195 protein-coding genes, 5 tRNA genes and 3 pseudogenes (2 of these 203 cut by a window edge) are annotated in these 226,577 nt (G+C 69.8%); 94 read left to right on the top strand and 109 right to left on the bottom strand.

The features are described from left to right. The 10 genes from BUF17_RS08905 to BUF17_RS08860 all read right to left on the bottom strand — a co-directional run. Positions 1-345, bottom strand: the beginning of a protein-coding gene (locus BUF17_RS08905; RefSeq protein ID WP_073627733.1) for a ribose-phosphate pyrophosphokinase. 588 nt of this gene lie to the left of the window's left edge; the window shows 345 of its 933 coding nt (coding positions 1-345); it begins with the start codon at positions 343-345; its stop codon lies off the left edge, out of view. Positions 346-509: 164 nt separating this feature from the next. Then, complete coding sequence (locus BUF17_RS08900; protein ID WP_073627731.1) at positions 510-1,004, bottom strand: hypothetical protein; 495 nt, start codon at positions 1,002-1,004, stop codon at positions 510-512. Positions 1,005-1,159: 155 nt separating this feature from the next. Further along, positions 1,160-2,638 (bottom strand): AMP nucleosidase, encoded by a 1,479-nt coding sequence (locus tag BUF17_RS08895; RefSeq protein WP_073628245.1) that lies wholly within the window; start codon positions 2,636-2,638, stop codon positions 1,160-1,162. 208 nt (positions 2,639-2,846) lie between these two features. Then, positions 2,847-3,590 (bottom strand): amino acid ABC transporter ATP-binding protein, encoded by a 744-nt coding sequence (locus BUF17_RS08890; protein WP_073627729.1) that lies wholly within the window; start codon positions 3,588-3,590, stop codon positions 2,847-2,849. A gap of 4 nt (positions 3,591-3,594) precedes the next feature. Further along, positions 3,595-4,701, bottom strand: coding sequence for an amino acid ABC transporter permease (locus BUF17_RS08885; RefSeq protein ID WP_073627727.1), 1,107 nt, complete (start codon positions 4,699-4,701; stop codon positions 3,595-3,597). A 21-nt stretch (positions 4,702-4,722) separates the two neighbouring features. Continuing rightward, positions 4,723-5,580 carry an ABC transporter substrate-binding protein gene (locus tag BUF17_RS08880; protein ID WP_073627725.1) on the bottom strand — a complete coding sequence of 286 codons (858 nt, stop codon included), beginning with the start codon at positions 5,578-5,580 and terminating at the stop codon, positions 4,723-4,725. Positions 5,581-5,810: 230 nt separating this feature from the next. Continuing rightward, on the bottom strand, positions 5,811-6,581 hold the full coding sequence (pgeF, locus tag BUF17_RS08875; RefSeq protein ID WP_073627723.1) for a peptidoglycan editing factor PgeF: 771 nt from the start codon (positions 6,579-6,581) through the stop codon (positions 5,811-5,813). Between the two features lie 60 nt (positions 6,582-6,641). Continuing rightward, positions 6,642-7,775, bottom strand: a complete 1,134-nt coding sequence (locus tag BUF17_RS08870) for a class I SAM-dependent methyltransferase (RefSeq protein WP_073627721.1) — start codon at positions 7,773-7,775, stop codon at positions 6,642-6,644. Beyond that, entirely contained in the window at positions 7,772-8,620 is an 849-nt protein-coding gene (gene lgt, locus BUF17_RS08865) for a prolipoprotein diacylglyceryl transferase (RefSeq protein WP_073627719.1), read from the bottom strand. The genes BUF17_RS08870 and lgt overlap by 4 nt, the downstream gene beginning before the upstream one ends. 207 nt (positions 8,621-8,827) lie before the next feature. Continuing rightward, the gene (locus BUF17_RS08860; protein ID WP_073627717.1) at positions 8,828-9,502 is read right to left on the bottom strand and encodes a LysE family transporter; all 675 of its coding nucleotides are present in this window, start codon (positions 9,500-9,502) and stop codon (positions 8,828-8,830) included. A 204-nt stretch (positions 9,503-9,706) separates the two neighbouring features. Here BUF17_RS08860 and BUF17_RS08855 point away from each other — a divergent pair, with 204 nt between their 5' ends. Together BUF17_RS08855 and BUF17_RS08850 are read left to right on the top strand one after the other, a co-directional pair. Next, the gene (locus tag BUF17_RS08855; protein WP_073627715.1) at positions 9,707-10,261 is read left to right on the top strand and encodes a NifU family protein; all 555 of its coding nucleotides are present in this window, start codon (positions 9,707-9,709) and stop codon (positions 10,259-10,261) included. A gap of 19 nt (positions 10,262-10,280) precedes the next feature. Then, on the top strand, positions 10,281-12,020 hold the full coding sequence (locus tag BUF17_RS08850) for an adenylate/guanylate cyclase domain-containing protein (RefSeq protein ID WP_175563660.1): 1,740 nt from the start codon (positions 10,281-10,283) through the stop codon (positions 12,018-12,020). A 161-nt stretch (positions 12,021-12,181) separates the two neighbouring features. Here the strand turns inward: BUF17_RS08850 and BUF17_RS08845 are convergent, their stop codons facing one another. The 3 genes from BUF17_RS08845 to BUF17_RS08835 form a co-directional block, all read right to left on the bottom strand. Then, positions 12,182-12,997 carry a creatininase family protein gene (locus BUF17_RS08845; RefSeq protein ID WP_073627713.1) on the bottom strand — a complete coding sequence of 272 codons (816 nt, stop codon included), beginning with the start codon at positions 12,995-12,997 and terminating at the stop codon, positions 12,182-12,184. Between the two features lie 130 nt (positions 12,998-13,127). After that, positions 13,128-13,640: a DUF1499 domain-containing protein gene (locus BUF17_RS08840; RefSeq protein ID WP_073627711.1), complete on the bottom strand. Its 513-nt coding sequence runs from the start codon at positions 13,638-13,640 to the stop codon at positions 13,128-13,130. A gap of 104 nt (positions 13,641-13,744) precedes the next feature. Next, positions 13,745-14,101: a hypothetical protein gene (locus tag BUF17_RS08835; RefSeq protein ID WP_139282474.1), complete on the bottom strand. Its 357-nt coding sequence runs from the start codon at positions 14,099-14,101 to the stop codon at positions 13,745-13,747. Between the two features lie 289 nt (positions 14,102-14,390). On the opposite strand from BUF17_RS08835, the gene BUF17_RS08830 reads away from it, so the two are divergent. Then, complete coding sequence (locus BUF17_RS08830) at positions 14,391-15,449, top strand: aromatic ring-hydroxylating oxygenase subunit alpha (RefSeq protein WP_073627707.1); 1,059 nt, start codon at positions 14,391-14,393, stop codon at positions 15,447-15,449. A 93-nt stretch (positions 15,450-15,542) separates the two neighbouring features. Here the strand turns inward: BUF17_RS08830 and BUF17_RS08825 are convergent, their stop codons facing one another. The 3 genes from BUF17_RS08825 to BUF17_RS08815 form a co-directional block, all read right to left on the bottom strand. Further along, complete coding sequence (locus BUF17_RS08825) at positions 15,543-16,067, bottom strand: nucleoside deaminase (RefSeq protein ID WP_073627705.1); 525 nt, start codon at positions 16,065-16,067, stop codon at positions 15,543-15,545. 65 nt (positions 16,068-16,132) lie between these two features. After that, positions 16,133-16,963: an SDR family NAD(P)-dependent oxidoreductase gene (locus BUF17_RS08820; protein ID WP_073627703.1), complete on the bottom strand. Its 831-nt coding sequence runs from the start codon at positions 16,961-16,963 to the stop codon at positions 16,133-16,135. A gap of 3 nt (positions 16,964-16,966) precedes the next feature. Beyond that, the gene (locus BUF17_RS08815) at positions 16,967-17,692 is read right to left on the bottom strand and encodes a FadR/GntR family transcriptional regulator (RefSeq protein ID WP_073627701.1); all 726 of its coding nucleotides are present in this window, start codon (positions 17,690-17,692) and stop codon (positions 16,967-16,969) included. Between the two features lie 206 nt (positions 17,693-17,898). Between BUF17_RS08815 and uxuA the strand changes: the two genes are divergently transcribed. Then, on the top strand, positions 17,899-19,095 hold the full coding sequence (uxuA, locus tag BUF17_RS08810) for a mannonate dehydratase (RefSeq protein ID WP_073627699.1): 1,197 nt from the start codon (positions 17,899-17,901) through the stop codon (positions 19,093-19,095). Positions 19,096-19,180: 85 nt separating this feature from the next. Here uxuA and BUF17_RS08805 read toward each other — a convergent pair whose 3' ends face one another. The 3 genes from BUF17_RS08805 to BUF17_RS08795 form a co-directional block, all read right to left on the bottom strand. Beyond that, positions 19,181-20,458, bottom strand: a complete 1,278-nt coding sequence (locus BUF17_RS08805; protein ID WP_073627697.1) for a D-tagatose-bisphosphate aldolase, class II, non-catalytic subunit — start codon at positions 20,456-20,458, stop codon at positions 19,181-19,183. A 111-nt stretch (positions 20,459-20,569) separates the two neighbouring features. Next, complete coding sequence (locus BUF17_RS08800) at positions 20,570-21,517, bottom strand: tagatose kinase (RefSeq protein ID WP_073627695.1); 948 nt, start codon at positions 21,515-21,517, stop codon at positions 20,570-20,572. Between the two features lie 103 nt (positions 21,518-21,620). After that, positions 21,621-22,658 (bottom strand): LacI family DNA-binding transcriptional regulator, encoded by a 1,038-nt coding sequence (locus BUF17_RS08795; RefSeq protein WP_073627693.1) that lies wholly within the window; start codon positions 22,656-22,658, stop codon positions 21,621-21,623. A 629-nt stretch (positions 22,659-23,287) separates the two neighbouring features. On the opposite strand from BUF17_RS08795, the gene BUF17_RS08790 reads away from it, so the two are divergent. After that, a complete protein-coding gene (locus tag BUF17_RS08790) occupies positions 23,288-24,034 on the top strand; it encodes an SDR family oxidoreductase (protein ID WP_073627691.1) in 747 nt (248 codons plus the stop codon). Between the two features lie 34 nt (positions 24,035-24,068). Then, complete coding sequence (locus tag BUF17_RS08785) at positions 24,069-25,763, top strand: GMC family oxidoreductase (protein ID WP_073627689.1); 1,695 nt, start codon at positions 24,069-24,071, stop codon at positions 25,761-25,763. On the opposite strand, the gene BUF17_RS08780 is transcribed toward BUF17_RS08785, so the two are convergent. Next, on the bottom strand, positions 25,756-25,959 hold the full coding sequence (locus BUF17_RS08780) for a hypothetical protein (protein ID WP_073627687.1): 204 nt from the start codon (positions 25,957-25,959) through the stop codon (positions 25,756-25,758). The genes BUF17_RS08785 and BUF17_RS08780 overlap by 8 nt on opposite strands. Positions 25,960-26,110: 151 nt before the next feature. Here BUF17_RS08780 and BUF17_RS08775 point away from each other — a divergent pair, with 151 nt between their 5' ends. The 8 genes from BUF17_RS08775 (at position 26,111) to BUF17_RS08740 (ending at position 33,950) form a co-directional block, all read left to right on the top strand. After that, on the top strand, positions 26,111-27,097 hold the full coding sequence (locus BUF17_RS08775) for an ABC transporter substrate-binding protein (protein WP_073627685.1): 987 nt from the start codon (positions 26,111-26,113) through the stop codon (positions 27,095-27,097). Between the two features lie 431 nt (positions 27,098-27,528). Next, positions 27,529-28,590, top strand: a complete 1,062-nt coding sequence (locus BUF17_RS08770) for an ABC transporter permease subunit (RefSeq protein WP_073627683.1) — start codon at positions 27,529-27,531, stop codon at positions 28,588-28,590. After that, positions 28,590-29,387, top strand: coding sequence for an ATP-binding cassette domain-containing protein (locus tag BUF17_RS08765; protein WP_073627681.1), 798 nt, complete (start codon positions 28,590-28,592; stop codon positions 29,385-29,387). Before BUF17_RS08770 ends, BUF17_RS08765 begins: the two co-directional genes overlap by 1 nt. Positions 29,388-29,508: 121 nt before the next feature. Beyond that, positions 29,509-30,585: a Gfo/Idh/MocA family protein gene (locus BUF17_RS08760; protein WP_073627679.1), complete on the top strand. Its 1,077-nt coding sequence runs from the start codon at positions 29,509-29,511 to the stop codon at positions 30,583-30,585. Next, on the top strand, positions 30,585-31,415 hold the full coding sequence (locus tag BUF17_RS08755) for a sugar phosphate isomerase/epimerase family protein (protein WP_073627677.1): 831 nt from the start codon (positions 30,585-30,587) through the stop codon (positions 31,413-31,415). Before BUF17_RS08760 ends, BUF17_RS08755 begins: the two co-directional genes overlap by 1 nt. Further along, positions 31,409-32,281: an alpha/beta fold hydrolase gene (locus tag BUF17_RS08750; RefSeq protein WP_073627675.1), complete on the top strand. Its 873-nt coding sequence runs from the start codon at positions 31,409-31,411 to the stop codon at positions 32,279-32,281. Before BUF17_RS08755 ends, BUF17_RS08750 begins: the two co-directional genes overlap by 7 nt. A 5-nt stretch (positions 32,282-32,286) precedes the next feature. Beyond that, positions 32,287-33,012 (top strand): ribulose-phosphate 3-epimerase, encoded by a 726-nt coding sequence (locus tag BUF17_RS08745; RefSeq protein WP_073627673.1) that lies wholly within the window; start codon positions 32,287-32,289, stop codon positions 33,010-33,012. Then, the gene (locus tag BUF17_RS08740; protein ID WP_073627671.1) at positions 33,009-33,950 is read left to right on the top strand and encodes an ROK family protein; all 942 of its coding nucleotides are present in this window, start codon (positions 33,009-33,011) and stop codon (positions 33,948-33,950) included. The genes BUF17_RS08745 and BUF17_RS08740 overlap by 4 nt, the downstream gene beginning before the upstream one ends. Before the next feature lie 25 nt (positions 33,951-33,975). Here the strand turns inward: BUF17_RS08740 and BUF17_RS08735 are convergent, their stop codons facing one another. Then, positions 33,976-34,875, bottom strand: coding sequence for a sugar-binding domain-containing protein (locus BUF17_RS08735; RefSeq protein ID WP_084564410.1), 900 nt, complete (start codon positions 34,873-34,875; stop codon positions 33,976-33,978). A gap of 234 nt (positions 34,876-35,109) precedes the next feature. On the opposite strand from BUF17_RS08735, the gene BUF17_RS08730 reads away from it, so the two are divergent. The 9 genes and pseudogenes from BUF17_RS08730 to BUF17_RS08695 all read left to right on the top strand — a co-directional run bounded on the left by BUF17_RS08730 (position 35,110) and on the right by BUF17_RS08695 (position 43,833). Next, a complete protein-coding gene (locus BUF17_RS08730; RefSeq protein ID WP_073627667.1) occupies positions 35,110-36,027 on the top strand; it encodes a tagatose-bisphosphate aldolase in 918 nt (305 codons plus the stop codon). A 98-nt stretch (positions 36,028-36,125) separates the two neighbouring features. Next, positions 36,126-37,124, top strand: a complete 999-nt coding sequence (locus tag BUF17_RS23440; protein ID WP_342185875.1) for an ROK family protein — start codon at positions 36,126-36,128, stop codon at positions 37,122-37,124. A 9-nt stretch (positions 37,125-37,133) separates the two neighbouring features. After that, on the top strand, positions 37,134-37,667 hold the full coding sequence (locus BUF17_RS23435) for a P-loop nucleotide/nucleoside kinase family protein (RefSeq protein ID WP_342185874.1): 534 nt from the start codon (positions 37,134-37,136) through the stop codon (positions 37,665-37,667). 201 nt (positions 37,668-37,868) lie between these two features. Further along, positions 37,869-38,813, top strand: coding sequence for a 2-hydroxyacid dehydrogenase (locus BUF17_RS08720; protein WP_073627665.1), 945 nt, complete (start codon positions 37,869-37,871; stop codon positions 38,811-38,813). Positions 38,814-38,938: 125 nt separating this feature from the next. Continuing rightward, positions 38,939-39,847, top strand: a pseudogene (gene puuE, locus BUF17_RS08715) (allantoinase PuuE); the annotation flags it as partial. 17 nt (positions 39,848-39,864) lie between these two features. Beyond that, positions 39,865-40,926, top strand: coding sequence for a penicillin-insensitive murein endopeptidase (mepA, locus tag BUF17_RS08710; protein WP_175563659.1), 1,062 nt, complete (start codon positions 39,865-39,867; stop codon positions 40,924-40,926). Positions 40,927-41,144: 218 nt separating this feature from the next. Then, positions 41,145-41,771, top strand: coding sequence for an invasion associated locus B family protein (locus tag BUF17_RS08705; protein ID WP_342185871.1), 627 nt, complete (start codon positions 41,145-41,147; stop codon positions 41,769-41,771). 350 nt (positions 41,772-42,121) lie between these two features. Beyond that, positions 42,122-43,294, top strand: coding sequence for a dual-specificity RNA methyltransferase RlmN (rlmN, locus tag BUF17_RS08700; protein WP_073628239.1), 1,173 nt, complete (start codon positions 42,122-42,124; stop codon positions 43,292-43,294). Then, a complete protein-coding gene (locus tag BUF17_RS08695; RefSeq protein ID WP_073627659.1) occupies positions 43,291-43,833 on the top strand; it encodes a hypothetical protein in 543 nt (180 codons plus the stop codon). The genes rlmN and BUF17_RS08695 overlap by 4 nt, the downstream gene beginning before the upstream one ends. A gap of 28 nt (positions 43,834-43,861) precedes the next feature. Here BUF17_RS08695 and holA read toward each other — a convergent pair whose 3' ends face one another. Genes holA through leuS form a run of 3 tightly spaced genes read right to left on the bottom strand, consistent with a single transcriptional unit; the run spans position 43,862 to position 48,224 of the window. Next, positions 43,862-44,902 (bottom strand): DNA polymerase III subunit delta, encoded by a 1,041-nt coding sequence (holA, locus tag BUF17_RS08690; protein ID WP_073628237.1) that lies wholly within the window; start codon positions 44,900-44,902, stop codon positions 43,862-43,864. Between the two features lie 48 nt (positions 44,903-44,950). Further along, positions 44,951-45,619, bottom strand: a complete 669-nt coding sequence (gene lptE / locus BUF17_RS08685; RefSeq protein ID WP_073627657.1) for an LPS assembly lipoprotein LptE — start codon at positions 45,617-45,619, stop codon at positions 44,951-44,953. 4 nt (positions 45,620-45,623) lie between these two features. Continuing rightward, entirely contained in the window at positions 45,624-48,224 is a 2,601-nt protein-coding gene (gene leuS / locus BUF17_RS08680) for a leucine--tRNA ligase (RefSeq protein ID WP_073627655.1), read from the bottom strand. Positions 48,225-48,622: 398 nt separating this feature from the next. Here leuS and BUF17_RS08675 point away from each other — a divergent pair, with 398 nt between their 5' ends. Beyond that, positions 48,623-49,336 (top strand): YggS family pyridoxal phosphate-dependent enzyme, encoded by a 714-nt coding sequence (locus BUF17_RS08675; RefSeq protein WP_073627653.1) that lies wholly within the window; start codon positions 48,623-48,625, stop codon positions 49,334-49,336. 4 nt (positions 49,337-49,340) lie between these two features. Here BUF17_RS08675 and BUF17_RS08670 read toward each other — a convergent pair whose 3' ends face one another. Continuing rightward, positions 49,341-50,678, bottom strand: coding sequence for an NAD(P)H-dependent oxidoreductase (locus BUF17_RS08670; RefSeq protein ID WP_073627651.1), 1,338 nt, complete (start codon positions 50,676-50,678; stop codon positions 49,341-49,343). A gap of 153 nt (positions 50,679-50,831) precedes the next feature. Between BUF17_RS08670 and BUF17_RS08665 the strand changes: the two genes are divergently transcribed. Then, positions 50,832-51,776 (top strand): nucleoside hydrolase, encoded by a 945-nt coding sequence (locus BUF17_RS08665; RefSeq protein WP_210215418.1) that lies wholly within the window; start codon positions 50,832-50,834, stop codon positions 51,774-51,776. 14 nt (positions 51,777-51,790) lie between these two features. Here BUF17_RS08665 and BUF17_RS08660 read toward each other — a convergent pair whose 3' ends face one another. Next, positions 51,791-53,143 carry a beta/alpha barrel domain-containing protein gene (locus tag BUF17_RS08660; RefSeq protein ID WP_244530820.1) on the bottom strand — a complete coding sequence of 451 codons (1,353 nt, stop codon included), beginning with the start codon at positions 53,141-53,143 and terminating at the stop codon, positions 51,791-51,793. A 305-nt stretch (positions 53,144-53,448) separates the two neighbouring features. Here BUF17_RS08660 and BUF17_RS08655 point away from each other — a divergent pair, with 305 nt between their 5' ends. After that, positions 53,449-54,180, top strand: coding sequence for a hypothetical protein (locus tag BUF17_RS08655; protein ID WP_073627649.1), 732 nt, complete (start codon positions 53,449-53,451; stop codon positions 54,178-54,180). Positions 54,181-54,321: 141 nt separating this feature from the next. Beyond that, positions 54,322-54,948: a bifunctional nicotinamidase/pyrazinamidase gene (gene pncA, locus BUF17_RS08650; protein ID WP_210215417.1), complete on the top strand. Its 627-nt coding sequence runs from the start codon at positions 54,322-54,324 to the stop codon at positions 54,946-54,948. A 32-nt stretch (positions 54,949-54,980) separates the two neighbouring features. Here pncA and BUF17_RS08645 read toward each other — a convergent pair whose 3' ends face one another. Together BUF17_RS08645 and BUF17_RS08640 are read right to left on the bottom strand one after the other, a co-directional pair. Then, positions 54,981-55,892: a DMT family transporter gene (locus tag BUF17_RS08645; protein ID WP_244530819.1), complete on the bottom strand. Its 912-nt coding sequence runs from the start codon at positions 55,890-55,892 to the stop codon at positions 54,981-54,983. Positions 55,893-56,423: 531 nt separating this feature from the next. Next, positions 56,424-56,939, bottom strand: coding sequence for a MarR family winged helix-turn-helix transcriptional regulator (locus BUF17_RS08640; RefSeq protein WP_073627647.1), 516 nt, complete (start codon positions 56,937-56,939; stop codon positions 56,424-56,426). 246 nt (positions 56,940-57,185) lie between these two features. Here BUF17_RS08640 and BUF17_RS08635 point away from each other — a divergent pair, with 246 nt between their 5' ends. Then, complete coding sequence (locus BUF17_RS08635; protein WP_073627645.1) at positions 57,186-58,862, top strand: formate--tetrahydrofolate ligase; 1,677 nt, start codon at positions 57,186-57,188, stop codon at positions 58,860-58,862. A 42-nt stretch (positions 58,863-58,904) separates the two neighbouring features. Here BUF17_RS08635 and BUF17_RS08630 read toward each other — a convergent pair whose 3' ends face one another. Further along, a complete protein-coding gene (locus BUF17_RS08630) occupies positions 58,905-59,306 on the bottom strand; it encodes a YkvA family protein (RefSeq protein ID WP_073627643.1) in 402 nt (133 codons plus the stop codon). Positions 59,307-59,452: 146 nt separating this feature from the next. Here BUF17_RS08630 and BUF17_RS08625 point away from each other — a divergent pair, with 146 nt between their 5' ends. Next, positions 59,453-59,956 carry a low molecular weight protein-tyrosine-phosphatase gene (locus BUF17_RS08625; RefSeq protein ID WP_073627641.1) on the top strand — a complete coding sequence of 168 codons (504 nt, stop codon included), beginning with the start codon at positions 59,453-59,455 and terminating at the stop codon, positions 59,954-59,956. A gap of 32 nt (positions 59,957-59,988) precedes the next feature. Here the strand turns inward: BUF17_RS08625 and uvrC are convergent, their stop codons facing one another. The 3 genes from uvrC to BUF17_RS22875 all read right to left on the bottom strand — a co-directional run bounded on the left by uvrC (position 59,989) and on the right by BUF17_RS22875 (position 63,136). Beyond that, positions 59,989-62,004 (bottom strand): excinuclease ABC subunit UvrC, encoded by a 2,016-nt coding sequence (gene uvrC, locus BUF17_RS08620; RefSeq protein WP_139282491.1) that lies wholly within the window; start codon positions 62,002-62,004, stop codon positions 59,989-59,991. Between the two features lie 182 nt (positions 62,005-62,186). After that, positions 62,187-62,963: an SDR family oxidoreductase gene (locus tag BUF17_RS08615; RefSeq protein WP_073627637.1), complete on the bottom strand. Its 777-nt coding sequence runs from the start codon at positions 62,961-62,963 to the stop codon at positions 62,187-62,189. Continuing rightward, a complete protein-coding gene (locus BUF17_RS22875) occupies positions 62,960-63,136 on the bottom strand; it encodes a hypothetical protein (protein ID WP_175563658.1) in 177 nt (58 codons plus the stop codon). The genes BUF17_RS08615 and BUF17_RS22875 overlap by 4 nt, the downstream gene beginning before the upstream one ends. 77 nt (positions 63,137-63,213) lie before the next feature. Here BUF17_RS22875 and BUF17_RS08610 point away from each other — a divergent pair, with 77 nt between their 5' ends. From BUF17_RS08610 to BUF17_RS08600, 3 genes are all read left to right on the top strand, one after another. Beyond that, complete coding sequence (locus tag BUF17_RS08610) at positions 63,214-63,969, top strand: hypothetical protein (RefSeq protein WP_244530818.1); 756 nt, start codon at positions 63,214-63,216, stop codon at positions 63,967-63,969. After that, the gene (locus tag BUF17_RS08605) at positions 63,966-64,814 is read left to right on the top strand and encodes a hypothetical protein (RefSeq protein ID WP_073627635.1); all 849 of its coding nucleotides are present in this window, start codon (positions 63,966-63,968) and stop codon (positions 64,812-64,814) included. Before BUF17_RS08610 ends, BUF17_RS08605 begins: the two co-directional genes overlap by 4 nt. A gap of 241 nt (positions 64,815-65,055) precedes the next feature. After that, positions 65,056-65,775 carry an outer membrane protein gene (locus tag BUF17_RS08600; RefSeq protein ID WP_084564304.1) on the top strand — a complete coding sequence of 240 codons (720 nt, stop codon included), beginning with the start codon at positions 65,056-65,058 and terminating at the stop codon, positions 65,773-65,775. 193 nt (positions 65,776-65,968) lie between these two features. Here BUF17_RS08600 and BUF17_RS08595 read toward each other — a convergent pair whose 3' ends face one another. The 3 genes from BUF17_RS08595 to BUF17_RS08585 all read right to left on the bottom strand — a co-directional run bounded on the left by BUF17_RS08595 (position 65,969) and on the right by BUF17_RS08585 (position 69,772). Beyond that, positions 65,969-67,396 carry a homospermidine synthase gene (locus tag BUF17_RS08595; RefSeq protein WP_073627631.1) on the bottom strand — a complete coding sequence of 476 codons (1,428 nt, stop codon included), beginning with the start codon at positions 67,394-67,396 and terminating at the stop codon, positions 65,969-65,971. Positions 67,397-67,872: 476 nt separating this feature from the next. After that, on the bottom strand, positions 67,873-68,412 hold the full coding sequence (locus BUF17_RS08590) for a GNAT family N-acetyltransferase (RefSeq protein ID WP_073627629.1): 540 nt from the start codon (positions 68,410-68,412) through the stop codon (positions 67,873-67,875). Between the two features lie 229 nt (positions 68,413-68,641). Continuing rightward, positions 68,642-69,772 (bottom strand): type III PLP-dependent enzyme, encoded by a 1,131-nt coding sequence (locus tag BUF17_RS08585; RefSeq protein WP_073627627.1) that lies wholly within the window; start codon positions 69,770-69,772, stop codon positions 68,642-68,644. A gap of 567 nt (positions 69,773-70,339) precedes the next feature. Here BUF17_RS08585 and BUF17_RS08580 point away from each other — a divergent pair. From BUF17_RS08580 to BUF17_RS08565, 4 genes and pseudogenes are all read left to right on the top strand, one after another. Next, positions 70,340-71,218: pseudogene (locus BUF17_RS08580) on the top strand (LysR family transcriptional regulator); the annotation flags it as partial. A gap of 411 nt (positions 71,219-71,629) precedes the next feature. Further along, the gene (locus tag BUF17_RS08575; RefSeq protein WP_175563657.1) at positions 71,630-73,522 is read left to right on the top strand and encodes a HoxN/HupN/NixA family nickel/cobalt transporter; all 1,893 of its coding nucleotides are present in this window, start codon (positions 71,630-71,632) and stop codon (positions 73,520-73,522) included. A 565-nt stretch (positions 73,523-74,087) separates the two neighbouring features. After that, positions 74,088-74,726, top strand: coding sequence for a gamma-glutamylcyclotransferase (locus tag BUF17_RS08570; RefSeq protein ID WP_084564300.1), 639 nt, complete (start codon positions 74,088-74,090; stop codon positions 74,724-74,726). A gap of 181 nt (positions 74,727-74,907) precedes the next feature. Continuing rightward, positions 74,908-74,984, top strand: a tRNA-Arg gene (locus BUF17_RS08565). 78 nt (positions 74,985-75,062) lie between these two features. On the opposite strand, the gene BUF17_RS08560 is transcribed toward BUF17_RS08565, so the two are convergent. The 11 genes from BUF17_RS08560 to BUF17_RS08510 form a co-directional block, all read right to left on the bottom strand. Then, a complete protein-coding gene (locus tag BUF17_RS08560; protein ID WP_073627621.1) occupies positions 75,063-76,538 on the bottom strand; it encodes an aldehyde dehydrogenase family protein in 1,476 nt (491 codons plus the stop codon). A 57-nt stretch (positions 76,539-76,595) separates the two neighbouring features. Next, complete coding sequence (locus BUF17_RS08555; RefSeq protein WP_073627619.1) at positions 76,596-77,786, bottom strand: saccharopine dehydrogenase family protein; 1,191 nt, start codon at positions 77,784-77,786, stop codon at positions 76,596-76,598. A gap of 74 nt (positions 77,787-77,860) precedes the next feature. Then, positions 77,861-79,366, bottom strand: a complete 1,506-nt coding sequence (locus BUF17_RS08550; protein ID WP_073627617.1) for an aldehyde dehydrogenase family protein — start codon at positions 79,364-79,366, stop codon at positions 77,861-77,863. 13 nt (positions 79,367-79,379) lie between these two features. Further along, entirely contained in the window at positions 79,380-80,423 is a 1,044-nt protein-coding gene (locus tag BUF17_RS08545; RefSeq protein ID WP_073627615.1) for an aminoglycoside phosphotransferase family protein, read from the bottom strand. Positions 80,424-80,459: 36 nt separating this feature from the next. After that, the gene (locus BUF17_RS08540; protein ID WP_073627613.1) at positions 80,460-80,804 is read right to left on the bottom strand and encodes a cupin domain-containing protein; all 345 of its coding nucleotides are present in this window, start codon (positions 80,802-80,804) and stop codon (positions 80,460-80,462) included. 52 nt (positions 80,805-80,856) lie between these two features. After that, positions 80,857-81,228, bottom strand: coding sequence for a cupin domain-containing protein (locus BUF17_RS08535; RefSeq protein ID WP_073627611.1), 372 nt, complete (start codon positions 81,226-81,228; stop codon positions 80,857-80,859). Then, positions 81,221-82,516: a nucleotide disphospho-sugar-binding domain-containing protein gene (locus BUF17_RS08530; protein ID WP_073627609.1), complete on the bottom strand. Its 1,296-nt coding sequence runs from the start codon at positions 82,514-82,516 to the stop codon at positions 81,221-81,223. Before BUF17_RS08530 ends, BUF17_RS08535 begins: the two co-directional genes overlap by 8 nt. A gap of 78 nt (positions 82,517-82,594) precedes the next feature. Beyond that, the gene (locus BUF17_RS08525; RefSeq protein ID WP_210215416.1) at positions 82,595-83,671 is read right to left on the bottom strand and encodes an ABC transporter ATP-binding protein; all 1,077 of its coding nucleotides are present in this window, start codon (positions 83,669-83,671) and stop codon (positions 82,595-82,597) included. Beyond that, positions 83,668-84,456 carry an ABC transporter permease gene (locus tag BUF17_RS08520; protein ID WP_073627607.1) on the bottom strand — a complete coding sequence of 263 codons (789 nt, stop codon included), beginning with the start codon at positions 84,454-84,456 and terminating at the stop codon, positions 83,668-83,670. The genes BUF17_RS08525 and BUF17_RS08520 overlap by 4 nt, the downstream gene beginning before the upstream one ends. Then, on the bottom strand, positions 84,453-85,250 hold the full coding sequence (locus BUF17_RS08515) for an ABC transporter permease (protein WP_073628221.1): 798 nt from the start codon (positions 85,248-85,250) through the stop codon (positions 84,453-84,455). The genes BUF17_RS08520 and BUF17_RS08515 overlap by 4 nt, the downstream gene beginning before the upstream one ends. Positions 85,251-85,548: 298 nt before the next feature. Next, a complete protein-coding gene (locus BUF17_RS08510; RefSeq protein WP_073627605.1) occupies positions 85,549-86,628 on the bottom strand; it encodes a polyamine ABC transporter substrate-binding protein in 1,080 nt (359 codons plus the stop codon). Between the two features lie 319 nt (positions 86,629-86,947). Between BUF17_RS08510 and BUF17_RS08505 the strand changes: the two genes are divergently transcribed. From BUF17_RS08505 to BUF17_RS08495, 3 genes are all read left to right on the top strand, one after another. Next, entirely contained in the window at positions 86,948-87,892 is a 945-nt protein-coding gene (locus BUF17_RS08505) for a GntR family transcriptional regulator (RefSeq protein ID WP_073627603.1), read from the top strand. A 46-nt stretch (positions 87,893-87,938) separates the two neighbouring features. Continuing rightward, positions 87,939-89,225, top strand: coding sequence for a nucleotide disphospho-sugar-binding domain-containing protein (locus BUF17_RS08500; RefSeq protein ID WP_073627601.1), 1,287 nt, complete (start codon positions 87,939-87,941; stop codon positions 89,223-89,225). Between the two features lie 411 nt (positions 89,226-89,636). Next, on the top strand, positions 89,637-96,158 hold the full coding sequence (locus BUF17_RS08495) for an autotransporter outer membrane beta-barrel domain-containing protein (protein ID WP_073627599.1): 6,522 nt from the start codon (positions 89,637-89,639) through the stop codon (positions 96,156-96,158). Between the two features lie 198 nt (positions 96,159-96,356). On the opposite strand, the gene BUF17_RS08490 is transcribed toward BUF17_RS08495, so the two are convergent. The 5 genes and pseudogenes from BUF17_RS08490 to BUF17_RS08470 form a co-directional block, all read right to left on the bottom strand. Then, positions 96,357-97,307 carry an NAD(P)/FAD-dependent oxidoreductase gene (locus tag BUF17_RS08490; protein WP_073627597.1) on the bottom strand — a complete coding sequence of 317 codons (951 nt, stop codon included), beginning with the start codon at positions 97,305-97,307 and terminating at the stop codon, positions 96,357-96,359. A 46-nt stretch (positions 97,308-97,353) separates the two neighbouring features. Continuing rightward, a pseudogene (locus BUF17_RS08485) lies at positions 97,354-97,809 on the bottom strand (Rrf2 family transcriptional regulator); the annotation flags it as partial. A 244-nt stretch (positions 97,810-98,053) separates the two neighbouring features. After that, positions 98,054-98,524, bottom strand: a complete 471-nt coding sequence (locus tag BUF17_RS08480; RefSeq protein WP_210215415.1) for a hypothetical protein — start codon at positions 98,522-98,524, stop codon at positions 98,054-98,056. An 84-nt stretch (positions 98,525-98,608) separates the two neighbouring features. Next, positions 98,609-99,343: an SDR family oxidoreductase gene (locus BUF17_RS08475; RefSeq protein WP_073627595.1), complete on the bottom strand. Its 735-nt coding sequence runs from the start codon at positions 99,341-99,343 to the stop codon at positions 98,609-98,611. 463 nt (positions 99,344-99,806) lie between these two features. Beyond that, a tRNA-Gly gene (locus BUF17_RS08470) sits at positions 99,807-99,881 on the bottom strand. A gap of 341 nt (positions 99,882-100,222) precedes the next feature. On the opposite strand from BUF17_RS08470, the gene BUF17_RS08465 reads away from it, so the two are divergent. Continuing rightward, positions 100,223-101,407 (top strand): serine hydrolase domain-containing protein, encoded by a 1,185-nt coding sequence (locus BUF17_RS08465; protein ID WP_073628217.1) that lies wholly within the window; start codon positions 100,223-100,225, stop codon positions 101,405-101,407. Positions 101,408-101,530: 123 nt separating this feature from the next. Here BUF17_RS08465 and BUF17_RS08460 read toward each other — a convergent pair whose 3' ends face one another. Continuing rightward, positions 101,531-102,022 (bottom strand): Lrp/AsnC family transcriptional regulator, encoded by a 492-nt coding sequence (locus BUF17_RS08460; protein WP_073628215.1) that lies wholly within the window; start codon positions 102,020-102,022, stop codon positions 101,531-101,533. Between the two features lie 214 nt (positions 102,023-102,236). Here BUF17_RS08460 and BUF17_RS08455 point away from each other — a divergent pair, with 214 nt between their 5' ends. Continuing rightward, positions 102,237-102,884 (top strand): RBBP9/YdeN family alpha/beta hydrolase, encoded by a 648-nt coding sequence (locus BUF17_RS08455; RefSeq protein WP_073627593.1) that lies wholly within the window; start codon positions 102,237-102,239, stop codon positions 102,882-102,884. Between the two features lie 29 nt (positions 102,885-102,913). Then, a complete protein-coding gene (locus tag BUF17_RS08450) occupies positions 102,914-103,594 on the top strand; it encodes a LysE family translocator (RefSeq protein WP_073627591.1) in 681 nt (226 codons plus the stop codon). Positions 103,595-103,648: 54 nt separating this feature from the next. Here the strand turns inward: BUF17_RS08450 and BUF17_RS23210 are convergent, their stop codons facing one another. After that, positions 103,649-103,933 carry a putative quinol monooxygenase gene (locus tag BUF17_RS23210; RefSeq protein WP_244530817.1) on the bottom strand — a complete coding sequence of 95 codons (285 nt, stop codon included), beginning with the start codon at positions 103,931-103,933 and terminating at the stop codon, positions 103,649-103,651. Between the two features lie 288 nt (positions 103,934-104,221). On the opposite strand from BUF17_RS23210, the gene BUF17_RS08440 reads away from it, so the two are divergent. Next, positions 104,222-104,857, top strand: a complete 636-nt coding sequence (locus BUF17_RS08440; RefSeq protein ID WP_073627589.1) for a MarC family protein — start codon at positions 104,222-104,224, stop codon at positions 104,855-104,857. 14 nt (positions 104,858-104,871) lie between these two features. On the opposite strand, the gene BUF17_RS08435 is transcribed toward BUF17_RS08440, so the two are convergent. From BUF17_RS08435 to BUF17_RS22160, 3 genes are all read right to left on the bottom strand, one after another. Then, positions 104,872-105,372, bottom strand: coding sequence for a DJ-1/PfpI family protein (locus tag BUF17_RS08435; RefSeq protein WP_073627587.1), 501 nt, complete (start codon positions 105,370-105,372; stop codon positions 104,872-104,874). 198 nt (positions 105,373-105,570) lie between these two features. After that, positions 105,571-106,437, bottom strand: a complete 867-nt coding sequence (locus tag BUF17_RS08430) for a transglutaminase-like domain-containing protein (protein ID WP_073627585.1) — start codon at positions 106,435-106,437, stop codon at positions 105,571-105,573. Positions 106,438-106,645: 208 nt separating this feature from the next. Beyond that, the gene (locus tag BUF17_RS22160; RefSeq protein WP_175563652.1) at positions 106,646-106,792 is read right to left on the bottom strand and encodes a hypothetical protein; all 147 of its coding nucleotides are present in this window, start codon (positions 106,790-106,792) and stop codon (positions 106,646-106,648) included. 270 nt (positions 106,793-107,062) lie between these two features. Here BUF17_RS22160 and BUF17_RS08425 point away from each other — a divergent pair, with 270 nt between their 5' ends. The 3 genes from BUF17_RS08425 to BUF17_RS08415 all read left to right on the top strand — a co-directional run bounded on the left by BUF17_RS08425 (position 107,063) and on the right by BUF17_RS08415 (position 111,807). Then, positions 107,063-107,680, top strand: coding sequence for a trimeric intracellular cation channel family protein (locus BUF17_RS08425; protein WP_073627583.1), 618 nt, complete (start codon positions 107,063-107,065; stop codon positions 107,678-107,680). 108 nt (positions 107,681-107,788) lie between these two features. Continuing rightward, complete coding sequence (locus tag BUF17_RS08420; protein ID WP_073627581.1) at positions 107,789-110,164, top strand: Tex family protein; 2,376 nt, start codon at positions 107,789-107,791, stop codon at positions 110,162-110,164. A 275-nt stretch (positions 110,165-110,439) separates the two neighbouring features. Then, positions 110,440-111,807 (top strand): sugar porter family MFS transporter, encoded by a 1,368-nt coding sequence (locus tag BUF17_RS08415; protein ID WP_073627579.1) that lies wholly within the window; start codon positions 110,440-110,442, stop codon positions 111,805-111,807. Positions 111,808-111,917: 110 nt separating this feature from the next. Here the strand turns inward: BUF17_RS08415 and BUF17_RS08410 are convergent, their stop codons facing one another. From BUF17_RS08410 to BUF17_RS08400, 3 genes are all read right to left on the bottom strand, one after another. After that, complete coding sequence (locus BUF17_RS08410; RefSeq protein WP_139282473.1) at positions 111,918-112,385, bottom strand: hypothetical protein; 468 nt, start codon at positions 112,383-112,385, stop codon at positions 111,918-111,920. Between the two features lie 38 nt (positions 112,386-112,423). Further along, positions 112,424-113,329 carry a DUF2092 domain-containing protein gene (locus tag BUF17_RS08405; protein WP_073627575.1) on the bottom strand — a complete coding sequence of 302 codons (906 nt, stop codon included), beginning with the start codon at positions 113,327-113,329 and terminating at the stop codon, positions 112,424-112,426. Between the two features lie 457 nt (positions 113,330-113,786). Next, positions 113,787-114,758, bottom strand: a complete 972-nt coding sequence (locus tag BUF17_RS08400) for a complex I NDUFA9 subunit family protein (protein WP_073627573.1) — start codon at positions 114,756-114,758, stop codon at positions 113,787-113,789. Positions 114,759-115,145: 387 nt separating this feature from the next. Here BUF17_RS08400 and BUF17_RS08395 point away from each other — a divergent pair. After that, positions 115,146-115,230, top strand: a tRNA-Leu gene (locus BUF17_RS08395). Positions 115,231-115,345: 115 nt separating this feature from the next. On the opposite strand, the gene BUF17_RS22155 is transcribed toward BUF17_RS08395, so the two are convergent. Together BUF17_RS22155 and BUF17_RS08385 are read right to left on the bottom strand one after the other, a co-directional pair. Beyond that, positions 115,346-117,052 (bottom strand): S1C family serine protease, encoded by a 1,707-nt coding sequence (locus BUF17_RS22155; RefSeq protein ID WP_175563656.1) that lies wholly within the window; start codon positions 117,050-117,052, stop codon positions 115,346-115,348. Positions 117,053-117,363: 311 nt separating this feature from the next. Further along, on the bottom strand, positions 117,364-118,395 hold the full coding sequence (locus BUF17_RS08385; RefSeq protein WP_428977635.1) for a GlxA family transcriptional regulator: 1,032 nt from the start codon (positions 118,393-118,395) through the stop codon (positions 117,364-117,366). Between the two features lie 265 nt (positions 118,396-118,660). Here BUF17_RS08385 and BUF17_RS08380 point away from each other — a divergent pair, with 265 nt between their 5' ends. From BUF17_RS08380 to BUF17_RS08335, 10 genes are all read left to right on the top strand, one after another. After that, positions 118,661-119,914 carry a sarcosine oxidase subunit beta family protein gene (locus BUF17_RS08380; RefSeq protein WP_073627569.1) on the top strand — a complete coding sequence of 418 codons (1,254 nt, stop codon included), beginning with the start codon at positions 118,661-118,663 and terminating at the stop codon, positions 119,912-119,914. A 97-nt stretch (positions 119,915-120,011) separates the two neighbouring features. Next, positions 120,012-120,323, top strand: coding sequence for a sarcosine oxidase subunit delta (locus tag BUF17_RS08375; protein WP_073627567.1), 312 nt, complete (start codon positions 120,012-120,014; stop codon positions 120,321-120,323). Further along, complete coding sequence (locus BUF17_RS08370) at positions 120,323-123,331, top strand: sarcosine oxidase subunit alpha family protein (RefSeq protein ID WP_073627565.1); 3,009 nt, start codon at positions 120,323-120,325, stop codon at positions 123,329-123,331. Before BUF17_RS08375 ends, BUF17_RS08370 begins: the two co-directional genes overlap by 1 nt. Continuing rightward, entirely contained in the window at positions 123,324-123,911 is a 588-nt protein-coding gene (locus tag BUF17_RS08365; RefSeq protein ID WP_139282472.1) for a sarcosine oxidase subunit gamma, read from the top strand. The genes BUF17_RS08370 and BUF17_RS08365 overlap by 8 nt, the downstream gene beginning before the upstream one ends. A 193-nt stretch (positions 123,912-124,104) precedes the next feature. Then, positions 124,105-125,364, top strand: a complete 1,260-nt coding sequence (locus BUF17_RS08360) for an aromatic ring-hydroxylating oxygenase subunit alpha (protein ID WP_073627563.1) — start codon at positions 124,105-124,107, stop codon at positions 125,362-125,364. A gap of 8 nt (positions 125,365-125,372) precedes the next feature. Continuing rightward, positions 125,373-126,500: an FAD-binding oxidoreductase gene (locus BUF17_RS08355; protein ID WP_073627561.1), complete on the top strand. Its 1,128-nt coding sequence runs from the start codon at positions 125,373-125,375 to the stop codon at positions 126,498-126,500. Between the two features lie 68 nt (positions 126,501-126,568). Beyond that, on the top strand, positions 126,569-128,611 hold the full coding sequence (locus BUF17_RS08350; protein ID WP_073627559.1) for an NADH:flavin oxidoreductase: 2,043 nt from the start codon (positions 126,569-126,571) through the stop codon (positions 128,609-128,611). Between the two features lie 6 nt (positions 128,612-128,617). Continuing rightward, on the top strand, positions 128,618-130,633 hold the full coding sequence (locus tag BUF17_RS08345; RefSeq protein ID WP_073627557.1) for a DUF3483 domain-containing protein: 2,016 nt from the start codon (positions 128,618-128,620) through the stop codon (positions 130,631-130,633). Beyond that, entirely contained in the window at positions 130,633-131,967 is a 1,335-nt protein-coding gene (locus BUF17_RS08340; protein WP_073627555.1) for an electron transfer flavoprotein subunit alpha/FixB family protein, read from the top strand. The genes BUF17_RS08345 and BUF17_RS08340 overlap by 1 nt, the downstream gene beginning before the upstream one ends. Next, positions 131,964-132,749 carry an adenine nucleotide alpha hydrolase family protein gene (locus tag BUF17_RS08335; protein WP_073627553.1) on the top strand — a complete coding sequence of 262 codons (786 nt, stop codon included), beginning with the start codon at positions 131,964-131,966 and terminating at the stop codon, positions 132,747-132,749. Before BUF17_RS08340 ends, BUF17_RS08335 begins: the two co-directional genes overlap by 4 nt. Before the next feature lie 46 nt (positions 132,750-132,795). On the opposite strand, the gene BUF17_RS08330 is transcribed toward BUF17_RS08335, so the two are convergent. Both BUF17_RS08330 and BUF17_RS08325 read right to left on the bottom strand, forming a co-directional pair. Then, positions 132,796-133,800, bottom strand: a complete 1,005-nt coding sequence (locus BUF17_RS08330; protein ID WP_073627551.1) for a bifunctional riboflavin kinase/FAD synthetase — start codon at positions 133,798-133,800, stop codon at positions 132,796-132,798. Positions 133,801-133,837: 37 nt separating this feature from the next. Beyond that, positions 133,838-134,710 carry a TIGR01459 family HAD-type hydrolase gene (locus tag BUF17_RS08325; protein WP_073627549.1) on the bottom strand — a complete coding sequence of 291 codons (873 nt, stop codon included), beginning with the start codon at positions 134,708-134,710 and terminating at the stop codon, positions 133,838-133,840. Between the two features lie 258 nt (positions 134,711-134,968). Here BUF17_RS08325 and mutL point away from each other — a divergent pair, with 258 nt between their 5' ends. Next, entirely contained in the window at positions 134,969-136,900 is a 1,932-nt protein-coding gene (gene mutL, locus BUF17_RS08320; RefSeq protein ID WP_073627547.1) for a DNA mismatch repair endonuclease MutL, read from the top strand. A gap of 54 nt (positions 136,901-136,954) precedes the next feature. Here the strand turns inward: mutL and rsmD are convergent, their stop codons facing one another. Then, the gene (gene rsmD / locus BUF17_RS08315) at positions 136,955-137,512 is read right to left on the bottom strand and encodes a 16S rRNA (guanine(966)-N(2))-methyltransferase RsmD (RefSeq protein ID WP_073627545.1); all 558 of its coding nucleotides are present in this window, start codon (positions 137,510-137,512) and stop codon (positions 136,955-136,957) included. A gap of 9 nt (positions 137,513-137,521) precedes the next feature. Beyond that, positions 137,522-140,347: a pseudouridine synthase gene (locus BUF17_RS08310; RefSeq protein WP_084564292.1), complete on the bottom strand. Its 2,826-nt coding sequence runs from the start codon at positions 140,345-140,347 to the stop codon at positions 137,522-137,524. Between the two features lie 207 nt (positions 140,348-140,554). Here BUF17_RS08310 and BUF17_RS08305 point away from each other — a divergent pair, with 207 nt between their 5' ends. Next, the gene (locus BUF17_RS08305; protein WP_073628209.1) at positions 140,555-141,025 is read left to right on the top strand and encodes a nucleoside deaminase; all 471 of its coding nucleotides are present in this window, start codon (positions 140,555-140,557) and stop codon (positions 141,023-141,025) included. Positions 141,026-141,079: 54 nt separating this feature from the next. Here the strand turns inward: BUF17_RS08305 and BUF17_RS08300 are convergent, their stop codons facing one another. Further along, positions 141,080-142,015, bottom strand: a complete 936-nt coding sequence (locus BUF17_RS08300; protein ID WP_084564402.1) for a patatin-like phospholipase family protein — start codon at positions 142,013-142,015, stop codon at positions 141,080-141,082. 396 nt (positions 142,016-142,411) lie between these two features. On the opposite strand from BUF17_RS08300, the gene BUF17_RS08295 reads away from it, so the two are divergent. From BUF17_RS08295 to BUF17_RS08280, 4 genes are all read left to right on the top strand, one after another. Further along, on the top strand, positions 142,412-143,650 hold the full coding sequence (locus BUF17_RS08295) for a GTP cyclohydrolase II (protein ID WP_073627543.1): 1,239 nt from the start codon (positions 142,412-142,414) through the stop codon (positions 143,648-143,650). 148 nt (positions 143,651-143,798) lie between these two features. Beyond that, entirely contained in the window at positions 143,799-145,037 is a 1,239-nt protein-coding gene (locus BUF17_RS08290) for a URC4/urg3 family protein (protein ID WP_073627541.1), read from the top strand. 155 nt (positions 145,038-145,192) lie between these two features. Further along, on the top strand, positions 145,193-145,867 hold the full coding sequence (gene upp, locus BUF17_RS08285; protein ID WP_073627539.1) for a uracil phosphoribosyltransferase: 675 nt from the start codon (positions 145,193-145,195) through the stop codon (positions 145,865-145,867). Positions 145,868-145,968: 101 nt separating this feature from the next. Continuing rightward, positions 145,969-147,468 carry a phosphomannomutase/phosphoglucomutase gene (locus BUF17_RS08280; RefSeq protein WP_073627537.1) on the top strand — a complete coding sequence of 500 codons (1,500 nt, stop codon included), beginning with the start codon at positions 145,969-145,971 and terminating at the stop codon, positions 147,466-147,468. Between the two features lie 186 nt (positions 147,469-147,654). Here the strand turns inward: BUF17_RS08280 and BUF17_RS08275 are convergent, their stop codons facing one another. Continuing rightward, positions 147,655-148,296: an HAD family hydrolase gene (locus tag BUF17_RS08275; protein WP_073627535.1), complete on the bottom strand. Its 642-nt coding sequence runs from the start codon at positions 148,294-148,296 to the stop codon at positions 147,655-147,657. Between the two features lie 294 nt (positions 148,297-148,590). Here BUF17_RS08275 and BUF17_RS08270 point away from each other — a divergent pair, with 294 nt between their 5' ends. Both BUF17_RS08270 and BUF17_RS08265 read left to right on the top strand, forming a co-directional pair. Further along, positions 148,591-149,634 (top strand): Tim44 domain-containing protein, encoded by a 1,044-nt coding sequence (locus BUF17_RS08270; protein WP_073627533.1) that lies wholly within the window; start codon positions 148,591-148,593, stop codon positions 149,632-149,634. A 217-nt stretch (positions 149,635-149,851) separates the two neighbouring features. Then, complete coding sequence (locus BUF17_RS08265; protein ID WP_073627531.1) at positions 149,852-150,295, top strand: hypothetical protein; 444 nt, start codon at positions 149,852-149,854, stop codon at positions 150,293-150,295. A 23-nt stretch (positions 150,296-150,318) separates the two neighbouring features. Here BUF17_RS08265 and BUF17_RS08260 read toward each other — a convergent pair whose 3' ends face one another. After that, positions 150,319-150,771: a hypothetical protein gene (locus BUF17_RS08260; protein WP_073627529.1), complete on the bottom strand. Its 453-nt coding sequence runs from the start codon at positions 150,769-150,771 to the stop codon at positions 150,319-150,321. A gap of 164 nt (positions 150,772-150,935) precedes the next feature. Here BUF17_RS08260 and bfr point away from each other — a divergent pair, with 164 nt between their 5' ends. The 5 genes from bfr (at position 150,936) to BUF17_RS08235 (ending at position 156,254) form a co-directional block, all read left to right on the top strand. After that, complete coding sequence (gene bfr / locus BUF17_RS08255) at positions 150,936-151,418, top strand: bacterioferritin (protein WP_073627527.1); 483 nt, start codon at positions 150,936-150,938, stop codon at positions 151,416-151,418. Between the two features lie 372 nt (positions 151,419-151,790). Continuing rightward, positions 151,791-152,513, top strand: a complete 723-nt coding sequence (locus BUF17_RS08250) for a uroporphyrinogen-III synthase (protein ID WP_073627525.1) — start codon at positions 151,791-151,793, stop codon at positions 152,511-152,513. 745 nt (positions 152,514-153,258) lie between these two features. Continuing rightward, on the top strand, positions 153,259-154,311 hold the full coding sequence (locus BUF17_RS08245) for a COG4223 family protein (protein WP_139282470.1): 1,053 nt from the start codon (positions 153,259-153,261) through the stop codon (positions 154,309-154,311). 24 nt (positions 154,312-154,335) lie between these two features. Further along, positions 154,336-155,940 (top strand): heme biosynthesis protein HemY, encoded by a 1,605-nt coding sequence (locus BUF17_RS08240; protein WP_073627521.1) that lies wholly within the window; start codon positions 154,336-154,338, stop codon positions 155,938-155,940. Positions 155,941-156,178: 238 nt separating this feature from the next. Next, positions 156,179-156,254 (top strand) — tRNA-Thr (locus tag BUF17_RS08235). 101 nt (positions 156,255-156,355) lie between these two features. Here the strand turns inward: BUF17_RS08235 and BUF17_RS08230 are convergent. Continuing rightward, the gene (locus BUF17_RS08230) at positions 156,356-156,568 is read right to left on the bottom strand and encodes a hypothetical protein (RefSeq protein WP_073627519.1); all 213 of its coding nucleotides are present in this window, start codon (positions 156,566-156,568) and stop codon (positions 156,356-156,358) included. 161 nt (positions 156,569-156,729) lie between these two features. On the opposite strand from BUF17_RS08230, the gene BUF17_RS08225 reads away from it, so the two are divergent. Further along, on the top strand, positions 156,730-157,470 hold the full coding sequence (locus tag BUF17_RS08225) for an HPP family protein (RefSeq protein ID WP_428977634.1): 741 nt from the start codon (positions 156,730-156,732) through the stop codon (positions 157,468-157,470). 70 nt (positions 157,471-157,540) lie between these two features. Here the strand turns inward: BUF17_RS08225 and BUF17_RS08220 are convergent, their stop codons facing one another. From BUF17_RS08220 to BUF17_RS08180, 9 genes are all read right to left on the bottom strand, one after another. Continuing rightward, entirely contained in the window at positions 157,541-158,509 is a 969-nt protein-coding gene (locus BUF17_RS08220) for a bile acid:sodium symporter family protein (protein WP_139282468.1), read from the bottom strand. A 438-nt stretch (positions 158,510-158,947) separates the two neighbouring features. Further along, the gene (locus BUF17_RS08215) at positions 158,948-159,160 is read right to left on the bottom strand and encodes a hypothetical protein (RefSeq protein ID WP_073627513.1); all 213 of its coding nucleotides are present in this window, start codon (positions 159,158-159,160) and stop codon (positions 158,948-158,950) included. Between the two features lie 143 nt (positions 159,161-159,303). Then, positions 159,304-160,338 (bottom strand): heme-dependent oxidative N-demethylase family protein, encoded by a 1,035-nt coding sequence (locus BUF17_RS08210; protein WP_073627511.1) that lies wholly within the window; start codon positions 160,336-160,338, stop codon positions 159,304-159,306. A gap of 14 nt (positions 160,339-160,352) precedes the next feature. Further along, entirely contained in the window at positions 160,353-161,303 is a 951-nt protein-coding gene (locus tag BUF17_RS08205; protein ID WP_073627509.1) for a PDR/VanB family oxidoreductase, read from the bottom strand. A 23-nt stretch (positions 161,304-161,326) separates the two neighbouring features. Continuing rightward, on the bottom strand, positions 161,327-161,821 hold the full coding sequence (locus BUF17_RS08200; RefSeq protein WP_073627507.1) for a dimethylamine monooxygenase subunit DmmA family protein: 495 nt from the start codon (positions 161,819-161,821) through the stop codon (positions 161,327-161,329). Positions 161,822-161,842: 21 nt separating this feature from the next. Continuing rightward, positions 161,843-162,625, bottom strand: a complete 783-nt coding sequence (locus BUF17_RS08195; protein ID WP_073627505.1) for an SDR family NAD(P)-dependent oxidoreductase — start codon at positions 162,623-162,625, stop codon at positions 161,843-161,845. Between the two features lie 87 nt (positions 162,626-162,712). Further along, positions 162,713-163,711, bottom strand: a complete 999-nt coding sequence (locus BUF17_RS08190) for an ABC transporter substrate-binding protein (RefSeq protein ID WP_073627503.1) — start codon at positions 163,709-163,711, stop codon at positions 162,713-162,715. A gap of 32 nt (positions 163,712-163,743) precedes the next feature. Further along, positions 163,744-164,838, bottom strand: a complete 1,095-nt coding sequence (locus tag BUF17_RS08185) for an ABC transporter permease (RefSeq protein ID WP_084564289.1) — start codon at positions 164,836-164,838, stop codon at positions 163,744-163,746. Next, on the bottom strand, positions 164,835-165,626 hold the full coding sequence (locus BUF17_RS08180) for an ATP-binding cassette domain-containing protein (protein ID WP_073627501.1): 792 nt from the start codon (positions 165,624-165,626) through the stop codon (positions 164,835-164,837). The genes BUF17_RS08185 and BUF17_RS08180 overlap by 4 nt, the downstream gene beginning before the upstream one ends. A 330-nt stretch (positions 165,627-165,956) precedes the next feature. On the opposite strand from BUF17_RS08180, the gene BUF17_RS08175 reads away from it, so the two are divergent. After that, the gene (locus BUF17_RS08175; protein WP_073627499.1) at positions 165,957-167,009 is read left to right on the top strand and encodes a LacI family DNA-binding transcriptional regulator; all 1,053 of its coding nucleotides are present in this window, start codon (positions 165,957-165,959) and stop codon (positions 167,007-167,009) included. A gap of 207 nt (positions 167,010-167,216) precedes the next feature. After that, positions 167,217-168,068 carry an amidohydrolase family protein gene (locus tag BUF17_RS08170; RefSeq protein ID WP_073627497.1) on the top strand — a complete coding sequence of 284 codons (852 nt, stop codon included), beginning with the start codon at positions 167,217-167,219 and terminating at the stop codon, positions 168,066-168,068. Positions 168,069-168,224: 156 nt separating this feature from the next. Here the strand turns inward: BUF17_RS08170 and ybiA are convergent, their stop codons facing one another. After that, a complete protein-coding gene (gene ybiA / locus BUF17_RS08165; protein WP_175563655.1) occupies positions 168,225-168,731 on the bottom strand; it encodes a riboflavin biosynthesis intermediates N-glycosidase in 507 nt (168 codons plus the stop codon). A 73-nt stretch (positions 168,732-168,804) separates the two neighbouring features. Between ybiA and BUF17_RS08160 the strand changes: the two genes are divergently transcribed. Next, a complete protein-coding gene (locus tag BUF17_RS08160; RefSeq protein ID WP_073627493.1) occupies positions 168,805-169,743 on the top strand; it encodes a threonine ammonia-lyase in 939 nt (312 codons plus the stop codon). Between the two features lie 126 nt (positions 169,744-169,869). Here BUF17_RS08160 and hemC read toward each other — a convergent pair whose 3' ends face one another. After that, positions 169,870-170,784: a hydroxymethylbilane synthase gene (gene hemC, locus BUF17_RS08155; protein WP_073627491.1), complete on the bottom strand. Its 915-nt coding sequence runs from the start codon at positions 170,782-170,784 to the stop codon at positions 169,870-169,872. 237 nt (positions 170,785-171,021) lie between these two features. Here hemC and tsaD point away from each other — a divergent pair, with 237 nt between their 5' ends. The 5 genes from tsaD to BUF17_RS08130 all read left to right on the top strand — a co-directional run bounded on the left by tsaD (position 171,022) and on the right by BUF17_RS08130 (position 176,272). After that, positions 171,022-172,098, top strand: coding sequence for a tRNA (adenosine(37)-N6)-threonylcarbamoyltransferase complex transferase subunit TsaD (gene tsaD / locus BUF17_RS08150; protein ID WP_073627489.1), 1,077 nt, complete (start codon positions 171,022-171,024; stop codon positions 172,096-172,098). 78 nt (positions 172,099-172,176) lie between these two features. Then, on the top strand, positions 172,177-173,193 hold the full coding sequence (locus BUF17_RS08145) for an NAD(P)H-dependent glycerol-3-phosphate dehydrogenase (protein WP_073627487.1): 1,017 nt from the start codon (positions 172,177-172,179) through the stop codon (positions 173,191-173,193). Positions 173,194-173,534: 341 nt separating this feature from the next. Continuing rightward, a complete protein-coding gene (locus tag BUF17_RS08140; protein ID WP_073627485.1) occupies positions 173,535-174,284 on the top strand; it encodes a 16S rRNA (uracil(1498)-N(3))-methyltransferase in 750 nt (249 codons plus the stop codon). 111 nt (positions 174,285-174,395) lie between these two features. Beyond that, positions 174,396-175,763 carry a glutamate--cysteine ligase gene (locus tag BUF17_RS08135; protein ID WP_073627483.1) on the top strand — a complete coding sequence of 456 codons (1,368 nt, stop codon included), beginning with the start codon at positions 174,396-174,398 and terminating at the stop codon, positions 175,761-175,763. 29 nt (positions 175,764-175,792) lie between these two features. Beyond that, positions 175,793-176,272 (top strand): GNAT family N-acetyltransferase, encoded by a 480-nt coding sequence (locus BUF17_RS08130; protein ID WP_073627481.1) that lies wholly within the window; start codon positions 175,793-175,795, stop codon positions 176,270-176,272. Positions 176,273-176,450: 178 nt separating this feature from the next. Here the strand turns inward: BUF17_RS08130 and BUF17_RS08125 are convergent, their stop codons facing one another. After that, entirely contained in the window at positions 176,451-176,837 is a 387-nt protein-coding gene (locus tag BUF17_RS08125; protein ID WP_073627479.1) for a YjiS-like domain-containing protein, read from the bottom strand. 243 nt (positions 176,838-177,080) lie between these two features. On the opposite strand from BUF17_RS08125, the gene BUF17_RS08120 reads away from it, so the two are divergent. After that, on the top strand, positions 177,081-177,965 hold the full coding sequence (locus BUF17_RS08120) for a LysR substrate-binding domain-containing protein (protein ID WP_073627477.1): 885 nt from the start codon (positions 177,081-177,083) through the stop codon (positions 177,963-177,965). Between the two features lie 146 nt (positions 177,966-178,111). Here BUF17_RS08120 and BUF17_RS08115 read toward each other — a convergent pair whose 3' ends face one another. The 3 genes from BUF17_RS08115 to BUF17_RS08105 form a co-directional block, all read right to left on the bottom strand. Beyond that, positions 178,112-179,080, bottom strand: coding sequence for an Lnb N-terminal periplasmic domain-containing protein (locus BUF17_RS08115; protein WP_073628203.1), 969 nt, complete (start codon positions 179,078-179,080; stop codon positions 178,112-178,114). Between the two features lie 83 nt (positions 179,081-179,163). Further along, positions 179,164-180,036 (bottom strand): phytanoyl-CoA dioxygenase family protein, encoded by an 873-nt coding sequence (locus tag BUF17_RS08110; RefSeq protein WP_210215414.1) that lies wholly within the window; start codon positions 180,034-180,036, stop codon positions 179,164-179,166. Positions 180,037-180,105: 69 nt separating this feature from the next. Further along, positions 180,106-181,326, bottom strand: coding sequence for a phosphopentomutase (locus tag BUF17_RS08105; protein WP_073627473.1), 1,221 nt, complete (start codon positions 181,324-181,326; stop codon positions 180,106-180,108). Between the two features lie 307 nt (positions 181,327-181,633). Here BUF17_RS08105 and BUF17_RS08100 point away from each other — a divergent pair, with 307 nt between their 5' ends. Beyond that, positions 181,634-182,449: a hypothetical protein gene (locus BUF17_RS08100; RefSeq protein WP_139282466.1), complete on the top strand. Its 816-nt coding sequence runs from the start codon at positions 181,634-181,636 to the stop codon at positions 182,447-182,449. Between the two features lie 94 nt (positions 182,450-182,543). Here BUF17_RS08100 and putA read toward each other — a convergent pair whose 3' ends face one another. Continuing rightward, positions 182,544-186,440: a trifunctional transcriptional regulator/proline dehydrogenase/L-glutamate gamma-semialdehyde dehydrogenase gene (gene putA, locus BUF17_RS08095; protein WP_073628201.1), complete on the bottom strand. Its 3,897-nt coding sequence runs from the start codon at positions 186,438-186,440 to the stop codon at positions 182,544-182,546. 187 nt (positions 186,441-186,627) lie between these two features. Further along, positions 186,628-187,293: a response regulator transcription factor gene (locus BUF17_RS08090; RefSeq protein WP_084564286.1), complete on the bottom strand. Its 666-nt coding sequence runs from the start codon at positions 187,291-187,293 to the stop codon at positions 186,628-186,630. A 219-nt stretch (positions 187,294-187,512) separates the two neighbouring features. Between BUF17_RS08090 and BUF17_RS08085 the strand changes: the two genes are divergently transcribed. Beyond that, on the top strand, positions 187,513-188,019 hold the full coding sequence (locus BUF17_RS08085; protein ID WP_073627469.1) for a peptide deformylase: 507 nt from the start codon (positions 187,513-187,515) through the stop codon (positions 188,017-188,019). A 19-nt stretch (positions 188,020-188,038) separates the two neighbouring features. On the opposite strand, the gene BUF17_RS08080 is transcribed toward BUF17_RS08085, so the two are convergent. The 8 genes from BUF17_RS08080 to BUF17_RS08045 form a co-directional block, all read right to left on the bottom strand. Further along, on the bottom strand, positions 188,039-188,836 hold the full coding sequence (locus BUF17_RS08080) for an anti-sigma factor family protein (RefSeq protein WP_073627467.1): 798 nt from the start codon (positions 188,834-188,836) through the stop codon (positions 188,039-188,041). Further along, a complete protein-coding gene (locus tag BUF17_RS08075) occupies positions 188,833-189,339 on the bottom strand; it encodes a sigma-70 family RNA polymerase sigma factor (protein ID WP_073627465.1) in 507 nt (168 codons plus the stop codon). The genes BUF17_RS08080 and BUF17_RS08075 overlap by 4 nt, the downstream gene beginning before the upstream one ends. Positions 189,340-189,347: 8 nt before the next feature. Next, positions 189,348-189,746 carry a COG4315 family predicted lipoprotein gene (locus tag BUF17_RS08070; protein WP_073627463.1) on the bottom strand — a complete coding sequence of 133 codons (399 nt, stop codon included), beginning with the start codon at positions 189,744-189,746 and terminating at the stop codon, positions 189,348-189,350. Between the two features lie 224 nt (positions 189,747-189,970). After that, complete coding sequence (locus tag BUF17_RS08065) at positions 189,971-190,633, bottom strand: YceI family protein (RefSeq protein ID WP_073627461.1); 663 nt, start codon at positions 190,631-190,633, stop codon at positions 189,971-189,973. Between the two features lie 233 nt (positions 190,634-190,866). Next, positions 190,867-191,562, bottom strand: coding sequence for a phosphate regulon transcriptional regulator PhoB (gene phoB / locus BUF17_RS08060; protein ID WP_073627459.1), 696 nt, complete (start codon positions 191,560-191,562; stop codon positions 190,867-190,869). Positions 191,563-191,611: 49 nt separating this feature from the next. Next, complete coding sequence (gene phoU, locus BUF17_RS08055) at positions 191,612-192,373, bottom strand: phosphate signaling complex protein PhoU (protein WP_073627457.1); 762 nt, start codon at positions 192,371-192,373, stop codon at positions 191,612-191,614. Positions 192,374-192,524: 151 nt separating this feature from the next. Beyond that, a complete protein-coding gene (locus BUF17_RS08050; protein WP_073627455.1) occupies positions 192,525-193,916 on the bottom strand; it encodes a sensor histidine kinase in 1,392 nt (463 codons plus the stop codon). Between the two features lie 212 nt (positions 193,917-194,128). Beyond that, entirely contained in the window at positions 194,129-194,653 is a 525-nt protein-coding gene (locus tag BUF17_RS08045) for a hypothetical protein (protein WP_073627453.1), read from the bottom strand. Between the two features lie 264 nt (positions 194,654-194,917). Between BUF17_RS08045 and BUF17_RS08040 the strand changes: the two genes are divergently transcribed. From BUF17_RS08040 to BUF17_RS08030, 3 genes are all read left to right on the top strand, one after another. Beyond that, complete coding sequence (locus BUF17_RS08040; protein WP_084564285.1) at positions 194,918-195,868, top strand: branched-chain amino acid ABC transporter permease; 951 nt, start codon at positions 194,918-194,920, stop codon at positions 195,866-195,868. A gap of 262 nt (positions 195,869-196,130) precedes the next feature. Further along, a complete protein-coding gene (locus tag BUF17_RS08035) occupies positions 196,131-200,954 on the top strand; it encodes an NAD-glutamate dehydrogenase (RefSeq protein ID WP_073627452.1) in 4,824 nt (1,607 codons plus the stop codon). A 116-nt stretch (positions 200,955-201,070) separates the two neighbouring features. Continuing rightward, positions 201,071-201,700: an FMN-binding negative transcriptional regulator gene (locus tag BUF17_RS08030; RefSeq protein WP_073627450.1), complete on the top strand. Its 630-nt coding sequence runs from the start codon at positions 201,071-201,073 to the stop codon at positions 201,698-201,700. Between the two features lie 12 nt (positions 201,701-201,712). Here the strand turns inward: BUF17_RS08030 and BUF17_RS08025 are convergent, their stop codons facing one another. From BUF17_RS08025 to htpG, 6 genes are all read right to left on the bottom strand, one after another. Continuing rightward, the gene (locus BUF17_RS08025; protein ID WP_084564284.1) at positions 201,713-202,486 is read right to left on the bottom strand and encodes a LolA family protein; all 774 of its coding nucleotides are present in this window, start codon (positions 202,484-202,486) and stop codon (positions 201,713-201,715) included. 171 nt (positions 202,487-202,657) lie between these two features. Continuing rightward, a complete protein-coding gene (locus BUF17_RS08020; RefSeq protein ID WP_084564283.1) occupies positions 202,658-203,563 on the bottom strand; it encodes a serine hydrolase domain-containing protein in 906 nt (301 codons plus the stop codon). After that, positions 203,560-206,307 carry a DNA translocase FtsK gene (locus BUF17_RS08015; RefSeq protein WP_073627448.1) on the bottom strand — a complete coding sequence of 916 codons (2,748 nt, stop codon included), beginning with the start codon at positions 206,305-206,307 and terminating at the stop codon, positions 203,560-203,562. Before BUF17_RS08015 ends, BUF17_RS08020 begins: the two co-directional genes overlap by 4 nt. Positions 206,308-206,322: 15 nt before the next feature. Further along, complete coding sequence (locus tag BUF17_RS08010; RefSeq protein ID WP_073627445.1) at positions 206,323-207,519, bottom strand: aminotransferase class I/II-fold pyridoxal phosphate-dependent enzyme; 1,197 nt, start codon at positions 207,517-207,519, stop codon at positions 206,323-206,325. 133 nt (positions 207,520-207,652) lie between these two features. Next, positions 207,653-209,938: an autotransporter outer membrane beta-barrel domain-containing protein gene (locus BUF17_RS08005; protein WP_073627443.1), complete on the bottom strand. Its 2,286-nt coding sequence runs from the start codon at positions 209,936-209,938 to the stop codon at positions 207,653-207,655. Positions 209,939-210,154: 216 nt separating this feature from the next. Next, positions 210,155-212,065, bottom strand: a complete 1,911-nt coding sequence (gene htpG / locus BUF17_RS08000) for a molecular chaperone HtpG (protein WP_073627441.1) — start codon at positions 212,063-212,065, stop codon at positions 210,155-210,157. Between the two features lie 291 nt (positions 212,066-212,356). Between htpG and pgsA the strand changes: the two genes are divergently transcribed. From pgsA to BUF17_RS07985, 3 genes are all read left to right on the top strand, one after another. Next, a complete protein-coding gene (gene pgsA, locus BUF17_RS07995; RefSeq protein ID WP_073627439.1) occupies positions 212,357-212,926 on the top strand; it encodes a CDP-diacylglycerol--glycerol-3-phosphate 3-phosphatidyltransferase in 570 nt (189 codons plus the stop codon). A gap of 37 nt (positions 212,927-212,963) precedes the next feature. Next, entirely contained in the window at positions 212,964-213,215 is a 252-nt protein-coding gene (gene moaD / locus BUF17_RS07990) for a molybdopterin converting factor subunit 1 (protein ID WP_073628191.1), read from the top strand. An 87-nt stretch (positions 213,216-213,302) separates the two neighbouring features. Next, positions 213,303-213,755 (top strand): molybdenum cofactor biosynthesis protein MoaE, encoded by a 453-nt coding sequence (locus BUF17_RS07985; RefSeq protein ID WP_073627437.1) that lies wholly within the window; start codon positions 213,303-213,305, stop codon positions 213,753-213,755. Positions 213,756-213,885: 130 nt separating this feature from the next. Here the strand turns inward: BUF17_RS07985 and BUF17_RS22870 are convergent, their stop codons facing one another. Then, positions 213,886-214,155: a hypothetical protein gene (locus tag BUF17_RS22870; protein ID WP_175563654.1), complete on the bottom strand. Its 270-nt coding sequence runs from the start codon at positions 214,153-214,155 to the stop codon at positions 213,886-213,888. A gap of 75 nt (positions 214,156-214,230) precedes the next feature. On the opposite strand from BUF17_RS22870, the gene BUF17_RS07975 reads away from it, so the two are divergent. Further along, positions 214,231-214,668, top strand: a complete 438-nt coding sequence (locus BUF17_RS07975) for a type II toxin-antitoxin system HicB family antitoxin (protein WP_139282465.1) — start codon at positions 214,231-214,233, stop codon at positions 214,666-214,668. 60 nt (positions 214,669-214,728) lie between these two features. Here the strand turns inward: BUF17_RS07975 and BUF17_RS07970 are convergent, their stop codons facing one another. After that, positions 214,729-215,541 (bottom strand): SDR family NAD(P)-dependent oxidoreductase, encoded by an 813-nt coding sequence (locus BUF17_RS07970; RefSeq protein WP_073627433.1) that lies wholly within the window; start codon positions 215,539-215,541, stop codon positions 214,729-214,731. Between the two features lie 102 nt (positions 215,542-215,643). Between BUF17_RS07970 and BUF17_RS07965 the strand changes: the two genes are divergently transcribed. Together BUF17_RS07965 and BUF17_RS07960 are read left to right on the top strand one after the other, a co-directional pair. After that, entirely contained in the window at positions 215,644-216,072 is a 429-nt protein-coding gene (locus tag BUF17_RS07965) for a winged helix-turn-helix transcriptional regulator (protein ID WP_073627431.1), read from the top strand. Between the two features lie 87 nt (positions 216,073-216,159). Next, entirely contained in the window at positions 216,160-216,756 is a 597-nt protein-coding gene (locus tag BUF17_RS07960) for a GNAT family N-acetyltransferase (protein ID WP_073627429.1), read from the top strand. Between the two features lie 135 nt (positions 216,757-216,891). Here the strand turns inward: BUF17_RS07960 and BUF17_RS07955 are convergent, their stop codons facing one another. The 4 genes from BUF17_RS07955 to BUF17_RS07940 all read right to left on the bottom strand — a co-directional run bounded on the left by BUF17_RS07955 (position 216,892) and on the right by BUF17_RS07940 (position 220,676). Beyond that, complete coding sequence (locus BUF17_RS07955; protein ID WP_073627427.1) at positions 216,892-217,164, bottom strand: DUF6460 domain-containing protein; 273 nt, start codon at positions 217,162-217,164, stop codon at positions 216,892-216,894. A gap of 149 nt (positions 217,165-217,313) precedes the next feature. Next, complete coding sequence (locus tag BUF17_RS07950; RefSeq protein WP_073627425.1) at positions 217,314-217,766, bottom strand: hypothetical protein; 453 nt, start codon at positions 217,764-217,766, stop codon at positions 217,314-217,316. Positions 217,767-217,941: 175 nt separating this feature from the next. Then, on the bottom strand, positions 217,942-219,582 hold the full coding sequence (locus BUF17_RS07945; RefSeq protein ID WP_073627423.1) for a cisplatin damage response ATP-dependent DNA ligase: 1,641 nt from the start codon (positions 219,580-219,582) through the stop codon (positions 217,942-217,944). Further along, positions 219,579-220,676 (bottom strand): ligase-associated DNA damage response exonuclease, encoded by a 1,098-nt coding sequence (locus BUF17_RS07940; protein WP_073627421.1) that lies wholly within the window; start codon positions 220,674-220,676, stop codon positions 219,579-219,581. Before BUF17_RS07940 ends, BUF17_RS07945 begins: the two co-directional genes overlap by 4 nt. Positions 220,677-220,936: 260 nt before the next feature. Here BUF17_RS07940 and BUF17_RS07935 point away from each other — a divergent pair, with 260 nt between their 5' ends. Beyond that, complete coding sequence (locus BUF17_RS07935; protein WP_073628187.1) at positions 220,937-221,620, top strand: SGNH/GDSL hydrolase family protein; 684 nt, start codon at positions 220,937-220,939, stop codon at positions 221,618-221,620. 125 nt (positions 221,621-221,745) lie between these two features. Beyond that, positions 221,746-222,711 carry a DUF2076 domain-containing protein gene (locus tag BUF17_RS07930; protein WP_073627419.1) on the top strand — a complete coding sequence of 322 codons (966 nt, stop codon included), beginning with the start codon at positions 221,746-221,748 and terminating at the stop codon, positions 222,709-222,711. Between the two features lie 280 nt (positions 222,712-222,991). Here BUF17_RS07930 and BUF17_RS07925 read toward each other — a convergent pair whose 3' ends face one another. The 3 genes from BUF17_RS07925 to BUF17_RS07915 all read right to left on the bottom strand — a co-directional run bounded on the left by BUF17_RS07925 (position 222,992) and on the right by BUF17_RS07915 (position 224,830). Then, positions 222,992-223,849, bottom strand: a complete 858-nt coding sequence (locus BUF17_RS07925) for a DUF2927 domain-containing protein (protein ID WP_139282463.1) — start codon at positions 223,847-223,849, stop codon at positions 222,992-222,994. A 239-nt stretch (positions 223,850-224,088) separates the two neighbouring features. Then, positions 224,089-224,164, bottom strand: a tRNA-Ala gene (locus BUF17_RS07920). Between the two features lie 168 nt (positions 224,165-224,332). Further along, complete coding sequence (locus BUF17_RS07915; protein ID WP_073627415.1) at positions 224,333-224,830, bottom strand: MarR family winged helix-turn-helix transcriptional regulator; 498 nt, start codon at positions 224,828-224,830, stop codon at positions 224,333-224,335. 272 nt (positions 224,831-225,102) lie between these two features. Here BUF17_RS07915 and typA point away from each other — a divergent pair, with 272 nt between their 5' ends. Beyond that, positions 225,103-226,577 carry the 5' portion of a translational GTPase TypA gene (gene typA, locus BUF17_RS07910; RefSeq protein ID WP_073627413.1) on the top strand. 343 nt of this gene lie beyond the right edge of the window, so the window shows 1,475 of its 1,818 coding nt (coding positions 1-1,475); it begins with the start codon at positions 225,103-225,105; its stop codon lies beyond the right edge, outside the window.

Genomic DNA, 226,577 nt, shown 5'->3' with positions numbered 1-226,577 from the left:
GCGGGTGATCAGGTTCGCCACCAGCTTGGCGGAGATCGGCGTGCGCGGCCCCGGCTTGCGGTCCTGGCGGGCGTAGCCGAAATAGGGGATCACCGCCGTGACGCGGCGGGCGGAGGCCCGGCGCAGCGCATCGGTGATGATCAGGAGTTCCATCAGGTTGTCGTTGGCCGGAAAGCTGGTCGACTGGATGACGAACACATCCTCGCCGCGCATGTTCTCCTGGACCTCGACGAAGATTTCCTGGTCCGCGAAGCGCCGCACCAGACACTTGGACAGCGGGACGTCGAGATAGCCGGCGATCGCCTCGGCGAGCGCGCGGTTGGAATTGCCTGCAACGAGCTTCATGATGGTTAGACGCCTCCGAGCCGAGCCCCACGGCCGATCTGAACGGGCGCCCGTGCCGCGTGGCGACAGTCGGACGCGCGGTTCTCTAGCAATCCCCGTCCGCGACGACAACCGTCCGCCGCAGCAGGGCTGCCCGGCGTGACCATTTGGCCAGCCGCCCGGCGTCAGCGTCCGCTGAAGAGCCAGGCGCTGACGCTGAACATCGCCTTGAGCGCGATGGTCGTCATGGTGCCCGTGCTCGCGCCCGACCACGGGTCGCTGTAGGTGCCGCCGGCGGCTTCGTGGCCCACGATGCGGGTCGCGCGCCGGCCATCGGAATCGTAGATGTCGACGATGTAGTAGACCGTGCTGCCGCTGTCGTCGCCGACCGCGTTCATGTGGGTCTTGATCAGGTAGTTCGTCTTGGTATCCGGCGTGGTCGGGAAATTCAGTCCCTCCTGCCGGGCGCGGATATACATCTGCCGCAGGTAGGCGTCGCCGAGATTGCCGGGCACGCCGGTCGGCGGCGCCATCGCGAAGGTTTGGTAGCGGGCGACATCGAGCGCAGGCGGCGGCACCTGCGCCACCGGCTTCGGCGGAAAGCCGAGCGAGCCGCAGGCCGCGAGCGAAAGCATGGCGCACAGGATCGCCGTCGCCTTTGCAATCCTGCCTGCGCCCATGTCGTTCCTCTTCGCCTCAGCTCCCGCCGGTCCGGCGGCTCTCGGAGCCCGCCCGCCCGGGCCGGCTCGCATCCCCGTGTCTAATCGAACCGGCGCCGGTCTGCCAACGCCAAATTCCGTCCCGGCGGAACCGGGCGTCGTCCGAAGCCGCGCCGCTACTGGAAACCGACCTCGGTGAAGCTGCGGAGCTTGCGGCTGTGCAGCCGTTCCAGCCCGAGCGCGCGCAGCTTTTCCATCGCCAGAATGCCGATCTGCAGGTGCTGGTCCACCTGGCTGCGGTAGAACGCATCGGCCATGCCCGGCAGCTTGATCTCGCCGTGCAGCGGCTTGTCGGAAACGCAGAGCAGCGTGCCGTAGGGCACGCGGAAGCGGAACCCGTTGGCGGCGATGGTGGCGCTTTCCATGTCGAGCGCGATCGCCCGGCTCTGGCTGAAGCGCTGCACCGGCTCGCGATGGTCGCGCAGTTCCCAGTTGCGGTTGTCGATGGTGGCGACGGTGCCGGTGCGCATGATGCTCTTCAGGCTCCAGCCGACGAGGCCGGTGATCTCGCCGACCGCCTGCTCCAGCGCGACCTGCACCTCGGCCAGCGCCGGCACGGGGATCCACACCGGCAGGTCGGCGTCGAGCACGTGGTCCTCGCGCACATAGCCGTGGGCCAGCACATAGTCGCCGAGCCGCTGGGTGTTGCGCAGGCCGGCGCAGTGGCCGAGCATCAGCCACGCGTGGGGCCGCAGCACCGCGACGTGGTCGGTGATGGTCTTGGCGTTGGACGGGCCGACGCCGATATTGATCATGGTGATGCCGGCGCCGTCGCGGCGCTTCAGGTGATAGGCCGGCATCTGCGGCAGCCGGGTCAGCGCCTCGCCGCGCACCGCGCCGCCATGGCGGATGTTGGCGGTCTCGCGGTTGCCGGGCTCGACGAAGGAATCGTAGCCGCTTTCCGGATCGGCCATGGTCGCGTGGGCGTGCAGCACGAACTGGTCGATATAGAACTGGTAGTTCGTGAAGATGATGTAGTTCTGCACGTGCTCCGGGCTGGTGCCGGTATAGTGGCGCAGCCGATGCAGCGAATAGTCGACCCGCGGGGCGGTGAACAGCGCCAGCGGCCGCGGCTCGCCCGGCCGCGCCTCGTGGGTGCCGTTGACGATGCTGTCGTCCATCAGCGCGAGATCGGGCACGTCGAACACCTCGCGCAGGTTGCGCAGGCGGTCGGCCGTCAGCGAGGCCTCGATGTGGATGCCGTCGGGATAGGCGAAATGGATCGGGATCGGTGTCGACGAAATCCCGACCTCGATCGGCTGGCCGTGATTGTCGACGAGCTGGCGGAACTGCTCCAGCAGATAATGATCGAACAGATCCGGGCGGGTGATCGTGGTGCGGTAGAGCCCGGGCGACGAGACGAAGCCGTAGGACAGGCGCGTGTCGACCCGGGCGAACGAATGGGTGGCGAGGCCGACATAGGGATAGAACGCCCTGACGCGCCCTTCCGGCATGTCGCCCTCCGAGAAGGCGCGGAAATGCCGCCGCAGATATTCGAGTTCGCCGTCATAGAGCGCCTGGACGCGCTCCAGCGCGGCTTCCGGCTCGAGAAAGGTTTCAGGACGGGGACGGCTGGCCGAAATCGGGTTGTTCATGGACACCGGCGTTGAATGGAGCGACGACAGGAGATTAAGCACGATCCCCGGGGCGTGGGAACCGGAGCCGGCATCATGCGCCGCAAACATGGCACGATCCTGAAGGTGACGCCGGCAGGGCGGATGCGGCCCGCGGGATATGCGCAAGCTTTTGAATCTAGAGCGAATTCTGGTCGATCTGATGTTGCCATCAGATCGGAAAGCGCTCCTAAAGCCGGCCGGCCTCGATGATGCGCTTCAGGAAGGCGCGGGTGCGATCGTCGTGGGGGTCGCCGAAGATCTGCTCGGGCGGGCCTTCCTCGTGGACGAGGCCGGCGTGGAGGAAGCAGACCTTGTCGGCCACCTCGCGGGCGAACCCCATCTCGTGGGTGGCGAGCATCATGGTCATGCCGTCGGCGGCAAGATCGCGCACGATGTTCAAAACCTCGGAGACGAGCTCCGGGTCGAGCGCCGAGGTGATCTCGTCGAGCAGCAGCACCATCGGCCCCATCGCCAGCGTGCGCACGATGGCGACGCGCTGCTGCTGGCCGCCGGACAGCCGGTCGGGATATTCTTTGGCCTTGTGGTCGAGGCCGATGCGCTTCAGGAGCGTCATCGCCTTTTCCTCGGCCTCGGCCCGGCGCTGGCCGAGCACCTGCATCGGCGCGAGGATGACGTTTTCCAGCACCGACATGTGCGGGAACAGGTTGTAGCCCTGGAACACGATGCCGACATCGCGCCGGAGGGCGTTGAGGTCGACGCCCGGTCCCGTGACGCGGTCGCCGTGCAGGCGGATTTCGCCGGCCGCAATGGTCTCCAGCCCGTTGATGCAGCGCAGCAGCGTGGACTTGCCGCAGCCCGACGGGCCGATCAGGCACACCACCTGGTGCGCCTCCACGGCGAGATCGATGCCCTTCAGCACCTCGAAGTCGCCGTAGCGCTTCACCACGCCGTCGATTTCGATCAAAGCCATGACGTCATCCCGCCCGCATGCGGCGCTGTTCGCGTTCCAGGAGCCGGTCGACGAACCGGGCCTGGGGAATGGTGATGACCACGAACAGGAACGCCACCGTCGTCACCGACGACAGGTTGAAATGGTTGCTCGCGACGATCTTGGCCTGGTTGAAGGCATCGATGGCGCCGATGACGTTCACGAGCGCCGTGTCCTTCTGCAGGCTGATGAAATCGTTGAGGAGCGGCGGGATAATGCGCCGCACGGCCTGGGGAACGACCACGAAGCGCAGGGTCTGGCCGTAGGACAGGCCGAGCGAGCGGGCGGCGGCGGTCTGGCTCTGGTGGATCGAATCGATGCCGGAGCGGTAGACCTCGGCCACATAGGCGCCGTAGGTGAGCGTCAGCGCCAGGATGGCGTACCACGCCTGCGGCAGGTTGCCGATGATCGGCAGGCCGGTGAGCGGCAGGCCGAACCCGATGAGATAGATGGTGATGATCGCCGGCAGGCCGCGGAACACGTCGGTATAGACGGTGGCGAGCCAGCGGATCGGCCGGCCGGCCTCGCCGGGCAGGGTGCGGGCGATGGCGATGACGAGGCCCCAGACCAGCACCAGCACCTCGGCGACGAGGAAGATGGTGACGTTCATCCAGAACGCGCCCGCGACCAGCGCGAACGATTCGGTGATGAGCTTGATCTGGAAGAAGGTGTGGGCGACGGCGGCGCCGTTGGCGACGAAGAAGAAGCCGAGCCCGCTCATCGCGAGCACGGCGACCGAATAGCCGACCGCGCACCAGGAGGCGTCGTGGGCGGCGGCGCCGAGGGTGCGCGCCTCCACGAGGTTGCCGGCCGTGCGCGCCTGCCGCGACAGCCGGAGCCCCCGCGCGGCCGGCAGCGCCAGCAGCGTGGTGGCGAGCGCGCCGACCAGGAGGAAGCCGTCGACCGCGAGCGAGCCGAAGCCAGACGCGATCACGGCGCCGCGGATCATCACCAGCACCGCGACCGCCGCGGCGAAGGCGACGACCGCGAACAACGCGCCGACGGCCGAAAGGGCCCGGTAGGTCCGGGCGGGGGAGGGAGCGCGCCACTTCAGGTCGCGCTCCCCAGCATTGCCGGAGATCAACTCCGCCATGAGCCGGCGCCGCTTCCGACGTCAGTTCTTGAAGGTCGGAATGCTGGTCGGGTCGATGCCCCAGGCCTCGGTCAGGTATTTCGAGGCGAGCTTCTTGGTGGTGCCGTCGTCGATCAGGCCCTGGATGATCTCGTCCAGCACCTTGGCGTTGGGGGAGTTCTTCGGATAGATCGCGCCGTAGGTCTCGCCGGTGTTGTACTGGCCGATGACCTCGAACATGCCGTTGGAGACGGCGGCCTGGCCGAGCACGATGGCGGTGTCGGTCATCGCGGCGTCGATCTGGTTCGCCATCAGCGCGGTGAACATCGACGGGGTGTCGGGGAACACCTTGGCCGCCTTGGAGGGCTTCAGCACCTCGTCGACGAAGGTGGCGCCGGTGGTGCCCTGCTGAACGCCGATCTGGGCATCCTTCATGGTCTTGGCGTCGAGGGAGGTTCCCTTCTTCACCAGCACGCCGACATCGGAGGAGAAGTAGGGCACCGAGAAGTCCACCACCTTCTTGCGCTCGTCGGTGATGGAGATCTGGGACAGCGCGAGATCGAAGTCCCGGGTCTGGCCGGCGACGAGCGCGTCCCACGCCACGTTCTTGACGCCGACCTTATCGAGGCCCGCGCGATAGGCGATGTTGGCGCCGAGGCAATATTCGTAGCCGTCCTTGATGGTTTCCGGCGTGTCGCCGTTCCACCAGCCCGGCGCCGGCAGGTTGACCTCGACGGTGAGCTGGCCGGGCACGGCGGGCGTCAGCGAATACTGTCCCTTGGTGCCGCTGACCTCGCAGTTGCCGATCATCTCGGCGGAGGCGCCGGCGGAGGCGAGGATGCTCGCGGCCGTGGCAAGGGCGAACGTGACGGCAAGGCGCCGGCGGGGAGCGTTCTTCATCGATGGACCTCGGTTTTCGCGCGGCCGTTGCGTCGGCCTTCTGGAAGGTGAGGCGAATGCTAGAACGATTACCCGACGTGCGCCATCGGAAGATGTATCGTTTGCACCGGTTCTCCCGGCTTGGCCGGCGAGAGGCGATCAACGTGACGCGATCAACGTGACGCGATCAGGCCGGCGCGATCAGGCCGGCCTGCAATCGGGCTTCGTGCCGGGCAGCGGCGCCGCCGCGCTCATCCCGCGTCGAGCGCGATCGCGGCGACGAGGCGGCCATAGTCCGGCTCGCCGCGATGGGTGGCCCGGCGATAGGAATAGAATCTCGCCTCGTCGCCGTACGTGCAGAGGCCGACATCCCCGGCGGTGCCGACCCCGGCCGCGGCGAGGCGGCGGCCGATATAGCCGGGCAGGTCGAACATGGCGTGACCCTCGCGCGCCGACGGCGTGAAGAAGGCGGCGTTGCCGGGATCGGCGGCGAGGAAGCGGGCGGAGAATTCCGGGCCGACCTCGTAGGCCGCGCGCGAGATGGTGGGGCCGAGCACGGCGACGATCTGGCCGCGCCGGGCGCCGAGGGCTTCCATCGCCGCGACGGTCGCCTCCAGCACGCCGCCGAACGCGCCCTTCCAGCCGGCGTGGGCCGCGCCGACGACACCGGCGCCGGCATCGGCGAACAGCACCGGGCCGCAATCGGCGGCCGAGACCCCGATGGCGATCCCCGGCCGGTTCGAGACCAGCGCGTCGACCTTGGGGCCGTCGCCGGGCGCCCAGGGTTCCTCGACCGTGAACACGTCCGGCGAGTGCACCTGATAGGGCGTGACGAACCGCCCGGGCTCGACGCCGAGGGCGCGGGCGACGCGGGCGCGGTTCTCATGGACCGCCGCCCGGTCGTCGCGCGAGCCGAGGCCGGTGTTGAGGCTGGCATAGAGGCCTTCCGACACCCCGCCCTCGCGGGTGAAGAATCCGTGGCGGATGCCGGCGAGCCGGCCGAGTTCGGGAGCGACGATCAACGGAAGCGAGCCTCGTTGCGGATGGAGACGGCGTCAGCTTCGGGCCTCATCTGGCCGGGATCATGGCGTCTCGCGGTGAAAGCCGGGCACGGCGGCGGTCGGCACGCCCGGCTGCGTCACGGCCATGACCTTGAACAGCTTGCCCATTTCGCGGGGGCCGGCGAGGCGCTCCACGGCGGTGCGGATCGCCTGCTGCACCTCGGCTCCCTTGCCGGCGCCGAGATGGCCGGCGCGCTGGAGAAGGCCGGCGGCCGTCAGGAACTGGCCCTGTTCCAGCGGGCCGTGAACCGCGGCGCCGGCCGCCGCCGCCGCGCGGGCGAGGGCGGCAAAATCGACGTGGGCCGTCAGGTCCGCGAGGCCGGGCTCGGCCAGCGGATCGACCGGCTGGTGGGCCTTCACCGCCTGGAAGGTGTCGCCGACGGCGCTGCGGACATGGCCGTAATCGATCACGAGGGCGAGACCGCCGTGGGCGACGATCCGCGACGCCAGCGCCGTCATCGCGGCGGTGGAGGCGGTCGACGCCTCGAGAATGGCGCCGTCGCGGACCGGATGCAGCTCCGGCGGCAGGCGGCTGTGGTCGAGCGTGCTGGCGCCGAGGCCGAAGGCGAGGCCGCCGGCCGGACCGAGGCCCACCACGCGCTCGCGCCAGACGCCGCCGGTGGCCACGAACTGGCGGATCGGCAGGGCGTCGAAGAATTCGTTGGCGACGACGAGCAGCGGCCCTTCCGGCAGGCTTTCGATGCGGTCGTGCCAGCGCGGCAGGCGGCCGGACGGCGCGATGGTCCGGGCCTGGGCGGCCCGCAGCGCCGGGCTGGTCTCGACGAGGTGGACGTCGAGGGCCTCGGAGAGTTCCGGCTTCAGCCTGACGACGCGCAGGATGTCGGCCATCAGCGTGCCGCGGCCCGGGCCGAGCTCGACGAGGTGCACGGGCGAAGGCGCGCCGACCGACTGCCAGCCTTCGACCAGCGCGGCACCGACGATCTCGCCGAACATCTGCGAGATCTCCGGCGCGGTGACGAAATCGCCGGCCGTGCCGAACGGGTCGCGGGTGAAATAATAGCCGTCGTCGGGATCGCCGAGGCAGATCGCCATGTAGTCGGCGACCGTGATCGGTCCGCCGACGGTGATGAGGTCGGCGATCCGGGCCGCGAGCGGGCGCCGGGGAGCCGTGGGCGGGTTGCCGGCCGCCGTCATCGCCGTTCCCCCGAAGCACGCGGCGCGACGCCGGGCAGCGGCTTGCCGCGGGCCCACAGGATGGCGGCGATCCCGGCCGCGACCATCGGGATCGACAGCAGCATTCCCATGGTCAGCCCGCCGGCGAGGAAGCCGATCTGGATGTCGGGCATGCGGAAGAACTCCGACACGATGCGCGCGAGCCCGTAGCCCGCGGCGAAGGTGCCGGCGGTCAGGCCCGGCCGTTCCAGGCCCTTCAGCCGGTGGGTGACGAAGCGCAGCACCAGAAACAGCACGATACCCTCGAGCCCGGCCTCATAGAGCTGGCTCGGGTGGCGCGGCTCGGGGCCGGCGAACGGGAACACCACCGCCCAGGGCACGTCGGCCGGGCGGCCCCAGAGCTCGCCGTTGACGAAATTGGCAAGGCGCCCGAAGAACAGCCCGAACGGCGCGGCGGCGCCCGCGAGGTCGAACATCGTCCACATCGCGAGGCCGCGGGCGCGGGCGAACAGCACCATGGCGATGACGACGCCCATGAAGCCGCCGTGGAACGACATGCCGCCGCTCCACACCACGGGGATTTCCCATGGGTTCTGCAGGAAATAATCGAGATTGTAGAACAGCACGTAGCCGATGCGGCCGCCGAGGATGATGCCGATGGTGGCCCAGAACACGAAATCGTCGATGTCGGCCGGCACCGGACGGGGCGTGGCGCCCCACAGCCGGTCGGCCCGCACGAGGCGCTTCATGTACCACCAGGCGAGCAGGATGCCGGCGATATAGGCCAGCGCATACCAGCGGATCGCGAACGGTCCGACCTCGATCAGCACGGGATCGATCGCTGGAAAAGGCAGCGCAAACAGCATGAAGAACCAATCCCGTTGGCGACGCGGGCGGCGGTCCGGCACGGCGGCTGCGAACGCGGACCGGCGCGGGAGCCGGATCGCGCGGCATCCTAGAGCATGATCCCGAAAAGTGCGAAGCGGTTTTCGGACGGGACCATGCGGCTGGGAAGACCGGCATGATCCCGAAAAGTGCGAAGCGGTTTTCGGACCGGTGGCGCGTTGATGCCGTCAGGCGGCGATCTCGCGGCGGACCTCGTCGGCGAGCTTCAGGCCGAGCCCGATCATGATGAGGCCGGTCGCGCCGTCGAGCCAGCGCGCGGCGGCGGCATAGGACCGGCGGACGGCGGCGGTGGAGAACGCCACGGCGACGAAACCGTACCACAGGAACGCCAGCGACAGGATGACCGCGACGAGGGCGACCTCGAAGCCGAGCCCGATGCGGGCGGGCAGCACCACCATGAAAACGGACGTCCAGAACACGGCCGACTTGGGATTGGTGAGGTTGGTGAGAAGGCCGAGCACGAAGGGAGAGCGGCCCCGCGGGGCTGTCGCGGCCCGCCCTTGCGCGGCCCCGGCCGGCCCGCGCCAGCCGGCGAGCAGCATCCGCACGCCGACGAACACCAGATAGGCCGCGCCGACGAGCCGGAGCAGCCGGTAGACGTCGCCGGCCTGCTGCATCAGGAGGCCGATGCCGGCGAGGCTCAGAACCAGCCAGATCAAGGTGCCGGCCGCGACGCCGGCCGCCGCGGCGAGCCCGGCGCCCCGGGACCGGCCGGCGGCGACATGGCCGACCAGCATCATGTTCGGCCCGGGCGTCGCGGCGGCGGCGAGATAGGTGGCCGCGATCACCGCCAGAGGCGCGAGGGCGGACGGCAGGACGGAGGCTGAAGCGGCAATCGACATCGGTGCAGCGGACGGTTCGCAGGGCGGCTGTTGAGGCGCGGCTCGCCGTTCGGGTGCCGGACAGGCGATTTGCGGGACGGTGCGTTGCCGCGATGGGCCTTCGACGCCGCCGCCGGTGCACTATATAATGATTCCGAAAGCGGTCGCACGTTTGTGTGCCGCCGGATTGGCCGCGGCCTTGACCCGCGAACCTGGACCGACGCGATGTTCATTCAGACCGAAACGACCCCGAATCCCCAGACGCTGAAGTTCCTTCCCGGCCGCGAAGTGCTGGGCGAGGGCGTGCGCGAATACCGCTCCGCCGGTGAGGCGGCCTCTTCCCCGCTCGCGAGCCGCCTGTTCGACGTCAACGGTGTGTCCGGCGTGCTGCTCGGCACCGATTTCGTCGCCGTGACCAAGGACGAGATCGACTGGCAGCACCTGAAGCCGGCCGTGCTCGGCGCGATCATGGAGCACTACCTGACCGGCGAGGCCGCCATCGCCGACGAGGCTTCCGAGGACGACGAGGGCGAGTTCTACGATGCGGCCGACGAGGAAGTCGTCGGCATGATCAAGGACCTGATCGAGGAGCGCGTGCGCCCCGCTGTCGCCCAGGACGGCGGCGACATCACCTTCAAGGGCTTCAAGGAAGGCATCGTCTATCTGACGATGCGCGGGGCGTGCTCGGGCTGCCCGTCGTCCACGGCGACGCTGCGCCACGGCATCCAGAACCTGCTCCGGCATTATGTGCCGGAGGTGGAAGAGGTACGCTCGGCCTGACCGGCGCCGGGAGGGGCGCGTGGCGGTCGACGGGGGGCAGGCGGCCGGAGCGCCGGGCGGCATCAGGGCGTGGCTCGCCGGGCTGACGGCGCAGCGCCTGCGGCTCGCATCCGGCCTCGTGCTGTTCGCCTTCGTCCTCACCCATTTCCTGAACCACGCGCTCGGCATCGTCTCGCTTGAGGCGATGGAGGCGGTGCAGGAGGTGCGCGCCGGTTTCTGGCAGTCCGTGCCGGGGATGGTGCTGCTCTGCGGCGCGGCGGCTATCCACATCGGGCTCGCCCTCGGCAAGACCGCGCGCCGGCGCACCCTCGCGATGCCGTTCTGGGAAGCCGCCCAGCTGCTGCTCGGCCTCGCCATTCCCTTTCTCCTCGCCGGCCATGTCGTCGGCACCTTCGTCTCGCGGCTGAGATTCGACGCGCCGGACGAATACAGCTCCGTGCTCGGCAGCATCTGGGCCTCGACCGCGGTGCTGCAGAGCCTCGCGATGTTGGTGGTGTGGGCCCACGCCATGATCGGGCTGCATTACTGGCTGCGCGGACGGGCGTGGTACCAGCGCTCGCTGCCGGTGCTGTTCGCGTTCGCGGTGACGCTGCCGCTCGCCACCGAATGGGGCTGGACCGATGCCGCACGCCGGCTTCCGCCAGGCCCAGGGCCTGAGCGCGCGCGCCTCGGCAACGCCTTCGTCGAGTGGAACGAGCACAACACGTTCGCGGTCCGGGCGGGTTTCGCGGCGCTGCTCGGCGGCGTCGCGCTTGCGATCGCCGCGCGGCGGCGCGATCCGACCGGGCGGCGTTCGATCGCCGTCACCTTTCCGGGCGGCCGCGTCGTCCGCGTCGTGCCGGGCGCGACGCTGCTCGAAATCGCCCGCGAACGCGAGATCGCCATCGCGTCCGTCTGCGGCGGGCGGGCGCGCTGTTCCACCTGCCGCACCCGTATCCTCTCCGGGCTCGAGGCTCTGCCGCCGCCGAGCGAGGCCGAGGCGGCCGTGCTTGCCCGTGTCCATGCGCGCCACGGCGTGCGGCTCGCCTGCCAGATCCGTCCGGCCAGCGATCTTTCGGTGGAGCCGCTGCTGCCGGTCAAGGCGGGGTGGGATGGCGGGGCGCAGGTCGAGGACGCGTTCCACTGGGGCGTGGAACAGACGGTGGCGATCCTGTTCGTCGACATGCGCGGCTTCACCAGCCTGTCGGAAAACCGGCTGAGCTTCGACGTGGTTTTTCTGCTCAACCGCTATCTCGACGCGATGGCGCGGGAGGTGCGCGAGGCGGGCGGTCAGGTCGACAAGTTCATCGGCGACGGCGTGATGGCGATCTTCGGCATCGGGCAGGGCGTTCAGGCCGGCAGCCGGGCCGCGCTGGCGGCGGCCGCCGGCATGGGCCGCGCGCTGGTGGAGCTGAACCGCGAGTTCGAGGCGAGCCTCGGCCAGCCGCTGCGCATCGGCGTCGGCATCCACGCCGGGCCGGTCATTCTCGGCCGCGTCGGCGAGGCGGGCGGGCGCGAGGCCGCCTCCATCACCGCGCTCGGCGACACCGTCAACACCGCAAGCCGGTTGGAAACCATGACCAAGACCTGCGGCGGCGTGGTGGTGGCCTCCGCCGCCGTCGTCAGGGCCGCCGGTGCCGACGCAACCGGCATCGAGACCGTCGAGGTGCCGGTGCGCGGGCGCCGCTCGCAGATGCGGGTGTGCGTGTTCAAGGAGTTCGCCGCGGTCGAGCAGGCACTGGCGGCCTCTGCGGAAACCGGGCAGGGCTCGAAGCTCTGAGCCTATCCTTTTCGATCTGACCGGTTCGACCTCGAACGGGACAGGCTCCAGAGCGCTTTCCGATCTGATGGAATCATCAAATCGACCAGAAATCGCTCCAGATTCAAAAGCTTGAGCCTATCCTTGTCGTTCAGATCGATCCGATCTGAACGGGACAGGCTCTAAAACCGTGCGGCGAGCGTGTCCGGGTCGAAGGCGTCGATGTCCTTCAGGAGCGCGATAAAGCCGTGGGCGGCACGGTCGAGCGAGGCCGCGCCCTTGGCGGCGGTGGCCCGCGCGGCCTGCCCGACGGCACCGGCGGGGTTCAGGTCCTGCGCCATCCAACCGAAGCCGTGGGGGCCGTAGGCGCGCAGGTGCGTGAAGCGCTGCGCGAAGCCTTGCTGGGCGGAGGGAAAATCGGCCGCCTGCTCCATCGCCACCAGATCCGGGGCGAGGTGCAGCATGATCGAGGTCTCGATGTCGCCGCCGTGGATGCCGTAGGCGCGCTCGTCTTCGGAAAAGGCGCCCTCCGGCTGGCCGAACCGGCCGAAGCGGGTGGTCGCCACCAGCATCGCGAAGCGGGCGCGCAGCTCCAGCGCCACGATGTCGGCCAGCGCCATGTTGCCGCCGTGGCTGGAGGCGATCACCAGCTTGCGCACGCCCGCGCGGTGCAGCGCCTCGCCGATCCCTGTCCAGGTCCTGACCGCGACGTCCCAGTCGAGCGTCAGCGTTCCCGGGGTCGCCATGTGCTCCAGCGAGCGGCCGACCGGCTGCACCGGCAGGAAGGTCGCCGGCAGACCCGGCGGCAGCAGCGAGACGATGCGGCTGACCTGCCCCTCCGCGATGATGAGGTCGGTGCCGAGCGGCAGGTGCGGCCCGTGCTGCTCGACCGCCGCCACCGGCAGCACCGCGATCCAGCGGGCGGTGTCGCCGGCCGCGATCGCCGCCGCGCTCATGTGGTGCCAGTAGGGCAGGGGAAGGGCCGGATTATCGGGCATCTCGGTTCCGCAAGGCATCTCGGTTCTGCCGGCGTCTCTTCGGCCGGCCGCCCCGCCCGGCCGGAGCGCGGGCGCCGCCGGCAATCATAGGACGCTTCGGGGCGCGGCGATATCCGCGGTTCGCAGGCGCTCAGGCGGTGCGGGCGAGGTGCGCCTCGGCGCCGGCGATCAGGGCCTTGACCCGTGCGGCGTGGGCCGCGGTGCCGCCGAGCGAGAACCGGCTGTGGGACAGGATCGCGACGGTGGTCTCGTCGCCCTCGAGCGGCAGGATGCGGATCTGCACCGTGTCCGGCCGCCGGCTGAACGGCGTGCGGAACACGTAGCGGGCGCCGAGCCCGTCGCCGTCGACCGAGACGCGGGTGCCGTGAGGCAGCGTTTCCGCCGCCGCGGCGAAGGCGAGCGCCAGCGCCTTGCCGAAGGCGCGGAAGCGCGGCGGCTCCAGGTCCGGCACGGCGGTGGTGAAGCCGGCGGGGGCGGCGAGGAACCGGCTGCCGCGGCGGGCCGGGCCGAGGGTGGCGAAATCGATGGGGCCGAGATCGGCCGGCGCGCCGCCGATGCTCCAGAGCCGTTCGCGAACCGCCGCCAGCACCATGATCGCGAACACCACATAGGCGACGATCATCGGCAGCATGGAGGACGACATGGAGGGCTCCCGGGCGCTTCGCCGGCGGAAAAGAGCCGGCGAAGGGCCAAAGACAGCCGAACCGCCCGGCGGTCAAGCCGCCGGGCGGTATCGTTTGAAGGTTTTTATACGATTTTGCCGGCGCCGGAGCGGCCCGGAGGCACCTGCGCCCGGCCGATCTCGGCATGGTGCGCCTTGCGCGCGCGGGCGCGGTCCTTGTTGGCGCGCACCGCCGTCCAGACGCCCTGGGCGGAAATCATGAACACCGCGAACCCCGCCCAGAGGAGGGCGCTGGTGGCGCCGTCGAGCAGGGTTTCCGGCACCGGCAGGATGGGCGACGACCGGGTGGCCGAACCCGCGGTGGCGGCGAGGTCGGAAATCGTCGAGGCCGCGGCGGGCTCCAGGCTCGCCAGCGTCAGCGTCATGGCAACAGCCCCCAGAAGCCAGGCGCGGGGGCGGCGGAACGGCAGGTTGAGTGCCATGATCGTCTCCTCCATCACGGAATGCTGTGGGTGATCCGGGCGGGGGACCGGCGCGCCGGGGAAGGGGTGCGCGGGGCCGCGTCGGATCGGCTGAACGGCATTTCGACATGCGATCCCGGCCGGGAAGTGCGTCTAACGGGGCGCGCACAGGTTGATTTCGGGGCAATATTGCGGCCGCGTTTACGTATTCCGCCGGTGTTTACCTCCGGCGCCGGGCCGGGTAGGTCTCTCACGGGATGCGGAATCCGGGACCGGACCGCGTTCGTCGCAGGCGGCTGAGGAGACGACGATGCAAGGCTTGACGGCAACGTTGCTGCGCGGGCTCTGGTATGTGGCGCTGCCGGCCGCCGACGTGAAGCCCGGCGCGATGGTCGCCAAGACGCTGCTGGGCGAGCCGGTGCTGATCGGCCGCGGCCGCGACGGCAAGGTGTTCGCGCTGCGCGACATCTGCCCCCACCGCGGCATTCCGCTGAGCTACGGCAAGTTCGACGGCGACACCATCGCCTGCTCCTATCACGGCTGGCGGTTCGGCCGCGACGGCGTCTGCACCGAGATCCCGTCGCTGCGGGAAGACCAGAAGGTGGATGCCTCGCGCATCCGCTGCGGCGCCTATTCCTGCGTCGAGCGGCAGGGGCTCGTCTGGGTCTATTTCCCGAAGGCCGACGAGGCGCCCTCGGGACGCGAGGCCGAGCCGCCGGCCCTGCCGGTGTTCGCCGACGACGTGGCGCCGGCGATGTCGATCATGCTGCCGTTTCCGTGCTCCACGGACCACGCCGCGTTCGGCCTGATGGACCCGACCCACGCCGCGTTCGTGCACACCTCGTGGTGGTTCAAGAAGGACGCGAGCAAGCTGCGGCCGAAGGAGAAGGCGTTCGAGCCCTCCGAACTCGGCTGGCGGATGGTGCGCCACGCGCTGCCGCCGCAGAACATCGTCTACAAGCTGCTCGGCCAGAACGTGACGACCGAGATTTCCTACCGCCTGCCGGGGCTCAGGGTGGAGGAAATCCGCGGCGACCGCCATGCGGTGGTGGGCCTGACCGCGATCACGCCGGTCGACAACGAGCACACCGAGGTCTGGCAGATGTTCTGGGTCTCGATGGGCTGGGCGAAGCCGCTGCGCCCGCTGTTCGAGCACCTGATGCGGGTGTTCCTCGACCAGGACCGCGTCGTGGTGGTGCGCCAGCGCGAGGGGCTGGAGAAGGCCTCGCCGCGGCTGATGCTGATCAACGATGCCGACACCCAGGCGCGCTGGTGGATGCGGGTGAAGGACGAATGGATGGAGGCCCAGGAGGCCGGCCGCCCGTTCGCCAATCCGCTGAAGCCGATGGTGCTGCGCTGGCGCAGCTGAGGAGCGGATCTTGCTGCGCTGGCGCAGCTGAGAAGCGGATCGTGCTGCGCTGGCGCAGCTGAGGCCGGCCGTCGCTTGCAGTCCGGCGGCGCGTCAATCCTCGTGCCGGCCGGCCCAGAAATCGCGCTGCAGTTCGGCGGCTTCCGCCTCCAGCATCGGGCCGACCACCGCGACCTCGCGCTGGCCCATGGCGAACACCGCCCGGCAGGGCAGGTCGAGGGTCGGGTTCTCGGCGTGATTGCCGGTCATCGCCTTCAGCCCGCGCTCGCTCTGGCCGTAGACGACACGGCCGATGCCCGCCCAGTAGATCGCCCCCGCGCACATCGCGCAGGGTTCGGCGGAACTGTAGAGCGTGCATTCGGCGAGGAACGCGCGCGGCAGGGTCTTGGAGGCGCGCGTCGCGACCAGCCGCTCGGCATGGGCGGTCATGTCGCCGCCCTCGGAGGAGAAGCCGTTGGTCTGCTCGATCAGCACCTTTCCGTCGGGGCCGGCGAGCAGCGCGCCGAACGGATGGTCGCCGTTGCGCCGCGCCAGCCGGGCGAGCGTGAACGCCCGCCGCAGCAGCCATTCGTCGTCGACCGCGTCGCCGCCGTCCCGTTCGCCGAACCCGTCGTCCATCGTCCGTCCTTCCCGCCTCGCCGTGTCCCATTTGAAGCGGCGTTCGGCGCGCCGGTAAAGCGGCTTCAGCGCACGCCGAGGCCGGCGGTGAGGCCGCCGTCGATGACGTGGTCCGAACCGGTGATGAAGCCGGCGCGGTCGGAGGCGAGGAAGGCGATCAGGTCGGCGATTTCCTCCGGCTCGCCGATGCGGCCGATGGGGTGGGCCGCGCCGAAGCGGGCGAACACCGCCTCGATGTCGGCCTCCTCGCCGTCGAAGGTGCGCGCGGCGAGGGCCAGAATGGGCGTGCGCACGGAACCGGGACTGACCGAGACCACGCGGATGCGATCCGGGGCGAAGTCGAGCGCCATGGCGCGGGTCAGCGCATGGATCGCGCCCTTCGAGGCGACATAGGCCGCCACCCCGGACTGGCAGGCATGGCCCTGGACGCTGGAGACGTTGACGATGACGCCGCCGCCGCGCAGGCGCATCTCCGGCACGGCGAAATGCGCCATCAGGTGGACGCCGCCGACATTGACGGCGAGGCAGCGCGCGAACATCGCCGGCGAGGTGCCGACCGCATCGCCATAGGGGTGGACCGCGGCGGAATTGACGACGATGTCGACCCCGCCGAACGCCTCGACGGTCGCTTCCACCGCCGCCGCCACGTCGTCGGCGTCGCTGACGTCGCAGCGGCGGACCTCGAACTCGAGCCCGCGGCTCGCGGCCTCGGCCGCCAGCGCGGCGTTGGCGGCCTCGTCGATGCCGAGCGCCATCACCGAGGCGCCGCGCTCGGCCAGCGTCAGCGCGGTGGCGCGGCCGATGCCGGTGGTGCCGGTGACGATGGCGACCTTGCCGGCGAAGGCGTCGTCGTCCGACGCGGTCCCGGCGGACAGGGATTCACTCCTATTGGACATGGATCAGCGTCCTCCCCTCTCCGGCGGGCCGTCCGCGCGCGCCGCAGGAATATATTCCAGGCCGGCATCAAGGTGCCGGCTCATATGATAGGCGAAGCCGAGCCGGTCGCCGCGTTCGAGCGCGGCGACGATATCGGCGTGCTCGGCGGCGGCGCCCTCGCGGGCACGGCGCAGCGATTTGCCGGTTTCCATCAGCCGGCGGATCACCGGTTCAAGCATGGCATAGATTTCCGCCAGGGTCCGGTTTCCCGCCGCATCCACCAGACTGCGATGAAACAGGAAATCGAGCCGCGCCGCCTCGAACGGGTCGGCGGCGGCCGCCATCGCGGCGTTGAGACGGCGCAGGTCGGCGATCTCGGCCGCGCCAATCCGGCCGACCAGAACCTCGCCGAGATTCATCTCGATGAGGCGGCGGAAACCCTGGATGTCGCGGAAGCTCTCGGCCGACAGGTCGATGGCGAAGGACAAGAGCGCGTTGACGGCGGTCTGGCGCCGGTCGGTGATGACGGCGCCGATCTTCGGCCGGGATTCCACGAGGCCGTAGGCCTTCAGGATGCGGATCGCCTCGCGCACGGTGTTGCGGCTGGCGCCGGCCATCGCGGCGATCTCGATCTCGCCGGGCAGCGCGTCGCCGACATTGAGGCCGCGGTCGCGGATCAGGTCGCGGATCGCCGCGACGACGTGATCGACGGCCGATGCCCGCTCGTCCTCGCGTCCGCCCGCGTCCATCGCGTCTCCATTCCCGGGCGTCTTCCTTCCCGGCCGCTCCGCTGCTTCCACCCGGATGGGTAGCAGCCGGCAGAAGCGCTCGCAACGACAATTGTCCCTCAAATAGGGCTGAAAGCGCGGCCGATAGCGGCGATGTGACCGGCGAATCGGCTTGATGCCCGGCGCGTTCCGGCTATCTTGTCCGACAAATAGCAGGAGGAAGTTCCATGTTGCAGTCCTGGCGCTGGTTCGGACCGGAGGACCCGGTAACGCTCGACCATGTCCGCCAAGCCGGCGCGAGCGGCATCGTCACCGCGCTGCACCACATCTATGACGGCCGGGCGTGGACCGCCGACGATGTCGCCGAGCGCAAGGCGATGATCGAGGCGAAGGGCCTGACCTGGGCGGTGTGCGAATCGATCCCGGTGCCGACCGCCATCAAGCAGCGGCGCGGCGGCTACCGCGCGGCGATCGAGTCCTGGAAGACCTCGCTCGCCAATCTCGGCCGGGCCGGGGTTCCGGTGGTGTGCTACAATTTCATGCCTGTGGTGGACTGGACGCGCACCAACCTGCGCTATCCGATGCCGAGCAGCGGGCTGGCGCTGCGGTTCGACATGCCGGACTTCGTCGCCTACGACGTGTTCGCGCTGAAGCGGCCGGGGGCCGAGGGCGATTATCCGGCCGCGCTCGTCGAGACCGCGAAGCAGCGGTTCGAGGCGATGTCGGACGCCGAGATCGGCACGCTGGAGCGCAACATCATCGCCGGCCTGCCGGGCGGCGAGGACACCTACACCCGCGAGGGCATCGCCGAGCGCATCGCCTCGTTCGAGGGCATCGGCCCGGCGGAGATGCGGGCGAACCTGATCGAGTTCCTGAAGGAAGTGGTGCCGGTCGCAGAAGAGGTGGGCGTGAAGCTCGCCATCCATCCCGACGATCCGCCGTTCTCGCTGTTCGGCCTGCCGCGCATCGTCTCGACCGCCGACGACGTGCGGGCGCTGTTCGCAGCCGTCGACAACCCGGTCAACGGCATCACGCTCTGTGCCGGGTCCTACGGGTCGCGCGGCGACAACGACCTGCCGGCGATGGCGGCGGAATTCGGCCCGCGCATCCACTTCGTCCACCTGCGCAACGTCTCGCGCGAGCCGGACGGCTCGTTCATCGAATCGGACCATCTCGACGGCGACGTCGACATGGTCGCGCTGATCTCCGCGCTGAAGCGCGAAGAGCGCCGCCGCGCCGCCGTGGGGCGCCCGGACGTCCACTTCCCGATGCGCCCGGACCACGGCCACCTGCTCGTCGACGACATCGCCAAGGATGCCGCCGGCCTCAAGGTCAATCCCGGCTATTCCTGCATCGGCCGCCTGAAGGGCCTCGCCGAGCTGCGCGGCGTGATGGCCGCGGTGGACAGGTTGCTTCCGGCCTGATCGCGCCGGGCGGGCCCTATGTCCCGCCCCTCCGCCACGGCGCTCCAGATGACGGCCGGTCGCTTCGTGCGGCCGGCCGCTTTCGTCAGGAGCCGATGCCGCAGGCGGCGCGGTAGGGGGCGAGGGCGCGCTGCACGGCGGCGCGCAGCAGCGCATCCGGCCGGGCGGCGAGCGTGCCCGCCGCGACGGCCGGATAGAACGGGCCGAGATATTGGCTGACGAGGGTCTCGGGGATGTGCCGGCCGGCGAGGCGCGAGAGCAGGCGCTCGACCGCGCCGCTCGCCGCCCGGTGCGGCCAGTAATAGCGGATACGGTCGGAATAGCTGTAGTGGCGCTGGATGCGCTGGGCGCTCGCGTCGCCCGGATAATATTTCGCCCAGTGGCCGGGCTCGGCGACCATCAGGCGCTCCATGGCGGCGGCAAGCGTGTCGTCCTCGGCAAGCCCGTCCATCACGGCGGCGATGCGGTCGAGGCCGTAGAGCGCCTCGCGCAGCGCGAAGGTCAGGCCCGGCCCGACCTTGAGGATGGCGAAGCCGTCCTGGACGAGGGCCGCCAGTGCCTCCGCCGGCTGGTAATCGGTGGAATGGGCCTCGAACACCAGCCCCGGCATCCGGTCGAGAGCCGCCGACAGCGCGGCCGCCGCCGGCCGGTCATAGACGACGACGTTCTCGTTGCCGAACTCGACGCCCGGCTGCACCACCACGCCGAGGGTGCGCTCGAACGCGCCGGCCACGCCGGCGTCCGCGAAGGCCGCGCGGTGGACGGCGACGGTCTCGAGCGCGGCTTCGGGCCGGGTCACGGCGAGATGGTCGAGCGCCTCGAACGCGCCGCCGGGGATCGGCACCTCGGTGCCGATGATGTAGACCGGCTTCTCCGACCCTTCCGGGCCCGCCGCTTCGCTGATCGCGGCGAGCCGGGCCGCGCGCCCGGCGGTGACCGCGTCCGGCAGTGCCTCGGGCTCGCCGCGGCAGCCCATGCTGGTATCGAGGTGGATCTTGGTGAAGCCGGCTTCGACATAGGCCGCCACCATCGCCCCGGCGCGGGCAAGTGCTTCCTCCGCCGGCAGCGCCTTCCAGGGATTGGGGCCGAGATGGTCGCCGCCGAGGATGAGCCGGGCCCGGTCGAACCCGACGCGGTCGGCGATCTCTTCGACGAAGCGGCGGAAGTCGGCCGGCGTCATGCCGGTATAGCCGCCCTCCTGGTTGACCTGGTTGCAGGTCGCCTCGATCAGAACGTCGGTGCCGTCGTCGCGGCCCTGGGCGAGCGCCGCCGCGATCACCAGCGGATGTGCCGAGCAGACGGAGGTGATGCCGGGCCGGCGGCCGGCGGTCGGGCTGGCGAGGTCTAGCAGGCGTGTGGTCATGGCTTCGGTCCCGTGGAGCCTGTCGCGCGCAGATCGACGGATCTGGACGGGACAGGCGCGAGCTTCTGAATTTTGCGGCGGCGTCTCGCCGGGCGGATGTGCGCCGGGCGTTCAGACCGCGACGCCGTGTGCGGCAAGGAACGCATCGCGTTCCGCGGTGGTCGACGTGCCTTCCATCGGCCCCTTCACCGTGACGGCCCTGGCGCCGCAGGCATTGGCGGAAATCAGCGCCTCGCGGGGAGGCACGCCGGCGAGCCAGGCGACCACGAACGCCGCGCCGAAGCTGTCGCCCGCCCCGGTCGGGTCGATCTCCGTCACCGGGAAGGCCGGCGCGGAGACGGTTCCGGCGTGGTCGTAGTAGCGCGCGCCCTCGGCGCCGGCCTTGACGACCACCGCCTTGACGCCGCTGGCGAGAATGCGGGTGACGGCCTCGGCCTCGGTGTCGGCCTCGGCGAACAGGAAGAGTTCGCCGCCGCTCGGCAGGAAGAGGTCGGTCTCGGCGAGCACCCGAGACAGTGCCCGGGACATGCCGGGCAGGCCGAGGATCTCCTTGCGCACGTTCGGGTCGAACGACACCGTGCCGCCGCGGCCCTTCACCGCCGCGATCGCCTCCGTCACGAGATCGACCACCGAGGGCGAGAACAGCGACGAGCCCATGACGTGCAGGTGCCCGGCTTCGGCGATCAGGGCGCTGGCGGCGGCCGTGGGCGCGATGGCGCCGCAGGCGGCGTGCTTGATGTTGAACACGAAGTCGCGGTTGCCATCGGGCCGGTAGCGCACGAAGGCGCTGCCGGTCGGCACTTCCGGGTCGACAGCGATGGCGGAGATGTCGACGCCGTCGGCGGCGAGGCGGTCGAGATTGACGCGGCCGAAATCGTCGGAGCCGACCGCCGAGACGATGCCGCAGGGATGGCCGAGCCGGGCGACCTGATCGATGAAGATCGCGGGTGCGCCGGAGGGAAACGGGCCGACGAGCGCGATGGGCTCACGGAAGCCGTCACCCGGCTCCACCGCCATGATCTCCACCAGGATCTCGCCGATCGTCACGACTTTTTTCATGGGCTTCCTCCGGCTCGCGGGCCTTCTTCGGGCGGGGCTGTTTTTCAGCCGTCGTTGGTCGTTATGTTTTGTCGCGGCCCGGTCGCGGTCCGGGCCGGGGGCGTCAGGCCGAGGCGCGCATCATCAGCGTGGCGCCGAGCCGGATCTGGCGCACCGGCGCAGTCGCCGGGCCGTCTTCCTCGCTCTCGATGCCCTCCATCAGGAGATCGATGCAGTGGCTGCCGAGCTGATCGAAGTTCTGGGCGACGGTGGTGAGCGGCGGGCAGCCGTAGCGGCTGAGCGGCTGGTCGTCGTGGCCGGCGATGCGCAGGTCGCAGCCGGGTTCGCGGCCGATGCGCAGGCCGCGCTGGTAGCAGGCCGCCATCACGCCGGTGGCGATGCGGTCGTTGGCGCACAGCACCGTCGTCGTGGCGAAGCCCGGGCCGTCGAGCACCCGCTGCGCCTCGGTGAAGCCGACATCCTCGAACCGCCAGTCGCGGGCATCGGTGACGCTGACGACCTCCGGCTGGAAGCCGAGGCGCGTCATGGTCTGGAGATAAGCGAGCTTGCGCTCGGCGGCGTTGTTGTTGATCGCCGGCATGTCGAAATAGGTCGGCGGCGTGCCGGTGCGGCAGAGATATTCGGTGATGAGCGGCATGCTCTGGAAATTGTCGGTGCCGACGAACGGGGTGCGGTCGTCGAGGCGGGAATCGAGGAACACGATGGGAATGCGCGCCCTCAGGCTCTCGATCAGGCCGCGATCGGAATCCGCCCCGAGCGGGGCGACGATCGCCCCGGCGATCTTCAGCGACAGCAGCATCTCGATGGAGCGCCCCTCGAGCTCCGGGTCGCCGCGCGAGGACAGCACGATCACCAGATAGCCGTTCGCCATGCAGCGCGCTTCGATGCAGCGCACCAGCTCGGAGAAGAACGTGTCCGACGTGTCCGGCACGATGACGCCGATGATGCGCGGCCGCTTCTTGTTGAGGTTCACGGCGAACAGGTTCGGTCGGTAGTCGTATTTCGACAGCGCCTGCTCGATCTGCTCGCGGGTGGATTTGCGCACGCTCGCGGGATCGTTGAAATATTTCGAGACCGTCGGGCGGGAGATGCCGCTGAGCTGCGAGAACTCCGCCATGTTCTTGATCTTGTGGTCGGCCATTCGCGCTCTTTCAGGCTTCTTCATTAGTCTCGCCTCGGGCGCCATCCGGCCGCTCCCTTGAGGTGGGCCGCACGGGAGGCGCGCCGCACGGGAGGCAGGCCGAACCGGAGGCAGGCCGCACTGGCCGCCCGGACCGGCGATCATCCGATAGCCCGCTCCGGCCACCCTGGCGAGCCCGCAGACGCAGCCGGCGCCGGTATGACGGTCTGTCTGCTGCGGAAACCGCTCCCGGGTCGCCTTGACGTCGAACATGAGATCGCGGCGAAACGGCCGTTTGTCCGCACGCCGGTATCCCGGCCGGCTTCGAGGCCGCCGCATCGTCCACGTTCGAGGGGATACGCTAGCACAGAGTTTTACGCGAGCAAGTTTTTAAGTTGACGCGGTGCGAAGCGGTCCCTAGCCTCCGATCAAAATCGACGGCCGCCGGCAAACGCGCGGCCAGCGTTCCCGGGAGGACGCGACGCCCCATGACGATCCGCAGCCGCCACACGACCGTCTGAACGTTGCCGCCGGGGGTCCCGGCGGTGTTCGGCGCCGTCTGCGCGCGGCCGGGCCCGCCCCCGTGGGGTGCCGCGCCTGCGATCGCTGCCGGCCGCCTCCCGCGACGAAAACAGGGCAGGGAGGTTTCGATGAGCGCATTCAATCCGGGTGGCCGGCTTCAGGGCAAGGTGGCGCTGGTCACCGGGGCAAGCTCCGGCATCGGCCGCGCTCTCGCCCGGGCGCTTGCGGCCGAAGGGGCCTCGCTTGCGCTCGCTGCCCGCTCCGCCGAGAGGCTCGCCGCGGTGGCGGACGCCGTCGGCGCCGAGGACACCCTGGTGCTGCCGTCCGATCTCGGCGAGGGCGCGGAGGTGGAGCGCGTGGTGGGCGAGACCCTCGCCCGGTTCGGCCGTATCGACATCCTCCTCGCCAATGCCGGCCTCTACCTGCCGGGCGACGTGGCCGAGGCCGATCCCGACGCGATGGATTCCGTGGTGGCGATCAACGTCAACGGCGTGTTCCGCAGCGTCCGGGCCGTGCTGCCCGGCATGATGGCGCGCGGCAGCGGCGATATCGTCGTCACCAGCTCGGTTTCCGGCCATCAGGCCATTCCGTGGGAGCCGGTCTACAGCGCCACCAAGCACGCGGTGCAGGCGTTCGTCCACGGCGTGCGCCGGCAGGCCGCGCCCCACGGCGTGCGCGTCGGCGCGGTGGCGCCGGGGGTGGTGCTGAACGAATTGTGGGGTTTCACCGACCCCGCCGCCATCGAGGCCAAGGTCGCCGCGCGCGAGGGGCTGCGCTCGGAAGACGTCGCCGACGCCGTCATCTTCATGCTGACGCGGCCGGCCAACGTCACCATCCGCGATCTCGTCATCCTGCCGCAGAACCAGGACATCTGAGCGGGACGATCTGACCGCGGCGAGGGGCATACCCATGGAACGGTTCGATTACGTGATCGTCGGGGCGGGCGCGGCGGGGTCCGTGCTCGCCAGCCGGCTGTCCGAGGATCCCAAGGTGCGCGTGGCGCTGATCGAGCCCGGCACCGACCGCAACAGCGGCAGGACCATCGTGAAGATGCCGCTCGGCATGGTCACGTTCATGATGCCGGCGGTCGATTTCCTCGGCGGTCCGAAATTCATGTCGTGGTTCGAGACCGAGCCGGAACCGGGGCTGCAGGGCCGCAAGGTGATGCTGCCGCGCGGCAAGGCCACCGGCGGCAGCACGACGGTCAACGGCATGATCTTCATCCGCGGCCAGCGGGAGGACTACGACCACTGGCGCGACCTCGGCAATCCCGGCTGGGGCTATGACGATCTCCTGCCCTATTTCCGGCGGCTGGAGACCTTCGAGGCGCTGGCCGATCCGGCCGGCAGCCGCCACATCCGCCTCGGCGGACGGCCCGTCTCCGAACAGATCGACCCCGCTTTTCACGGCACCGGCGGGCCGGTGAACGTCGCGCAGCTGCGCTCCGTCAACCCGATGTGCGACGTGTTCCTCGAAGCCGCGCGGCAGGCCGGCCACGCCTACAACGCCGATTTCAACGGCGCCCGGCAGGAAGGCTTCGGCTACTACACCTTCACCCAGAAGGGCGGCGAGCGGCAGAGCGCCGAGCGGGCCTATCTCGATCCGGTCCGCCACCGCCCGAACCTCGCGATCTTGCCCGGGCGCCGGGTGACGCGCATCCTCACCGAGGGGCGGCGCGCCGTCGGCGTCGCGTGGGAAGCGGGCGAGGGCGACGCGGCCGTGCGCGGCGAAACCCGCGGCGGCGAAATCATCCTCTCGGCCGGGGCGTTCGTCTCGCCGCAGCTTCTGATGCTGTCGGGCATCGGCAACGGCCGCGATCTCGCCCGCCACGGCATCGAGGTCCTCAACGACCTGCCGGGGGTGGGCGCCAATCTCCAGGACCACATCGACGTGACCATGGAGTACAAGGCGAAGACGACGGTGCCCTATGGCTTGTCGTGGAAGGCGCTGCCCGCCAATGTCGCCCATGTCTTCAAGTGGCTGTTCGGCCGCCGGGGTCTGTTCGCCTCCACCACCGGCGAGGGTGGGGCGTTCGTGCGCACGCGTCCCGATCTCGACCGGCCGGACATCCAGCTGTTCTTCTGCACCTCGGTCGGCAACGCCCAGAATGCCGGCTCGCTGTTCGGGCATGGCTTCCTCGTCCATGTCTGCGAGCTGCGCCCCGGCAGCATCGGCAGGCTGACGCTGGCGAGCGCCGACCCGCATGAGCGGCCGTCGATCCGTTACGACTTCTTCCGCGGCGACAGCACGATGGAGTCGCTGCGCGAGGGCATGAAACTCGTCCGCAGGCTGATCGCCCAGAAGGCGTTCGAGCCGCATCTCGCCGGCGAGGTGACGCCGGGGCCGGAGGCCGACAGCGACGGCGCGCTGGAAGCCTATATCCGCCAGCGCTGCGGCACGCTCTACCATCCGGTCGGAACCTGCAGCATGGGCACCGGCGACATGGCGGTGGTCGATCCGTCGTCGCTGCGCGTGCACGGCATGGAGGGATTGCGGGTGATCGACGCCTCGGTGATGCCGGCGATCGTCTCCGGCAACACCATGGCCGCGACCTACTGCATCGCCGAGAAGGGCGCCGATCTGGTGCGCCGTATGGCTACCTGAACTCCTCCCGGAAAATGCCGCGCAAAACTTGGCGCACGTCAAATATTGGATTGACGCGCACACATCGGGCCTCTAGGTTTCTGTCCATAAAAAACAACAGGAGGAAATGATCCGCGACCGGGTGACCCGGCAGGATCGCGAAACGCCCCGCCAGCCGTCCGCCCACGCGGGCGAACAAGGGGCCGATCACGGCCATCGCGGCTCCTTTCGACGACACTTCTTCCGGACAGCGGCGGGTCGGTCTCGACCGTCTTTCGTCCGTTCGGCTTCGCGAACCGGCCCCTCATGCCGGCCGTGCCGATGTCGCGTGCGTACAAAAAAGCAAAAACCGTGAACGAGGAAACGTCATGAAGAAGATCATTACCGCCCTGGCAGCGCTTGCGGTGGGTGTCAGCGTTCTTGCCGGTGCGGGCTCCGCCCAGGCGCAGGACGGCAAGAAGTTCACCATCGCCCTGATCCCGGGCCTGACGACGGACGCGTTCTACATCACCATGCGCAAGGGCGCCGAGGCCGCCGCGAAGGCGGTCGGTGCCGAGCTCGTGTTCCAGGGCGCGCCGGACTTCAACCCCGTTCTCCAGGTCCCGGTGCTCGATGCCGTGATCGCCCGCAAGCCGGACGCGATCCTGATCGCGCCGACCGACAAGACCCAGCTCGTCCAGCCGCTGAAGAAGGCGGCCGAGGCCGGCATCCCGGTGATCACCGTCGACACCTTCATCGGCGACGGCGTCTACCAGACCGGCAAGGGCGACGCGGACTTCCCGCTCTCCTACATCGCCTCCGACAACGTGCTCGGCGGCCGCATGGCGGCCCGCGCGCTCGCCAAGGCGGTGGGCGAGAAGGGCAAGGTCTACGTTTCCAACGTGAAGCCCGGCATCTCCACCACCGACCAGCGGGAGCAGGGCTTCAAGGAGGAGATGAAGAACTATCCGAACATCACGGTGCTGGAGACGCAGTTCAACGACAACGACGCCAACAAGGCGGCCTCGCAGCTCCAGTCCGTGGTGGCGCGCAATTCCGACCTCGTCGGCGTGTTCGGCGCCAACCTCTTCTCCGCGCTGGGCGCCGCTAACGGCGTGCAGCAGGCCGGCCAGTCCGGCAAGGTGAAGGTCGTCGCCTTCGACGCGCCGACCTCGATCGTCGACAACATCAAGAACGGCCTGGTCGATATCGCCATCGCCCAGCACCCGGCCGAGATCGGCTACTACGGCGTGATGTCGGCCTATGCCCACCTCACCGGCCAGTCGATCCCGACCGCGATCGGCACCGGCTTCACCGTGATGGACAAGTCGAACATCGACAATCCGGACATCGCCAAGTTCGTCTACTCGGACTGAGCGACCGCCCCTGCCGGTCCGGGCGGAGGCGCGTGACGAACGCCCGCCACCGCCCGGTTCCGGACCGGACGACACGACACCGGAAGCGGCAGCCCCCGCGGGAGCCGCCGCTTCCCCGACCGGATCGAACGGCAGGAGCCGGGTTCCGGTGCGACGGCCCCGCTGCGAAGGCGCGGGTGAGGGCATCGGCGGCGGTTGCCGGCCGGTGCGGCATGAGCCGGCTGCGGGATGAACCGGTAGCGGGCTGAACAGGAAGTGGTCTGGCGGCCCGCGCGAGACGCCCGCCGCCCCCTCACGGCCGGATGCCCCGACCAGGCCCGCGATCGCCGGGCGCGAAACCGCGATCCCGCTCTAGTTTTCAATGCGAGCCCGCGGCCACGGGCGGCGACCATCGCCCGCGGCACCGGACCCTGAACGGCACGGAGAGGCGCATGTCCGCCCAATCGACCCCGGAAGTGCGCACGGCCGCACCCAAGCACGGCAGCAAGCACGGCACCAAATCCGGCCCGAGCAATTTCCTGCTCGCGCTCGCCGCCGCCCGAGCGTGGCTGTTCCTGGCCATCCTCATCGTCTTCTTCGAGGTGTGGGCGCAGGTCAGCTATGGCTCGACCTTTCTGTTCTCGGCCTACAACGCGCAATCGATCGGCATCTTCGCCGTCGCGCCGCTGCTGCTCGCGCTGGGCTCCACCTTCGTCATCATCTCCGGCGGCATCGACCTGTCGATCGGCTTCATCATGGGCCTTTCGGCCGTGGCGGCCGCTCACGCCACCAACGTCGCCGGCGGCTTCCTGCCGCCGTTCCCGGCGATGCTCGTCGGCATCCTGGTTGGCCTCGCCGTCGCGCTCGTGCCCGGCTGGATCAACGGCATGCTGATCTCCCGGCTCCGGGTGCCGCCGTTCATCGGCACGCTCGGCATGTACGGCGTGGCCCGCGGCGCGGCGTTCCTCATCGCCGGCGGCACCACGGTTCCGGTGTCCAATTCCTGGTTCGCCGCCCTCGGCAACGGCCGCTTCCTCGGCGTGCCGGTGATCGTGATCGTCACTGTGCTGTTCGTGCTGCTGATGCACTACCTGCTGTCGCAGACCCGCTTCGGCCAGCATACCTACGCCATCGGCGCGAGCGAGCAGGCGGCACTGCGGGCCGGCATCAATGTCAGCCGCCACATCCGCAAGCTCTATCTCCTGTCGGCGGCCTGCGCCGGCCTCGGCGGCGTGCTCTATGCGGCGCGCTTCACCGCCGGCGCCGCCCAGGCGGGCGAACCGCTGCTGCTCGACTCCATCGCCGCCGTCGTGATCGGCGGGGCCAGCCTGTTCGGCGGCTCCGGCACCATTCTCGGCACGGTCGCGGGCGCCCTCGTCATCGCCGTCATCCAGTACGGCCTCGTCTTCATCAATGTGGAGCCGTTCTGGCAGTTCATCGCCGTCGGCACCGTGATCGTCATCTCCGTGCTGGTCGACCAGACCCAGCGCAGGCTCGGCGGGGAGAAGCACTGATGTCCGTCCAGACCCAGACCGCCTCTCGCGCGGCCAGCCACGCCGCCGTCGGCGCCGGTGCCCAGCCCATCCTCGACGTGCGCTCGGTCTACAAGCGCTTCGGCGGCGTGGAAGCGCTGAAGGGCATCTCGCTCCAGCTCTATCCCGGCGAGGTCGTCGCGCTCGCCGGCGACAACGGCGCGGGCAAATCGACCCTGATCAAGACGATCTCGGGCGTGCATCAGGCCGACGAGGGCGAGATCCTGTTCGCCGGCGAGCGGGTGAGCTTCGCCACCCCGGAAGCCGCCCGCGCCCACGGCATCGAGACGATCTACCAGGACCTCGCGCTCGCCGATAATCTCTCCATCGGCGCCAACATCTTCCTCGGCCGCGAGCCGGTGAAGAAGGTGCTCGGCCTGTTCCCCGTGCTCGACCGGGGCGCGATGGCGAAGGCCGCGCAGGAAACCATGGCGATGCTGGATTTCCATGTGAACCGGCTCGACGCCCCCGTCGGCCGCTTCTCCGGCGGCCAGCGGCAGGCGGTCGCCATCGGCCGGGCGATCTACTGGAACGCCCGCGTCCTCATCATGGACGAGCCGACCGCCGCGCTCGGCGTGCCCGAGCAGCGCAAGGTGGTCTCGCTCATCAAGACGCTGAAGGCCCAGGGCCGCGCCATCATCTTCATCTCCCACAACCTTCAGGACATCTTCGCGGTGTCCGACCGGATCGTGGTGATGCGGCGCGGCGCGCTTGCCGGTGAGCGGCGAATCGAGGACACCAACCACGACGAGGTCGTCAAGCTCATGGTCGGCGGCTGAGGCGCCCTCTCCTCGGCGCTGCCGACCGCGCGGCACCTGCTTCCAGACCGGGTGCCGCGCCCTCTCTTCCGGCGCCGCGCAACCGCGCGCCCGCGGAGCCGTGACCAATCGAAGGTGAGACATGCCCAGGAAACAGGATCGCCGCTTGCGGGTCGGGGTGCTCGGTTGCGGGCCGATCGCCCAGGCAGCCCATTTCGAAAGCTGCACCAAGGCCGCAAACGCCGATCTCTATGCGATCTGCGACGTGGCCGACGACCTTCGCGAGCGGATGGCGGCCACCCACGCGCCCGAACGCAGCTATGCCGACTATGACGCCATGCTGGCCGATCCCGACGTCGAGGCGGTGATCGTCGCCACCTCCGACGCCTTCCACGTTCCGGCCGCGGTCCGGGCGCTCGAAGCCGGCAAGCATGTGCTGTGCGAGAAGCCTCTCGGCGTGACGGTGGAGGAGGTCGAGGCGCTGAAGCAGGCCGTCGCCGCCTCCGGCAAGGTGCTGCAGGTCGGCCACATGAAGCGGTTCGATCCCGGCCTCGAAGCCGCGAAGGCATTCATCGACGACGGCATGGGCCAGATGATGGCCCTCAAGGCGTGGTACTGCGATTCCACCCACCGCTATCCCATGACCGACGCGGTGCAGCCGCTGATGGTGACGAGCGCCCGCGTCCGCAAGCCGGCCGGGGACCCCAAGGCCGACAAGCGACGCTATTTCATGCTCGCCCACGGCTGCCACCTGATCGATACCGCCCGCTATTTCGGCGGCGACATCGTCGATGTCTCCGCCCGCCTCAGCGAGCGCTACGGCGCCTATTGCTGGTTCGTCGACGTGACGTTCGCCAATGGAACCCTCGGCCATCTCGACCTCACGGTGGCCGTGCGCATGGACTGGCACGAAGGCTTCCAGATCTACGGCGAGTTCGGCAGCATCATCGGCAAGACGTTCAACCCCTGGTACTTCAAGACCAGCGAGGTCGACATCTTCGACGAGCGCGAGGGCGCCTCGCGCCGGGTTCTCGGCGCCGACGGCCACTTCTACCGCCGCCAGGTGGAGGGCTTCGCCTCCGTCATCCTCGACGGCGCGCCGATGCGCGGCGCCGACATCGACGACGGCATCGCCAGCGTGCGGGCGATGGTCGCCATCGCCCGCTCGGCGGAAAGCGGCCGGCCGGTGCGGCTCGCGGACGTGACGGGAGGGCTCTGATGCGGCTCGGCATCTTCGCCAAGACCTTTCCCGGGACGGATGCCGCGACGGTGCTCGCGGCCGTGCGCCACGCGGGCTACGAGACGACCCAGTTCAACATGGCCTGCCTCGGTCTGCCGGCGATGCCCGACGCCATCGATCCCGCCGTCGCCGCCTCCGTCGCCGCGGCGGCGCGGGCGGAGGGCGTCGGCCTCTGTGCCGTCTCCGGCACCTACAACATGATCCATCCCGATCCGGCGGTCCGCGCCCGGGGCCTCGCCCGGCTCGCGGTGCTCGCGGCGTCCTGCGCCGCGCTGGGCGCGCCGCTCGTCACGCTGTGCACCGGCACCCGCGATCCGGACGACCAGTGGCGCGCCCACCCCGGCAACGACGCCCCCGATGCCTGGGCGGACCTGCGCGCCGAAATGGACAAGGCCGCGGCGATCGCCGAGGCCCACGGCATCGATCTCGGCATCGAGCCGGAACTCGCCAACGTCGTCAATTCGGCGGCTAAGGCGCGCCGGCTGATCGACGAGACCGGCTCGAAGCGGCTGCGCATCGTGCTCGATCCGGCCAACCTGTTCGAGGCCGCGCCGCTCGCCGAGCAGCACCGCGTGGTGGCGGAGGCCATCGACCTTCTCGCCGACCGCATCTCCATGGGCCACGCCAAGGACCGCACGGCCGACGGCGCCTTCGCCACCGCCGGCACAGGCGTGCTCGATTATCCGTTCTATCTCCGCCGGCTGAAGGCCGCCGGCTTCGATGGGCCGCTCGTCACCCACGGCCTCGAAGCCGGCGAGGCGGCGGGTGTCGCGGCGTTCCTGCGCCGGGCGCTGGGGGCCGCATCGTGACCGCGCGCGTCTTCCACCGCGACGGGCTGGCGCTGAAGCTCCACGACAGCGGCGGCGACGGTCCGGCGGTGGTGATGCAGCACGGCCTCTGCGGCGCCGAGGGGCAGATCGCGGAACTCGTTCCGGCCGATCTCGCCGCGCGCCTCGGCCTGCGGAGGCTGACCCTCGAATGCCGCGGCCACGGCGGCTCGGAGGCCGGCGATCCGGCGGCGTTCTCGATCGCCACCTTCGCCGACGACCTTGCCGCGGCGCTCGACGCGCTGTCGATCCGCGGCGCGATCCTCGGCGGCGTCTCGATGGGCGCGGCCATCGCCTCGCGGCTCGCGGTGCGGCGGCCCGATCTCGTGTCCGCGCTGGTGCTGATGCGGCCGGCGTGGGTGTCGGCTTCCGCGCCGGACAACATGGCGCCGAATCTCGCGGTCGGCCGCCTCCTCGCCGCGCATCCGCCAGGGGAGGCCCGCGCGCTGTTCGAGGCCTCGCCGCTCGCCCGGCGCCTCGCCACGGAGGCGCCCGACAACCTCGCCTCGCTCGACGGCTTCTTCTCCCGCGAGCCGGTCGCGGTCACGTCGGCGCTCCTGACCGCGATCTCGCTCGACGGGCCGGGGATTTCCGATGAGGAGATCGCCTCGATCGCGGTGCCGGCGCTCGTCATCGGCCACGATCTCGACGTGGTGCATCCGTTCGGCCATGCCGAGCGCCTCGCCGCCCTCATTCCGGGCGCGCGGCTTGCGCGGATCACGCCGAAGGGCATCGACAAGGCCCGCTATCTCGCCGAATTCGGCCGCGCGTTCGAGGCGTTCGTCACCGCGCTTCCGGCCGGCCGCTCATCCGGCGCAACGCCCGCTTCCAGCAACAACGGAACCTGATCCCGATGAATCCCACCGTCTCCGCCCGCCTGTCGGGGCTGCAGAAGGAGCGGCTCCTCGCCGAGTTCTCGATGTGGTCGGCCGATCTTTTGCGTCTCGCCGACGATCTCGACCGCACCCGCGCGGTCGCGGACATCTATCACATCGATGTCGCCGACGGTCACTTCGCGCCGGCGCTGCTGTTCTTCCCCGACCAGGTCGCGCGGATGCGGCAGGCGACCGACCGGCCGCTGCATGTGCACCTGATGGTGAAGGACGAGGTGCTGATCGAGCAGATCCGCCAGTTCGCGGACGCCGGTGCCGACATCATCTCGATCCACCTCGAGAACGAGACCGTGATCGACGAGGCGCTGGCGCTCATCGCCGAGCTCGGCCTGATGGCCGGCATCGTGCTGAAGGTCGACACCCCGGTCGCGGGCGTCGCGCCCTATCTCGGCCGCGTCGGTTTCCTCACCCTGCTCGGCACCGCCATCGGCGTGAAGGGCCAGGGGCTCGATCCGGCCGCCACCGCCCGGCTGCAGGAAGCGCGCGCGCTGATCGCCGACGCCGGGCGTGGCGGCGAGATCGTACTGGCGGCCGACGGCGGCATCCGCGAGCACACCGTTCCCCTGCTGCGCGCCGCCGGTGCCGAGACGGTGGTGATGGGCTCGCTCGCCTTCGGCGCGCCCGATCTCGCCGACCGCATCGCCTGGGTTCACGGCCTGCCCGCGCCGGAGGCGCCGGTCTCGTGACGCGGGCCGCCGTCGGCATCGATCTCGGCGGCACCGAGCTTCGCGCGGCCGTGGTGGACGAGGCCGGGCGCATTCTCTCCCGCGCCCAGACCCGGACGGACGCCTGCGGCGGGCCGTCCGCCGTGATCGAACAGATGGCGGCGCTCGTCGCCGACGTCCGCGACGCGGTGCCGGGCGTCACCCCGGTCGGGATCGGCGTCGGCTCGCCGGGTCCGCTCGACGCCGAGGCCGGCATCGTGATCGGCCCGCCGACGCTGCACGGCTGGCACGACGTGCCGCTGCGCGACCTACTCGCCGAGCGCCTCGGCCTTCCGGTGCGTCTCGACAATGACGGCCATGCCGCCGTGCTCGGCGAATGGCGCTTCGGCGCCGGACGCGGACTGTCGAGCTTCGTCTACATCACCGTTTCCACCGGCATCGGCGGCGGCATCGTGGTCGATGGCCACCTGCTGCGCGGACGGCGCGGCATGGCCGCCCATGTCGGCCACATGATCGTGGAGGCCGGCAGCGACGTGGTGTGCTCGTGCGGCAATCCCGGGTGCTGGGAGGCGCTCGCCTCCGGCTCGGCGCTCGACCGGGCAGGCCGGGCCGCGGCCGCGCGCGAACCCGGCGGCACCATCGCCCGCATCGCCGCCGGACAGCCGGTCACCGCGCGTCATGTCATGACGGCGGCGCGGGAGGGCGACGATACCGCGCTCGCCCTCGTCGGGCGGGAAGGCCGCTATCTCGGCGCCGGCATCGTCAGCCTGCTGCACCTGTTCTCGCCGGAGCGGGTGGTGATCGGCGGCGGGCTTTCGAACGGGCTCGACCTTCTGGCCGGCCCGATCCGCGCCACCATCGCGGCGCGCGCCATGCCGGCCTTCCGCGACGTGCCGGTGGGCCCGAGCGCGCTCGGCCTCGATGTCGGGGTGATCGGCGCGGCGGCGCTCGCGTTGTGAGGCGCGGCGCGGCCGGGCGGCGATGTCAGAGCGCGTCCAGCACGGCTTCCGCGGTGCGGGCGTCGGTGACGAGGGCATTGATGTAGCCGCCGCGCGCGGCGCCGATGATCGCCGGCACCTTCTGCTGCGAGACGGCGACACCCACCACCAGCGGGGTGCGGCGGAACTGGTCGGGCGAAACCGCGATCAGCCGCGGCGCGCCATGCCAGAAGATCGCCGTGCCGTCGGCCGCGTAGAAGTTCTGCAGCACGTCGCCGGCGGCATGGGCGAGTTCGTCCGCCTCCGGCGTGCCGGCGGTGCCGCCCTGGGCGAGGTCGACCGCATGGGGCAGGCCGATGCCGACCAGGGCCGCGTCCAGCCGGTCCCACAGGCCGACGACGTCGCGGATGCCGGGATCGTCCAGGAAGGCCGCGCGGGATTCGGCAGCCGGCAGGTAGGGCGCGTGGATGAAGCGCGGCTGGCCGCCCATCTCCTGGGCGGCGAGGCGCACGAACTCGTTGATCTGGAAGTGCCGGGCGGGCTGCTGCATGCCGCCCATCGCCGCCACGGTGACGATGCCGGGAAGCCGGGGCAGGCCGGCCTGCAGCACCTCCCAGAGTGTGCGCCCCCAGCCGACCGCCAAGACCGAGCCCTGCCCGAGGCCGGCCTCCGCCAGAAGGCCGCCGACCGGCGCGGCGAGCGCCGCCAGTCCGCCAGCGTCGGGCGCGTCGACCACGGCGACCCGCTTCAGCCCGAGCCGCTCGGCGATCATCCGGCCGAGCGCGTCCGGGGCGACGACGTCGCGGATCTCGATGCGCACGATGCCGTCCTCCCGCGCGCGCTTCAGAAGGCGCGAGATGGTGGCCGCCGACACGCCGAGCCGGCGCGCGATCTCCACCTGCGACAGGTCGGCCTCGTAGTGCAGCTTGGCGACCGTGTGGATCAGGGTGCGCGAGGCGGCCGGTTCGGCCACGCCCGCCTTTCCCGCGTCCGGTCCGGCGGAGGAAGAAGGCATGTTGCAATTCCTTTCAGAATGATATTACATCATTCTCACGAACGCGGAAGACGTTCGCCAAACGAAACCGTTCGCGCCGCCGCCAGGGCCGCGCGCCGGCATCCCTTCCCCTGCCGCCGCAGGCTGCACGGCACGGGCGGGATGCCCCATCACCGGACTTGATCCATGGCCAAGATGACGACGGCGGAATTCCGCGGCTACCAGCAAATCTGCAATCGCGACGGCATGATGATGGTCATCGCCTGCGACCAGCGCGGCGGCATGCGCCAGCTTCTGGCCACCGATCCCGCCGAGCAGGCGAAGATCGGCGAGGACATCCTCGGCGACACCAAGTGCGACATCGCCGCCTATCTCGCAAGCGAGGCTTCCGCCGTGCTGCTCGATCCCGTCTGCGCGGTGCCGCGGGTGGTCGATGACGGCGTGCTCGCCCGCGATGTCGGCCTGATCATCGGCCTCGATGCCTCCGGCTTCGACGTCGCCGGGCCGGGCTACCGCCTCTCGCGCCTGGTGCCGGGCATCGATGCCCGCCGCGTGCGCGCGCTCGGCGGCACCGGCGGCAAGATCATGGTCTATCTGCGCCCCGACGCCCCCGACGAGGCGAACGCCCACAACATCGCGATCCTGAAGAGCTGCATCGAGGACTTCGCCCGCGAGGACCTGCTGCTCGTCGTCGAGTTCCTGACCTACCGCCTCGATGGCGAAAGCGCCGAGGACTATGCCGCCGCGGTGCCGAACCTCGTGATCGAGGGCACCCGCATCTCGCTGGAATGCGGCGCCAAGGTCCTGAAGATCCCCTATCCGGGCACGGCCGAGGCCTGCGCGGCCATCACGCGGCTGTCCGGCGAGGTGCCGTGGGCGGTGCTGTCGGCCGGCGTCGACCACGCCACCTTCCTCGGCCAGGTGGAAACCGCGATGGCGAACGGCGCCTCGGGCGTGATCGCCGGCCGCGCGCTTTGGAAGGACTGCATCTCGCTCGACCGCGCCGTGACGCGGGAGCGGCTGGCGGCCGTGGCCGTGCCGCGCCTGCGGGAAATCCAGGCTGTTCTGGAACGCTATCGCCGCGAGAACGCCAAAGCTGCATAAGAAAAGGCCGCATCAGAAAAGGCTTGGTCACACAAAGGCTGCGTGACGGCGTCCGGGCCGGCGGCAACGACCGCCGGTCGGCGACGGGTGAGGAAACCATGGCAAGACGGGCGAATCACGGCCGGCTGGGCGGGCGCCTCGACGCCGATGCCGGGCCGGACGAAGCGGCCGCGATCGGGGTCGACATCGGCGGTACCAACCTGCGTGCCGCGCGGATTTCGAGCCGCGGCGAGATTCTGGAGCGGCTTTCCGAGCGCATCGTGCGCGATGCCGACACGGTGGTCGAGCGCATCGCGTCGCTCGTCTCCCGGCTGGATCGGCCGGGCGTGCGCGCCATCGGCATCGGCGTGCCCGGGCGGGTCGATGCCGGCCGGCGGCAGGTGCTGTCCGGCGGCTATCTCGACCTCTCCGGCGCGGCGCTGGCCGAGCGCATCGATGCCGCGTCCGGCAAGCCGGTCGTCATCGACAACGACTGCAACATGGCCCTGATCGGTGAGATCGCGGTAGGCGCGGGCGTCGGTCGCGAGAACGTCGTCATGTTCACCATCGGCACCGGCATCGGCGGGGCGGCCGTGGAGGAGGGCCGTGTCGTGCGCGGCCGGCGCTCCGCCGGCCAGCTCGGCCACATCACGGTCAACTTCGCCGGCGAGCCCTGCGCCTGCGGCCGCCACGGCTGCGTGGAGACCACCAGTTCCGGCACCGCGCTCGGCCGCGCCGTCGCCGCCGCCGGATTGCCGGCCGGCACCGACGCCGACGGCCTGTTCGCGCTCGCCGCCAGCGGCAATGCCGTCGCCGCGGGCGTGCTGGAGCGTTGGGCGGCGCCGCTGCGCGCTGCCATCGACAGCATGGTGGCAACCTTCGATCCCGATCTCGTGCTGCTCGGCGGCGGGCTCGGCCACGCCGCCTATCGCGCCGTCTCCGCCCTGCCGCCGCCGTCGGAGTGGTATCGCTGCCCGGTCGAACCGGCGGCGCTCGGCGACGATGCGGGCGTGATCGGCGCCGGCGTGTCGGCGCTGGTCGAAACCTATTCCAGCACGCTGAAGCGCGCTTCCCGGCCCGGGCACGCGACGCTCGATGCCGAAACGCCGCTCAGCTAGGATGCCGGCATGAAGCGAGCCGTCCTCGTCAACGGCGTGCCGGCCTGCGGCAAGAGCACCGTCGCCCGAGCCATCTCGGCGCGGACGGGCTGGTTCCTGCTGACGCTCGACACCGTCAAGGAACCGTTCTTCGACCATCTCGGCCTCGGTGACCGCGAGTTCAACCGTGCGCTCGGCCGCGCCAGCTATCAGGCGATCTGGTCGCTGGTGCGCGATGCGCCTGACGGCACCGACGTGATCGTCGATGCCTGGTTCGGCTTCCAGCCCAAGTCCGTGCTCGAAGGCCACCTCGCACGGGCAGGGGTCGAGCGGACGGCGGAAATCTGGTGCCACGCCCCGCCGGAGGTGCTGGCGGAGCGCTATTCCGCGCGCCTCGACGAGCGGCATCCGGGCCATCCCGGAGCGGCGTTCGTGCCGGAACTGATCGAACTCGCCCGCCGCGCCGCGCCGGTCGACCGCGGGCCGAGATTCGATCTCGACACCACTCTGCCGACCGATATCGATGCGGTGATGGCCTTCATCCGCCGCACCTTCGCGGATTGAGAGGCGGCGGATTTCCGGGCGGCGGCCGATTCCCTTCGGTGCCGAAAGGCTCTAGACCATATCCCGTCCGGATCGCGGCGATCCGGACGACAAGGTCATGTTCCATCTCCTGAATCCGGGGCTGTTTTCCCGATCGGATACCTCCCTCCGATCGGACCACGCGCCGGGTTCACGGGAAGCAGCCACCTGGACACCCTTCCGATGACGATCCTGTTCTGCGCCACCGGCTGGTCGAACGAGCTGTGGAGCGATGCGCTCGCCCGCTATCTGCCCGGCCGCGATATCAGCATCCACGGCCGCGATGCCTACGATCCCGCGTCGGTGCGCCATGCGCTCGTCTGGCGCCAGCCGCACGGGCTGTTCCGGCCGATGACCCATCTCGAACACGTCTTCGTGCTCGGCGCCGGGGTCGACAAGGTCATGTCCGATCCCGACCTGCCGCCGTGCCCGATCGCGCGGGTGGTCGATCCCGATCTCACCATGCGCATGACGGAGTGGGTGACCCTCCAGGTGCTCGCCCATCACAGGCGCTTCCGCACCCATCTCGCCCAGCAGGCGGAGCGGCGCTGGCATCAGGCCCAGCAGTGGCCGGCGTCCGCCGTACGCGTCGGCATCATGGGCTTCGGCCATCTCGGCCGCGATGCCGCCGAGGTGCTGGCGCGGCTCGGCTTCCGCGTCGCGGGCTGGAGCCGCACGGCGCATTCCGTGCCGGGCGTCGAGACCTTTTCCGGCGCCGCCGGGCTCGCTCCCTTCCTCGCCCGCACCGACATCCTCGTCGTGCTGCTGCCGCTGACGCCGGACACCACCGGCGTCCTCGACCGCGACCTCTTCGTCGGCCTCGCCCGGGACGGGGTGTTCGGCGGCCCGATCCTGATCAATGCCGGCCGCGGCGGCCTGCAGGTCGAAGGCGACATCATCGCCGCCCTCGACGATGGCACCCTTGCCGCCGCGACCCTCGACGTGTTCGAGACCGAGCCGCTGCCGGCCTCGAGCCCGCTCTGGGCGCACCCGAAGATCACCATCACCCCGCACAACGCCGCCGACAGCGACGCCGACACCATCTCGCGGCTGGTGGCCCGGCAGATCGAGCGCGTGGAAGCGGGCCTGCCGGCCGACCATCTGGTGGACCGCACGCTCGGCTACTGACAAGGGGCGGCTACTGACGAGGGGGGCATCGCGCGGCTTTACAACCGGGCGCCTTGCGGCGCACCCTGATGCCGCCCGTCCTCCACCGGGCTTCGCCGTCCCGCCAGACTGCCCGGAACACGCCCATGACCGATGCCTCCTATCCCCGCGATCTCCTCGGCTACGGCCGCAATCCGCCTCATGCCGACTGGCCGGGCGGCGCGCGGATCGCGGTGCAGTTCGTGCTGAACTACGAGGAAGGCGGCGAGAACTGCATTCTCCACGGCGACGCCGCCTCGGAGGCGTTCCTGTCGGAGATCGTCGGCGCGCAGCCCTGGCCGGGGCAACGCCACATGAACATGGAATCGATCTACGAATACGGCTCCCGCGCCGGCTTCTGGCGGCTGTGGCGGCTGTTCACCGGCCGCAATGTGCCGGTCACCGTCTACGGCGTCGCGACCGCGATGGCGCGCAATCCCGACGCGGTCGCCGCCATGAAGGAAGCGGACTGGGAGATCGCCTCCCACGGACTGAAGTGGATCGAGTACAAGGACTTCACCGAGGAGGAGGAACGCCGCCACATGGCGGAGGCGATCCGGATCCACACCGAGGTGACGGGCGAGCGGCCGCTCGGGTGGTACACCGGACGCGCCTCGATCCATTCGACCGCGCTCGCGGCGGAGGAGGGCGGCTTCCTCTATTCCTCCGACGCCTATGCCGACGATCTGCCCTACTGGATCGAGGGACCGAAGGGGCCGCACCTCATCATCCCCTACACGCTCGATTCCAACGACATGCGCTTCGCCACGCCCCAGGGCTTCAACACCGGCGACCATTTCTTCCACTATCTGCGCGATGCGTTCGACACGCTCTATGCCGAGGGCGGCAGCGCGCCGAAGATGCTGAATATCGGCCTGCACTGCCGGCTGGTCGGCCGTCCGGGCCGCATCGCCGGCCTCGCCCGCTTCCTCGATTACGTGCTCGGTCACGAGAAGGTGTGGGTCGCCCGGCGCATCGACATCGCGCGCCACTGGCGCGAGCGCCATCCGCCGGCCTGATGGAGCGGGCCGCCATGCCGTTCGCTGCCATGCTGTCGCCCGCCATGTCGCTTTCCACCGCGATGTCCGGCCTTCGCCGTCGTCGGCACGGGCGCCGCGGTCTCGCGCTCTGGCTGGTGCTGGCACTGGGCGTGGGCCTCGGCTGCCTTATCACCCCGGCCGCCGCGCAGGACGGCGACGATGCCGGCGCGCCTGAAGGCAGCGCCGATGCGACCGCGCCCGATGCGCCGCCGGTGCTTGCTCCGCTGTCCTGGCCGCTGCCGCCGACGGCGCTCGCCGTCGAGCCGGCGAAGCGGCTGTTCGGCGCCGCGCCGGCGCCCGCCATGGGCAAGCGGGAGGCGATCGGCTTCTATTCCAACGGCTGCCTTTCCGGCGGGCTGCCGATGGCTTCCAACGGGCCGGGCTGGCAGCGCGTGCGCCTCGACCGGAACCGGCATTGGGGAACGGCGGCGCTGATCCATTATCTGCGCCGGCTTGCCGGCGATTCGCGCCGGCTCGGCCGCAACGGCATCCTGATCGGCGACCTGTCGCAGCCCCGCGGCGGTCCGATGCTGACCGGCCACGCCAGCCACCAGACCGGCCTCGACGTCGATATCTGGTACGACGACATGCCGGCGACCCGGCTGACGAAGGAGATGCGGGAAACCATTCCCGCGACGTCGCTGCTGAAGCCCGGCACGCGCGACCTCGACGAGACCAAGGCGACCGATTCCCTCGCGCGGCTGCTGCGCCGCGCGGCATCCGATCCGACCGTCGAGCGGGTGTTCGTCAACCCGGCGGTGAAGCGCTGGCTCTGCCGCTGGCCCTATGCCGGGATAGGCGAGGAGCGGAAGTGGCTGCGCAAGATCCGTCCCTACTGGGGCCACGACGATCACTTCCACGTCCGCCTCGCCTGTCCGCCGGGCATGGCGTCGTGCCATGCGCAGGCCCCCCCGCCGCCGGGCGACGGCTGCGGCGGCCAGCTTGACTGGTGGGCCACCGACGAGCCGTGGGATCCGGCGAAGCAGGAGCCGCCGAAACCGCCGCTGCTGCTCGCCGACATGCCCGCCGCGTGCCGGGCGCTGGTGGAGCCGTGACGGCGCGCGGGGCCTGCCGTGCCGCGGCGCCGATTCGGGCACCCTCTTGCGCTTGCGGCGGATGGGCCACACTGTCGCCCAAATTCTGCTGCCTGCCTTTGGGGCGGCGAAGCGGAAAACACCCCTCTGCGAACCGCCCCGGCCGATCTCCGGCGTGAAACGCGCCGATGCGGCCGGAGTGTCAACCTTTCGGTAAGGCTTCGGGAGTTTTATCCTGAATGAGCGCTGCCGTCCCGCGGCGGCCGATTCCATTACAGGCTCTCGATTTCGATCCCGACATCCAGCGGCAGGAGACGATGCAGGTACGCAGGCTGATCACCACGGCTCTCGTCGGCGCCCTTGTCGGCCCCTTCATGATCGGTGCGCCGCTCACGTCGGTGGCAATGGCCCAGACCGCGCCGGCGAAGGAGCCGACGCTCCTGAAGCAGAACAACGATTGGTATGCCTTCAGCCACGGCACGGGCAACGCCAAGGTCTGCTTCGCCATGACGGTTCCCAAGGCGAGCACCCCGGCGGGCCTGAACCACGGCGATGTGCGCTTCTTCGTGACGAGCCGCCCGGCGGCCAATGTGCGGATGGAGCCGTCGATCCGCGTGGGCTACAATTTCCAAGAGAACTCCAAGGCCACCGTCGACATCGACGGCCAGAAGTTCACCCTGTTCACCAAGGGCGACGGCGCCTGGGTGGAGAACGCTTCCGCCGAGCCGCAGCTCATCGCCGCCATGAAGAAGGGCAAGTCGATGAAGGTCGCGGCCACGTCCGGCCGCGGCAACGCCACCGGCTACACCTTCTCGCTGAGCGGCATCACCGCCACGCTCAACGACATCCAGAAGGCCTGTCCCTGATCGGGGATCGCGGTCCGGCCCCTCGCGGGGTCTGACCGCCGCCGCATTGCAGCCGGCGCAGCCCCGCCCGGCGAACAGCGGGCTCGATTCCCGCCGCGCGGCAGGTTAGAATATCGCTGAATTGCCCTTGAGAGGGGTGCGCCCGGCCGGCGCGCCCCTTTGCCGTTTGAGACATGGTTCCCGCCAAGGCCGCGCCCAAGGGGCGCGCGTCGTGCGCAGCCTGACCGAAGCGGGCCTCAGCAGGGGCGCCACCCAATCGAGGATGACCACCCATGGCGATCGCTCTCGACATCGCGCGCCTGAACCCGAACGCCCCGCCGGTCGCCGCCACCGGTGCCGCCGTCGCCGCCATGCCGGACGAGGACCCGCGCCTGCCGCTGATCGGCCTGACGCGCGAGCAACTCGGCGCCGCGCTGCTGGAAGCCGGCATTCCGCCGCGCCAGGTCAACATGCGCGAGAACCAGATCTGGCAGTGGCTTTATCACCGCGGCGTCACCTCTTTCGACGCGATGACCAACATCGCCAAGGACCTGCGCGCCCAGCTCGCCGAGCGCTTCACCCTGGCGCGGCCCGAGATCGTCGCCGAGCAGGTCTCGAGCGACGGCACCCGCAAGTGGCTGATGCGGTTTCCGGCGCGCGGCGCCGGCAAGCCCGTCGAGGTCGAGACCGTCTACATTCCCGAGGAAGGCCGCGGCACGCTGTGCGTCTCCAGCCAGGTCGGCTGCACGCTCACCTGCTCGTTCTGCCACACCGGCACGCAGACGCTGGTGCGCAATCTGACCGCCGAGGAGATCGTAGCCCAGATCCTCGTCGCCCGCGACCGGCTCGGCGATCATCCGGGCGGCGCGGCGCCGGAAGGCGCGGCGATCCCCACCGAGGGCCGCGCGGTGTCCAACATCGTGATGATGGGCATGGGCGAGCCGCTCTACAATTTCGACAACGTCAAGGCGGCGCTCACCGTGGTGGCCGATGGCGAGGGCGTCGCGGTCTCGCGCCGCCGGATCACGCTGTCGACCTCCGGCGTGGTGCCGATGATCGAGCGCGCGGGCGCCGAGATCGGGGTGATGCTGGCGATCTCGCTCCATGCCGTGCGCGACGACCTGCGCGACGAACTGGTGCCGCTGAACCGCAAGTACCCCATCGCCGAGCTGTTGGAGGCCTGCCGCAACTATCCGGGCGTCTCCAACGCCCGGCGCATCACCTTCGAATATGTGATGCTGAAGGGCGTGAACGACAGCCCGGCCGATGCCAAGGCGCTGGTGAAGCTGCTGCGCGGCATCCCGGCCAAGATCAACCTCATTCCGTTCAATCCCTGGCCGGGCTCGCCCTACGAGTGCTCGGACTGGGAGACGATCGAGACCTTCTCCGACATCGTCAACCGCGCCGGCTATGCCTCGCCGATCCGCACGCCCCGCGGTCGCGACATCCTGGCGGCCTGCGGCCAGCTGAAGTCCGAGACCCAGCGGATGCGGGCGCGCGAGCGGATGGCGCTCGGCGCCATGGTGGCGGGCACCGGCGAGTGAACGACCTGCTGCAGCCGTTCTGGCACGTCACCCAGATCGTCGCGGGCTATATCCTGGCGGTGGTGGCGGCGGCGCTCGTGCTCGTCGGCGGCTTCCACGCCGCGCCGGTGGTCACCTACGGCCTGTCGCCCGAGGCGGGGACCGTCGCGGCGGCGGTGATCCTGTCCACCTTCATCGGCGGTTTCGCGTTCGTGCCGGCGCTGGTCGCGATCGCCATCGGCGAGGTCGCGCGCTGGCGCGGCCCGATCTACTGGGTGGTGGCGGGCGGCGCGATCGCGTTCATCGCGCGCGCCCTCGGCTACGCCCCGCGCTTCCCGGAACCACCCACCATCGAGGCCTCGGCCGGCGCCGCGCGGGATGCCCTGCTGCAGGCCGCGCTCGGCGCCGCCCGCCCGGTCGAACTCGCGCTTGCGGCCTTGCCCGGCGGCGGGCTCGGCAAGGGAGAGGCGGCGATCCTCGCCGCGGGCTTCGCCGGCGGGCTGGTCTACTGGCTGGTCGCCGGCCGCCGGGCTGGCGCGTGGTCGGCGGCGCGATCGTAAGGCTCGATCCGGTTCGATCTTAAGCCTCTCAGCGGGCTCTGCCCGCTGCCCGCGCGGCGGTCGCCAGCGCCAGCAGTGTCTCGGCAGCGATTTCGTAGCCGAGCGCCGGCTTAAGCCGAGACTGCACGACGGCATCCTCAATCCGCGTCGCCGCCGCCGCGAGGCGCGGCGAGGGCCACAGCGACAGCACCCGCGCCACCGTCGCCTTGCGCTTGAAGAACACCGGCGGAACCATGCGGTCGACGGCCTGGGCCGGCGGCGTGCCGGCATCGACCAAAAGCCGGCCGCGGGCGATGGTCTGAATCTGGCGCAGCGCCGCCGTCAGCAGGGCGGAGGGATGCGTGCCGGCGGCGCGAATGCGCCCCATCTCGCGGTCGAACGAAGCGACATCGCCGGTCAGCGCCGCGTCGATGGCATCGTCCAGCGCGAAGGCGCCGGTGTCGCCCACCACCGCCCTCACGTCCGAAAGCTCGATCCGGCCACGGCCATGGGCATAGAGGCAGAGCTTGGCGACTTCGGAGCGGGTGAGCCGCCGGTCTGAACCGAGCAGCAGGTGCAGGGCCTGGCGCGCGTCCTCGTCGACCGTCAGTCCGGCGGCCCGCGCCTCTTCCGAGATCACCTTGTCGAGATCGGCCGCCGCATCGGCATAGCAGGGCACGGCGAGCGCCGAGCGGTGGTCTTCCACGCGCTTGCGCAGTCCGGTGCCCTTCTTGAGATCGCCGGCCTCGATGACGATGACGGCATCGGCCGGCGGATCGTCGAGCAGCGGCTTCACCGCCGCCTCGATGGAGCGGCTGCCGGCATCGCGGACCCAGACGGTGCGCCGGCCGCCGAACAGCGCCAGCGTCCGCGCCTCGTCGTCGAGCCGCGCGGGGTCCGAGGCGACCTCGGAGCCGTCGAGCCTGACGGTCGAGAACGGGTCGTCCACGCCGCCGCTCGCCGCCGCCACCAGAGCGGCGGCACGCTCGGCCACGAGGCCCTGATCCGGGCCGTAGATCAGGATCACACCGGAAAGGCGCTTCGGATCGGCGATCAGCCGGTCGATGTCGTTGCCCTTCAGAGCGACCATGCGCTGCCTTCCGACCGTCACCGAGAGCATTTCAGATCGGAAAGCGCTCTAGCTTCCCTGGCGACCGGGCGCGAGGGCGCTGGACGGCACCGGCTCCACCGGCGTGGGCGCAACTGGCAGCGGCACCGGGGTCGCCCCCGCGCCGCCGGGATGGGTGGCGAAGAAGGCCGCGAGCCGGACGCGCAGATCGTTGGCGACCACCTTGGCCGCGCGGTCCTCGGCGTCCTGCTTGGCGCGCAGGTTGGCGAAGCGCTGGCTCGAATAATCGAACGAGGCATCCGCCGTGCTGACGCCGGTCAGAAGCGTCTGACGGTTGTCGTTGCGGTAGAGCTGGAAGTTCGCCGTCAGCGTCAGGATGTAGGAGGCCGGCACCTGGGACATCACCTGCACCGCGACCGAAGACTGGATCGTGGTGACGATGATGCGCAGGGTATAGACCGGCTTCGCCGGCTCGCCGCCGCCGGTGAACTGGTAGATCAGCTCGTTGCGCAGCACCTGGTCGAGCCGGGCGGTGGTGACGGGGATCGAGATCTTCCTGAGATCGTCCATCACGGTCACGCCGCCCGGGCCGGCGCCGATCTCGGCATAGAGCGGCCGCACCTGGCAGCCGCCGAGCGCGAGCGCGGCGCCGACGAGGCCGAGCAGCGCCGTGCGCCGGCTGACGCCGCCGGGAAGCGCGTCGGGACGGTCGGGATCGATCGGCCCGTCAGGGCCCATGGGGTCAGCCGACGACATTGACGATCCTTTGCGGAACCACGATCACCTTCTTGGCGGGCCGTCCTTCCAGATAGCGGGTGACGTCCTCGAGCGCCAGCACCGCCTTCTCGATCTCCGCCGCCGGCGCGTCGCGGTCGACGGCGATCTCGCCGCGGCGCTTGCCGTTCACCTGGATCGGCAGCACGACGGTGTTCTCCACGATCAGCGCCGGATCGAACACCGGCCACGGCTCCAGCGCGACCAGGCGGTCGTGCCCCAGCGCGTTCCAGCATTCCTCGGCGAGATGCGGCATCATCGGCGCGATCAGCCGCACGAGGATTTCCAGCCCCTCGCGCAGCGCCGCCCCGGTGCCGTCCGTCTGGGCGGCCTTGGCGAGCACGTTGACGAGTTCGTAGAGCCGCGCCACCGCGCGGTTGAAGGCGAGGCTCTCGATATCCGTCTCGACCGCCGCCAGGGTGCGGTGCGCCGCCTTGCGGATCTCCGCGCCCGCGGCGCCGGAGGCCGCCGGATCGGTGCCGGCCGGCGGCAGGTCCGCCGCGTTCTCGGTCACGAGCCGCCAGACGCGCTGCACGAAGCGGTGGGCGCCCTGCACGCCGTCCTCGGTCCAGATCACGTCGCGCTCGGGCGGGGAATCCGACAGGACGAACCAGCGTGCGGTGTCGGCGCCCCAGCTCGTGATGATGTCGGACGGGTCGACGACGTTCTTCTTCGACTTCGACATCTTCTCGATGGAGCCGATCTCGATCGGCACCCCGGTGGTGGCGTGCACCGCGCGGCGCCCGCCGTCCTCCTCGAGGATGATCACCTCCGAGGGCGAGATCCACATGCCCTCGGCGTCCTTGTAGGTCTCGTGGACCACCATGCCCTGGGTGAACAGGCCGGCGAACGGCTCGTCGATGCCGATGTGGCCGGTCCTGTGCATCGCGCGCACGAAGAAGCGCGAATAGAGCAGGTGCAGGATCGCGTGCTCGATGCCGCCGATATATTGGTCGACCGGCAGCCACGCATCGGCCGCCGCCGGGTCGGTCGGGGTATCGGCGTCGGGCGCGGTGAAGCGGACGAAGTACCAGGACGAATCGACGAAGGTGTCCATGGTGTCGGTTTCGCGCCGCGCCGGAGCGCTGCAGCACGGGCAGGCGACGTGCTTCCACGTCGGATGCCGGTCGAGCGGGTTGCCGGGGCTGTCGAATTCGACATCGTCCGGCAGCTTCACCGGCAGGTCCGCCTTCGGTACCGGCACGACGCCGCACGCCTCGCAGTGGATCACCGGGATCGGGCAGCCCCAGTAGCGCTGGCGCGAGATGCCCCAGTCGCGCAGGCGATAGTTCACCTGCCGCGCGCCCTGCGGCGCGCCGTCGAGCTCGGTCGCCTCCAGCCGGGCGGCCACGGCCTCCTTGGCTTCGGCGACCGTTAGGCCGTCGAGGAAGCCGGAATTGAACAGGCGGCCGTCGCCGACGAGCGCCTCGGTGCCGACCGTCACCTCCCCGGTTTCACCCTCGGCACGGACCACCGGCAGCACCGGCAGGCCGTATTTGCGGGCGAAGTCGAGGTCGCGCTGGTCGTGGGCCGGGCAGCCGAAGATGGCGCCGGTGCCGTACTCCATCAGGATGAAGTTCGCGACATAGACCGGCAGCGTCCGACCCGGGATGAACGGGTGGGCGACCTTGAGGCCGGTGTCCCAGCCCTTCTTCTCGGCGGTCTCGATGGCGGCGGTGCTGGTGCCCATCTTGCGGCACTCGGCCAGGAACTCGGCCAGCGCCGGGTCGTTCTCGGCCGCGGCCTTCGCCACCGGATGGTCGGCCGACAGCCCGAGGAAGCTCGCACCGAACAGCGTGTCCGGCCGGGTGGTGAAGACCTCGACGCTGCGCGAGCCGTCCGGCGCGGCGCCACCCTCGAAGGCGAAGCGCACGCGCAGGCCCTCGGAGCGGCCGATCCAGTTCTTCTGCATCAGCCGCACTTTCTCCGGCCAGCGGTCGAGCCGGTCGAGGGCGGTCAGCAGGTCCTCGGAGAAGTCGGTGATGCGCAGGAACCACTGGGTCAGCTCGCGCTGCTCGACGAGCGCGCCCGAGCGCCAGCCGCGGCCGTCGATCACCTGCTCGTTGGCGAGCACGGTCATGTCGACCGGATCCCAGTTCACCTTGGAGGTGCGGCGATAGGCGAGGTTCGCGTCCAGGAAGTCCAGGAACAGCGCCTGCTGGCGCTGATAATAGGCCACGTCGCAGGTCGCGAACTCACGCGACCAGTCGAGCGACAGCCCCATGGACTGGAGCTGGCCGCGCATGGTGGCGATGTTCTCGTAGGTCCACGCCTTCGGATGGACCTTGTTCTGCATCGCGGCGTTTTCGGCCGGCATGCCGAACGCATCCCAGCCCATCGGATGGAGCACGTTGAAGCCGCGGGCGCGCTTGTAGCGCGCCACCACGTCGCCCATGGTGTAGTTGCGCACGTGGCCCATGTGGATGCGCCCGGAAGGATACGGGAACATCTCCAGCACGTAATAGTGCGGCCGCGGGTCGCCGTTCTTCGTGTTGAAAACGGCCTGGTCGGCCCAAGCGGCCTGCCAGCGGCGTTCGGCTTCGCGGGCGTTGTAGCGCTCCGTCGTCATGTCGGCATCGGTCCGGGTCGGCGCGGAGGCCCGCCGGCGGGGGTGCCGGAACGGGATCGCGGGTGGCATCATCGGCGTGCGGCACCGCAAACCGGGAGGGCGGGCGGCGGCGCGTGGCGGAACCGCGGTCTGCGGGCCGGGTGGGCGGACGTCCACGGATGACATCCGGCCGCGCGGCTCGCGACCGCAACGATCAGGTCTGCAAGCGGCGGCCCGGGATGCGGACGCGCTTCGGCCAGGCGGAAGCCTGCCAAAGCGCCTTGCGGCCCGGAAGCATCTTGCATCGGAGGCGGACTGTCACCAGAAATCCCCCCGCGGGTCAACTCGCGCGCACTGTGCCGCGGCACGGCGCGCGCCCCATCGCGGCCGGACACCCCGCCCAGGAGCCTGAAACGACCATGACGGATCTCGAAAACGCCCCTTCCTTCGCCGGCGAAGCGGCGGCGCGGCTCGACGACATCCGCCGGCGCATCGCGCGCGCCGAACGCACGGCCGGGCGGCCGGAAGGGTCGGTGACGCTGATCGCGGTCTCCAAGACCTTCCCTGCCGAGGCTGTCGAGCCGCTGATCGCCGCCGGCCAGCGGGTTTACGGCGAGAACCGGGTGCAGGAGGCGAAAGCGAAGTTCCCGGCGCTGAAGGCGGCGCATCCGGACCTCGAACTTCACCTGATCGGACCGCTGCAATCCAACAAGGCCCGCGAGGCGGTGGCGCTGTTCGACGCGATCCATACCATCGACCGCGAGAAGATCGCGGCGGCCGTCGCCGAGGAGGCGGCGCGGGCGGGCCGGATGCCGCGGCTGTTCGTTCAGGTCAACACCGGCGAGGAGCCGCAGAAGGCCGGCATCGCCCCCCGTGAGGCGGTCGCCTTCGTCGCCCGCTGCCGCGAGACGTTCGGCCTCGCCATCGCCGGGCTGATGGCGATCCCCCCGGCCGACGAACCGCCGGGGCCGCATTTCGCGCTGCTGCGCAAGCTTTCGGAGGAAGCCGGCGCGCCGCTTCTTTCCATCGGCATGTCGGCCGATTTCGAGACGGCCATCAACTTTGGCGCCACCCATGTGCGCGTCGGCAGCGCGCTGTTCGGCGGGCGGTCCTATCCGCCCGCCGGGGCCTGATGCCTCAGGCCATCAGCCCTTCCACGAACTGGGCGTCCTGCTGGTCGAGCCGGCGGCGGATGCGGGTCACGGCGAGGTCCTCGTCCACGGCGCAGTTGTCGTAGGTGAGCCGTTCGCCGGCCTTGACCGGCTTCAGCACCTTCGCCCGCTCGGCGAGGCCGATCGGCACCGCGTTGGCCTCGCGCGCGTCGGACCACGTCATGGAGAAGCCGCGATAGTCGATCTCGCCGATCTTGCCGAGCGTTTCGCCGGGCGCGAGGTCGCGCTTCGCCAGCGCGGCGCATTCGGCCACCGGGCGGTCGAGCGGCTCCATGTCCGGCCGGCGGTGGATCACGGCGCGGACGGCCGAGAGCGGCGTCTCCAGGCTCGTCAGGTGATAGGGCCGGAAGATCGAGAAGCACGGGCCGGGGCCGACCTTGAGGTCGATCATCCGCTCCAGCACGCGGGGATGGCGCGGCTTGACGATGCAGAACACGCCCGGCGCCACGCCCTTGCCGATGGTGTAGTCGACCACGCCCGAGCGCGACAGCACGCCGCCGTCCTCGCGGGTGCATAGCACCTGGGCGAGTTCTTCCCGCGTGGCCGCCGGGCCGTGCATGCCCGGAACGTCCGGCACGAGGCCCGTGGCGTTGGCGATCGCCACCATCTCCACCATGGTCTTGGTGCCGTCGACGAACTCCACCAGCATCCGCGCGTTCATGTTGCGGCGGGCGGCCTCCTCGGCGTAGTCGGCCGGAACGGCGGCGAAGTTCAGCGGGTTGTTCTTGCCCTTGCCGGCGGCGACGATCTCGAAGCCGAGGGACTGGGCGAACGCGATCACCTCGAGCGCGGCGGCCGGTTCGTCGCCGGCGGCGCCGGTATAGACCACGCCCGCCTTGCGGGCTTCCGCCTTCAGGAAGCGGCCGATGGTGATGTCGGCCTCGACGTTCAGCATCACGACGTGCTTGCCGTGGGCCATGGCGGCGAGCGCCACCTCTGTGCCGGCATTGGGGTTGCCGGTCGCGTCGATCACGACATCGATGCGGCCCGATTCGCACATCGCCCGATAGTCGCCGGTGATGGCGATGGCGCCCGCCTCGATCGCCCGGTCGACGGCGGCGGCGGTGTCGGCGGAAACGGCCGCCGCGCGGTCGTGGCCGGCCATCAGCACGGCATCGACGGCGTTCTGCGGCATCCGCTCGCAGATCGCGCCGATGCGCACGCCGGTCATCAGCGCCACCTGAACCACGATGTCGGTGCCCATCTGGCCCGCGCCCGCAAGGCCGATGGTGATGGGGCCGCGGGCCTCGGCATAGGCGGCGAGTTCGGCGGCCTGGCCGAGCCGGGCGAGTTCGTGGGTCATCGTCGTTCTCCTGGAACCGGGTCCGTCGCGGGCCGCGCGCCCTTCCGGCCGTTCTGGCGTGAAAGCTCTGCATGGGCCGGGCGCATGCTGTATAGCGGGCGACATATCACGTTGTCGCGGTCCGGTCTGCCGGGCCCGGCCGAGAGCCCGCCCATGAGGCCGACCATGCGCCGCTTTCTGATCGACACCGACACCGCCTCCGACGACGCCATCGCCCTCCTGATGGCCTTCGCCGCGCCCGACGTCAGCGTGGAGGCGCTGACCATCGTCGCCGGCAACTGCACCGCCGAACAGGCCGCGCAGAACGCGCTCTACACCGCCGAACTCTGCGGCGTGACCGTCCCCGTCCATCTCGGCCGCACCGGGCCGCTGATCCGGCCGCTCACCATGGCGGCCGAGGTGCATGGCCACGACGGCCTCGGCGATATCGGCCTGCCGCTGTCCGGCCGGGCGGTGGCGGAAGGCCGCGCGGTGGATGTCATCGTCGAGACGGTGCTGCGCCACCCGGGCGAGGTCACGCTGGTGGCGCTCGGCCCGCTCACCAACATCGCCGTCGCGCTGCTGCGCGCGCCGGAAATCGCCCGCAAGGTCGCGCGCTGCGTGGTCATGGGCGGCGTCGCCGACGGCGTCGGCAACGTCACCCCGGCGGCCGAGTTCAACATCTTCGTCGATCCGGAAGCGGCCGCCGTGGTGTTCTCCTCGGGCATGAACCTGACGATGGTCGGCTGGGACGTCTCGCGGCGCCGGGCCGCGTTCGATGCCGACGAGCTTGCGGCGCTGCGGGCCATCGACACCCCCCGCGCCCGGTTCGCCGTCGACATTCTCGGCGCGCTCCGCCGCTTCATGGTCGGCATCAGCAGCCGCGACCATGTCGACCTGCCCGATCCCATCGCCATGGCGGTGGCGCTCGATCCCTCCGTCGCGACCGACGTGCGGCGCCACGCGGTGATCGTCGACACCTCCGCCGGCCCGTCCGCCGGGGCGACGCTGATCGACCATTTCGGCTCGACCGGCCGCCCGGCGACCGTCGACGTGGTGTTCGACGCCTCCCGCGACCGGTTCTTGGAAATGCTGCGGGCGTCGCTGGCGGCCGGGTGAGGGAAGCCCGCCGTCTACGGCCCGGTTGCGGGCGGGACGGCGTCGGACAGGAGCAGGTGCTCGCGGCCGACCTTGACGAGGTCGAAGCGCTGGTAGAGCCCGTTTCCGAGCGGGAACTCGTAGCGCACGATGTCGGCGGTCGCTTGCGCGCGGCCGATCTTGCCCGGCAGGAAGCTGCCGGTGCCGACCACGTCGATCGGAATGCCCAAATTGCCGAAGATGCGGCATTTCAGGACGTCGAAGCCCGACGAAGCCACCACCTTCGGCGCCTTGTAGCCGTGATCGTCCAGCATCTTGCGGAACCGCACGATGCTCGCGGCCGTGACGCCGGTGCCGAACAGGCACTTGTCGCGGATTTCATCCGCGCTCAGTCCGTCGAGGTCGTCGATGGCAAAGCCCTGCAGCGCCAGCTTGAGGATCTCGCCGGGCGTCTCCTTGTGGGTCCAGCGCATCAGCGTGCGCACCGATTCGTTCCAGTCCAGCCCCTCGAGGTGGCGGCCGGCATGGGTGTCGATGCGGAAGGAAAGCTGCTTGCCGCGCTCGTGCAGCTTGGCCTCGCCGTAGAACCACGCGCAGACCGCCAGCGCGTCGGTCACCTCGCGGCCCTCGTAGTCGACCAGCACCGTGTAGGTCGGCTCGTCGGGGAAGGTCTCGACATAGAGCCGGGTCGCTTCCAGCGTGGCGTTCTCGCGGGCCGGGTCGCCGCCGCGCGCCAGAATGCGCGCCTTGGCGTAGCCGATCAGGGCATGCGGCATGGTGCCGAGCCCCTCGCTCGCGCCGAACATCGGCGCGGCGATCGCCGTCGAGGTGCCGATGAACCCGGTCGCGCCCATCAGCCGCGCGGTGCGCGCGCCGACGCTCGCGCCATAGGCGCAGGCGAGATGCATGTCGTCGCCGGTGCAGTGGCGCGCCTCCATGGCGATGAACGCCGTGCGCGGCATGGCGAGGTTCATGGTGAAGGCGTTGAGCGCCGATACGCAGGCGAAGCCGACCCGCTGCAACAACAGCGTCTCGATGGGCGACAGCGCCGCCATGCTGCCCGTGATCGTCATGATCGGCCGGCCGGACACCAGCAGCGTGCCTTCCGGCACCTCCCGGCGGATCTCCAGCGGAATGGCGCAATCCTGCGGATAGAGTGCGGTGACGAGGTCGATCGCCCGGTCGACCGCGGCGATGCAGTCGGCGCGCAGGAACACCGCGTAGGTCACGCGGCAGTCGCCATGGGCGGCCACGACGGCGCGGGTCTTGAGGAAATAGGCGTCGGTGCGAAGCGCCACGTCCGGATCGACGTCCGGCAGCGTGTCGGGGCCGATGACCTCTTCCTTCGCCTTCGCGCCCTTCGAAGGCACGGTCTCGATCGATCGCACGGTGTTCTCCCGTCCCCGGATCCGCAGGTCTTTCGTCGCGGCAGAATATCGGCGCCCGGCGCGCACGGAAAGCCCGCCGCACCATCCCCGCTTCGCTCCCGCCGATCTTTGCGGCGGACCGACTTCCCCACATCCGAAGCGAACCGGCCGTCCGTTGCGGGTTGGAGGATCGGCGGCAATTGCGCCATAGTGGCGCCCTGGCACGAAACCGCGGCGCCGTGGCCCTCCCTCCACCGCCGGGGAGACGCGCTCCCGCCACATGTGCCCCGCCTCCGGAAGAATCGCGCCCCTCAAGAGCCGCGCTCATGACATCCACCGACGACATCACCATCCGCCGGCTCGACAGCACGTTCATCGAGCCGATCTTCGAGATGCACAATCGCGTCTACGAGGAGATCGGCCGCGACGACCTCTACCGGGCGCGCGATCACGACCACATCGCCGACCTCTTCGGCGAGGACGGCCTGTGCTTCGGCGCGTTTCTGGGTGGCCGCCTGGTCGGCTACAGCAGCGTGCGCTTTCCCTCCGCCGAGGGTGAAGGCCTTGCGGCGCAGCTCGGGTTCGCGCCGGCGCAACGGCGCTACATCGCCGAATGCGACGCCTCGTGCGTGCTGCCGGACGCCCGCGGCAGGCGGCTTCAGGAACGCCTCATCGAAGTGCGCGCCCGGGGTGGCCTGGCGCGCGGCCGCGTTCTCGGCATGGCGATCGTCGGTCCGATGAACGTCTACAGCCTGCGCAATTTCCTGCAGTACGGCATGCGCGGCGTGGCCCTGCACCGCATCGCCAGCGGCGAGGACCGCATGGTCATGGCCCGCGATCATTCGGAGCTGCCGAACCGGATCGAGAACAATCGCGAGCGGCGGCCCGTCGGGATTTCCCGCGACGAGATCCTGGCGATCCTTCGGTCCGGCGGCCAGCTCGACCGCGTCATCCAGGATGGTGACGAGTGGCACTACGAGTTCGTCTGGTTCGCGCACATCGCCGACGAGCGTTCGTGGGTGGATGCCTTCAATGCGAAGGATTTCTTCGGACTGTAGGTTTTGAATCTGGAGCGATTTCTGGTCGATCGGATGATTCCATCCGGCCGGAAAGCGCTCCGAGCCTATCCCGTTCGGATCGAACCGATCCGAACGACAAGGACAGGCTCAAGGTTTTGCAGACGGAAAGGCAGGCGGACGATGCGTTTCGGAATGAAGGACGTGCTGATCGGGGTCGACCTGCAATATGGCTTCATGCCCGGCGGCAACCTGCCGGTGGCGGACGGCGACGCGGTGGTGCCCGTGGTCAACCGCATCGCCCGGCACTTCGACAACATCGTGCTGACCCAGGACTGGCACCCGCCGGGCCACTGGTCGTTCGCCTCGTCGCACCCCGGCCGCAAGCCGTTCGAGGTGATCCGCATGGCCTATGGCGAGCAGGTGCTCTGGCCGGACCATTGCGTCCAGGGCACGCGCGACGCGGAGCTCCACGACGATCTCGACATTCCCGGCGCCCAGCTCGTGCTGCGCAAGGGCTACCACAAGGCGGTGGATTCCTATTCCGCCTTCCACGCCGCCGACCGCGTCACCCCCACGGGGCTCGCCTCCTACCTGCGCGAGCGCGGCATCGAGCGGGTGGTGCTGGCGGGGCTCGCCACGGATTTCTGCGTGGCGTGGACCGCGCTCGACGCGCGCACGGCCGGGTTCGAGACGCTGGTGGTCGAGGATGCCTGCCGGGCGATCGACGTTCAGGGCTCGCTGTCGAACGCCTGGGCGGCGATGAAGGATGCCGGCGTCAGGCGCATCACCTCGGCCGACATCGGCTGAGCCGCCGCCGCGCTCCGCCCCGTTCGCCGTGCTCAGGCGCGGCGGCGGCGCGGGCGCATCACGTCCTCGCGCTTCAGGATGTAGAGCCCGGAGCAGACGATCACCACCGATCCGAGGATCGTGGAGGTGTGCGGCAGCTGGTTGAACACCAGATAGCCGGCCGCGATCGCGCCGATGATCTGGGAGTAGCCGAACGGCGCCAGCAGCGAGGCCGGGGCATAGGCGTGGCCGCGGATCAGGAAGAAGTGGCCGATGGCGCCGAGCGCGCCGAGCGCCACGATCAGGCCCCAGGTCGTCAGGTCGACCGGCGTGACCCACACGGCGGGCATCGCCGGGGTCAACAGCACCGTGCCGACCACGGCCGAGTAGAGCAGCAGGCCCATGGAATTCTCGGTCGGCGCCAGCCGCCGCGTCAGGATGACGTAGACCGCGTTGCAGGCCATCGCCGCGACCGAATAGACCGCCTCGAAGGCGAGCGCGCCGGAACCCGGCTGCACCACGATCATGACGCCGACGAAGCCCGCGGCCACCGCCATCCAGCGGCGCCGGTCGGCCCATTCGCCCAGCATCGGCCCGGCCAGCGCGGTGATGACGAGCGGCCCGGCGAAGTTGATCGAGGTCGTCTCGGCGAGCTGCAGGTGATGCAGCGCGATGAAGTTGAACACCGTCGAGCCGAGCAGGAACGTCCCGCGCAGCACCTGCAGTCCGAGGCGCCGGGTGCGCAGCGCCGGCAGCAGCCGCGCCGGGCGCGGCGCCAGCAGGCCGACCAGCAGCAGCATGTGGACGAGGTAGCGGAACCAGGCGACTTCGAGCGGCGGCAGCGTGTGGGACAGCGTCTTCGCAACGGCGTCGAGAACCGTGAAGAACGTACAGGCGACGAGCATCATCAGGATGCCGTGCAGGCGGGTATCTCCCGCCCGGTCGCCCATCGCGGCGATGGACATCGTTCTCTCCGCGGCGAATGCCGTTTTCGGTCGAAGGGGCGTCCGGGCCGGTCGCCGCGAAGGCGAGGAACGAGGCGCTTGGTTCGGGATTGTGAAGCGAGCTGGTCGGAACTTGGAACGTCGGAAAACTGGAAAAAGCCGGCCCGACCGCGACGCCCTCCGGGGCACACGGATCCGGCGCCCCGGCATGACTGGGGCAGTGGCGCGCAAACGGGCACGCGCACGAACCGGGCAGACAGGCAGGAACGCTGTCAGCTTATCGATTTAGGACAGGGTGTCGACGACAATTGCTCCGGCATCGCTGCATAGCGGCCCGCCTGCAATGCATGGATGACGCCGAATCGGCGTGAAAAATACCGCCGCGCCTTCATGGGCAGCAGGCAGTGAGAAGCGGAGGGCCAGATACGCGGGAGGCGCAGGCAAGCGGGAGGCGCAGGTACGCGGGAGGCGCAGTCGGAGCCGCCAGCGCCCGGACGAGGCGCTCCGGCCCTGACGGCGCGCGCGGCGCCGCGGACCACGCGCCGCGATGGCTCAGGCCACGACAACCGGCGAGGGCGGCGGCACCTCTTCCTCGAGATCCGGCTCCGGGTCGTCGGCGGGGTCGAGGCCCTGGCCTCCGGCGGCGGCGAGATTCTGCTCGACGATGCGCAAGAGGCGGCGCAGGCGCTTGCGGTCCTTGTCGTCGAGGCCGACGAGGGCTTCCTTCTCCAGCCGCTTCCAGGCGCGGTCGAGATCGCCGATCCGCTCGCGGCCGAACTCGGTGAGGAACACCCGGGCGAGCCGGCCGTCGGTCTGGGAGGCCTGCCGCAGCACGAAGCCCTGGGCGGAAAGTCGGGAAATCATCTTGGTGACGGTCGGCGGCTGCACGCCGAGGGTCGCGGCGAGCTGGCTCATCGTCTGGCCGTCCTCGTCCGCCAGCACCTTCAGCACCGTTTCCTGGCCCGCGTGCAGGCCAAGCCGGCTCAGATGCGCATTGGCGCGGCCGCGGCTGGCCTTCGCGGTCTGCGAGAGCCGGTAGGTGACGGTTTTGCGGTAATTGAAGGTCATTTCGGCTCTGCTGCTTTGGGACGGCGCACGCCCGTCTGAGCGGGCAGAATGCCCACGGAATGCGACACTATCATTAAGCAGCCTTTGGAAAAGTCGGCCGAAAGGCCAAGCCGCGAATTTCTTCGCCGGCTTCCGAGCGGCCGGTCCGGCAGGCGCCGCGGGCCTGCGAAAACCGCGTCGCGCTTCGCCATGCGATGGGATAGCGTCTCGCCGTTTTCCACGAGGCCGAATCGGACGAAATCTCCCATGAAAAGCGACGGCGAAATCGCGCGGGCCGCCCGTTTGAAACCCATCGCCGAGGTCGCCGCACGCCTCGGGCTCGGCCCGGACGATCTCGATCCCTACGGCCGCCACATCGCCAAGATCGAGGACGAGGCGCTGGCGCGCGCCGGGGCTGCGGAGCGCGGCAAGCTGGTGCTCGTCACCGCCATCAACCCGACCCCGGCGGGCGAGGGCAAGACCACCACTACCATCGGCCTCGGCGACGCGCTGAACCGCATCGGCCGCAAGGCCGTGATCTGCCTGCGCGAGCCCTCCCTCGGCCCGTGTTTCGGCCAGAAGGGCGGCGCCGCCGGCGGCGGCTACGCCCAGGTGGTGCCGATGGAGCGCATCAACCTGCACTTCACCGGCGATTTCCACGCGATCTCGGCCGCGCACAACCTCGTCGCCGCCATGGTCGACAATCACCTCTACTGGGGCAACGCGCTCGATCTCGACCTGCGCCGCATCACCTGGCGGCGGGTGGTGGACATGAACGACCGCGCGCTGCGCGACGTCGTCCTGTCCCTCGGCGGTCCCAAGAACGGCTTTCCTCGCCAGAGCGGCTTCGACATCACGGTCGCCTCCGAGGTCATGGCCGCGTTCTGCCTCGCCCAGGATCTCGCCGACCTCGAGGCGCGGCTGTCGCGCATGGTGGTCGGCTATCGCCGCGACCGCAGCGCGGTCACGGTGGCCGATCTCGGCGCGGCCGGCGCCATGGCCGCGCTGCTGCGCGATGCGTTCCGGCCGAACCTCGTCCAGACGCTGGAGGGCAATCCGGCGCTGGTCCACGGCGGCCCGTTCGCCAACATCGCCCACGGCTGCAATTCGGTGGCGGCCACCCGCGCCGCGCTCGGCTTCGGCGACATCGTGGTGACCGAGGCCGGTTTCGGTGCCGATCTCGGCGCGGAGAAGTTCCTCGACATCAAGTGCCGCAAGGCCGGGCTCGCGCCGGATTGCGCCGTCGTCGTCGCCACCGTCCGCGCGCTCAAGATGCACGGCGGCGTCGCCCGCAGCGACCTCGACCGCGAGAACCTGACGGCGCTCGAGGCCGGTCTCGCCAATCTCGGCCGCCACGTCGCCAATCTCGCCAAGTTCGGCCTGCCGGTCATCGTGGCCGTCAACCGCTTCACCTCCGACACGGCGGCGGAGTTCGCCCTCGTGCGCGACGTCTGCCGCGAGCGGTTCGGCGTCGAGGCGGTGTCGTGCAGCCACTGGGCGGATGGTTCGGCCGGCGCGGTGGGGCTCGCCGAGGCGGTTTCTGCCGTGCTCGACGAGAACCGGCCGTCGGCGTTCCGCACGCTCTATCCCGACGAGATGCCGCTGGCCGACAAGGTGGCGACCGTCGCCCGCGAGATCTACGGCGCCGGCGAGGTGATCTGGGACGAGCGCGCGCGGGCCGATCTCGTCCAGTTCGAGGCCGCCGGGTTCGGCCGCCTGCCGGTGTGCATCGCCAAGACGCAATATTCGTTCTCGGCCAATCCCGCCCTCACCGGCGCGCCGTCCGGCCACGCCCTTCCGGTGCGTGAGGTGCGGCTGTCCGCGGGCGCCGGCTTCGTGGTGGTGCTGTGCGGCGAGATCAACACCATGCCGGGCCTGCCGCGTCATCCGGCGGCCGAGCACATCGGCGTCGATGCCGCCGGGCAGATCGTCGGCCTGTCGTAGCGACGGGTGGGCCGGCGGGCGGGGAGGGGGCCGGCGAGGAGGCTACGCCTTGTCCTCGTCGGCGAGCGCCATGTCGGCCGCCGCGCGGTGGCGCTCCTCGATGTGGCGGCCGACGAGGCCGATGGCGCCCAGGAGCACCGTCACGTCGTCGGTGAAGCCGATGCCGGCGAGAAGGTCCGGCACCGCATCGATCGGCAGCACGAAATAGGCGAGCGCGGCGAGCAGCGTCAGCCGCACCCGCCGCGGCGTCGCCGGATCGAGCGCGCAGAAATAGGCGGCCACCAGATCGCGCGCGAACGGAATGTGCCGCGCCGCCTTGCGAAAGGTCGGCCAGAAGCGCCGCCGCACCCGTTCCTCGCGGACCGGATCGTCGTCTTCGGGGCCGAGGATGTCCCCGTCCAGCGGAACTGCGGAAGACGGGTTCGCGGAGCGGAAGTGCGTCATCGGCGTCGATACCGGCCTTCTGTGGCGCGGGGGCCGCACGGCGGAAGCGTCATGCGGGAGGCGGTCTCGTCCTCTTCGAAAGATGTGGAGATCGGCCGCCCGCGGTGCAAGATGGTTCGATGCGCAGGTTCGTGAGGGACGATCGAATGAAGGCACAGCGGCCGATCGGGGTGTTGTTCGTCTGCCTCGGCAATATCTGCCGCTCGCCCATCGCCGAGGGCGCGTTCCTTCAGGCGGCCGAGGCGGCCGGCGTCGCGACCCGGTTCCGGGTGGATTCGGCCGGTGTGTCGGATTTCCACGAAGGCGATCCGCCCGACAACCGCGCCGTCGCGGCCGCCGCCGCGCGGGGGTTCGACATCTCCCGCCAGGTGTGCCGCCCGGTCCGGCCGGCCGACTTCACCGCCTTCGACTATATCCTCGCCATGGATCAGGCCAACCTCGCCGCGCTCACCCGTCTGCGCCCGGCCAACGCGACGGCGTGGACGGCGCTGGTGCTGGAAGCCGCCGAAGGCCGCCATGAGGAGGTCCACGACCCCTATACCGGCACCGCGCGGGATTTCGAGGTCGTGGTCGACAAGCTCCAGCGCGCCTCGCGCGAACTCGTCTCGCGCCTTCTCGCCGGCCACGGCTCGGCCATCCGCCGGATTTAGCGGACCGGACAGGGTGCCCGGCGGCGCCCGAATCAGTCCGCCCGGTCGTGGAAGTGGTCGAAGATCACCTTCGCGAGGCTTTCGGAAATGCCGTCGACCTGCATGAGGTCGTCGACCCCCGCGCGGCCGATGGCCTTGGCGGTGCCGAAGCGGTGCAGCAGCGCGCGCTTGCGCGTCGGGCCGATGCCGGCGATCTCGTCGAGCGGGTTCGCGGTGAACTCCCGCGCGCGCCGCGCCCGGTGGCTGCCGATGGCGAAGCGGTGGGCCTCGTCGCGCAGGCGTTGGATGAAATAGAGCACCGGGTCTCGCACCGGCAGGCGGAACGGCGTCCGGCCGGGTACGTGGAACTCCTCGCGGCCGGCATCGCGGTCGACGCCCTTGGCGACGCCCACCATCGCCACGTCGCCGGCGATGCCGAGCTCCTCCAGAATGGCGCGCGCGGCGGCGAGCTGGCCGGCGCCGCCGTCGACCAGCACCAGATCCGGCCACGGCCCGACCGCGTCGGATGCGGCCTCAACGGCGCCGTCTTCGCTCTCCTCGGGACGCGGGCCGGCCTCGCGCACGAGGCGCGAGAACCGCCGGGTCATCACCTCGCGCATCATGCCGAAATCGTCGCCGGGCGTGATCTCCTTCGAGCGGATGTTGAACTTGCGATATTCCTTCTTCACGAAGCCCTCGGGGCCGGCCACGATCATCGCGCCCACCGCGCCGGTACCCATGATGTGGGAATTGTCGTAGACCTCGATGCGCCGGGGCGGCTTCTCCAGCCCGAACACTTCGGCCAGCCCCTCGATCAGCCGGCCCTGGCTGGAGGTTTCCGCCAGCCGCCGGCCGAGCGCCTCCCGCGCGTTCGTGAGCGCGTGGTCGACGAGGTCGTGCTTGGCGCCGCGCTGGGGCACCGCCACCTCGACCCGGCGTCCCGCCTTCTCCGACAGGGCGTTCTGAAGAAGCTCCTGTTCCGGCAGCGGTGTCGAGAGCAGCAGCAGGCGCGGCACGTCCTTGTCGTCGTAGAACTGGGCGAGGAAGCTCTCCAGCACCTCGCCGGCTTCGAGGCTCGCATCGGCCTTGGGGAAATAGGCGCGGTTGCCCCAGTTCTGGCCGGTGCGGAAGAAGAACACCTGGATCGCCGTCTGGCCGCCCTCCTGGTGGACGGCGAACACGTCGGCCTCCTCCACGCCCTGGGGGTTGATGCCCTGGTGGCTGGTGACGTGGGCGAGCGCCGCGAGGCGGTCGCGATAGATCGCCGCCCGCTCGAAATCGAGATCGTCGGAGGCGGCCACCATCGCCTGCGCGAGGTCGTCGCGGATCGCGGCGGAGCGGCCGGCGAGGAAGTCGCGGGCCTCCCGCACCAGTTCGCCGTAATCGTCGAGCGAGATCTCGCCGGTGCAGGGCGCCGCGCAACGCTTGATCTGGTGGAGCAGGCACGGCCGCGTGCGGCTTTCATAGACCGCATCGGTGCAGGAGCGGATCAGGAACGCCTTCTGCAGCGCGTTGATCGTGCGCCCCACCGCGCCGGCGGAGGCGAACGGGCCGAAATAGTCGCCCGGCGTGGAGCGCGCGCCGCGATGCTTCAGGATCTGCGGCGCCGGATGGTCGCGGCGGATCAGGATATAGGGGAACGACTTGTCGTCCCGCAGCAGCACGTTGAACCGCGGCCTGAGCCGCTTGATCAGGTTCGCTTCGAGAAGCAGCGCCTCGGTCTCGGTGCGCGTCGTCACGAACTCCATCGAGGCCGTCGCCTGGATCATCCGGGCGATGCGGTTCGACTGGCCGGCGATGCGGGTATAGGAGGTGACGCGCTTCTTCAGGCTGCGCGCCTTGCCGACATAGAGCACGTCACCCTTGGCATCGATCATGCGATAGACGCCGGGCTGGTTCGGCAGCCGGCGCACCGCATCGGCGATGACCGCGACGCCGCGCAGCGTCGCCGCCGGCGCGTCGTCCTCCGCGACGGGCAGATCGGCACCGGGCATAGCGCCATCGGGCATAGCGGCACTGGGCATGTCAGCGCTCGGCACGTCAGCGTCTCGCATGTCCGCGCTTGGCATGTCCGCCGGAGGCGGAACGGGTGGATCGGGGTCGGTGTTCGTCGTCACGGTGCGATCTGTCCGCTTCAATACCGTCTGGCCACAAGCCCGTAAGGACTGCGGCCGTGTTGGGGGCGACCCGGCCGGGGCGGGGCCGGATCGCCCGGTCCCCCGCGCTCCGCCCCTCACCGCGCCGCGTCGCGCTATTCGTTGACGTCCAGCACGTCGGGCGTCTGCCAGGCGAGGTGCTGGCCGCCGTCGAGGGCGATCATCTGCCCGGTGATCGACGGTGTCTCGGCCAGAAACCGCACGGTGCGGCCGAACTCGCCGAGTTCCGGACCGGCGCCGAGCAGCAGGGCCTGCGACTGGCGGTGGAAGTCCGCCTCGCTCTGGCGCGCACTCGGCAGGGTCGGGCCGGGCCCGATGCCGACGACGCGCACCCGCGGCGCCAGCGCCTGTGCCATGGTCCGCGTCGCGGCCCACAACCCGGCCTTGGCGACCGAATAGGAAAAGTGCTGCGGCGTCGGTTTCCAGACGCGCTGGTCGATCATGTTGACGATGAGGCCGTGCTCCGTCTCGCCGAGGGCGGCGGCGAACGCCTGCGCCACCATCAGCGGCGTCGTCAGATTGATCTTCAGATGGTGATCGAGCCCCGCCGCGTCCATGGTGGCGAAGCTGTCGTCCTCGAACATCGCGGCATTGTTGACGAGGCAGCCGATCGGGCCGAGCGCGGCGCGGGCCTCGGAGAGAAGCGTGGCGGCGCAGTCGGGGCCGGCGAGGTCGGTCGCGACCACGGCGGCCCGTCCGCCCCGGGCGGTGATGACGCCGGCGAGCGAGCGGGCTTCGTCCTGCGAGCAATAGGAGTGGATCGCGACCGCCCAGCCGTGGTCGGCGAGGTCCTCGACAATGGCCCGGCCGATGCGCCGCGCGCCTCCGGTCACGAGCGCGGTTCGGGTGATCGCTGTGCTGCCTCGCGTCATCGCGTGTGTCCCTGTCCGTTCAAAGGCTCATAACCCGAATCGGCGGCGGCATCGACCGCCTCTTGCGGGAGGCGGCCGAGGATGCCATCCGGCACGGCCGCGCCGCCGGTCTGGCGTTGCAGCCTGCGAAATGCGAAAAGGCGATCGGATTTCCGGGCGTCGCAGGCGGACATGCGTCCGCTCCGAAGGCCGAAGGCGCGGCCTCCCGGGGGGCAGGCCGCGAACCACCGCTCCAGAAGAGGGCAGCGCCATGCAGACCAGCGCCATGCAGACAATCGTGTCCATGAAGTGGGGCACGCGCTACGGCGCCGACTATGTCAACCGCCTGTGGTCGATGATCAAGCGCAACACGGCCCGGCCGACGCGGCTGATCTGCTACACGGACGATTCGTCCGGCGTCGATCGCGAAGTGGAATGCATGCCCCAGCTCGAGATCGAGCTGCCGGAAAACCTGCGCTGGCTGCCGTGGCGCAAGATCGCGCTGTGGGACCGCACCTTGCCGGGCCTGTCGCCGGGCGATCCGGCGCTGTTCGTCGATCTCGACATCGTCGTCACCGGCAATCTCGATTCCTTCTTTACCTTCGAGCCGGAGGCGAAGTTCTGCGTCATCCGCAACTGGACGCAGATGGAGAAGAACATCGGCAACACCACCTGCTTCCGTTTCCATGTCGGCATGGCGCCGGAGATCATGGACGACATGGTGGCCGACCCGATCGGCATCTGGCAGCGCTATCGCAACGAGCAGCGCTATATCTCGGCCGTCACCCGCATTCCGATGACGTACTGGCCCGAGGCGTGGTGCGCGAGCTTCAAGCACGGCCTTCTGCCGCGCTGGCCGCTCAATTTCGTCAAGGTCGCGCCACTGCCGCCCGACACCCGCCTCGTCGCGTTCACGGGAAAGCCCGATCCGGACGAGGCCCGCGACGGCCGCTGGCCGGCGCCGTGGTACAAGAAGACCTACAAGCACGTCCGCCCCACGCCCTGGATCGCGGAGAACTGGCGATGAGCGCGGCGCAGGCCCGCCCGGGCGGTCCGCGTCCCACCCTCGGCCTCGGCATCCTCAGCTGGCACGGCTACGATTCCCTCGCCGCCACCCTCGAAAGCTACCGCAAGGGCGACCTGTTTTCGTTCGCCGACGAGGTGCTGCTGTTCCTGCCGGAGATCACCGACCGCGGCCGCGAGATCGCCCGGTCCTTCGGCATCCCGTTCGACGGCTCGGCGGCCAATCTCGGCATTCTCGGCGGCTTCAAAGCGCTGGCAGGCGGATTGTCAGCAGACCGTATCATCTTGCTTGAAAACGATTATCGGCTGATCGAGGGGCGCGACGAGGTGGTGCGGCAGCTCGCCGCAGCCTCCGCCGACATGGACGAGGGCGTGGCCGATTTCGTCCGCCTCCGGCACCGGCTGAAGCCCGGCCTGCCGTGGCAGGGGCCGAAGGTTGCCCGTCTGTTCCCGCCGGACGATGCCGGCGCCGCGGTCCGGCTTCGCGCCGCGCTGATGCGCACGCTCAGACCCGGAAAGGCCTCGCGCCTGATCGGAACCACGCCCTATCTGTTCGACGATGCCGATCGAAGATGGCCGGAAGCCGTTTCGCGGTCGCGAAACGGGACTTATCTCGTATCGGGCCGGAATTTGCCGTGGTCGAACTGCCCGACACTTGTGGGGCGTGATTTCTATTTGAATAAAATTGTAAGCGAAGCCGAGAAGCGAACAAAAGGTCGCCTCGTTAACGGATTTCCAACCATAGAAACCGAATTGAATTGCCAGTGGTGGAGAGACATCGGGTACCGCATCGGAGTCGCCGCCAATGGACTCTTCAGTCAGATCAGATTGAACGATCGCGGTTACTGAGAATTAACCCTCGCCGAGTCATGTTGCATCGTCGCAACAGCAATCGAGAACGAATGGAAGCTGTCCAGACGGCCGCAAATTTGCCTTCCAATCGCCTAGATTGACCACCCTATATGACGACCAAGACGCACCACCGGCTACGACCATCCGACCGAGGTTGCGTTGCGAGATTAATCGGGCCCTGGGGGCTAAGTCCGGCCAGGGAAGACCCCAAGGGCTTGTGTAAGAGGAGTTAGAGATCATGAAGCGTCTTCTGCTGTCGTCCGTGGCTGCCTTCGGCCTCGCCACCACCGCCATGGCCGCCGACCTGCCCGAGCCGACCCCCCCGGTCGAGGTGGCCCCGGCCCCGGTCGCCCCGGTGTTCAACTGGACCGGCGCCTATCTCGGTGCCTCGCTCGGCGGCTCCTTCGGCAACGGCAAGGTGACCGGCGTCGACTTCGGCACCCCCTACTCGTCCAACCCGAGCACCTCGGGCGTGATCGGCGGCATCTTCGGTGGTTATAACTACCAGGTGACCCCGAACTTCGTGATCGGTGCCGAAGCCGACATCTCGGCCACCAGCGCCGAAGGCAAGTCCACCATCTACGCCGCCGGCATGCCGTCGGCCCTGAACTACCGCTCGTCCTCGAGCTATCTCGGCACCGTGCGCGCCCGCGCCGGCGTGGCCTTCGACCGCTTCCTGGTCTACGGCACCGGCGGTCTGGCCTACGGCGACCAGGAAGTTCGCCTGCGTGACACCGTCAACGGCGGCACTGTGAAGTCCACCTCCAACCGCGTTGGCTGGACCCTGGGCGCCGGCGTCGAAGGCGGCATCACGCAGAACCTGCTGGCCCGCGTCGAGTACCTGTATGCCGACCTCGGCTCCGAGAGCTACGGCAACTCCTACGGCGCCATCGGCCTGAGCGCCAAGGCGAAGCTGAACACGAACATCGTTCGCGCCGGCATCGCCTACAAGTTCTGATCCGGCTTTCACCGGACGGAAGGAGAAAGGCCCGGCTTTGCCGGGCCTTTTTCTTTGGCGGATGCTTTCGCGATGGCTGCGTCATCTCCCGGCGCGGCCAAACAAAAAGGCCGGATGCGTGCGCATCCGGCCTTTTTTCGTTTCATCGGCAATCGATCCGGCCCACCGCTGCGGCGGCCGGATCGCCGCGCCGTCAGCGCACCAGCGTGTTGCGGAACGACCAGGGCGCGGAGGTGTCGATATCCTCCGGGAAGAAGCCCGGCCGCCGGTCGAGCGGGGTCCAGTCGGTGTAGACACCGACCACCGGCCCGAGATAGGGGCTCTGCACCTCGAGGCAGCGGGCGTGGTCCATCTCGTCGGCCTCGACGATGCCCGCCTCGGGATTCTCGATCGCCCACACCATGCCCGCGAGCACGGCGGAGGTCACCTGAAGCCCGGTGGCGTTCTGATGGGGCGCAAGCCCGCGCGCTTCCTCGATGGTGAGCTGCGAGCCGAACCAGTAGGCGTTGCGGGCGTGGCCGTAGAGCAGCACGCCCAGTTCGTCGCGCCCGTCGACGATCTCGTCTTCCGACAGGATCTTCCAGCTCGACTGCATCCGCCCTTCCGCGCCGAACATCTCGTGCAGCGACAGCACGGCGTCGTTGGCCGGGTGGTAGGCGTAATGGCAGGTCGGGCGGTAGGTCACCGTGTCGCCGTCGCGCACGGTGTAGTAGTCCGCAATGGAGATCGCCTCGTTGTGGGTGACGAGGAAGCCGTAATGCGGCCCGGTCGAAGGCGTCCAGGTGCGCACGCGGGTGTTGGCGCCGGGCTGCAGCAGATAGATCGCCGCGCCGCAGCCGCCTTCGTGGGTGCGGCCGGTTTCCGGCATCCAGGTCTCGGCGGTGCCCCAGCCGAGTTCGGCCGGCTGCAGGCCTTCCGAAACGAAGCCTTCCACCGACCAGGTGTTGACGAACACGTCGTCCGGCTTCGGGTCGCGCGCGCGCTGGGTGTCGCGCTCGGCGATGTGGATGCCGTGAACGCCGAGATCGGCGGCGAGCTTCGCCCAGCCGGCACGGTCCTTCGGCGCCTCTCCGGTGTGCCCGGCGTCGGCGGCGAGGTTGACGAGCGCCTGCTTCACGAACCACGACACCATGCCGGGATTGGCGCCGCAGCACGAAACGGCGGTCGGGCCGCCGGGATTGCGGGCGCGGGCGGCGAGCACGGCCTCGCGCAGCGCGTAGTTCGAGCGCTCGGCCGGGCCCTTGCTGTCGTCGAAATAGAAGCCGGTCCAGGGCTCGGCCACGGTGTCGATATAGAGCGCGCCGAGTTCGCGGCAGAGTTCCATGATCGCGACCGACGACACGTCCACCGAGAGGTTGACGCAGAAGCCGCGGCCGGGGCCGGACAACAGCGGCGTCAGGATCTCGCGGTAGTTGTCGGGCGTCAGCGCGGCCTTCACGAAGCGGGCGCCGTAGGATTCGGCAAGCCCCTTGTGGGTGTCGACGGGATCGAGGACGACGTAACGGGAGCGGTCGAATTCGAAATGGCGGTCGATCAGCGGCAGCGTGCCCCGCCCGATCGATCCGAGACCGATCATCACAATGGGGCCATCGATGCGGGCATAAACGGGCCAGTCTGTCATTCTTCCACTCTCCTTTGCGTCCGGTATGGACCTGATTGCGCCATGGTTGTCGCGTCTCGCCGCGGCAAAAGCAATCCGGTGCGATCCGAATCACCTCCGGCGCCGGCCTGCGGCCCCAGTCCCGGTGCCTGCCATCAGATCGCGAAGCGGCAACGGGACGATGACGGACGAGGATCGTCGCGCCTGCGCGCAGCCACGCATCCGCCGCGCCTCCGCGACGCACGGGACCGCGATGGCGGCTCAAGGCCGACCGAGCGCGGCAATCGCATCAAGCATTTGGTGGGAAAAGGTTTTCAGGCCCGCGTGCAGGCACGCGCCTATGGAGCGCGTCGAGGCCGCCTGGCCGCTTGGCGGCCGTCGGGGGCGACGCACACGCCGATGGTCAGGCAATGCGGCGCCGACAGGCGCCGCGCGGACGCCGTCGCACGCCCGCGCCCCCCAGCAGACATTTTGTCGCCGGGGGGCGAAAGGCGGACTCAGGCGGCCACGGCGGCCGCCGGCAGGGCCGGAACGCTGCCGATGCGCGCGCCGGTCGGCACGATGCGGCCGGCGGCGCCCTGAAGCGCGCCGGGGCGCAGCTCGCAGGCGAGGAACCGGCGCCGTTCGGTCGGGCCGGGCATCGAAAGCCGCGCGGTCGGCGCGGCCGAGAAGCCGAACCGAGTGTAGTATTCCGGGTCGCCGACCAGGATCACGGCGCCGTGGCCGGCATCCGCCGCCGCCGCCATCGCCCGGCGCATCATGGTCGCGCCGAGGCCCTGGCCCTGCAGGTCCGGCGAAACCGCCAGCGGGCCGAGCAGCAGCGCGGCCCGGCCGCCGGCCGAGACGTGCCAGAGCCGCACGGTGGCCACCAGCCGGCCGGCCGCGTCTTCCGCGACGAGCGCGAGGCCCTCGGCGGGAAGCCGGCCCTTGCGGATCCGCTCGGACGCCTTGAGGAAGCGGGCCGGGCCGAACGCGCCGTCGAGCAGCGCCTCCCGGGCGCCGACATCCGCCGGCGCCTCGTTGCGAAGGATGAACATGGCTGAGCCTTCCTCGGAACGGCCGGCGGCGGGCTCGGGGCCACGTCCGGCGGCAATTCCGGTCTGAATTCCGCTTCGAACGCACGGTTCCCGAAGCGGAACCGTGCCGTCAGGGCGCCGTCCGGCCAGATAGAATCACCCGGCTGGCGGATCGCGCCCGGATCAAACGCCGGAGCGGGCCCTCTCGTCCGGATCGGTGCGATCCGGACCGAAGCCGCCCCTTGCGACTTCAGATCACGAAGGACTGAAGCGGCGGGAAGCCATTGAAGGCGACGGCCGAATAGGTCGTCGTGTAGGCGCCGGTGCCCTCGATCAGGACCTCGTCGCCGATCGCGAGCGAGATCGGCAGGCTGTAGGGCGCCTTCTCGTAGAGCACGTCGGCCGAATCGCAGGTCGGGCCGGCGAGCACGCACGGGGTGGCATCGTCGCCGTCGTGCGCGGTGCGGATCGGATAGCGGATCGCCTCGTCCATCGTCTCGGCGAGGCCGCCGAACTTGCCGATGTCGAGATAGACCCAGCGCACCGGATCGTCGGCCTGTTTGCGCGAGATCAGCACCACCTCGGCCTTGATCACGCCGGCATTGCCGACCATGCCGCGACCCGGCTCGATGATGGTCTCCGGCAGGCGGTTGCCGAAATGCCGGCTGACGGCATCGAGGATCGCGCGGCCGTAGTTCGGCACGCCCGGCACGTCCTTGAGGTACTTCGCCGGGAAGCCGCCGCCGAGATTGACCATGCGCAGCTGGATGCCGCGCTCGGCCAGCTCGCGGAACAGCGCCGCCGCCGAGGCGAGCGCGCCGTCCCAGGCGTTGACGTTGCCCTGCTGGGAACCGACGTGGAACGACACGCCATAGGCGACGAGGCCCGAGCGGTGGGCATGCTCGAGCACGCCGACGGCCATCTCCGGCTCGCAGCCGAACTTGCGCGACAGCGGCCATTCCGCGCCGGCGCCGTCGCACAGGATGCGGCAGAACACATGGGCGCCGGGCGCCGCGCGGGCGACCTTGTCCACCTCGGCCTCGCAATCGACCGAATAGAGCCGCACGCCCAGCTCGAAGGCGCGCGCCACGTCGCGCTCCTTCTTGATGGTGTTGCCGAACGAGATGCGGTCGGGGGTCGCGCCGGCGGCCATCGCCATCTCGATCTCGGCCACGGAGGCGCAATCGAACGACGAGCCGAGCTCGGCGAGCGCGGACAGCACTTCCGGAGCCGGGTTCGCCTTCACGGCGTAGAACACCCGAGTGTCGGGCATGGCCCGGCGGAAGGCGAGGAAATTGTCGCGCACGACATCGAGGTCGACCACGAGGCAGGGACCTTCGGGACGTCGGGTGCGGAGGAAATCAACGATACGGGCCGTCATCGTGGGCGCTCCCAGGCAAGACGGTTGAAGCGGTCCGTGAGTCCGTCCGTTCGGTGCCGCTGTGGAGACGGCAGCCGTCAGGCCGAACACCCGGTCGCCGGTCGCGAGGACCGGCGGGCGAAGACGCCGACACGCTTCTTGCGAACCCGGAACGGTGGAGGCCGTGACGCGGGGTCGAAAGAAGCCAACGCTTGGAGCGGGAAGTCCCGTCCGCACGCCCGGCAAGGAAGTAGTCGCCTCTTCAGTAACGCTCGCCTTTGGAGGGCGAACAGAGACCAAAAAAGCCCTGCTACGTCGTTGCTTCAAGTCGCGTCCGCCGAGAGAGCCTCGGCTTAGACCCGGTTTAACTCCGGTCACCGGTCTGCCCAGGTCGGGGGTTCCGACCTGACCGGCACGCGACCACAGGCACGTGCGAAATTGGGCAAGGCGCATGTAGGCCCATCACGGGTCATACTCAAGCGGAAAATGCGGCCGGGGGGCATTTTTCGCCCCCGGGGTGCGGTGCCGTTCCGATCGCGTCCATCAGACGGCTTGAGGTCGCGCCATCGTTCAACCACTATGGACGATATGGACACGCTGACGCTCATGCAGGCATTCGTGAAGGTGGCCGAGGCCGGCGGTTTTTCCGCCGCCGCGCGCAAGCTCGGCCGCTCGAAGGCGCTGTTGTCGAAATATGTGCGCGAACTCGAGGACGAACTCGGCGTGCGGCTTCTCAACCGCACCACGCGGCAATTGTCGCTGACCGAGGCGGGGCAGGTCTATCTGCGCGAGGCGGCGGAGATCCTGCAGCGCATCGACGATCTCGAATCGGCCATCCACGACACCCACCGCGAGCCGCGCGGGCTGTTGCGGATCGCCGGGCCCAGAACGCTGGGCGACGTCGATCTCGGTCAGGCGGTGATGGAGTTCCTGAAGCGCGAGCCGTTGATCTCGATCGAGCTGCGCCTCGAAGACCGCTTCGTCGATCTGGTGGAGGAGGGCATCGACGTCGCCGTCCGCATCACCGAACTCGCCGATTCCAGCCTGATCGCCCGCAAGCTGGCGCCGTTCCCGATCGTCGTCGTGGTGCGGCCGGACACGCTGGCGGAATTCGGGGTGCCGCAGGAGCCGGGCGACCTCTCCAGTCGGCCCTGCATCGTCGATTCGAACGCCCGCAGCCGCGGCCAGTGGCAGTTCCGCATCGACGGCGAGCGCCGCTCGGTGGCGGTGAAGGGGCGCATCGAGGTCAACAGCCCGCAGGCCTGCCGCCTTGCCGCGCTGGCGGGCTTCGGCTTCGCGGCGATCCCCCTCGTCACGGTGCGCGACGATATCGAGGCCGGCCGGCTGGTCACGGTGCTCGACGACTACCTGCTCAATCTCTCGGCGATCTATGCCGTCTATCCCCATCGCCGGCATCTGTCGGGCAAGGTGCGCGCCTTCGTCGATTTCCTCGCGGACTGGTTCGAGCCGGAGGCCTGCGAGCGTCTCGTCTCCTATCGCCGCGGGCCCGTTGCCCAGCTGCCTGCCCCAGGGGACGCGCCGGAGGAGAGCCGCGACGAGCCGTCTTCAGGCCCCGGCGCGCCCGTCGCCAAGGCAGGGTCCAATGACAAGGCCGCGTCCAATGACAAGGCCGCGCCTTCCGCCAAGCCCGTTTCCGCCCCCAAGGTCGCCGCCGGCGGCGGCGCGCGCGTGCCGGCCTTCGTTCCGCCCAACTGAGCCGCCAACACTCCCCACGCCGATTCCGGCGAGGTGCGGAACGGGCCGAACGCCAGGGCGGTGGACTTTCGGCGCCCGGTGGCGTCGCGCGCGGCCGGCTCTGAGGGCCGTGAACGGCCGGATCCGGCCTCGTCGAGGCCCACCGCAACGGAGAGACCGCCCTTGCACCTGTCAGAGCGCGTTCGTTCGCCGTCGTCTCCGACCGTTCCGACACGCCGTGTCGTTGCCTTGCTGTGGTGGATCGCGGCCTTCGTCGTCTTCGCGGTCGGCGCGGCCGGGCCGGCGGCGGCGCATCCCCACGTCTTCGTCGAGGCGCGCGAGGAGATGGTGTTCGATGCGCAGGGCCGCATCGCCGCCATCCGCAATGTCTGGCGGTTCGACGACGGCTTTTCCGCCTTCGCCACCCAGGGCCTCGATGCCAACGGCGACGGCGAGCTTTCGCCCGCGGAGCTGGCGCCACTCGCCAAGGTGAACGTCGATTCCCTGCGCGAATACCGCTATTTCACCTTCATGAATGTCGGCAGCGAGCGCATCCGCTTCGGCGAGCCCACCCAGTACTGGCTCGACGGCACCGACGGCCGGCTGACGCTGTTCTTTACCCTGCCGCTCAAGACGCCGCTCGATGCCGCCGGCAAGACCGTGCGGCTCGACGTCTACGATCCCGAATATTTCGTGGCCTTCACGCTGACGGAGAAGGATCCGTTCTCGCTTGCCGCCGCCAAGGCCGCCGACGGCAGCCCGGCCGGCAAGGTGCCGCAAGGCTGCACCTTCACGGTGAAGCGGCCGGCGGATCTCGACCCGATGACCGCGACCACGCTGTCGCTCATCCCGGCGGAGGAACGCGATCTGCCGCCGAACCTCAAGGCGGTCACCGAGCAACTCGCCAACACCATGACGGTGACGTGCCCGGAGAAGCCCGCGGCCGTTCCCGTCGTCGCGTCGTCCGATGAAGGCCATCCCCGCACCGTGGGCGCGAGCCCGTTCGGCGTGGGCCTGATGGAAGCCGGCGGCCCGCCGGTCGGCCTGCTCGCGGTGGTGGCCCAGTGGCAGCGCGCGTTCTATGGCGAGCTCACCTCGGCACTCCGGGCCATGAAGACCGACCGCACCGCCATCCTGCTGCTGATCGCGGTGTCGTTCGCCTATGGCGTGTTCCATGCCGCCGGGCCTGGGCACGGCAAGGCGGTGATCTCGGCCTATCTGGTGTCGAGCCGGGGAACAGCGCGCCGCGCCGTCCTGCTCTCGCTGCTGTCGTCGCTGCTCCAGGCCGGCGTCGCCATCGCCATCGTCACCATCGGCGCGGTGGTGTTCCGCGTCACCAGCTTCACCATGACCTCCATCGCCGAATGGGCGGAGATCGCCTCGTTCGGCGCGGTCACGCTGCTCGGCCTCTATCTCGTCTGGCGCAAGATCGTGCGTCCGCTAGTGCGCGCGCTCGCGGCGTGGCCCGCCAGCGCCAGGCACGATGCCGGCGGGGTGCAGCCGGCGGGCGCCGCCGTTGCCGGCGCGATGGCGCCGATGTTCAAGGCCGGCGGCACGGAAACGATGGCGTTGTTCTCCGCCGCGCCGGCCGCGAGCGCGTCGCAGCCGTCCTTCTCCGCCCTCGGCGGTGCGGCGGGGCCGGGCCGGATGCGGCTCAAGATGCATGGCGAGGCCCTCGCCCCCGACCAGATCCACGCGCCGGACTGCGATTGCGGCGGCCACGCCATCTCGCCCCAGGCGGCCGCGGCCGGCTGGCGGGCGGCGGCCGGCGCCGTCGTCTCAGCGGGGCTGCGGCCCTGCACGGGCGCGCTCATCGTGCTGGTGTTCGCGCTGTCCCAGGGTCTCTATCCGGCGGGCATCGCCGCCACCTTCGCCATGGCGCTCGGCACGGCGGCCACCGTCGCCGCGCTGGCCCTGCTCGCGGTGGGCGCGAAGGGCGTAGCCATGCGGCTCGCCGCCCGCGATGGTCGTGTGCTGCGCTTCCTGCACCGGGGAGTGGAGGCTTTTGGCGCAATTGTGGTGCTTGCTTTCGGATCGGTGCTGTTCAGTGCGGCTCTTTTGTCGCATCTCGGCTGAATGTGCGGCGGAAATGCGTCCGAACCGCATTGTTCGATTGCGCGGCCTCCAGGCTTTCGATAGCCCTGAAAGGGAGATATCGAAGAGGTCGCGACGCCGGACGGCATACACGATCAGGGGGGCGAAAGCCCATTCGTGTGTTGCTTCCGGCAGCGGGGCAAGGGGGAACAAGGCAGGCGGCATTTGGATGCCGCCTGCCTTGTTTTTTTGTGCGTCTTGAATGTATTTGTCTTCGCTTGATCCACATTCAACTTGGCCGTTGTGCCGCCTCACCGTTGCGACGACGGCGCCGCCCCCTGCCGAACACACGCGGTACGCGCGTCGCACAAGCCCGCGGCACGCGCGTCGCACGAGTCCGTGGCACGCGCCTTGAACACGTCCGCGGCATGGGGCAGTCGGCTGCCGCCGCGTCGCCCGGCCGTCCGGCCGATGCCCTCCCGCCTGTGCGGTGTCCCACGGATGTCAGCCGCCTGAGCACGCCCTCGCCGACCGGGGCGGCTCGATCCGGGCGGAACAGGCTCTCCATTAGGCTCTCCATGTCGGTCGTCTCGATCATCGGTGCGTCATGAACGATCCGCTCAATCCCCCGCAGCCCGCCGGCCTCCCGAACGAGGCGGGACCGGCCCTCGCCTGGGAGCCGGGCGATCTGTGGGTATTCGGCTACGGCTCGCTGATGTGGCGCCCGGGCTTCGCGTTCGAATCCGTGGCCGTCGCCCGGCTTGGCGGCTTCCACCGGTCGCTGTGCGTGTTTTCCCATGTGCATCGCGGCACGCCGGCCCAGCCGGGGCTGGTGCTCGGGCTCGATCGCGGCGGCTCCTGCATCGGCCGCGCCTTCCGCGTCGCGCCGGAGCGGCGGGCGGAAACCGTCGATTATCTGCGCGAGCGGGAACAGGCGACGGCGGTCTATCTCGAACGGCACGTTCCGCTGCGGCTGCAGGACGGCACCCGCGTCACCGCGCTCGTCTATGTCGCCGACCGCCGCCATCCGCAATATGCCGGCGTGCTGGCGCTGGAGGAACAACTGCGCCTCGTGCGCCAGGGCGCCGGCATCTCCGGCCACAATCGCGATTACGTGCTGTCGACGGTCGCCTCGCTCGCCGATCTCGGCATCCGCGACCCGCACCTGTCCTGGCTCGCCGACCGCCTGCGGCTTTCGGGCGGGGACGGCTCAGGCGGCGAAACCGTCGCGCCCGCGCGGGCCTGAAGGCACGTCCGGCAAGCGTGCCGGCGCTTCCTCGGCTGTCCGCCTCAAAGGGTCTTTCGGCCTCACCAAGTCTTCCGGCCTGAATAGGTCTTGCGGCCTCAAGGGGTCTTGAACACGGCAGCCCTCTCAGGCCATATGCTACCCGCTGTCCGCCGGGCCTCCCCGCGGACACCGGCCGGCCGTCCCGGTAGCTCAGCAGGATAGAGCAACGGTTTCCTAAACCGTAGGTCAGGGGTTCGAATCCCTTCCGGGACACCAGTCTTCCGCGCTCAGCATCGGGCCGGATGGTGGAACCGGGCGGCGCCGCGCCCGGCCTTCAGGCCGCTACGCCGGCGATTACTTGATGTACCAGCCCCACTTTTCGGCGGTTTCGAAGCGGGTGATCTGCTTCACTTCGAGATAGTTCTCGAAGCCCCAGCGGCCGAGTTCGCGGCCGATGCCGGATTGCTTGAAGCCGCCCCAGGGCGCTTCGGTGAAAGTCGGCTGCGAGCAATTGATCCAGACGATGCCGGCGCGCAGCTTCGCCGCCACCCGTTCGCAGCGCGCGAGGTCGTCCGACATCACCGCCGCCGCAAGCCCGAACGGGCTGTCGTTGGCGCTGCGGATCGCCTCGTCCTCGGTGTCGAACGGCGCGAGGCAAACCACGGGGCCGAAGATCTCCTCCCGCCACACGCTGCTCTCGGGCGGGGTGTCGACGAACACCGCGGGCTCGATGAAATAGCCGGTCGGCAGGTGCGCCGGCCGCTTGCCGCCCGCCGCGAGCCGCGCGCCCTCGGCGACGCCGCGTTCGATGGCGGCCGTGACCTTGGCATATTGCCCGGCCGAGACGAGCGGGCCGAGCAGCACGCCGGCTTCCCGGCCGTTGCCGATGGTGATCCGGCGGCTCTCGGCGACGAGGCGCGCGACGACGGCGTCATAGAGCGGCCGCTCCACCAGCACGCGGGAGGTCGCGGAACACACCTGTCCCTGGTTCCAGAAGATGCCGAACATGATCCATTCGACGGCCTTCTCGACATCGCTGTCGGCAAACACCAGGAACGGCGACTTGCCGCCGAGTTCGAGGCTGACGCGCTTGATGTCGCGCGCCGCCGCCTGCATCACCCGCGAGCCGGTCGGCACCGAGCCGGTGAAGGCGAGCTTGTCGACGCCGGGATGGTCGGCGAGCGGCTGTCCCGCCGCCGCGCCGAACCCGGTGACGACGTTGAGCACGCCGGCGGGAAGCCCGGCCTTGTCCGCGATGTCGGCGAGTTCGAGCGCCGTCAGCGGCGTCAGCTCGGACGGCTTCAGCACGATGGTGCAGCCGGCCGCGAGGGCGGGCGCCACCTTCCACGCCGCCATCAGCAGCGGATAGTTCCACGGGATGATGGCGCCGACCACGCCCACCGGCTCCTTGACGGCGGTCGAGCGGAACCGCGCGTCGGGCAGCGCGATGGCTTCCTCCCGCGTGGCGTCGAAGGTCTCGGCGAGGCCGGCATAGAACTCGAAGCAGCCGGCGGCGTCGCCGATGTCCCACTCCGCCTCGGGCAGCGGCTTGCCGTTGTCGGCCACCTCGATGGCGGCGAGTTCGCCGAGCCGGGCGCGGATGCCCTCGGCGATGGCGCGCAGCACCGCCGCGCGTTCCCCGCCGGAAAGACGGGGCCAGGGCCCCGCGTCGAAGGCGCGGCGGGCCGCCTTCACGGCCCTGTCGACATCGGCGGCGGTCGCCGCCGCCACCTCGGCGATCGGCTGTTCCGTCGCCGGGTCGATCACCGCGAACCGGCCGCCCTCCGCGGGCTCCACCCACGCTCCGTCGATATAAAGCGCCTTCGGCATCGGCTTTCTCCCCGGCAATGGCCATCGCCCGGCGCGCGCCGCCGGGCGTCGCGAACGTCAGTCCTCGACGGTGGTGCGCACCTTGAAGTGGCGCTTTTCCAGTTCGCGCATGTAGCTCGGCACGTCGAAATAGGATTCCGGCGCGAACACGCCCGGCCGCTTCGGCTGGGCGAGGATGAGCTGCGCGGCGATGGAGGCGTTCATCGAGGTGCCGGCATCGACATAGCCGTCATAGAGCGGATCGGGCGTGATCACGACCTCGCAGCGCACCGTCGCCGGCTTGCCGCCGCGGGTGCCGCGGCCGATGGCGAAGTGGATCTCGCTGCCCTGCTGCTCGGGAATGCGGTCGCGGTTCTCGGCGATGTTGCGGCTGATGACGGCGCTCAGCACGTCGAGCGGCTTCACCGAAACCCCGCCGACGGTGACGGGATCGTTGTTGACGCCGAACCCGGCCTTGACGAGCCCGACCCAGGCTTCGTGCTCGCGGTGGGGCAGGTGGAGCTTCCAGGTGAACTCGCGGATGCCCTTCTCGCGGATGCCTTCCGCCAAGGGCACGGTGAGCTGCTCGGAATGGGGGGAATACATGAAGCTGCAGCGGCCCCACGGCGCCGGCAGCTCGATCTCCTCTGTGCCGGTCAGCGGCGCGCATTCCACGTGCCGGCCGTCCAGGAACTGCGTGCTCGGCTGGGCGTATTCGGCCAGCACGGTGGAGATCGAATAGGGCGGCACCAGCACCGGGTTCTCCGGTCCCTCGAGTTCCGCCGCCCAGTAGAGGTTGATGCGGTCGATGGTGTCGAGTTCGTCGGCCACCGCCCGGCACAGCACGTTCGACATGCCGGGGTCCGAGCCGACGCCGACCACCGCCGTCACACCGGCCGCCTCGAAGCGGGCGTGCTCGGCGATCTGCTTCACCGTGAACACGCCGAGGCCGCCGAGATCGACATAGGGAACGCGGGCGGAAAGCGCCGCCTCGAAGATGCGCATCTGGTGGCCGAGCAGCGTCGGCACGGCGTTGATGCAGATATCGGCGCCGGCGAGCGCCTCCGCGAGGCGGGAATCGTCTGTCACGTCCAGCGGGAACGTCGCGATGCGCGCATCGCCGAGCTCGGCCTTGAGCGCGTCCATCCGCTCGGGCGAGGCGTCGCACACCCGCACCGTTTCGATCGGCACGATCGCCCGGTCGGAAAGAAGGTCGCGCACGATGCCGGCGCCCATCAGGCCGGCGCCGCCGAGAATGGTGATGTTCATGACGTTATGCTCGTGTTCTGTTCGCAAGTCGCGGATCGGGACGGTTCCGGGTGTCGCGGGGGGCGGATGCCCCCTCAGGCGTGCTTTCGCCCGCCGGCGTCGTGGAACCACTCGTCGGGATAGGGGTACCACCAGCCCTGGATGACCGGCTTGTGGTCGATCACCACCATCTTGGAGCGGCGGAAGGCGTCGAGCCCCTGGCGGCCGAGTTCGCGGCCGAGCCCGGAGGCCTTCCAGCCGCCGAACGGCAGCGCGTCGTTGTCGATCAGCGGGTTGTTGACCCACACCATGCCGGCTTCGAGCCGGTCGGCCGCCTCCATCGCCTCTTCCAGCGAGGTGGTGAACACCGAGGCGCCGAGGCCGAACGGGCTGTCGTTGGCGAGCCGGATCGCCTCGTCGAAATCGGCGACGCGGCAGACCGCGGCGACCGGGCCGAAGCACTCCTCGCGCATGATCGCCATGTCGTGGGTGGTGCCGGTCAGGATCGTCGGCTCGTAGAACCATCCGGTCGGCTGCGACGGCGGAATGCGGCCGCCGGTCACGACCCGCGCGCCCTTCGCGACGGCGTCGTCGACGAGGCGCATCACCTTGGCGCGGGCCGCCTCGCTCACCATCGGGCCGATCTCGGAGCGGTCGAGCCCGTGGCCGATGCGCAGGCGGCGCGTCTCGCGGGCGAACGCCTCGATGAAGGCGTCGTGCACCCCGTCGACCACGTAGAACCGTTCCGCGGAGGTGCAGACCTGCCCGGAAAGATGGAACGCGGCGGTGACGGCACCCGCCGCCGCGACGTCGATCGGCGCGTGGGCCGTCACGATCATCGGATCGCTGCCGCCGGCCTCGATCACGGCGGGCTTCATCCGGGCGGCGGCGGCGGCGGCGACCGCGCGGCCGGCCGCGACCGAGCCGGTGAAGGCGACGGCATGGGTGTCGTCGGAGGCGATCAGCGCTTCGGCGACGGCGGCGCCGCCCGGCAGGCAGGCGACGAGGCCTTCCGGCAGCACCGAGAACAGCTTCATGAACTCGAGCGTCGACAGCGTCGTGGCCGGTGCGGGCTTCACCACGCAGCCATTGCCCGCCGCCAGGGAGGCCGCCACCGTCCAGCACATCAGCAGGATGGGGAAGTTGAACGGCATGATGTGGACGCTGACGCCGAGAGGCTCGTAACGCACATGCTGGAACGAGCCCGTCTGGGTCGTGCCGGCCACCTTGCCGGCCTCGTCCCGCGCCAGTTCGGCATAATAGCGGAACACGCCGGCGCAGTTGGCGATCTCGCCGATGGCCTCCGGATAGGGCTTGCCCATCTCCCGCGTCATCAGCTCGGCGCAGGTGCGAAGATCCGCCTGCTCGATGGCGTTGGCGAGCCGGTGCAGCGCGGTCGCGCGCGACTTGGCGTCGAGCTTCGCCCATTCCGCCTGCGCCGCCCGGACGCGGCCGAGCACGCGGCCGATCTCGTCCGGCGCGGTCTCGGCGAAGCGGCCGACGGGGGCGAGCGTCGCGGGGTCGCGAACCTCGGTCACGGCGCCGCCCGAAGGCTCGAACCGCGGATTGAGGAAATGGACCGGCTTCTGCGGGTCGTACATTCTGTGTGATCCTTCAGGCGCCGGCCGGGGGAACGGGCGCGTGCGCCCGCCAGCCGGGCAGCGCGCCGTCCATCAGGGCGCGGATGTCGGAAAGCCCCGCACGGTCGAGCGCGGCATCGAGCAGCCTGAGCACGCGGGGGATGTGGACGAGATAGCCGTGCTTGCCGTCGCGCTTGGAGAGGCGCTCGAAATTGCCGGCGATCTTGGTGTGGCGGTGGGCCGCGAGCAGCCAGTAATCGGCCATGAACCGGTTCCGGTCGAGGCCGGGCCGCGCCGCGAGATAGCGCGCGACGAGCGCCTCCTCGAGGCCCGGAGCGAGGTCGCGCCGCGCATCCTGGGTGAGCGACACGAGGTCGTAGGCGGCGGCGCCGGCCAGCGCGTCCTGGAAATCGAGCAGGCCGCAGGCGGCGACGCCGGTGCGGTCCGGGATCACCATCAGATTGTCGACGTGATAGTCGCGCAGCACCAGAGCCTCGCGCCGGGTCGCCACGTCGGCGAGCGCGCGGTGCCACAGCGCCATGAACGCCTTCGCGAAGGCATCCGCATCGGTCGAGGGCGCCGCCTGCGGCACGAACCAGCCGGTAAACATGCCGAGCTCTTCGTCGAGCGGGCCGAAATCGTAGAGCGGCACGTCGATGTCGAGCCCGCCCGGCGCGTCGTGCAGGGCGGCAAGGGCGTCGATGGCGAGTTCGTAGAGCGGCGCCTCCGGCCGCCCGGCGGCGATCAGGCGGGTGAAGGTGTCCGAGCCGAAATCCTCGATCACGGCAAGGCCGCGGTCGAGGTCGTGCGCGAACACCCGGGGCGCCGACAGCCCGAGCGCGTTGAGATGGGCGGCGATGGCGAGGAAGGGCGGGAAGTCCGCCGAACCCGGCACCACGTCCATCACCAGGCGCGGCGGCACCGCGCCGGCGAGGCGGAAATAACGCCGCGGCGAGGCGTCCGCCGGCAGGGCGACGATCGTGGCTGGGTCGTAGCCCGCCGCTTCCACGAAGCGGCGGCGTTCGGCGGCCCGCGCGTCCTCTCCGGTCTCGCCGGCCTTGCTCGATGTCGCGGACATCTCTGCCCTCCTGGCGGTATGGCCGATCCGGCCGGCTCAGCGGATCATGTAGACCTTGCGCACCGTCTCATGCACGGTGCAGACGCCCTTCCAGTCCTGCGGGAAGAAGGCGGCGGTGTCCGGCTCGATCTCGATCACCTCGCCGTTGTCGTGCACATAGGTGCAGCGGCCGGAGAGGAAGTGGCAGAACTCGTCGCGGGTGACGTGGCAGACCCACTTGCCGGGCGTGCACACCCAGATGCCGCATTCGGAGCGGCCTTCCGGCCCCTTGTGCAGCAGCTTGCCGGAGGTGTGTGACTGGCCCTCGATCATGGTGGGGATCACGCCCCAGTCCACGAGGTCGGTCACGTCGAGCGGGTTCTTCAGAACGGGTGTCGTCATCGGGAAAATCCGGTGTTCGGGAGTAGATAAGCCGGCAAAGCAGGCCGATGGCTCAGACCAGCATGTAGAGATTGCGCATGGTCTCGTGGACGGTGCATTCGCCCGTCCAGCCGGCGGGGAACATCACCACCGTTCCCGCCTCGACCTCGATCATCTCGCCGTCGTCGCGGCGGTAGGTGGCCCGGCCGGAGACGAAGTGGCACAGCTCGTCGCGCGGGATCGAGAGCCGCCAGCGGCCGGGGGTGCAGACCCACAGGCCCGATTCCGGCTGGTTGTTCGGGCCCTTGTAGAGAAGCCGTCCGCTCGAATGCGAGCCGGGCTCGATGGCGTCGGGCTGCACGCCCCAGTCGACGAGGTCGCCGAAGGCGGTGGCGTTGTAGAGGTGCGGCGCCGTCGAGGCGAGCGTTGCGGGCGCGTCAGCCATGGAACGTCTCCCCCTTCACCAGCGTGTCGAGGATGGCGGCGGCCTTGGCCGGCCCGTTCTGGGACTGCATCGAGGCGGAGGTCGCGGCGAGCTTCGCCTTCATCGCCGGATCGTTGACGCAGGCGGCGAGCTTCTCGGCGAGGTCGGCGTCGGTCCAGTCGTAGCGCGGCATCTTGAAGCCGTGGCCGGTTTCCTGCACGCGGGTGGCGTTGTCGTGGCCGTCCCACACATAGGGCATGATGATCGCCGGCTTGCCGAAATAGAGGCACTCCGTGAACGAGTTGTTGCCGCCGTGGTGGATCACCGCGTCGACCTGCGGGATCACCGAGGGCTGCGGGAACCAGCTGTCGATGATCACGTTCGCCGGCACGTCGTCGTACTGGTCCTTGTAGCCGCCGACATTGACGAGGGCGCGGTAGGGCAGCTTGCCGACGGTCTCGATGATGCGCTTCAGAAGGTCGACGTCGCCTGACCCGAGGCTGCCGAACGAGACATAGAGCAGCGGCTTGTCGTTGTTGGCGGCGAAGGTCGGCACCTCGTAGGGCTTCTCCGCGCGGACGCAGCCTTCGAGATATTGGAACCGGTTTGCCGGCAAAGGATGCGACCGGTTGAACTTCACCGCCTCGGGATAGAGCAGCAGGTTCATGAACGGCGAGGCTTCGAAGAACTGGCCGATCGGATAGGCGTCCTCGCCGCACGCGGCCAGGAAGCCGTTGAAGTCGTCGTGGATCGGCTTGATCACCTCGTTGAAGCGGGCGCGGTAGCGGGCGTGGCCTTCGTGGTCGTTCTCGGCGCAGCCGGAGAGGTGCGGCGGAATGGCGTCGTCCTCGATCTCGTTCTCGGAGCACGAGATGATGCGCACCCACGGCTTGCCGAACTGCTTGATCGCCGGGAACAGGATCACGTTGTCGACGCAGATCAGATCCGGCTTCACCTCGGCCAGCACGCCCGGCAGGTCCTTCTCGGCCCACTTGGCGCTGTCGACGATCGCGGTCCAGCAGTCCTTCACGTAGTTGTCGATCTGGTCGTAGGGCGACTTGCGGAAGTTCGGGATGTGGCCGTTGATGAAGTCCTCCCAGAACTTCGCCATCTGGTCGGCCGGCATCGGCTCCGACAGGTTCACCGGATAGGCCTTGAAGCCGTAACCCTCGTAGACCTCGACGAAGCCGGGATCGGAGAGGAACACGGCCTTGTGGCCGAGCGCTTCCACGGCCTGGGCGATGCCGACCGAGTTGAGCGCCGGGCCGAACGCGGCCTCGGGAAAGAAGGCGATGGTCTTCTGTGCCATTGGGATCCCCCGAAGGTCAGGCGAGGCCCGGCCCCGGAAGGGGTGCGGGCCAGGGATTGGGTTCGGGCCGGAACGGGTTCAGGCCGGAAACAGGCGGGTATCGGCGGCGCTCCAGCCGAGGACGACGTCCTCGCCGATCGCGACCGGGCGGCGGTCGGCGGCATCCGCCGTCAGCCGCACCAGGAACGGTTTGGGCGACAGCGCCGTGCGCACGTGAAGCTGCAGGTCGAGGCCGTGATAGGCGACCGCCTCGATGCGGCCGGCGGCGCGGTTGTCGGCCCCCTCGGCGCCGAGCTTCAGCCGCTCCGGCCGCACCGCGGCGACGGCGGCGGCGCCGGGCGCGAGGCCGGCGGGCCGCTCGCCGCGGATCGCCGTGCCGTCCTTGGCCGTCAGGCCGTCAACGGCGGCGGTGCCGTCTGCGAAGTTCATCACGCCGATGAAATCGGCGACGAAGCGGTCGGCGGGCTGTTCGTAGATGGCGTGGGGACCGTCGCACTGCAGAAGCCGGCCATCCTTCAGCACGGCCATGCGGTCGGCCATCACCAGCGCTTCCTCCTGGTCGTGGGTGACCATGACGAAGGTGATGCCGACTTCGTGCTGGAGCCGCTTCAGCTCGATCTGCATCGCCTCGCGCAGCTTCTTGTCGAGCGCGCCGAGCGGTTCGTCGAGCAGCAGCACCCGCGGCCGCTTGACGAGGGCGCGGGCGAGCGCGACGCGCTGGCGCTGGCCGCCGGAAAGCTGCTCCGGCCGCCGGTCGGCGAGCGGCGCGAGGTGCGTCGTCTCCAGGATGGCGTCGACGCGGGCCTTGATCTCGGCCCGCTTCAGTCCCTCCATCTCCAGCCCGTAGGCGATGTTGGCGCGCACGCTCATGTGCGGGAACAGCGCGTAGGACTGGAACATCAGGTTCACCGGCCGCCGGTTCGGCGGCACCGGGGCGACGTCGACGCCGTCGATCAGGATGCGGCCGGCGGTCGGCGTCTCGAACCCGGCGAGCATCCTGAGAAGCGTGGTCTTGCCGCAGCCGGAGGGCCCGAGCAGGGCGAAGAACTCGTTCTCGCGGATGTCGAGCGAGATGCCCGCGACCGCCGTGGCGCTGCCGTAGCGCTTCACCACGTTGTCGATGGAAAGCACGATGGGAACGGGTCCGACGCTCACGGCAGCAGCCCTCCCTTGTTGAAGCGCTGCGAGATCACCAGCACGGCGATGCTGAACCCCATGACGAGGGTGGCGAGCGCATTGATCTCCGGCGTGACGCCGAAACGGATCATCGAATAGATCTGCATGGGAAGGGTGATCGAATCCCGGCCGGCACCGGCGGTGAAGAAGGCGATGATGAATTCGTCGACGGACAGCGTGAAGGCGAGCATCGCCCCCGCGATCACCGCCGGCAGGATCACCGGCAGCGTGATGCGCCGGAAGGTGGTGAACGACGAGGCGCCGAGATCGCGCGAGGCCTCGACGATGGAGAAGTCGAACGATTTCAGCCGCGCCCGCACCACGGCGGAGACGAAGGCGAGATCGAACACGACGTGGCTGACGATGATGGTGTGAAGCCCCATCGTGACGTCGAGCCAGGAGAAGAACGACAGCAGCGACACCGCCAGCACGATGTCGGGAATGATCATCGGCGCGAACACCAGCGCCTCGAGCCCGCGGCTCTTGCGGGCGCGCGTCTCCAGTCCCAGCGCGAGCAGGGTGCCGAGCACGGTGGAGATCGCGGTCGCGGCGACCGCCACGATCAGGGTGTGCCGCGCGGCCGAGAGGATGTCGACATTCTGCATCAGCGCGCCGTACCAGCGCGTCGAGAAGCCCGACCAGACCGTCGGCAGGCCGGCCTCGTTGAACGAGAGCGCCACCAGCACCGCGATCGGCAGATAGAGGAAGGTGAACAGGAGGCCGAGCACCACGCGCCCGGCGATGCGGCTGCCGGCGGCGTTCATGCGGCCTCTCCCTTGCGTTCGCCGGCGGCGCGCTCGGCCAGCATCGCCTGGATCGACAGGAGCGCCAGCATCACGAGGATCAGCACGAAGCCGAGGGCGGCGCCGAACGGCCAGTCGTTGGCGGTCAGGAACTGATCGTAGACGAGGTTGCCGATCATCTGGAACCGCCCGCCGCCAAGCAGCGCCGGGGTGACGAAGTTGCCGATCGACAGCACGAACACGAACACCGCGCCCGCGGCGATGCCGGGCACCGTCAAGGGCAGCGTCACCCGGTAGAACGTGGTGAAGGCCGAGGCGCCGAGATCGCGCGAGGCCTCGACCAGCGAGCGGTCGAGCCGCGACAGCGAGGCATAGACCGCGAGGATCACGAACGGCAGGTAGTTGTAGACGAGGCCGGTGATCACGGCGCCCTCTGTATAGAGCATGGAAACCGGCTCGCCGTCGTAGCCGAGCGCCTTCAGCGCGCCGTTGACCAGCCCCTCGCGGTTCAGGAGCACGATCCAGGCATAGGTGCGGATCAGGTAGTTCGACCAGAACGGCAGCACGGCGAGGAACAGCAGCGCCGCCTGCCGGTGCCGGGGCGCGGCGGCGATCGCGTAGGCCGCCGGATAGGCGACGATGACCGCGATCAGCGTGGCGAGCCCGGCGATGCGCGCCGAGGTCAGGAAGATGCGCGCATAGAGCGGATCGAACACCCGCACGAAGTTCTCGGTCGTCAGGATGTAGTCGACGCCGCCATAGATGCCGCGGGTGAACACGGAATAGGCGAGCACCATCGCGCACGGTGCCAGCATGAACACCGTGAGCCAGAGAACCGCCGGGGCTGCCAAAAGGTTCGGCGGCGACAGCAGGCGGAAGCGGGGCGAGGTCGTCGACAACGGGCATCTCCGGCCGGTGAGGCGCGAGCCGGCCTCGGGGCTGGGAAACGAAATCGGTCTCAGGCGATCATCTCGCGCGGCACAGGCCGCGACGCGCCGCCTTTCGGCGCGGAAGGCGCCCGGAGCCCTGAGGCCCCGGGTCGTCAGGTCCTTGGCCGGCGGCGGGGGGGGGGGCGGAGAGCCCGCCGGCCGGTGTTCGCCGATGCTTCCGGCGTCAGTTCGCGGCCTTGATCTCGCTGACGGCGCGGGAATATTCGCGCTGCGCCGGGCCGAGATCGCGCATCAGCTCGTACTTCATCAGTTCGGCCGGCGGGGTCGCCATGTTCGGGAACTGCTTCAGGAAGTCAGCGGGCAGCAGCTCCATCGCGGCCTTGTTCGGCACCTTGTAGTCGATGTTCGACGCGGCCCAGGCGTGGTTGGTCGGCTCCAGCAGGAAGTTGATGAACTTCATCGCCGCGTCCTGCTTCTCGGAATTCTTCATCACCACGATGGTGTCGACCCACAGGTCGGAGCCTTCCTTCGGCACGACGAACTTGATCGCCGGGTTCTCGGCGATGCCGTAATTGCACCAGCCGTCCCAGGCGTGGGTCAAGAGCGCCTCGCCGGAGACGAGCTTGGAATAGAACGTGGTGTCGTCATAGGCGAGCAGGGTCTTCTTGGCCTCGATCAGCAGCTTGGTCGCGTCGGCGATCTGCGAGGGCTCGGTGGCGTTGACCGAGAAGCCGAGCGGAATGAGGCCCGCCGCCATCAGCCAGCGGTCGGTCGCCAGCATCGTCACCTTGCCCTTCAGCTGGTCGTCCGGCTTCAGCAGGTTGTACCAGCTGTCGACCGGGCCCTTGACGAGGTCGGAGCGGTAGCACAGGCCCGTGGTGCCCCAGGTATAGGGCACGGAGAAGGTGTTGCCGGGATCGTAGGCGAGCTGCTGCGCCTCCGGATAGAGGTTGGAGAGGTTCGGCACCTTTTCGTGGTCGATGGGCGCCGTCAGGTCCATCTTGTGCAGCGCCTCGGCGAACGGCGACGACACGAACACCACGTCGTAGCCCTTGCCCTTGCCGGCGACGAGCTTGCCCATGATCTCCTCGTTGGTGGCATGGTTCACCACCTCGATGGAGAGCCCGGTCGCGGCCTTGAAGGTCTCCGCGATGTCGGGCGCCATGTAGCCGCTCCAGTTGGAGATCACGAGGTCGGCGGCGTGGCCGGCCGCAACGGTCGAAGCCAGCATCGCGGCCCCGAGGGTGGCGGCGAGGGCAGGCCGTGCCAGTTTTGCTGCGGATGTCCGTGCGGCGGTCGTCATGGCGGTCGTCTCCCGTTTCAGGTCTCCACGCGCGGCCGGGTCGTCTGGCGACCGGGCCGCGGCGGAGCGGCGATTCGTTGAAGCGAGGACGGCCCGCGGTCCGCGCATCGCGCGCCGCATCGCCCTCGGTGTTCGTCCTCCGGTGAGCGCCGGCCGGATGGCTCTGTGTCGCTCTTGAGGCTGATGGTACTATTCCTCAAAAAAATACGTCAATCGGTTTTCGTCCTGCGCCGGCATTTTCATCTTCCGCGCTTGCCAGCGGGCGTGATGAGGGGCAGCATGGGCCGGCGAAAGCAGTGGAAACGGGCATCGAACGGGCATGACCAGCGAACCGGCCAGCGAACCGAAGCGCCTCAGGCAGCGGCATCTCGATCTCGCCCACCGGGTCATCGAGGTCGCGCGCGAGAGCGGGATGCAGGCCGGAGAGCACCTGCCGGAGCAATTGATCGCCTCGCGCTGCAATGTATCGCGGACGCCAATCCGCAAGGCTTTTCAAATACTTGCGGAGCAGGGCCTCGTCGCGGCGAGCGAGGAGGGCGGCTATCGCCTCGCGGTCGATCCGGCCCAGTTCGCCGGTATGGAGCCGCCCCTGCCGGAGAGCGACGAAGATGCGCTCTACGAGGCGATCCTCAGGGATCTGGCGGCCCGGCGCATCGCGGAAGGCCAGACGGTCGCCGCGCTGCAGCGCCGCTATGGTGTCAGTCGGGTGACGGTACAGAATACGTTACAAAGACTGATCGAGGAGCAGCTCGTCGAGCGCGCGGCCGGACAGCAGTGGATTTTCAAGCCGGTCGGCACCACCGGCGAGGCGATGGCCCACAGTTTCGAGTTCCGCCTGCTGATGGAGCCGGCGGCGATCCTGTGCCCGTCTTTCCGGGCCGATCCGACCGTCATCGCCGGCCTGCGCCAGACCATGGAGGCGCTGATCGCTGGCGGCGAGCGGGCATTCGACCGGCGGCTGTTCGAGCGATCGGACGATGAGTTCCACGGCATGGTCGCGCGCTCGTGCGGCAATCCGTTCATAGAGGAAGCCCTCTTGAATCATCACCGCCGCCGTCGTACCGGACAGCCCCACGCCAGTGTGAACGTGTTCCGCCTGATGCAGTCGACCCGGGAGCACCTGCAGATCCTCGAGCAGATCGAGCGGGAGCAGATGGAGCTTGCGGCCGACCTGATGCGGGTGCACCTGCGCCTGTCGCGCACGCTCCGGCCGCGGATCCTCGGGCGCGGCGTGCCGCCGCCCCTGCGGCTGGTCGGGGCATGAAGCCGCGCGGGATTGCGGTCGATGGAATGAGGAAGCGCAGGCGGGCATGAGCCGGAAGACGATCGCGTTGTTCCCGGAGGCGAGCTACGGCGCGGCGCTCAATTGCGTCGGCATCGCCCAGGCGCTGCGTCGCGAGGGGGCCAATCCGGTCTTCATCTGCCACGACGGCTTCCGCGGCGTGTTCGCCGAATACGGCTTCGCCGAATATCCGCTTCCCCCGGTGGAGGAACAGGATGGCGGCGACGCCGTCGACTGGAACGCCTTCGTCGCCCGCCACCGCGAGAGCTTCCGCCTGTCGCCGCTCGACCAGATCGAAGCCTATGTGGTGCCGACCTGGCAGGCGATCGTGGATTCGGCCGCACATGCCGAGGCGCCGCTGCGCCAGTTGCTGGCGCGGCTGAAGCCGGCGGCGGTCGTGCTCGACAATGTCGTGATGTTCCCGGCGATCAAGCGCGCGGGCGTGCCCTGGGTGCGGGTGATCTCGTGCGCCGAGACCGAACTGCCCGATCCTGCCGTGCCGCCCTATCTCTCCGGCTGTGCGAGCGACGATCCGGCGGGCTGGAAGACGTTCTCGGAGCGCTACGACGCGGCGGTCGCGCCCGTCCACCAGCGTTTCAACGCCCTTTTGGAGGACGCCGGGCTGCCGCCCTATCCCGTGCCGCAGTTCCTTGAGCCGTCGCCGTGGCTCAACCTGCTGCTCGCGCCGGAAGCGCTGCGCCATCGCCGCGCCGAGCCGCTCGATCCGGAGCGGTTCGTGTTTCTCGAAGGCTGCGTCCGCAACGAGGGCCCCTACGAGCCGCCGACCTTCGCCGACCGCGACGACGGTCCGCTGGTCTATGTCAGCTTCGGTTCGCTCGGCGCGATGGATACCGGCCTGATCGAGCGGATGATCGACGTGTTCTCCACGCTGCCGTGCCGCTTCCTGGTGGCCGTCGGCGCGTGGCGGGACCATTACCGGCTGGTGCCGGACAATGTCTATCTCGATGCCTGGTTTCCGCAGCCGTCCGTGGTGCGCCAGAGCCGCCTCTTCATCCACCACGGCGGCAACAACAGCGTCTGCGAGGCGCTCTATTTCGGCGTGCCGTCGCTGGTGATGCCCTATTGCTGGGATGGCCACGATAATGCCCGCCGCGTCGAGGAGGCCGGTGTCGGCCGCGCCCTCGACCGCTACGGCTGGTCGCCGGAAGAGCTGCGCGCCGCCATTCTCGGCCTTCTCGCCGACCGCACGATGGATGCCCGGCTCGAAGCCGGCGCGGCGCGGATGCAGTCGGCCGACGGCGCGTCCGTCGCCGCGCGCGCCATCCTCAAGGCCATCGCCGCGCCGGCGCGCTGATTCCGCCCCCTATCGCCCGAACCCGGTTCCGGCCCGCGATCTCCGGCGTCGCGGCCCGTCGGCGACGTGCGCGCGCTCTGCGTGCATCGCCGGCTCTCCCATGCCGTCTTGCTGTCCGCCGGTGGTAACGGCACCGGCACGTGTGTGCGCCTGCGCACCTAACCTGCCGAGATCAGCTCACGAAACATTTTGAAAGAAAAGGAAATATTCGAAATACACTGTCGACCGGTTTACCCTAGACATTGGAATCCAGTCTGGAAACGTCATCGAGCTCTGTTATAAGCGATCCGGGAGCGACGACATCGTGACGACATCGTTTTTACGGGGTTGACGGGTATCGCCGGCGTATGGGCGGCGCGGATTCGCGCCGATGGCGAGCCCTCTCCCCGGTTTGGGACGGCGGGGATAGTCTTGAAAGCTGCATTCTGGTCGGGCGCGGATCGCCGCGTTGAAGGTCGTCGCCGCACGCTCGCGGATCGTCGCGTCGCGGCACTGCTGCTCGGAACCACCAGCCTGCTGGTGCTGCCGCTGGGCGGCGCGGCCGAGGCGGCCGATCCGGCCTGCGCCGGCGTTCCGCTCTGCAACGTCCAGCGCGGTGCCAACGGCCAGAACGGCGAAATCCTGTTCAACTGGCGCACGTTCGGCACGGCCGGGTCTGCGGCCGCGCCCATCACCCAGTCCAACAGCGGGGCCATCGGCGGCGTGGCGAACTCCGCGATCCTGCTGTGGTCGATCGGCGGCAACGGCGGGAACGGCGATTACGGCGTCCTGCGCAACGTGCCGGGCGAGCCCGGCGGCGCGGGCGGCTCGGTCACCCTCACCAATTCGGGCGCCATCTCCGGCGGGTCGAACCACACCACGGCCGTGCCGCTGATCTCGCTGATCTCCCAGGGCGGCACCGGCGGCAACGGCTTCAAGGCCGGCGATCTCGGCGGGCTCGGGGCCGGCGGCAAGGGCGGCGACGTGACCGTCAACCTCACGGCCAATGTGACCGCCTCCGGCACGTTCACGCCCGCGCTCTACATGCTGTCCCAGGGCGGCGATGCCGGCGGCGGCCCGAACAATGCCCGCGGCGGCACCGAAGACTACCGGATGCAGACGGATGCCGGCGGCGCCGGCGGCCTCGTCTCGCTGACCATGTCCAGCCAGTCGACCGTGTCGACCAGCGGCGCCAACGCGCCCGCGATCGTGCTGGCCTCGTTCGGCGGCATCGGCGGCACCGCGACCGCGAACACCAGCACCTATTATGCCTCGAACGGCGGTGCCGGCGGCACGGTCACGTTCACCAACAACGGCGGCACCGTCACCACCTCCGGCGCCAACTCGTCCGCCGTCGTGCTCCAGAGCGTCGGCAACAAGGGCGGCACCGGCGGCGGCGGCGCCTTCACCTCGGCCGCTCCGGGCGGCTCGGGCGGCAACGGCGGCGACGTGACGGCGGTCAATTCCGGCACGATCACCACCGGCGGCGCCTATGGCTTCGGCATTCTGGCGCAGTCGGTCGGCGGCTCCGGCGGGCAGGGAGCGAAGTCGACCTTCGCCTCGGGCGGCTCGGGCGGCGCGACCGGTTCGGCCGGCAAGGTCAGCATCACCAACAACGGCACCATCAAGACCGCCGGGGCGGGCGCGACCGCGATCCTCGCCCAGAGCATCGGCGGCGGCAACGCGCTCGATGCCTTCCAGGCGACCACGCCCAGCGCCAACAGTGGCGGCGGCGGCGCCGGCGGCGGCGCGGGGCTGTTCGGCTCGGGCGGTGCCGGCGGTGCCGGCGGTCCGGCCGGCGAGGTCTGGGTCTACCAGGCCTCGACCGCGACCATCTCCACCACGGGCGCGGCCGCGAACGGCGTGCTGGCGCAGTCGGTCGGCGGCGGCGGCGGCACCGGCGGCGTCGCCTCCAGCGCCTTCGCCTTCGTCGCGGTGGCCCTCGGCGGCCGCGGCGGCGGCGGCGGCGACGGCAACACCGTCACCTTCCAGGGCGCCGGCGGCACCATCACCACCACCGGCGCGAACTCCACGGCCATCCTGGCGCAGTCGATCGGCGGCGGCGGCGGCACCGGCGGCTATGCGGTGGCGAAGTCGGTCGGCTACGGCTTCTCGGTCGCCTCCGCCACCGGCGGCGCTGGCGGCGGCGGCGGCAAGGGCGGCAAGGTCTCCGTCACCAGCAACACAGCGGTGACGACCTCCGGCACCCAGGCGATGGGCATCCAGGCCGCCAGCATCGGCGGCGGCGGCGGTACCGGCGGCGCGGCGAACGCGCTCGCTGTCGCGCTGCCGGCCTACACCCCGTCCGGCAAGCCGCTCCCGTCGGTCGCCATCTCCAACTCCATCGGCGGCGCGGGCGGCGACGGCGGCGGGGCGGACGAGGCGAAGATCACCAACACCGCCAAGGTCGTCACCTACGGCACCGGTTCCATCGGCCTCATCTCCCAGAGCATCGGCGGCGGCGGCGGCAATGCCGGCAACGCCATGTCCTACGGCCTCGCCATCGCGGCGCCGGGCGCGACCGCGTTCAACGTCACCAACGCCATCGGCGGCAGCGGCGGCGGTGGCGGCGCGGGCGGGCTCGCCGAGGTCATCAACAAGGGAACCGTCATCACCGTCGGCGCCGATGCCGTCGGCATCATGGCGGAATCGATCGGCGGCGGCGGCGGCAATTCCGGCTCCGCGTCCGCCTCGGCAGACGCGCTCAGCCTCTATCGCACCATCACCTTCGGCCAGACCATCGGCGGCACCAACAACAAGGGCGGGGGTTCCGGCGGCCGGGTCCACGTTTCCAACGACGGCACCGTGGAGACCGCGGGCGAGGCCGCCTACGGCATCTTCGCCCAGTCCATCGGCGGCGGCGGCGGCAACGGCGGCACGGTGAACGCCTCGGCGGCTTCCGGCCTGTCGTTCGACAAGACCCTCGACGGCCTCGTCCAGAAGCTTCCGCTCGCCGACGCGGTGTCGATCGTCAACGCCATCGGCGGCTCCGGCGGCGTGGCCGGCAACGGCGGCAAGGTCGAGGTCGAGACCGGCAGCACCTCCGTCATCAAGACCGGCGGCGCGATGTCCGTGGGCATCTTCGCCCAGTCGGTCGGCGGCGGCGGCGGCACCGGCGGCGGCGGCAGCAATTCCTCCAGCGGCAAGACCAACATCAAGCTGTCGTTCGGCGGCTCGGGCGGCCAGGGCGGCACCGGCGGCGGTGTCACGGTGTCGAACGGCGGCACCATCACCACGTCCGGCAGCGGCGCCCACGGCATCTTCGCCCAGTCTGTCGGCGGCGGCGGTGGCAGCGGCGGCAGCCTGACCGCGGCCGAGGACGGCACGCCGGACACCGTCGGCGAGATCTGGACGGTCCTGAAGAACGCGGTCGGCGTCGGCGCCTACGAAGCGTGGGCGGCCGACAAGGGCAATGCCGAGACCAAGGAAAAGCTCGACGCCTTCATCAAGGACATCCAGGACTCCAAGACCTACAAGTCCCTGTCGGATTCCTTCAAGAACTCCGACTTCTACAAGCAGATGCAGACGTTCGGGGGCAAGATCACCGACTATCTCGACGCCCAGGAGAAGGGCGCCGTGAAGCGGCCCGACGTGACGCTCACGCTCTCCATCGGCGGCAGCGGCGGCAGCGGCGGCAAGGGCGGCAGCGTGACGGTCACCAACCAGGCGTCCGGCAGCATCGTCACCAACGACGCCGTCGCCTACGGCATCCTCGCGCAGTCGGTCGGCGGCGGCGGCGGCCAGGGCGGCCTGTCCTATTCGTCCGGCACCAGCAAGACCAACCTCGCCGGCACCATCGGCGGCACCGGGGGCGACGGTGGCGCGGGCGGCGTCGTCGAGGTCTACAATCGCGGCGCGATCCGCACCTTCGGTGGTGCGTCCTACGGCGTGTTCGCCCAGTCGGTCGGCGGCGGCGGCGGCATCGGCGTCGGCGCGACGAGCGGCGACAACGAGAACCTCGTCATCAACCTCACCCTCGGCCGCACCGGCGGCGGCGGCGGTAACGGCGCCTCGGTCTCGGTCACGAACAGCAACCTGATCTCCACCGCCGGCGACGAGGCCCACGGCATCGTGGCCCAGTCGATCGGCGGCGGCGGCGGCGCGTTCGTGATGAACCCGGAGACCGGCAAGGAGGACGAGGCGGAAAGCGACGGCAAGGCATCGGATTCGGCATCGGATTCCACCTCGGATCCGGCGACCGAAGAAGCCTCGGAGAGCACCATCACCTCCCTGCTCAAGGCGGTCGGGATCGAGAAGGTGCCGGCGGCCTCAACCGATTCCGAGAAGCCGTCCGCCAAGTCCTACGGCCTGACCTTCAGCGGCGCCGGCGGCGCGGCCGGCAAGGGCGGCGACGTCACCGTCAGCCACAGCGGCACCATCGAAACCTCCGGCGAGGCCTCGTTCGGCATTCTCGCCCAGTCGGTCGGCGGCGGCGGCGGCATCTCCAACGCCGCCGGCAGCACCGGCGGGGTGAAATATTCCGGCTCCAAGGGCGGCAAGGGCGGGTCGGCCGGCGACGGCGGCGTGGTCTATGTCACGCTCGGCGGGTCCGGCGCGTCGAGCCCTCCGGCGGTCATCACCACCTCCGGCGACTATTCGACCGCTGTGGTGGCGCAGTCGATCGGCGGCGGCGGCGGCTATGGCGGCGCCTCGGTCCTGCAGGGGTTCACCCTGCCGGTCATCGGCGGCACCGGCGGCACCAGCGGCGACGGCGGCGGCATCAGGATCTTCACGCCCTATGGCCGCAGCAACGCCGTGACGATCAACACCACCGGCACCGAGGCCCACGGCATCTTCGCCCAGTCCCTCGGCGGCGGCGGCGGCATGGTCTCGGACCTCCTCAAGACTGACACCACGGTCCGCACCACGCTGACCCAGGTCTCCACCCTGCTCACCGCGATCATCGCTGCGGGCGGCGGCAAGGGAACCGTGCTCGACAACATCGACAAGGTGCCGGAATCGCTCCAGGGCGTCGTGCGGCTGTTCGGCGACGACGCCGACACCGTCGACAGCGTCGTCACGAAGATCAAGGACGCGCTCGACAACCGCAGCGCCGCGAAGGGCACCGGCGGCTACGTCCAGGTCGACGTCAACGGCTCGATCTCCGCCACGGGCGAGGGCTCCTACGGCATCTTCGCCCAGAGCGGGTTCCAGCGCCTCGACGGCACCCTCGATCCCGGCCGCGCCGGCGGCAACATCACCATCACCTATACCGGCATGATCAAGGGCGGCTCGGGGGACGGCGCCGCGATCGTCGTCGACGGCGGCAAGGCGAACACCATCACCATCGGCGCCGGCTCCAATGTCAGCGCGCTCTCCGGACACGCCGTCATCGGCACGTTCGGCGAGGACCGGCTCGCCAATTTCGGCACGCTCTCCGGCGACATCGACCTCGCCTATGGCGGCTCGAAGGAATTCAACGAGTTCCTGAACGAGGCCGGCGGCACCTATATCAGCGGCGGCACCGGCACGATCAATCTCGGCAGCCGCGGCTGGTTCTACAATGCCGGCACGTTCGATGTCGGCGGCGTCGGCACCATCGCGACGGCGACGATCAAGAATGTCGACGTCCAGCTCGGCGGCGCCCTCCTCGTCGACGTCAACAGCGTCGCGGGCACCGGCCAGCAGAACGCCGACCTTCTTAAGACCGAGCGCCTGACCGTCGACGGTGTCGCGATCAAGCCGAACGCGGTGGAAGGCCTGCTGCCCGGCAGCTTCACCGTGATCTCGGCATCCTCGATCACGACGAAGAAGGCCGCGACGGCGGGCGCCAGTCCCGCGAGCCCGATCTCGTGGACGGCGAGCCAGTCCGGCAACGACATCGCGATCTCGCCCTCGGCAGCGTTCGTCGCCAAGGCCGGCGGCGACCTCACCGATACCGAGCGGTCGCTGCTCAACAGCCTGCAGAATGCGTGGGACATGAAGAACGCCAGCATGGCCGGCACGTTCGCCGACATGGCGAACCTCACCACCGCCGATCAGTACCGCCTCGCCATCAACAGCCTGTCGGTCACCGAAGGCCAGGGCCAGCCGGCGGCCAGCCAGACGCTCGATACCCGCCGCTCGCTCAACTCCGCCCTGAGCTGTCCGGTGTTCGAGGGCTCCAGCACCATGATCGGCGAGAGCCAGTGCGTGTGGGCGCGCGTCACCGGCTCGCGCATGGCGCAGTTCGACGGCGGCAATGCCGGCGGCTTCACCCAGAACGCCATGAGCTACCGCCTCGGCGGCCAGTGGGAATTCTCGCCCGACTGGTTCCTCGGCGCCACCGCCGCCTACACCAACAGCTGGCTCCAGACCAGCGACGGGCTGACCTCCATCAACGGCAGCGGCGGCGACATCTCCGTCGCACTCAAGCACCAGATGGGCGCGTGGCTGTTCGCCGGCGCGGTCAATCTCGGCTACAGCTCGGCCGATTCCTCCAGCCGCTTCTTCGTCGGCGAGGACCAGTGGCAGGCGGACGTCGCTTCCGACGTGTGGACGGCGGGCGTGCGCCTGCGCGCGGCCTACGAGTTCGCGTTCGCGAACTGGTATGTCCGGCCCTATGCCGATCTCGACGTGCTGCACACCTCCATGCCCGGCTATTCGCTCTCCGGCGACGGCGCGACGCTGCGGGCCGGCGACATGCAGGCGTGGACGGTCGCCTTCGAGCCGGCGGTGGAGATCGGCGCCCGCGTCAATCTCGGCGATTATGGCTGGCTCCGGCCCTATGCCACGGTGGGCGCCACCTTCATCGGCGGCAGCGGGCTGACCCAGGACGTCGCCTTCTCCGACGGCGGCGGGCAGGGCATCAACTTCACCTCGACCTCGAACATGCCCGACAGGCTGCTCGATCTCGGCGCCGGCCTGCAGTTCTTCACCAAGGACAAGTACGAGCTGCGCGGCGAGTACAAGGCCCAGATCGCCGACGATTTCCTCAACCAGGAGATCGGCCTCCGGATGGCCATCCGCTTCTGAGCGCAATGGCCGGCGCCCCGGCGCCGGCTCATTTCGCTGCCGTGCCAAGCGTCGCGGCAAGTGTCACGGCAAGTGCCACCCCAGCCGCCATATAACGTGCCGCGCCGGTCTCCCCGGTCCGGCTCGCCCCGCGTCCGAGACGAACACGGCCCGCCGGCCTCCCGGCGGGCCGTGGCGTTTTCGGTCGGGCCGCCCCGCTCAGGCGGCGAGCGGCTCGAACACCAGCGACTGGTGCAGGAACACCCCGGCGGTCACGCCGTCCGCCGCCGCCCAGCTCGCGTTGTGCGGGGCGCGGGCGATGTCGCCGGCGGCATAGATTCCCGGCACCGTCGTTCGCTTGCGCTCGTCGGTGCGGATGACCGGGCCGAGCGGCCCCTCGTCCACCGCGCAGCCGAGGTCCTCTGCGATCGGGCTGTTCAGCCGTGATTTCGGCGCGACATAAAGCGCGTCGATCGCCGCCTCGCGGCCGTCTTCGAGGCGGAGGGCGGAAAGCCCGCCGTTCTCGCCGTGGAGCGCGCTCACCCGCGCCGGCTCGATCGCCACGCCCCGCCGGGCGAGCTTGGCCAGGGTGTCGCCGTCCGGCGCGTCGCCGCCGTTCAGGTAGAGCGTGGTCGGTCCCCAGTCGGCGATCAGCATCGCCTGGTGCGCCGACATCGGCGTCGATTGCAGCACCCCGAGCCGCCCGCCGGCATATTCGAAGCCGTGGCAATATGGGCAGTGCAGCACGCTGCGGCCCCAGCGCTCGGCGAGGCCCGGCAGCGGCGGCAGGATGTCGGATATGCCGAACGCCAGCACCAGCCGGGCCGCCATCAGCCTCTCCCCGTCCTGCAGCCTCACCTCGAAGCCGTCGCCCACCGTCCGCGCGGCGCTCGCCTCGCCGGCGATGGTGCGCGCCGTCGGATAGCGCGCGACCTGTTCCCGCGCGGCGGCGATCATCGCCTGCGGCGCGCTGCCGTCCTGGCCGAAAAAGCCGTGAGAGGCCTCGGCGAAGCGGTTGCGCGGCCGCCCGGCGTCGACGACGCATACCGTGCGCCGCGCGCGGGCGATCTGGATGGCGGCGGAAAGCCCGGCGAAGCTGCCGCCGATGACGACGGCATCAAGAACCGTCGCTGGCTTCGTGTCCGTGCCGATGACCGTGTTCGTGTTCATGACCGTGTCCATCACCGTGTCCTTGGCTGGCTTCGTCGCTTGCTTCATGGCTTGTCTCCAGATCGACGGTTCTGCCGCTCGCGATCATGCGGGCGTGGAAATCGGCGGCGAGCGCGGCCAGCGTCACCGCGCCGAAGCGGTCGAGAAGAACGCGCTCGGCCTCGCGGAAGGCCTCGTCCAGCGCAGCATTCACTGCCTGCTCGACGAGGCATCCCGGCGCCTCGGTGCGGTTGCCCATGGCGAGAAGTTCGGGCTCGCCGAGGGCGGTGTAGATGTCGCGCAGGGTGATGGCGTCGAGGGTGCGCGCGATGGTCCAGCCGCCGCCGTGGCCCTTGTCGGAGCGCACGAACCCGGCTTCCCGCAGCCCGGCCATGATGCGGCGGATCACCACCGGGTTGGTGCGCATGGCCTTCGCCATCGCCTCGGACGTCACGGGTCGCCGCGCCTCGGCCATGTGGAGGAGGACGTGAAGCACGCCGGAAAGTCTGCTGTCGCGTTTCATGTAACTTCATATGTTGCGTGATGCGGCGCGAGTCAATCCCCGCCGCCGGTCATCGCGGTCGCCCGGTCGATCTCGTCTCCGTCTCCGCACGGCGCGCGGAATCGCGGCCGGGAGCACGGCGGCATGAAGCGGGGGGAGGGTCTTCAAGCGGGGGAGGGGGCTTCCGCAGGAGCCCGCACGCACCGGAAGGCGCGTTGCGGCGTCGGCCGGGCCGCGCCGCGCCGTTCGGCCGGGCCGCTCGCGATCAGCCGTCGAGCAGGCTGCGGGCGCGCACCGACAGCGGGCAGCCCCTCGTCGAAAGCCGGCTTATCGCGTCCCGCGCGGTCACCCGGTTGGCCGTGTTACCGGCGAAGCTCGAGATCGAATCGGCGAATTCGAGCACGACATTGTTGGTGCCGAAGGTTTCCCGGTAGTCGACCCGGGAGACGGCCTCATAGGGCTTCCGCCGTGTTCTGATGACCCGGCATTCGATGTGGTCGGGATGCAGGATCAGCGTGGGATTGATGTTGCTCGACGACCAGGACAGCCAGGGAATCCCCTTCCACCCCGAGAACGCCGCGACCAGCGGAACGCGCAGACCGTCGCCGTGCGGTTCGATGCGGCTTCCCCGCGCGCTCGCCAGCCGGCGCCTGAACACGAGAAACAGCAGCGCCCACCCAAGCGCGAGGAGCAGCACGACGGCGGCAAAGAAGAACACGACCGCCCACTCACCCATCCGCCCCGTCCTCAAATCCGTCCCCAATCTCCCGAGCGGCAACGCCCACGCCGGGCGCGCGTTCCGACGGGGCCGCCAACGCCGTTAGCGGCCGCCGGAGACCGGCAGCACCGCGGCTGTCACATAGGCGCTCTCGGGCGAGGCCAGCCACATGACGGCCGCGGCGACTTCCTCCGCCGTGCCGGGCCGTTGCAGCGGCGCCGTCGGCCCAAGGCGTTCCAGTCTGTCGGGCGCACCGGCGGCGGCGTGAAGGCCGGTTTCGATCAGGCCCGGCGCCACGGCATTGACGCGGATGCCTTCCGCGCCGACCTCGCGGGCGAGCCCGATGGTCAGGCTGTCGACGGCGCCCTTGCTGGCGGCGTAGTGCACCCATTCGCCCGCTCCGCCCAGCACAGCGGCGCGCGAAGAGATGTTGATGATGGCGCCGCCGCGGCCGCCGTGGCGGGTGGACATCCGCTTCACCGCTTCCCGGCAGCACAACAGGGTGCCGGTCACGTTCACCGCCAGTACCTCGGCGATGGCATCGGCGGTGACGTCCTCCACGCGGCACAGCGGCCCGACGCCGCCGGCATTGTTGACGAGTACGTCCGGCGCGCCGAAACGTTCGTCGACGGTTGCGAACAGCGCCAGGATGTCGTCTTCCCGCGCCATGTCGGCGCGCACCGCCAGCGCCACGCCGCCGTCCGACGCGATATCGCGGACGACCGCCTCCGCTCCGTCCACATCTCCCTTGAAGCTCAGCACGACCCGGTAGCCCGCCTTGCCGGCGGCACGCGCCACGGCGGCCCCGATTCCCTTCGATCCGCCGGTCACGATCATGGTTCCGAGACCCGTTTTCACGGTGTTTTCTCCTGTACAGACGAGGTGGCGGGGCAAGTGAAATGAGGCGGATGGAATGAGACGGGGTTAACCGGCAAGGTGCGGGCAAGTCCGTCCGGCAAGTCCATCGGCCAAGTCCGCCCTGTCAAGTCGGTCGGCGCCGTATCGCACATCTAGGTCGTGCAACTTTCGCGCGCCGCGTCCCGGCTGGCAAGCCGGTGCATGCTCCGGCCGATGCCACGGTTCTGCTCCGTAGCTTCGTCCTGCGTGGAAATTTGTCCTGGCCAGAGAGGCAACGCATCCGCACCGGACGCAGCCGGGGTCACCGCAAGGCGGCTGACGATGCTGGAAGCCTGGCGTTGGCTCTGTCGATTCACGCGGATGGATGCAGTCCGCCGTCGGTCGCCAGAAACGACAACGGCCCCGAACGGGGCCGCTTCATCGTGGTGATCTGTCTGGAAACTGGAGCGGGCGATGGGATTCGAACCCACGACCCCAACCTTGGCAAGGTTGTGCTCTACCCCTGAGCTACGCCCGCACTCCGTTTCGTGCCGGTGACTGCGTCGGCCCGGCGGAGGTGTCTATGCACCAAACCATTTTGGAATGCAACGGGGTCGAGCGCGCAAAAATTTCGCCGGGTGAGTCTTCCACAGGCTCGCGCAGGGGAGCGAGAGGCCGGCGCAGGGGGAGCGAGGCGCCTGGTCGTGGCGGCAGGGAAGGGGAGCGGAGGGCGCGGGGCTGGACAAGGCAGGCGGCGCGGCGGAATCCTCGGCCTCCACACCATCGAAGGCGATTCGGCCGTGCCGGTGCGCATGGGCTGCGAGGTCGCCACGCCGGGAGGCTCGTGACATGACCGGATCGCCTGCGGACCAACGCGATATGTCCCCGGCCGGGGCGCACGACGCGGGGCATCGTTTCCCCGGCGGCGATGCCGGGCTGCGGGCGCGGGTCGACGCGGTCGTCGACCGGGCGATCGACGACCGCCGCATCGTTGGCACGGTGGTGCTCGTCGCCCACCACGGCCGCCTCGTCCACGCCCGCGCCGCCGGCTTCGCCGACCGCGAGGCCGGCCGGGCGATGACGGCAGACACGCTGTTCCGTCTCGCCTCCGTCACCAAGCCGTTCGTCACCGCCGCCACGCTGGCGCTCGCGGAGCGCGGCGTGCTCGGGCTCGACGATCCGGTGACGCGGTTCCTGCCGGATTTCCGGCCCCGGCTTGCCGACGGCCGCGCCCCCGTCATCACCCTTCGCCACCTCCTGACCCACACGGCGGGCCTCTCCTACGGCTTCATCGAGGGGGCGGACAGCCCCTATCGCGCCGCCGGCGTCTGCGACGGCATGGACCAGCCGGGCCTCTCGATGGCGGAGAATCTGGCGCGCATCGCCTCCGTGCCGCTTCTGTTCGAGCCGGGTTCGGCCTGGCTCTATTCGGTGGCGACCGATGTCCTCGGCGCCGCCCTCGAAGCCGCCACCGGCGAGGGGCTCGGCGCCCTGGTCGAGCGCCTCGTCGCCGCTCCGCTGGCGATTTCGGACACCGGGTTCGAGGTGCGCGATCCCGCCCGCCTCGCGGTCGCCTATGCCGACGATCCGGCCGGCGGGGCGCCGGTGCCGATGGGCGCGCACCATACCGTGCAGGGAGCGGCCGGCACCATCTTCTATGCGCCGTCGCGGGCGTTCGATCCCACTTCGTTCGCCTCTGGCGGCGCCGGCATGATCGGCACGGCGGGGGATATCCTCGCCTTCCTGGAGGCGCTCCGCACCGGGGGCGGGGCCATCCTCACGCCCGGCTCGGCGGCGCTGTTCGGCACGCCCGCCATCGGCCGCGACGAGATCGACCCGGAGAAGCCGGGCTGGACCTTCGGCGTCGGCGCGGCGGTGCTGATCGACCCGGCCCCGACCGCGACGCCCCAGCCCGCCGGCACGTTCGCCTGGGGCGGGGCCTACGGCCATTCCTGGTTCGTGGATCCGGTCAACGGCGTCACGGTCGTCGCGCTCACCAACACCGCCATCGCCGGCATGGCCGGAGCGTTCCCGGACGGCATCCGCGACGCCGTCTACGGGTAGATTCGGGCCTCGGGTGCCGCGACGCGCGCCGCGGCGGCCGGAACGGTGCAAGGGGTGCGCAATGGGCGCCCATCATGCGGTCCGCAGGGGGCTCCGGGCGCGCACCGGGCGCGCAGGCGCGCGTCAGGATTCGATGCGAGCGATCAGGGCGCGGCCGACCGGCTTCGGCGGCTCGCTGCGCAGCACCACGGCGGTGGTGACGGTGCCGAAGCGCCCGATCGCATCGACGATCGTCTCCAGTTCGGCCGGCGAGGGAACCGCGACCTTGAGCAGGAAGCAGTCCTCGCCCGTCAGCCGGTGCACCTCGAGGACGAACGGCATCGCCGCGAAGCTTTCGAGGCAGGCGCGGATGTGCTCGTGGGTGGTCTTGAGACGGATCATCGCCATCATGCCGAGCCCGAGCGCCGCCATGTCGATGCGGGCGCCGTAGCCGGCGATGATGCCGCGGTCCTCCAGCCGCTTGACCCGCTCCGAGACGGCGGGCTGCGACAGGCCGAGGCGCCGGGCGAGTTCCGAGAACGCGATCCTGCCATCCTCCTGCAGCGCCTCGACGATCGAAATGTCGATGGCATCGAGGTCGGGGCCGCGGGTGGCCGCGCGCCGCCGCGCCGGCATGGGCCGGAAGGCCGATGGTTCGCTCATCTGGAACACCCTTCGCTTTGAAATCATCGGAAATCAGGCAGTCTCAGCTTATGGGTTGCCATGGTGGGACGGCCCCTTCAACGCAATAATGGCCCCGTCGGCCTTGAATATGCCTGTCGCCTGAGCGCCCGACCGCGATGGCGCCGGCCGTCGTTCGGGTCTGTCGGATCGCATGGAGGAGGGACGGATGGACGAGAGCGGGAGCGGCAGGGCCCGGTCGGCGCAGGTGATCGTCGTGCCGGGGATCGGCGGGTCCGGAGAAGGCCACTGGCAGACGCTGTGGGAGCGGGACGATCCGACGATGGTGCGGTTCTCCCCGGCATCCTGGGATGCGCCGGACCGCGACGACTGGGTCGAGGCGCTGGAGCGGGCGGTCGCGGACGCGGCCGAGCCGCCGGTCGTCGTCGCCCACAGCCTCGGCTGCCTCGCCGTCGCTCACTGGGCGGCGGCCACGCGGCTGAAGGTGCGCGGCGCGTTTCTCGTCGCGGTCCCCGATCCGGAAGGGCCGGCTTTTCCCGCCGCCGCCCGCTCGTTCGCTGCCCCGCCGGCCACCCCGCTCGGCTTTCCGGCCCGCCTCGTCGCCTCGCGCGACGACCCCTACGCCACGCTCGCCCATGCCCGCGAGCGGGCACGGCAATGGCAGGCGAGCCTCGTCCTGGCCGGGTCCCTCGGCCACATCAATGCGGAAAGCGGCCTCGGGGGCTGGACGCAGGGGCGGGACCTGTTGGAAAGCTTCCGGCAGGGCACCACGATCGAACGCCCCGCCGCCCGCAGGCGCGCAGCCCGGATGCCGGAAGCGCAGCGATGGCTCCGGGCGGCGTCGAAGCCGTGCTGATCCGCGGCTCCAACCGAGGGTGACCGATCATGGATGCCGTCCACGCCCTGCTCGCCTTCAGCCTCGCCGCGGGCCTCCTGACGCTGACGCCCGGCCTCGACACGGCGCTGGTGCTGCGCACGGCGGCGGTCGAAGGCCCGCGCCCGGCGATGGCGGCGGGCCTCGGCATCACCGCCGGCGTCCTCGTCTGGGGCGTCGTCGCGGCTGCCGGACTCGGTGCCCTGCTCGCGGTTTCGGAACTGGGATTCCGGCTGTTGCAGCTCGCCGGCGCGGCCTATCTCGTCTGGCTCGGCGCCGGCCTCCTGCGCGCCGGCGTGCGCCGGGTGCGCCGCCGCGAGACGATTGCCCCGGGGGGCTTCACCGGCCTGCCCGAACGGACCGGTCCGGGCGACGGCGGCGCCGGTTCGAAGGCCGGCCGCTGGTTTCTGCGCGGCCTCGCCACGAACCTGCTGAACCCCAAGGTCGGCATGTTCTATGTCGGCTTCCTGCCGCAGTTCATTCCGGCGGGGGCCGACGTCGTGGCATTCGGGGCGCTGCTCGCCGCGCTCCACGGTGCCATGGGTCTTGGCTGGTTTTCGGTGCTGACGCTTGCGACGCGGCCGCTGGCGCGCGCCTTGGCCCGCCCTCGCGTGACGGGCGCGCTCGATGTCGCAACCGGCTCCGTCCTGATCGGATTCGGCGTCGGGCTGGCGCTCGACCGGCGTCTCTGACGCCGGCGCCCACGGCCGGGCAGTACGCACCCGGCCGTGCAATCGTCGCGCCGGTCAGGCGATGTGCGTCATCTTGTGGATGTCGGCGCTTTCAAGGAGGCCCGCCACGCGCGCCTGATGGGCGGCGATGTGGGCGGAAGCGGCGTGGGCATCGAGCGCCGCATCGCTTTCCCAGCGCTCGAAGAACACGAACAGATTCGGGTCGGCGCGGTCCTGGTTGAGGTCGTACTGCACGCAGCCGGCTTCGGCGCGCGTCGGCGCCACGAGGCCGATGAGGGAAGCCTTCACGGTTTCAAGCGCTTCCGGCTTCGAGCGGATGATGGCGACGACGATGAGCAAGGTGACCTCCCGAGTACTCAAGATGTTGAAGCGGAGCGATTTTCTTTTCCGGCCTGAGGCTTCTGCCTGGCCGGGAGCGCCCCGGACGACTGTCGCGCGTGATTCTGCGGCAACCGCGCGGGGATCGGAGCCCGAAACCGCGGCGATGTCCAGACTGCGGAGCGCTCCGGCCGACATCGCAGAGGCGGCGGTGGCTTCGGCGGCAAGCCGGAACAAGGGTCTGGCCTATGGCGGGGCAGATATGCCACGGTCGCCTGCGGGGAACTCGCTCGCCTGAACAGGAACAGCATGGATCTGACGATATCGATGAAGCTGTTCGCGGCGCTGTTCGCGATCATGAATCCGCTCGTCAACCTGCCGATCTTCCTGGCGCTGACCTCGGACCAGACGGCGGCGGAGCGCCGCGCCACGGCCACGACGACCATCATCGCGGTGGCGGTCGGCAGCGTGGTGTGCTCGGTGCTGGGCGCGCCGCTGCTCGCGGCGTTCGGGATCGACGTGAATCACTTCCGGCTGGCCGGCGGGCTGATCGTGCTGCTGATCGCCCTGTCGATGCTGAACGGCACGGAGAATGCCACCCATAGCGGCACCCAGGCGGAAAAGGCGACCTTCAGCCATGCCGCCCACGTGGCGATCTACCCGATGGCCACGCCGATCCTGCTCGGGCCGGGCTCGATCTCGACGATGATCGTGTTCTTCCAGCGGGCGAAGGATGCCGGCGAACTGCCGGCCTACGGCCTCGGGCTCGTCGGCTATCTCGTGTTCTTCGCCGTCTGCCTCATCACCGCGCCGTGGCTCAGCCAGTTCCTGTCCACGACCGTGCTCAGTGTCACCAAGCGGCTGATGGGCATGATTCTCGCCGCGATCGCGATGGAAATGCTCAGCACCGCGCTCGGTGCGATCTTCCCGGCCTGGCTCGGCTGATCCGCCCGTCCGCGTCAGCGCCACGAACGGCGGTCGTGCTCCACGCCCTCGACGATGCGGGCGACGAAGTCGTCGACGTCGGCCGGGGCGCGGCTCGTGACGATCTCCGCCTGCCAGCCCGGCGGAAGCCCGTCGGGACCGCCGGCGAACACGTCCGCCTCGATCGGCAGCCACGGACCGTGGCACATCGCGCCGATCGTGCGGCGGGTTTCGAGAAAGCGGATGACGAGCCCGCGCGCCGGCCATTTCGGGCTGATCACTTCGGGGCTCAGGTGGAAGCCCGAGAGCACCAGCGCCTCGTAGTCGTCGGGCCGCGCGTCGGCGAACTTGAGGTCCGCGCCGATTCGTTCCGGCCGGCCGATCTCAAGGCCGTCCTCGATGCCCCTGCCATCCACCGTGGCGATGTCGACACGCGCCCCGGTGCGGCGAAGTTCTTCCCGCGAGACCGAGACTTCCCAGCGGCCGGAGGCCTCGGTGGCGAGAATCAGGATTCGGGCGTCTCGAATATGCGTCATGGAACCCTCCTCCTTGTCGGCAGCGCCGGTCGCCGGATGGCGATCGGAGCGGTCTGGCTGTGCTCTTCCGCCTCAGGTCGTCGGGCGGGGGGCCGCGGCGTGCGATCCGGTGGCCGCGCGCATCGCTGCGACCATCGTTCCGCCGGAAATATTACCAAGCTCTTTCGCGGGACGAAAAGTCCATTCCTTTCCAGACGGTCAAAAAGCCGCTGCGGCCCGTGCTACCGCAACCTGCTGCTGTTCGAGCGGGCGCCCGTGGGAATCGACCTCCTCCGTCACGACCGAGAAGTCCAGAAGCTGGTGCGGCCCGAAGGAATGGATCAGCGGCACGTCCGTTGCGTCACGGCCGCGGGCGATCACGATGCGGCCGACGCGCGGGCGATTGTGGCGGGCGTCGAACGTGTACCACCGGCCGCCGAGGAACACCTCGAACCACGCGCTGAAATCCATCGGATCGGGCACGGCCGGCACGGCGATGTCGCCGAGATAGCCGTTCACGTAGCGCGCGGGAATGTTCATGCAGCGACAGAGCGTGATGGCGAGGTGGGCGAAGTCGCGGCAGACGCCGACGCGCTCGCGGTGCGCTTCCAGCGCCGTGCGGGTGCTGCGGGCGTGGCCGTAGCCGAAGGTGATGCGATCGTGCACGTAATCGGTGATCGCCTGCACCCGCGCCCAGCCCGGCTGGACGTTGCCGAACAGGTCCCATGCCATCTGGCTCAGCTGGTCGGTCTCGCAGTAGCGGCTGCCGAGCAGGAAGACGAGGGTCGAATCGGGCAGGCGATCGACGGGGATTTCCTCGGCGTCGGGCGCAAAGGCGTCCGCCTGACCGGTGTCGACGATGACGCCTCCGGCCGACAGGGTGAACGTGCCGGCGGGCACCTTGAAGCGACGGCAGATGTTGCCGAAACTGTCGTGAAAGGTCGTGCCCGGAACGAGCGGACTGGTGCGGACCGGCCGCTCCGCGAGCACGTCGCTCCGGCGGTCCGGGTGGATGTCGAGCAGCGTCACGACAGGCGTATCGTAATCGGTCGCCAGCGTGAGCGAATATCCGTAACGGATCAGCATGGGGCTCCCCCTCGAATGACGGCCCGCGGCCGGACCTTTGCGTACTCTCCGCCCCGATCGAACGGACCCACGCGACGGTAGCACGCTCACGACATTGAAATCGGAGGTATTATCGTCGGCGGATCATTTAGCCCGCTCGCGAGACGTGCTTGCGACGTCACGCTGTTGCGACGTCAAGCTCTTGCGGGTTCGGCCGTTTGCGGCCCGGTTATTTCTGTTCGACCGACAGGCCGTTGCTTCCGAGCTCGATCGATACCCCGTCCGGCTGCTTCTTCTCCTCGTAGAGGCTGTATCCGAGAACGCCCACAACAACGACAAGGGCGCCGACAGCGAGAAGCAGAACATTTCGGGTCATCATGATCCTCGGTAAAAGTGTCGCGACATCGCGAAAACACATGGCAGCCCCGCGAACTTCTGTGCGAACTTGCACAACAGCAGCCCTGCGGAGTGCGATGACAATTCGCGACCGAGCCTTTGGTTCCACGGCAACGCGGCAGCGACTTGGGCAGCGACTTGGACAGCGACTTGGGCAGAAACCAGGGCCCGTGTCCGGAACCCAGAAGGTGTTGCCGGTCCCGGCAGGGCGCTCCGGCGGGGCATTTCAAGGCAGGGGGGAACGCGGGGAATGGTGCTGCATTCGCTCTATCTGGTGGCGATCGTCGTCGAGGCGATGACGGCGGCGCTGGCGGCGGGCCGGCGCGACATGGACTGGTTCGGCGTGTGCGTGCTCGGTTGCGTCACCGCGCTCGGCGGCGGCACGACCCGTGACGTGCTGCTCGGCAACCATCCGCTGTCGTGGGTGGCGCACCCGTCCTATCTGCTGATCACGGCCGGCGCGGCGCTCGCGACCGTGTTCGCGGCGCGCTACATGCACCACCTGCGGCGCGTCTTCCTGTTCCTCGACGCGGTCGGCCTCGTCGTGTTCACCGTGATCGGCTGCAACATCGCGCTCGGGCTCGGCGTGCCGCTGCTGATCGTGATCGTCGCCGGCATGATTACCGGGTGCGTCGGCGGCGTGCTGCGCGACGTGTTGTGCAACGACGTGCCGTTGCTGTTCCGCAGCGAACTCTATGCCAGCGTCTCGGTGGTGACGGGCGGGCTCTATGTCGGCGGCCTGGCGCTGGCGCTTCCCCACGATCTCGTCATGGCCTGTGCGCTCGGCATCGGGCTCTCGCTGCGGCTGCTCGCCATCCGTTTCGGCTGGAACATGCCCACCTTCCACTATACCCGCGACCTGCACTGACGGCTTTCGGCGGGCCGAAGCCCTTCCACAGGCGTCGGGCGGCCGGGTTTTCGCGGCAGCGGGCTTGCTCTATGGTCGCGCGCTCCGAACGGAAGCGTCGAGAACGAGATGGCCGCCGAGATCAAAGACCGCATCGCCCGCCTTATCGCCGCGGAGATTTCCGCCCGGCCCGCCCAGGTGGAGGCGGCGGTCGCGCTGATCGACGAAGGCGCGACGATCCCGTTCATCGCCCGCTACCGCAAGGAGGCGACGGGGGGGCTCGACGATACCCAGCTGCGCACGCTGGAGGAGCGGCTCACCTATCTGCGTGAGCTGGAGGCGCGGCGGGCGAGCGTGCTCGACTCGATCCGCACCCAGGGCAAGCTGAATGCGGATCTGGAACAGCGCATCGGGGCGGCCGCCACCAAGGCCGAACTCGAAGACCTCTATCTGCCGTTCAAGCCGAAGCGGCGCACCCGCGCGGAGATCGCCCGTGAGCGCGGCCTCGGTCCGCTTGCCGAGGCGATCCTCGCCGACCGCTCGGTGGTGCCGGCGACGCTCGCCGCGACGTTCCTGTCCGAAGCCGTGCCGGATGTGAAGGCGGCGCTTGAGGGCGCCCGCGACATCGTCGCGGAAGGGCTGGCGGAGAACGCCGTGCTCGTCGGCCGCCTCCGGTCCTATCTCGAGGCCCGCGCGGTGCTGCGCTCCCGCGTCGTCGAAGGCAAGGAAGAGGCCGGGGCCAAGTTCTCCGACTATTTCGACCATGCCGAACGCTGGGCGACCACAGCCGGCCACCGCGCGCTTGCGATGCTGCGCGGCCGCAATGAGGAGGTGCTGGCGCTCGAAATCGAGGTCGATGCGGACGACCCCGCTCCGGTCAAGCCGGTGGAGCGCATGGCGGCGGAGGCGCTCGGTGTGCCGGTGAAGGCGACCCCCGCCGCGCTTTCGCCGGCCGATGCGTGGCTGTTCGATGCCGCGCGATGGACCTGGCGGGTGAAGCTGTCGCTGCATCTCTCGCTCGACCTGATGGCGAGCCTGCGCGAGCGCGCCGAGGAAGAGGCGATCCACGTCTTCGCCCGCAATCTCAAGGACCTCCTGCTCGCGGCCCCGGCCGGATCGCGGGCGACCATGGGGCTCGATCCCGGCATCCGCACCGGCGTCAAGGTCGCGGTGGTCGACGGCACCGGCAAGGTGGTGGAGACCGCGACCGTCTATCCGTTCCAGCCGCGCAACGACATTGCCGGCGCCGTCGCGGAGCTCGGCCGGCTGATCGCGCGCCACAAGGTGGAGCTGATCGCCATCGGCAACGGAACCGCGAGCCGCGAGACCGAGCGGCTGGTGGCGGAGATCCTCGCCCGGATACCGGCGCCGAAGCCGACCAAGGTGATCGTGAGCGAGGCCGGCGCCTCGGTCTATTCGGCCTCCGCCGTGGCCGCGGCGGAAATGCCGGGCCTCGACGTGTCGCTGCGCGGCGCCGTCTCCATCGCCCGCCGCCTGCAGGATCCGCTCGCCGAACTCGTGAAGATCGAGCCGAAATCGATCGGCGTCGGGCAGTACCAGCACGATGTCGACCAGAGCCGGCTGGCGCGGGCGCTCGACGCGGTGGTCGAAGACGCGGTGAATGCCGTCGGCGTCGATCTCAACACCGCTTCCGCGCCGCTGCTCTCGCGCGTTTCCGGCCTCGGCGCCTCGATCGCCGAGGCGATCGTCGCCCACCGCGACGCCAACGGGCCGTTTGCGACGCGGCGGCAGTTGCTCGACGTCGCCCGGCTCGGGCCGCGCACCTTCGAGCTTTCGGCCGGCTTCCTGCGCATTCCCGATGGCAAGGAGCCGCTCGATGCCTCGTCGGTTCATCCCGAGGCCTATGGTGTCGCCAAGCGCATCGTCGCCGCCTGCGGGCGCGACGTGCGCTCGCTAATGGGCGACGCGGCGGCGCTGAAGGCGCTCAACCCGGCGGTGTTCGTCGACGAGCGCTTCGGCCTGCCGACGGTGCGCGACATCCTGGCGGAACTGGAGAAGCCCGGCCGCGATCCGCGCCCCGGGTTCCGCACCGCCACGTTCGCCGACGGGATCGATGACATCAAGGACCTGAAGCCCGGCATGATGCTGGAGGGGACGGTGACCAACGTCGCCAATTTCGGCGCCTTCGTCGATATCGGCGTCCATCAGGACGGCCTCGTGCACGTCTCCCAGCTCGCCGACCGCTTCGTCAAGGATCCCCACGAGGTGGTGAAGGCCGGCGACGTGGTGAAGGTGCGGGTCGTCGAGGTCGACGTGAAGCGCAAGCGAATCGGCCTCACGATGCGCAAGGACGACGGCGCGGCCGGTCGCGGCGCGCCGGGCGAACGGCCCTATGCCGGCGGGCCGGCGTCCTCCGCCGGCAAGGAGGCGCCGGGCAAGGGCGCCGCCGGTCGCGGCGGCGGCAAGCCGGCCGGCGGGCGCCCGTCCGCCGAACCCCAGGGCGCCCTCGCCGCCAAGCTCGCCGAGGCGCTGAAGCGGCGGTAGCCCCGCCGCGAACGGCGGCGGCGTACCGGATCCGGCGGGGCATTCAGCCCTGTCGGGCGCCGATCCCGTCCGTTCCACCCAGGCGCGCGCCGGCGCACCGATCCCGATCAGGGGGAGGTTTCCCTCCCGCTGGAAACCGCTCTATGGTCGCGCCGCTGCGGGATAGGCCCGCGGCGGGCGTGCCCCGGTCCCGGCTGTCCTGCCGGCCGCGTGCGGGCGCGCCGCGCGCGATGCCGAGGGTTGCGGCATCGTGACAACAGGGGGTTGGGGGAAACATGATCTACGTCGTCGCCGCGATTGCGGGTATAGCCGGGCTCCTGTTCGGGTTCGACGAAGGGGTGATCGCCGGGGCGCTCGGGCTGTTGCGCGCCCAGTTCGGCATCACGCCGCTCGACGAGGGCCTGATCACCTCGGCGGTGCCGTTCGGCGCCCTGTTCGGGGCGATCCTGGCGGGATGGCTGGCGAAGCCGGCCGGCCGGCGCTCGCTCTTGCTGTTCGCCGCCGTGCTGTTCGTGGCCGGCGCGCTGTTCGCCGCGCTCGCCCATGCCGCCTGGGTGCTCGGCATCGCCCGCCTGGTGCTCGGCTTCGCCATCGGCATCGCGGCGATGATCGCGCCGCTCTACATCTCCGAAAGCGTGCCGGCGGCGCGCCGGGGCATGCTGGTCTCGATCTACCAGCTTGCGATCACGCTCGGCATCCTCGGCGCCTACCTCGTCGGCTACGCCTTCTCGGAATCCTGGCGCACCATGTTCGCCGTCGGGATGATCCCCGGCCTCGCGCTGTTCGTCGGCATGATGTTCATGAGCGACACGCCGCGCTGGCTGGCGATGCGCGGCCGCCGGGACGAGGCGCTCGCCACCCTCGCCAAGGTGCGCGGCGTGCCGAAGACCGATCCGGCGGCCTCGGCCGAACTCGCCGAGATCGTGCGCACCGCGGCTACCGATTCGCGGGACGACAAGGGCAAGCTCGCCGAGTTGTTCGGTCCGGTCGCGCGGCCGGCCCTGATCGTCGGCATGGGCCTGTTCCTGCTGCAGCAGCTCAGCGGCATCAACGCCGTGATCTATTACGCGCCGACGGTGTTCCAGTTGGCCGGCTTCGATTCGGCCGAGATCCAGATCCTCGCGACCGCCGGCATCGGCGTGGTCAATGTGCTGATGACGCTGGTCGGCATGGCGCTGATCGACCGTATCGGCCGCCGCCGCCTGCTCTATATCGGCTTCGCCGGCGCGGCCTTCAGCCTCGGCGTGATCGCGATCGCGGCGGCTTCGGGCTCGCCGGATCTCGGCATCCTCGCCCTGATCGGGCTGGTGCTCTACATCGCCTCGTTCGCCGCCAGCATCGGGCCGCTGCCGTGGGTGATGATGTCGGAGATCTTCCCCCTGAACGTGCGCGGGCCAGGCATGAGCTTCGCCTCGCTCGCGAACTGGGGCTTCAATTTCGTGGTGGTGTTCTCGTTCCCGGTGCTGGTCGCCGATATCGGGCTCGCCGGGGTGTTCGGCATCTATGCCGTGGTCTGCGTGGCCGGCCTGGTGTTCACCCGGCTCTATGTGCCCGAGACCAACGGCGTGCCGCTGGAGGACATCGAGCGGCACCTGCAGTCTGGCCGTCCGTTCCGCGACCTCGCGCCGGCCGCCGGCCGGTAGGCACCGGCCAACGCCGCGGTTTGCAAAGAGCAACGGCCGGGCGAGAGCCCGGCCGTCGCCGTTTCAGAAACATGGTTGTTCATCCCGCGGCGGGATGATCCCGAACCGGCTCAGGGAGCCGGCACCACGGTGTAGACGACGCCCGACGGCCCGTAATAGGGGCGGTAATAGTAGCCGCCGCAGGCATAGTAGGTGGTGCCGTAGGCGGGCGTCGCGAGGCAGCCGGGCGGCAGCGCGCCATAGGATGCCCCGATGACGGGGACCGCGGGAGCGACCACCACCGGCGCCGGTGCGACATAGACCGGATGCGAGGCTGCCGCCGCGCCGATCATGGCGCCGGTCGCCACGCCGACCGCACCGGCCGCCGCCACGGCGCCAGCATTGTAGCCACCGTTATAGTAGCCCCAGTGGGGCGCGCCGCCGGCGACAACCGTCGGGCCGTGCCACACGGCGCCGCCGCCATAGGGCGTGTGCCAGGCCGCGCCGCCGCCGCCACGATAGGCGACCCAGGCGGATGCGGGGCCGGCGGCGACAATCGCCGCGGCGGCCAGCGAAACGGCGAGAACCAGTCTGCGCATGGCGAACCTCGTCTTGGGGGAGGACAGGCGATCCCGGCTCATTTCGCCGGCTCCGTCTTGCTGGCGTCCTTGCCAGCGTCCTTGCCCGCTTCCGGCGGGAGCGGGGCGAACTCGATCTTGGCGGCGCCCGCGGGCGGCGTGAAGGTGAACGCCGCTGCGTCGGGCGTCGCGTCGAGCTTCCAGTCGCTGAATTCGGCGGTGTAGGTCGGCGTGCCCGGCAGGTCGAGATGCGTCAGCGCATAGCGCACCGGCAGGCGGGTCTTGTCGTCGAGCCAGAGCTGCCATTCGTAGCGCGGCGTGGCGAACATCAGCTGGACGGTCTTCTCGCCGTGAACCAGCGCCGGTCCGATCACATAGGCGTCGACCACGTCCTTGGTGAGCAGCACCTCGGGATCGGAGGTCAGGAACTCGGCGGCGGGCAGTTCGAGGCCGTGCTTCTCCTCAGCGGCGGTGATCAGCGCGTCGACGGTGCCTTCGGCCGGCATCTCGGCGAAGAAGTTCTTGGCCTTGTCGAACACCGTCAGCTTCTTGCCGTCGAACAGGAATTCCGTCTCTCCGGCGCCGGTCTCGATCTCGGCCTTGAGCTTGTCGGGCCGGGACACCGTGACCTCGGCGTCGCTGAACAGCGTGACCATCTGCCCGAGCGTGGTCGCGACCTGGTGCGAGGCGTCGATCTCGACGGAGAAGGACTTGGCGGCCGCGATCTTCGAGGTCGCGGACTTCAGGAGATCGAGGGCCTCCTGCTCGATCAGCGGGGCCGGCGCTTCCGCCGGTGCGGCTGCGGCATCGGCCTGTGCGGCGGGCGCGGCGGGGGTCGCCTCGCTCTGCTGGGCCGCGGCCGGGCCGGTCCACGCCGCGGGGGCGAGGCCAGCGACGGCCAGCGGCAGGCTGGCGAGTGCCGCCGCCGCAAGGCGCCTCGGCTTCGATGATTTCGGGTCTGCCATGATCCCTCCGGTTCCATCCGAACGATGCTTCCGGGGCGGTGCAGGCCGGCAAGTGTCCGGCCGGAGCCCCGGCATCATCAAGAGCGTGAGCATATCCGTCCGGATCGATGCGATCGTGACGGGACCTTCCTCACGGGGCGCGGAACCGGCCCTGCGTCGCGGTGCGCCCGTGGAGCCCGCAATCGGCCGCGTCCTTCCCCGCAGGGACATGCCGACCGGCAGGACCGCTCGATCCTGCCGGACTATGCGCCAGTTCGCGGGAATTATGGTTTCAATTCCGTGAACTTTGTCTCGACCAGCATGTCACGAGCCCGCAAGCCTGTGGAAGGGGGCGCGACGCGGGAACGTCATCGCGGACAAAAAGAAACACCCGGGCCGTTCCCGGCCCAGGTGCTTGCATACTTGAGCGGCGCAAGGCGCGGGGAAGCCGGCTGAACCGTCGGCACCTCGGCCCCGGTCAGGCGATGCGGCGGGCGTCGAACTGGCCGTGCTTGCGGAAGCGGTAGAGATAGGTCGGCAGGATCGCCTCGAGATTGGTGGGGCGGATGCCGATGCCGGCGAGCGTGCGGCCTTCGGCCGTTGCCTCAGCCGACACGACGTTGTCCTTCTCGAGCAGGAGAAGCTGGTCGACCGTCACCGGCGCGCCCGGCAGCCATTCCGTGAGGCGCGCCACCGTCTTGGCGAACCCGAGCGGAACGCCGACGATGGGCCGGGTGCGGGCGGTTTCGCGGTTCACCAGCGCGAGGCACTCGCGGAAGGTCTTGATTTCCGGGCCGCCGAGTTCGTAGACGCGGCCGGCGGCGATGGTGCCGTCGATGGCCCGCGCGATCGCCTCGGCGACATCGCCGACGAACACCGGCTGGAAGCGCGTGTCGGCGCCGAAGGCGGGCAGGATCGGCGACATCCGCGCGATGGCGGCGAAGCGGTTGAAGAAGCCGTCTTCCGGCCCGAACACGATGGAGGGGCGGAAGATGGTGGCGCCGGGCATGGCCGCCTTCACCGCTTCCTCGCCCTTGGCCTTGGTGCGGGCATAGGCGGACGGCGAGTTCGCATCGGCGCCGATGGCGGAGACGTGAACGAGGGTGGCGATCCCGGCCGCCTTCACGGCCTCGGCGACCGCGCGGGCGCCGCCGGCCTGAACGGCCTCGAAGCTCTGCCGGCCGGTCGGCGCGAGGATGCCGACGAGGTTGATGGCGGCCGAGGCGCCCTCGAGCGCACGGGCGACGGAGGCGGGATAGCGCAGGTTCGCCTGCACCGGCAGGATCTGGCCGGCCATGCCGAGCGGCTGCAGGTGACCGGCGAGATCCGGCCGGCGCACCGCGGGACGGATGCGGTAGCCGCGCTTGGCAAGCGCCCGCACCACATGCCGCCCGAGAAAGCCCGAACCGCCGAACACCGTGACGATTTCGTCCTTCAGCGCCTCAGCCATCGCGACCCGTTCCTCTTGTCGTGCGCGGCGGCGCGTCATGATCCGCGCTCCGGCCGCATTGCCTTCGATGTTCCACCTTCGTGTCTAGCGCACACTTCGCCGCCCGTACAGGCGCGCGTGCGCCGCACCATGCCGAATGCCGCAAGCCCGCCCCGTCGCTGCAACCTGCCCCCCGCCGGTGCCTGTCGCTTGCTCCTGCCGCCCTCTCTTGCCGCTTGCTCTCGTCGCCTGCTCCTGCCGCCGGCACTTTCTGGCCCGAGCGGCTCCGGCCTCGCGTCCGTGCCGGCGTCCGCCGCGCTCTCACCGGCCGACTGTCACAACATCTTCGTCTTTCCACAGCCGGGGCGATTGACAACGGCCCGGGCGGGCCGTAAGTCATCGCCCGTCGCCCAGATGGCGGAATTGGTAGACGCGCAGGTTTCAGGTACCTGTGCCGCGAGGCGTGGAGGTTCGAGTCCTCTTCTGGGCACCAAGTTCCGCAAAAAGCCCTGCAACGCAGACGCGTTGCGGGGCTTTTTCGTTCTGGGGCCTGCTGGCGCGAGTGCGGGTTGCCGGTCCAGTGTCCGGTCTTCGCCTCATCTGCGCGCTCAGGGAGAGCATTCGATTGCAACGCTGAAGCTCTGTGCCATGGCGGCGATATCGGCCGGCTTCATAGGCGTCGTCTGACTCCCCGGCGTCGTCGTGACGTTGTTGCTTTCCAGAAAGCTCTGAGCAATCGAGGCCTTGATCGCAAAATTGATGTTCTGCGGGATGTCAGCCGTCACGATCGCTACTTTGAGAGCATTGAGCTTGGCGACGATCACGCCGACGACATTGCCGCTTTCATCAAGCAGTGGTCCACCGCTATTGCCCGGCTGCACGGGAGCGGAAATCTGGAGATGGCGACTGTCGTCGTTGAGGCCCGCGGTGGCTGTGACGGTTCCTCTCGTGAAGTTTCCGGTGCTCGCAAGAACGCCTCTGAGCGGATATCCGAAAGCCGCTACATCCTCGCCAAGACGAATTCCGGTCCGCATCCGAGCGACGGCGGTGGCGGGCTGCGCGGCTTCGATCAGGGCGAGATCATTTGTCGTGTCGCGAGCGGCAACGCGACCCGTCGCAGGGTGTCCTTCCAGAGCCGTCGTCACCGCCTCGCATCCTTCGACGACATGCGCGTTGGTGAGGATGCGATCCCGCGTCACGTAGAAACCGGTTCCCGACACAGCCTCAGCGTTCTTTTCTGGTGGCTTTGGTGACACCGCCGCTGGCTCCGCGGCGGTAGACTGGGGCGTCGGGACCGTCGCAGACGCGGGGGGTGCCTGTGCTGTCTGCGCGGGCGCGGAAACCTGTTCGGCTTCCAGGTACCCGTGCGCAATGAGATGACGCCTCAGGGCTTCCGGAAATGGTGGCGTGTAACGCTGGTCTTCAGGACATTGACCTTCAGGAGCCTCTATCCGGCAGTAGGTGGGAAGGAAGATGCTATCTGGCTGGTAGTTGGACAGCATCCGGGACCACGCTGCGGCGCCTTCTCCGGCGACCGTTGCCGTCGCCACCCATCCGGCGAGGAATCCGTTTTCACTCCACAGGGACGGACTTTGCTTGGCGATGAACTCAAGACCACGCAAACTCTGGATCAAACGATGTCTCAGGTCGGATCGATGGGTGATGTCTGTTACAACGCTTCCTGTCAGGGTGCCGATTTTTATCGGTGATATAGAGCTTGCATAATCCGAGAATGCATAAAGGAAGCTGTCGTCGTAAGTAATGATCTCCGATACGCCGTCTCCATTCACGTCTTCGAAATTTATGCCCTCTCCATCTCCTGTTCCGAGATCGACGGTACGCCAACTGCTGTCATATTGTTCTACGAGCGCAGCCGTCGAGGTGCAGCAGTGTGCGCCGCCGCTGTAGCTGTCGAGCACGATTTCGGGTGTCTGATTGCTTGAGTCCAGTTCGACGAGTTTGACGCTGGAGGGATACGCCGCGGCCGCATCAAAATGAACGCGTGCTTCGAACGTGCGTGGTCCTGTAGGGGACCGCGTTGCGCCCCGAATATGTGCGATCCATCCGGACGACGCACTTTCCCGAACCACACTGACGACCAACCCTGCGGTCGCCAGATGGGCTGGACTTCCCTGGTTCAAGGTTGCCGATGCCAGTATCGGGCTGGATGGACGCCAGACGGTGGCGACATAACCTTTCCCGCGTGACAGCAGGGCATCAGCGGGCAGGAGGACGACATTCTTTCTGGCCTGATCCAGCGACCCCTGCCTTGGACCTAGCATGACCGCGTACCAACCGTTGTTCGCCAAAGTCACGCGCGCGTCAGCGCCGTAGACGCGAGCGATTGCCGATCGCTTCGTCGAGCCCGGCGGCACTGGCGACGACGACCCACGACCAGCCTTTTGGAAGGCGCATATCCTCCGCGTTGGCGCCAGATGCGCCACCGGCGAATATCGGCGCGAGGAGAGACGGCAATAGGCGATGCCAGATCCTGCGGCCAAAACCTCTCCGACCCATCTCTCGCCCCCGTCATCTTTTCCGAGCATGGTACGACGGGTGCTCGCGGGAGTCGATTATCGCGCTCAGTTGCAACGGGCCGGCTGAACGGCCCGTTCCGCTCCTTCGCCTACGCCGCCACAGACGTTCCGAGCCGCGCGCCCTTGCGCTCGGCGGAGGGGGTGCGGCCGAAGTGCTCGACATAGCTCTTGGAGAAATGCGAGGCGGAGACGAAGCCGCAGGCGATGGCGATGTCGAGCACCGGGCGGCTCGTCTGGCGCAGCAGGTCGCGGGCGCGCTCCAGCCTGAGCGTCAGGTAGTGGCGCGTCGGGCTGTGGCCGAGATAGCGCACGAACAGCCGCTCGAGCTGGCGGGTGGAGCAGCCGGCGCGCTGGGCAAGCGCCGCGCAGCTCAGGGGCCGCTCGATGGAGGCCTCCATCATCGCCACCACGCCGAGAACCTTGGGATGGGCGACGCCGAGACGGGTGCGCAGATCCATGCGCTGGCGCTCGTCCGCCTCGCGCACGCGATGGTGGATCAGCTGGTCCGTCACCTCCGAGGCGATGTCCGGCCCGTGGTCGCGCAGGATCAGCGACAGCATCATGTCGACCGCCGAGGTGCCGCCGGCGCAGGTGAAGCGGTTGCGGTCGATCTCGAACAGCTCCTGGCTGAGGTCGAGATCGGGGAATTCCGCGGCGAGGCTCGAATGGTTCTCCCAGTGGATGGTCGCCTGGTAGCCGGCGAGCAGGCCAGCTTTGGCAAGCACGTAGGTGCCGGTGCACACCGCGCCGAGGCCGGTGCCGAACGAGGCGAGGCGGCGCAGCGCCGCCATCAGCTCGCGGTGGTCTATCGCCTGCACGTCGACGCCGCCGCAGACGATGGCGACCGAAAGCCCCTGGGCCTTCGAATACGGCAGTCCGACGGAGACCTCGACACCGTTCGAGGCCGTCACCGGCCGTCCGTCGGCGGAATAGAGCTGCCATGCGTAGAGCGCGCGGCCGCTCGCGCGGTTGGCGAGGCGCAGCGGCTCGATCGCCGAGGCGAACGCGATCATCGAGAAGTCGGGCACCAGCATGAAGCCGATGGTCCGCGGCTTTTCGTCCGCTCCGGCGGACGGCCGATGACCGCCGCCGGCCTTCGCCGTCCCGGGCTTCTGCAGCATCGTCGATCGCTCCCCTCGGCCGGCTTTTGCCGTGCCGTCCGGATGATGGGCGCCGGATTTGATCTTCGTCAAGTTTGTCTGGAAGTGGAACAGGTCGAAGGAAGTCGCATGGAGGCAAATATCCGTCGTTCCGGTTGAAGCGACTCGGCGGGTCGGAAGCGACGCTCGTCATGACGCGGTGATGCTTCGGCTTCCGGCTCGCTGTAACATTGCCGTCGCACCCCGGCTCGCCCCTTCGCACGCCCAAGCACCAGGTCCGTCGCCCATGCGCCGTTTCTCCCTCGCGTCGCTCGTCTCGGAGGCGTTCAACGCCCATCAGGGCTGGGGGCGGCAATGGCGCTCGCCGGAGCCGAAGGCCTCCTATCAGGCGGTGATCGTGGGCGGCGGCGGCCACGGCCTCGCGGCGGCCTATTATCTCGCCAAGGAACACGGCCTGCGCGACATCGCAGTGGTGGAGCGCGGCTGGCTCGGCGGCGGCAACACCGGCCGCAACACCACCATCATCCGCTCGAACTACCTGTTCGACGAGAGCGCGGCGCTCTACGACCACGCCGTCAAGCTCTGGGAAGGGCTGTCGGCGGACCTCAACTACAACGTCATGTTCTCCCAGCGCGGCGTTCTGATGCTGGCGCACAACACCCATGACGTGCAGAGCTTCAAACGCCACGTCTATGCCAACCGGCTGAACGGCGTCGACAACGAGTGGTTGTCGGCGGAAGAGGCGAAGGAATTCTGCCCGCCGCTCAACATCTCGCCGGACATCCGCTATCCGGTGCTGGGGGCGGCGCTTCAGCGCCGCGGCGGCGTCGCGCGCCACGATGCCGTCGCCTGGGGCTATGCCCGCGCCGCCGACGCGCTCGGCGTCGACATCATCCAGAACTGCGAGGTCAAGGCGATCAACCGCGGGCCGGACGGCGCGGTGACGGGGCTCGAGACCTCGCGCGGAACCATCGCCACCCGCAAGATCGGCGTTTCCACCGCCGGCCACACCAGCGTGGTGATGGCGATGGCCGGGCTCCGGATGCCGCTGGAGAGCTTCCCGCTGCAGGCGCTGGTTTCGGAACCGGTGAAGCCGGTCTTCCCCTGCGTGGTGATGTCGAACGCTGTGCATGCCTACATCTCCCAGTCCGACAAGGGCGAACTGGTGATCGGCGCGGGCACCGACCAGTACGTTTCCTACAGCCAGCAGGGCGGCCTCCACATCACCACCCACACCCTCGACGCGATCTGCGAGCTGTTTCCGCAGTTCTCGCGGATGCGGATGCTGCGAAGCTGGGGCGGCATCGTCGACGTGACGCCGGACCGTTCGCCGATCATCGGCAAGACGCCGGTGCCGGGGCTCTACGTCAATTGCGGCTGGGGCACCGGCGGCTTCAAGGCGACGCCGGGGTCGGGCAACGTGTTCGCCTGGACCATCGCCAAGGACGAGCCGCACCGGATCAACGCGCCGTTCAGCCTCGACCGTTTCCGCACGGGCTACCTGATCGACGAGGCGGCGGCCGCGGCCGTCGCCCACTGAGGGGCGGCGGCGATGCCGTCTCACCCGTTCCGCTTCAATTCATGCCGTTCCCGCCCGCCGGCGCTCCGGCCGGTCGCCTGAGGAATCCGAGGTCCCGATGCTGCTCGTCGAGTGTCCCTATTGCGGCGCAAGGCCGGAGATCGAGTTCCACTGCGGCGGCGAGGCGCACATTGCCCGCCCGGCGGTGCCGTCCGAGACCGATGACGCCACCTGGACGGCCTATCTCTATTACCGCACCAACCCGAAGGGCGTGCATGCCGAGCGCTGGAACCACCTGCACGGCTGCCGGCGCTGGTTCAACGCGCTGCGCGACACCGTGAGCGACAAGTTCCTCGCGACCTATCCGATGGGAACGCCGCGGCCGGATGTGCAGACTGCCGCGCCGGCGGCGAACGGGGAGGCGCGCTGATGGACGCCGAGACCAACGCACCCGCCCGCTACCGCCTGCCGCGCGGGGGCCGCATCGACCGCGGCGCGCCGATCACCATCCATTTCAATGGCACCGCGATCCCGGCCTTCGAGGGCGACACCGTCGCCTCGGCGCTCTTGGCGAGCGGGGTGCACTTCGTCGGACGGTCGTTCAAGTATCACCGGCCGCGCGGCATCGTGAGCCACGGCTCGGACGAGCCGAACGCGCTGTTGTCGGTCGATCGCGGCATCGGCCGGGTGGATCCCAATAACCGCGCCACGGTGACGGCCGCGACCGAGGGGCTGCACGTCGGTTCGCAGAACCACTGGCCATCGCTGCAGTTCGATATCGGCGTCGTCAACGACCGGGTCTGGCCGCTCCTGCCGGCGGGGTTCTACTACAAGACCTTCATGTGGCCGAAGGGCTTCTGGGACAAGGTCTACGAGCCGCGCATCCGCGCCGCCGCCGGCCTCGGCCGCGCGCCGGGCCGGCCGGATCCCGATCGCTACGCCAACCGCCACGCCCATTGCGACGTGCTCGTGGTCGGCGCCGGGCCCGCTGGGCTCGCCGCCGCGCTCGCCGCCTCCGAGGCCGGCAAGCGGGTGATCCTCGCCGACGAGCAGCAGGAAGTCGGCGGCTCGCTCCTGCACGAGGTCACGGCCGAGATCGAGGGCCGCTCGGCGATGAAGTGGCTCGCCGAGACCCGCAACGCGCTGGAAGAGCGCGACAACGTCATCGTGCTGCCGCGCACCACCGCGTTCGGCTACTACAACCAGAACCACGTCGTCATGGCGGAGCGGGTGAGCGACCATATCGCCCGCCCCGCCGCCGGCCAGCCGCGCGAACGGCTGTGGCAGGTCCGCGCCGGCGAGGTTGTTCTGGCGACCGGCGCCCATGAGCGGCCGCTGATCTTCGCCGGCAACGACCGGCCGGGCGTGATGCTGGCCGAAAGCGTGCGCGCCTATATCAACCGCTGGGCGGTCGCGCCGGGCACTCAGATCGTGTTCGTCATCAACGGCGCCTCGGCCTACCGGGCGGCGGAGGACGCGCAGAACGCCGGGCTCGACGTCACCGTGGTCGATTACCGCTTCGAAGGCGAATGCGGGCCGGAGACGGCGCTGCTCAGGGGCCGCGGCGTCACGGTGCTGACCGGGCACACCGTGGTCGGCACGTCGGGGCGCGGGCGCGTCTCCTCCGTGGTCGTCGCCAAGCTCGGCCCCCACGGCGAGGTGCGCGGCCAGCGCCGCACGCTCCTGTGCGACTGCGTGGCGATGTCCGGCGGCTGGACGCCGGCGGTGCACCTGTTCTCCCAGTCGCGCGGCAAGCTCGCCTTCGACGAGGCGATCGACGCCTTCGTGCCGGGCGCGCCGTCGCAGGCGGTGCGCGCTGCGGGCGCGGCGGCCGGGACCTACCAGCTCGCGGGCTGCCTGGACGACGGCTTCGCCGCGGGCGCGGCGGCGGCGGGATCCCACGCCGAGCGCACCTTCGCGGCGAGCCCGGTGTTCGCCGGCTTCAAGCCGGTGCGCGAACTGCCGACCGACGCCGACCGGATGCGCGTGCGCGCGTTCGTGGACTTCCAGAACGACGTGACCGCCAAGGACGTGCGGCTCGCGGTCAAGGAAGGGTTCGAGTCGGTCGAGCACGTCAAGCGCTACACCACCAACGGCATGGCGACCGACCAGGGCAAGACCTCCAACATGACGGCGCTCGGCATCATCGCCGATACGCTGCACAAGCCGGTGCCGGCGGTCGGCACCACGACCTTCCGCCCGCCGTTCACGCCCGTCACCTTCGGCACCCTGATCGGTCCGAACAAGGGGCCGCTGTTCGACCCGGCCCGCAAGACGCCGATCCACGACTGGGCGGCCGAGCACGGCGCGGCGTTCGAGGACGTGGGGCTGTGGAAGCGCGCGCATTATTTCCCGCGCGCCGGAGAGGACATGCACGCCGCCGTGGCGCGCGAATGCCGCGCGGTGCGTACCGGCGTCGGCCTGTTCGATGCCTCCACCCTCGGCAAGATCGAGGTGGTGGGGCCGGACGCGGCCGAATTCATGAACCGGCTCTACATCAATGCCTGGCTGAAGCTCGAACCCGGCCGCTGCCGCTACGGCCTGATGCTGAAGGAAGACGGCTTCGTGTTCGACGACGGCGTCGTCGCGCGGCTCGCGCCCGACCGCTTCCACGTCACCACCACCACCGGCGGCGCCCCCCGCGTGCTCGCCCACATGGAAGACTATCTTCAGACCGAATGGCCGGATCTGAAGGTGTTCCTCACGTCCATCACCGAGCAGTGGGCGGTGATCGCGGTGCAGGGGCCGAAGGCGCGCGAGACCATCGCGCCGCTCGTCGAGGGCATCGACCTCGCGCCGGCCGCGTTCCCGCACATGGCCTATCGCGAGGGGCGCGTCGCCGGGGCGCCGGCGCGGGTGTTCCGCGTCTCGTTCACCGGCGAGGTCGGCTACGAGATCAACGTGCCGGCGGATTACGGCCGCTCGGTGTGGGAGGCGATCCATGCCGCGGGCGAACTCTACGGCATCGTGCCCTACGGCACCGAGACCATGCACGTTCTGCGCGCCGAGCGCGGCTTCATCATCGTCGGGCAGGAGACCGACGGCACGGTGACGCCGGACGATCTCGGCCTTGCCGGCATGATCGCCAAGACCAAGGCCGATTTCGTCGGCAAGCGCTCGCTCGCCCGGCCGGAGATGGCCTCGCCGGAGCGCAAGCAGCTCGTGGGCCTGCTCGCGACCGACCCGGCCGTGGTGCTGGAGGAGGGCGCGCAGGTCGTGACCGATCCAAAGGCGCCCGTGCCGATGCCGATCATCGGCCACGTCACGTCGAGCTATGCCAGCGTCAATTGCGGCCGCTCCATCGCGCTCGCGCTCGTCAAGGGCGGACGGGCGCGGATGGGGGCGACGGTCCACGTCACCACGCCGTCCGGCTTCACCACGGCGACCGTCGCCGAGCCGGTCTTTCTCGATCCCAAGGGGGAGCGCGTCCATGGTTGAGGCGGATGGGGCGGACTGGGTGAAGGCGCTGCCGGCGCATCGCGAGCCGGTTCTCGAGCACGTCGCGGTCCATCAGGCGGGCGGCGTCACCGTCCGGCCGCTGCCACCGAAGGCGCGGTGGTCGCTGCGGCTCGGCCCCGGCGTCGCCGAGGCGGTCGGAGCCGTCGCCGGCCTGTCCCTCGCCGGGGCCGTCAACAGCTACGCCGCAGCCGGCGACCGGCTCGCCGCCCGGCTCGGGCCCGACGAATGGCTGGTGATCGCGCCGGACGCGGATGCCGCGGAGGTCGCCGCCGCGCTCGGCGAGGCCCTCGCCGGGCACCTCCATGCCCTCGTCGATGTCGGCCACCGCGATGTCGGCATCGGCGTCGAAGGCGCGAAGGCGGAGGTCGCCCTCAATGCCGGCGTCGCGCTCGACCTCGACTTGCGCGCCTTTCCCGTGGGCATGGCGACCCGCACGCTGTTCGGCAAGGCCGACATCGTGCTGTTCCGGCTCGGGCGCGACGCCTGGCGGGTGGAGTGCTGGCGCTCGTTCGCGCCCTATGTCCACGGCCTGCTGGTCGAAGCCACGTTCGGGGTCTGAGCCGGCCGCCACCGCCATGTCGCGCTGACGCCAGAACCGGTCGCTTCGGCGCAGATGGCGGGTTTCGAACGATTGCAGACTACTGCCATGACGGCCGCGGGGTGATGCGCGGCCGGGTGCCCTTGCCCTTCACAACCGTCGTCCGCGTGTGCCGGTCGGCTCCGGTCCCGCGACATTTCGCAGGAGGCTATCGATGCTCGATGTGGTCGGCCACCCTCTCGCGGCGCTCGTCCGCGGCCGGCGCCCGGGCTACAGCCTGGACGCCCCGTTCTATGTCAGCCCGGAGATCTTCGCGGCCGACATGGAGATCATCTTCGGGCATCACTGGATCTATGTCGGCGTCGAGCCGGACGTGCCGGAGCCGGGCGACGCCATGGTCGTCGATATCGGCAAGGACTCCATCATCATCGTGCGCGACGACGAAAATCGTGTCGTCGCGTTCCACAATGTCTGCCGCCACCGCGGCGCGCGAATCCTGCACAACGAGAAGACCACCGTCGGCAACATCGTCTGCCGCTACCATTCCTGGACCTACGACCTGTCCGGCGCGCTGATCCACGCCGAGCACATGGGGCCGGGCTTCGACCGTTCCTGCCACGGGCTGAAGCCGGTGCACCTGCGCTCGCTCGAGGGGCTGCTGTTCATCTGCCTCGCCGACGAGCCGCCGGCCGATTTCGACGACATGGCCCGCGTGATGGGCCCCTATATCGCGCCGCACGACCTGCGCAACACCAAGATCGCCTTCCAGAGCGAGCTGATCGAGAAGGGCAACTGGAAGCTCGTGATGGAGAACAACCGCGAGTGCTATCACTGCGCGGGCAACCATCCCGAACTGACCATCCCGCTGTTCGCCTACGGCTTCGGCTTCGCGCCGGAGGACATGGACGAGCACGAGCGCGCCAACGCCCACCGCTATTCCTGCATGGTGCAGGAGCGCCATGACGGCTGGGAAGCCGCCGGCCTGCCGTCGCGCGAGGTCGAGCATCTCGCGGACCGCGTCACCGGCTTCCGCACCGAGCGCCTGCCGCTCGACGGCGAGGGCGAGGCCCATACCCTCGACACCAGGGCCGCGTCCAAAAAGCTGCTCGGCAGCTTCAAGACCGCCAAGCTCGGCGCGCTGTCGTTCTGGACCCAGCCGAATTCCTGGCACCACTTCATGAGCGACCACATCGTCACGTTCTCGGCGATCCCGCTCGATGCCGACAACACGCTCGTGCGCACCAAGTGGCTGGTCCACAAGGATGCCGTCGAGGGTGTCGACTACGATATCGACCGGCTGACCGAGGTGTGGCAGGCGACCAACGTGCAGGACGCGGAACTCGTCGGCTTCTGCCAGCAGGGTGCGCGCTCGCCGGCCTATGAGCCCGGGCCCTATTCGCCCAACACCGAGATGCTCGTCGAGAAGTTCTGCAGCTGGTATGTCGGCCGCCTCGCCGACCATCTCGGGCTGTGAGCGGCGACATGGCCGACGGCGCGCGCGAACCCGTGGCAGGCCTGATCGCCGCCGTTCCCGGCCCCTGGACCGGCGAGGACGACGACACCCTGGTGTGCCGGGCGGTGCGGCGCGAGACCCACGACGTCGCGACCTTCGTGCTGGCCCCGGCGAAGCCGGCCCGGTTCGCCTACGAGCCCGGCCAGTTCCTCACCTTCGCCTTCGAGATCGGCGGCGAGACCATCCACCGCTGCTACACCGTGTCCTCCGCGCCGACGCGGCCGGACACGGTGTCGATCACCGTGAAGCGCGTGCCGGGCGGGCCGGTCTCCAACTGGCTGCACGACACCCTGAAGCCGGGCGGCACGGTGCGCGCCGTCGGACCGATGGGCGACTTCACCTGTTTCCGGCATCCGGCCGAGCGCTATCTGTTCCTTTCGGGTGGCAGCGGCATCACCCCGCTGATGTCCATGGCGCGGACGTTCCACGATCTCGGCGTGCCGCGCGACATCGTGTTCGTGCACAATGCCCGCACGCCGGCCGACATCGTGTTCCGGGACGAACTCGCACTGATGGCGCGCGCCGCTCCGCAGAGCTTCCGGTTCACGCCGGTGGTGGAGGCCGACGCGCCCGGCGAGCCGTGGGGCGGCTTCCGCGGCCGGGTATCGCAGGCCCTCCTGGAGCAGATCGCGCCGGACTTCCGCGACCGCGAGATCTTCGTCTGCGGGCCCGCGCCCTACATGGCGGCGGTGCGGGCGCTTCTGGCCGAGGCCGGTTTCGACATGGCGCGCCATCACGAGGAAAGCTTCGACTTCGCCGCGCTTTCCGCCGGTGAAGCCGCTGAGGCGCTGGCGGCCGAGGCCATCGAGGATGCGCCGAAGGCCGCGCCCGCGCGGGTGTTCCGCGTCGAGTTCGCCAAAACCCGCCGCGTGATCGAATGCCCGGAGGACATGCCGGTGCTGGAGGCGGCGCGGCGGTCCGGCGTGCGCCTGCCGTCGTCCTGCACCAAGGGGCTGTGCGGCACCTGCAAGTCGAAGCTCGTGTCCGGCACCGTCGATCTCCAGCATGGCGGCGGCATCCGCCAGCGCGAGATCGATGCCGGCATGACGCTGCTGTGCTGCGCGAAGCCCACAAGCGACCTTGTTGTCGATCGCTGAACGGACAGGCCTTCCGGGCGGTCGCGCACCTCGCGTTCCGTAGCCTTCGTTTCTGGAGAAGTGGCAAAATGGCAATCGCCGGTGCCGAAGCGCTGCTGAAGCCCCTGACCATCAAGGGGCTGACCATCCGCAACCGGGTGATGAGCACCAGCCATGCGCCCGGCTACGGCAAGGACGGCAAGCCGCAGGAGCGCTACCAACTCTATCACGAGGAAAAGGCCAAAGGCGGCATCGGGCTCACCATGTTCGGCGGCTCCTCGTCGGTGGCGATCGATAGCCCCGCCGCGCCCTGGAACCAGATCTCGGTCGCCGACGACAGCGTCATCCCGTTCTTTCAGGAATTCTCCGACCGTATCCACCGCCACGGCGCCAAGCTGATGATCCAGCTCACCCACATGGGCCGCCGCACCAAGTGGGATACGGAGAACTGGTTCCCGACCGTCTCGTCCTCGCCGTCGCGCGAGCCGTCGTCCCGCTCGATCCCGAAGGAACTCGAGGAGGAGGATATCGCCCGCATCGTGGCGAGCTACGCGGCGGCGGCCGGTCGATGCCGCAGGGGCGGGCTCGACGGGCTGGAACTCGCCGCCTCCTGGGGGCACCTGATCGATCAGTTCTGGTCGCCGTCGGTCAACCGCCGCACCGACAAGTACGGCGGCTCGCTGGAAAACCGCATGCGGTTCGGCATCGAGGTGCTGGAAGCCGTGCGCGCCGAGGTCGGCGACGACTATGTCGTCGGCATCCGCATGTCCGGCGACGAACTGCTGGCGAACGGCCTGACCCAGGACGATTGCATCGCCATCGCCGCCGAATATGCCGGCCGCGGCCTGGTCGACTTCATCAACGTGTTCGGCGGGCAGGCGCGGGACGAGATCTCCCACGCGATCTCGATCCCCAACATGTCGTTCCCGGTGGCGCCGTTCCTCTATCTGCCGAGCGCAATGAAGCGCGAGATCGACGTGCCGGTGTTCCACGCCCAGCGCGTCACCGACCTCGCCACCGCCGCGCGCGCCGTCGGCGAGGGCCACGTCGACATGGTGGCGATGACCCGCGCCCACATCGCCGACCCGCACCTCGTGGCCAAGCTGATCGACGGCCGCGACGACGATATCCGCCAGTGCGTCGGCGCGGCCTATTGCATCGACCGCATCTATGTCGGCGGCGACGCGCTCTGCCTGCAGAACGCCGCCACGGGGCGCGAGGCGACCATGCCCCACGTCATCGCGAAGGCCGCGGTGAAGCGGAAGGTGGTGGTGGTCGGGGCCGGCCCGGCGGGGCTGGAGGCCGCCCGCGTCTGCGCCGAGCGCGGCCATGCCGTGGTGCTGTTCGAGAAGGCGGCGGCGGTCGGGGGCCAGATCAACCTCGCCGCCAAGGCGGGCTGGCGCGAGGCGCTGTCCGGCATCCCGCGCTGGCTGGGGGCGCAGGTGGCGAAGCTCGGCGTCGACGTGCGGCTGTCGACCGAGGCGACGGAGGAGGTCATCCTCGCCGAGAATCCCGATGTCGTGGTGATGGCGACGGGCGGACGGCCGAGCCGCGGCCACATCCGCGGCGTCGAGCACGCGGTGACGACCCACGACGTGCTGTCCGGCGCGGTGGAACCCGCTGGCACGGTGCTGATGTTCGACGAGATGGGCCAGCACAATGCCGCCTCGACCGCGGAATTCCTCGCGCGGCGCGGCTGCCTCGTCGAACTCGCGACCCACGACCGCCTCGTCGCGCAGGAGGTCGGCACCACCAATCAGCCGGTGCATTATCGCGAACTCTACAAGCTCGGCGTGATCATGACGCCGAACATGGAGCTGACCGAGATCTATCCGGAGGGCAACCGGCTGGTCGCGGTGCTGCGCAACACCATGACGGGCGAGGAGGAGGAGCGGGTGGCCGACCACGTCGTGGTCGAATGCGGCACGCTGCCGGTGGACGAACTCCACTTCGCGCTGAAGCCGAAGTCGGTCAATCACGGCATCACCGATCTCGACGCCCTCGTGCACGGCATTCCCCAGCCGCGGGACGGCACGCCCGGCTTCGCGCTCTACCGCATCGGCGACGCGGTCGCCGGCCGCAACATCCACGCCGCGCTCTACGACGCCCTTCGCCTCTGCAAGGACCTGTGAGCGCCGATGAACGCCGCCCTTCCGCTCCTCCCGGCCCTCGCCTTCGCGCTGCCGGCCGTGGTGTGGCTGGCGGCGGCGCTCGCGCTGGCAGAGGCGGCGCGGCGCGTGCGGCTGTGGCGCGCCGGCGGGCGGGCCGAGGTCGACTGGATCGGCGGGCTCAAGGCCTTGCCGCGCCGCTATCTGGTCGACGTGCACCACGTCGTCGGCCGCGATCCGAAGGCGGCGCGGATGCACGTGGCGGCGGCGGGCGGCCTTGCCGGCGCCTCTGCGCTCGCCGCGCTCGGGGTGCTGCCGCCGTTGGCCGCCTCGCCGGTGTTCTGGGGCGCGGTGGCGCTCCTGTTCGTCGTTGCGCTCGGCGGCGCCGCGATGGTCGGCGCGCGGCGGTATCCGGTGCGGCCCCGGCGGCTTTCCGGGGGGCGCTTTCAGGCGCTGCCCTTCCTGCTCGCGGCCTATGCCGCGGGTGGGGCGGCCGTTTCGGTCTCGCTGGCCATCATGCTTTCCGCGGGGGCGGAGGGAGCCCCGTCGGCTGCCGCGGTCACTGGTCACGTGGGGGGAGGGCTCGTCGTCCTCCTTCTCGCGGGGCTTGTGGCCGCGGCGGCCGGCGGCCTTGGCCTCGCCCGCTTCGCCGGATCGGGGCCGATGCGGCACGCCTTCGCCGGCGCGCTCCATCTCGTCGCCCATCCCCGGCCGGGACGGTTCGAGGGCGCGCGCGAAACGGCACTCCGTCCGCTCGATCTCGACGCACCCCGCCTCGGCGTCGCCGCGCCGGCGGATTTCGCGTGGAACCGTCTCGCCGGGTTCGACGCCTGCATCCAGTGCGGCCGCTGCGAGGCGGCGTGTCCGGCCTTCGCTGCCGGCCAGCCGCTCAATCCCAAGCGGCTGATCCAGGATCTCTCGGCCGCGATGGTGCCCGGCGGCACCAATGCGGGTTATGCGGGAAGCCCCTATCCGAATGCGCGCCCCGTCGCGGGCCTCGGCGGGCCGGCGTCCGATCTCGTCGGCGCGGCCGCGATGATCCATCCGGACACGCTGTGGTCCTGCACCACCTGCCGGGCCTGCGTCGAGGAATGCCCGATGATGATCGAGCACGTCGACGCGGTGATCGACCTGCGCCGTCACGAGGTGCTGGAGCGCGGCGCGACGCTGCCGAAAGCCGCCGAGGCGCTGGAGGCCCTGCGCCTCGCCGACGATCCAGGCGCGCGCCCCGCTGCCGCCCGCACCGATTTCGCCGCTGGGCTCACGCTTCCTGCGATCGCGGCGCGGGACAACGCCGAGACGGACGTGCTGCTCTGGCTCGGCGAAGGCGCCTACGACCTGCGCTACGGCCGCACGCTGCGCGCGCTCGTCCGCCTGATGAACGCCGCCGGCATCGATTTCGCTGTGCTCGGCGCCGAGGAGCGCGATTGCGGCGACCTCGCCCGCCGGCTCGGCGACGAGGCGACGTTCCAGCGGCTCGCCCGCGCCAACATCGAGACGCTGTCGCGCCATCGCTTTCGCCGCATCGTCACCGCCGATCCGCACGCCTTCCATGTGCTCGCCAACGAATACCCGGCGTTCGGCGGCCGGTTCGCGGTGCTGCACCACGCGGCGTTCCTCGACGGCCTCGTGGCGGAGGGCCGCCTCGCGATGGCCGCGCTCGAGGCCGCGCCGGTCGCCTATCACGATCCCTGCTACCTCGCCCGCTACAACGGCGAGACCGACGCGCCGCGTCGGCTGATCGATGCCGCCGGCCTGACCCGGGTGGAGATGGAGCGCTCCGGCAAGAGGGCGATGTGCTGCGGCGGCGGCGGCGGAGCGCCGGTGAGCGACGTCGCCGGCGACAAGCGCATCCCCGACCTGCGCATGGAGCAGGCACGGGCGACCGGCGCGGCCATCGTCGCCGTCGCCTGCCCCGGGTGCACGGCGATGCTGGAGGGCGTCGTCGGGCCGCGGCCGGAGGTGCGGGACGTCGCCGAACTGGTGCTGATGGCCGTGGAGGCCGCGGCCCGGCCGGCCGGCAAAATGGCGGTGGAGGCGGCGTGATGGCGAGGCAGCGCCGCGATCCCCGCGCAGAACGCGCATCGCACCGGGTCGCTGCCGCCGGGCGGCCCCGTTACGATCTCGGGCAAAACCCGGACCCCGGACAGATCGCAGCCGCGCCATCCGGACGGCCGCGCCGCGATCCGCGGGCCGAACGCGCGGCGCAGAGCGTCGCAACCACGCCGGTTTCCGGCCGCCCCGCCCGACAGCGTTTCGACCGCACGCAGCGCAATGCCGCCGTTGCGGCGGCAGCGACCCCGACCAAGCCGGCGGCTTTCGCCGCCGCGCCTCCCGAGGTCCGGGTGATCGCCGATCCGGCCTTCCTCGTCATGGCGGTGGTCGATGCGCCGGGTGGAACGCTGTCCGATCACGACCGGCAGGTGCTCGGCGCGGCGCGCCTGATCGCCGATGCCGGCGCTGCGGCGGTGCTGCTGGCTGCCGGCCCGCTCGATGCGCCGGCCGGCCCGGCCGGGGCCGACCGGGTCGTCACGCTCGGCAATCGCGGCGGGTTCCTGCACGATCCGGATGCCCGCGCGGCCGCAATCGTCGCGGTGGTCGAGGCGCTGTCGCCGCGCCATGTGCTGTTTCCCGACAGCATCGACGGTGGCGACCTCGCCAGGCGGGTCGCCGCCGCCTGCGGTGCGTGGCTGTTCGCCGGGGCGGAGCAGGTCGGGGCGCGGGTGGTGGTGCGCCCGGCGCGCGCGGGGCGGAAGGAACAGCGCTCCCGTCCGCCGCGCTTCCTCAGCATCGCCGCCGACGCCGTCGCGCCCCATTCCGGCGTGGCGCACGAAGGCCGTGCCGTTTCGCTCGATCCTATCCCGTTCAGATCGAACCGATCCGGCATCCCGCGCTGCCGGCCGGACGCGGAACCGGCGGTGCTTTCCGTCGAGACCATTCCGGCGGATCCCGCCACGGTCGCGCTGTCGGAGGCCGCATTCGTCGTTTCGGCCGGCAACGGTGTCCGCGATTTTGACCTGTTCCATGCGCTGGTGGCCGCGCTTCATGCTACGCCCGGGGCCAGCCGGGTCGTCTGCGATGCCGGGCTGATGCCCCGCGCCGCGCAGGTCGGGGCATCGGGCACCGTGCTCGACGCCGACTGCTATTTCGCGCTCGGCATCGCGGGTGCTCCACAACACCTGCAGGGCGTGGCAAGGTGCAGGCATGTGGTTGCCGTCAACACCGATCTTCATGCGGCCATGATCGAGCGGGCCGAACTCGCCATCATCCAGGATGCGCAACTGGTGATGCCGGCGTTGCTCGCCCTGCTGGCGCGGGAGGCCGATCCACGGCGCGCCGGGCCGGCCGCACCTGCCGCGGCGGAAGGAGACGGCCGATGAAGGTCATGGTGCTGCTTTCCGCAGGTCGTCATCCGGTGTCCGACCGGCCGTGCCTTCCGCGGGTCGAGGCGCAGGCGGTCGCCATGGCGCTCCGTTTCGCGGCGCCGTCGGAAATCGTCGGGCTCCATGCCGGTACCGGCGCCGTCGAGGTTTCCGAGGCGCTCGGCTACGGGCTCGCGCGGGTCGACGTGATCGAGAGTGCCGACCCGGACGACCCGATCCCCGCGCTTGCCGCGGCGGTGCGCCAGGCAGGCCCGAAGCTCGTCCTCGCCGGGAGGCGCGGGCAGGGTGGCGCCGACAGCGGCATGGTGCCTTACATGCTGGCCCATGCGCTCGGCATGGCCATCCTGCCGGACGTCATCTCCATCGCGCCCGGCGAAGCCGAAGACACCATCGTCGTGGAGCAGGCGCTCCTGCGCGGGGCGCGCCGGCGCATCGTCGCCCGCTTGCCGGCGATCGTGACCGTGCATCCGGCGAGCGCCGCGCCGGCGCCGTTCGCCTTCGGGCGGGCGCGGCAGGGCGTGCTGCTGCGGCAGCGGCTCGACCTCGGCGGCCGCGACGGGGCCGTTCGCGAGGGATTCGAGGCGGAGGAGCGCACCTATCAGCGCCGGCCCCGGGTGATGGCGCGCGCGGCAGCCGGCGCGTCGGCGGCGGACCGGCTGCGGGCGGCGACCGAGGTCGCGGGCGGCGGTGGCGGCAAGGTGATGGTCGATCCTTCGCCCGAGGAGGCCGCCAGGGCGATCCTCGCCTATCTTCGCGGCATCGACGTCCTGCGGACCTGACGGGGCCGCTGCGAAGGCTCGAACCGTCCGGCGGACTGCAGGGCCGTCAGCCGAACCCGTCGAGGGCGGCGTCGGTCGGCGAGATCGGCCCGGCGGATTTCAGCACCGCCAGCGCCCGCTCGCAGTCGCGGCCCATCTGGTCGATCAGCCCCTCGATCGACGTGAAGCGAAGCTCAGGCCGCAGATAATCGTGGAAGGTCACGCCGAGGGTGCGGCCGTAGAGATCGCCGGAGAAGTCAAACAGGAACACCTCCAGCAGCGGCGCGCCGTTGTCGAAGGTGGGGCGCCGGCCGAAGCTCGCGACGCCGTCGATCCGGCGTCCGTCGAGCGTCACCCGCACCGCATAGATGCCGTATGCCAGCGCACAATCGTCCGGCATCCGCATGTTGGCGGTGGGATAGCCGAGTTCGCGACCGCGCTTGTCGCCGTGGCGCACCACCGCATCGACCCGCCAGCGCCAGCCGAGCAGGCCGTTGGCGGCGGCGATATCGCCGGCCGACAGGGCGTCGCGGATGCGGGTGGAGGAAATCTGTCCGCCGGCCTCGTCGGTCAGGGGCTCGGCGACCGTCACCTCGAAGCCGGCGCGGGCGCCCGCTTCGGCGAGGAAGGCCGGGTTGCCGGCGCGCGCCTTGCCGAAGTGGAAATTGTAGCCGACGAGAAGGTGACGCGCCCGCAGACGGCCGATGACGACCTCGTCGACGAATTCCTGGGCGGTGAGAGAGGCGAACGGCCGGTCGAAAGTGGCGGTGACGAGGCCGTCGATGCCGACCGCCTGCAGAACGCGGGCCTTGAGTGCGGGCGGGGTCAGGCGGAAGATCGGCTGGTCCGGGCGAAAAACGCTGCGCGGGTGCGGCTCGAAGGTGAGCGCCACCACCGGCCGCCGGCCGGCGTGGGCGATATCCCGCGCGCGCGTCAGCACGGCCTGGTGGCCGCGATGGACGCCGTCGAAATTGCCGATCGCCACCACGCCGTCCTGCAAGGCCGGCGGCACGGCCTCCAGCGGGGCCGAGAAGCCGGCATCGGCGGCAGACGAAAGGCCGGAAGCGATCATCGCGGGCACTATCCTCGTTCGAAACCAGCCGCGCCGTTCACCACCTCAGCGCGGTGACGGCGGCGACTGCCTTCAGGCTGTCGCGTTCGAGCCGCGTCGCGACGGCCTTCGGATCCGGTGCGTCGTGTGGGCCGAAATCGGCCGCGTGGATGCCGCCGGTCACGAACAGCACGTCGAGCCCCTCGTTGCAGCCGCCGCGCACGTCCGTCGGAAGGCCGTCGCCGACGGCCAGGATGGAGCCGTCGTCCGGCCGCGTGCCGGTCAGCGTCGCGGCGCGCGCGCGGGCCGCCGCATAGATCGGCGGATAGGGCTTGCCGGCCTGCACCACCTCGCCGCCGAAGCTCTCGTAGAGCTTGGCGAGCGCGCCGGCGCACCACACCATCCGCGTGCCGCGCTCCACCACGATATCCGGGTTCGCGGAGACGAACGGCAGGCGGCGGGCGGCGAAGCCCGCCAGCAGGTCGTGATAGTCGTCCGGCGTCTCGGTCTCGTCGTCGTAGAGGCCGGTCGCGACCACGATCTCGGCTTCCTCCGCCGGGACGAGCCGCATGCCGGTGCCCTCGTAGAGCGCCTCGTCACGCGTAAGGCCGATATGGAACACCCGTTCGAGCCCGACGGACAGCAGATGCTCGCGCGTGACGTCGCCGGAGGTGACGACGGCGTCATAGGCCGCGTCCTCGACGCCGAGATCCCGCAGCTGCTCCGTCACCTGGCGGTGTCGCCGCGGCGAGTTGGTGACGAGCACCACGGTGGCGCCGCGTTCGGCACGGTAGCGCTTCAGTGCCTCCACGGCGGCCGGAAAACACGCCACGCCGTTGTGCACGACGCCCCAGACGTCGCAGAACAGCGTGGTATAGCGGGTGTCCACCGCGGAAAGCCCGGGGACGATCGGGACGGGATGTGCGCTCATCGCCGGTTGGGGTAGACGCAGGACCCGCCCGGGTCAAGCGCCGCGCCGCCGCAACGTGGCCGCCCGTCGCCCTGCCGGCCGCGATTTCTCCGCGCTGTTGCAGTGCGGTGGCAAACGGCGCGGCACGGGCGGCGCCGACGAGGCGCGGAGTACCGCTCCCGCGTGCCCGGCGCTATGCTGCGGCGGCGCCCGGACCGGTGATTCCCCGCCTTGCCGCAGGCGGAACAGGGCGGGCTGGGTGAGGAACAGGACGAACCGATGGCCGTGATCCGGCAACTTGACGACGGCCTGATCAACCGCATCGCAGCCGGCGAGGTGATCGAGCGGCCGGCGAGCGTCGTGAAGGAACTGGTCGAGAACGCCATCGATGCCGGCGCGCACCGCATCGAGATCGTGACCGCGGCGGGCGGCAAGACGCTGATCCGCGTGGTCGACGACGGGCGCGGCATGAGCGAGGCCGATCTTGCGCTCGCCGTGGAACGCCACTGCACCTCCAAGCTGCCCGAAGGCGACCTGATGTCGATCGCCACCCTCGGCTTCCGCGGCGAGGCGCTGCCCTCGATCGGCGCGGTGGCCCGGCTGTCGATCGCGAGCCGAACCCGCGACGCCGAACACGCCGCCGAGATCGTGGTCGAAGGTGGCGAGAAGTCCGCGCCGCGGCCGGTCGCGCTCAATCCCGGCACCCGGGTCGAGGTGGCCGACCTGTTCTTCTCCACCCCGGCCCGCCTCAAGTTCCTGAAGACCGACCGCGCCGAGGCCACCGCGGTGACGGAAATCGTACGCCGGCTTGCCATCGCCGTGCCGGAGGTGGCGTTCACCCTGACCGGCAGCGACCGCAGCGCCACGGAGTGGCCGGCGCGCAGCGGCATCGATGCCCGCGCCCGGCGCATCGCCGACACCGTGGGCGCCGAGTTCATCGACAACGCCCTCATCGTCGATGCCGGGCGGGAGGGCATCCGCCTCGAAGGGTTCGCGGGCCTGCCGAGCTACACCCGTGCCGCCGCCACCCAGCAATATCTGTTCGTCAACGGCCGTCCGGTGCGCGACCGTATGCTGATGGGCGCCCTGCGCGGCGCCTATGCCGACGTGATGGCTCGCGACCGGCATCCCGCGGCCGTGCTTTTCCTCACGCTCGATCCCCACGAGGTCGACGTCAACGTGCACCCGACCAAGGCGGACGTGCGGTTCCGCGACCCCGGGCTGGTGCGGGGGCTGATCGTCGGCGCCATCCGCGAGACCATCGGTGCCTCGCCGCACCGCGCCACCACGACCGGCACCAGCGCGGCCATCGCCGCGTTCCGCCCCGGTGCGGCGCCGGCCGGCGCGGCTTCCCCGGCGGCGCGGTTCGGCTTCGGCTCGCGCGCCGCCGGCGACTGGCGGCAATCGATGTTCCGGCCGCTCGATCCGGCCGGCGGTGCAGTCCCGGCGGCGACCCCGCCAGTCGATCCCATCGGTGGCGGCCTCTCCGAGGGGGTGGAAGCCCCTTTTAAGCCGGCTTATGACCCTGCGGCGCTGGAAAGTGCGGTTCCGCAGGCGGCCTTCGGCGATCTCGCGCGGCCGTCGGCCGATGCGCGCGCCGATTCCGCGGTGTTGCCGCCGGAGCGCGAGAGCTTCCCGCTCGGCGCGCCGCGCGCTCAGATCCACAGCAACTACATCATCGCCCAGACCGCGGGCGGCATGGTGATCGTCGACCAGCACGCGGCCCACGAACGTCTCGTCTATGAACGGCTGAAGGCGGCCCGCGCAGCCCACGGCGTGGAGCGGCAGATGCTGCTCGTGCCGGAAATCGTCGACCTGCCTGCGGAAGACGTCGACCGTCTCGCCGCGCGCGCGGAGGAAATCGAGGGCTTCGGTCTGTCGCTGGAGGCGTTCGGCCCCGGCGCGGTCGCGGTGCGGGAGGTGCCGGCGCTGCTCGGCACCACGGACGTCGCGGCGCTGGTGCGCGACCTCGCCGACGAGATCGCCGAATGGGACCGCGCCACGGGCCTGGAGGAACGGCTGAACCGCATCGCCTCCACCATGGCCTGCCACGGCTCGGTGCGCTCCGGCCGGCGGATGCGGGTCGAGGAGATGGACGCGCTTTTGCGCGAGATGGAGGCGACGCCCAATTCCGGCACGTGCAACCACGGCCGGCCGACCTTCATCACCCTGACGCTGGCCGACATCGAAAGGCTGTTCGGACGGCGGTGAGGCCGGAACGCGCAGTCGGCAGAGCCCGTCCTTGCGGTCGAGCGGACCGGTGCGTCAGGGCTCGAACCGCAGGATCAGGAGCTTCGAGATGCCCTGACTGCGTTCGTCGAGCAGCGTGAAGCCGGCCGGCAGCGCGATCTCCGCGCCTGCGGCCTCTTCCAGCACCGCGAGCGCACCCGGCTTCAGCCAGCCGCCGGCGGCGAGGCTCGCGAGCGCGGCCTCGCCGAGGCCGCGGCCATAGGGCGGGTCGAGAAAGGCGAGGTCGAACGGCGTGTGGGTGCCGGCCGCGCCGAGACGGGTGGCATCGCGCCGGTAGATGCGCGTCTCGCCGGTCAGCTTCATGGCTTCCACATTGCGGCGGATCAGCGCCCGTGCCTCGGCGGCCTCTTCGATGAAGAGGCAGTGCCGCGCGCCGCGCGACAGCGCCTCCAGTCCGAGGGCACCGGTGCCGGCGAACAGGTCGATGACGCGGGCGCCCTCGACCGGGTCGTCATGCCCGTGGATCAGGATGTTGAACAGGCTCTCGCGCAGCCGGTCCGCGGTCGGGCGAATATCCCGGCCGCTCGGCGTGGCGATCTGGGCGCCCTTGAAGCGTCCGGCAACGATCCGCATGGCGCGCCGTCACGCCTTCGGCGGCCGCGGCCCGCGCCGCGGAGCCCCGCCGCCCGGTCCGCCCCGACCGGGACCACCCCGACTAGGACCGCCCCGACCAGGACCGCCCTTCGGCCCGCCAGCTCCAGGTCCACCCCTGCCGGGGCCACGCCCGGCGCCGCCGGGCTTGAAGCCGCCTTCGGGCCGTTCGCGGAAGCCGCGCGACGGCCGGTCGCCTTGGGGCCTATCGCCGTGGGACCTGTCACCTTGAGGCCGGTCGCCGCGAGGCTTGTCGAACCTGCGCTCGCCGCGCCCTTCGCCTTCGGGCCGCTCGCGGAACGGCCTTGCCGGGCGTTCGCCGCGCGGCCTGTCACCGCCCTCCGGGCGCTCGCGGAACGGCCGTGCCGGGCGGTCGCCTTGAGGCCTGTCGCCGCGAGGCTTGTCGAACCTGCGCTCGCCGCGCCCTTCGCCTTCGGGCCGCTCGCGGAACGGCCGTGCCGGGCGTTCGCCGCGCGGCCTGTCACCGCCCTCCGGGCGCTCACGGAACGGTCGCGCCGGGCGGTCGCCATGGGGTCTGTCACCTTGGGGCCGGTCGCCGCGAGGCCTGTCGCCGCCCTCCGGGCGCTCGCGGAACGGTCGCGCCGGGCGGTCGCCTTGAGGCCAGTCGCCGCGGGGCTTGTCGAACCTGCGCTCGCCGCGTCCTTCACCCTCGGGCCGCTCGCGGAAGGGCCGTGCCGGACGCTCCCCGTCTCCGCGTTCGCGGAACGGTCTGGCCGGCCTATCGCCCTGCGGACGTTCGCCGCGCGGCCGGTCGGTGCGCGGGCGGTCGAAGCGGCGCTCGCCTTGCTCCGGCCTGCCGCGTCCTTCACCGTCACGCTCCCGGAAGGGACGGGACGGACGGTCGCCTTCTGCGCGCTCCCGGCGCGGACGCTCGGACGAGCGCTCGCCCTCCGCGCGGTCGCGATAGGGGCGCGAAGGCCGCTCACCGCCGGACCGCTCGGGCCGGCCGCGGTCGCCATAAGTCCGCTCGCCGGACGGACGCTCGGAGCGCGATCCCTCGGACCTGCGCTCGCCACGTCCTTCTCCCCGGTATCCTTCGCCCCGGTATCCATCGTTCCTGCGGCCTTCGCCGTCGCGGCGCTCGCGGAACGGCCGTTCGGCGCGCTCGCCGCGCGGGGCGTCGGATCCGCGTCCGCGGCCCTCGCCCTCGCCCCGATCGGCATGGTTCGCCCACGGCGTGAAGCTGCGGGGACGCTCGTCGCGGGTGCGCGGGCGATCGCCGCTGCGGCTGGAAGATTTGCCGCCGAAGGAACGGCCGCCGTCGCGGCGGCGGTCGTCGCTGCGCTCGAAATTCGGCTTCGGTTCCTCGCGGCGGATGATCGGCGCGTTGGGATCGCGGCCGTCCTCACCCGGGGTCGCATTCGGGTCGATCACGCCGAGCACCCGGCCGCCGGCGCGTGCCGGCCGCTCGAACGGGCGGTCGCGGCCTTCGCTGCGGCGCTCGCCGAAGCCGCGGCCGTCGTCGCGATCGCGGCGGCGGTCGGGCCGCTCGTCGCGGTCGCCGCGCCGGGTGGGCCGGTTCTGCCGGTCGTCGCCGCCCGGATAGGGGCGCGGCTCGCGGGTCACGCCGGTGCGGGCGGTCGCGCGGGGGGCGGTGCCCTTCCGTTCGGGCGCGCTGTGGCGGGGTTCGAAATCGGCGCTCGCGTCCTCGGCGAGCTTGCCGCCGATCTGGTCGCGCAGCACCCGGCTGCGCACCTCGCGCACCTCGCCCGGCTGCAGTTCGCCGAGAAGGAACGGGCCGAACGAGACGCGGATCAGGCGATTGACGTTGAGGCCAAGCGCGCCGAGCACGTTCTTGACCTCGCGGTTCTTGCCCTCGCGCATGGAGAGCGTGATCCACACATTGTCACCCTGGGCGCGGTCGAGCACCGCGTCGATCGGGCCGTAGAGCACGCCGTCGACGGCAAGGCCGTCGGAAAGCCGGTCGAGATCCGCCTGGGTGATGTTGCCGTGGGCGCGCACGCGGTAGCGGCGCATCCAGCCGGTGGCCGGCAGTTCGAGCACCCGGGCGAGGCCACCGTCGTTGGTGAGCAGCAGAAGCCCTTCGGTGTTGATGTCCAGACGGCCGATGGTCATCACCCGCGGCAGCTCTTCCGGCAGGCGCTCGAAGATGGTCGGCCGGCCATCGGGGTCGGCGTTGGTGGTCACGAGACCGCGCGGCTTGTGGTAGAGCCACAGCCGGGTCTGTTCCTTCGCCGGAATCGGCTTGCCGTCCACCGTGATGAGGTCGCTCGCCACCACATTGTGGGCCGGCGTATCGAGAATCTTGCCATTGACGGCGACGCGGCCGGCGAGCACCCAGGCCTCGGCGTCGCGGCGCGAGCAGAGCCCGGCGCGGGCCAGCACCTTGGCGACACGCTCGCCGGGATGCACCTCGGCCGTCCGCGCCGGCGCGGCGGCGGGGCTGTCGTCGTCCTCGTCCGCGAGGTCTTCCTCGGCGGGCTCGCCGACGGAGGCGAACGGGTCGTAGTCGCCGTCGTCGAAATCGTCGAACGCATCGTCGGCGAACACGATCTCGGCTTCGTCGCGATCGTCCTCGTCGCTCTCTTCCTCACCGGGCGCCTCGATCTCGTCCGGGGCGTCAAAAGAGACGTCGTCGGAAGGCGCGTCGTCGGAAGTGGCTTCGTCGGAAGAGGCTTGCGAAACGGCTTCCGCGTCCGCGATCGGCGGGCGCGCGGCATCGTCGCCGGCGGGCTGTGCGCCGGCCGGTTCGCCGCCCGTGGCGGCAGGTGTATCGACGGCAGGGGTGGCGGGACCGCCGTCGGCGGTCTGGTCTTCATTCGATGTCGGGGTCATGGTGCGGCGTGATAGCAGAGCGCGCGGTTTCTAGGAATGCCAATCTGAAGGAGCAGCCATGATTCGCGCGGCCGAAATCAGGCAATCTGGCTCCAGGCGGCTTGGAGGATGCACGATGGCTGGCCGCCGATGAATCAGAACCGGCGGTCGAGCTTCGGAAGGAAAGACGTCATGGTGAAGGTGGACCGTTCGGCGGGCGAGACCGCGATGGCGTATGCCGCCTCGGGGAGCGGCGTTCGCTCCTTCATGGACGTCGCCCTCGACGAGGCGCGGGCCGCCGCCGAACGTGGCGAGGTTCCGGTCGGGGCGGTGGTGGTGAAGGCGGGCGCGGTGATCGCGCGGGCCGGAAACCGCACGCTCGCCGACCGCGATCCGACCGCCCACGCCGAGATTCTGGCGCTCCGAGCCGCGGCCGCGACGCTCGGCTCGGAGCGGCTGAGCGGCTGCGATCTCTATGTCACGCTGGAACCGTGCCCGATGTGCGCCGGCGCGATCTCGTTTGCCCGCATCCGGCGGCTTTATTATGGCGCGGCCGACCCCAAGGGAGGGGCGGTGGAACACGGCGTGCGGCTCTACCACGCGCCGACCTGCCATCATGCCCCGGACGTTCTGTCCGGCATCGGCGAGACCGCCTCGGCGGATCTGCTGCGCGCGTTCTTCCGCGACCGGCGGGGATAAACGCGGCCGGGCGGTCGTGCCGGCGATCGCGCGCCTCCTCCGGCCTCCCGAACCTCAGGCCGCGCGGTGTTCCAGCGCCCGCTCCACGGCGCGCTTCACCTCGTCTTTCACCGGCTCTGCGGCGGCGAGAACCTCGGACGTCTTGAGGAAATCGAGCACGCGGAAGCGGTGGATGTCCGGCCGCACCACGAGGTCCGGCCGTCGGCGGTGCTTCAGCTTTTCCGCCACGATGGCCTGCATCATGATCTGGCTGGCGCCGAACATCGCGTCGGCCATCCCCGGAAGCGCCCGCTCCTCGCCGGTCGCGCCCGGTCCGCCGATCACGTCGACCGCGACGACGAAATCGAGCGCGCGCGGCAGGGCGTCGAACGGCATCGGGTTTGTGAAGCCGCCGTCGAGCAGCACCCGGCCTTCGTGGTTGACCGCGCGGAACACGCCGGGCAGGGCGATGGACGCCGCAATGGCCGGACGCAGCGGCCCCTGCGACAGCCGCACCTCCTTGCAGCCGTAGAAATCGGTGGCGATGGCGGTGAACGGCACCGGCAGGGCTTCGATGGTCTCCGGCACGATGCCCGGCAGCACCAGGTCCACGACGCGCTCGGGATCGAGCGAGACCATCGCGTTCGGGCCGAACAGGTCGCCGAACTTCTGCGGCCGAAGCTGCCAGAGCGACGAAAACAGCGTGCGGCTGTCGGCGAACCGCGCCCGGGCGAGGTCGGCGATGTCTGTGCCGGAAAGACCGGCGGCCCAGCCGACACCCACCAGCGCACCGATCGAGGCGCCGCTGATCGCGGCCGGCTTGAGGCCGAGTTCGTCGAAGGCGGACACCACCGCGGCATGGGCGAGCCCGCGCGCGCCGCCGCCGGAAAGCGCCACGCCGATGCGCGGCCGCGACGGCAGATCCACAGGGTCCGGCCCATGGGACGGAACCGCATCGCCGGGCCGGGACGGCACGGCTGTCGAGGAGGCGCGCTGCGCGGGACTGTTCATCGGCTCTGGTGTCTTCAGTTCGGCGGGCTCGGGCTCGGCGATCTTTGGTTCGGCGATCTTGGGACCGGCTATCTTGGGACCGGCGATCTTGGGACCGGCTATCTTGGGACCGGCGATCTTTGGTTCGGCAATCTTGGGACCGGCTGTCCGCGGTCGCCCAGCAGCGGGATCGTCTCGCATCATCATGGCCTCGACCTGAAGCAGCCTCATGACGGGCGCGGCGGCGGCCGAACTGCCCGGGAGGAGGCGGAGGCACGCCGCGCCGCTACCGGCTTCCCGCGCACGGGATTTGATGTAAACTCATGGTTTCCGGTCCGGCGCACCCTGCCGGACGTGGACGTCTCAGGGGCTTCGTCCCTCATATGGTGGACGAAGGCACCGTTTCGAAGGCCAATCATGAGCCAAAACCGCCAGACTCACATCCGCCTCACCTCTCATCCGGGTGCCGGCGCCCCGGTGCGTTTCCCGATCCACTGGGCAGCGGGCGATCCGCGGGCCCGCGGGCCGATCGTCGGCTCCGTCAGCCGCCCGGCCGACCGCAACGTGATCGGAACTCATGGCGGGGCTTATGCGCTCTATCGGGCGCTCGCGGTTTCGGCCGGCGCGCTGAATCCGATCCAGCGGCCCGACTACACCAACACCGCCCCGGTGATCGATATCGGCCCCTATCCGCAGTGGAGCGAGCCCGGCAAGATCGTGTCGCTCGATCCGTGGGGCCACATGGCGCAGAGCCTGTTCGCCGACCTGATCGCTGAGGGCATCGATATCCGCCCCTCCATCGCCGTGACGCGCGCCCACCTGACGCTGCCCGAGCTGGAGCACGCCATGCAGGTCGGCCGCCTCAAGCCCGACGGCCAGGTGATGCTGCCCTCCGGCGAGATCTCGGTCGTCAAGGCGGCGGTCGATCCGGTTTGGTACCTGCCGGGCATCGCCGAGCGGTTCGGCGTTTCCGACGAGGTGCTGCGCCGCACGCTGTTCGAGCAGACCGGCGGCATGTATCCCGAGCTGGTGACGCGGCCCGACCTCGACGTGTTCCTGCCGCCGATCGGCGGCATCACGCTCTATATCTTCGGCGATCCCACCGCGATTGCCGATCCGGCCCGCCGGCTGACCTGCCGCGTCCATGACGAGTGCAACGGCTCAGACGTGTTCGGCTCCGACATCTGCACCTGCCGGCCATACCTGATCCACGGCATCGAGGAATGCGTCCGCGAGGCGCAGAATGGCGGCGCCGGGCTGATCGTCTATAACCGCAAGGAAGGCCGTGCGCTCGGCGAGGTGACGAAGTTCCTCGTCTATAACGCCCGCAAGCGTCAGGAGGGCGGCGATCAGGCCGCCACCTATTTCGAACGCACGGAATGCGTCGCCGGCGTGCAGGACGCCCGCTTCCAGGAACTGATGCCGGACGTGCTCCACTGGCTGGGCATTCGCCGCATCGACCGCTTCGTCTCGATGTCGAACATGAAATACGACGCCATCACGCGGTCGGGCATCGATATCGGCGAGCGCGTGCCGATCCCGGCCGAGCTGGTGCCGGCGGATGCGAGCGTCGAACTCGAGGCCAAGAAGGCGGCCGGATACTATTCGCCGGACGGTGTCAGCGATCTGACGGCCGTGGTGGGCCGCCCGATCTGACCTCCGCGCCGCTGCGCATCTGCGGGCAAAGCCCACCCCCGTGGGAACAATGCCCTGGTCGGGCCTGTTCCTTCCCGACCGTCTCCCGCGCATCAGCTCGGGAGATAGTCTTTGCCGCCTTCTGTCTTACCGCCTGCCGGATGCTGAGATGACCGATTCCGAAGCCGCCGCCGCTCGCTCGCTGCTCACGGCGTCCGCCGTGCGCACACGGGCGCATTTCATGCTCGACCTCGCGCTCGATGGCCGGCTCGACGCCCTTTCCGTCGACCTCGGCAAACTCGACGTCGCCGCCGATCTCGTGATCGAGACCACCCGGGCCGCCTATCCCGATCTCAAGGTGCCGTTCCACTCGCGCTGGCGGCATTTCTCCGCCGGCGGCCACGACCGCTGGGGCATGATCGCCGATGCCCGCGGCTGGCACGACCCGCAGGACGAGGCCCGGGCCGCCGCCGATCTCGCCATCGTCAGCGTTCTGCTCGATGCCGGCGCCGGGCCGGACTGGCGCTTCGAGGAACCGGCGACCGGAGAGACCCATGTCCGCTCCGAGGGGCTCGCGGTGGCGAGCTTCGCGATGATGGCCTCCGGCCTGCTCTCCACCGAGCCGCTCGATCCGATTCGCATCGACGCCGAGGCGCTTGAGGATCTGGACGAGGCGGAACTGGCCGAGGCGCTGCAGGTCGGGCCGGGCAACCCGCTGGCCGGCCTCGCCGGGCGGCTCGACCTGATGCACCGGCTCGGCGAGGTCGTGGCGGATCGAGAGGACGTGTTTGCGATTGCCGGCGCGCCGCGTCCCGGCGGCATCATCGATGCGTTGATCGCCCGCGCCGAGGACGGGCGGCTGCCGGCCGAGGCGATCCTCGCCACGGTGCTCGACGCGCTCGGGCCGATCTGGCCCTCGCGTCTCAGCCTCGGCGGCATCGCTCTCGGCGACACCTGGCGCCATCCGGCCTTCGAGACGGCGGACGCGACGACCGGGCTCATCCCGCTCCACAAGCTGTCGCAGTGGCTGTCCTATTCGCTGATCGAGCCTTTGATGCTGACCGGCATCGAGGTGACGGACCTGGACGGGCTCACGGGCCTCGCCGAATACCGCAACGGCGGGTTGTTCCTCGACACCGGCGTGATCGCGCTGAAGGACCCGGCCGACGCGCTGCGGGAGCACACGGTCGACTCGCCGCTCGTGGTCGGCTGGCGGGCGCTGACCGTCGCTCTGCTCGACCTGACCGCCAACAGGGTGCGCGAAAAGCTCGGTCTGGATGCCGAAACGCTGCCGCTCGCCTCCGTCCTCGAAGGGGGGACCTGGGCCGCCGGCCGCCGTATCGCGCGGGAATTGCGCCCCGGCGGTGGGCCTCCGCTCGCCATCGTCAGCGACGGAACGGTGTTCTGAGGCTGCGGAGAAGCGGCCGGCGGACAGGTGGGAAAACGGAAAGCCGTTCCTTTCCAACCCCTTGATTCACGGCCGATCCTCTCCGAAAAGCGCTTCACAGCTTTCGGGCTGATGCTCTAAAGTCGCCGCAACGAAACGAAGGCCAGGGGATTTTGATGGGGATCGAGGGGGCCGCGGAAAGCGTGGCGGTGCGGTGGGCGCGGCACGGCGTCAGCGTCATCGACCATCCGCTGGTGCAGCACAAGCTCACCCTGATGCGCGTGAAGGAAACGCCGACGGTGGAGTTCCGCCGCCTCCTGCGCGAGATCTCGATGCTCCTGTGCTACGAGGCGACGCGGGATCTGGAACTCACGGCCACCACCATCGAGACGCCGCTGACGACGATGCAGGCGCCGGTGCTGGCCGGCAAGAAGCTGGTGTTCGCTTCCATCCTGCGCGCCGGCAACGGCCTTCTCGAGGGCATGCTCGACCTCGTGCCCTCCGCGCGCGTCGCCCATGTCGGGCTCTACCGCGACCCGAAGACGCTGACGGCGGTCGAGTATTACTTCAAGGCGCCGGAAGACATGCACGAGCGCCGCGTGATCGTGCTCGACCCGATGCTGGCGACCGCGAATTCGGCGGTGGCGGCGGTCGACCGGCTGAAGGAACGCGGCGCCTCCGACCTGCGTTTCGTCTGCCTGCTCGCGGCGCCGGAAGGCATCGAACGGCTCCGCAGCAACCATCCCGACGTGCCGATCGTGACCGCGGCGGTGGACGAGGGGCTGAACTCCCACGGCTACATCGTGCCCGGCCTCGGCGATGCCGGCGACCGGATGTTCGGCACCAAATGACGCGATGCCGGCAGCGGCGAAGAAGAAGAATCTGACGGCGGGGTGCCGCACGGCGCCCCGAACCTCTTGTGTCTCAATCCATCATAAGGCGCGGTGAAACCATGTTCCCGATCCCGAAGCCGGTTCTCGTCCCCAACACCTACGCCTATGAATCCGAGCCGATGGTGAAGCCCACGGGCTTCCGCGAGTACGACGCGCGCTGGCTGTTCGGCAAGGAAATCAATCTGATGGGCGTGCAGGCCCTGGGCATGGGCCTCGGCACGCTGCTCAAGGAATATGGCGTGCGGCCGGAGATCGTCACCGGCCACGATTTCCGCTCCTATTCCGCCTCGATCAAGATGGCGCTCGCCTCCGGCCTGATGGCGGCCGGCATCAAGGTGCACGATATCGGCCTCGCGGTGACGCCGATGGCCTATTTCGCCCAGTTCGCCCTCGACGTGCCGGCGGTTGCCATGGTGACCGCGTCCCACAACGAGAACGGCTGGACCGGCGTGAAGATGGGCTGCGACCGCCCGCTCACCTTCGGCCCCGGCGAGATGTCGCGCCTGAAGGAAATCGTGCTTACGGCTGCGTTCGACCTGTCGGGCGGCGGCTCCTACGAATTCCACGAGAACTTCCCGGCGGTCTATATCAAGGACCTGACGGACCGGCCGAAGCTCTCCCGCAAGATCAAGGCCGTGGTCGCCTGCGGCAACGGCACCGCGGGCGCGTTCGCGCCCCAGGTGATCGAGGCGCTCGGCGTGGAGGTGGTGCGGCTCGATACCGAGCTCGACTACACCTTCCCCCGCTACAATCCGAACCCGGAAGACATGGAGATGCTCCACGCGATCCGCGACGAGGTGCTGCGCACCGGCGCGGACGTCGGCTTCGGCTTCGACGGCGACGGTGACCGCTGCGGCGTGATCGACAACACGGGCGACGAGATCTTCGCCGACAAGGTGGGCGTGATGCTCGCCCGCGACATCTCCGCGCTGCATCCGGGCGCGACGTTCGTGGTGGACGTGAAGTCCACCGGCCTGTTCGCCACCGACCCGGTGCTGATCGCCAACAAGGTGAAGGCGGACTACTGGAAGACCGGCCATTCCTACATGAAGCGGCGCGTCAACGAGACCGGCGCCATCGCCGGCTTCGAGAAGTCCGGTCACTATTTCTTCAACAAGCCGATCGGCCGCGGCTATGACGACGGCCTGATCTCGGCCATCGCCATCCTCGACATGCTGGACCGCAACGCGTCGAAGACCATGGCGAACCTGAAGGACGACCTGCCGAAGACCTGGGGCTCGCCGACCATGTCGCCGCACTGCGCCGACGAGGAGAAGTACGGCGTCATCGAGAAGGTCGTGAAGCGCTTCGAGGAGATGAAGGCGTCGGGCGAGAAGGTTGGCGGCCACACCATCACCGATCTCGTCACCGTCAACGGCGTGCGTGTCGTCTCCGACGACGGCACCTGGGGTCTCGTGCGCGCCTCGTCCAACAAGCCGGAACTCGTCGTCGTGGTGGAGAGCCCGGTTTCCGAAGCCCGCCTCCACGAGATGTTCAAGGCGGTCGACGGCGTGCTGCGCGAGAACCCGGGCATCGGCGCCTACAACCAGACGATCTGACCGCGGCGCCGGGCAGGCCCGGTCCGCGGATCGGGCTTCGTCGCCGAACGCACGCTGAACCAGATATTCGAGAGCCGGCGTATCCGAACGGGTGCGCCGGCTTTCTTCTGTCACCCGTGATGGGGATCGGCACCCTGAAGGATGATGTCCGGGCTGCGCTCCGCCGCGAACCCGCGGGGGCTACGCTCAGCGCCCGACTGGCAGGCCGAGCCGGGAGAGGTCGGCGGCGAGCGCCTCCGGGCTGGTGAAGCGGATGCCGATGAAGCCGCATGCCCGCGCCGCTTCGACATTGTCGGCGAGGTCGTCGATGAACACGCTCTCGCCCGGGCGGATGGCATAGCGGTCGGCGAGCAGCCGGAAGATCGCCGGGTCGGGCTTCATCATCTTCTCGTAGCCCGACACGACGACGCCGCGGAAATGGCGGAAGAAGCCGAACCGCTCGCGGGTCTCGTCGTAGACCTCCGTCGGGAAGTTGGTGAGCCCGTAGAGCGGAATGCCGGCGGCGGCGAGGCCTTCGAGGATCATGACCGTCCCCTCGATCGCGTGGGGAATGGTGTCCGAGAAGCCGGTGCGGTAGCGGCGGATCAGCGCCTCGTGGTGGGGATAGAGTGCGATCCGTTCGCCGAGCGCCTCTTCCCAGTTGCGGCCACCATCGAGCTGGCGGTGCCAGTCGAGCGGCACCACCGTTTCCAGAAACCGGGCGATCTCGGCCTCGTCGGCCAGCAGCGAGCGATAGGCGGCGGACCGGTCCCAGTGCAGCAGCACGTTTCCGAGATCGAACACCACCGTCGTCGGGCGGACGGCCCGGGCTTCCCCATCGCGAGACATCGAACTCTTCCCCAAAGCCACGCTGACGGCCCCGATTTGACCGCCCGGCCAGAGCCAGACGGCGGCCGTTCACGGGACTGTGCGCGGCGAGGGGAGGCGCGGTCAAGAGTGCGCGATCTTCGCGGCCGGCATTGGCGGATTGGCTGATACGCACGGCCCGCTCACGGCTTGTTCAACCCGGCGTGCGCCGGCCTCCCTCGAAAAAGCGGCCCGGATCCCTATATCTGGCACGCATACGGGCGCGGAAGGCTTCGCGCTCCGCGACTTGAAATCAACGGATTACAGGAACCACAGATGTCGTTTCTCGCACGCAGCAGCCGGATACTCGCCGTGCTCATGGTGGGGTTGACGTTCGCCGCGGCGACCCTCGACACCGCCGACGCGCGGCGCGGCGGCAGCTTCGGCAGCCGTGGCACCAAGACGTTCTCGGCTCCCCCGCCCACCACCACCGCGCCCGGAACGGCGGCGCCGATCCAGCGCACCATGACGCCCCAGAGTCAGGCGACCCAGCCCGGCATGGCCGCGGGCGCGGCCGCGCAGCAGGCGCGGCGGCCGGGCCTGTTCGGCGGCGGCTTCTTCGGCTCCATGCTCGGCGGCCTCGCGCTCGGCGGCCTGATCGGCATGCTGATGGGCAACGGTTTCGGCGGCCTCGCCGGCATGTTCGGCTTCATCGTCCAGGCGCTGCTGATCGGCCTCGCGATCATGTTCGTGATGCGCCTCCTGCGTCGCGGCCAGTCCGCCCCGGCCACGGCCGGCGGACCGCGCGACGACAGCCGCGCCGCGTTCGACGGTCCCGCCGGCGGCAACAGGGCGACCGGCGGCAATGGCGGCCTCGGCGGGCTGTTCGGCGGTGGTGCCGGCGCGGGCGGCATGGCGGGTGCGGGCAATAACGGCTTCGGAGCCAGCGGCTTCGGCGGCGGCTCGGCCGCGACCCCGATCACCCTCGGCGGCGACGATTTCGACCGGTTCGAGCAGATGCTGGCGGAGGTGCAGGCGGCCTATGGCCGCGAGGACTTCGAGGCGCTGCGCCGGCTTTCGACGCCGGAGATCCTGTCCTATCTCAGCCAGGAACTGGCGGAGAACTCCACCCGCGGCCTGCGCAACGAGGTTTCCGACGTGAAGCTGCTGCAGGGCGACCTCGCGGAAGCCTGGCGGGAAGGCGATCAGGAGTTTGCGACGGTGGCGATGCGCTACCAGAGCATCGACGTGATGCGCTCCCGCGCGGACGGCCAGATTGTCGAGGGCGATCCCGCCCGGCCGACCGAGACCACGGAGATCTGGACCTTCGTCCGGCGCCGTGGCGGCGACTGGCAGCTCTCGGCCATCCAGGAGGTCTGATCCCCGGATCGGCCGTTGGAGAACGACCCGCGCGACGCGGCCGGCCCACAAGGCCGGCCGTTTTGCGTCGCAGCCGCTGGTTTGACGCGGACGGCCCGCCGCGATATCGAGGCCGCGCCCGAACGGGCCCGCTTCCATCGTCCACACGTCCCACCGCCTTCGCATCCCGGTGTCCGGGGCGCCGGCACGTTCCGTTTCCGCTGCATCAGGACGACAGATGACGTCGCACCGGCCGATCAAGTCCATCCGGGCCGCGAGCGAGGGCGTGGTGCTCGTCTGCCGCAAATGCGAGCGCAAGCTGAAGGGCGGCTTCGGTCCCGATGGGGATCTGCCGTTCGCCAAGGCGCTGGCGCGGGCGACGGCGAAGCCGGGCAAGGTGGCGAAGAAGAAGGCGACCGGCCGCAAGGCGGCGGTCGCCGTGTTCGAGGTCGATTGCCTCGATATCTGCCCCAAGGGTGCGGTCGTCGCCATCAGCGGTTCGGTGCCGGGCACCTGGTTCGCCGTGCCGCGGGGAACGCCGATGGACGAGGTCACGAAGCGGCTCGGCCTCACCGGCGGCGCGGAGCCGGAAGCCCCGGCGCCAGCCGGCCCGGAGCGATCCGGAGAGGCAGGCGAGGACCTCGGCCGCGAGAGCCCGAACCGTTCAGACCGGAGCGTCTGACCGGGATATGCTCTGGCCGGGTTCTAGCCGGATACCGTCACCGGCTTGAGCGCCAGCACGTAGCCCTTGCCGGCCATGCAGGCGTGCATGACCTGTATCAGGTAGTGCTGCCGGGCATCCGCCAGATAATCCGGCAGGGCGTTCAGCATGTTGCCCGTGACCTGGACGTTGTTGCCCCCGGCGGCCGCGGCCTGCCGACTCTGTTCGAGGCATGCCGAGAACGCGGCGTTCGTCGCGGCCGGCGAGGCCTTGCCGCCCTTCGCCGGTACCCATGCGCCTTCGAGAACGGGCTGTGGCGGCGCCGTCTGGCAGGCGGCCAGCATCAGCAGTCCGGCAGCGGCGGCGACGTGCCTCCCACGGCGGGGGGTGGTGCGGGATATGTCCCGGGATTTGCGTATCGCCACGGCAAGGTCCTCGATATCTTCGGCGCCGGCCGATCCGGCCGGGGCGCGGCGCTGCGCGAAAATCACGGTCATCCGCTGTTGCCTCACCCCACCATCGCCCGGCACCGCGCCTGCGACAAGACGGCAGCCCGCTTTCCCGCCGCAGTGTCTCCCGGCGTCGATTGCCACTGAAACTTAGACTTGATAAAAACAGGCCATCTCGCGGGAGACCCCGCGCCACGATGGGAGCGAGTGCCATGAAGGGCGATCCGGAAGTCATCGACATTCTCAATCAGGCCCTGCGGCACGAGCATGCGGCTTTCAACCAGTTCTGGCTCCATTCCAGCCTGTTGAGCCACTGGGGCCACACGCGAATGGCCAAGAAGGAATATGAGGAAGCGCTCGAGGAGATGGACCACGCCACCACCCTCATGAAGCGCATCATCTTCCTGGAAGGCGACGCCGACCTGCAGGTGCTGTCCCAGCTTCATGTCGCCTCCAACATCAAGGAAGTGCTGGAGAACGACCTCAAGGCCGAATATTCGGCGGTCGAGCTCTATCGCAAGGCGCGCGTGCTGACCCGCGACAAGGGCGACTATGTCAGCATGGAACTGGTCGAGACCATCCTGAAGGACGAGGAAGGCCACGTCGACTTCCTCGAGACGCAGCTCAGCCTGCTCGAGGCCATCGGCATCCAGAACTACGGCCAGCTTCAGTCCGGGCCGGCGAACGAGGCCTGATCCTGGAGCATATCCCGTTCAGATCGAACTGATCTGAACGATAAGGATATGCTCAAGCTTTCGAATCTGGAGCGATTTCTCGTCGATCTGATGAGTCCATCAGATCGGAAAGCGCTCTGGAGCATATCCCGTTCAGATCGAACTGATCTGAACGATAAGGATATGCTCAAGCTTTTGAATCTGGAGCGATTTCTTGTCGATCTGATGGTTCCATCAGATCGGAAAGCGCTCTGGCCTTGACCGTCCGGCGCCTTCCGCGGCCGAACGCAGCGCTTGCACATCGCCGCCCCGGTCCGCAAGGTCCGGGGCGTTGCTTTTCCGGCGACGACGCCAGCCGGGGCGCGCTCGATTCACCGGAGACGACAGGCGGCGATGCGGCTTCTCCTGACACGGCCGGAACCCCAGGCGGCACAGACCCGCCGCAGGCTCGAAGCCCTCGGGCACACGGTGATTTCCTCTCCGATGCTGGCGCTCGTTCAGGAGCCGCCGCCCGCGATCGCATGCGAAGGCATCGGCGCCGTTGCCTTCACCAGCCGCGCCGCCGTGGAGGCCGCCGCCGGGCTCCCGTCGCTGCCGTTGCTCCGCGCGTTGCCGGCCTTTGCGGTGGGTGACGCCACGGCGAAGGCGGCGGCACGGGCCGGCTTTGCCGAGGTGGCGAGTGCCGCAGGCGATGTCGAAGACCTCGCCCGCCTGATCGCCCTGCGGCATCCGCCTGAACGCGGCCTGGTGCTGCATCTGGCGGGGCGGGACCGTGCCGGCGATCTCGGCGCCCTGCTGGCGCCGGCCGGGATCGCGGTGCACGTCGCCGTGCTCTATCGCAGCGAGCCGGCGGCGGAGCTGTCGCCGGAGGCGGTCGCGGCGATCGCGGCCGGCAGCGTCGATGCGGTGCTGGTCTATTCGCCGCGCACCGCAGCGGCCTTCGTCGCCGCTCTCGGCCGCGCCGGCCTCGCCGAACGCCTCGCCGACCTTCCCGTGATCGCGATTTCGGCCGCGGCCGCCGCACCGCTCGACGGTGCCCGCCGGGTCGCCATCGCCCCGCATCCGGACGAGGCCGGCATGTTCGCTGCGCTCACGGGCAACGATCCGCGCGGCTGATCGTTTGAGAATCGGGACCGGAGGGTCTTTGTTCAGGAGGCAGGTTTGGGCGCGAAATCCGGTCTCGCGATCTTGGGGCTCGCGGTCCGGTCCTCCGGCCGGCTAAGATGCCTGAGGTCATCGGCCGTCACTGGTCCCGCTGGTGACGGTCTCGTTCTCCGGGGCCGGCTTTCGGGCGGCTCCCTGGCCGCCCGACTTTTTGCGGCCTTTCCCGCGGCGCCGGCGGGTATAGGATGACGGCGAACAACGAACGGTCCGCCGGTACGCGCAACGGGCCTGAACGGGCGGGGCGCGACACCGGATGCAAGGGAAGTCCGCAAAGGAAGTTCAAGGGCATTCAATGACTTCGAACGACGATACTGCCGCGCCGGAAGGCAAGGGAACCCCGCCGGTGCAGCGGACGCGCAAGCGTCAGCCGCCGATCATCGACCTTGCCAGGGCCGATTCGCCGGCGGCGGACGCCGCGCACGCCGGCGGTGAGGCGCCTGATTCCGGGAAGGCTGCGCCGGAAGCGGCACCCGTCGAGGCCGTCGCCTCATCGACGTCCGGGCCCGCGGAGCCGGCCGGAACGCGGCCGCCCGAGCCGCCTGCGGAGCCCGCTTCGGCCGAAACCCGTGCGGAAGAGACCCGTTCGGACGACGCCCCTTCGCGAGGCCCCTCCGCGGCGGAAGCCCGCGCACCGCAAGCCGCTGCTGCCGATCCGGTTCGACCGACGGCATCCGGCGGTGTCGGAACCGGCGGCCTCGTGGCGACGGCCGTCGTCGCCGCGATCCTTGGCGGTGCCGTCGCGCTCGGCGGTGGCTATGCGCTCGTCGCCTCCGGCCGCGTGAGCCTTCCCGTCGAAACCCGTTCCGCGATCCCCGACGTCGTCGAGGCGCGCCTCGGCGCGCTGGAGGCGGCGAAGGCCGGTGCCGGCGATGCCGCGGCCCGCCTCTCCGCCCTTGCGGCCAATGTCCAGGCCGACCACGAGGCGCTGGGCCAGCTCGGTGCCTCGGTCGAAAGCCTCTCGGCCGAACTGAAGGCCGCGGTCGCGGCCGCGCCGGACAAGGCGGCGCTCGACGAGGCCGCGAAACGCATCGGCGCGGCCGAGGGCCGGCTGCAGGACCTCGCCAACCGCATCGATGCGCTCGCCCCGCTCTCCGCCCGCCTCGGTGCGGCGGAGGCGACCGACGCCGACCTCGCCAAACGGATCGCCGATCTCAATGCCGAGGTGGAGACGCTGGCGCGAGGCGTGCGCGCGGCCAACGTCAACGGTGAGGCGGCCACGGCGTTCGCCCTGTCGAGCCTGGAGCGGGCCGTCGACGACGGCGGCTCGTTCACGGCGGAACTGACCCTTCTTTCCGGCCGGGTCGGGGCCGATCTCACGGCGCCGCTCGAGGGCTTCGCCGTCGGCGGTGTGCCGACGCGGGCGGCGATCGCCGGCGGCTTCGAGGCTGCGGAGAACGCGATTCTCGCAACCGCCGAACAGCCCGTGGGCGACAGCTATCTCGAACGTTTCCTCGCCGATGCGCGCGCGCTCGTCCATATCCGCCCGACCGGCCCGATCCCTGGCGACGATGTCGAGGCCATCACCAGCCGGCTCAAGGCCGCGGTGGAATCTGGCGACCTGCCGGGCGCCCTGAAGCTGTGGGAAAGTCTGCCGGACCCCGCCCGGAAGGCCTCGGCCGATTGGGCGGCGCTTCTCAAGGCGCGCGTCGATGCCGAGGCGGCGGTGGCGAAGCTGTCGGACGCGGTACTGACCAAGTCTGCCGCCGCGCCGACTGCTACACCGCCGGCCGCCGCCGGCGCGACGCCCTGAGGCCAGTGGGAGGAAAGACGTCCGATGATCCGCATCCTCGCCTTCCTCGCCGTCGTGTTCGCGCTCGCGGCGGGTGCCTCCTGGATCGCAGACCGGCCGGGAGCTGTCGCCTTCGACTGGCTCGGCTACCATGTCGAGACCTCGATGACGGTGGCGCTGGTGGCGCTGCTGGTGTTCGTCGTGGTCGTGCTCGTGGTGTGGTCGATCCTGGTGGCGCTGTGGCGCTCGCCCCGGCGGCTCCGCCACTATTTCGTCCGGTCGAGGCGCGAGCGCGGCCGCAATGCGCTGTCGCGCGGGCTTGTGGCCGTCGGCGCCGGCGATCTGCGTCTCGCCCGCCGGTACATGACGGAGGCCCGCCGCGCGGTGCCGCACGATCCGGCGACCCGGCTGCTCGAAGCGCAGACCGCGCAGCTCGCGGGCGACCGTGCCGGCGCGCGCGCCGCCTTCGAGGCCATGCTGGAGCGTGAGGAGACCCGGCTTCTCGGCCTGCGCGGGCTGTTCGTCGAGGCCACCCGGGAGGGCGCGGCCGAGGCCGCCCATTCCTATGCCGAGCGTGCCGCGCGCGAGGCGCCGGCACTGCCCTGGGCCGCATCGGCCCTGTTCGAGCAGGCGGCCGCCGCGCGACAGTTCGACCGCGCCATCGAATTGCTGTCGCGCAATGCCGGTGCCCGGCTCGTCGAGAAGCCGCGTGCGCGGCGCCTCAAGGCCGTGCTGTTGACGGCGCGCGCGCTGGAGCTCGAGGCCGGTGATCCGGAACTGGCGCGGGCCATGGCGCTCGAAGCGCACAGCCTCGCTCCCGATCTCGAACCGGCGGCGGCCGTCGCCGGTCGCCTGCTCACCCGCAACGGCGAAGTCCGCAAGGCGACCAAGGTCGTGGAGGCGACGTGGAAGCGCTCGCCGCACCCCGAACTGGCCGAGACCTATGCCGCGATTCGCCCCGGTGACAGTGCCCGCGACCGGCTGAAGCGGATGCGAGCGCTCGCGGCGCTTTCGCCCCGGCATGTCGAAGGCGAACTCGCGGTCGCCCACGCCGCCATCGAGGCCCGCGAATTCGAGACCGCGCGCGGCCTTCTGCGCACGGTGCTGGAAACGCGGCCGAGCCAGCGGGCCTGCCTGTTGATGGCGGACCTGGAGGAGGCGGAGTTCGGTGCCGGCGGCCGGATGCGCGAATGGCTCGGCCGTGCCGTCAATGCGCCGCGCGATCCGGTCTGGACCGCGGACGGCTATGTCAGCGAGCATTGGGGCCCGATCTCTCCGGTCACCGGCCGGCTCGATGCCTTCGAGTGGAAGGTGCCGGTGGAGGCGCTGGACGCTCCCTCCGCGCCGGTGGTCGACGAGGCTCTGTTCGGCCCGCCGCCGGCGCCCCCTGCGCCCGCGGCACTCGTGCCTGCGGCCGCGGCCTCCGCCAGTCCCGCCGTCGCCACGGGCCCTGTGCCGCCCGCGGCGGCCGTCGCTCCCGGCACCCCGCCGGATGTGCCCCGGCCACGCCCGGCATCCGAATCGGCTACGGCTTCGCCCTCCGAAGCGGAGCCGTTCTCGCTCAGCCATCCGCCCGACGATCCGGGGCCGGATTTCGATGAGGACGACCTCACGACGACGTCCGCCGCGAAGGTCGCCGCGCGGTCCTAGCGGAGGGGATAGCAGAGGCCCGGCTGCTACATGAGGCGCGCCGGGCTCACATGCGTTTCTGCGGGATCGGTTCTGCGCAGCGACGTGCTGCCGGGGATATTCACACCCTTGCGCGGCAAGACGGTCCGTGCGGCGATGCGCCTCCACGGGCCGCTTGCATCGGGCCGCGATAGTGGGTATTTCACTCCCCGACCCGGCCGGGCTCGTCCCGGCAGGGGCGTCGCCGAATTCGGCGCGGGCCGCTTTAGCTCAGTTGGTAGAGCATCGCATTCGTAATGCGGAGGTCGTCAGTTCGAGTCTGACAAGCGGCACCACTTGTTTCTCACGCGCCGAATGGCGGCTGCGTTCCGGCTCTTCCCATTTCCGAGATCGACTCGAGCCATCCGCGACCGTCAAACGTGCGTGTGGCCGTGCATCAATATCGCGTGCCGGGATCGGTCGGCGTTCCCGGCAGATAGTCCGGTTCGGAACCGGGGCCGCCGGGTTCGCCGATGCCGGGATCGTTCACCGGGTAAGGCGTGCGCGGTCCGGAGGGACCGGTGTCCGGTGGTTCCTTCGGATCGGGGGCGGGGGGAACGACCGTTGGTTCGTAGCCACCGGGGGTCGGGTCACCGTTCTGGTCCGTCATCGATCTGTCCTCACGCGTTGCTTCGTCACGTAAGGAAGAACGCGCCGTCGTCCTGTTGGATCCGAAGCGTGTACGAAACGGTACCCGCGCGTCCTTTCCGTGTCGCAGCGGGATCGATGCTCACGAGATTTTGAGCCTCAGTTGGTTTTTGTACGGCGTCGTTGGAGATCGTCTTGTCCGGGTTTCGCCGCCTGCTTCACTTTCGCCCTATTTTGCCGGGAACGACGCTGCGTGACCGGCTGCTTGCTTGCCTCGGAGCCTTTGCCGGCATCGGGTTGACGGCGTTCGCGTCCGGTTTCGCGGCGGCGGACACCACGCATCTTCTCTGGATCGTTCCGCCGATGGGTGCATCGGCCGTCCTGTTGTTCGCCGTTCCGTCGAGCCCGATGGCGCAGCCGTGGCCGGCCATCGGCGGCAATGTCGTCTCGGCTTTGGTCGGCGTCGCCGTGGCGCACGTCATGCCGCTGTCCGCCGTGTCAGCCGGCATCGCGGTGGCGGTCGCCATCGGGGTCATGTCATTGCTGCGCTGTCTGCACCCGCCTGGTGGCGCTGCCGCCCTTGTCGGCCTGTTCGCAGGCGCGTCGTCGAGCTACCTGCTCCCTCTGCTGCCGGTCGGCCTGAACGCAGCGGTGCTGGTCGGCTGCGCATGGCTCTATCATCGCGCCTCTGGCCACAGCTATCCGCACGTGGTGCCGAAGAGCGCTCCGGCGGCCGGCCCGCTGCCGTGGCGATTCGACCGGGAAGATGTCGAAGCGGCGCTCGAGGACCTCGGCGAGCCGTTCGATATCGATCCGGGTGATGTCGAACGATTGCTGCGCGACGTCGAGCGGCGGGCCGTCGCTCGCGCACGGCAGAAGGGCGGCGCGACGAAGGCCGCAGCGGTTGCCTCCAGCGCCCGCTGAAGACGGCGGCTTGAAAGGGCGGCTTGAGTGCGGCCGATCGGATGGGAGCATCCGATCGGCCGGGCTTTTCTCAGCGGGCGCCGGTACCCTTGCGGGCGCTCGACGGCGCGGGCTCGTCCGTGCGGGCAGCGAAATAGTTCGCGAGCAGCGCGCCGGAAATGTTATGCCAGACGCTGAAGATGGCGCTCGGCACCGCCGCGAGCGGCGAGAAGTGGGCATTCGCCAGTGCGGCCCCGAGACCGCTGTTCTGCATGCCGACCTCGATGGCGATCGCCTTCCGCTTGGCGAGGGACAGCCCCGTGGCGCGCGCGGCGAAGTAGCCGAGCAGGTAGCCGAGCCCGTTGTGGATGACCACCACGGCGAAGATCATCAGGCCGGACTGCACGATGGCGCCCTTGCTGGCGCCGACGACGGCCGCCACGATCAGCACGATGCCGGTGACGCTGACGAGCGGCAGCACAGGCACGGCGGCCTTGACGATACCGGGCGCGATCTTCTGCAGCGCGAAGCCGAGCGCCAGAGGCACGAGCACAACCTGCAGGATGCTCATGAACATCGCCAGCGCGTTCACGGGCAGGAACTGGCTGGCAAGCGCCCACACCAGGAACGGGGTGACGATCGGCGCGAGCAGGGTCGTGACGCTGGTGCACGCCACCGAAAGCGCGACATCGCCCTTGCTGAGATAGGTCATCACGTTGCTCGACGTGCCGCCGGGGCAGCAGCCGACCAGGATCACGCCGGCCGCGACCTCCGGCGGCATCGGAATCACCCGGGTAAGCCCGAACGCCAGCAGCGGCATGATGATGAACTGCGCGAGCACGCCGATCAGCACGTCGAGCGGGCGGCGGACCACCTCGCGGAAATCGTCCGCCGAGATCGTCAGGCCCATGCCGAACATGATGATGCCGAGCAGGATGACGATATAGGGCCCGATCTGCCGGAAGACGTCCGGGAAGGCGAAGCCGAGGACCGCGAACAGGATGGTCCAGAAGGCGAACGTCTTGCCGACGAACGCCGAGAAACGCGCGATGAATGCCAAGTTTACCTCCCACCGCGCCGGCATCGCCGCGCGGGTCCCGGTCCGGGGGCGGGGCGCTGCGGCATTCCGCGCGAAGCCGGTCCGTCCACGATTTCAACGACGCGCGTTCTGCCTCGCCGGGAGAGGGTCTCAGCCGGAACGCGCCTCGACGCGACCGGGCAGGGCCCGTGCGTCCGGCGCGGAAAATAGGGGCGCGGGCATGGGAAGGCAAAGCGAATCTGCCGGCCCGCCGCCGCCCGGCGACGGGTCGCGTCCGGCGGGCACGCCCGCGGCATTAGGCGTGCCGCGCGGCCGCAGGCCTGTCGGCGGGATCGTCAATCCGCCAAGCCAAAGTGCTCTCCGATCGGATGGACATCCGATCGACGGGAAAGCACACGCGCTTGAAGGTCTGGAACCTATCCTTGTCGTTCAGATCGTTTCGATCGAACGGGACAGGTTCTAGAGACCGAGGAAGGCCAGTGTGCGCGCGAGCGGGTAGGGAATCCAGACCGGCAGCGTGCGATAAGGATGCCCCTTGGGAAGCCGGACGTTCAGGCGGCGTGTATTGCGCGCCTCATGGCGCGCGAGGCGCGCCGACATCGGGCGGTGGTACTCGATGGCGGGATAGGGATGAGCCTGGTCGATGACGGACTGATAACTCACGACGGACACCCAGTTTTCAGGCCCCCCGAAGCCCAGATTTGACGACCACGATACGATTCGAACGTAAGACAAACGTTAGGACCCGCCTCGTCCTACAATCGCGATCGCACCATGTTGTTTTCATGGCAGGCAAAACCGGTGGCGTGCGGGCGCTATTCGGGGCCCCGGCCCGGGGTGAGCGGGCTGCCGTCGTCGTGGGCGGCGAGCCACGCCACGATCTCGCGGCGGAACGGCAGGCCTTTCACGCGCTCGATATCGTCCGGCAGGTCGCGAAACACGCGGTGGAGCCGCTTGACCCACTTCGGCACGGTGGCGAGGTCATTGAGGCTCGCCATGTAGACGCGGATGGCGAACAGCACCGCGTTGCTGCGCGGCAGGCGGAAGAGCTGCTGCATCTCCACCCGCAGGAACACGTCCCGGCCGATGTCGGCGGGTGGCGCACCGGTATAGGCCGCGCCCCAGTCCGGATAGGTCTCCAGGCTGTTGTCGAGCCGCGGCGTGATGCAGACGATCCAGTTTGGCCGGCGCACCGGCGCCTCGGGCCTTAGGGCGAGGGTGAAGGCAAGGCCCCGGTCGATCACCGCGACCTCATTGGCCCCAGTCACCGGGCCATGCCACTCGGTCCAGCTCATGCCGAGATTGAAATCGAGCGACCAGCCCTGCGCCGCCGTCAGCATTCCGCCGTCGAGCCAGAGATTGCCGTCGCGCTGGTCGAGCAGGATGAGGTCGCCCTGCACCTGCCGGCCGATGAAGTCGAGCGGGCCGCCGGGCAGCGAGGCATCGTCGCCGAAGCGGAAGGCCCGGTCGATGCCGAGCCGGCGATTGCGCCAGCGCCAGCGCTCTCCCGCACGGTCGAGGCTGAAATCGGCGGGAAAGTCGCGGGTGAGATTTTCCATGATGTAGCCGAGGGCGTCCCACGCCGCCGGCGCCATGTGCGGCAGTATCTGGCAGCGCGCGGGGTCGTTCGCCAGCACGAAGGCCTTCTCGCGCATTTCCTCATCGTAGTGCGCGTCGATGTCGAACAGCGCCCGATAGGCCGGGCCGGGACCGGTGCGGTCGTGCTGCTCGAGATTGGTCGAGGTGCGGTAGGCGTCCGCCTCGAACGGGAACGGAAAGCGGCGGATCGTCTCCGGGCTGTTGCGGAAGCGGAGCGCGTTGCGGAAGGTCTCAGGCTGCGGGTCCGTCATCGCGGCATTCCGTCCTAAAGGTCGAGCACGAGGCGGGAACCGGCCGCGCGGGAGATGCAAGCCAGCAGGGTGTCGCCCGCCGTTCGCTCGCCCTCGGTCAGAACCCTGTCGCGATGGTCGATCCCGCCCTCGGTCACGCCGACGCGGCAGGCCCCGCAGACGCCGCCGCGGCACAGGAACGGCACCTCCAGCCCGGCGGTCTCCAGTGCTTCGAGCAGACTCTCGTGGGCGCCGACGGTGATCTCTCGCCGACTGCGGCCGAGCCACGCCGTGAATGGCGTTCCCGCTGTGGTGTCGCCGAAGCGTTCCTCGTGGAGGCGCGAGGGCGGCCAGCCGAGGGCGGTCGCCCGGTCCCGCACCGCCGCCATGAACCCGGCCGGCCCGCAGCAATAGAGGTGGGTGCCGAGCGGCTGGCGGCAGAGAACGGCATCGAGGTCGAAAGCGCCGCGCCCGGCGTGGATGTGCACCCGCTGTTCAGTGTCCAGGTCCGCCAGACCGGCGAAGGCAGTTGCCTCGTCGGGGCGGCAGCACTGGTGCAGTTCCCAAGAGCCGCCGGTCGTTTCGAAGGCGCGGCGATAGAACAGGAACGGGGTGATGCCGATGCCGGCCGAGACCATCACATGCTGGCGGGCGGAGGCGACCGGCGGAAAGGCACTCTGCGGCGGCAGCACCCGCAGGATATCGCCGACACCGGCGCGCTTGTGCAGGTAGGCCGAGCCTCCGCGTGAGGCTTCAGCGTGCCGCACGATGATTTCGTAGCGGTTGAGGCGGTCCGGGGGCTCGATCAGCGAATAGGCATTGCGCCGCACCGTGCCGCCGCCGTCGTCGAGCGCGACGAGGATGTGGGCTCCTGGTGCGGCCGGCGCCAGCACCGCGCCGTCGGCCGGCTCAAGCGCGAAGCGGCGGAGCGTGGCTGACAGCGCCTCAATGACGGCGATGCGCACGGCGATCGGAGGGACGGGCATCCGGGTTGTAGAGCGGCCCGACGTCATGGCGTGCCCCCGGGTTCGGCGACGCCGAGATAAGCGCCGAGACGCGGTGAGAAATGCGGCCGCAGTGTCAGGCGCCGCCCGCACCCGCCGCAGGTCACCGTCGTATCGTCAAGCCGCCCGAGCGGGGCGACGCCGATGTGCTGGCAATGGACGCAGCGGATGCGCCGGGCCGGATCGCCAGTGCAGGCGAGCCGCACCTCGTCCCGGCCGAGCCCGGCAGCATGGGCTGCGGCCATGACGGACCAGAGAAAATCCTCGCTTCCGAGCGCATAGAGCCTGAGCCCGACCGAGGCCGTCGCGAGCCGGTCACCGAGGGCGGCGAGTAATTCGGCCGTGCCCGGATGGCTGCGCCCGACCTGCCAGACCTCCGCGCTTCCGAACGCGGGATCGTCGAGCACGGCGGCGGCATCGAGCACCGCGAGATGCTCCCGCCCCGTCGGGTCGAGGGCAAGCGGCGCGTAGAGCGGCAGGCTGCGGCTGGTGCCTTCCATCCGAATGTCCGCTCCCTCCGGTCAGCTCCAGCTTTCGGGATCGGCGAACGCCTTGGATTCCGGCAGGATCTGGCCGCCGTCGACGACGATGGTCGTGCCGGTGACGAATCCGGCTTCCTCGGAGGCAAGATAGGTCGCGGCGGCACCGATGTCGTCCGGCGTGCCGAGCCGGCCGAGGGGGATCGAGGCCGTCATCGCGGCGATGAACGACGGCCCGCGGCCGGCCGTCAGGCCCTCGGTCATGATGTTGCCGGGCTCGATGCCGTTGACGGTGATGCCGTAGCCGGAAAATTCGAGCGCCGCGGTGCGGATGAAGCCGTTGATGCCGGCCTTGCTGGCCGAATAGGCCGCCGTGCCCGGCGCGCTCACTCGCGGTCCGGTGATGGAGGAGGTGAAGATCATCCGCCCGTAGGACTGCGCGCGCATCGCCGGCAGGCAGGCCTTGGCGGCGAGGAACGTGCCGGTGAGATTGGTCGTGAGCACCCGGCTCCACTGATCGAGCGAGGTCTCCTCGATCAGACTCGCGGGATAGATGCCGGCATTCTGCACGAGGATATCGATGCGACCGAACCGGGCGGCGACGACTTCGGCGAGCGCTTCGCTGCTGCCGTCGGCGGCGACGTCGGTGCGATGGAACAGGGCACCGTTGCCGAGTTCGCCGGCGAGCCGCGAGCCGCCGGCTTCGTCGAGATCGGCGACGACGACCTGCGCGCCTTCGCGGGCGAAGCGGCGCGCGATCGCCGCGCCTATTCCCTGTGCGGCACCAATGACAATGGCGACGCGGCCTTGGAGACGCCCGGACACTGCACTTCCACTCCGTGGGAGAAAATCGTCAGAGGCAAGGAGGCAGCGCGCCGCAGGGGGGGAGAGGCGGCGCGCTGCCCCACGCCGTCAATCGCAGGTCGCCTTGTAGAACGAGGCTGCGATCTTCGGGTCGCTCATGTTCTCCCGCGTCACGATGACGGACGGCAGGAAGTGATCATGCTGGACGTCGCTTTTCTTAATCTTGCCGCGCACGAGCTCGGCGAGGGTCTTCACGGCGTCGTAGCCCATCTGGTAGGGCTCCTGGACGATCAGCGCGTCATACACGCCGTCGCGCAGGTCGCGGATCTGCTGGGGGTCGGCATCGAACGAGATCAGCTTGATCTTGCCGCGCATGCCGGCTTCGAGGATCGCCGCCGAGGCGCCTTCGGCCGCGGCCGAATGGGTGACGTAGACGCCCTTGAGATCCGGGTTCGCCTGGATCGCGGCAGCAACCTGTTCGGCCGCCTTGGTGGAGCTCGTCTCGGGATAGAGCACCGGCAGGATGGTGGCCTTCGGGTTCTCCTTGGAGAAGGTGTCGACGAAACCCTTCACCCGGGCGTCGATGTCCGGCAGGCCGGGGCGCATGCCGACGACCACGAAGGTGCCGTCACCGCCGGCGACGTCGTTCATCGCCTTGGCGGCGGCTTCACCGCCGAGATAGTGGTTCGACTGGATGCTCTGGGTCTCGACCGGCTTGTCGAGCGGGGCGTCGACCGTGACGACCGGCGTGCCGCCGGCCTCGATCGCCTCCACCTGCGAGACGAGGGCGCCGCTGTCGGTCGGGGCGAGGATCACGCCCTGGGGCTTCAGCTGGAGCGCGGCGTCGATGAAGGGCTGCTGCTGGGCGATGTCCCAGTCCGGCGGGCCGGCCCAGCTCAGCTTCACGTCGAATTCCTTGGCCGCGGCCTGCGCGCCGCACTGCATCGACGTGTAGAACGGGATGCCGACCTGACCCGGCAGGGCCGCGATCTTGACCGGATCGGCAGCGGCCGGCGTCGCCGCGCCGAGGCTGCCGACGAGGACGCCGCCGAAGAGCACGGCAACGCCGCACATCAAGGCTGCGGGTGTGAAAGCGTTCAGCTTCATGACCTTAATCCCACTCCTCTGGCTTGTCTTTGTCAGGTTTCGCGCGCGCGGTTGCGCTGGTCGATATAGACGGCGGCGATGACGATCATGCCGACGACGATGAGCTGGTAGAACGAGTCGACCCGCATGATGACGAGGCCGGTCGCCAGCACGACGGGGATGAGCGCGCCGACCACCGCGCCAGGCAGCGAGGCGATACCGCCGAACAGGCTGGTGCCGCCGATCACGGCCGCGGCGATCGCCTGCAGGCTGTCTGTCTGATGGCCGCTGATGTTGGTGGTGGCGAACCGCGAGATGTCGAGCATCGCGGTGGCGCCGGCGAGCGCGCCCATCAGCATGAACAGCGACGTGACGTGGCGGTCGGTCGCGATGCCAGCCCGGCGCGCCGAATCCGGCGAGGAGCCGATGGCGAGCGTGTGGGTGCCATAGGTGGTCTGCGACAGCACGAACCACAGCACCGCCGCCACGGCCAGGGCGATGATCACCGGCATCGGCACGAAGCCGAACACGCGGTAGACGGCGAACGAGGTCTGCAGCACCCGGGGAAGGTGGGGCACGTTTGCGCCATGGGTGATGACGAGCGCGAGCCCGAGCCCGATGGCGGTGGTGGCGAGCGTGACCAGGAACGAGCTGAGCTTCAGCCGCGTCACCAGAAACCCGTTCACCGCACCGAACGCGATGGAGGTGGCGAAGGCGACGAGCGTGCCGGACGTCACCGCCAGCGCGAGATTCGGGTACTCTCCCATCGCGACCTCGTCGGGCGTGCCGGCGAGCGCGGTGATGGTCTTCGCCGCCAGCACCGACGACAGCACGACGTTGGAGCCGATCGACAGGTCGAGGTGGCGCGCGCCGAGCAGGAACGTCATGCCGCAGGCGAGCAGGATGAGCTGCGAGGCGTTCAGCGCGATGGTGAAGAGGTTGTTCAGGCTGAGGAAGACGTTGTTCGGCGAGATCGCCGAGAACACCGCCACCAGCCCGAGAAGCACGAGGAACATCCAGAACGCCGTGGCGCCGCGCAGCCGCGCGAACAGGCTCTGATGGTCGTTCTGCATCGGGGGCGTCGGGGGAGAGGTCATGGCGGCGGCCTTGAAGTCCGGATGGGAAGGGGTGGTTGCGGCGCCGGTCATGCCGCCTCCTTGGCGCCGAGCATGGCGTCCACCACGTCGCGCACCGTGACCGCGGAGGGCGACAGATCGGCGACGGCCCGGCCCTGACGCATCACGATGATGCGGTCGGCGAGTTCGATCACCTGCGGGAGATCGTGGGAGATCAGGAGCACGGCGAGGTTGCGCTCGGCCGCCTTGCGGATCGCCTGATAGACCATCTCGCGCTGCCGGGCGCCGAGGGCGGCCGTCGGCTCGTCCATGAGAATGGCGTGCTGCGCCCATTTCAGCGCGCGGGCGATGGCGACGCCCTGGCGCTGGCCGCCGGACAAGCGGTTGGTGGCGGCACGGTAGGACTTCACCCTCACGCCGAGTGAACTCAGCACCGCGTGGCTCTCAGCCAGCATCGACGGCCGGTCGAGGATGCCGAGGCGACCCTTCCAGCCGCCGTGCTTCAGCTCGCGGCCGAGAAACACGTTCGCGGGGACCGTCAGGTCGGGCGCCAGAGCCAGGTCCTGATAGACCGTCTCGATGCCGTAGGCTTGGGCATCGTGGGTGCTGCGGAACTGCACGGGCTTGCCGTCGACGCGGATTTCCCCGCCATCGGGAATATACTCGCCGCTCAGCATCTTCATGAAGGTCGACTTGCCGGCGCCGTTGTCGCCGACGATCGCCGTCACCTCGCCCCGATGCAGCGCAACCGAGACGCCGCGCAGCACTTCCAGCGAACCGAAATTCTTGAGGATGCCCGTGGCTTCGATCGCCGGCGTCGATCCGGCAGCGGTGCGGCGATGATCGTTCGAGGCACTCATGGCGGACCTTTCGATGCCAGGCCCGGCGCCGTTTCCGCTGCGGAGGCGCCGTTGGACGGGGTCGATACGCGACCGATGCGAGTCCCGCGCCAGATCGGCGGGAGATCGATACGCAACCGATTACCGAAATCGATTACGTTCTTTTTTCGACCGGGACGCAAGGGGTATTTCACCGGGATTATGCACAAAATTCACGCATGCTCATCGGCTGCGCCGTTCCAATGCGAAAGACCTTCCCGGTATGCCGATCAGTATGCCATTTTCACCGCCGTGGGCTTGCCGCGCGGGGCGGATGGGATTACGGGGTAATCGATTGCAGGGCGGGATTTCATGGCTCCCAGACGACCGACGATGCAGGATGTGGCGCGCGAGGCGGGCGTCTCGACCGCGACCGTCTCCCGCGTGTTCGCAGGCCTGAAAGGGTCGACCTCGCGCGAAACCGAAGAGCGGGTCCGCACCGTCGCCTCCCGGCTCGGCTACGTCGTCAACGCGGTCGCCGCCAGCCTTCGGGTGCAATATACCCATTCGGTCGGGCTGATCCTCGCGGACATCTCCAACCCGTTCTTCAGCCGGCTCGCGAGCGGCGTCGAGAATGCGCTGAGCGCCGCCGGCTACGGCGTGCTCCTGGGCAATTCCGGCAATACCGTAGAGGAAGAGAAGCGTCTGCTGCGGCTGATGTCGGAAAAGCAGGTCGATGCCGTCATCCTCGCGAGTTCCGCTGGCACCGGGGAGCATATCCGCGAGGCCATCGGCCGCGGCCTGAAGATCATCCTGGTCGATTCGGAGCTGCCGGACGTCGAGACCGACGTGGTGGCCATCGACAACCGGCTCGCCGCCGAGACGGCCGTCGACCACCTGCTCGATCTCGGTCACCGCGATATCGCCATCGTGTCGGGTCCGATCGAGGCGTCGTTCGACCGCCAGCGCCTAGAGGGCTACGAGACAGCCTTCCGCCGTCGCGGCCTGACGCCGCCCGCCGACCTGATGCTCAAGGCCGATTCCACCTACGAAGGCGGCCGCGCCGCGGTGACGGCGCTGCTCGATACCGGCCTCGTGCCGACGGCGTTCTTCGCCTCCAACAACATGATGACCATCGGCACGCTCGCCGCGTTGCACGATGCCGCGCTCGCCATTCCGGAGACCGTCTCCGTGGTCGGGTTCGACGATCTCGAATGGTATGCGATCTTCAATCCGCGCATCACCGCGGTCGCCCAGCCGGCCTATGCCATCGGCCGGGCGGCGGCTGAGCGGCTGCTGCAGCGGATCGCCGCAGATGAGCCGCTGCCGCCGGAACGCTTCCTGCTCGAAACCGAACTGATCGTGCGCGACAGCACCCGCCCGCTCAGGACCGTTCCCGACGGGACGCCGGACCTGAAGCGCTGATGATCCCTCCCCGCCGGCTTCCACGGCCGGCGGCGTCGCCGTTAGAGCGCTTTCCGATCTGATGGACTCATCAGATCGATAAGAAATCGCTCCAGATTCAAAATCTTGAGCATATCCTTGTCGTTCAGATCGGTTCGATCCGAACGGGATATGCTCCAGCCGCAAAGCCGTCCGCGGTGCTGCGGTGCCTCTTTGGAGACACAATCCATGCCCGAGTTCGCGGTCGTCGATGCCCACGTCCACTTCTACGATCCGGCGCGGCTCTCCTATCCCTGGCTCGACGGCGTGCCCGGCATCAAGGGGCGCCACCTGCCGCCCGACTATGCCGATGCCACCGGCGCGGTCGCCGTCGAGAAGCTGGTGTTCGTCGAGGTCGATGCCGAGGAGCGCCACCGTTTCGACGAAGCCCGCTTCATCGCCGGCCTCGCCGCGGACGAGCCGCGCATCGCCGGTGTGGTCGCTTCAGCGCTCGTCGAACGCGGCCGTGCCGTCGAGGAGGAGATCGAGGCGCTGAAGGCCGCCGCGCCGCTCCGGGGCATCCGCCGCCAGATCCAGAACCGCGCCGAGCCGGGCTGGTGCCTGCAGCCCGGCTTCGTCGAGGGCGTCCGGCTTCTGGCCGAACACGGCCTGCCGTTCGATATCTGCATCAAGAACAGCCAGCTCACGGATGCCACCGAACTCGTCCGGCGCTGCCCGGAGGTGACGTTCGTGCTCGACCACATCGCCAAGCCGTCGATCGCGGCCGGCGAGTGGGCACCCTGGGCCGATGACCTGCGCGCCATCGCCGCCCTGCCGAACGTCGTGGTCAAGCTGGCCGGCATCACCACCGAGGCCGACCACGCCGAGTGGACGTTCGAAGCCATCCGCCCCTACATCGACCACACCGTCGAAAGCTTCGGGCTCGACCGCTGCCTGTTCGCCAGCGACTGGCCGGTCATGAACCTGTCCGACAGCTTCACCGGCTGGGTTGCGACTCTCGACCGGATTATCGAGGGATGCAGCGAGGCCGAGCGGCGCGCGTTCTATCGCGACAACGCCATCCGGGTTTACCGCCTTTAGAGCGCTTTCCGATCGGATGGAATCATCCGATCGACAAGAAATCGCTCCAGATTCAATGGCTAGAGCATATCCCGTTCAGATCGGTTCGATCTGAACGGGATATGCTCTAGAAATCCTCCGGCTCGAAGCGGGCCTGACGTCGTGCTGGACGGCGGATTACGCCGCCTCCGCCCTCAGCCGCTCGCGCAAATCCATCAGGATGCGGCCGAGCCAGTTCTGCCCTTCGCCCTTGTATTCGCCCCAGAAGCGCGCGACCTCGCCGTCCTCCGGCGCCCATTCCACGATCTTCGCGGTGCCGGTGTTGAGAAGCAGCGCCTTCAGGTCTTCGGCCTCGGTGAACTTCGCCGTGACGATCCGCTCCATCACCCGAAGCTGGTCGTCCTCCCACCCCGGTACCACGTCCTCCGGCACGAGATTGTCGCCGGCGACCGCCACAAGTTCCGGCGTCGGGGCGGCGGCGAGCCAAGCCTTCATCTCCGCCGAGGCGGCCTTCGCCACTTGGAAGGCGTGCTCCGGGGTGCGATAGAGAGTGCCCTCGAACACCATCGCTCGCGGATGGAGATTGCTCAGCGCCGCGTGGGCGCCGACGCGCGGATCGTAGAAGCGGATCTCGTCCATCGGGGTTCCGTCGGCTCCGTCGCCCGGCACCGGCCTGGCGCGCATTCTCGTCTTGCCGGGCAGGATAATCTGCCCTATCCCCAAGGGCAATCGATTACGTAATCCAGAGGAGCCGTGCGTGCTGGAACTCTCCGCGATCGAGGATGCGGCGCGCCGCATCGCCCCCTTCGTGCGGCGCACGCCGCTGATGCAGGCGACGGCCCTGCGCGAGCCGGTGACCGAGGCCGACCTCTGGCTGAAGCTCGAATGCCTCCAGCCCACCGGCTCGTTCAAGGTGCGCGGCGCGACCAACCGGCTTCTCACCACCCCCCCGGAGGCGCTTGCCAACGGCATCGTCACCGCGTCGGGCGGCAACCACGGGCTTGCCACCGCGCGTGCAGCCTTCCAGGCCGGTGTTCCCGGTATCATCTTCGTGCCGAAGACGGTGACGCCGGACAAGCTCGAGCGCCTGCGCGGCTGGGGCGCGGATGTCCGCGTCGTCGGCAATGTCTGGGACGATGCCAACCGCGAGGCCCAGGCCTATGCCGCCGCAAACGACGCCGTGTTCTTCCATCCCTTCGCCGATCCGGCGGTGATGGCGGGGCAGGGCACCGTGGCGCTGGAGATCCTGGCCGATATGCTGGATGTCGAAACCCTGCTCGTCGCCATCGGCGGCGGCGGGCTCATCTCCGGTATGGCGAGCGCCATCCGGGCGCTGAAGCCCTCCGTGCGGATCATCGGCATCGAGCCGGTGGGTTCGCCCACTCTGCTCGCCTCGCGGCAGGCCGGCCACGTCGTGCGCCTGCCGGCCGTCACCACCCGCGTCGCCACCATGGCCTGCGGCCGTACCGACGAGGCGGTGTTCGCCATCGTCGACGAGGCGGTCGATGACATCGTGCTCGTCGACGACGAGGAGATGCTGTCCGCCGCGAAGTGGCTGTGGTCGGAGATGGGGCTCGCCGCCGACCTCAGCGGCGCGGCGGCGATCGCCGGCATCCGCTCCGGCAAGATCGCGCTGAAGCCCGGGGAAAAGGTCTGCGCCCTCGTCTGCGGCGCCGGCAAGGACGCGCTCGTCTAGAGCGCTTTCCGATCTGATGGACTCATCAGATCGACAAGAAATCGCGCCAGATTCAAAAGCTTGCGCATATCCTTGTCGTTCAGATCGATACGATCTGAACGGGTTATGCTCTGAGGCGACCGACCGTCAGGCCGGGTCGAAGAAGCCCGGCCCGGCGCGTTCGCGCAGCAGGTCGCCGGCGCGCCGGCCCGTGAGGGCCGCGTCCTCGGTGGTCGTCTCGGTCTCGGTCTCGTGGAAGCGGCTGCCGTCGGGGGTGAGAATCAGCCCCCGGAACCTCAGCCGGTCCCCCTCGACGATGCCGTGGCCGGCGATCGGCGTGCGGCACGAGCCGTCGAGCGCCGCGAGGAAGGCGCGTTCGGCGGCAAGCGCGATCGCCGTGTCGCCGTCGAGCGCCGGGGCGAGGAACCGCGCCACCCGTTCGTCGCCGAGCCGGGTCTCGATCGCGATGGCCCCCTGGCCGACTGCCGGGGGAAACAGCGCGACATCGAGGATCTCGGTGGCGACCTCCTCCAGTCCAAGCCGCTTCAGACCCGCGAGCGCCAGCAGCGTGGCGTCGACCACGCCCGCCCTGAGCTTGGCGAGCCGCGTCTGGACGTTGCCGCGGAACACCTCCACGCGAAGATCCGGCCGAAGCCGGCGCAGCAGCGCGCCGCGCCGCAGCGAGGCGGTGCCGACCACGGCGCCCGCCGGAAGGTCGGCGAGGGTGCGGCCGTCGATCGTGACGAGCGCGTCGCGCACGTCCTCCCGCTTCAGGTAGCCGGCAAGGCCGAGACCGGCCGGCAGCGCAGTCGGCATATCCTTGGCGGAATGCACGGCGAGGTCGAGGCGCCCGTCATCAAGCGCGTCCTCGATTTCCTGGGTGAACAGGCCCTTGCCGCCGATCTCCGTCAGCGGCCGGTCGGTGATGCGGTCGCCGGCCGTGGACATCACGACGATATCCGTCTCCACCCCCTGGGCGGCGAGGGCGGCCTCGACCATATGAGCCTGGGCGAGCGCGAGCGGGCTTCCGCGGGTGCCGATGCGCAGCTTATTCGTTTGCACGTGCCGGGGTCGATTTGTTAGGGCCTCGGGCGAGGCGCCGTGTTGCGACAAGAGCGGCGTTCGCGCTATGCGCGACCGTCAGGTGCGCGCACGACGCAGGACGTCGCGAGTGGCGCAACTTGGAACGGGCGCCGTGCCCTTGTCCACCTCGGATCTTTCCCGGGGCCGGCATCCCGGCATGGTCGAGTGGACGGGCGTCTGCCGCCGGGGTGCGGCGGACGGCATCGAGGAGCAGTCATGATCGTTCTCGGCATCGAGACGAGTTGCGACGAGACGGCGGCCGGAATCGTGCGCCGCGACGCAGACGGCGCGGGCACCGTGCTGTCCAATGTCGTTCGCGCGCAGCTCGAGGATCACGCCCCCTACGGCGGCGTGGTGCCTGAAATCGCTGCCCGCGCCCATGTCGCCCTGCTCGACCGCGTGGTGGCGGAGGCCGTGTCTCAGGCCGGCATTCCGCTTGCCGACATCGATGCCGTGGCGGCCACCACCGGCCCCGGCCTCGTCGGCGGGCTGATGGTCGGCGCCATGACCGGCAAGGCCATCGCCTTCGCCGCCGGCAAGCCGTTCGTCGCCGTGAATCATCTCGAGGCCCACGCGCTGACGGCGCGGCTCACCGACCATGTGGCGTTCCCCTATCTGCTGCTGCTCGTGTCCGGCGGCCACACCCAGATTCTCGCGGTGCGCGGCGTCGGTGACTACGAGCGCTGGGGCACCACCATCGACGATGCGCTCGGCGAGGCATTCGACAAGACGGCGAAGCTTCTCGGCCTCGGCCATCCCGGCGGCCCGGCGGTGGAACGCGCCGCGGCCTCCGGCGATGCGACGCGGTTCACCCTGCCGCGACCGCTGATCGGCCGCGCCGGGCTCGATTTCTCGTTTGCGGGGCTCAAGACCGCGGTGCGGCTCGCGGCCGAACGCGCGGCGCCGCTCTCGCCCGCGGACGTCGCCGATCTCTGCGCCTCGTTCCAGGCGACGGTCGCCGGCATCGTCGCTGCGCGTGCCCGGGATGCGCTCGTCCGCTTCCGCGCCGAAACCGGCGTCGCGGAACCGGTCCTCGTGGTGGCCGGCGGCGTCGCCGCCAATGGCGCCATCCGTTCCGCGCTGCAGGCGGCGGCCGCTCAGGCGGGCGGCACCTTCGTCGCTCCGCCGCTGGCGCTCTGCGGCGACAACGGCGTGATGGTCGCCTGGGCCGGCGCCGAGCGCATGGCGCTAGGCCTCGAAGACGGGCTCGACGTCCCGGTGCGGGCGCGGTGGCCGCTCGACCAGCGGGCGGTGCCGGTCGTCGGCCACGGCCGCCTCGGAGCCAAGGTCTGATGCGCGCGGTGACCCTTGCAGCCCAAGCCGGTCCCCGGTGTCTCGCCGGTCGCGATGGCCGCCAAGTGGAGGTCGCCGATGACGCATCCTGAACCGGCGCCGCAGGTCGAGACCGTCGGCATCGTCGGCGGTGGGGCGTGGGGCACAGCGCTCGCGCTCGCGGTGGCCCGCGCCGGGCGGCGGCCGCTGTTGTGGGCGCGCGATCCCGCGACCGTCACGGCCATCAATCTCTCCCGCGAAAACCCGCGCCATCTCCCGGGCATCCGGCTCGATCCGCCGGTCGCGGCGACCCTCGATCTCGACGAGGCGGCCGGCTGCGACCTCGTGGTGCTCGCCACGCCCGCGCAGACGACCCGGGCCGTCGCGGCCGACCTCGCGGGCCGGCTGCGGCCGGGAACCCCCGTCGTGCTTTCCGCCAAGGGCTTCGAGGCCGGCACCGGCCGGCTTCTCGCCGACGTGCTCGCCGAAGTCGCGCCCGCCGCGGTGCCGGCGGTGCTTTCGGGACCGAGCTTCGCGGCCGACGTCGCTCGGGGCCTTCCGACCGCCGTCACCGTCGCCGCCGCCGATATCGGGATGGCCGATGCCGTTGCCGCCGCCTTCGCCGGCCCCTCGTTCCGCCCCTACGCCTCCGACGACGTCATCGGTGTCGAGGTCGGTGGCGCGCTGAAGAACGTGCTCGCCATCGCGAGCGGCGTTGTGGTCGGCCGCGGCCTCGGCGCCAGCGCCCAGGCCGCGCTGGTCGCCCGCGCCTTTGCCGAACTCGTCCGCCTCGCCGTTGCCCTCGGCGGGCGGGCGGAGACGCTCACCGGCCTGTCGGGGCTCGGCGACCTGTTCCTCACCACGTCGAGCCGGCAGTCGCGCAACTTCGCCTACGGCATCGCGCTCGGTGAAGGCCGCGCGGTCGAGGGACCGGACGAATCCGGCCCTCTGGTCGAAGGCGCCAAGACCGCTCCGGTCGCCGTTGCCATCGCCCGTCGCCTCGGCGTCGACCTGCCGGTGACCGAGGCGGTCGCCGCGCTGGTCGAGGGCCGGGTGTCCGTGGACGAGGTGATGGCCGGCCTCCTCGCCCGCCCGCTCAAGCGCGAGCACGCCTAGAGCGCTTTCCGATCTGATGGAATCATCAGATCGACAAGAAATCGCTCCAGATTCAAAAGTTTGAGCATATCCTTGTCGTTCAGATCGGTTCGATCTGAACGGGATATGCTCCAGAGCGCTTTCCGATCTGATGGAATCATCAGATCGACAAGAAATCGCTCCAGATTCAAAAGCTTGAGCATATCCTTGTCGTCCAGATCGGTTCGATCTGAACGGGTTATGCTCTAGAGCGCATCGCGATCGGATGAGACCGTCCGGTCGGCAGCAAATCGTTCCGGATGCGAAGGCCCGAGCGCCGCCGCATTCGTTCCGACACGACCCGCGTTTCGACAGGATCCGCCATGGCACGCGCCGATTTCCTTTCCACCCGCCTGTTCGTCGAGGCGCCGCTCGCCGCCGGGGCGGAGATCGAAGCGACGCGCGATCAGGCGAACTATCTCCTCAATGTGCTGCGCAAGCGCGCGGGCGACGGGCTTCTCGTGTTCAACGGCCGCGACGGCGAATGGCGCGCCGTGGTGGCGGATGCCGACCGCAAGCGGTGCCGCCTCGCCGTGGAGGCCGAAACCCGTCCGCAGACGCCGGTGCCCGACATCGATTTCCTGTTCGCGCCGCTGAAGCACGCCCGCCTCGATTACGGCGTGCAGAAGGCGGTGGAGATGGGTGCGGGCCGGCTGCGCCCGGTGATGACGAGGCGCACCCAGGCGAGCCGGGTCAATCTCGACCGGATGCGCGCGAACGTCATCGAGGCGTGCGAGCAATGCGGCGTCATCGCCGTGCCCTCGGTGCTGGAGACCGCGGAGTTCGGCGCGCTGCTCGACCGCTGGCCGGTCGAGGAACCCGGCCGCCGGATCGTGTTCTGCGACGAGGGCGACGCCGGGGCGAACCCCCTGCCGGTGCTCTCCGCGCTGCCGCGCGGTCCGCTCGCGGTGCTGATCGGCCCCGAGGGCGGGTTCTCCGAGGAGGAGCGTGCGCGCCTCAGGGCCGCCCCGTTCGTCACGGCCATTCCGCTCGGGCCGCGCATTCTCCGGGCCGATACGGCGGCGGTGGCGGCGCTGGCGGTGGTGCAGGCCGTGCTCGGCGACTGGCAGTAGGGGGTATGGAAATGGCATTTGTACCCAACGCGCTCTGTCGCTATCGTGCGGCGCTCCGGGCCGGGCGGGTTCGCCCCTCGTCCCGTTCCCTCGTGACAGCCGGCCGGTTCCATGGCGCGTGATACCCTCGACAATTCCCCGATCGAAGGCATGGATGCCCTGATCGCCTGGTTCGAAGACGGCTCCAAGCCGCGCGAGCGCTGGCGCATCGGCACCGAGCACGAGAAGTTCGGCTTTCATGTGAGCGATCTCTCCCCTGTCGCCTACGAGGGGCCGCGGGGCATCGAGAAACTGCTGCGCGGCATGGAGGGATTGCTCGGCTGGGAGCCGATTCTCGATGCCGGCAAGATCATCGGGCTGGTCGATCCTACCGGCGGCGGCGCCATCAGCCTGGAACCGGGCGGCCAGTTCGAGCTATCCGGCGCGCCGCTCGAAACCCTGCACCAGACCTGCGCGGAAACGAATGCCCACCTCGCCCAGGTGCGCGAGATCGCCGGTCCGCTCGGCATCGGCTTCCTCGGCCTCGGCTTCTCGCCGGCGTGGACGCTGGCCGAAACGCCGCGGATGCCGAAATCGCGCTATGCCATCATGTCCGGCTACATGCCGAAGGTCGGCACCCTCGGGCTCGACATGATGTACCGCACCTGCACCATCCAGGTGAATCTCGACTATGGCGACGAGGCGGACATGGTCCGCAAGATGCGGGTCGGCCTCGCCTTGCAGCCGGTCGCCACCGCGCTGTTCGCGAACTCGCCGTTCACCGAGGGGCGGCCGAACGGCTACGAATCGTTCCGCGGCCAGATCTGGCACGACACCGACAACAACCGGGCCGGCGGGCTGCCGTTCGCCTTCGAGGACGGCTTCGGCTTCGAGCGCTATATCGACTGGGTGCTCGACGTGCCGATGTATTTCGTCAAGCGCGGCGACCGCTACATCGACGTCGCCGGCCAGAGCTTCCGCGACTTCCTCAAGGGCCGGCTTCCGGGGCTGCCCGGCGAACTCCCGAACATGGGGGACTGGACCAACCATGTCTCCACCGTGTTCCCGGACGTGCGCCTGAAGCGCTTCCTGGAAATGCGCGGCGCCGATGGCGGGCCGTGGCGCTCCATCGTCGCGCTGCCGGCATTCTGGGTCGGGCTGCTCTACGATGAGACCGCTATCGACCAGGCGGCCGAGATGGTGCGCGAATGGAGCGCCGAGGAGCGCGAGGCGCTGCGTCAGGCCGTTCCGCGCCAAGGCCTCGATGCGCCGTTCCGCAACCGCACCGTCCGCGATCTCGCCCGCGATGCGGTGGAGATCGCCCGCGGCGGCCTTGCCCGCCGTGCCCGGCTGAACCGCGAGGGCGCCGACGAGACCGGTTTCCTCGCCCCGCTCGACGAGGCGCTGGAGAAGGGCACGCCGGCCCGGCGGATGCTGACGGCGTTCGACGGCGCCTGGAACGGCGATATCAGCCGGGTTTTCGCCGAGTACGCCTTCTGAGCCATTCCGAACCGGGTGCAAGCTGGGAGATGCGCTATCGTATCGTGTCCACCAGCGAGCGGCCCGATCTGGCCGTGACGACCGCGACGTGGCGGTGGAGCGGCTTCTTCAGGGAGCGCGGCGTGCCTGTCGAGGAGGTGATCCGCTACGAGCGCGACCATCTCGCCGCCGGCTCCCCGATGCTCCGAACGCTGGTGCTTCTTGCCGACGGCGAGCCCGTCGGCATGGTTTCCCTGCTGAGCAACGATCTCGAAGGCCGGCCGGATCTCGGGCCGTGGCTCGGCGATCTCTTCGTCGAGGCGCGATTCCGCGGGCGCGGGCATGCGCTGCGCCTGATCGCCGGGCTGGAAGCCTCGGCGCGCGCCGATGGCGTGGAGCGGCTGTGGCTCTATACCGAGGATGCCGCCGGCCTTTACCGCAAGGCGGGCTGGAGCGAGGCCGAAACGGCCGTTTCCGGCGGAAAGCCCGTACGGGTGCTCTATAGAGATCTCAAACGCGAGGGATCTTGAACGCGATTGACCCCGCCGGGCCGTCCGCCCCGCGAGGTCATGCCGCAAATCCGGCCCGTTCGAACCGATTCGTCCGGATCGACGCGATCTCAGGGATCTCGCCGTCCGAGTCGGCGGTCCGTCCGCCCGGAAATGTTTCTACCGCGGCCCCCGCCTGCGCCGGGGCCGCCGTGTTCGTTCAGAGGGTATTGGAGCAGTCCGAGTTGTCGGTCGCGCGGCTTTCCCGCACGATCTTGCGGCTCGCGAGGAAGGCGTCGAGCAGGCCTGCATCCGGGTATCGCTCCCGCAATGCCGCCTTGGCGGCCGCGCGCCGCTCCACCGCGAGGATACGCAGCCGGGCCGTCGGATCGCGCCGTGGCGCCGAGGCGAGCGCGGAATGGACGTCGCCGCGCGTGATGCCGATGTCGCGCAACATGCAATCGTCCATCGTCAGCAGTGCGCGTGCTTCTCGGCGGTTTCGCGCAGCCTCCAGGAAGGCGGCAATGGCCTTGGCCACCACGCGCAGACCGCCGACGGCGGAGGAACCGAGCCGTGAGAGACGCGACGAGGGGGCGGGGGCGAACATGATCCTGGTCCTTCCTGATGACCGTCGGGCGACACGATGTCTGCGCCGACAATGGGACGATGCCCGCGGGACATTGATCAGTCCAACGAATGTTTGTAATGTTATCCATAAGAGACGTTGATCTAACGCCGCATGACGTTCGCTGCGGCCCGGAATCAGACGCCAAATGCCCGGCACCGGCAGGCTTGCGGCTTGCCAGCCCCCCTTTCAGGACAAGGTGACGTCCAACCCAAGGTGAAGCCCATGGCCCCGGTGCTCGATCTCGATCAGTTGCGGACCTTCGTCGCGATTGCCGAATCCGGCAGCTTCACGCGCGCGGCCGATGCGGTCCACAAGACCCAGTCGGCGGTCTCGATGCAGATGCGGCGGCTGGAGGAGCGAATCGGCCGGCCGATCTTCTCCCGTGATGGCCGTCAGTCCCGTCTCACGGAAGATGGCGAGCGCCTGCTCGCCTATGCCCGCCGCATCGTGCAGCTCAACGACGAGACGCTCGCGGCCTTCGACGAGCACGAACTGACCGGCCGGCTGCGCTTCGGCATCCCCGACGATTATGCCGACCGTTTCCTGCCGGAGATTCTCGCGCGCTTCGCCCGCTCCAATCCCCGCGTCGAGGTCACGGTGCTCTGCCAGCCGACGGCGATGCTGATCGACAGCCTCAAGGCGGGCGAGCTCGATGCCGCCATCATCACCCATGTGCCGTCGAAGGCATCGGGCAACGAGCAGGTGGTGCGGCGGGAGCCGCTCTTGTGGGTCACGTCGGCCCGCCACTCCGCACATGAGGTCGATGTGCTGCCGCTGGCGCTCGGGCAGACTACCTGCTGCTGGCGCGTGGCGGCGGTCGATGCGCTCAGCAATGCCGGCCGGCCGCACCGCGTGCTCTATTCGAGCTGGAATTCGACTGCCGTCGGCGCGGCGGTCACCGCCGGTCTTGCTGTCTCCGTGCTGCCGGAATCGGCGCTGCGGCCGGGCATGCGCGTGCTGTCGGAATCCGATGGCTTCCCGCGCCTGCCGCCCTGCGAGATCTCCCTGGTGCGCTCCTGGCAGCAGAATTCACAACTGATCGACGCGCTGTGCGAGCACGTCGTGTCCTCGCTCGACAATCTCTCGGTGGCCATGGCGGCCGAATAGGTCGCCCTCTTCACGGGCCATGCCGGCCGAATAGGCTGCCCCCTTCACGGGCCTTGTCGGCCGAATAGGCCGCCCCCTTGACGGCTTTGCGGGCCGAATAGGCCGCGCTTTCCGAGTGGTTCACGGCGGCCCGGCGGGTTTTCCGGCTACTCCACCAGCGGGCGGGGAACACCCTCGCGGATGCGCGCGGAGAAGTCGGGATCGGCATCGGCCGCCTGCGCCGCCGGGCCGATCCGCGCCCGTTCCTTCAGTTCGGCGAGCGGGATCGACGTATCCACCGCCTTGATCTCGTAGGCATAATCCGGCCCGTATCCCGGCAGCAGCACGCGCCAGTCGAAGGCGAGTTCCGGCCAGATCCCGGCGGCATAGCCGAAGGCGAGCGTGGTGCAGTTGTCGCGCAGCGTGTTGTAGAATTTCGGTTCCGCCGCCAGCCTGTTCAGCGCCTCGGCATAGGCGACCAGCAGTCGCCGTGCGTTCGGCTGCCCGATGCCCAGGCGATAGAGCCGGACATCCTCGCCCCTCACGTTGGTCCTGAGCCGGATCATGTCGCGTTCGTCTGCGGCGATGATGACGAGGCCGTAGCTTTTGAAGAAGCCGGCGATGGTGGAATAGGCCTGTCCGACGGTCTTGCGCGTTTCGATGGAGAAGGCGAGCGGAGGCGAATTCGCGAAGGTGAAGCTCACGATGACGTGGGCGATCGCCGGTCCCGACCAGTAGGAAAAGAACAGGTCGACGCCCGTCACGGCATCGAGATCGTAGCTGCGATCTTCCCACTTCTCGACGGCTTCGGTCGGCGTGATCCAGTCGAAATTCCGCACGCCGTGGATCGTGAGCCGGCTTCCTTTGATCGTCGCGGTGGCTGCGCGGGCGACGTCCGGCTGCCAATTGGCCTCCGCCGGCGCCTTCAGCGACACCCACCAAAGTCCGACGCAGAGGAAGGCGGCGGCGTAGACCGCGACCGGCCAGTAGTGCCCGCGCAGCAGCGCGACGAGCGCGGCGACCGCAAGGCACGCCCAGAGCACGGCGAGCGCAACCCGTGTCCAGTCCGGCAGCGGCAGGCGGTAGAACAGCCCGAAACCGCCCCAAAGGCCGCTACCGGCGATGCCGATGGCCATCGCGCTACGCCATGCGAAACGAAGAAGGCCGCGGGCGAGCCGGTTCCCGGGCAGCGGCGATCGCGGCGTCGCCATCGACATCGTCAGGCGTCGAAGCCGCGCACGGGCATGTCCGCCCGTCGCCGCAGCCAGTTGTCCGGCGCCCAACCTGCGGCACGGTCGATGGCATGGACCGCGTAGGCGAGGCGGGAGCGCGGCGAGGTGTTAGGCCCTGAGCGGTGCGGCAGCAGGCCGTGCAGCACCACCAGCGTGCCTTCCGGCGCCTCCAGCGGCACGCCCACTTCGTCTTCGAGCGGGGCCGGGTCGAGCGTCGTCTTGACGAGATCGTCGCCGCGATAGTGGAAGCGCTCGCGCAGCGTCGTGCGATGGCCGCCGGGCGGCGCGAACAGGCAGCCGTTCTCGGCGGTGGCATCCTCCAGCGCGATCCAGAATCCGGTCACGGTGGAAGGCTCGGTATAGAGGAAGGTGGCGTCCTGGTGCATGCCGACCTCGCCGCCGATGAACGCAGGCTTGGCGATCACCATCGACTGCACCAGACCGGGATCGGCAAGGCCGAGCCCTTTGGCGAGCCTCCCGAGGCGCGGATCGTACGAGAACGGCGCGAACACCGGATCGAGATCGTGCAGCGCATGGCCGATCTTGTTGATGGCGCCCTGCTTGTCGCGCACCAGCCGGCCGTCTGCGTCGAAGGCCTGTGCCTCGAAGAAGAAGCGGATCTCGTCGCCCGACTCGCGAAAGTAACGGTCGCGGGCGTGGGCCTGATCGGCCGTCGAGAACACCGAGCGCACGCTCTCCGGATCGAAGCCGTCGATCAGGTCATGCACCCGCTGGCGCAGCGCCGCGCAGGTCTCGCGGCTCGCGAAGCCTTCGAGCACGAGGAAGCCATCGGCCTTGTAGGCGTCGCGGATCGCCTGGTCAGGCCGCCCGTCGTGGGGAAAGGGAAAGCGCCGCGTCATCATTAGCCTCCGGTTCTGCGCAGCAGGGCCGCCGGCCGGCTCCGGCCGCCTCGCGACTATACTAAGCCGTCAAATAAACGGTTTTCCATGGGGGCCGGGCGGCAGCTCCAGCCAGCGGCCGAGGGTGGCGCCGATATCGGCGAAACTGTCGCGGCGGCCGATGGCGCGCGGCTCCACCCCCGGCCCGAACGCCAGGATCGGCACGTGCTCGCGGGTGTGGTCGGTGCCGCGGAAGGTCGGGTCGCAGCCGTGATCGGCGGTGATGACGGCGAGGTCGCCCGGCCGCATCCGTCCGGTGAACTCCGGCAGGCGGCGGTCGAACGCCTCCAGCGCGGCGGCGTAGCCGGGAACGTCGCGGCGGTGGCCGTAGACCATGTCGAAATCGACGAAGTTGGTGACGACGAGCCCGCCCTCGGGAGCCCGCGCCGCCGCGTCGAGCGTGGCGTCGAACAGCGCGTCGTTGCCGGCGGCCTTCACCACCTCGGTCACGCCGCAATGGGCGTAGATGTCGCCGATCTTGCCGATGCCGACCACCGCGCGGCCGCCGGCCTTGGCGCGGTCCAGCAGGGTCGGTTCCGGCGGCGGCACGGCATAGTCGCGGCGGTTGGCGGTGCGCGCGAAGGTCGCCGCGCTTTCCCCGGCGAACGGGCGGGCGATCACCCGGCCGATATTGAGCGGATCGACGTGGCGGCGCGCGATCCGGCACAGATCGTAAAGCCGCTCGAGGCCGAACCGGGTCTCGTGAGCCGCGATCTGCAGCACGGAATCGGCCGAGGTGTAGAAGATCGGCTTGCCGGTCGCGACGTGCTCCTCGCCGAGACGCTCGATGATCTCGGTGCCCGAGGCGTGGCAGTTGCCGAGAATGCCGGGCAGGCCGGCTTCCTCGACGATAGCGGCGACGAGATCGGCCGGAAAGGCCGGCACGGTCGTCGGGAAATAGCCCCACTCGAACGGCACCGGCACGCCGGCGATCTCCCAGTGCCCGGACGGCGTGTCCTTGCCCTTCGAGCGCTCGACGCCGTAACCCCACAGTCCCGCCACCGGCGCGGTGCTTTCGAGCCCCGGCGGCGTCCGGCCCGTGGAGGCCTCTTCCGCCTGCCCGAGCCCGAGGCGCACGAGGTTCGGCACCCTGAGCGCTCCCGCGCGCACCCCCGCCTTGTCCGCCCGCCCCGCCGCGCAGGCTTCCGCGATATGGCCGACCGTGTCGGCCCCCGCGTCGCCATAGGCCGCCGCATCACCGGCCGCGCCGATGCCGACGGAATCGAGGATCAGGAGGAAGGCACGGGGCATGATCAATTTTCCACTCGCCAGCGGGCGCGGTAACGGCTGCAATTTCTTCCCGCCACCGAAGCCTCGGCTCCATCGGCTCACGATCGGATTTTAAAGGACTCTTCGCCGTCTCGCCATGCGCCCAACTACAACCGAAGACATATCGCAATCCATCTGCGTACGCTCGATGGGATGATATGACGCTCTTTTGGTTGCGCGTGGTACTTATATGCCCGCAATGAATGTGTTAATGGAATCTCGCATGCACTGGTCGAGGATGCCGCCCCGGGGCTGGGGCACGGCTGGTGCCTATAGGGGGCTCATCGTCATGACAGTGGAGACAACACAAGGCCGTTATCTCGGTTGGGGCTGGGGTCGCTTCGCGCTCGGCCTCGGATTGGTTGCCGTCGTGAGTGGCTGCGGCTCGCCCACGGCGACGATTAATCCGAATTTCAGCAGACTTTCTTTCGGCTATCTCAACAGCGGCATGGCGGAACTCGGGCGGCTCTATCTGGTCGACACCAAGGCCGGATCGCTCTCGGAGATCGGCGTCGTTCCCGCGTCGGTCACAACTGAAAGTGCGAAAGCCAATTACGAAGCGACTCAGGTCTCGGAGTTCGGCGTCACGCTTTCCGGGACCGAAGCCACCTCGCTCACCGAAGCGGAGGTGGCCGCCGTTGTCCAAGGCAAGACTGCATTCCAGATAAATGCCTATGTCGATGAATCCTACGGCTCTGTCGATGACGATATCACCGCGGCGCTACGCGCGCAGGTTGCCAAAGTCGCTGCCGGTGGCGACTCCAGTTGGGAGATCGACACGGTCCTGAAGAATCCCGACCTGGTCTATCTGCTGGTTTTCCGCGCCTATGCTGCGGACGACGCGACGTTAACGATCAATCAGTCGGGTACGGCTGGTGCAAACGCCGGCATCGTCGAGGTCGGATCCGTGAAGGTCGAGGTGAAGATTGCCCAGAATGCCCAGACAAAATGGAGCGGCTCCGGAAAGCCGGCGGTCATCGAGTTCATTGCCTTCCGGCCGCGCCTCGAGAGAACCAAGGATGGAACGGAGCATATCCGGTTTCGCCGTTACGGCGTGAAGGTGCCGGAGGATCTGCCCAAAATCTTGCGCCAGGGTCCTCGCTGAAAATTACGGTCGGCGGACGCGATCTTCCGCCGACCGACCGGAGCATTTGCACCTCATCGCTTTTGCACCACGGCACTCGTCTGCGATCTATCTCTCACCCGATGGTCATCAGGCTCGCATTCCCACCGGCGGCGGCGGTGTTGGTGCTGATGGAGCGCTCCTCCACCAGCATCTCCAGCGGATAGTCGTCGGCGCCGTTGTCGAGCGCGTCGCGGGCGATGCCGTGGACCGGGACGATCGGCCCCGGCAGGGCGGCGACGCGGGCGGCGAGGGCGGAAAGCGCGTCGCCGTCGCCCTCGAACAGCACCGCCGCGAACGGCCCGGCATGGGCCCAGTCCGCGGTCAGGTCGATATCGGCGCGCACCGCCACCGGGAACCGGGCGATGTGGGCGGCGAGGTCGCTGCCATCGGCGGGCGGCACCACGAACACCTTGTTGCCGGTGGCGAGCGCCGCCCCGATCTGGACCAGCGCGCCGGCCTCGGTCTGCGCGACGGCGAGCACCGCGCCGCGCGGCTCCGCGCGGTAGAGGTTGCGCTCGCCCACCGGGCCGGGCAGTTCCATCTGGCGGCCGGCGAGCGAGCGCTCGATCTGCCGCTCCACCCGGTCGGCCACCGCCGTCAGCCCCTCGGCGACGAGGTGGGCGTGGAACAGCCGGGCGGTCTCGCGGGCCTCTGTGGGCGCTGCGGCCGGGAACGGCTGGAACGGCGGGTGGACCGACAGGAGCCGCGAGAGATAGAGCGGCCCGCCCGCCTTCGGCCCTGTGCCTGAAAGGCCGCGCCCGCCGAACGGCTGCACGCCCACCACGGCGCCGACGGTGTTGCGGTTGACATAGACGTTGCCGGCATCGATCCGCCGGGTGACGCGGGCGATGGTCTCGTCGATCCGGCTGTGGACGCCGAAGGTCAGCCCGTAGCCGGCGCCGTTGACGTCGTCGACCACGGCTTCCATGTCCTCGCGGCGGAAGCGCAGCACGTGCAGCACCGGGCCGAACACCTCGCGCTTCAGCTCCGCCATGGACCCGATCTCGATCAGCGTCGGCGGCACGAAGGTGCCGTTGCGGCCGGAAGGTCCGGTCGCGATCTGTTCCACTGCGCGGCCGGCGGCGCGCATCGCCTCGATGTGATCGTCGATGGTGGCCTTGGCCTCGGCGGTGATGACCGGGCCGACATCGGTCGAAAGCCTGTCGGGATTGCCGACGGCAAGCTCGTTCATCGCGCCGCGCAGCATGGTGAGGATGCGGTCGGCGACATCCTCCTGAAGGCACAGCACCCGCAGCGCCGAACAGCGCTGGCCGGCGGAATCGAACGCGGATGTGAGCACGTCGCCCACCACCTGCTCGCTCAGCGCCGAGGAATCGACGATCATCGCGTTCTGCCCGCCGGTCTCGGCGATCAGCGGAATCGTCCGTCCCGATGGGCTGAGGCGGCTCGCCAGCGTCTTCTGGATCAGCCGGGCGACCTCGGTCGAACCGGTGAACATCACCGCCGCCGTGCGCGGGTCGGCCACGAGCGCGGCGCCGACATCGCCGGCACCCGGCAGCAGCTGCAGCGCGCCGGCCGGCACGCCGGCCTCGTGCAGAATGCGCACGCCCGCGGCGGCGATCAGCGGGGTTTCCTCCGCCGGCTTGGCGACCACCGGATTGCCGGCGGCGAGGGCGGCGGCGATCTGGCCGGTGAAGATCGCGAGCGGGAAGTTCCACGGGCTGATGCACACCACCGGCCCGAGCGGACGGTGGGTGTCGTTGGAGAACGAGGCCCGCACCTCGCCGGCATAATAGCGCAGGAAATCGACCGCCTCGCGCACCTCGGCGACGGCGTTCGGCAATGATTTGCCGGCTTCGCGCACGATGATGCCGAGCAGCGACGGCATCCGCGCCTCCATCAGGTCGGCGGCGCGCATCAGGCAGAGCGCGCGCTCCTCCGGCGGCGTCGCCGCCCAGATCGGCGCGGCGGCGACGGCGTGGCCGAGTGCGACCGAAACCGTCTCCGCCGTCGCATCGACCACGGTGCCGACCACGTCGCGGCGGTCGGCCGGATTGACGACCGTGCGCGCCTCACCGGCGACGGGGCCGTCGGCGGTCAGCGGTTCCGCGGTGTAGGCGATGTCGGCGCTCGCCAAAAGCGCGGCGGAAAGCGAGGCCAGCCGCTGCTCGTTGGAAAGGTCGAGCCCGGCGGAATTCTCGCGCGCGGTGCCGAACAGCTCGCGCGGCAGCGCGATCTTGGGGTGCGGCGAGCCAAGCGGCTGGATCGCCCGGGCGACCGCGACCGGATCGGCGATCAGCTCGTCGATCGGAATCGAGGGATCGGCGATGCGGTTGACGAACGAGGTATTGGCGCCGTTCTCCAGAAGCCGCCGCACGAGATAGGCGAGCAGCGTCTCGTGGGTGCCGACCGGGGCATAGATGCGGCAGGGGCGGGCGAGCTTGTCCTTCGCCACCACTTCCTCGTAAAGCGGCTCGCCCATGCCGTGCAGGCACTGGAACTCGTACTGGCCGCTATAATAATTGCCGCCGGCCATGGCGTAGATGGTGGCGAGCGTCTGGGCGTTGTGGGTGGCGAACTGCGGGTAGATCGCATCCGGCGCCGACAGCAGCTTGCGGGCGCAGGCGAGATAGGACACGTCGGTGTGCACCTTGCGGGTGAACACCGGGAAACCCTCGAGCCCGTCGACCTGGGCGCGCTTGATCTCGGCGTCCCAGTAGGCGCCCTTCACCTGCCGCACCATCAGGCGGTGGCCGGAGCGCCGCGCGAGGTCGATCAGGTAATCGATCACGAAGAAGCAGCGCTTCTGATAGCCCTGCACCACGAACCCGATGCCGTTCCAGCCGGCGAGGTCGGGGTCGAAGCAGAGTGCTTCCAGCAGGTCTAGCGACAGTTCCAGCCGGTCGGCCTCCTCGGCGTCGATGTTGATGCCGATGTCGTAGCGCCGCGCCAGCACCGCGAGCGCCTTCACCCGCGGCAGCAGCTCCGTCATGGTGCGCTCGCCCTGGGCGCGGCAATAGCGCGGATGCAGCGCCGAAAGCTTGATCGAAATGCCCGGCCCTTCGTAGATGCCGCGCCCGCCCGAGGCCTTGCCGATGGCGTGGATCGCCTGTTCGTAATCGGCGTAATAACGCTGGGCATCGGCCTCGGTGGTCGCCGCCTCGCCGAGCATGTCGTAGGAATAGCGGAAGCCCATCGCCTCGAAGCGGCGGGAATTGGCGAGCGCCTCCGAGATCGTCTGCCCGGTGACGAACTGCTCGCCCATCATCCGCATCGCCATGTCGACGCCCTTGCGGATCAAGGGCTCGCCGCCCTTGCCGATCAGGCGGGTGATGGCGGAGGTCAGGTCCGCCTCGCTCGTGGTCGATGTCAGCTTGCCGGTGACGACGAGGCCCCACGTCGCGGCGTTGACGAACAGCGAGGTGGAACGGCCGACGTGGGACTGCCAGTTCCCGGCCGAAATCTTGTCGCGGATCAGCGCATCGCGGGTGGCGCGGTCGGGAATGCGCAACAGCGCCTCGGCGAGGCACATCAGCGCCACGCCTTCCTGGCTCGTCAGCGAATATTCGTGGATCAGCTTCTCGACGCCGCCGCCCTTGCGCTGCTTCTCCCGCAGCGTGGCGACCAGGCGATGCGCCAGTTCCCGCGCCTGCTCGCCCGTCGCCTTCGGCAGCGTGGCCTGGGTGATCAGCAGCGGCAGGCATTCGTGCTCGGGCCGGCGGTAGGCGGCGGTGATCTTGGCGCGCAGCACGCTCTGCGACTGGATGTTCTGGGCGAACTCCAGGAACGGCTGCGGCGCCGGGGCGGGCTCCGGCGTATCCGTCACATCGAGGTTGCGCGGGGCGTCGCCGACGAGGTCGCTCATGTCCTCGCCGCGCTCGATGCGCTCCACGGCCGAGAGCAGCGACTGCTTGATCAGCCAGTGCGGCGAGCGGCCGACCTTTTCCGCCGCCTCCTTCAGCCGCGCGCGCAGGGCGTCGTCGATCTTCACTCCGATGGTGGTGGCCATGGTCGCCTCGGTCGGTGCGCTGGAAAGGAGCCTGGTTGCGACGCCGTTATCGCCGCGGCGCAACCCATGCACCATCCATAGCGCAACCCGTCGCCTTGGGAAAGGGGCGCAACCTTGGCGAAGCCCCTCAAGACGTCCGAGCGCGTGACCTGCAAAACCGCGACGCGATGGCGCGCGGCAGCCGCGGTCAGCCGGCGACGCTCGCCTTCGGCGCCCCGGCGATCCGGGCGGCGGCGATCACCGCCTGGGTGCGGCTTTCGACGCCGAGCTTCTGCAGCACCGCGGAAACGTGGGCCTTCACGGTCGCTTCCGAAACGCTCAGCGCGTGGGCGATCTGCTTGTTGAGCAGGCCCTCGCTCAGCATCATCAGCACCCGCAGCTGCTGGGGCGTGAGGGTTTCCAGCCGGCGGACGATATCCTCGTCGCCGTCGTCTCCTGCGCCGAGCGCGATGTCGGCGGGCACCCACTCGCCACCGCCGGTGACGGCCTTGACCGCGGCGCGGATGGTGTCCGTGCCGACGGATTTCGGGATGAAGCCGGCGGCCCCGAACTCGATCGCCTTGCGGATGGTCGCCGGTTCCTCGGTCGCCGAGACCACGACGACCGGAACCGCCGGGAATTGCGCGCGCAGATAGAGCAGTCCGGAAAAACCCTGCACACCCGGCATCGACAGGTCGAGCAGCAGCAGGTCGACATCCGGCAGGCGGTCGAGCAGCGCGATCACCTCGTCCAGCGATCCCGCCTCCTCGACGGCGACATCGTCCTCGACGCCCTCCAGCACCTGCCGCAGGGCCCCGCGGACCAGGGGATGATCGTCGACGATGACGAAACGGTGCCGCGGTGTCGCTGACACGATGGGGGTGTTCCTCTTTATGGCCGGTATCGGCGCCCGGCCGATGGTGTCCGAGTCGCGTCCGGCATTGTTTGGAACCAGTATCGGTTTCACGGCGGCTTTGTGCAACCGCGCGATTCCACCGAATAGCCGCTTTTGTCGTGTCCAGCGGCCCGATGACCGGCCCCGAAGCGGCAAGGCCGCCGGACGGGCTCCGATTGCGCGGGCAAGGGGAAACGCATGGCGATCCGGCCGATCCTGAAATATCCCGATCCGGGCCTGCGGCGGCCCGCCGAGGCGGTGGCGGCGTTCGACGACGATCTCAGGGCGCTGGCGTCGGATCTGGTCGATACCATGCGCGCGGCGCCGGGTGTCGGCATCACCGCGCCCCATGTCGGCGTTTCGCTGCGGCTCACGGCGATCGAACTCGACCGTGCCGCCGTGCCGCTGTTCTACGTCAATCCGCACGTCCTGGAGGCGTCGGCGGAAACGGGGCGCCACACCGAAGGCAGCGTCTCCATGCCCGGCATCACCGACGAGGTGGAGCGTCCGGTCCGGGTCCGCGTGGCCTGGCAGGACCTCGACGGCACGCCGCGGGAGGATTGGGCGGATGGCTTCCTCGCGGTCTGCCTGCAGCACGAGATCGACCAGCTCGACGGGGTGTTCTGGATCGAGCGGCTGTCGCGTCTGAAGCGCGACCGGCTCGTCAAGCGCTGGAGCAAGTGGAACAAGGCGGCCGCGTCCTGAACCGCGGCCCTCTCGCGCGTCACGCCTCCGGCCCGTCCAGGCTCTGGTAGCTTTCCTTGGCAAGCGTCATCAGGTCGGGCCTGGGCAGGTCGCCGACCAGCACGCAGCCGAGCTTCTCGCCCCGCCACGACACGGCGGTGAGCCCGTCCCGCTCGGAAACCCGCATCGCCGTCTCGCCCCCGGTGCCGGGCACGACATAGAGCGTGATGCGGCGGCCTTCGCGGTTCTCGTACATCAGCTGCGCCGCCGGCCCGTCACCGGCCGGAAGCAGCCGGCCGCCGACCAGCGAGAAGCCGGCTTTCGAGAGATCCGGCAGCGCCAGCGGGCGGGCGAGCCGCTTGGAAAGCCAGCGCGCGAGATGGTCGCCCTGATCGGCGGAGACCTCGACCGGGTGCATCACCTCGGGGGTGTAGAGCGCGTGGGCGACCTCGGCTTCGGCGACCATCGCGCGGTCCGCCGGGGCGGGGCCGGCCAGTTCCCGGCCATACCAGCCGCCGGCTGCGCCGAAGGCGACGAGCAGCGCGGCGGAGGCGGCCATCACCGCGAAGCGGCGCCTTGCTGCATGCCGGCCCTCCGCCATGCGGCGCACGTCGAGCCGCGGCGGCACCGGCTCGTCGACGGTTCCACCGAGAAGGACGCGGAGATGATCGGCCTGCACCCGCCAGGCGTCGACGCGGGCGCGGTCGGCCGGGTGTTCGGCGAGGTGCGCGGCGACCTTCGCCCGGCCTTCGGCATCGAGCCAGCCATCGACATAGGCATGGAGGTCGGCCTCGGTGATGCCGGCGCCGGCCGCGGGAGTGGTGTCGTCGGCGCTCATTTCACCGTCCTCAGCTTCGGCTGCGTTCCGTCCGCCATCGTCCTCAAGGTCTCCCGCGCCCGCCCGATGCGCGACATCAGCGTTCCCTGGGGAATGTCCAGAACCGCCGCCGCCTCGGCGTAGCTCAGTCCTTCCGTGACCACCAGCAGCAGCGCCTCGCGCTGCTCGGCCGGCAGCCGGTCGAGCGCGCGCGCGGTCTCCGCCAGCGCGAGGTGCGCGCCCTGGGACGGCGGCGTCGCCGGCTCGAAGCCGGGCTCGTCGAGATCGCTGGTCTCCGGTGCGCGTCGCCGCCGCCGCTCGTCGTTGCGGTGGAGGTTCACCATGATGCGGTAGAGCCAGGGCCTGAGGGGGCCGAGCGGCCGCCACAGGCCCTGCTTCGCGATGGCCCGCTCCAGGCAGTCCTGGACGAGGTCGTCGGCACGGTCGGCGTCGCGCGTCAGCGCGCGTGCGTAGCGGCGCAGCGCCGGAACCGCGGCTTCGAGATCGTCCAGGAACGCGGACATCGACGCGCCTATTCCTTGGCGAGGTGCCAGACGCCACCGACGCCGTCGCCGGTGACGTCGCCCGGCTTCTTGTCGCCCTGCCACAGATAGAGCGGCTTGCCGTCGGCCGCCCATTGTTCGCCGCCGTCGGCGCGCTTGATCAGGGTGAACGCGCCCGTGGCCTTGGCGCCTTTGGCCGCCATCAGCGGCGGCCACTTCACCGCGCAGCCGCCGGAGCAGTTGGACACGCCCGCCGTGTCCTTGTCGTAGGTGTAGAGCGTCATGCCCTTGGCATCGGTCAGGATCTCGCCCTGGGCGGTCTGCATCGTCTTGATGGCGCCGGAGGCGTAGTCCTCGGCAATCGCCGGGGTGAGGAAGGCACAGGCCGCCAGCAGGACGGCGCCGTGGAGAAGGTGGGAACGGCTCATGGTCAGTCTCCCTTGCCGGTCTGTCCCGGCGTGTCGGCATGTTTCCGAGAGGGGCTGCCGGACGCCGCAGGGCCGTTTCGGGCCGTGCGTGCGTCCGGCAGGCGGGAAGCTCTGCCGTCGCCGGCGCCGCTGCATCGGGGGTGCCGCGGTGCGGTCTCGCCGCGCTTCCTGTGATCAAGAACACCGCCCCGCGGGATTTCATCCACGCGCGGCGGCTTTTTTCTTCATCCCTGCCGGGCGCCGTCTTGCCTGGCGCCGTCTTGCCTGGCGCCGTCTTGCCTGGCGTCGTCTTGCCGGGCACCGCTCAGGCGGCGGCCGTCGACCGAGAGGTTCAGCACCACCTTGTCGGAAAAGGCCGGGAAGCCCGCCGTCATGCCGAAGGCGGTGCGCATCAGCGTTCCGGTCACGCGAAACTCGGCGCTGTCGCCACCGTGGCCGGTGAGGTCCACGCTGAAGCGCTCCGGCACCGTCTGGCCGCGCAGCGTCATCAGCCCCTCGATGTCGGCGCTGGCGGGGCCGGTGCGCTGCACCGCCGTCGAGCGGAACGAGATCACCGGATAGGCGTCCGCATTGAACGCCGCATCGGACCGCAGCACGCCGTCGAGCAGCGCGATGCCGGTCGTCACCGAGGCCGCGTTCACGTCGAACGTGACCGACGACCGCTCGGCATGGACGGGATCGAAATCGATGGTGCCGGAAAAGCCGGTGAAGCGGCCGGAAATGCCGGGGCCGACCGACGCCGCCACGGAGAAGGCGACGTTGGTGCCGGTGCCGATGGCATAGCGGCCGGCGAGCCCGGAAAGATCGTCCGCGCGGGCGGCGCCGGCGCCGATGGCGAGAACGATGAGGGCGGGGGCAACGCACCGCACGGCAAAGCGGGATTTCATCGCAGCGCCTTTCACTGGCGCGTCGTGCCTGCGACCCTCCGAATGCGGGCCTTCAGCGGCGGCGCCAGATTCAAGAGCCTCTCGCAGCGGCAGCGGGCCAACCCGGCCCGGCGAACCCGCGCGTCGAGGCAGCGGCAGCCCCGAAGTGGGACCGCCTCGCGATGAAACACCCGGCAGGGGACTTTATTCCCGCCCGGATGCGGATTTTACGGTCGTCAGGGTGCGCCGCCGGCTCACTTCGCCGCGAACTGGTCGTCGAAGGCGTAGCCGGAGCCGCGCACGGTGCGGATCGGGTCCTTGGCCTTGCCGCGGTTCAAGGACTTGCGCAGGCGCCCGACATGGACGTCCACCGTCCGCTCGTCGACATAGACGTCGTGCCCCCAGACCCCGTCCAGCAGCTGCTCGCGGGCGAACACGCGGCCGGGGGAGGTCATCAGGAACTCGAGCAGGCGGAACTCGGTCGGGCCGAGGTGGATTTCCCGGCCGCCGCGGCGCACGCGGTGGGTCTCGCGGTCGAGTTCGAGGTCGCCGGCCTTGAGCTGCGACGACACCACCTCCGGCTTCGCCCGGCGCAGGATGGCGCGCACCCGCGCCATCAGTTCCGGCACCGAGAACGGCTTGACCACGTAGTCGTCGGCGCCAATGGCGAGCCCGCGCACCCGCTCGGCCTCCTCGCCGCGGGCGGTGAGCATGATGATCGGCAGCCGCTCGGTCTCTTCCCGCGCCCTCAGGCGCCGGCACAGCTCGATGCCCGAAAGGCCCGGCAGCATCCAGTCGAGCAGCACCAGGTCGGGCTGGCTCTCGCGCAGCCGGATTTCGGCCTCGTCGCCGCGCATGCAGGCTTCGACGGCGAAGCCCTCCGCTTCGAGGTTGTAGCGCAGGAGGAGGCTCAGGGCCTCCTCGTCCTCGACGATCATCACCGACGGCATCGGCGTCTTTCCCGGATGTGCTTGGGTGGTTTGCGGGTCCGGCAGGCCCTCAGGCCTTGCCGGTTTCGGTGCTCGCCGCCGTCGCCCGCGCCTGTTCGGCCTTGCCGAACTCGACGGAGGTCAGGCTGCTGTTGTCGAGCTTCGGACGGTCGAGCGCGGGCTGCTCGCCGGTCACGAGATAGTGGATGTTCTCGGCGATGTTGGTGGCGTGGTCGCCGATGCGCTCGATGTTCTTGGCGCAGAACAGAAGATGCGTGCAGAACGTGATGTTGCGCGGGTCTTCCATCATGTAGGTCAGAAGTTCGCGGAACAGCGAGGTGTACATCGCGTCGATCTCGTCGTCGCGATTGCGCACCGCTTCCGCCGCCTCGACGTCGCGGGCGGTGTAGGCGTCGATGACGGTCTTGATCTGTTCGAGCGCGATCTCGGAGATGTGCTCGACGCCCAGCACCAGCCGCTTCGACTGGTACTGGCCGTTCATGGCCACCACGCGCTTGGCGATGTTCTTGGCGAGATCGCCGACCCGCTCCAGATCGTTCGAAACACGCAGCGCCGAGACGATCTCGCGCAGGTCGCGGGCCATCGGCTGGCGGCGGGCGATGATCGAGATCGCCGCTTCCTCCACCTTGCGCTGCACGATGTCGAGGCGCTGGTCGTTGACGATCACCTGCTGGGCGAGGTCGGTGTCGATCCGCGACAGCGCGGTGACGGCGTCGATCAGCAGGCGCTCGGCCTGGCCGCCCATTTCGGCGATCCAGCCGGCAAGCTGCTTCAGTTCGTCGTCGTAGGCGACGACGGTGTGCTGGGGCATTGCCATCTCCAGATTTGGAACAGGGGCGTCCGGTCGAGTCGTCCGGACGACGGGTTCTGTTCCATCTTAGCGCGCCGTGCGGGTTTGCCGAGCGGCCAATGCCGCGAAGCCGCCTGGAACGCCCTCTGGGCCGATCCCGGTTGCCTTCCTTTTATGACTCTCCGATGGTCGTTTTATGAAGGTGCAACTCTTTGGAAAGACCGGCATTTTCGCCGTCGATGGCCGCAGGCGGCGGCGCTTCGGCGCAATCGAGCCGGAGGATGAACGTCGCGCCCTTGCCCGGCTGGCTTTCGATGGAGAGCCGGCCACCATGACGGGCGAGGATGTGCTTCACGATGGAAAGCCCGAGGCCGGTGCCGCGCTGACTGCGGCTGGTGGCGACGTCGACGCGATAGAAGCGCTCGGTCAGGCGCGGCTGGTGCTCCGGGGCGATGCCCGGGCCGAAATCTCGCACCGAGACGATCGCGGCCGGCTGGGCGCCGCTGCGGTCGGTCCAGCACGACAGCACGACCCTTTTGCCGGCGGCGCCGTATTTGATGGCGTTCTCGGCCAGGTTTTCCACCACCTGCACCAGTTCGTCGCGGTCGCCGCGCACCACCGGGCCGCTTTCCGGCAGTTCGCGCACGATCACCACCTCGTTCTCGTCGGCGAGCGGCTCCAGACCGTCGGCGACAGTGCGCACGACCGCGCCGAGATCGACCAGGGCCGAGGGGCGGATGTGGGCACGCATCTCGATGCGCGACAGGTGCAGCAGGTCGTCGATCAGCCGGCCCATCCGGCGCGCCTGCTCGGCCATGATCGCAAGGAAGCGTTCGCGCGCCACCTCGTCCTTGCGGGCGGGGCCCTGCAGGGTCTCGATGAAGCCGGACAGCGAGGCGAGCGGCGTGCGCAGTTCGTGGCTGGCGTTGGCGACGAAGTCGGCGCGCAGCGTCTCGGTGCGCTTCTGCTCGGTCTGATCGTGGATCATGAGGAACACGAAGTCCGGCCCGTCGCCGACGCGCCGCTCGCGCCCCGGCAGGCGCAGCGGCACGATGCGCGCCTCGTACCAGCGATCGGTTGGAATCTTTTCGGTCCAGGCGACCGCCTCAGCCGGCCCGCCGGCCGAAACGCGGTCGAGCGCTTCCAGCACCGACGGCACACGCAGGCGGAACGACAGCGGGTCTCCCGGCTGGATCGGGCCGAAGGCGGCGGCCGCGGCCGCATTGGCGAACCGCAGCCGGCCGCGCGAATCGGCGATGTAGCAGGGTTCCGGCAGGGCCTCGACGGTCAGCTTCATGCCGCCGTCGGGCCACAGCGTCCGACTGGCCTCGGGTGCGCGCCGCACCCGGCGGCGAACCCGCGCGCCGAGGCCGAGCGCGGCGACGAACCCGACCGCGCCGACGATCAGGATGCCGAGGAGCGCGGTGCCTGAGGAAAGCTCGCCCCTGAGGGCGGCGAACACAAGGAAGCCGAGCGCGGCGAGAACCGGCGCCAGAACGGCGGGCACGGTCCCGGGCGCGCCCCATCCGCCGCTGTCGAAGCCGATATCGTCGTCGTCATCCATCGTCGGGTTCCGGTGGCAGGCCTCGGGTTCCGCAGCCGGCGACGCCTCCCGTGCGGGGGCCGCCTCCGGTCGAGATGCGGTCCCGCCAGCCCGGGCCGTCCGGAAGGTCCGGACGCCCCACTTCGATCGGCCGGCTCGGCCGGCCAGTTCGATTCATCAGTCTCCGCTCGAACCGTGACGATAGAGCGACGCCCCGCGTCTGCCCGCGCGGCTCAGGGTTCGGGCGGCCGCTGGTAGCCGGGGCCGACGGTCAGGGGCCTCGCCGGCATCACCGTGTCGTCGAGGTCCGACTTGAAGCTCGTCTCCAGCGTCGCGAACGCCTCCTTGGTCCGCGGATCGATCAGGCGGACCGTGACGTCGTAGGGCACGCCGGCCTTAACGCCGTGGACCGGCGGCGAGCGCACCACGATCTTGGAAAGGTCGCCGTGGGCGGTGTTGGTCACGACGAGCGCCGGTCCGCCGGCGGGATTGGCGAACTGCGCCTCGATCAGCGTGCCGTCCGGCACCGGCGGCTTCGCCTGGGCCACGAGGCCGTAGCTCACCTCGGCGATGCGGTAATTGAACAGGAAGCCGCCGCCTTCCAGCGCGAGCGCCGGTGCCGTTTCGTGGGCGAACCACCGCGGGCCCTCGTTCACGGCCACGAGCAGCCCGAGGCCGAGGATCGCGGCGACGCCAAGCGCCGTTCCCGTTCTCTTCAGCGAACCGAATGCGTCATAGTGAAGTGCGGCTGCCGTCATCGTTCCCCTCCAGTCCAGCGTCCGGAATTCGTTGAGAGTAGAGGCTCGACCGGCGGTTGAACAGGGGAGGCGGTGGCCGCCACCGGCCGAATCGAAGGCTGCGTCGGGTCTGGCGCACAAGGCGGCGCCGGGCCATGATCCGGCAGGGGCGGACACGAGGCCGGACGGGAGACGTCCGCGGCAGGCGGTCGTGCGCTCGCCGGTCGCACGGCCTTGCGCCCGCCGCCGGGCGTGTGCGGTCGATCTGCCTGATGGGGGAGGGCGATGGTTTCCGCGGTGGTGTCTGGCCTTTCGTCGTTCTCGCTGGCCTACGCGCTCCAGCAGGCCGTCAACGCGGTCGTCTCCGGGTCGTTCTACGGCCTGCTGGCGTCGAGCTACGCGCTCGTCTACGGCATCACCTCCCGCATCAACTTCGCGTTCGGCGCGATCACGTCGCTCGGCGCTGCGATCACCTTCAACGTGGTCATCGCCATCGCCTCCGCCACCGGCGTCTCGCCGGTCACGGCGGTGGTGCTCGCCGGGCTTTATGCCATTGTGGCCTGTGGGCTGTTCGGGGCGGTGTCCGAGCGCATCGTCGTGCGCCCTGTGGTCGGGCGCACCAACCTTGCCATGCTGGTCACGACCATCTCGCTCGCCATCGCGCTGCAGGAGTTCATCCGCCTCGCCAACGGCAGCACCGATCGCTGGCTGCCGCCGCTGTCGACGCTGAGCTTCGTGCTCCTGCCGTCGCCGGATTTCACGCTCGCGGTCGGTCCCGTGCAGGTGCTCGGCGGGCTCGCCGCGCTCGGCGGGGCGCTCGGCCTCGTCGCCTTCATCCGCCGCCATCCGTTCGGCCGGATGTGGCGCGCCTGTGCCGACGATCCCGTGGCGGCGGCGCTGTGCGGGATCTCGGCCGATGATGTGCGCACCGCCACGTTCGCCATCGCCTCCGCCGCCGCCGGGTTCGCGGGGGCGCTGATGCTGGTGCTCTACGGCAATGTCGATTTCCACACCGGCCTCACCATCGGGCTCAAGGCGCTGCTGGCGGCGATCGTCGGCGGCATCGGCTCCGTCGGGTGGGCGCTCGTCGGCGGGCTTCTGCTCGGCGGGCTTGAGACGACGTGGTCGAGCCTGTTCGGCGCGGAATGGCGCGACGTGGCGGTGTTCGGGATGCTGGTCGGGCTGTTCGTGCTCAGGCCCTCGGGGCTCGCGCCGGATCGCGGCGGGCAGGCATAACGCGCCGCAGATCGCATGTATTCATACGACCGGAAAGAAATAATGACAGAATTGCAATGTTTTAGACGAGGGGATTTCCTTTCTTTCCGGCGGGCCGGGCGCTATATCGCTCCCGTCCAGGCGTCGCCGCGGTCCCGCCGTCCCCATGACGGAGCGAGGGACGCCCGCCGCCGCCATTGATCTGTCATGGTGAGACGGACAGACTGCGCACACCCGAAAGCCGCCGGAGCACAAGGCGGATAACGAACGAAGGATGGCTTTGATGCTCGATCGGTACGAAGGCGAAAAGGCGGTCATCGTGGCAGCGGAAGACCGGCTGCGGACCGAGGCGGACGGTGCCGTGCGTGCGCTGTTCGCGCGGGCGGTGTTCTCCAAGGCGGCCGAGGAGGACCTCGCGGGCTATGACGGCGACGACCTCGCCGTGCTCGCCGACGAGGCCTGGCGGGCCTTCGCCGAGAGAACGCCGGGTGCCCACCGCATCCGCTTCTCCGAGCACCGGCTGACGGGCAGCGCCAACCGCCCCATCACCGTCGTCGAGATCCTCAACGACGACATGCCGTTCCTGCTCGATTCGGTCATGGGCGAACTCCAGGACCAGGGCGTCGAACTGCTGCTCGTCTCCCACCCGATCCTCGCGGTGGAGCGCGACGGCGACGGGCGCCTCGTCCGCTTCGCCGGCCTCGCCGATCCCGAAGAGACCACGCCCGCCCTGCGCAACGAAAGCCTCATCACCCTCCATGTCGGCCGCCTCGACGAGGACGAGCGCGAGAAGCTCGCCGTCGGCCTCAACCACACCCTGACCGATGTCCGCCGCGCGGTGGCGGACGAGGTCGCGATGCGCACCCGCCTCAAGGCCGTGCTGGTCGACTGGCGCGCCGCACCGCCGGCCTCCATCGATCCGGAGGTGCTGGAGGAAGCCAACGCCTTCGTGGAGTGGCTGAACGACGACAATTTCGTGCTGCTCGGCATGCGCGACTACGCCTTCGTCGGCGGCAGCGGCGAGGAGCACATGGAGCGGCGCGAGGACAGCTCGCTCGGCGTGCTGCGCGATCTCGACATGATGGTGCTCGGCCGGGATGCGAGCCTGCTCGCGGCGGCGCCGCAGATCCGCGCCTTCCTGCGCCGGCCCGATCCGCTGATCGTCACCAAGGCCGACCTCAGGGCGCGGGTGCATCGCCGCGCCTTCATGGACTATGTCGGCCTCAAGCTGTTCTCCGCGACCGGCGAACTCACGGGCGAGGTGCGCCTTGTCGGCCTGTTCACGCGCCCGGCCTATACCCGTCCGATCCGCCAGATCCCGCTGATCCGCCGCAAGGCGGAAACCGTGCTCCGCCTCGCCGATCTCGACCCGCGCAGCCATTCCGGCAAGGCGCTGGCCGCGGCGCTCGAAACCTATCCCCGCGACGAGCTGTTTCAGATCGAGGCGGAGACGCTCTACGGGTTCGGCCTGAAGATCGTCGAGCTCGGCGAGCGCCCGCGCATCCGCGTGCTTGCCCGCCGCGACGAGTTCAACCGCTTCGTTTCCGTCATCGTCTACGTCCCGCGCGAGCGCTATTCGTCCGATGCCGTCGCGCGCATCGGCGCGGCGCTGGCCGAGGCCTGCGGCGGCGCGGTGTCGAACGTGGCGCTGGAGTTCCCGGAAGGCTCGCTCGCCCGGCTGTTCTTCACCATCGGCGGCCTTGGCGCCGAGGTGGCCGAGATCGACGCCACCGCCCTCGAGGGCACGGTCGCGGGCATCGTGCGCACCTGGGAGGACGACCTGCGCGAGGCCGCCGAACAGGCCGCGCCGGATGCCGGCACCGGGGCGCTGACGGCGCGCTATGCGGCCGGGTTCGAGCCCGGCTATCGCGTCTTCTATTCCGCCGAGACCGCGGTCGCCGACATCGCGGTGCTCCAGCGCCTCTCCGAGGACCGCCCGACCGCCATCGATTTCCTGCACCGGGCGAGCGATCCGGCGACGCAGGTCACCCTGCGGCTGTTCCAGCTCGCCCGCCCGATCCCGCTGTCGCGCCGGGTGCCGATCCTGGAAGACATGGGCTTCCGCGTGATCGACGAGCGCACCTTCCGCGTCGCGCCGCCCGATCTGTCGAGCCCCGTCTTCCTGCACGACATGACGCTGGAGCGGGCCGACGGCGGCATCATCGACACCGAGGCGCTCGGCGGGGCCGCCGAGGCGCTGTTCATGGCCGTCTGGCAGAACCGGGCGGAATCCGACGGCTACAACGCGCTTCTCCTGTCCGCCGGCCTCGGCTGGCGCGACATCGCGGTGCTCCGGGCGTTCTCGCGCTATCTGCGCCAGATCCGCATCCCCTATTCCCAGGACTATATGTGGGGCGCGCTCGGCCGCTCGCCGGCCATCGCCGCCCTCATCGTGCGGCAGTTCCACGCCCGCTTCGATCCCGACCGCGACGGCTCGACCCGCGCGGAGGATGTCGCCGGCATCGGCCGCGAGATCGAGGCGGCGCTCGAGGCCGTCACGAGCCTCGACGACGACCGCATCATCCGCCACTTCGCCAACGTGGTGGCCGCCATCGTGCGCACCAACTTCTTCATGATCGGGGCGGACGGCCAGCCGCTCGAGACGCTGGTGTTCAAGCTCGATTCCCACGCGGTGGACGGGCTGCCGGCGCCGAAGCCGTTCCGCGAGATCTGGGTCTATTCACCCCGCGTCGAAGGCATCCACCTGCGCTTCGGCAAGGTGGCGCGCGGCGGGCTGCGCTGGTCCGACCGGCCCCAGGATTTCCGCACCGAGGTGCTCGGCCTCGTCAAGGCGCAGCAGGTCAAGAACGCCGTCATCGTGCCGGTCGGCGCCAAGGGCGGCTTTGTGCCGAAATGGCTGCCGCCGGCCTCCGCCGGGCGTGACGCGGTGTTCCAGGAAGGCACCGAGGCCTACAAGATCTTCGTGTCCTCGCTGATCTCGCTCACCGACAATCTCGTCGGCGACAGCGTGGTGCCGCCGCCGCGCGTGGTGCGCTACGATGAGGACGATCCCTATCTCGTCGTCGCCGCCGACAAGGGCACCGCGACGTTCTCCGACACCGCCAACGCCATTGCCGAAGGCCGCGGCTTCTGGTTGGGTGACGCGTTCGCCTCCGGCGGCTCCGCCGGCTACGACCACAAGAAGATGGGCATCACCGCCCGCGGCGCCTGGGAAGCGGTCAAGCGCCACTTCCGCGAGATGAACGTCGATATCCAGACGACGCCGTTCACGGTCGCCGGCGTCGGCGACATGTCCGGCGACGTGTTCGGCAACGGCATGCTGCTGTCGAAGCACATCCGCCTCGTCGCCGCGTTCGACCATCGCGACATCTTCCTCGATCCGAACCCGGACACGGCGGCGAGCCATGCCGAGCGCCAGCGCCTGTTCGACCTGCCGCGGTCGAGCTGGACCGACTACAACAAGCAGCTCATCTCCGCCGGCGGCGGCGTGTTCTCCCGGCAGTTGAAGTCGATCCCGCTGTCGCCCGAGGTGCAGGCGCTGCTCGGCCTCGCCCAGGACCACGCCACGCCCCAGGAGGTGATGACGGCGATCCTGTCGGCCAAGGTCGATCTCCTGTGGTTCGGCGGCATCGGCACCTATATCCGCGCCTCCACGGAAACCGACGCCGACGCCGGCGACCGCGCCAACGACGCCATCCGCATTCCCGCCGCCCGCATCGGTGCCAAGGTGGTGGGCGAGGGCGCCAATCTCGGCGTCACGCAGCGCGGCCGCATCGAGGCGGCGCGCCGCGGCGTGCGTCTCAATTCCGACGCCATCGACAACTCGGCCGGCGTCAACACCTCGGACGTCGAGGTCAACATCAAGATCGCGCTGTCGACCCCGGTCAATGACGGCCGGCTCGACCGTCGCGGCCGCGATGCCCTGCTCGCGGAGATGACCGACGACGTCGCCCGGCTGGTGCTCGCCAACAACTACCGCCAGCCGCTGACGCTGTCGCTGACGGAGCGGCTCGGCCTCGCCGATACCGGCTTCCAGCAGCGCCTGATGCAGAGCCTCGAATCCCGCGGCCTGCTCGACCGCGCGGTGGAATATCTGCCTGATGACGCCACCATCGCCGAGCGGGTTCGCGCCGGCGAAGGCCTCGCCCGGCCGGAACTCGCCGTGCTCCTCGCCTACGGCAAGCTGTCGCTCTACGAGGACCTGCTGCATTCGGCGACGCCGGACGATCCCTATCTGGGCCGCGACCTGTTCGATTATTTCCCGAAGCCGCTGCGCGAGGGATACCCGGACGCGGTCGCCAGCCATCGCCTGCGCCGCGAGATCATCGCGACGATCCTCGCCAACGACATCATCAACCGCGGCGGCCCGTCCTTCGCGGTCAGGCTCGCCGACGAGACCGGGGCGGATGTCGCCACCATCGCCTCGGCGTTCGCGGCGGCGTTCGACTCGTTCCGCCTCGGCGAGCTCTATGCCGACATCGACGCCCTCGACAACCGGATCGACGGCAAGCTCCAGCTCGACCTCTACGCCGCGGTCGCCGAGATCGTGATGTCGCGCACGGTGTGGTTCATCCGCAATGTCGACTTCAAGGAAGGGCTCGAATCCATCGTCGGCCGCTTCCGCGAGGGCATCGACGCGCTGGCGGCGAGCCTCGACACCGCGCTGCCGGCCGAATTCGTGCAGATGAAGGCCGGCGCCGCCTCGGCGCTCGCCGAGAAGGGCGTTCCCTCGGCCCTCGCGCTGCGGGTCGCGGCGCTCCGCGCGCTGGTGCTGGCACCGGACGCGGTCGCGGTTGCCGCCCGGGTCGGCCGTCCGGTCACGGAGGTCGGCGGGGTGCTGTTCACCGTGGCGCTCCGGCTCAAGATCGAGGCGCTTGCCGGCCGCGCCGGCGCGATCCCGGTCGGCGACTATTACGAGCGCCTCGCGCTCGACCGTGCGCTTGACCGCATCGGCACCGCGGTCAGGGCCATCGCCGCCGACATCGTCGCCACCGATTCCGGCGAGGGCGCGGTCGACCGCTGGCTCGCCGCCAACCCGAGCGCCGGCCGCATCCGCCAGGCGGTCGACGAGATCGCGGCGACCGACATGACGGTCGCCAAGCTCACCGTCGCAGCCGGCCTGATCGGCGACCTCGCGCGGCGCTGAGCCGGCTTCCCGCCGGCGCACAATCGCGACATCATCGGGCCGGACGCCATGTCCGGCCCGATTTGTTTCGCGCGCCTGCTTTTCAGCTCGCGTTTCGCCGACGAGAGGACAACACGATGTACAGCCCGCCGGCTTTCCGCGAAGAGCGCGTCGAGGTGATGCACGCGCTGATTCGCGCCCATCCGCTCGCGATGCTGATCACGGCGGGCGAGGGCGGCCTCATCGCCAATCCCGTGCCGTTTTCCGTCGTCGGCACCGCCGGCAACGGGCTCTTGCGCGCCCACATCGCCGCCGCCAACGATCAGCTGCCTGCGCTGCGCGGCGGCACGGAGGCGCTCGTCGTGTTCCAGGGGCCGCAGGCTTATGTCACGCCGTCCTGGTATCCCTCGAAGCGGGAGCATGGCCGGGTGGTGCCGACGTGGAACTATGTCGTGGTCCAGGCCCGGGGCATCGCCACCGTCATCGACGATCCGGCGTGGCTGCGCGCGCAGGTCGCCGCCCTGACGGCGGAGCGGGAACACGGCCGCGCGGCCCCGTGGCAGGTCGAAGACGCGCCGGAAAGCTTCGTCGCCGCGCAGATGAAGGGCATCGTCGGGATCGAGATTCCGATCGCCCGCCTCGAGGGAAAATGGAAGATCAGCCAGAACCGCGCCGATGCCGACCGCCTCGGCGTGGCGGACGGGCTTCGCGGTGAGGGCCTTGCGCCGGATATGGCCGCGCTGGTCGGCACGGCCGGCCGTCGCTGAGGCCGCTCCGCGTCAGTTCAAAATGCGCTGATAGTCGATCTTGAACGTCTTCGGGTCGACCGGGGTGCCGGTGCGCACGTTGTAGATCGCGACCGAGGTGTCCTGATTCTGGGCGTCGGTCACGGTCCACTGCTTGAGAACGGCGGTGTTCTCGTCGAACACCAGCGTCAGCTTGCCGGAGCCGAACACGGTCGATTCCTGCACCACGACCGTGATGAGCCCGTCGCCCGCCGTCACGCTCGTCACCTTGGCGTCCTTGCGCAGGTCGATATTGTTGGCGAGCAGGAAGCGCAGCGGCGTCTTGTCGAGCGGCCAGATGTCCTGGGTGTTGTTGCGGGTGTTGCGCACCGCCACCGAGGTGCCGTCCGAAACGATCTGCAGCTTCGTCGGCGGGTCGTACTGGAAGCGGATGCGGCCGGGCCGGGCGATGGTGAACTTGCCCTCGCTGCGCGCGCCGTTCGGCGCGAACTGCACGAAGTCGCCGCTCATGGTGTTGATCGAGTTGAAGAAGGCGTTGACCTTCGCCAAGGCCTCGGCCGAAGCCGGCGCGCCCACGCCGGGCGTCTGCGCGATCGGGATCACCGGCGGCGCCGTCTCCTCCACCGCCGGGGCTGCGGGCGCGGAAGGCACCGCGGCCGCGGCGGCCTGCACGGGCTTCGGCAGCGGCAGCGTCGTCGTCACGGCGCTGGCGGCCAGCGCCGGAGCGGCAACACCGGGCACGAACGCGGACACGAGGCCGGCGACGAGCGCGAAGCCAGTCGCGCGGGTGCTGCGGGTGCGGTTCATGCGGGTCTCCGGTCGGTTTCGGTCACGGTCATTGTTGACGGAAACATGGGCATTAGGACGGCGAACCGCAAATTCCGGCCCTGTCGAACGCTGGTCCGCCGCACGCGGGCACCGCGCTCGCACCTCGTTGGCGTCCGTTTTGGCCACGACCACCGCGCGGTCGCCGGTCCGTCACGGCGGCTCATCCTGCCCCATCAGGCGGCGGAAGACCGTCCGCACCGGATCGAGGCCGGACGACGATGCCGCCCACAGCACACAGATCTCGCTGCCGCGCGCGTAGACCGCGATGTCGCTGCCCGGGCCGCCGCCGGTATGCCCGAGCGGATGATCGAGTGGGTCCGTCGCCCACAGCATCAGGCCGAGGCCATAGGCGGGGTCCGGATAGGTCTCGCTGCGGTGCTCCGGCAGCGCCCGGCCAGCGCGCATCCGGGCGAACGTTTCCGGCGTCACCAGGCGGCCGCGGGTCAGGGCGGCCAGCAGGCGCGCGGCATCGGCCGCCGTGCCGGTGACGAGCCCATGATAGACCCAGCCCGGATGGTAATTCCGGGCGTCCCCCATCGCGACGCCGTCGAGGTCGCCCGGAATCAGCGCCAGCCGCGCGGTCGCGACACCGGCCGGCGCGAACACGAAGCGGCGCAGCGCCTCACCGAGATCGAGGCCCGAGGCACGCTCGACGAGGCGGCGGACCTCCAGATAGCCGATATTGGAATAGGCCCACCCCGTGCCGGGTTCGTAGCGCAGGCGGTCCGCGCTCGCCTCTGCCAGAAGCCGCTCCACCGGCCACGGCGTCCGGCCGGCGGCGACATCGGCATGGTAGGCGGCGAGCCCGCCATAGTCCGGAAGGCCGGCCTCGTGCCGCAGCAGGTGGGCGAGGGTGTATCGCTTCCCTTCGAGCGGTTCGTCGAGGCGAAGCGCCCCGTCTTCGACGAGGCGCAGGGCGCAGATCGCGATCGCCGTCTTGGTGAAACTCCACCACGGCACCGGGCCGGTATGCCCGGTGAGGTGCAGCGTGCCGGTCCGGTCGAGATGCGCGCCGGCTTCAAGGCCACCGCGCCCGCCGTGGTCCGGCGCGCTCACGCGGCCGCGCTGTCGTCGCCGCCGACCAGGATGGCGCGCTTGCCGGCATGGTTGGCGGGGCCGACGATGCCCTCCCGCTCCATGCGCTCGATGATCGAGGCGGCGCGGTTGTAGCCGATCTGTAGGCGGCGCTGCACATAGGAGGTCGAGGCCTTGCGGTCGCGCAGCACCACGGCGACGGCGCGGTCGTAGAGATCGGCGGAGTCCTCCAGCCCCTCCATCGAACCGCCGCCGGCGCCGCCGTCCTCGCTGTCTTCGTCGTCGCCGGCGGTGATCTGGTCGAGATAGTCGGGCGCGCCCTGGGATTTCAGGTGCGAGACCACCTGCTCGACCTCCTCGTCGGAGACGAACGGCCCGTGGACGCGCTGGATGCGGCCGCCGCCGGCCATGAACAGCATGTCGCCCTGGCCGAGAAGCTGCTCCGCGCCCTGCTCGCCGAGAATGGTGCGGCTGTCGATCTTGGAGGTGACCTGGAAGGAGATCCGGGTCGGGAAGTTGGCCTTGATGGTGCCGGTGATCACGTCGACCGACGGGCGCTGGGTCGCCATGATGATGTGGATGCCGGCGGCGCGCGCCATCTGGGCGAGGCGCTGGATCGCGCCCTCGATGTCCTTGCCGGCCACCATCATCAGGTCAGCCATCTCGTCGACGATCACGACGATGTAGGGCATCGGGTCGTGGGCGATCTGCTCCTTCTCGAACACCGGCTCGCCGGTGTCGCGGTCGAACCCGGTCTGCACCGTGCGCACCAGCGTCTCGCCCTTGGCCTTGGCATCGGCGACGCGGGCATTGAAGCCGTCGACATTGCGCACGCCGAGCTTCGACATCTTGCGATAGCGCTCCTCCATCTCGCGGACGGTCCACTTCAGCGCCACCACCGCCTTGCGCGGATCGGTGACGACGGGCGTCAGCAGGTGGGGCACGCCGTCATAGACGGAGAGTTCGAGCATCTTCGGGTCGACCATGATCAGGCGCAGCTGTTCCGGTGCCATCCGGTAGAGCAGGCTCAGGATCATGGTGTTGATGGCGACCGACTTGCCGGAGCCGGTGGTGCCGGCGACGAGCAGGTGCGGCATCCGCGCGAGGTCGGCGATCACCGGCTCGCCGCCGATGGTCTTGCCGAGGCAGAGCGCCAGCTTCTGCTTGGTGGCGTCGAACTCGGCGGAGGCGAGCAGCTCGCGCAGGTACACCGTCTCGCGGCGCTGGTTCGGCAGCTCGATGCCGATGGCGTTCTTGCCGGGGATCACGGCGACGCGCGCCGAGATCGCGCTCATCGAGCGGGCGATGTCGTCCGCGAGCCCGATCACGCGCGACGACTTGATGCCCGGCGCGGGCTCCAGCTCGTAGAGGGTGACCACCGGGCCGGGCCGCACATTGACGATCTGGCCGCGCACGCCGAAGTCCTCCAGCACCCCTTCCAGGGTGCGGGCATTGTTTTCGAGCGCCGCCTTGTCGAGGCCGGGGCCCCGTCCCGTCACCCGGGGTTCGGCGAGAAGATGCACCGCCGGCAGCTCGAACGGGCCATCCTTCAGGAACGAGGGCTGCTGCTCGCGTGCGGCGCGCTTGCTGGCGCGCGGCGGCGGGGCCGGCGGCGTAATGCGCGACGAGGCGGCGGCCGGCATCGGCTGGCCGGCGATGCGGTGGTTCGCGCGGCTGATCGGCGGCCGGGGGCTTCCCGCCGGCGGAAGGGCGGCGTCGGTGGCCTCCGGGCCGTCGATGTCGAACGGAGGTTCCTCGCCGTCCGCGTCCTGATCCGGCCCGGCCGTGGCGTCCCACCCCCCGGACCAGCCGTCTTCGGTGTTGTTCCAGTCGTCGCCCGGTTCGCCGTCGGGGCCCTGCGCGGTCTCCGCGGCGGCGGGGTCGTCCAGCCATTCGCCGTTGGGGCCGAAGCCCGGTTCGCGGCGCATCTCCGGCTCGCCCCGGCGGCGAGCGGAGGGCCGTGCGGATTCGGCCGACCAGTCGATGCCGATCTCGTCGTCGTCGGCTTCCTTCAGGCGGCGCTTCATCCGCCGCTTCTCGCCCATACGGTGGAACCACGCGCCGAGCGACAGGCGCCAGTGGGCGAACACGCCGAGAAGGGTGGCGAAGCGGCCGGGCTCGTCGTCGCCCTCGTCGCCGAAGCCGCGCCCGGAGACGGCGACGGGGCGCCGCCGCGGCGCCGGGGCGGGATAGCCGGCGGCATAGATCAGCACGAGGGCCGCCGGCACCGCGAGCGCGATGCCGACACCGGCCTCGCTGGCGCCGAGCAGGGAGCGCAGCACGAGGGAGGGGCCGCGCAGCACCATGTCGCCGAGCGCGCCGCCGAGGCCGGTCGGCAGCGGCCACGTCGGCGGCGGCACCAGCGCGCCGAGCGCGGCGGAGACGATCAGCACGCCCACGAGCCAGGCCGCGAGCCGTCCGCGCCGGACGCGGCTCGGCCGCCCGCGCACCATCCTGAGACCCCACAGCACCGGCAGCGCCAGGAAGGCGACGACGCCGAGGCCGAACATCTGGATCAGGAAATCGGCGAGGGAGGCGCCGGCGAAGCCGAGCAGGTTGTGGGTCGGTCCGTCGATGGCGTGGCTGAGGCTCGGGTCGTCGACCGACCATGTCGCCAGCGCGACCACGGAGGCGACCACACCCGCCAGGATGGCGAGCCCGCTCAGGGCGACGATGTTGCGCCTCAGGAAGCCGAGCACCGACGGCCGTGCGTCGAGACGCGCGTCATAGTGGTCGTCGGGGGTGAAGTGGCGGGCTTTCGACACGGCGGACAACCTCCGTCAGGCGAACGTGGCGGCGAGGCGGGTCAGCGCCTCTTCCGTCACGGCGATGTCGTCGACGAGCGCGAGCCGCAGGAACCCCGCGGCGGCATTGCGGCCACCGGGCTCCGGCGCGGCGAGATAGGCCCCGGGCACGGCGCGCACGCCGGCGTCGCGCCACAGCTTCAGGGCCGCGGCCTCGCTGCCGCCGAATTGGGCGACGTCGAGCCACAGGAAGAAGCCGCCCGCCGGCACCACGTCGCCGAACACCGGCCCGAGCAGCCGTTCGGCGAGCGCGAACTTGGCGTCGTAGAGCCGGCGGTTCTCGATGACGTGCGCCTCGTCGGAGTACGCGGCGGCGCCGACCGCCTGCACCGGGGTCGGCACCTGCGGGGCGGCGATGTTGCGCAGCGAGGTCCAGCGCGACAGGAACACGCTGTCCCCGGCGGCGAATCCGCAGCGCAGGCCGGCGAGGTTCGAGCGCTTGGACAGCGAGTTGAACGTGATCACCCGCTCGCAGGAGCCGGTCTCCCGCGCCGCGGCGAGCACGCCCGCCGGCGCGCCGGCCGCTTCGCGGTAGATTTCTGAATAGCACTCGTCGGCGAACACGTAGACGTCGTTGGCGCGGGCCCAGGCGATCAGCGCCAGCCAGTCGGCATGGGTCGCGACCGTACCGTCCGGGTTGGCGGGCGAGGCGAAATAGATCGCGATCGTGCGCGCGACGAGCGCGGGGTCGAGCGCGTCGAGATCGGGCAGCGCCGATCCCGGGCGGGCGGCGAGCATCACCGCCTCGGCGCCCGCGGCTTCCGCCCCGGCGGCATAGGCGAAATAGAACGGGTTCGGCAGCAGCACCGCCGGCCGGTCCGGCCGCTTCGGCGAATAGTCGCGCGCGCCGAGCGCGGCGAAGAACAGCCCCTCTCGGCTGCCGTTGAGCGGCAGGATCGCGGTCTCCGGATCGATCCACCCCTCGAGGCCATAGCGCCGGTCGAGCCAGCCGGAAACGGCGGCGCGGAAGGCGGGCGTGCCCTTGATCGCGGGATAGCGGCCGAATCCGGCGAGCGTTTCGGCGATCACCGGGCCGACGAAGGCGGGCATCGGATGGCGCGGCTCGCCCACGCCGAGATCGATCGCGGGCCTGCCCGGCTGCACCCCTTCGATCAGCTTCGCGAGCCGCTGGAAGGGGGATTGCAGGGCTGGCTTCGTCGTCGTCGCGATCATCGTTGGTTCCGGGTGGCATCGGCCGGGCGGCGGGCGGGCCGGGCGGCGGGCGGCCGCAACGGGCACGCCCTCCGGGCTCCCGCCCGCAGGCCGATTGCCGGCCACTCTATTGCCGGCATGGTTAAGAGCTTCTTCAGAAGCGCACGCTGACCGCGCCGCGCACGGCATTTTCGCGCGCGGTGTTGGAAAGCTGGCCGCTGTAGCCGAGCGCCAGCGTCAGGTCGCCCGGCATGTCGTAGCTGAGGCCCGCCCCGACGAGGAGAGCGTCGCGGGCGATCGGCGCGCCGGTCACGGTGTATTCGGCGCCGCCCGAGGCGAAAGCAAGGCGGGCCTCCGGCGATACGTCCTCGAACGCGTGCTGCCAGGCGATGTCGGCGCGCAGCGCGAACCCGGCGGCGAACGGGATCGCGAAGCGGGCGCCGAGGGTCGAATAGAGGTTCGAGGTGCTCTGCGATCCGGCCTTGAGCGCCGCCGCCGAACCCGATTCGAGCAGACCATCCGTGGAGGCGTTGACGAAGGCGAGCCCGGCATAGGGCTCGATGCTGCCGGCGCCGATCGTGAAGCGGTAGCCGGTCTCGCCGAACACCTGGGTGGTGCCGCCGTCATAGCCGGCGTGGTTGGTTCCGTCGAAGCCGGTGAAGGCCACCGTGCGGTCGATGCTGATGCCCTGCCAGCTCTGGGCCGCGCCGAAGCGCAGCGCGAAGTCGCCGTAGGCGACGCCGGCGTAGCCGGCGAGGCTGTAGCTGGAGAACGAGCCGGACGACTGGCGCGCGTCGGCGGAAAAGTTGGAGCGGCCGTAGCCGCCGGCGATGCCGAGCCGCCACAGCCCGCCCATCGGCCCGTCGAGCAGCGCGGTGTCGATCCCGATCAGGCCGCCGGCGGTGGAACTCGTCAGCGAGGCGGCGTTGCCGTCGCCATCGTTGCTGCCGGAGCCGCCGTAGCCCTCCGCCCACACTGTCGGCGCGAAGCCCGGGGCGAGCGGCCGCGGGCCGATGCCGGGACCGCCGGGATAGACCGGCGTCGTCGCATCCACCGGCGTGCCGGTGTCGCCGCCGCGCATCCGCCCGAGCAGCGCCTGCCGCAGATAAAGCGATTGCTGCTGCATCACCGTCTTCACCGAGGCGTAGATTTCGCCTGAGATGGCGTCGAGCGCGGCCGGCGCGGTGTCGAAATCGAGCAGCACCAGCGAGGCGAGCAGCGGGCTCGACAGCGGCAGCCCGTCGGCGCCGCGCCCCGCCGCCGTCTCATTCGCCGTGAGCCCGGCCGCGGAGAAGCTGACGCCGCCATCGTGGCCGACGACGACGGCGACACTCTTCGCCCCGTAGGCGAGCGACGTGCCGAGGAACGGATAGGCGCTGCCGGCGCCGAACGGGTTGGTGACGCCGGCGAACGTGCCGGTCACGCCGCCGTCGGCGGTCAGCACGGTGTAGCTCGCGATCCCCGGCGCGAAGCCGTCGGAGGCGACGAAGCTGACGGTGCCGCCCGAAAGCGTGATGGCGCCGCTCGCCGCGATCAGGTCGCTGGCGCTGCCTCCGCCGACCTTCACCACATAGGTCGAGCCGGTGCGGAAGGCGACGTCGCCGCCCACCAGGAAGGTGGCGAACCCGCCGGCCCCGGTCTCGTAGAGCCCTTCATTGTCGAAGGTGCCGTTGAGCGTGCCGGTGCCGCTCACCGTTCCGGTGTTGGTCAGCGTGCCGTTCACCGTGCCCTTCAGCGCGAGCGTGCCCGTGTTGTCGATCGGGCCGTTGACGACGCCGGCATTGGTGAAGCCGCCTGAATTGACGACGCCGCCGGTGATCTGGCCGCCGTTCGCATAGGTGCCGGAATTGGTGACGACACCGTTGACCTGGCCTTCGCCGCTCCAGGTGCCCGCGTTCGTCACGTTGCCGTTTATCTGGCCTTCCTGATCGAAGGTCGCCCCGGCGGCATTGGAGACCGCGCCGTTGACGAGGCCCGCATTGGTCATCGTCGCGCTGTTGGTCACCGTGCCGGCGATCGAGCCGCCATTGGTGAACGCGCCGGTGTTGGCGACATTGCCGACGATGCCCTGCGAGCCGGAGAACGTGCCGGAATTGGTCACGTCGCCGTTGATGCTGCCGGTGCCGTTCCAGATGCCGGAATTGGCGACGTTGCTGTTGACCGTGCCGGCATTCGACGCATCGCCGGAATTGGAGACCGCCATCGCGATCTCGCCGCTGTTCGACAGCGTGCCGGCACTCTCCACCGTGCCGGTGACCCGGCTGCGGTTGATGAAGGTGCCCTCGTTCACCACCGAGGCGTCGAGCAGGTCGTCGTTGGTGTAGGTCTGGCCGCTTTCGATGGTGACGGTGCCGCGCAGTTCCTGGGCGCGCGCGCCCGGCGCGGCGAACCCGGCGAGCGTCGCCCCGATGCCCGCCGCGACGAGCGCGCCCGCCGGCATGTGCCGGCGGCGGCGAACGCCGCAAGGCACCGGCCGGTCGCCGCTTCCGCGCGATCCCGCATGTCTGCCCCGGCCTGCCGCCACGCCCGTGTTCTCCGCCATCGTTTGGTTAAGGATGGCGTCGAAACCTTTACGAAGGGTTCACCTTTCCGGTCAAAAGAACGGCCCGCGGGGCGGGCCGTTCACGGTTTCGCAACGGACGGGGAGGTCGCGCCGTCAGGCGCCGACGCTGCGCTCCAGCAGCGCCGACAGCGCCTCGGAGAACGCCGCCGGATCGTCCGGCACCTCGCCGTCGAGAATGCGGGCCTGTCCGAACAGCAGCCGGGCGCTGGTCTCGATCTCCGCCGCCGCCCCACCTGCCGCGGCCTTGGCGGCCAGCGCCTTCACCACCGCATGGCGCGGGTTGAGCTCCAGCACCGGGGCCAGCCCCGGCATCTTCTCGCCGGAGCGCGACAGCAGCTTTTCCAGCTGCCGGTCGGGTCCGAATTCCGGTGCCACGAGGCAGACGGGGCTGGTCGCGAGCCGGGCCGAGGTCCGCACGTCGCTGACCTTGTCGCCGAGGCTCTGCTTGACGAGGGCGACGAGCGCCGCCACGTCGCCGGCCTTGGCCTCCTCGCCGCCCTCCTGCGGCGCCGTGAGCGGGATCTGGTCGAGGTCGGCCGAGCCCTGCGTCACCGAGCGGAACGGCTTGCCCTCGTAGCCGAGCGCGGTCTGCACCCAGAACGCGTCCACCGGGTCGGTCAGCAGCATCACCTCGATGCCGCGGGCGCGGTAGCCTTCCAGGTGCGGGCTCGTCGCCACCGCGGCCTCGCTCTCGCCGAGCACATAATAGAGGGCGGTCTGGTTTTCCTTCTTGTCGGCCAGGATCTCGGCGAGCGTGCGCCAGCCTTCGCCCCGCGTGGTGCGGAACCGCGCGATCTTGAAGATGGCGTCTCGCCGGTCCGGCTCCTCGTAGAGCCCTTCCTTGATGACGGCGCCGAAGGCGTCCCAGATCTTGAGGAAGCTCGCGGCGTCGTTCTCGGCCAGCTTCTCCAGCTCCGTCAGGATGCGGCCGGTCAGGCCCTTGCGGATGGCGTCGATCAGCGGGTTCGACTGCAGCATCTCGCGGGAGAGGTTGAGCGGCAGGTCTTCCGAATCCACCACGCCGCGCACGAAGCGCAGCCAGCCCGGCAGCAGCGCGGCTTCGTCGGTGATGAACACGCGCCGCACATAGAGCTTCATCCTGCCCTTGCGGTCGGGGTTGAACAGGTCGAACGGCGTCCTGCCCGGCACGAAGGCGAGCACCGAATAGTCCTGCCGGCCCTCGGCGCGGTAATGCACCGTCAGCGCCGGATCGGTGGTCTCGCCGGCGAGCGTCTTGAAGAATTCTGCATATTCCTCGGGCGTCACCGACGAGCGCGAGCGGGTCCACAGCGCCGTGCCGTCGACCAGGGTGCGGCTTTCCGCGCTGCCGGCAGTGCGGATGGCGATCGGCACCGGAATGTGCGCGGCGTGGGTGCGCACCACCTCCTCCACGCGGAAGGCGTCGGCATAGTCGCGGGCGTCGTCCGCGAGCACGACCGTCACGCGGGTGCCGCGCGCCGGGGCGTCGTCGCCGGCCGGCTCGACGGTGAAGGTCCCCGCGCCGTCGGAGCGCCAGGTCCAGGCTTCGGCGGCGCCGGCGCGGCGGCTCGTCACCACCACCTCCTTCGCCACCATGAACGCGGCGTAGAAGCCGACGCCGAACTGGCCGATCAGCGCGCTGCCGTCCTCCTTCTTGGAAAGCGCTTCCACGAAGGCGCGGGTGCCGGAGCGGGCGATGGTGCCGAGATTCTCGGTCAGTTCCTCGCGGCTCATGCCGATGCCGTTGTCGATCACCGCAAGGGTGCCGTTGTCGCCGTCGACCTCAATGACGATGCCGAACGGCTCGGCGCCGACCGCCAGCGTGTCGTCGATCAGCGACAGGTGGCGCAGCTTCTCGCAGGCGTCGGCGGCGTTCGAAAGCAGCTCGCGCAGGAACACGTCGCGGTCGGAATAGACCGAGTGCACCATCAGCTTCAGGATCTGGGCAACGTCGGCCGCAAACGGCCGTGTCTCGGCGCCCCCGGCGCCGGGCGTCTCGTTCCGGTTCAGGATGTCGCTGTCCATCTGTCGCAACCCGTTCTGTCTCTTTCGCACCCGCGACGGCGGCGCCGGCCGCGGCGGCCTCTATATCGGCGGCAGCCGGGAGTTGATCAAGCCCGCGATGCCGCCCAAAACGGCACACGGGCGTCGCTACGGGGCTGTCCGCGGTTGACGGCGGGGCGAGCGCTATGGTTTCTCGGAACCACCCGATCCGTCTTCAGCCTCCAGGACCCATCGCGGCGACCGGTCTCGGCCGGTTCACGACAGCCTCCGGGATCGCCCCGTCCGCTGCGCCAACGCTCAAAGGCACCTGACATGCGGCGCTCGAGTGCGCTTTCCCTGCCGAACATCCTGACCTATGCGCGCATCGCTGCGGTTGGCTTCGTCACGCTGTTCTATTTCGTGCCGAGCCTGGAAAGCCGCTGGGTGGCGGTCGGCATCTATATCGCCGCTGCGATCACGGATTTCTTCGACGGCTATCTGGCGCGCGCGTGGCAGCAGCAATCGGCGCTCGGGCGCATGCTCGACCCCATCGCCGACAAGCTGCTGGTCTCCACCTGCCTTTTGCTGATGGCCGCGGACGGCACCATCAGCGGTGTCAGCATCGTGGCGGCCATCGTCATCCTCTGCCGCGAGATCCTGGTGTCCGGCCTGCGCGAGTTCCTGGCGGAACTGCGTGTCAGCGTGCCGGTGACGCGCATGGCGAAGTGGAAGACCACGATGCAGCTCGTCGCCGTCGGCGTCCTCCTCGCCGGCCCGGCCGGCGACCGGCTGATGCCCTACACCACCGATATCGGCCTCGTGCTGTTGTGGGTGTCGGCGCTCCTCACGATCTATACCGGGTGGGACTATTTCCGCGCCGGCATCGACCATCTGGTCGATTGAGCCGCGGACGCGGGAATCCAGGGAGGGGGGTGTCATGGTGAAGGCCGTCTATTTCGCCTGGGTCCGCGAGCGGATCGGCGTCGCGGAAGAAGAGATCGAGCCCCCTGCCGGCATCGCGACGGCCGCCGACCTGATCGGCTGGCTGTCCGGCCGCGGCGAGAACTACGCCGCCGCGTTCGCCCGGCCGGAGGTGGTGCGCATCGCCATCGACCGGCGCCACGCCGCCCCGGAAGCCCCGATCGGCGCCGCCCGCGAGATCGCGTTCTTCCCGCCGATGACCGGCGGCTAGAACGCGCATCGATCGGATGCGCTCGCCCGATCGAAGAAATCGCTCCCGATTCAAAGACTTGATCATATCCGGAAGAGAGGCGAGGCGATGATCGTCGAGGTGCGCATCGAGCCGCAGCCGTTCGACCCGGCGCGCGAGGCCGACCGGCTCGCCGGCGGGCGCGGCGATGTCGGCGCGGTCGTCAGCTTCACCGGCTATTGCCGCGACGAGGGCGGCCGGCTCGCGGCGCTGGAGCTCGACCACTATCCCGGCATGGCCGAGGACGAGATCGTGCGCATCGCGCGCGAGGCCGCGACGCGCTGGCCCGTGACGGGGATCGTCGTGGTCCATCGCCACGGCCTGATCCGGCCCGGCGAGGCCATCGTCACCGTCGCCGCCGCCTCGGCGCACCGCAAGGGCGCGTTCGCCGCCGCCGAGTTCATGATGGACTATCTGAAGACCCGTGCGCCCTTCTGGAAGAAGGAGCACCTCACCGACGGCACCACCGGCGGCTGGGTCGAGGCGAAGGACGACGACGCCACCGCCGCCGCGCGGTGGTAGGCCGGCCGCGCTCCGATCTCGATGAAATCGGTCGAGGCCGTGCGAACCGTCCGCGATGCCGGACGGGTCCCCGGCGTCATGGCGTGGCGGGGACCGGCCGTTTGCGCCCGATCGCTTTCCGGTCGGATGGCTACGTCCGATCGACAAGAAATCGCTCCAGATTCAGAACCTTGAGCATATCCTTGTCGTTCAGACCGGCTCGATCTGAACGGGAGCAGAGGCCGATGACAGAGAGCGACTTATCAGAGACCTTCGAAAACACGCCATAAAGAACGGACGGGCGGTCAAGGTCGAGAAGGATGTCGGAAGAGGATCGCACGACCGGGTTTCGGGCGGAGATCTCAGCACAACGGTTCAAAGCGACCTCGTTGAATTCAAGGCGACTTGGTGCCTCGATCAACTCGGAATCACTCCCCCTTGGAAATGAGGGGTAGTTTTCGCCTCTCTGCATGGCCTCGAACACCATGGAGCAACGATGATGCGCCCCGCCTTCGTCTATCCGGTTGCCCTGGAACGCGACCCCGGCGGCAAGCTGCAGGTCTTTGCCCGTGACGTGCCCGAGCTCGTCACCTCCGCATGGAGCGAAGCCGAAGCCCTGGAAATGGCCGCCGATGCCCTGGAGGTCGCGCTCGGCTCGTATCCGATCGCGGACCGGGATTTCCCGCCAGCCTCGGCGCCGCTGCCGGGCGAACATCTGGTCGCGCCGCCACCGGCAGCGGCAGCGAAGTTCGTCGTCATTGCGGCATGGCGCGCGGCGGGCATCCGCAAGACGGACCTCGCCGAGCGCCTTGGCCTCGCCGAGACCGAAGTGCGCCGCATCCTCGACCCCGACCGCCGCACCAAACTGGAGCGGCTTGACGAGGCCGCCCGCGCACTCGGCAAGCGCATCGTGATCGGCATCGAGGATCTGTGATCGGGCGCGGCTCCTGTGCGCCCGCCCCGGGAATCGGGGTCCCCGAACGGCGGCCCGGCTCTAGCCGCCGGCCTTGTACCGTGCTGCCGGTTTGCCGTCGAACATCGACTGCATCAGCCTTCCCGTCAGCGCTTCGTAGTCACGAAGGATCGTTTCGTCGTGGAGCGAAGGGCACGTGACGCGCTCGCCGAGATCGAGGCCCGCCAGGGCGGCATCGACGCAGTCCTCGGTGGTCATCACGATCGCTTCCGGCAGAGGCTCGAGGGCGGCGCCGCCCGCCACGTCCCAGCCTTCCGAGATGACGGCGCCCGGCAGCACGAGTTGCACGCGCACCGCCGTCCCCTCGACCTCGCTCTGCAGGCTCTGGGTGAACAGATAGACATAGGCCTTGGTGGACCCATAGACCGGGATTCCGGGGTAGGGCGCGAAGCCCGCGCCGGAACCTACATTGACGAGGGTTCCCGCGTTCCGCGCCTTGAACGCGACGAGCGCCGCCTTCGAGAGCACCGTCAGCGCGGTGACGTTGAGGCCGATCATGTCGAGGATGACGTTGTCCGGCGTGTCCGTCAGTGGCTTCAGGGCCGAGAAGCCGGCATTGTTCACCAGTAGGGAAACCGAGGCGTCGCCCGACAGTCGCTCCACGACCGCCGCCACGCCGGCCGGTCGCGACAGGTCGGCGGCCAGCACCTCGGCGTTCACCGCGTGGCGCTGGCGCAGATCGGCGGCGATGTCCCGCAGGCGCTCTTCGCGGCGCGCGACGAGCACGAGATCGTAGCCGCGCGCGGCCAGCCGATCGGCATAGACCCTGCCGATCCCGGATGAAGCGCCGGTCACGATCGCAACGCCCGGCTTGTCCGAATGTTGATGTGTCAAAGCTGTCTCCAAAGGTGGATCATTTCCGCCATTGAAGTATAGTTTCGGTACCAAGTGTCAATCAGGCACCATGAATAGACCAGGTATATCGCAGGAAACCGCATGGCTTACACAGAACAAAAAGTCGTCGAGACAATCCCGATCGTGCGCCCGGTGCTCGAGCAGATCGCTCACAAGTGGTCTATCCTCGTTCTCACTTTTCTGTGCGAGGAACCGAAGCGCTTCAACGCGTTGCGGCGGCGGATGGGCGGGATTACGCAGAAGGCGCTGACGGAGACACTGCGGCGGCTGGAGAGAAACGGGCTGGTGGAGCGCCACGTCGCCACGACGTCTCCGATCGCCGTGGTCTATTCCATCACGCCGCTCGGGCGCACGCTGCAGGCGCCGTTCCTGTCTCTCTATGACTGGGCGCTGGACCACCAGGGCGATCTGGACGAGGCGCAGCGGCGGTTCGACGCCAACGAACCGCCTTGCCTCGGCGGCATCGATGCCGGCCGTCCGCTCCTGTCCGCGTCTTCCCAGGCACGATAGGCGCGAGCGACCGCTCAGACCGGTCTGTCACACGGCGTCGGGGTCCGGACCGCCGGGTCCGATGGGCTGCTTCAGAGAGGTGCGGCGATGATCATCGAGACCCCACGTCTTCGGCTGCGGCCGTGGACAGCCGGCGACATCGACCGCCTCGCTGCGCTCAATGCCGAGCCCGAAGTGAACGCCTGGCTCGGCGGACCGGGCCTCTCCCGCCATGACGCCGCGGTGCTGGCGCGCATCACCGGGCATTTCGACGAAAACGGCTGGGGGATCTGGCTCGTCGAAAGCCGGCAGTTCGAGCGTGGGCAGGTCGAGGGTGGGCAGGTCGAAAGTCGGCAGTTCGAAACCGGCGACGGTGCGTTTCTGGGCCTTGCCGGATTGCAGCCGGTGCGGCCGACACTGCCGCTCGCGCCGGCGACCGAGGCGGTGTGGCGCCTGCGCCGCGCGGCCTGGGGGCGGGGCTATGTCGTCGAGGCGATGACGGCGATCCTGACCGCGGCCGTTGCAGCCGGCGCGCCCGCGGATCTCGTGGCCCTCGTCGCCCGGCCCAACCTGCGCTCCGCCGCGACCGCCGGGCGCCTCGGCTTCCGGCACGATCCGGCGGCGGACTTCCTGCATCCCGATCTCGCGGCGGATCATCCGCTCAGGCCGCACCGGGTGTTCCGCCGGTCCGCGCTTGAGCATTAGCCGTTCAGATCGAAGGATCTGAACGACAAGGATATGCTCAAGCCTTTGAATATGGAGCGATTTCTTCTCCATCTGATGAGTCCATCAGATCGACAAGAAATCGCTCCTGGCTGACCGACGCGTCCCGGCCGGCCGTCAGCGGCGCGTCGAGGAGAGGATGCGCAGCACCAGCCACACCGGGATCACGATCACGGCACCGAGCAGCAGGTACTGCCCGAACCGCTCCACGGCCCCGAAGCCCATCGAGGCGATGTCGTGCACCGTCTGGCGCAGCCATTGGAAGATGTCCCATGGGCGGATGTCGAGGGCCGACAGGATCACGCCCACCACGAAGCACAGCACCAGAAGCTGAAGGGCCACGCGACCGGGCGATCCGCCGAGGAAGCGCGAGAGCGGGCCGTCTGCCATGGCGTAGCCTTTCCTGCGGTCGAAGGCCGGCGGGCGGCCGGCATCTCGCGCCCTACATATGCCATCGCGCGGCAAAACCGAAGCGGCCGGCGCCGTTATCCCCGGCCGGCCCCGCCCGTCGCGGCATCCTCACGCCCGCCAACCCACCCTCACGCCCGCCAAGGCGCGATGGCGGGCTTCCACATCGGGTAGGCGTTGATGTGCTCGTGGGTCCAGCCCTTCTTGTGAAGGATCGCGAGGATCTTGCTCGGGCCGGGATGGCCGGTCTGGCAATGCGCCTCGGCATAGCGGAACATCGAGAACATCGGTTCGAGATCGTCGTTGTTCACGGGGATCCTGGTGACCGATCGGGTGCGCGAGGCATAGCGGTCGAACGTCCCGCGCTCGGCGATGACGTCGTTGTAGAACATCTTGCGCTCCTTGGCCGTGTTGGACAGCGCGGGAGGTTCCGGCTCGACCGGAATGTGCATCGCGGCCGCGACCCAGAGAATGGTGTCCTTCGCCACCGTCAGGTTGCTGCGCGTCTGCTGCATCAGCTTCGCCATGCGCTCGATATAGGTGAAGATGTTGATGACGTCGTCGAGGGTGAGCGGTGTCGGCATGCGATCCTCCGGACATGGAAGCGCGCCGTCCTCCCGCTCCGGCTCGGGCCGCCTTCGGCGTCTCGGGCAGGCCATCGGCGGCGCGCGTCGGATTATGATTGGCCCCGTGATCATCATAACGACTTACGAACCGGCGGAAAGCAGAGCGTGACCGGGATTTCAGCCTCAGTCGGCCCTATCCGCGCGGCAGCAACGCCTCCAGCGCCTCGATCCGGTCGGCGTCGGAAGGGCGTTTGTCCCAGCGCAGCCGGGCGATGCGGGGGAAGCGCATGGCGAGCCCCGCCTTGTGACGCGGCGAGCGGTTCAGCCCCTCGAATGCCACCTCGAACACGAGCCCGGTCTCGGCGGTGTGGGTCACCTCCCGCACCGGGCCGAAGCGGTTGACGGTGTTCTCGCGCACGAATCGGTCGATCTGGCCGAGTTCGGCATCGGTGAAGCCGAAATAGGCCTTGCCGACCGGCACCAGCTCGTCGCCCCGCCAGACGCCGAAGGTATAGTCCGAATAGAACGACGAGCGCTTGCCGTGGCCGCGCTGGGCGTACATCAGCACGGCGTCGACATTGAACGGATCGCGCTTCCACTTGAACCACGGTCCCTTCGGCCTTCCGGCGAGATAGGGGCTGTCGGCGCGCTTCAGCATCACGCCCTCGACTGCGCCGGCATCGACGCCCGCCCCGGCGGAGGTGGGGTCCGCCCGTGCGGCGGCGAGCGCCTGCCAGTCGGCGAACGGCACCGTCGGGGAGAGGTCGATCATGTCCGAGCCGAGGCCGGCGACGAACATTTCCAGCCGCGCGCGCCGGGCTTCGAATGGGAGCGCGCGAAGATCCTCTCCACCGAGCGCCAGGAGATCATAGGCGCGTATTATGGGCGGAAAATCGCGCATCAGCGTGCGCGTGACCGTCTTTCGGTTGAGCCTCTGCTGCAGCACCGAGAACGGCGCGACGCGACCCTCGCGGCGGATCAGCAGCTCCCCGTCGATGGCGCCCTCGAAATCGAGCGCCGCGACGATCTCGGGAAAGGCGTTCGAGATGTCGTCGCCGGACCGGGAATAGAGCCGCGCGATCCGCCGTCCGCCGTCCGATCCCGCCACCGCCTGCACGCGGATCCCGTCCCATTTCCACTCGGCCCGGAAGGCCCCGGGATCGAGGGTTGCGAAGTCGGCCTCGTCCAGGGCATGGGCGAGCATCGGCGAGCGAAACGGCGCCCCGTCGGAGGCCTCCGGGCGCGGGCCGCGGCCTTCCAGCCAGGCGAACAGCGCGCCATAGGGTGGTTCCAGCCCGTGCCAGACCTCCTCCACCTCGTCCGGCGAGATACCGGCGCCGAGCCGCGCTACGGCGGTCTTGGCGAGCCGCGCCGAGACGCCGACGCGCAATCCGCCGGTGACGAGCTTCAGAAGCGCCCACCGTCCGGTCTCGTCGAGCCCGGCGAGCCAGTGATCGAGCAGTGCCGGCACGCCCGCCCGCGGTGTCGTGGCGAGGCCCTCGACGATCCCGGCGAGCGACGGCGGCTCCGGCCTTGCCGCCGCCTCGCCGTCCGTCCGGGCCGGCGCCGGCCACATCAGCGCCACCGTCTCCGACAGGTCGCCGACGAAATCGTAGGAGAGCGCGAACAGCACCGGGTCCAGCTTTTCCGCGGCCAGCGCCCGGATCGCGCCCGGCTTGGCGTGAGCGAAGCTCAGGGCGCCCGTGAGCGCGGCGAGCGCGAAACCCCGGTCCGGGTCCGGCGCCTCGGCGAGATAGGCGGTGATCAGCGCCAGCTTGCCGTTGCGGCGCGGCTGGTATGTCAGCTGGTCGAGCAGGCGGGCGAAGCGGTTCACGGCGTCGCCTCCGGCTCCCCGGCGTCCCCGGACGGCGGGGGCGGGAGCTCGTCCTCGCCGTCCTCCCGGCCGTAGTCGACGAGGCGCAGCGGCGTGGCATCGATGCCGCGGCCGGTACACCAGTGCACCAGCGCCGTTTCCTCGCCGTGGGTGACCCAGACCTCGCGCGCGCCGGTCTCTACGATGGTGGTGCAGAGGTCTTCCCAGTCGGCATGGTCGGAGATGACCAGCGGCAGCTCCACGCCGCGCATCCGGGCGTGGGCTCGCACCCGCATCCAGCCGCTGGCGAATGCCGAAACCGGATCGGCGAACCGGCCCGCCCAGCGGTCGCCCACCGCCTGGGGCGGGCAGAGCACGATCTCGCCGGCGAGTGGGTCTCGCGCCTTCAGGTCGACAGGCCTGAGGTCGCCGAGCGCGACTCCGAACGCCTCGTAGAGCGCGCAGATCGCCACCATCGCGCCGTGCAGGTGGATCGGCCGGTCGTAGCCGGCGGTGCGCAGCTCGGCGATCACGCGCTGGGCCTTGCCGAGGGTATAGGCCCCGACCAGATGGGCGCGCTCGGGGAACATCGCCTGCGAGGCCAGCAGCTTGGCGATCTCGTCACGGGCCTCCGGGTGGCGGAACACCGGCAGCGCGAAGGTGGCCTCGGTCACGAACAGGTCGCAGGGCACCACCTCGAACGGCAGGCAGGTCGGATCCGCCTGGCGCTTGTAGTCGCCCGACACCACGGCCCGCGCCCCGCCGGCCTCGATCAGGATCTGCGCCGAGCCGAGCACGTGCCCGGCCGGGAAGAACGTCACCGTCGCCTCGCCGATCCGCATCGGCTCGCCATAGCGCGCGGTGACGGTGCGGCGGGCGAAGGTGCGGCCGAGCCGGGCCGCCATGATCGCCAGCGTCTCGGCGGTCGCGACCACGGTGTCGTGACCGGCGCGCGCGTGATCGGAATGGCCGTGGGTGACGAGCGCCAGCTCCACGCCGCGCGCCGGGTCGATCATCGCCCCGGCCGGCGGCGCGGCAAGGCCGCCCGGCACCCGTGCGAGCAGATCGGACGGGCGCAGGCGACGGTCGGGGGAGGAGATGCCGAAAACTGCCATGATCGCCAGAGGTGGGGCTGCCGGGGGGAAAATGCCACACGCTGCCGTTCGGAAGCGAGCGCCTTCAACAACCGCACAGCCTGGAAAGCCGTTCCGGTGCGCACAGATCGCTCACACGGGTTGACGGCATAGGCACCGTATCTTGTACCATGCCGAGGCGTCTGCGTGCCGGCATCTCCGGCCGCGACAGTAAGGGCGGACCGGCAACAAACCGCGGGGCGGCGGTTAAGCCGGGAAGATCTTTCGGGGGAGAGATGGATGTGCGTTGGCTGATCTTCGGCGACAGTCACATTTCGGCGTTCCGCAGGGCGGCGGAACTCGGGTTGATCGACAGGCCGGCAGAGTTTCACGAGGTGCGCGGCGCGACCGCCATGGGCCTCACCAAGCTTGAAAGCGTCACGGGCGCGCGGCGGCAGTTCGAGGCGGCGCTGCTGCCGCCGCGACCTGGCGTCATTCCGGTGATGCAGCTCGGCGAGGTCGATTGCGGCTTCGTCATCTGGTACCGGGCCGAGAAATACGGCGTGCCGGTCGCAGACCAGATGGACGTCTCGATCACGAGCTATTTCGCCTTCGTCGATCGCGTCCTCGCGGCGGGCTATCCGAGCCTCGTCGTCACCGGGGCGACGGTGCCAACCATCCGCGACGGCCAGGACTGGGGCGAGGTCGCGCATCTCAGGCGCGAGGTGACCACCACGCTCGCCGAGCGGACCCGGCTGACGCTCGCCTACAACGAGCGCCTGCGGCAGGGTGCCGATGCGCGCGGGCTGCCGTTCGTGTGCATCGCCGATGCGGTGATCGATCCCGAGACGGGCACCGTCGCCGATCTCTATCGCCGCCGCGACCCGCGCAACCACCACCTCCATGCGAAGCGCGCGGGAGAAATCTGGGCGGCCTGTCTCAACCAGGTGGCGATCGCCGCGCGCGAGGCGGTTCCCGCCGGCTGAAAGCCGGCAGGACGCCTTTCGGTGACGCCCTCATATTTTTGCGAGTGTCCTGCGGTTGCCACGGTGGATGCCTATCTTCGGTTTCGGCCGGACGTGCCGGGATAAGGAAAGCGAGCAGCACAGCCATGACGCCCCAGGAACAGCAGTTGATCGCCGATCTGTTCGAACGCCTCGGCCGGGCCGACGGCCCGCGCGATCCGGAGGCCGAGCGTTTCATCGCCGAGCGCATGGCGGCCAATCCCGGCGCGGCCTACGCGATGGCACAGACCATCGTGGTGCAGGATCACGCGCTCAAGTCCGCCGAGGCGCGCATCTCCGGTCTTGAGAAGGAAATCGCGGCGGCGAAGGAGGCCGGTTCGCCGGCCAACCGGAGCGGCGGCAGCTTCGCGCCGTGGACGGCGGGCGACCTGCCCGCCGCGCGTGGCCCGCTGCCGGCGGCCGGCGGCCTGCCGCAGAGCCGCAATGCCGTGTCGAGCCAGCCGGTCGATCAGGGTGCCGCGCGCCTCGGCGCGGGTTCCGGCATGAACGCCGGCATGAACACCGGGATGAACGCTGGCATGAACCCGGGGATGGGTTCCGCCGCGGGGCCTGCCGGCTGGAGCGGCGGACCTTCCGTCGACGGGCGGCCGGCGACCAGCGTCCCCTCGTTCGGCGGACGGTCGTCGGGCATGGGCGGCTTCCTCTCCGGTGCCGGGCAGATCGCGCTCGGCGTCGTCGGCGGCGCGCTTCTGGCCGATGCCGCGCGCTCGATGTTCTCCGGCTTTGGCGGTGCCAGTCCGACCGAGGAGGTCGTGAACAACGAAACCATCATCGAGGAGCCGACCGCGGCCTCGCCCTGGGGCGATTCCGCGGGGGGCGATCAGGTGGCCGACGCCGGCCGCGACGGCGGCGTGTGGGGCAACGATGTCAACGCGCAGGATCCGGGCGCTCAAGACCCGGGCGCTCAAGACCTGGGCGCTCAAGACCCGGGTGCCCAGGATCCGAACGTTCAGGATGCCGGTTACGATGCCGGTCAGGACGATGGCGGCCAGGATCAGGGCTGGGACGCCGGCGGCGATCTCGGCGGCGGCGACGACAGCAGCTGGATCTGACGGCGGCTCGCCGGCGGCGATCCGGCCCGGCGGGGCCATCGGCCGGTGCGATGGCGATAGGCGAGGCGGCGCCAGGCCGCCTCAGCCGTTCCGTCAGCAGCGGGCTGCGAATCGCGCCGCAACGCGATCGCGCTTTGGCGCATGTCCCGTCGCGATCGGTTCGCTCTGAACGGCCAGGCTCTGGTCAAGCGGCAGGATATGATCAAGCCGCTGTGTCGCGATCATTTCTGGTCGATCCGATGATTTCGTCAGGCCGGAAAGCAGCCAGCGCCGGGTCCGCTCATTGCGGTGCGCGCACGCCGCCGGGCGGGATGATCTTGCGCTCCACGAGCTTGTAGAGCTTCTTGCGGGCATCGGCGATGGCGGCGGGCAGCACCTCCATCGCCGCCGTGGCGCTCATGCCCGGCTTGATCCGCTTGTCGTAGAGCGTGGTCACGATAAACCAGTCGAAGATGCCGAAACCGTCGACGTCGGAATAGTCGTTGTAGATGGAATAGGGCAGTTCCGAACTGTCGTTCACCGGGCCAAGACTCTGGGTGATCTCTTCGACCATGCAGTGCCGGAAGGCACGATAGCCTTCGTTGACGACGATGAAGACGATCGCCTTGTTGATCACGCCGGAATATTCGCCGCTGGCGAGCGCGGAGCAGTTGTTCTCTTCCATGAAGCTCGCGTCGGGCCGCTCGCCGACGATGGCCTTGACCATCGGCTGGTACTGGCTGCGATCGACGAGATAGACCGTCATGTTGGCTTTGTCGGCCGATTTGGTGACGCGGATCGGCAGGTTGGGCACCGTGCGGCGCAGGGTGTCGATGAATTTCACCACGAACGCGCGACGGTCGTCGAAGCGCGACTGGCTGACGATGCGCACATTGATCGGCCCGGCGAACTTGTGAACCTGCGCATTGGCCTCGACGGTGGCTTCCGGCCCTTCGCTGCCGAACACCGTGCGCATGAAGCCGTCGATGATTTCGTCGTCGGAAAAGGCCCAGGCGACTTCCTGCGGCGTCGGCGCCGCGCGCTTCTGCGGCGCGGCCTCGGCCGCGACGGCCTCCGGCGCCGCCGATGGCGCGAGCGGAGACATGAGCAGGCCAACCGCCAGCAACGGAATGGAAAAGGCGAAGGAAGGGCGGAACATCGCGGCCTCGAAAACGTGAAGGCCGCCATTCGACACTGCGGCTTGGCGCCTGACAATCCCGTTCCGGTGGAATGGTGAACGCGATTGCCTCGGCCGCGGCGGTATAACGCGATCAGACCGGCGACCGAAAACGATCAGGCCGACCTCGACCCGGGCAAAAACATGTCGCGGAAGGGATTATGACGGCGTGTTCAGCGTGTGACGGAAGGACATCGTCACGGCCTTCGGCATCGGGGAATTGGTGGAGCCGAGGGGAATCGAACCCCTGACCTCTGCAGTGCGATTGCAGCGCTCTCCCATCTGAGCTACGGCCCCGCCTTCGCCGAAGGCACGCGGATTTAGTGTGCCGGGATGCGACCTGTCAAGCGGGTCTCTCGTGCTGCCTGTGCAAGACGCCGCTTCCCGGTGGATTTCCGTGCATCCGCCCGGCTGAAGGGCCGTCGCGGCGCGCGGGCTGGGCCCCCGCAGGGGCGGGACGGACGCTCAGGACCGTTGCGTCGCCGACGCCCGGGGGGTCTTGCAGTCGCCGATCTTGGACGAGTCGCCGCCGAGATTCTCGATCATCCGCGTCAGGTAGGCGACGAAGCGGGCGACATCGTCGTCGTCGAGGCCTTCCGTGGCCTGGTCGCGCACCTGGCGGCCGACTTCGCGGATCTTGCGCACCACCGGCTCGGACTTCGGCGTCAGCCGCACGATCTTCGCCCGCCGGTCGGCCGGGTCGGGCTGGCGCTCGACGAGACCGGCCGCCTCCAGCCGGTCGAGATAGGACACGAGCGTCATCGGATCGATGTTCATGTATTCGGCCAGCACGCTCTGCCGCCGCCCTTCGAGCTTGGAGATGTGACCGAGGGTGCGGGCCTCGCCCGCCGTCAGGCCGAGACCCGCGGCCTCCGCTGCCGCGTCGAACTGGTTCCTGATCAGCCGTTGGGCATCGGACAAGAGAAAGCCCAGGGGCATTTCACGGGCGGAGGAGGTCGTCATGATGCCTTCCGTTTGCCGGCGCGTGCCGGTCGAGAGACCGCTCGTCCCGAGCGGATCCGAAGCCTATAATAAGGAACTGTTACAAATTACGATGAGCCACGTCAAAAACTGCTGTCGTCACAAGGGTGCAACCCTCCGGCGCGAGGATTGCATGGCCTGATGAACCGGTGCGCCGCACAAGCCCTTGCCCTTCGCCCGGCGATGGTTATATTGCGCCGCGAAACGAGGACAAGCGGGCGCGGCTGAGCTACGCCCGCTTTTTGGTGCTTCCAATGAACCTGCGCAACATCGCCATCATCGCTCACGTCGACCACGGCAAGACCACTCTGGTCGACAAGCTCCTGCAGCAGTCCGGTACGTTCCGCGACAACCAGCGCGTCGCCGAGCGGGCGATGGATTCCAACGATCTGGAACGCGAGCGCGGCATCACCATTCTCGCCAAGGTGACGTCGGTGTTCTGGGAAGAGACCCGGATCAACATCGTCGACACCCCCGGCCACGCCGATTTCGGCGGCGAGGTCGAGCGCATCCTGAACATGGTGGACGGCGCCATCATCCTCGTGGATGCGGCCGAAGGGCCGATGCCGCAGACCAAGTTCGTGTTGTCGAAGGCCCTGAAGATCGGTCTTCGCCCGATCGTGGCGATCAACAAGGTCGACAAGGCGGACGCCCGCATCGACGAAGTGCTGAACGAGATCTTCGATCTGTTCGCCGCTCTTGAGGCGACGCCCGAGCAGCTCGACTTCCCGGTGCTCTACGGCTCGGCCAAGGAAGGCTGGATGGCGGATGCTCCGGACGGTCCGAAGGAGAATGTCGGCCCGCTGCTCGATCTCGTCATCCGCCACGTTCCGCCGCCGCATGTCGAGGAAGGCCCGTTCCGCCTGCTGGCGACCACGGTGGAATCGAATCCCTATCTCGGCCGCATCCTGACCGGCCGCATCACCTCCGGCACCATCAAGCCGAACCAGGCCATCAAGGCGATGACCCGCGACGGCAAGCTGATCGAGAACGGTCGCGCCACCCAGGTGCTCGGCTTCCGCGGCCTTGAGCGCGTTCCCGTCGAGGAGGCCTCGGCCGGCGACATCGTCGCGCTGGCGGGACTCTCCACCGCGACGGTGGCCGATACGCTGTGCGATCCCTCGGTTGCCGAGGCGCTGCCCGCCCAGCCGATCGATCCGCCGACCCTGTCCATGACCTTCCGCATCAACGACGGTCCGCTCGCCGGCACCGAAGGCGACAAGGTGCAGAGCCGCGTCATTCGCGACCGCCTCATGAAGGAAGCCGAGGGCAACGTCGCGCTCAAGATTTCCGAAGGCCGCGACAAGGATTCCTACGAGGTCGCCGGCCGCGGCGAACTCCAGCTCGCCATCCTCATCGAGACCATGCGCCGCGAGGGCTTCGAGCTGACCGTTGGCCGTCCCCGCGTGGTGTTCGAGCGCGACGAGAACGGCAACCTGCTGGAGCCGATCGAGGAAGTCATCATCGACGTCGATGAGGAACATGCCGGCGCCGTGGTGTCGAAGCTGTCCGAGCGCCGCGCCGATATGATCGAGATGCGGCCTTCGGGCGGCGGGCGCATGCGCCTCGTGTTCCATGCCCCGACGCGCGGTCTCATCGGATACCAGTCGGAACTTCTGTCGGATACCCGCGGCACCGCCGTGTTCAACCGGCTGTTCCACGCCTACGCGCCGCATAAGGGCGAGATCCCCGGCCGGCGCACCGGCGCGCTGATCTCCAACTCGGCCGG

Source organism: Pseudoxanthobacter soli DSM 19599 (assembly GCF_900148505.1).
GTDB classification, from domain to species: Bacteria; Pseudomonadota; Alphaproteobacteria; order Rhizobiales; family Segnochrobactraceae; genus Pseudoxanthobacter; species Pseudoxanthobacter soli.
Note: the sequence above shows the minus strand (reverse complement) of the source record. Positions and strands in the feature narration are given on the sequence as shown.

Excerpts from the sequence above, each read along its gene's own strand:
- holA (WP_073628237.1), bottom strand. The coding sequence starts at position 44,902 with ATGGTCGCTCTGAAGGGCAACGACATCGACCGGCTGATCGCCGATCCG.
- BUF17_RS08900 (WP_073627731.1), bottom strand. The coding sequence starts at position 1,004 with ATGGGCGCAGGCAGGATTGCAAAGGCGACGGCGATCCTGTGCGCCATG.
- BUF17_RS08550 (WP_073627617.1), bottom strand. The coding sequence starts at position 79,366 with ATGTACGACCCGCAGAAGCCGGTCCATTTCCTCAATCCGCGGTTCGAG.
- BUF17_RS07985 (WP_073627437.1), top strand. The coding sequence starts at position 213,303 with ATGATCGTCGAGGTGCGCATCGAGCCGCAGCCGTTCGACCCGGCGCGC.
- BUF17_RS08460 (WP_073628215.1), bottom strand. The coding sequence starts at position 102,022 with ATGCCGGCGCGGCGGCGCGCGGCCACCCGCGGCCCCGACCTCGATGCC.
- BUF17_RS08380 (WP_073627569.1), top strand. The coding sequence starts at position 118,661 with ATGCGCCGTTTCTCCCTCGCGTCGCTCGTCTCGGAGGCGTTCAACGCC.
- BUF17_RS08365 (WP_139282472.1), top strand. The coding sequence starts at position 123,324 with ATGGTTGAGGCGGATGGGGCGGACTGGGTGAAGGCGCTGCCGGCGCAT.
- BUF17_RS08610 (WP_244530818.1), top strand. The coding sequence starts at position 63,214 with ATGCAGACCAGCGCCATGCAGACAATCGTGTCCATGAAGTGGGGCACG.
- BUF17_RS08475 (WP_073627595.1), bottom strand. The coding sequence starts at position 99,343 with ATGATCGTGACCGGCGGATCGAAGGGAATCGGGGCCGCCGTGGCGCGT.
- BUF17_RS08175 (WP_073627499.1), top strand. The coding sequence starts at position 165,957 with ATGGCTCCCAGACGACCGACGATGCAGGATGTGGCGCGCGAGGCGGGC.
- BUF17_RS08185 (WP_084564289.1), bottom strand. The coding sequence starts at position 164,838 with ATGACCGGCGCCGCAACCACCCCTTCCCATCCGGACTTCAAGGCCGCC.
- BUF17_RS07915 (WP_073627415.1), bottom strand. The coding sequence starts at position 224,830 with ATGACGACCTCCTCCGCCCGTGAAATGCCCCTGGGCTTTCTCTTGTCC.
- BUF17_RS08665 (WP_210215418.1), top strand. The coding sequence starts at position 50,832 with ATGAGGCCGACCATGCGCCGCTTTCTGATCGACACCGACACCGCCTCC.
- BUF17_RS08120 (WP_073627477.1), top strand. The coding sequence starts at position 177,081 with ATGGCCCCGGTGCTCGATCTCGATCAGTTGCGGACCTTCGTCGCGATT.
- BUF17_RS08760 (WP_073627679.1), top strand. The coding sequence starts at position 29,509 with ATGCCCAGGAAACAGGATCGCCGCTTGCGGGTCGGGGTGCTCGGTTGC.
- BUF17_RS08520 (WP_073627607.1), bottom strand. The coding sequence starts at position 84,456 with ATGAACGCCGCCGGCAGCCGCATCGCCGGGCGCGTGGTGCTCGGCCTC.
- BUF17_RS08050 (WP_073627455.1), bottom strand. The coding sequence starts at position 193,916 with ATGGATGACGACGACGATATCGGCTTCGACAGCGGCGGATGGGGCGCG.
- lgt (WP_073627719.1), bottom strand. The coding sequence starts at position 8,620 with ATGCTGTTTGCGCTGCCTTTTCCAGCGATCGATCCCGTGCTGATCGAG.
- BUF17_RS08045 (WP_073627453.1), bottom strand. The coding sequence starts at position 194,653 with ATGACGGCAGCCGCACTTCACTATGACGCATTCGGTTCGCTGAAGAGA.
- BUF17_RS08420 (WP_073627581.1), top strand. The coding sequence starts at position 107,789 with ATGGCCGCCGAGATCAAAGACCGCATCGCCCGCCTTATCGCCGCGGAG.
- BUF17_RS08545 (WP_073627615.1), bottom strand. The coding sequence starts at position 80,423 with ATGTCCGCGACATCGAGCAAGGCCGGCGAGACCGGAGAGGACGCGCGG.
- BUF17_RS08585 (WP_073627627.1), bottom strand. The coding sequence starts at position 69,772 with ATGACGGCCCGTATCGTTGATTTCCTCCGCACCCGACGTCCCGAAGGT.
- BUF17_RS23440 (WP_342185875.1), top strand. The coding sequence starts at position 36,126 with ATGGCAAGACGGGCGAATCACGGCCGGCTGGGCGGGCGCCTCGACGCC.
- BUF17_RS08455 (WP_073627593.1), top strand. The coding sequence starts at position 102,237 with ATGGACGAGAGCGGGAGCGGCAGGGCCCGGTCGGCGCAGGTGATCGTC.
- BUF17_RS08135 (WP_073627483.1), top strand. The coding sequence starts at position 174,396 with ATGGCGCGTGATACCCTCGACAATTCCCCGATCGAAGGCATGGATGCC.
- BUF17_RS08355 (WP_073627561.1), top strand. The coding sequence starts at position 125,373 with ATGGCCGACGGCGCGCGCGAACCCGTGGCAGGCCTGATCGCCGCCGTT.
- BUF17_RS07950 (WP_073627425.1), bottom strand. The coding sequence starts at position 217,766 with ATGCCGACACCGCTCACCCTCGACGACGTCATCAACATCTTCACCTAT.
- BUF17_RS08590 (WP_073627629.1), bottom strand. The coding sequence starts at position 68,412 with ATGTTCATCCTTCGCAACGAGGCGCCGGCGGATGTCGGCGCCCGGGAG.
- BUF17_RS08775 (WP_073627685.1), top strand. The coding sequence starts at position 26,111 with ATGAAGAAGATCATTACCGCCCTGGCAGCGCTTGCGGTGGGTGTCAGC.
- BUF17_RS08370 (WP_073627565.1), top strand. The coding sequence starts at position 120,323 with ATGGACGCCGAGACCAACGCACCCGCCCGCTACCGCCTGCCGCGCGGG.
- mepA (WP_175563659.1), top strand. The coding sequence starts at position 39,865 with ATGCCGTTCGCTGCCATGCTGTCGCCCGCCATGTCGCTTTCCACCGCG.
- BUF17_RS08885 (WP_073627727.1), bottom strand. The coding sequence starts at position 4,701 with ATGGCGGAGTTGATCTCCGGCAATGCTGGGGAGCGCGACCTGAAGTGG.
- BUF17_RS08435 (WP_073627587.1), bottom strand. The coding sequence starts at position 105,372 with ATGACGCATATTCGAGACGCCCGAATCCTGATTCTCGCCACCGAGGCC.
- BUF17_RS08200 (WP_073627507.1), bottom strand. The coding sequence starts at position 161,821 with ATGGAAGGCACCAGCCGCAGCCTGCCGCTCTACGCGCCGCTTGCCCTC.
- BUF17_RS08870 (WP_073627721.1), bottom strand. The coding sequence starts at position 7,775 with ATGACGGCGGCCGGCAACCCGCCCACGGCTCCCCGGCGCCCGCTCGCG.
- BUF17_RS08005 (WP_073627443.1), bottom strand. The coding sequence starts at position 209,938 with ATGCCGGCGGGCGCGCTCGTCGCGGCGGGCATCGGGGCGACGCTCGCC.
- putA (WP_073628201.1), bottom strand. The coding sequence starts at position 186,440 with ATGGCCACCACCATCGGAGTGAAGATCGACGACGCCCTGCGCGCGCGG.
- BUF17_RS22160 (WP_175563652.1), bottom strand. The coding sequence starts at position 106,792 with ATGACCCGAAATGTTCTGCTTCTCGCTGTCGGCGCCCTTGTCGTTGTT.
- BUF17_RS08180 (WP_073627501.1), bottom strand. The coding sequence starts at position 165,626 with ATGAGTGCCTCGAACGATCATCGCCGCACCGCTGCCGGATCGACGCCG.
- BUF17_RS08080 (WP_073627467.1), bottom strand. The coding sequence starts at position 188,836 with ATGAGCGCCGACGACACCACTCCCGCGGCCGGCGCCGGCATCACCGAG.
- BUF17_RS08205 (WP_073627509.1), bottom strand. The coding sequence starts at position 161,303 with ATGCCCGTCCCTCCGATCGCCGTGCGCATCGCCGTCATTGAGGCGCTG.
- BUF17_RS08840 (WP_073627711.1), bottom strand. The coding sequence starts at position 13,640 with ATGTCGTCCTCCATGCTGCCGATGATCGTCGCCTATGTGGTGTTCGCG.
- BUF17_RS08385 (WP_428977635.1), bottom strand. The coding sequence starts at position 118,395 with ATGCTGCAGAAGCCCGGGACGGCGAAGGCCGGCGGCGGTCATCGGCCG.
- BUF17_RS08830 (WP_073627707.1), top strand. The coding sequence starts at position 14,391 with ATGCAAGGCTTGACGGCAACGTTGCTGCGCGGGCTCTGGTATGTGGCG.
- BUF17_RS08815 (WP_073627701.1), bottom strand. The coding sequence starts at position 17,692 with ATGGACGCGGGCGGACGCGAGGACGAGCGGGCATCGGCCGTCGATCAC.
- htpG (WP_073627441.1), bottom strand. The coding sequence starts at position 212,065 with ATGGACAGCGACATCCTGAACCGGAACGAGACGCCCGGCGCCGGGGGC.
- BUF17_RS08560 (WP_073627621.1), bottom strand. The coding sequence starts at position 76,538 with ATGCCGAAGGCGCTTTATATCGACGGAGCGTGGGTGGAGCCCGCGGAG.
- lptE (WP_073627657.1), bottom strand. The coding sequence starts at position 45,619 with ATGGGCCCTGACGGGCCGATCGATCCCGACCGTCCCGACGCGCTTCCC.
- BUF17_RS08105 (WP_073627473.1), bottom strand. The coding sequence starts at position 181,326 with ATGCCCCGTGCCTTCCTCCTGATCCTCGATTCCGTCGGCATCGGCGCG.
- BUF17_RS08375 (WP_073627567.1), top strand. The coding sequence starts at position 120,012 with ATGCTGCTCGTCGAGTGTCCCTATTGCGGCGCAAGGCCGGAGATCGAG.
- BUF17_RS08290 (WP_073627541.1), top strand. The coding sequence starts at position 143,799 with ATGACCGATTCCGAAGCCGCCGCCGCTCGCTCGCTGCTCACGGCGTCC.
- BUF17_RS08500 (WP_073627601.1), top strand. The coding sequence starts at position 87,939 with ATGAGCCGGAAGACGATCGCGTTGTTCCCGGAGGCGAGCTACGGCGCG.
- BUF17_RS08755 (WP_073627677.1), top strand. The coding sequence starts at position 30,585 with ATGCGGCTCGGCATCTTCGCCAAGACCTTTCCCGGGACGGATGCCGCG.
- BUF17_RS08085 (WP_073627469.1), top strand. The coding sequence starts at position 187,513 with ATGGCGATCCGGCCGATCCTGAAATATCCCGATCCGGGCCTGCGGCGG.
- BUF17_RS08595 (WP_073627631.1), bottom strand. The coding sequence starts at position 67,396 with ATGACAGACTGGCCCGTTTATGCCCGCATCGATGGCCCCATTGTGATG.
- BUF17_RS08635 (WP_073627645.1), top strand. The coding sequence starts at position 57,186 with ATGAAAAGCGACGGCGAAATCGCGCGGGCCGCCCGTTTGAAACCCATC.
- BUF17_RS08880 (WP_073627725.1), bottom strand. The coding sequence starts at position 5,580 with ATGAAGAACGCTCCCCGCCGGCGCCTTGCCGTCACGTTCGCCCTTGCC.
- BUF17_RS07965 (WP_073627431.1), top strand. The coding sequence starts at position 215,644 with ATGGCTTACACAGAACAAAAAGTCGTCGAGACAATCCCGATCGTGCGC.
- BUF17_RS07940 (WP_073627421.1), bottom strand. The coding sequence starts at position 220,676 with ATGGCAGTTTTCGGCATCTCCTCCCCCGACCGTCGCCTGCGCCCGTCC.
- BUF17_RS08330 (WP_073627551.1), bottom strand. The coding sequence starts at position 133,800 with ATGATCGCTTCCGGCCTTTCGTCTGCCGCCGATGCCGGCTTCTCGGCC.
- BUF17_RS08270 (WP_073627533.1), top strand. The coding sequence starts at position 148,591 with ATGTCGTTTCTCGCACGCAGCAGCCGGATACTCGCCGTGCTCATGGTG.
- BUF17_RS08835 (WP_139282474.1), bottom strand. The coding sequence starts at position 14,101 with ATGGCACTCAACCTGCCGTTCCGCCGCCCCCGCGCCTGGCTTCTGGGG.
- BUF17_RS08335 (WP_073627553.1), top strand. The coding sequence starts at position 131,964 with ATGAAGGTCATGGTGCTGCTTTCCGCAGGTCGTCATCCGGTGTCCGAC.
- BUF17_RS08275 (WP_073627535.1), bottom strand. The coding sequence starts at position 148,296 with ATGTCTCGCGATGGGGAAGCCCGGGCCGTCCGCCCGACGACGGTGGTG.
- BUF17_RS08615 (WP_073627637.1), bottom strand. The coding sequence starts at position 62,963 with ATGACGCGAGGCAGCACAGCGATCACCCGAACCGCGCTCGTGACCGGA.
- BUF17_RS08360 (WP_073627563.1), top strand. The coding sequence starts at position 124,105 with ATGCTCGATGTGGTCGGCCACCCTCTCGCGGCGCTCGTCCGCGGCCGG.
- BUF17_RS08210 (WP_073627511.1), bottom strand. The coding sequence starts at position 160,338 with ATGACGGACCCGCAGCCTGAGACCTTCCGCAACGCGCTCCGCTTCCGC.
- BUF17_RS08535 (WP_073627611.1), bottom strand. The coding sequence starts at position 81,228 with ATGGCTGACGCGCCCGCAACGCTCGCCTCGACGGCGCCGCACCTCTAC.
- BUF17_RS08100 (WP_139282466.1), top strand. The coding sequence starts at position 181,634 with ATGACAGTGGAGACAACACAAGGCCGTTATCTCGGTTGGGGCTGGGGT.
- BUF17_RS08145 (WP_073627487.1), top strand. The coding sequence starts at position 172,177 with ATGACGCATCCTGAACCGGCGCCGCAGGTCGAGACCGTCGGCATCGTC.
- BUF17_RS08530 (WP_073627609.1), bottom strand. The coding sequence starts at position 82,516 with ATGGCACAGAAGACCATCGCCTTCTTTCCCGAGGCCGCGTTCGGCCCG.
- BUF17_RS08570 (WP_084564300.1), top strand. The coding sequence starts at position 74,088 with ATGAACGATCCGCTCAATCCCCCGCAGCCCGCCGGCCTCCCGAACGAG.
- BUF17_RS08800 (WP_073627695.1), bottom strand. The coding sequence starts at position 21,517 with ATGAAAAAAGTCGTGACGATCGGCGAGATCCTGGTGGAGATCATGGCG.
- BUF17_RS08745 (WP_073627673.1), top strand. The coding sequence starts at position 32,287 with ATGAATCCCACCGTCTCCGCCCGCCTGTCGGGGCTGCAGAAGGAGCGG.
- rsmD (WP_073627545.1), bottom strand. The coding sequence starts at position 137,512 with ATGCGGATCGTTGCCGGACGCTTCAAGGGCGCCCAGATCGCCACGCCG.
- BUF17_RS08895 (WP_073628245.1), bottom strand. The coding sequence starts at position 2,638 with ATGAACAACCCGATTTCGGCCAGCCGTCCCCGTCCTGAAACCTTTCTC.
- BUF17_RS08170 (WP_073627497.1), top strand. The coding sequence starts at position 167,217 with ATGCCCGAGTTCGCGGTCGTCGATGCCCACGTCCACTTCTACGATCCG.
- BUF17_RS08640 (WP_073627647.1), bottom strand. The coding sequence starts at position 56,939 with ATGACCTTCAATTACCGCAAAACCGTCACCTACCGGCTCTCGCAGACC.
- BUF17_RS08770 (WP_073627683.1), top strand. The coding sequence starts at position 27,529 with ATGTCCGCCCAATCGACCCCGGAAGTGCGCACGGCCGCACCCAAGCAC.
- phoB (WP_073627459.1), bottom strand. The coding sequence starts at position 191,562 with ATGCCGTCGGTGATGATCGTCGAGGACGAGGAGGCCCTGAGCCTCCTC.
- BUF17_RS08295 (WP_073627543.1), top strand. The coding sequence starts at position 142,412 with ATGAGCCAAAACCGCCAGACTCACATCCGCCTCACCTCTCATCCGGGT.
- BUF17_RS08490 (WP_073627597.1), bottom strand. The coding sequence starts at position 97,307 with ATGAACACGAACACGGTCATCGGCACGGACACGAAGCCAGCGACGGTT.
- BUF17_RS08480 (WP_210215415.1), bottom strand. The coding sequence starts at position 98,524 with ATGGGTGAGTGGGCGGTCGTGTTCTTCTTTGCCGCCGTCGTGCTGCTC.
- BUF17_RS08230 (WP_073627519.1), bottom strand. The coding sequence starts at position 156,568 with ATGACGGACCAGAACGGTGACCCGACCCCCGGTGGCTACGAACCAACG.
- BUF17_RS08010 (WP_073627445.1), bottom strand. The coding sequence starts at position 207,519 with ATGATCGCGACGACGACGAAGCCAGCCCTGCAATCCCCCTTCCAGCGG.
- BUF17_RS07925 (WP_139282463.1), bottom strand. The coding sequence starts at position 223,849 with ATGTTCCGCCCTTCCTTCGCCTTTTCCATTCCGTTGCTGGCGGTTGGC.
- BUF17_RS08400 (WP_073627573.1), bottom strand. The coding sequence starts at position 114,758 with ATGGCTGAGGCGCTGAAGGACGAAATCGTCACGGTGTTCGGCGGTTCG.
- BUF17_RS08675 (WP_073627653.1), top strand. The coding sequence starts at position 48,623 with ATGACGGATCTCGAAAACGCCCCTTCCTTCGCCGGCGAAGCGGCGGCG.
- BUF17_RS08555 (WP_073627619.1), bottom strand. The coding sequence starts at position 77,786 with ATGAACATCACCATTCTCGGCGGCGCCGGCCTGATGGGCGCCGGCATC.
- BUF17_RS08825 (WP_073627705.1), bottom strand. The coding sequence starts at position 16,067 with ATGGACGACGGGTTCGGCGAACGGGACGGCGGCGACGCGGTCGACGAC.
- BUF17_RS08030 (WP_073627450.1), top strand. The coding sequence starts at position 201,071 with ATGTACAGCCCGCCGGCTTTCCGCGAAGAGCGCGTCGAGGTGATGCAC.
- BUF17_RS08780 (WP_073627687.1), bottom strand. The coding sequence starts at position 25,959 with ATGGCCGTGATCGGCCCCTTGTTCGCCCGCGTGGGCGGACGGCTGGCG.
- BUF17_RS08630 (WP_073627643.1), bottom strand. The coding sequence starts at position 59,306 with ATGACGCACTTCCGCTCCGCGAACCCGTCTTCCGCAGTTCCGCTGGAC.
- BUF17_RS08655 (WP_073627649.1), top strand. The coding sequence starts at position 53,449 with ATGACATCCACCGACGACATCACCATCCGCCGGCTCGACAGCACGTTC.
- BUF17_RS08790 (WP_073627691.1), top strand. The coding sequence starts at position 23,288 with ATGAGCGCATTCAATCCGGGTGGCCGGCTTCAGGGCAAGGTGGCGCTG.
- pgsA (WP_073627439.1), top strand. The coding sequence starts at position 212,357 with ATGCGGCGCTCGAGTGCGCTTTCCCTGCCGAACATCCTGACCTATGCG.
- BUF17_RS08025 (WP_084564284.1), bottom strand. The coding sequence starts at position 202,486 with ATGAACCGCACCCGCAGCACCCGCGCGACTGGCTTCGCGCTCGTCGCC.
- BUF17_RS08540 (WP_073627613.1), bottom strand. The coding sequence starts at position 80,804 with ATGACGACACCCGTTCTGAAGAACCCGCTCGACGTGACCGACCTCGTG.
- BUF17_RS08070 (WP_073627463.1), bottom strand. The coding sequence starts at position 189,746 with ATGAGCCGTTCCCACCTTCTCCACGGCGCCGTCCTGCTGGCGGCCTGT.
- BUF17_RS08855 (WP_073627715.1), top strand. The coding sequence starts at position 9,707 with ATGTTCATTCAGACCGAAACGACCCCGAATCCCCAGACGCTGAAGTTC.
- BUF17_RS08075 (WP_073627465.1), bottom strand. The coding sequence starts at position 189,339 with ATGTCCGCGTTCCTGGACGATCTCGAAGCCGCGGTTCCGGCGCTGCGC.
- rlmN (WP_073628239.1), top strand. The coding sequence starts at position 42,122 with ATGCCGGACGAGGACCCGCGCCTGCCGCTGATCGGCCTGACGCGCGAG.
- BUF17_RS08730 (WP_073627667.1), top strand. The coding sequence starts at position 35,110 with ATGGCCAAGATGACGACGGCGGAATTCCGCGGCTACCAGCAAATCTGC.
- BUF17_RS08600 (WP_084564304.1), top strand. The coding sequence starts at position 65,056 with ATGAAGCGTCTTCTGCTGTCGTCCGTGGCTGCCTTCGGCCTCGCCACC.
- BUF17_RS08130 (WP_073627481.1), top strand. The coding sequence starts at position 175,793 with ATGCGCTATCGTATCGTGTCCACCAGCGAGCGGCCCGATCTGGCCGTG.
- BUF17_RS08805 (WP_073627697.1), bottom strand. The coding sequence starts at position 20,458 with ATGACCACACGCCTGCTAGACCTCGCCAGCCCGACCGCCGGCCGCCGG.
- upp (WP_073627539.1), top strand. The coding sequence starts at position 145,193 with ATGGGGATCGAGGGGGCCGCGGAAAGCGTGGCGGTGCGGTGGGCGCGG.
- BUF17_RS08845 (WP_073627713.1), bottom strand. The coding sequence starts at position 12,997 with ATGCCCGATAATCCGGCCCTTCCCCTGCCCTACTGGCACCACATGAGC.
- BUF17_RS08505 (WP_073627603.1), top strand. The coding sequence starts at position 86,948 with ATGACCAGCGAACCGGCCAGCGAACCGAAGCGCCTCAGGCAGCGGCAT.
- BUF17_RS08795 (WP_073627693.1), bottom strand. The coding sequence starts at position 22,658 with ATGGCCGACCACAAGATCAAGAACATGGCGGAGTTCTCGCAGCTCAGC.
- BUF17_RS08510 (WP_073627605.1), bottom strand. The coding sequence starts at position 86,628 with ATGACGACCGCCGCACGGACATCCGCAGCAAAACTGGCACGGCCTGCC.
- BUF17_RS08605 (WP_073627635.1), top strand. The coding sequence starts at position 63,966 with ATGAGCGCGGCGCAGGCCCGCCCGGGCGGTCCGCGTCCCACCCTCGGC.
- BUF17_RS22875 (WP_175563658.1), bottom strand. The coding sequence starts at position 63,136 with ATGTCCGCCTGCGACGCCCGGAAATCCGATCGCCTTTTCGCATTTCGC.
- BUF17_RS08280 (WP_073627537.1), top strand. The coding sequence starts at position 145,969 with ATGTTCCCGATCCCGAAGCCGGTTCTCGTCCCCAACACCTACGCCTAT.
- BUF17_RS07960 (WP_073627429.1), top strand. The coding sequence starts at position 216,160 with ATGATCATCGAGACCCCACGTCTTCGGCTGCGGCCGTGGACAGCCGGC.
- BUF17_RS08345 (WP_073627557.1), top strand. The coding sequence starts at position 128,618 with ATGAACGCCGCCCTTCCGCTCCTCCCGGCCCTCGCCTTCGCGCTGCCG.
- BUF17_RS08310 (WP_084564292.1), bottom strand. The coding sequence starts at position 140,347 with ATGACCCCGACATCGAATGAAGACCAGACCGCCGACGGCGGTCCCGCC.
- BUF17_RS08625 (WP_073627641.1), top strand. The coding sequence starts at position 59,453 with ATGAAGGCACAGCGGCCGATCGGGGTGTTGTTCGTCTGCCTCGGCAAT.
- BUF17_RS08765 (WP_073627681.1), top strand. The coding sequence starts at position 28,590 with ATGTCCGTCCAGACCCAGACCGCCTCTCGCGCGGCCAGCCACGCCGCC.
- BUF17_RS08705 (WP_342185871.1), top strand. The coding sequence starts at position 41,145 with ATGAGCGCTGCCGTCCCGCGGCGGCCGATTCCATTACAGGCTCTCGAT.
- mutL (WP_073627547.1), top strand. The coding sequence starts at position 134,969 with ATGGCCGTGATCCGGCAACTTGACGACGGCCTGATCAACCGCATCGCA.
- uvrC (WP_139282491.1), bottom strand. The coding sequence starts at position 62,004 with ATGCCAAGCGCGGACATGCGAGACGCTGACGTGCCGAGCGCTGACATG.
- BUF17_RS08035 (WP_073627452.1), top strand. The coding sequence starts at position 196,131 with ATGCTCGATCGGTACGAAGGCGAAAAGGCGGTCATCGTGGCAGCGGAA.
- BUF17_RS08405 (WP_073627575.1), bottom strand. The coding sequence starts at position 113,329 with ATGGCAGACCCGAAATCATCGAAGCCGAGGCGCCTTGCGGCGGCGGCA.
- BUF17_RS07930 (WP_073627419.1), top strand. The coding sequence starts at position 221,746 with ATGACGCCCCAGGAACAGCAGTTGATCGCCGATCTGTTCGAACGCCTC.
- BUF17_RS08125 (WP_073627479.1), bottom strand. The coding sequence starts at position 176,837 with ATGTTCGCCCCCGCCCCCTCGTCGCGTCTCTCACGGCTCGGTTCCTCC.
- BUF17_RS08140 (WP_073627485.1), top strand. The coding sequence starts at position 173,535 with ATGGCACGCGCCGATTTCCTTTCCACCCGCCTGTTCGTCGAGGCGCCG.
- BUF17_RS08115 (WP_073628203.1), bottom strand. The coding sequence starts at position 179,080 with ATGGCCATCGGCATCGCCGGTAGCGGCCTTTGGGGCGGTTTCGGGCTG.
- ybiA (WP_175563655.1), bottom strand. The coding sequence starts at position 168,731 with ATGCGCGCCAGGCCGGTGCCGGGCGACGGAGCCGACGGAACCCCGATG.
- BUF17_RS08065 (WP_073627461.1), bottom strand. The coding sequence starts at position 190,633 with ATGAAATCCCGCTTTGCCGTGCGGTGCGTTGCCCCCGCCCTCATCGTT.
- BUF17_RS08465 (WP_073628217.1), top strand. The coding sequence starts at position 100,223 with ATGTCCCCGGCCGGGGCGCACGACGCGGGGCATCGTTTCCCCGGCGGC.
- BUF17_RS08720 (WP_073627665.1), top strand. The coding sequence starts at position 37,869 with ATGACGATCCTGTTCTGCGCCACCGGCTGGTCGAACGAGCTGTGGAGC.
- BUF17_RS08040 (WP_084564285.1), top strand. The coding sequence starts at position 194,918 with ATGGTTTCCGCGGTGGTGTCTGGCCTTTCGTCGTTCTCGCTGGCCTAC.
- BUF17_RS08450 (WP_073627591.1), top strand. The coding sequence starts at position 102,914 with ATGGATGCCGTCCACGCCCTGCTCGCCTTCAGCCTCGCCGCGGGCCTC.
- BUF17_RS08325 (WP_073627549.1), bottom strand. The coding sequence starts at position 134,710 with ATGAGCGCACATCCCGTCCCGATCGTCCCCGGGCTTTCCGCGGTGGAC.
- BUF17_RS08430 (WP_073627585.1), bottom strand. The coding sequence starts at position 106,437 with ATGCTGATCCGTTACGGATATTCGCTCACGCTGGCGACCGATTACGAT.
- BUF17_RS08260 (WP_073627529.1), bottom strand. The coding sequence starts at position 150,771 with ATGACCGTGATTTTCGCGCAGCGCCGCGCCCCGGCCGGATCGGCCGGC.
- leuS (WP_073627655.1), bottom strand. The coding sequence starts at position 48,224 with ATGACGACGGAGCGCTACAACGCCCGCGAAGCCGAACGCCGCTGGCAG.
- BUF17_RS08340 (WP_073627555.1), top strand. The coding sequence starts at position 130,633 with ATGGCGAGGCAGCGCCGCGATCCCCGCGCAGAACGCGCATCGCACCGG.
- BUF17_RS08820 (WP_073627703.1), bottom strand. The coding sequence starts at position 16,963 with ATGTCCAATAGGAGTGAATCCCTGTCCGCCGGGACCGCGTCGGACGAC.
- BUF17_RS08645 (WP_244530819.1), bottom strand. The coding sequence starts at position 55,892 with ATGTCCATCGCCGCGATGGGCGACCGGGCGGGAGATACCCGCCTGCAC.
- pncA (WP_210215417.1), top strand. The coding sequence starts at position 54,322 with ATGCGTTTCGGAATGAAGGACGTGCTGATCGGGGTCGACCTGCAATAT.
- BUF17_RS08440 (WP_073627589.1), top strand. The coding sequence starts at position 104,222 with ATGGATCTGACGATATCGATGAAGCTGTTCGCGGCGCTGTTCGCGATC.
- uxuA (WP_073627699.1), top strand. The coding sequence starts at position 17,899 with ATGTTGCAGTCCTGGCGCTGGTTCGGACCGGAGGACCCGGTAACGCTC.
- BUF17_RS08350 (WP_073627559.1), top strand. The coding sequence starts at position 126,569 with ATGGCAATCGCCGGTGCCGAAGCGCTGCTGAAGCCCCTGACCATCAAG.
- BUF17_RS08785 (WP_073627689.1), top strand. The coding sequence starts at position 24,069 with ATGGAACGGTTCGATTACGTGATCGTCGGGGCGGGCGCGGCGGGGTCC.
- BUF17_RS08110 (WP_210215414.1), bottom strand. The coding sequence starts at position 180,036 with ATGACGCGGCGCTTTCCCTTTCCCCACGACGGGCGGCCTGACCAGGCG.
- phoU (WP_073627457.1), bottom strand. The coding sequence starts at position 192,373 with ATGCCCCAGCACACCGTCGTCGCCTACGACGACGAACTGAAGCAGCTT.
- BUF17_RS23435 (WP_342185874.1), top strand. The coding sequence starts at position 37,134 with ATGAAGCGAGCCGTCCTCGTCAACGGCGTGCCGGCCTGCGGCAAGAGC.
- BUF17_RS07955 (WP_073627427.1), bottom strand. The coding sequence starts at position 217,164 with ATGGCAGACGGCCCGCTCTCGCGCTTCCTCGGCGGATCGCCCGGTCGC.
- BUF17_RS08415 (WP_073627579.1), top strand. The coding sequence starts at position 110,440 with ATGATCTACGTCGTCGCCGCGATTGCGGGTATAGCCGGGCTCCTGTTC.
- bfr (WP_073627527.1), top strand. The coding sequence starts at position 150,936 with ATGAAGGGCGATCCGGAAGTCATCGACATTCTCAATCAGGCCCTGCGG.
- BUF17_RS08300 (WP_084564402.1), bottom strand. The coding sequence starts at position 142,015 with ATGAACAGTCCCGCGCAGCGCGCCTCCTCGACAGCCGTGCCGTCCCGG.
- BUF17_RS08860 (WP_073627717.1), bottom strand. The coding sequence starts at position 9,502 with ATGTCGATTGCCGCTTCAGCCTCCGTCCTGCCGTCCGCCCTCGCGCCT.
- BUF17_RS08265 (WP_073627531.1), top strand. The coding sequence starts at position 149,852 with ATGACGTCGCACCGGCCGATCAAGTCCATCCGGGCCGCGAGCGAGGGC.
- BUF17_RS08190 (WP_073627503.1), bottom strand. The coding sequence starts at position 163,711 with ATGAAGCTGAACGCTTTCACACCCGCAGCCTTGATGTGCGGCGTTGCC.
- BUF17_RS08410 (WP_139282473.1), bottom strand. The coding sequence starts at position 112,385 with ATGCGCAGACTGGTTCTCGCCGTTTCGCTGGCCGCCGCGGCGATTGTC.
- BUF17_RS07975 (WP_139282465.1), top strand. The coding sequence starts at position 214,231 with ATGATGCGCCCCGCCTTCGTCTATCCGGTTGCCCTGGAACGCGACCCC.
- BUF17_RS08515 (WP_073628221.1), bottom strand. The coding sequence starts at position 85,250 with ATGCTGGCACCGTGCGCGATGGTGCTCGCCTATTCCGTGTTCACCCGC.
- tsaD (WP_073627489.1), top strand. The coding sequence starts at position 171,022 with ATGATCGTTCTCGGCATCGAGACGAGTTGCGACGAGACGGCGGCCGGA.
- BUF17_RS08250 (WP_073627525.1), top strand. The coding sequence starts at position 151,791 with ATGCGGCTTCTCCTGACACGGCCGGAACCCCAGGCGGCACAGACCCGC.
- BUF17_RS08305 (WP_073628209.1), top strand. The coding sequence starts at position 140,555 with ATGGCGTATGCCGCCTCGGGGAGCGGCGTTCGCTCCTTCATGGACGTC.
- BUF17_RS08425 (WP_073627583.1), top strand. The coding sequence starts at position 107,063 with ATGGTGCTGCATTCGCTCTATCTGGTGGCGATCGTCGTCGAGGCGATG.
- BUF17_RS08670 (WP_073627651.1), bottom strand. The coding sequence starts at position 50,678 with ATGACCCACGAACTCGCCCGGCTCGGCCAGGCCGCCGAACTCGCCGCC.
- BUF17_RS08890 (WP_073627729.1), bottom strand. The coding sequence starts at position 3,590 with ATGGCTTTGATCGAAATCGACGGCGTGGTGAAGCGCTACGGCGACTTC.
- BUF17_RS08240 (WP_073627521.1), top strand. The coding sequence starts at position 154,336 with ATGATCCGCATCCTCGCCTTCCTCGCCGTCGTGTTCGCGCTCGCGGCG.